Raw genomic sequence first — 230686 nt, 5'->3', positions numbered from 1 at the left:
CCACGGACGTTGGCCACCTGGCTCAACTCGGGGATGCCGGCGATCAGTTGCTCGATACCGACCTTGGCGGCCTGGTAGGTGGCGCTGTTGGCAGCGCTGGCGCCCGCGCCGGCAATGGTGCCGCCGGTGGCGAGGATCACCACGTTGGAGAGTTTCTGTTGGGTTTCAGCTTCCTTGGCCTGCAGGGCAGGGGGCAGGAGCATGAGCAGGGCCAAAGCGCCCGGAACGAAGGTTTTGAAGGCAGATTTCATTGTTTTCTCTCTAGTAGTGAGACGGTGCTGGTGCAGGTTCATCTAGAAACACCTCGACTGCAGATCTGTATGCGGCGGGGCATCGCGGGTTGAGCAGGATCTGTACCAGCGTCACCTTGGCCGGATAATTATTTTAAGTTACTGATTTATATCAATTTTATTTCAGTTTTTGGCACCTTCCGAACAGCATCTGTCCGGGTTGCCGAACGTTTCATGGCTTGGCGTTCGGTAATCCGAAAGATGCGAGCGCCAGTTCCGGGCCGATTGCTTGCCCCGTCAATTAAAGATTGTTCTGACACGGTCGATGATTCTTTTAGGATTTTTTTAACCAGGAGTTCATATGTCGCTATCAGTCGGATTTCCAGGGCCGGGAGCCATTCTGATCAATGGCAAGTCGCCCGCGACCGTCAATGCTTTGAGCAATGCTGTGGCCGAGGATGCCCAGGCAGCGCCAGGTGCCGAAGACTCGGGGAGTCTGCGGGTCGGTTCCGCCAAGCAGGCGGAAAAAAAGGAGGCTGGCGATGCCGCTGGCGAGAGCGATAACCACAGCCTTGTCGTCAAGATGCTGCTCAAGCGCATGAAGGAATTGCAGGAGCAGCTCCAACAGCAGCAGCAACAGTTGGCCGCCGCCCAGGCCGCCAGCTATCCCACGCCCGAAGCCAAGCAGACCGTGGTCATGGCCATCCAGGGGCAGGTCGCCCAAACCAACGCTGCGTTGTCTGAAGTATCGGGCAACCTGGTGCGGGAGCTGGCCAAGGAGTCGGATTCTTCTGGCAAGCTGGTGAATACCTCCGCTTGATCCAGGCCCGCCCGGCGCAGTGCGCCGTGCGGGTTGCCTTTCCCGATCGTCGGCCCGCTCGTGCGCCGAGGGCGTTTCCCCCCTTTCTGATCCACGTTGACAAACTCTGGCCGGGTTCGCATAGTTCGTTCTGCGCAAACGTTTGCGTGGCCGGCGGACAACGATAATCTTCTATCTTTTCCGCACGCCACCAGGTCCTCGCCGGCACCCGGCGGCGCGGCCCGCCTGTCGGGCGGACGTTGCCCACAATAATCATAAGATCGGAGTGAATTCATGAAGCTGCCCTTTGCTGGACGTCTCCTCGCTGCCGCTGTCCTGGCTGCCACTTGCGCAGCGCTGCCCCTCTCTTCGGCCTATGCCGATACCCCACAGAAACCCAAGGTCGCCCTGGTCATGAAATCCTTGGCCAACGAGTTCTTCCTGACCATGGAAGACGGCGCCAAGGCCTACCAAAAAGAGCACTCGGCGGATTTCGACCTGGTGTCCAACGGCATCAAGGATGAAACCGATACGGCCAACCAGATCCGCATCGTCGAGCAGATGATCGTTTCCAAGGTCAATGTGCTGGTGATCGCCCCTGCTGATTCCAAGGCCATGGTGCCGGTGATCAAGAAGGCGGTGGATGCCGGGATTACCGTGATCAACATCGACAACCAGCTCGATCCTGATGTGCTCAAGAGCAAGAACATCAGCGTACCCTTCGTAGGGCCCGACAACCGCAAGGGCGCTCGCCTGGTGGGCGAGTACCTGGCCAAGCAGCTCAAGGCCGGTGACGAAGTGGGGATCATCGAAGGAGTGTCCACTACCACCAATGCCCAGCAGCGCACCGCCGGTTTCAAGGACGCCATGGACGCCGCGCAGATCAAGGTGGTTGCCCTGCAGTCCGGCGACTGGGAAATCAATGCCGGCAACCGTGTGGCCTCGGCAATGCTCAGCGAGTACCCGAACCTCAAGGCATTGCTGGCGGGCAATGACAGCATGGCCGTGGGGGCTGTTTCTGCGGTGCGCGCCGCAGGCAAGGCCGGCAAGGTGCAGGTGGTCGGCTACGACAATATCAATGCCATCAAGCCGATGCTCAAGGACGGTCGGGTCCTGGCTACCGCTGACCAGTTCGCGGCGAAACAGGCTGTGTTCGGTATCGAGGCGGCGCTGAAGATCCTCAAGGGCGAGAAGGTCGATAGCGGTGTCAATGGCGTGATCGAGACTCCGGTCGAGCTGGTCACCAAGTAGTCCTCCCGGCGTTACAACGGTGCCCATCCGAGCGGATGGGCACATGGAGAGTCTTTATGTCTGTTTGCGCTGCGAACGCTGTCCTCTCGGTCAGTGGTATCGGCAAGACCTACGCTCAACCTGTATTGGCCGGCATCGACTTGACGCTGCAGCGCGGCGAGGTGCTGGCACTGACCGGTGAGAACGGCGCCGGCAAGAGTACCTTGTCGAAAATCATTGGTGGCCTGGTCAGTCCCACCACCGGCCATATGCGTTTCAATGGCCAGGACTATCGTCCGGGCAGTCGTACCCAGGCCGAGGAGCTGGGCATCCGCATGGTCATGCAGGAACTCAACCTGCTGCCGACCCTGTCGGTGGCCGAGAACCTGTTCCTCCACAACCTGCCCAGCCAGGGTGGCTGGATCAGCCGCAAGCAGCTGCGCAAGGCGGCCATCGAGGCCATGGCCCAGGTCGGCCTGGACGCCATCGATCCCGATACCCTGGTGGGCGAGCTGGGGATCGGTCACCAGCAGATGGTAGAGATCGCCCGCAACCTGATTGGCGACTGCCATGTGCTGATTCTCGATGAGCCGACCGCGATGCTCACCTCTCGCGAGGTGGAGATGCTCTTCGAGCAGATCACCCGGCTGCAGGCTCGTGGTGTGTCGATCATCTACATTTCCCATCGTCTGGAAGAGTTGGCTCGGGTAGCCCAGCGCATTGCGGTGCTGCGCGATGGCTGCCTGGTCTGTGTCGAGCCGATGGCCGATTACAACAGCGAGCAGCTGGTAAACCTGATGGTGGGGCGCGAGCTGGGCGAACATATCGACCTGGGCGAGCGCAACATTGGCGCGCCCGCGCTGACCGTCAGCCATCTCAGCCGTTCGGACAAGGTCCGCGATGTGTCCTTCGAGGTGCGCAGTGGCGAGATTTTCGGGATCTCCGGCCTGATCGGGGCCGGGCGCACCGAGTTGCTGCGCCTGATCTTCGGCGCCGATATCGCCGACAGCGGCAGCATTGCCCTGGGCACCCCGGCGCGCCCGGTGAGCATTCGCTCGCCGGTGGACGCGGTGGCCAATGGCATCGCCCTGATCACCGAGGACCGCAAGGGTGAAGGTTTGCTGTTGACCCAATCCATCAGCGCGAACATCGCCCTGGGCAACATGCCGGCGATATCCAGCAGCGGCCTGGTCAACTCCCGGGATGAGGAGCAACTGGCCCGGCGGCAGATCGCCGCCATGCGTATCCGCAGTTCCAGTCCGGCACAGCTGGTGTCCGAACTGTCTGGCGGCAACCAGCAGAAGGTGGTGATCGGCCGCTGGCTGGAGCGCGATTGTTCGGTGCTGTTGTTCGATGAGCCGACCCGGGGCATCGATGTCGGCGCCAAGTTCGATATCTACGGCTTGCTGGGCGAGTTGACGCGCCAGGGCAAGGCGCTGGTGGTGGTGTCCAGTGACCTGCGGGAGTTGATGCTGATCTGCGATCGTATCGGCGTGCTCTCGGCCGGGCGTCTGATCGATACCTTCGAACGGGACAGCTGGACCCAGGACGAACTGCTGGCCGCCGCGTTCGCCGGCTATAAAAAACGAGATGCGCTGCTCAACGAAGCGGCGCCTAGGAATGCATCATGAAAACGGCACCTGCAAGCAGCAAGCGAGGCGGTCACTACTACGGCCTGGGCACTTACCTGGGGTTGGCAGGAGCACTGCTGGGCATGATTGTCCTGTTTTCCGTGCTCAGCAGCCATTTCCTGTCCTACGACACCTTCAGCACCCTGGCCAACCAGATTCCGGACCTGATGGTGCTGGCAGTGGGCATGACCTTTGTCCTGATCATCGGAGGCATCGACCTGTCCGTGGGCTCGGTGCTGGCCCTGGCGGCGTCCACCGTCAGTGTGGCGATCCTCGGCTGGGGCTGGAGCGTGGTGCCCGCCGCATTGCTGGGCATGGCCTGCGCCGCATTGGCTGGAACCATCACCGGGTCGATCACCGTGGCCTGGCGGATCCCATCGTTCATCGTGTCCCTGGGCGTGCTGGAGATGGCCCGGGGTGTGGCCTACCAGATGACCGGTTCACGCACGGCGTATATCGGTGACTCCTTTGCCTGGCTGTCGAATCCGATTGCCTTTGGCATTTCGCCGTCGTTTATCATTGCCCTGCTGATCATCTTCCTGGCCCAGGCAGTGCTGACCCGCACCGTGTTCGGTCGCTACCTGATCGGCATCGGTACCAACGAAGAGGCGGTTCGCCTGGCGGGGATCAATCCCAAGCCTTACAAGATCCTGGTATTCAGCCTGATGGGGTTGCTGGCGGGCGTTGCAGCGTTGTTTCAGATTTCCCGCCTGGAGGCGGCAGACCCGAACGCGGGCTCCGGCCTGGAGCTGCAGGTCATCGCTGCGGTGGTGATCGGTGGCACCAGCCTGATGGGTGGACGCGGCTCGGTGATCAGTACCTTCTTCGGCGTCTTGATTATTTCCGTGCTGGCTGCAGGTCTTGCGCAAATCGGCGCAACCGAACCGACCAAGCGCATCATCACCGGCGCAGTCATCGTGATTGCCGTGGTGCTTGATACCTATCGCAGCCAGCGCGCCAACCGGCGGGTTTGATTCATGGCAACCATCAAGGATGTGGCGGCACTGGCGGGGATTTCCTACACCACAGTGTCCCACGTACTGAACAAGACACGGCCGGTCAGCGAAGAGGTGCGACTCAAGGTCGAGGCGGCGATCGAGCGCCTGGACTATGTGCCCAGCGCAGTGGCCCGTTCGCTCAAGGCCAAGACCACGGCCACCATCGGTTTGCTGGTACCCAACAGCCTCAATCCGTATTTCGCCGAGCTGGCACGAGGCATCGAGGATTACTGCGAACGCAATGGCTACTGCGTGATCCTCTGCAACTCCGATGATGATCCAGACAAGCAGCGCAATTACCTGCGGGTGCTGCTGGAAAAACGCATCGACGGGCTCATCGTCACCTCTGTCGGTGGCGACAGCGGCCTGGCCCAGGGGCTGGTCGGGGTGCGTACGCCGATGGTGATCGTCGACCGTGGCCTGGAAGGCGTGGATGCCGATCTGGTACGCATCGACCACCAGTACGGCGCTTACCTGGCGACCCGGCACCTGCTGGAGCTTGGGCATCGCGACATCGCCTGCGTGGGCGGGCCGGCCAATACCAGTGTGACGCAGATGCGCCTGGCAGGCTTTCACCAGGCGCTGCGCGAGGCGGGAGTCGAGGTGCCGGCGCAACGTATCCTGGAAAGCGATTTCAGCAGCACCGGCGGCTACCTGGCTGCGGCGCAGCTGCTGGACGCAGACCGGCCCAGCGCCATCTTCGCCACCAACGACATGATGGGTATCGGCGTCTTGCGCGCTGCAGCGGAGCGCAACATCCGGGTGCCCGACGAGCTTTCCGTGATCGGTTTCGACGACATCCTGATGAGCCGTTATGTCTATCCGGCGTTGACCACTGTCGGCCAGTCGATCCTGCAGTTGGGGGAAACCGCGGCGGAGCTGTTGTTGCGCCGTATCTGCGTGCGGGACCTGCCGCTGGACCAGCGCATCGTCACGCCGAGTATCGTCTTGCGGGAGTCGACCGCGCCCTGTGTTGGCGCGTTTGCGCAATGCCGCTGAACCTTATTGATTGAGTATCGATGCATGTCAGCAAAAGTAGTGGTGGTGGGGAGTCTCAACATGGACCTGGTGACCCGGGCCGAGCGCCTGCCTCGTGGTGGCGAGACACTGGCGGGGAAATCCTTTGCCACGGTCTCCGGTGGCAAGGGGGCCAACCAGGCGGTGGCTGCGGCCAGGCTGGGGGCCCAGGTGTCCATGGTCGGGTGTGTCGGTGACGATGCCTACGGCGGGCAATTGCGTGATGCCTTGCTTGTCGAGGGTATCGATTGCCAGGCCGTGAGTGTGGTCGAGGGTTCCAGTGGTGTGGCGCTGATCGTGGTGGATGACAGCAGCCAGAATGCCATCGTCATCGTTGCTGGCGGCAACGGCCAGCTCAGCCCCGAGAAGGTCGCGGCCGTGGATGCGGTACTGCAGCAGGCCGATGTGATCATCTGCCAGCTCGAGGTACCGCTGGCGACGGTGGGGCATGCCCTCAAGCGTGGGCGTGAGCTGGGCAAGACGGTGATTCTCAACCCGGCGCCGGCCAGCGCACCCTTGCCTGAGCAATGGTATGCCTCGATCGACTACCTGATTCCCAATGAGAGCGAAGCCTGTGCACTCAGTGGCGTAGTGGTGGATTCGCTGGAGAGTGCCGAACAGGCTGCCAGTCGTTTGCTGGCTGCCGGTGCCGGCAAGGTCATCATTACTCTCGGGGCGCAGGGTTCGCTGTTCGCCGATGGCAGTCGCGTCGAGCATTTCCCGGCGCCCAAGGTCCAGGCCATCGATACCACTGCGGCGGGAGATACCTTCGTGGGCGGTTTCGCCGCGGCGCTGGCTGCCGGCAAGAGCGAGGCCGATGCGATCCGCTTCGGCCAGGTCGCGGCGGCCTTGTCGGTGACCCGCGCCGGAGCCCAGCCTTCGATTCCTACACTCTGCGACGTACAGGCGTTTATTCCCTCATGAAAAAGACACCCTTGCTCAATATTGCGCTGTCGCGCCTCATCGCCTCCCTGGGGCACGGCGACATCGTGGTGATCGGCGACGCCGGCCTGCCTGTGCCGCCCGGCGTCGAGTTGATCGATCTGGCGCTGACCCACGGTGTTCCCGATTTTCTCGGCACCCTCAAGGTGCTGCTCAGCGAGATGCAAGTGGAGCGTCATGTGCTGGCCGAGGAAATCCTGCTCAAGCGGCCAGCGCCGTTGCCTGCGCTGGAAGCGCTTGCCGACGCTGGCGAGCTGGGCCAGCGCCAGCTCCTGAGCCATGAAGCGTTCAAGGTGCTCAGCCGCCAGGCCCGTGCGGTGGTTCGCACCGGTGAGTGCCAGCCTTACTGCAACATCGCTCTGATCGCCGGGGTGACTTTCTAGGTCGCCATCCGGTTTCCCCTACCTTGCACAAGGAGTGCGCTATGCGCCGCTATGCTCAGCTGTTCCACCACTGGTTCCGGAGTCTACTGCTCTTGTCTCTGCTCACTGCTTCCGGCGCTCAGGCGGCGGAAAAGATCGACCTGATCATCGATACCGACCCGGGGGCCGACGATGTGGTGGCCCTGTTGTTCGCCCTGGCATCGCCCGAGGAACTGCAGGTCCGCGCCTTGACCACCGTGGCCGGCAATGTGCGCCTGGACAAGACCTCGCGCAATGCCCGTCTGGCACGTGAATGGGCCGGGCGCGACGAGGTGCCGGTGTATGCCGGTGCTCCGGCGCCTTTGCTGCGCACGCCGATCTATGCCGAGAACATTCATGGCAAGGAGGGAATTTCCGGGGTGACGGTACATGAACCCAAGGCACCCTTGGCCAAGGGCAGTGCGGTCAACTACCTGATCGACACGTTGCGGGCAGCCAAGCCGCACAGCATCACCATCGCCATGCTCGGCCCGCAGACCAACCTGGCGCTGGCGCTGATCCAGGCTCCCGACATTACCCAGGGCATCAAGGAAGTGGTGGTCATGGGGGGTGCGCACTTCAACGGCGGCAATATCACGCCGGTAGCGGAGTTCAACTTGTATGCCGACCCCCAGGCTGCCGAAGTGGTGCTCAAGAGTGGCGTCAAGCTGACTTATCTGCCTCTGGACGTGACCCACAAGATCCTGACCAGTGATGCGCGCCTGCAGAAGATTGCGGCGCTGCACAACAACGCCAGCAAGGTGGTGGGCGATATTCTCAACGAATACGTCAAGGGCGACATGGAGCACTACGGTATTCCGGGTGGTCCGGTCCACGATGCAACGGTGATCGCCTACCTGCTCAAGCCTAATCTGTTCACCGGGCGCCAGGCCAACATGGTTGTCGATAGTCGTGAGGGGCCTACCTTCGGCCAGACCATCGTGGACTGGTATGACGGCCTGAAGCAGCCGAAGAATGTGTTCTGGGTCGAGAATGGCAATGCTGATGGGTTCTTCGACCTGCTCACCGAGCGCCTGGCTCGCCTCAAGTAAGTGTCATCCCCGCAGGTGCCTGCCTGCGGGGTCTACTCCGGGCGGTTGATCAGGTATTTTTCGAATACCTGGTCGATGAATGCCCGTGCCGATTCTGGCCCCAGTTCCCGGGTCAGCAGGTCCACGCTGATGATCGCCAGTTCTTCGGGGCTTCCCGGGCTGTAGGAGCACTGGCCATGGAGCCATTTGGCTTTGATGTCTGCGTCGATGTTGACGGTCGTCATGGAGGTCTCGCAGGGTCGATGGGGCAGGGGGTTGCAAGGCCGCAGAGTTAAGCATGTTGCCCGGGCTTTCGCACTGCGACTTAGGCATCAGGCGAAGCCTGTGCGACACTGCGATTTTTTCGCGCTCAAGGAAGCCTGCGTGCAAATCGACCTGAACCAGCCTGATGCCTTGACGCCGCAAGCAGTACGTCAATTGTTGGCCTCGGCCAGCGACAAGGTGCATACCCAGTTGCGTGTGAGCAAGAGCGGTATTGCCTATATCTCTTCGGGGATCGTGGGCGGAGCCCAGATCGATGACGTGCTGTTTCGCCTGGAGACCTGGGCCGCCGGCTCCGGTTATGTGGGGCAGGTGGCGGCCAGCGATGACGGCTGGGTGATGCAGGTCTTCAATGCGCTCAAGCAGAACTGGCCGAAACCGGCATTCGACTATATCGACATCTACTGAGCGTCGTTCATATCCGGTGACGATTGTCTCGTGAACCACTGTGCCGGGTGGGGCAGACTTGTCCGCCCCGAGCGATAGGGCAAAATGCCATTTCGTTTTGAAACCAAAAGCCAGATCGGCTGTCGCACGATCTCTGTCTACTTTTGAAAAGGAGGCTTCATGCCTTGGAAGTTCGCTTCATTCGCAACCTTGTTGGCCGCAGCAGTCCTGAGTGGTTGCAGCACTGCCGGATCGACAAAGGACCCCGTGGCTTCTGCCGAACCCGGGCACACTCGTTGTGAAGCAACCGCTGCCGAATTCGCCATCGGCAAGAAGGCCTCTGCAGAGCTGCTCGAACAAGCCCGTACCAAGGCTGGTGCGCAGTACGCGCGTTTCCTCAAGCCCAACGACATGATCACGCTGGAGTATCGCTCCGATCGCCTGAACCTCAATACCGACGCTGGCCTGGTGGTTACCCGGGTCAACTGCGGCTGAGGCGACCTGTTTTACTCGCCCACAAAAAACCCCGTCACATGGACGGGGTTTTTTTAGCTCGCTGAGAAATTACTCAGGGCGAACTTGTGCAGCTTGCATACCCTTTTGGCCTTTCTCAGCCACGAAGGAAACGGTTTGGCCTTCTTTCAGGCTTTTGAAACCGTCGCTTTCAATAGCTTTGAAGTGTACGAACAGGTCGTCACCGCCACCTTGAGGAGTGATGAAGCCGAAGCCTTTTTCATCGTTGAACCATTTTACGGTGCCGGTTTGGCGATTAGACATGGTGTATCTCCAAGAAACATATATTTTCAGTAGTGCTGTGTTGCTCAGGCCAACTGGGCACACCGGGCTATCATAGTCGAAATGTTCGGCTTGGGAGCCCCCTGTAGCCACTGTTTGCCAGGTTCATCTGTGACTTTTTCCACCTGGATCAGCTGGAAGCCCCGGTTTAAGGGGGTTTTAGGGCAAAAGAGCCGGTGATAAAAAAACCGTAAAAGCTGCATCAATTGTGCAGAAAGAGCCGTTTGAGGCTGTCAGGCAAGCGTTGGTAAGGCTCGTTTCTCGCGACAACGGGCTACTTGGCCACTCGACAGGCAGCGATGGCATCGAGGGCTCGGGTTCTCAGCTCGGCGCTGGGTTGTTTGGTTTTGCTCATCAGTTCCTTGATTTCCTCGGTAGTGAATTTTTCATTCAGTTTCTCGGCACCGCAGGCACAATGCTTTTCGGCGCTCTTGGCGTCGATGCTCTGGCTGGCCGCTGCTGTGCAGTCTTTCATGTAGTCGGCGCGGGCGCCGGCTGGCCAGGCGGCCTGTGCGCTCAAGGGCAGCAGCAGGGCAAGCGGGGCAGCGAGGGCAAGCAGGTTGGTGAGGCGCATGAGTCGGTTTCTCCTGAAGTCGGTGGCAAGGACGACGATTCTCGAGGTATTCGAGGACCGACGCACATGCCAAGTTCACTTTCTTCAATAAAAGACCGGAAACTGCATTTTGCGAATTTGCCGCGCGATGATTGCGATTTATCTGTGCTAGGATGCTCGGCTTGGGCGTTTTCAGGCTGTGGGCGTTTCATTTTCCCGCGCGGTTGATGCCTTTTTTGATTTGAACCCCAGTCACTCTGGTTTACTCCTGACAGGCCGAAAGGTCTCTGCCACTGTGAGGCAGGCTTTCCCATGGGAAAGGCAGGATGGATCTTGTACTGGCTCATCCCAACCCACGTGACCTTTGGTAGGGGTCACCACTAGGAGAGGAGGCGCCATGCCCACTATTACTCTTCCCGATGGCAGTCAACGTTCGTTCGACAAGGCCGTATCCGTAGCTGAAGTTGCCGCCTCGATTGGCGCAGGCCTGGCCAAGGCCACCCTGGCTGGCAAGGTCGATGGCAAGCTGGTCGACGCTTGCGACCTGATCGAGCATGACGCCACCTTGCAGATCATTACCCCCAAAGATGAAGAGGGACTGGAGATCATCCGTCACTCGTGCGCCCACTTGATTGGCCACGCGGTGAAGCAACTGTACCCGACCGCCAGGATGGTGATCGGCCCGGTGATCGACGAAGGCTTCTATTACGATATCGCCTACGAGCGTCCCTTCACTCCGGACGACCTGGTCGCCATCGAGCAGCGTATGCACCAGTTGATCGACAAGGACTACGATGTCATCAAGAAGATGACCCCGCGCGCCGAAGTCATCGACGTGTTCCAGAACCGTGGCGAAGACTACAAGTTGCGCTTGGTGGAGGACATGCCGAACGAAACCGCCATGGGCCTGTACTATCACGAAGAATATGTCGACATGTGCCGCGGTCCGCACGTGCCGAACACGCGTTTCCTCAAGGCATTCAAACTGACCAAGCTGTCCGGTGCCTACTGGCGCGGCGATGCCAAGAATGAGCAGTTGCAGCGCGTCTATGGCACTGCCTGGGCCGACAAGAAGCAATTGGCCGCCTATATCCAGCGCATCGAAGAAGCCGAAAAGCGTGACCATCGCAAGATCGGCAAGCAACTGGACCTGTTCCACCTTCAGGAAGAAGCGCCAGGCATGGTGTTCTGGCACGCCAACGGCTGGACCATCTATCAGGTACTCGAGCAGTACATGCGCAACATTCAGCGCGAAAACGGCTACCTCGAGATCAAGACTCCGCAAGTCGTCGACCGTATCCTTTGGGAGCGTTCCGGGCACTGGTCCAACTACGCCGAGAACATGTTCACCACGTCCTCGGAAAGCCGTGACTACGCGGTCAAGCCGATGAACTGCCCATGCCACGTGCAGGTGTTCAACCAGGGGTTGAAGTCCTATCGTGACCTGCCACTGCGTCTGGCCGAGTTCGGTGCCTGTCACCGTAACGAGCCTTCTGGCGCCCTGCACGGCATCATGCGCGTGCGCGGCTTTGTCCAGGACGATGCGCACATTTTCTGCACCGAAGATCAGGTCAAGAAAGAAGCTGCCGATTTCATCAAGCTGACCCTGGATGTCTACAAGGACTTCGGCTTTGCCGATATCGCCATGAAGCTGTCGACCCGTCCGGTCAAGCGCGTGGGGTCCGAAGAGCTGTGGGATCGCGCCGAAGGCGCCCTGGCTGACGCCCTGAATGAATCTGGTCTGGAGTGGGAGTATCAGCCGGGCGAAGGTGCATTCTACGGTCCGAAGATCGAGTTCACCTTGCGCGACTGCCTCGGCCGTAATTGGCAGTGCGGCACCCTGCAGTACGATCCGAACCTTCCGGAGCGTCTGGATGCCAGCTATATCGCCGAAGATAACAGCCGAAAGCGCCCGGTCATGCTGCATCGCGCGATCCTCGGTTCGTTCGAGCGCTTCATCGGCATGCTGATCGAGCACTATGCTGGTGTATTCCCGGCTTGGCTGGCTCCCACCCAGGCAGTGATCATGAATATCACTGACAAACAGGCCGATTTTGCCCTCGAGGTGGAAAAAACACTCAATCAAAGCGGATTTCGTGCCAAGTCCGACTTGAGAAATGAAAAGATCGGCTTTAAAATCCGCGAGCATACTTTGCTCAAGGTTCCCTATCTCTTGGTTATTGGAGATCGGGAGGTCGAGATGCAGACTGTCGCTGTGCGCACCCGTGAAGGTGAAGATTTGGGCTCGATGCCTATCGCCCAGTTCTCGGCGTTGCTCGCACAAGCGGTTTCCCGGCGTGGTCGCCAAGATTCGGAGTAATTACTATTAAGCGTGATATGAGACAAGATAAACGAGCTGCACCGAAGGCCCCGATCAACGAGAATATCTCGGCACGCGAGGTTCGGTTAATTGGCGCTGACGGCGAGCAGATTGGCATCGTCTCGATTGATGAAGCGCTCCGTATAGCTGAAGAAGCCAAACTGGATCTGGTGGAGATTTCCGCCGATGCAGTCCCACCTGTTTGTCGGGTGATGGACTATGGCAAGTCGATCTTCGAAAAGAAGAAGCAACTTGCTGCTGCTAAGAAGAACCAGAAGCAGATTCAGGTTAAAGAAATCAAGTTTCGTCCAGGGACGGAGGAAGGGGACTACCAGGTAAAACTACGCAACCTGGTGCGTTTCCTGAGTGACGGGGACAGGGCCAAGGTTTCCTTGCGATTCCGCGGCCGTGAGATGGCCCACCAGGAGCTGGGGATGGAACTCCTCAAGCGGGTTGAAACTGACCTGCAAGAGTACGGTTCGGTCGAACAGCATCCTAAGATGGAAGGACGCCAGCTGATCATGGTCATCGCCCCGAAAAAGAAGAAGTAATCAACAGGGCACGGCAGGCCTTCTGATTATGTTTATCAACTGAATGCGGAGTATCCGAACATGCCAAAGATGAAAACCAAAAGTGGTGCTGCTAAGCGGTTTCTGAAAACTGCTAACGGTATCAAGCACAAGCACGCTTTCAAGAGCCACATCCTGACCAAAATGTCGACCAAGCGTAAGCGTCAACTGCGCGGTAGCAGCTTGCTGCATCCGTCTGACGTGGCAAAAGTCGAGCGCATGCTGCGCCTTCGTTAATTTTTGGATCAAGACTAGAGGAAGTAACTCATGGCTCGTGTAAAGCGTGGCGTCATTGCCCGTAAGCGTCACAAAAAAATTCTGAAACTTGCTAAAGGCTACTACGGTGCACGCTCGCGCGTATTCCGTGTTGCCAAGCAAGCGGTAATCAAGGCAGGCCAATACGCCTACCGTGACCGTCGTCAGAAAAAACGTCAGTTCCGCGCTCTGTGGATCGCTCGTATCAACGCTGGTGCTCGTACCAACGGCCTGTCGTACAGCCGTCTGATCGCTGGTCTGAAAAAAGCGTCCATCGAGATCGACCGTAAGGTTCTGGCTGATCTGGCAGTGAACGAAAAAGCGGCGTTTGCTGCGATTGTCGAGAAAGCTAAAGCCACCTTGGCTTAAGTACCCACGACAGTCATCCGGGCTCACCTTCGTGGGCTCTGGTGTTAAACGTCATAAATAGGGGAAGAGCCTTCAAGCTCTTCCCCTATTTTGTATCTGGAGTCTGTACATGGAAAACCTGGATGCGCTGGTTTCTCAAGCACTTGAGGCCGTGCAACACGCTGAAGACATCAATGCCCTGGAGCAGATCCGGGTTCACTTCCTTGGCAAGAAGGGCGAACTGACTCAGGTGATGAAGACCCTGGGCAATTTGCCAGCCGAAGAGCGTCCGCAGGTCGGAGCGCTGATCAACGTTGCCAAGGAGCGTGTGACAGAGGTTCTCAATGCTCGGAAGGCTGCCTTCGAGGAGGCGGAACTCAGCGCCAAGCTTGCCGCCGAGTGCATTGATGTGACCCTGCCGGGCCGTGGCCAGACCTCTGGCGGTCTGCACCCGATTACGCGGACCCTGGAACGTATCGAACAGTTCTTCACTCATATCGGCTATGGCATTGCCGAAGGCCCTGAGGTCGAAGACGACTATCACAACTTTGAGGCGCTCAACATCCCAGGCCACCACCCGGCCCGGTCGATGCATGACACCTTCTATTTCAATGCGAACATGTTGTTGCGCACCCACACCTCTCCGGTACAGGTGCGCACCATGGAATCGCAGCAGCCGCCGATTCGCATCGTCTGCCCAGGCCGTGTGTACCGTAGCGACTCCGATATCACCCACTCGCCGATGTTCCACCAGGTCGAAGGCCTGCTGGTCGATCGCGACATCAATTTTGCTGACCTGAAGGGCACTATCGAGGAATTCCTGCGGGTGTTCTTCGAGAAGGAACTGGCTGTGCGTTTTCGCCCTTCGTACTTCCCGTTCACCGAGCCATCCGCCGAAGTCGATATGGAGTGCGTGATGTGCAGCGGTAAAGGCTGCCGAGTTTGCAAGCAGACCGGCTGGCTGGAAGTCATGGGCTGCGGCATGGTTCACCCGAACGTGCTGCGTATGTCCGGGATTGATCCGGAAGAATTCCAGGGCTTTGCCTTCGGCATGGGTGCCGAACGCCTGGCCATGCTGCGTTACGGGGTCAATGACTTGCGCCTGTTCTTCGACAACGACCTGCGGTTTCTTGCGCAATTTCGCTAGTCGCGCGTCCGTAACGAATCTATTAGGAGAGCAGGATGAAATTCAGTGAACAATGGCTGCGTGGCTGGGTTAGCCCGCAGGTAAGTCGTGACGAGTTGGTAGCCCGTCTATCGATGGCCGGTCTTGAGGTCGACAGCGTAACGCCGGCCGCCGGTGATTTTAGTGGTGTCGTGGTGGGCGAGGTGCTGAGCACCGAGCAGCACCCGGATGCCGACAAGCTGCGGGTGTGCCAGGTCAGTAATGGTTCCGAGACTTTCCAGGTTGTCTGTGGCGCGCCGAACGTGCGCCCGGGCCTGAAGATTCCGTTCGCGATGATCGGTGCTCAGTTGCCGGGCGACTTCAAGATCAAGAAAGCCAAGCTGCGTGGCGTTGAGTCCAACGGCATGCTGTGTTCCCAGGCTGAATTGCAGATTGGTGAAGGTAATGACGGCCTCATGGAGCTGCCGGCTGATGCCCCAGTGGGTGAGGACGTTCGCGCCTACCTGAGCCTGGACGATGCCAGCATCGAGGTTGACCTGACGCCCAACCGTGGCGACTGCCTGTCCCTGGCTGGCCTGGCTCGTGAAGTGGGTGCCCTTTACGCGACTAAAGTGCAGCGTCCGACAGTGACGGCAGTCCCGGCTGTGCATGATGAAGTGCGTCCGGTGGAGGTGCTGGCACCTGCAGCCTGCCCACGTTACCTGGGCCGGGTGATCCGTAATGTCGACCTTTCCAAGCCTACTCCGTTGTGGATGGTCGAGCGTCTGCGTCGTGCCGATGTGCGCAGTATCGATGCCGCAGTGGACATCACCAACTACGTGATGCTCGAGCTGGGCCAGCCGTTGCACGCCTTCGATCTCGCCGAGATCAATGGCGGTATCCGCGTACGCATGGCCGAAGAGGGCGAGAAGCTGGTATTGCTCGATGGCCAGGAAGTGACCCTGCGCAGCGATACCCTGGTGATCGCCGACCATACCCGAGCCCTGGCGATCGCTGGCGTTATGGGTGGCGAGCACAGTGGTGTCACCGCCAAAACCCGTGACGTATTTCTGGAAAGTGCCTTCTTCGACCAGATCGCAGTTGCTGGCAAGGCGCGTTCCTATGGCCTGCATACCGATGCTTCCCATCGCTACGAGCGTGGTGTGGACTGGCAATTGGCTCGCGAAGCCATGGAGCGTGCTACCGGCTTGCTGTTGGAGATCACTGGCGGCGACGCAGGTCCGATCATTGAGACGGTCAGCCAGCAGCATCTACCATCAGTTGCGCCGGTCACCTTGCGTGCTGAACGCATCACCCAGATGCTGGGCATGGAAATCGCTGGTCCAGAAGTAGAGCGGCTGCTCTCCGGCCTGGATCTGACTGTAACTTCCGATGGGGCAGGGCAGTGGCGCGTTGATGTGCCGAGTCATCGTTTCGATATCAGCCTTGAGGTTGACTTGATCGAAGAGCTGGCACGTCTTTATGGCTACAACCGTTTGCCGGTTCGCTATCCACAGGCTCGCCTGGCACCTCAAGCCAAGGCTGAGGCACAAGGTGACCTGCCAGCATTGCGGCGTCTATTGGTGGCTCGTGGTTATCAGGAAGCGATCACCTACAGCTTTATCGATCCAAAGCTGTTCGAGCTGTTCAGCCCCGGTGTTGAGGCGCTGCTGTTGGCCAATCCTATTTCTGCGGATATGGCGGCCATGCGTTCCTCCTTGTGGCCGGGTCTGGTCAAGGCGCTGCAGCACAACCTGAACCGCCAGCAGGATCGTGTCCGGATGTTTGAAAGTGGCCTGCGGTTCGTCGGTCAACTGGAAGGCTTGAAACAGCAGCAGATGCTGGCGGGCATCGTCTGTGGCACCCGATTGCCTGAAGGTTGGGCTCAAGGCCGTGATGGCGTGGATTTCTTCGACGTCAAGGCGGATGTTGAGGCAGTGCTGGGCTTTGCTGGTGCCCTGGATGCGTTCACTTTCGTACCGGGGAAGCACCCTGCGCTGCATCCGGGCCAGACTGCACGTATCGAACGTGATGGTTGTGAAGTCGGATACCTTGGGGCCATTCACCCGGAGTTGGCGAAGTCACTCGGCCTCGATCGTCCGGTCTTCGTGTTTGAGTTGGTCCTGAGCGAAGTGGCTCAAGGTCGTTTGCCGAAGTTCCGCGAACTGTCGCGCTTCCCTGAAGTGCGCCGTGATTTGGCCCTGCTGGCAGATCGTGATGTTGCCGCCAGCTCGGTGCTTGATGTCATCCGCGAGAATGCTGGTGAGTGGCTGACCGACCTCAGGCTATTTGACGTGTATCAGGGTAAAGGCATTGATCCTCATAGAAAAAGCCTCGCCGTTGGCTTGACCTGGCAGCATCCATCGCGCACTCTTAATGACGATGAGGTGAACTCAGCGACGCAAAATATCCTCACCTCGCTCGAACAAAGGTTGAACGCCACGCTAAGGAAGTGACGTATGGGGGCTCTGACGAAAGCTGAAATGGCCGAACGTCTCTACGAAGAGCTGGGCCTGAATAAACGCGAGGCCAAGGAATTGGTCGAGCTATTCTTTGAAGAAATCAGGCACGCTCTCGAAGATAACGAACAGGTCAAATTGTCCGGTTTCGGTAACTTCGATCTTCGGGATAAACGCCAGCGTCCTGGCCGTAACCCGAAAACGGGTGAAGAAATCCCGATCACGGCCCGCCGTGTGGTCACCTTTCGTCCAGGGCAGAAGTTGAAGGCCCGAGTTGAGGCTTATGCTGGAACCAAGTCATAACGACGAGCTCCCGGTCATCCCGGGCAAGCGCTACTTCACCATTGGTGAGGTCAGCGAGCTCTGTGCGGTCAAACCGCATGTGCTGCGTTATTGGGAGCAGGAGTTTCCTCAACTCAACCCCGTCAAACGCCGCGGAAACCGCCGGTATTATCAGCGCCAGGATGTGCTGATGATCCGGCAGATCCGTGCGCTGCTGTACGACCAGGGATTCACCATCGGCGGGGCGCGCCTTCGCCTCTCCGGTGATGAGGCCAAAGACGATACGACCCAGTACAAGCAACTGATCCGTCAGATGATCTCTGAGCTGGAAGATGTGCTTGTGGTACTCAAGAAGTAATTTTCTGCTTTAAATACTTCCACTTTTCAAAAGCTTGCGGTATATTCCTCAGCGTTTCCTGAGAAGTGAAACGAGTTTCACGCCTAGTCGGGGCGTAGCGCAGTCCGGTAGCGCACTAGCATGGGGTGCTAGGGGTCGAGTGTTCGAATCACTCCGTCCCGACCATATTTTTCAATGACTTAGCCGCTTTCGAGCGGCTTTGTTGTTTCTGCCATAGTGACTTTTCGAGTGACCTTGGCCTTTTCTTTCATGCCTCCCTTCTTTTCAGAATCGTCGGTGCTGGTGCGCGCGAGTCGGTTGCTGATACCTTATTTACTGCTGCAATGAGCTGATCCAGTTCCGCCGCTGAGTAGTGACTGGTGATGCTGCCATTCTTGTGGCCGAGCAGTGTCTTCCTGTCCTCCTCAGTCACGCCTGCTGCACGCAGCCTTCTCCCAAAGGTATGCATGTGCATCAGTCGTGAATGCGGATTCTGGCACGCCATCATGCGCGGGCCGCAGGAACTTCTCCTGCCACTTCTTCGCTGCTCTGATCCTGGCTTTTTCCAGGCCGAGTTGTTCATGCGGTGTACCGTAGTTTCACTCCCCTCGCCATAAGGCTTGCCAAACGGGAAAATGTAGAGCGGATGCTTTCCGCGCTGCTTCTCGATCACTGATTTGGCCACATCATTCAAAACTACCAGGCGCTCGTCTCGGTTCTTCACACCAGACCTGGCGCCTCTCGCCCTAGATCCAGCGAGGATCAGAAAGACGCTAGTTCCCAGTTCGGCACTGTAATCTCCCAATTCCACTGAAGCTTGCACACTTCCTGCTCCCGGCACCCTCGTGTTGACCTTGAACATCGCCATGGTCTGCAGATGAGCTGGCAACTCAGCGAATAGGATCAAACAACTCATATCGAGATTACAAGGATGGCGAATACGCTTAATGATATGGCGACAGAATATTTCGCCACCTATCGCTCTGACAGCACGCCATTCGACACGACCGTTAACTTCTATGATGAAAACCCAGCAATTGCAGAGCTGAAGGCTTCGAAGCTGCGCATCAGCTTGTGTGAACACTACAAGCCATCTCGAGTGCACGTGAGCATTCAGGGAGCCCAATACATTATTCAAATCGACAGACCTTAGGTCCTGTTGACACCATTAAGCCTCGGCATTTGCCGAGACTTTTTCGTTTCTAAAGCGTCGATGGACGCGACCAGATTCAGTCGGGTGAGGCCTCCTGACCGTGGATACGAATGGTTAAAATAAATACTGGTTGTATATCCAGTATTTTATTGAGATAATGATTCCACTCCTCGTATCCAAAAGCAGTGAAATCCAGCTTGCTGCTGATGCCTACCTCTTGGATCGAGTGAAAGCCATGAGCTTCGAGCAATCGCCTGTGAGCGACGTGAAAGCGGAATCTCCGCGACCGATTATTCGACTCAATAGGTGGTTAATATGAACGCAGTAAAAGTTGGCAAGAATTACCTGACAGTAAACCCGGGTAGCAATGTGGTTCAGGTTGTATCTGCTGCAGCAAACACCTCCGGAGTGATTGTTAGCACTTGCCTCATCAGCACGTCCAATGGCGGGGTGGGAGTGTTCACTGGTACTTCTGCTCCTTCGAGCATTGCCGACCAATCCAAGCCAATAATTTTCTCCGCAAACGCGAGCTCGGCTGTGGGCACCGGCTCTGAGCTTGCGCTGCCATACCCACTGTTTCTCCCTGCTGGTCAAGGTTTGTGGGTTGCTGCAAGTGTTCCAGGTGCGGCGGTTGCGCTGACCTGGGATGTCTTGGCTTGATCTGAGAGTGTGCTCAGCTATCTAGACTTCGCGGATGAGGCGAGTCACTGCGCTTCGAAAACGCTTAGCCTATCCTTCGCCTCGGCACCTGCCGGGGCTTTTTCATTTGCGCTCCTAAAAAGGGAGGAATTGAGTTGACCCCAATGCCAGAACAGAATCCCGATCTATGAGGGGCATCGTTGGCATGGCTTTCTGATAGCGCATTGGGCTTGGATGCTGAGCCCAAACCAGGGGATCGGATGCGACGTTGTATAGCGACTCGAAGTCAGTGGCCTCTAGAAGGCGCAGTTCTAGCGACTCGCCCACAATTGACCGTGGCACTGGTAGCGATTGCATCATTTTTCCTTTGGGGCGGATGATTGCTGTCCCTTCCACCGTCATCAGACAGTGGGGCATGAGAGTAGGTGCGCCGTAGGCGAGTGCGACACCAATTTATTGAGTCGCTGCGTTCTGGATCTTCTTAGCCAGGCTGGAAAGTTGGCCTAGCGCTTTCTCTAGGTCATCAACGTGCCCGCCTGAATCTGCAGTGTTATTAGCCCGATTGCCACCCTGATCGTGTTGGCCTGGCCTGGTTCTAATAAACAGCCCCTAACAGATGATGGCAAGCCCCCTGAAACTCATTCCTGAACTGCTGAGCCAGCCCTGCGGATAAACCGATCCCGGCAGGTGCAGTTGTGGCTGCTCATGGATTTCTTCGGACATGCGCCGCCCTCAGTGGAGGAATACAGCAAGAGTCGATTTAGTGGCGTATTGAAATTACGATCATGCTCTTCTTAAAGGGGGGATTCGATGTTTCCAGTTGAGTGCCTCGCCCACGCACCCCATGATCGAAAAGGCATTGAACAGCACCGTGACCCGGAACCCAGCTAATTCATGGCCTATTCCATCGTTCCTGCGCAACCAGTTCCATTCCCGATATTTTTAGCGATTGAGACCAAAAAGCTTCAAATGACTCAACCCGGGATGCTAGGTTTGTCGTGTTATCGCTCACAAGCTTGTGTAGGAAAATGCCATGGAACCTCAGGTTGTTGAAAACAAACGCATGGGCGTGGAGGAGTTGACCGGTCAGATCGTCACTGGCGTGACCTTTCTTGATTGCGATTTTTCCCGGGTCGATCTGTCGGAAACCCAGTTCATCGACTGCAGCTTCTACGACCCCGACCGCCAGGTCGGTTGCAACTTTCGCAGTGCCAAGTTGAAGGGCGCCTCGTTCAAGCGTTGCGACCTGACCGTCTGCATCTTCAACTTCGCCAGCGCGCTGGGACTGGAGATCAGCGAGTGCAAGGCGCAAGGTGCCGATTTCAGCAGCGCCAGCTTCATGAACGTGATCTCCAGCAAATCCTGGTTCTGCAACGCCTATATCAACAAGAGCAACCTGGCCTACGCGAACTTTTCCAAGGTCAACCTCGAGAAGTGCGAGCTGTGGGACAACCGCTGGACGGGCGCCAACGTGACCGGGGCCAGCTTCGCCGGGTCGGACATGTCCGGTGGCGAGTTCAGCCTGTTCGATTGGCGATCCGCCGATTTTACCGGCTGCGACCTGACCAACTCGCAGCTGGGTGACCTGGATATTCGCCTGGTCAACCTGGATGGGGTGAAGCTCGACCGTGATCAGATGAATCACCTCGCCGCCCACCTCGGGATCAATGTGATCGGCTGACCTGGTGTGATGCCCCTGTGAACCCGCTACTGCGGTTTTTTTATTGTTCGCAGGTGGTCATTGCTCCTTGTGCAGCGCCCGGGCCGGATTACCGCAGACGGTGGTATAGGGCGGCACACTACTAGTCACCACCGGGCCCATGCCCACCACGGCGCCTCGGCCAATGACGATGGGGCGCTGGTCGGTGCCTTACCTGATGATTGTCCCGGCGCCGAGGTAGTCATCCGCAGAGCGGACGCAAGCCCCACCTTGACCTGCAGGTCCAGTATCCAGAAGATGCCTCCCTTCAACCCCGGCTCAGGAGAGGGCATGCAGGCGCACGACGGTTACTTCCAAATCACCCCCGAGGATCTGCAAGGGCACTCCCTGGCGGAGCTGGCCGCCAGCCAGTCGTTGCCGGTGCGAGGCGTGGGCCTGGATCTGAGCGGGCAGGATCTGTCGCGCATCGACCTGGCCGGAGCCCATTTCGAGCGGTGCAGTTTCAGCGCAGCCAACCTCACTGCCGCCAACCTGAGCAACAGCCGTTGGCTCAGTTGCCGTGCCGGCCAGGCGATCCTGCGTTCGGCCGTGCTCACCGATGCGTGTTTCGAACGCTGCGACCTGAACAACACCCTGTGGCAACGCAGCAAGGTCGCCCATGTGCAGTTCGACGGCTGCAAGCTTACAGGCGCCAACTTCGCCGATGCCTCGGCCCTGGGCGTGAACTTCTCCGACTGCCTGCTCAATAGCGCCATGCTGTCCGGCATCTCGTTCTACAAGGCACAGCTGTACCGCATCGACTTCAGCGAGGCGGACCTGACCTACTGCGACTTTCGCAAGGCGGTGTTCATCGAAGGTGGCAGCCTGTCCCTGGCCCGGGTGAACAATGCCCGCTTCGACGACGCCGACCTGCGCGAGGCTAGCTTGCAGGGCCTGCGGCTGGTGGACGCGAAGCTGTTCAAGGGCGCGATCATTTCCCGCAGCCAGGCCGGCATGCTATTGGCCGGGCTGGGCCTGACGGTACTTTGACTCAGGCCTCCCCGGCGGCCTGTTGCGCCTGGTGCAAGCCTTCGATCACCCCGATAAACGCCTGCGCCAGGTGGCTGCGCTTTTGGCCGTGGGTCAGGACCAGCAAGGGGGCCGTGGCACCCAGGTCCGCCACGGGCCGATAGCTCACGCCTTTTTTCGCCAGGGTCCGGGTACAGCGCGGCACCAGGGCGATGCCTTGGCCGGCGGCCACCAGGGCGATGATCGAGGTGATCTGCCGCCCGCTGGGCCCCGGGCGCAGGGGCAGGCCATGGCCACGGTACAGCTGCTCGATGGCTTCGTTGAGCCCCGAGCCATATCCGGTCGGAAACAGGATCAAGGGATATTCGCTGAGTTCGGCCAGGGTCACTTGGGCCTGTGCCGCCAGCGGGCTGTCGCTGGCCAGCGCCGCCACCAGCGGCTCGTCCCCCAGGGACAAGGTGTGGATCTCCTGCCAGTCGTCCGGAGGCTGCATCCGGCTCAGGCCGATGTCGATACGCCCATCGGCGATCTGTGCCCACTGACTGGCGGAAGCGCCCTCCACCAGCGTCAGCTGTACCTCGGGAAAACGCTGGGCGAAGGCCTGGATCGCCTGGCTGAACAGCTCCGACAGGGCGATCGAGCTGGCGTAACCCACGGCCAGTTGCCCGGCGCTGCCAGCGGCCAGTTTGGTGGCCATGGTCTGGGCCCGCTCCACCTGTTCCAGGACTGCCCGGGCATAGGGCAGAAAATGCTGGCCCTGGGCGGTCAGGGACACGCTACGGCTGGTGCGGTCGAACAGGCGGAACCCCAGTTCGGTTTCCAGCGCCGAGATCTGGCGGGTCAGGGGCGGCTGCGCAAGGTGCAAGCGCAACGCGGCGCGGCCGAAGTGCAATTCCTCGGCGACGGTCAGAAAGTAACGCAGCCTGCGTAGATCGAGCATCCTGTTCCCCGGGTATTGATCGGTCGGAAATCGGTATTGGTCTGGGTCGGCTGGCGTATTTTATAAAGGCCTTTCGTCATAAAACGAGAGGTTTCATGAATCCCCCCCTGCATCGTGTCCGCCTGGCCCTGTTCTTGTGTGGCTGCGCAGCCTTCCTCAACCTGTATGCGACCCAGGGCATTCTTGCCGTGTTCGCCCAGGCGTTTTCGGTGAGCGTCAGGGAGGCCGGCTGGAGCATCACCGCCACCACCCTGGCGGTCGCGGTCAGCGCCCCCTTTACCAGCCGCCTGACCGGTGCTTTCGATCAGCGTCGGGTGATCGTGCTGGCCGCCTTGGCGCTGGCGTTGCCGACCTTGCTGGTGGCCTGCGCCGGCACCTTCGCCCAGCTGTTGCTGTGGCGCTTCGTCGAGGGCCTGTTGATCCCCGTGGTGTTCGCCACCAGCGTGGCCTATATCGGCGACCGCTGGAGGGGCGGCACGGTTACCGAAGTCACCAGCCTGTATGTAGCCGGCACCGTGCTTGGCGGGTTTGCCGGGCGCTTTGTCACCGGCATCGCCACCCAATACCTGGGCTGGCGCGAGGCCTTTGTCGTACTGGCGGGCCTGAGCCTGCTGATCGGCCTGGCCATCTACTGGCTGTTGCCTGCCAATCCTGGCGTGATCGGGCAGCGCCGGCCAACGCAAGCCGGTGCCTGGCGCCAGCTGTGCAGCAAACCCTTGCTGGCGACCTACGCCGTGGGCTTTTGCGTGCTGTTCTCGCAAGTGGCCACCTTCACCTACGCCGGGCTCTACCTCAGCCAGCCGCCATTCGATCTGGGACCGGCGGCCCTGGGGACGCTCTACGGCGTGTTCCTGCTGGCGCTGGTGGTGATCCCCATCGCGGGGCGCCTGAGCAAGTCACGGCCCCAGGTCGAGCTGCTGGTGGTGGCAGCCGTGCTGGGTGTCTGCGGGTCGGCCCTGAGCGTGTTGTCTTCATTGTGGCTGATGGTCCTGGGCCTGGCCCTGAGCTCCACCGGGGTGTTCCTGGCCCAGGCAGCGGCCAATGCCTTCACCACGGCCACCGCCGGCACGCACAAGGCCGGCGCGGTCGGGTTGTACCTGACCTGTTACTACCTGGGGGGCAGCTGCGGTGCGGTGGTTCCGGCGGTGCTCTGGCATCACTGGGGCTGGCCGGGCTGCGTCGCGCTGATCGCGGTCTTCCAGGTACTGGCTCTGCTGATTGGCTGGCACGGCTGGCGCTCCCCGCAGCCACGTCCCCGGCTGGCCAGCTGACTCAACCGAGAAGGACAATACCCAATGACCCCGAGTGACCTGCCCGTGCGCCAGAGCCAGTTGCTCAAGTGCGCCGAGCCCTTGCTCAACGACATGCCCGCCAGCTCCCTGAAACATGCACTGTTCGAGGCGTTCTGGAGCCAGGAACGCAGCCTGCTGGCCATCGAGGATGCCTTTGTGCTGCTCGTTGCACACCCGGTGCCGATGGATGAGTTGCTCGGGTTCTTCGCCGGCTGGTGGCACACCCATGACGACCGGCGTAGCACTCGGAGTCTGGCCAGCCACCTGGCGTCGCTGGTCGAGACCGTCCCTCTGTCATCCGCTCGCAGCGGACTCGTCCGGACCGTACACCGTCTGCAGCGGCTGAACGCCGATGGGTTGGATGGGGCAGGCCAGGCGGGTTCACCGGGCTTGTTCAATGCCGTGGCCAGCGCTGTCTGCGGCAGCGAACGCTGGGCGGTCCGGGAACCCAGTGCGCCCGCAGCCCTGGTGTTTGGCCAGTGGTTCGACGCCTGCTGCCAGGATCGACACGACCCGTTGCCAGGATTGCTGGCTACCCTGGTCCGGCATGTCTATGTGTGGATCGAGGCGCGCTATCTCCAGCCCCTGTTCAGACGCTGGCTGGCGCCCGAGCGGGGCTGGCCGGTGCAGGTCGCCCACGCCACGCAAGCCTGGTTCCAGCTGCACGCCGGACCGGCCCAGGTCGGGCGCTTCCTGGAGGCCCTGGCAGCCCTCGAGGATTTTACCCAGGCCATGGCGGTCGCGCCGGGCCAGCCTGCTGCCCGCGCAGTCTTTGCCCAGTACCTGTATCGCCGTTCCCGGGCAATGCTCGATTGCGCCCGCACCTTGCCTGTCCCTGCTTCCAACCCATCGGGTCAGCACCATGAATGATCAGCACCGTGCAACGCCCGATCCGGCTCCCGCCCGGCCTGCCCAGGTGCGGCGTCGTTCGTTGCTGGCGGGTTGCAGCGCCCATGCCGTGCACGATGGCCTCACCGATGTGATCTATGTCCTGCTGCCGGTATGGCAGGCACAGTTCGCCCTGAGCTACGCCCAGATCGGCCTGTTGCGTGGGGTCTATGCCGGGACGATGGCCGGCGTCCAGCTGCTGGCTAGCCGGGCGGCCAGGCACTGGGGGCGCGAGCGCCTGCTGGTGGGCGGCACCGCGCTCGCCGGGCTGGCCTACCTGCTAGCCGGGCAGGCGACGGGGCTGGGCGTGCTGCTCTTGGCGCTGCTGCTCGGTGGCCTGGGGGCCAGTACCCAGCATCCGCTGGCCTCCTCGCTGATCACCGATACCCATGAAGCCGGTGGTGGGGTCAAGGAGGCGCTGGCGCAGTACAACTTCGCTGGCGACATCGGCAAGACCCTGGTTCCCGGCCTGGTGGGCCTGTTGCTGGCGGTGATCAGCTGGCGTGCCAGCGTCACCCTGGTGGGTGTGCTGGGGCTGGTGGCGGCCGGGCTGCTGTGGTGGCTGATCCCGTCCCGGGCCAGCACCTCGGCCATGCGTGGCAAGGCGCCTACCACTGCAGGTCCTCGGGGGGCGCCCCGCGGGCTGTGGGCACTGATCGTCACCGGCACTCTGGACAGCGCGGTGCGCATGGGTTTCCTGACCTTTCTGCCGTTCCTGCTCAAGGCCAAGGGCGCTGGCAGCGCCGGCATCGGCCTGGCCCTGACCCTGCTGTTCATCGGTGGTGCGTTCGGCAAGCTGTTCTGCGGTTACCTCGGGGCGCGCATCGGCATGATGAAGACCGTCTGGCTGACCGAGTCCAGCACAGCCGGCCTGATCGTGCTGGCGGTCATGCTGCCCTATGGCGGGCTGATGCTGATGTTGCCGCTGCTGGGCCTGGTACTCAACGGCACCTCGTCGGTGCTGTATGGCGCCGTGCCGGACCTGGTGGGCAGTGCCAAGCGCGACCAGGCCTTCTCGCTGTTCTATACCGGCACCATCGGCGGTGGGGCGCTCGCTCCAGTGCTGGCCGGGTTGCTCAGCGACGCCGTCGGGGTCACGGTGGCGGTGATGGTACTGGCGGCGCTGCTGTTCCTGACACTGCCCTTGTCCTGGCATGTGCAGCGCCGGTTGCCGATCGATGACAGCGTCCCGCCCGCAACCGCCTGAGCATCGGCGCGGGGGAGGGCATAGCGCTCCCTTCGTCGCTGTCGTGCACTATTTTTCACATAGATTTACAGCGGCCGGAAAGGCTCCGCGCTAGCCTGCTGTGGTTGTCGGTCGCCAGCCATAGGGCGTTCCCGGGCATACCGTGGAACGCCAATCGTCGCTGGTTTTCGACTCGATAATAGATCGACCAGTCAGTCTATTGATCGCGCAGCAGGAGCCTGCCGCGCCAGGATGAGCAATTGAGAACGGCAGACCCCTGCAAGGCACAACGCCGGCGTCGACAGATCCTCGACGCGGCGCTGGAATGTTTCGCCCAACACGGTTTTCACGCTACCAGCACCGCGCAGATCTGCACCGCTGCCGGCATGAGCCCGGGTAACCTGTTCCATTACTTTCCCAGCAAGGCCGCGATCATCGAGGCGATTGCCGAGCAGGACCAGAACAGTACCGTTCAACTGTTCGAGCGCTGGAGTGGGGCCAAGGATGTACTGAAGGCCATCGAGGAACTGGTCCTGGCCATGATGGAGCTGTCCAGCGATCCGCTGCAGGCTCGCATCAGCATCGAGGTGGCGGCCGAGGCCAGCCGCAATCCCCAGCTGTGGGCACTGTTCGCCGCCAATGAAACCCGGGTCAAGGCCGACCTGGCAGCCCTGCTCGAACGGGGCATGGCCGCCGGCCAGGTCGATCCGCACCTGGACTCGGCCATGGCCGCGGTATGGCTGGTAGCACTCACGGAAGGGGCCATCGCCCGGGTGGTGCTGGAACCGGGGTTCAAGGCCCGGGAGCATCAACCCATGCTGCGCCAGATCATTCACCGTTTTCTGCGACCGCAACCCCCCGAGTCGTGTTGAACGCGCCTGGGGACCCAGGCAGTCGTGGCCTGTTCCAGGCCAGAGCATTGCGCCCGGCTCATGGGCGTTTGTGATCCTTCGAGTATCCAGCAGATGAACCAGATGACCCCCACCTCCGAGCAACGGCGCCAACAGCGGCGTCAGCGCCTGGCCCGGCACAAACCCAAGCTGCTGGCCATGGCGCTGCTGACCCTGTTGCTGGCCGGGGCAGCACTGTGGCTGCCCGAGGCCCAGTTGCCACACGGCACTGGCGAGGAGGCGCCGGTACTGAAGGTCAGCAGTGTGCTGGTCCGGCCTGGCACGGTCGGCCAGAGCCTGTTCATCAGCGGCAGCGTGGTCCCCCGCGAGGAGATCGCCATCGGCACGGCGCTGCAGGAGCAGCGTGTCGCCTCGGTGCGGGTGGAGGAAGGTGATCAGGTGATGGCCGGACAGATCCTGGCGCAGTTGGAAACCAGTACCCTGGATGCCCAGGTGCAACAGGCCGAGGCCACTGTGCAGCGCACCGCGGCGCTGATTCGCCAGCATCGGGCATTGAACGCCGAGGCCCGTTCCAGCCAGGGCCGCATCGACCAATTGGGCAGCATCGGCGCCGCCAGTGCCCAGCAAGTGGATCAGCAACGGGCCCAGGCTCGATCCGCCGAGGCCAACCTGGCAGCGGCCCGGGCTGAGCACGAACAGGCCCTGGCGCAGTTGGCGGATGCCCGGGCCCAGCAGCAGAAGGCCGTAGTGCGAGCTCCGGTGGCCGGAGTGATTTCCGAGCGTCATGCCCGTATCGGGGCCTTGAGCGCCAGCGAACCGCTGTTTCGCTTGATTCGCGACAACCAGCTGGAGCTGGACGGTGAGGTGACGCAGAAAGGCTTGTTCCTGCTGGACGTCGGCACCCAGATCCAGGTCCAGGCGGCGGGAGTGGCAGAGCCGGTGATCGGTACCGTGCGCTTGCTGGCCCCGAAGGTCGATCCCCTGAGTCGGCGGGCCCGGGTGCGCATCGCCCTGGCCGCCGCGCCTGGGCTGCGTGCCGGCAGCTTCGCCACTGCCAGCCTCGAATTGCCGCACCAGGCGTCGAGCCTGGTCCTGCCGCAGCGGGCCCTGACCTTCGTCAGCGACCAGCAGGCCTCGGTCATGGTGCTGGGGCTGGACGGCAAGGCCAGCTTGCGCCAGGTCCGTGTCGGCCGGCGCGATGGTATCCAGGTCGAGCTGCTGTCTGGTCTGGCCGAGGGCGAGCGCGTGGTGGCCCAGGCCTCGGCCTTCGTTCGCGAAGGCGATGTAGTCAGCCTGGGTGACGACCAGCCGCAGGCAACGCCATGAGCTTGCAACTGTCCTCCTGGGCGATCCGCCGGCCGATTCCCACCTTGGTGATGTTCCTGGTACTGACGGTGGCCGGCTGGTTCTCCTTCGTTCAGTTGCCGATCAATGCCAACCCCCGGGTGGACTTCCCGGTCATCACCGTGGTGGTGCCCCAGGTCGGGGCCGCACCCACCGAACTTGAGCATTCGGTGACCTTGCGGGTCGAGCGGGCCGTATCGGGCCTGGCCGGGATTCGCCACATCACATCCACCGTGGGCGACGGCATTTCGGTGACCACCGTGGAGTTTCAGCTTGGCGTTGATCCGGGGCGCGCGGCCAACGATATTCGCGATGCCATTGCGCTGATCCGCGCCGATCTGCCGCAGACGATCGAGGAGCCGATGATCACCCGTGTCGATGTCGAGGGCGGGGCGATCCTCAACTACGCGATCCAGGGCAGTGGACGTCGTCTGGTGGACCTGTCCTGGTTCGTCGATGATGTGCTCAGTCGCCAATTGCTGGCGGTGCCGGGCGTGCAGAAGGTCCAGCGCCTGGGTGGCGTCGAGCGCGAGGTCAAGGTCGAGCTGCAGGCCGAGCGCCTGCAAGCCCTGGGGATCACAGCTGACCAGGTCAACGCCCAGTTGGTGCAGGGCAACATCAACGTGCCCGGCGGGCGCACACGGCTGGCCGGCAGCGAGCAGTCGATCCGGACCCTGGGCAGTGCGTCGACAGTGCAGGCGCTGGGGGAGACTCCCATCGCTCTGTCCGAGGGCCGCTGGACACGCCTGGCGGACCTGGCCACGGTCCATGATGGTGCCAGCGAAGCCCGTTCCCGGGCCCGGCTCGATGGCCAGGAGGTGGTGGGCTTCGCGGTGTTCCGTGCCAAGGGCTCCAGCGATACGCGGGTGGCGGCGGGCGTGGAGGCGGCGATCCAGCTCCTGCAGCAGCAGAATCCCGATCTGCGGATCCACAAGGTTTCCTCCACGGTGGACTACACGCTGGCCAGCTACGACGCAGCGATCATGACCCTGGTGGAGGGGGCTTTGCTGACGGTGCTGGTGGTCTTCATGTTTCTCAGGAGCTGGCGCGCCACCCTGGTGGCAGCCATTGCCTTGCCGTTGTCGATTCTGCCGACCTTCGCCGTCATGGCTGCCTTCGGTTACTCGCTCAACAGCATCACGCTGTTGGCCCTGACCCTGGTGATCGGCATCCTGGTGGACGACGCCATTGTCGAGATCGAGAACATCGAGCGTCACCTGGAGCAGGGCAAGTGTCCCTACCAGGCCGCCATCGACGCCTGCGACGCCATCGGCTTCGCCGTGGTGGCGATCACCGCGACCATTGTCGCGGTGTTCCTGCCGGTGAGCTTCATTGGTGGATTTGTCGGCCAGTATTTCACCCCGTTCGGTATCACCGTGTCGGCGGCAGTGTTGGCTTCGCTGCTGGTGGCGCGGCTAGTGACACCCTTGCTGGCGGCGTACCTGCTGGCGCCCAAGGCCGCCCTTGCCGGGCACCACCCGGTAGCCACGCCACCGCGGGGGCTGCTGGCCCGCTACTTGAAACTGCTGGACTGGGCCCTCAGGCACCCGCGCAGGAGCCTGGGCCTTGCCGGGTTGTTTCTGTGCGGTTCGTTCGCCCTGGTGCCGTTGTTGCCCTCGGGCTTCATGCCGGTCAATGACATCAGCCTGTCGCGCATCGACGTGTCCTTGCCGCCCGGCACGCCCCTGGCCCAGACCGACCGGGTGTTCGCCAGCATGGCCGAGCAGTTGCGCCAGCGTCCCGAGGTGATCTCGGTGTTCGCCACCGCCGGTGGCGAAGACTCCTCGGGCACCACCGATGTGGCCACCGGGCAGTTGCTGGTCCGGCTGGTACCGGCAGGCCAGCGCGCACTCAGCCAGAAAGCCTTCGAGCAGTCCCTGCGACCATTGCTCAATGGTTTTGCCGACCTGCGCTACGCCTTTCGTGGCGAGACCGCCGCGCGCGAGCTCTCGGTCATCCTGGTGGGCGCCGACGGCCAGGCGCTGAGCCAGGCCGCTCACGCCCTGCAACGGCAGATGCGGGGTATCCGGGGGATTGCCAACGTCCAGGTCAACGAACCGTTGCCGCGTCCGGAACTGTTGATCCAGCCCCGAGTGGAGGAGGCGGCCCGGGCCGGTGTCACCGCTCAGGCCATTGGCAGCGTGGCGCGGATCGCCACTGTCGGCGAGATCAACGCCAGTTCGGCCCGCTTCAATTTCCAGGACCGCCAAGTGCCGATCCGGGTGCTGTTGCCGGTGATCGAACAGGGCGACCTCGATGCCTTGAACAATCTGGGTGTGGGGACCGACAGCGGCACGGTGGTGCCGCTCAGCACCGTGGCCGATGTCGGTTACGGCAGTGGGCCGGCACGAATCGAGCGCTTCTCGCGGTTGCGCCGGGTCTCGGTGGATGCCGATCTGTCCGGGCTTACCCTGGGCGCTGCGCTGGAGGCCATCGAGCGCCTGCCGGTATTGCAGCAGTTGCCCCAGGGCGTGAGCCGCATGGAGTACGGCGATGGCGAGTACATGAACGAGATGTTCGACAAGTTCGCCGTGGCCATGAGCTTCGGCATCATGATGGTGTTCGCGGTGCTGGTGCTGCTGTTTCGCGACTTTCTGCAGCCGCTGACCATCCTCACCGCGCTGCCGCTGTCGGTGGGCGGTGCCATCGGCGGCCTGTTGCTGTATGGCGCGGCCATCGACATGCCGGTGGTCATCGGCTTGCTGATGCTCATGGGGATCGTCACCAAGAACTCGATCCTGATGGTGGAGTTCACCATCGACAAGCGCCGTGCCGGCATGCCCCGGCATCAGGCGCTGATGCAGTCGGGGGCCGAACGGGCACGTCCGATCATCATGACCACCCTGGCCATGGTGGCTGGCATGCTCCCGGCTGTGCTAAGCAGCGGTGCCGATGCTGGCTTTCGCGCCCCCATGGCAGTGGCGGTGATCGGCGGGTTGATCACGTCGACCCTACTGAGCCTGGTGCTGGTCCCGGTGGTGTTCAGTTGCATGGACGACCTCAACCAGTGGTTGGCGCCGCGCCTGGCCCGACTAACCTCGGTGACCGCGCTCGATCGCGCCGAAGGGCACCCGTGAGCACCTGGCATGCCCCCGGCCAACCCTGAATGACAACGGTGACGGATGCGGAAGATGAGCGTGTTTTCAGCGACGGTTCACGACGACTGGCAATCCCGGTTCTTCATCCTGCGAAGGCTTGCGGGCCGACGGCGGCTTCAGTGTACGGATCAACCCCGAACTTGAAGAAGAGTCACGGCTGATGCTGCTCCAGACACCTGGTGGCAGCCAGGCGAGGCTGGAGCTGTTCGGCCAGCCAGATCTGACGGCTCAGCGGAGCACGCCGGCGCGGCCCGGGCTGGGGACATCTTCCCGGTTGCCAGGGCCTTGTCGGTTCAGGCTCCCACCATCCACTTGGCCAGGCCATGGCGGCCGCTGACCCCGAGCTTGGCGGCGGCCCGCTTGAGATAAGTCTCGATGGAGCTGTTCTTCACGCTCAGGCGCTGGGCCATCTCCGGCACCGTACCGCCGGTCAGCAACCCCAGGCAGACTTCCTTTTCCCGAGCCGAAAGAGCGATATCCCCCAGCGACAGGCGTTCGTCGAATTCCCGTTGCAGGGGTGTCTGCTCCTGGTTGTCCCGGGGCCGGCTGCTCCAGCTGCGCAGTTTCTTGAGCGCCTGTTGCCGGTGCATCTGGGCATGGCGCTCCAGCAGCGGCAGCAGGGTCGAGGACAGGCTCTTGAGGAACGACAGTTCGGCCAGGGAGAAACCGCCCTGGGTGGACTCGCGATAGAGGGCGATCACGCAGCGACGGTTGGCCTTGCGTGATACCAGGTGACATTGGTGTGGAATATTGCGCGCCTGCCGGCCATGGACCTGGGCGTTGATTTGAATCAGCAGCGAATCGTCCATTTCCAGCATCTTGTGCAGCAGTGGTTCGTGGCGCCGTACCGACTCCGGCAGCTGTTCGGTTTGGCCGGCACGTCCCAGCAGGCTGATTTCCTCGGCGCGGGACTGGCGCTCGTCGAGCGTCCATTCACTGAGCACCAGGTGGTTCACCGGCACCAGCTTGTTCACCAGTTCGAGCATGTTCGCGGCGAACGGCCCCTGGCCCGTGCTGGAGATCAACTGCCCCAGTTCGAAATAGAAGTTCGGTGTTTCCAGATTCGCGATCTTGCTGGTCAGACTCATATCCCTATCATCCTTGATCAAGGCAAATCGCTGATCGAAGCCTTGTTGCGACGGCAGACCGCAGCGGATTCTCCATGAATCCGGGCCGGTCAGATGTATCTGATTTAAGCCTAAGCATTTACCTCGCGTCTGTAGGGGAAAACCGGGACATAAAACCCTGATCGCGGCTCGGGGAGGCCCGGCGCCGACCCCTGGCGATTGCCCTGAGGGCCCCGGGGGCGTTGGGCCGGACCCGTCTACAAGGGACAGGGGCGAGGAGAGTGTCCCAGGTCATGAGACTGGACTTACCAGTCAAGAACCTCAGGCACGGATAGTCAATTTCCTACAACTAATTCAGCCGTGCCGCAGGTCCTCGTCCAAGGGCCAAAATTCCCCTGAGAACCGCGTTGCAGAGCCATGGCGGCCCCCCGGACTGTCCAGGTTTCGGGTGACATACAGTCCCTGGGGCCGGTGCTTAAATCCTGGAAGCCGGTGCCCTGGCCATCACATGAGAAGGATCTTATGACGATTTTTTCTGCCACAGCCATGGGCGACGTTGTCGTCGCCATTCGCCGCTTGCCGCAGGCAGGATGCCCGCGCCGGGGGCAGCCATGAACGTCGTTCAGGCACAGGCCCGGGGCCTGCCTCTGACCGCCGGGCAACGGGATATCTGGCTTGACCAGCTCAGTCGCGGCGACTCGCCCTTGTACAACATCGGTGGGTATGCCGAATTGCATGGTCCGCTCCGGCCCGATCTGCTGCAGCGTGCCCTGGAGCTGGTGGTGGCTCGGCACGACGTGCTGCGCACCGTCCTGTCCCGCGAGGGCAGCCCGGATGGCTTGCCATTGCAGTATTTCGATCGCCATTGGCCGATGGAACTGGTGGTGCACGACGTGTCCGGCGAGGCCGATCCGCTGGCCGCTGCCCGGCTGCAGATCCAGCGGCAGATGCAGCAGGCCTTCGCCCTGGAAGGCGAGCGCCTGTGTCGTTTCTCGGTGTTTCGCCTGGGGCCGCAGTACCACCTGGTGGAGTCCGAGGCCCATCACCTGATCCTCGATGGCTGGGGGTTCGCCCAGCTGTCCCAGATCACGGGCGACGTCTACAGCACTCTGTTGCGCGGCGAAGAACCAGAGGCCACGGCGCCATCCTTCACCGACTTCATCGAGGACGATATCCGCTACCACCAGTCCGCTCGTTATCAGCGTGACCGGGACTACTGGCTGGACAAATACCGCAGCGTGCCCGAACCCCTGCTGCGCCCACGCTATCGGGCGCCCGAGGATGGCGGGACGCCGGGGGCGACCCTGGTCCAGGCGTTCCCTGCGGTGCTGCACGAGCGGATGAAAGCCCTGGGCAGGCAGCTCGGTGGCTCGGCCTTCCATGTGTTGCTGGCGGCACTGCACGTGTACTTCACCCGGATCGGGCAACGCAGCGAGTGGGTGCTGGGCATGCCGGTGCTGAACCGCCCCAACGCTGCCTTCAAGGTGACCCTGGGCTCCTTCACCCAGGTCAGCGCCGTCCGCATGGACTTCGCCCCGCAGCTGAGCTTCGAGGCCCTGGTGATGGCGGTTCGCGACGTGCTGAAGCAGGATTTTCGTCACCAGCGCTTCCCGTTGAGCGAGCTCAATCGGGCCCTTGGCCTGTTGCGCGAAGACCGCTCGCAGCTGTTCGAAGTGTCGCTGTCCTATGAGGTCGAGAACCTGGAGTACCGCTACGGCGAGACCAGCGCCTCGTCGGTGAAAGTCTCCAACCGCCATGAGCCCGGACCGCTGGCCATCCACCTGCGCAGCAACAGCTTCGATGACAGTGCCTGGATGCACTACGTCTATGACCGCCGGTATTTCCAGGCCGGGGAGGTCCAGGCCATGGCCGGGCACCTGCTGCATATCCTGGAGCAAGGCCTGGAGGACACCGGCTTGGCGGTGCAGGGTTTCTCGCTGCTGACCGAGGCCGACAGTGCACGCCTGCGCCAGTGGAACGCCACCGACCGCCCGGCCGCCACCGAGCAGCGCATCCATGCCCGGATCGAGGCCTGGGCCGCCCGCACCCCGGACGCCATTGCGCTCATTGCCCAGGACCAGACGCTCAGCTATGCCCAGCTCGATCAGCAGGCCAACGCCCTGGCTCGGCACCTGCAGGAGCTGGGCGTACGCCCGGACGACCGGGTCGCCATCGTGGCCCGGCGCAGCCCGCAGACCCTGGTGGGCCTGCTGGCGATCCTCAAGGCCGGGGCCGGCTACGTCCCCCTCGACCCGGCGCATCCGGCCGAGCGCCTGGCCTACCTGCTCAAGGATTGTGCCCCGGTGGCGGTACTGGTCCAGCAGGACCTGCGCCAGCACCTGCCGGCCCTGACAATGCCATTGGTGGAGCTGGACAGCGTGCAGTGGCAGCCGGGTATCGCGGCCAACCCGCAGGTGCCCGGGCTGACCCCTCGGCACCTGGCCTATGTGATCTACACCTCGGGTTCCACCGGCCTGCCCAAGGGCGTACTGGTGGAGCACCAGAGCCTGTCGGGCCTGGTGGACTGGCACTGCGAGGCCTTCGACCTGCGCCCGGGCCGGCAGACCTCCTGCCTGGCCGGCTTCGGTTTCGATGCCATGGCCTGGGAGATCTGGCCGACCCTGTGTGCCGGGGCGACCCTGCACCTGGCGCCGGTCAGCGACGGCCCCGAGGACCTCGACAGCCTGCTCGCCTGGTGGCGCGCCCAGCCGCTGGACGTGAGCTTCCTGCCGACCCCGGTGGCCGAATACGCCTTCAGCCGGCACACCGGCCACCCGACCCTCGAGACCTTGCTGGTGGGGGGCGATCGCCTGCGCCAACCGCCGCTGGCCCAGGGCTTTACCCTGGTCAACAACTACGGCCCGACCGAGGCCACGGTGGTGGCAACCTCCGGGACCATCGAGCCCGGCGCAGCGCTGCATATCGGTCGGCCGATCGCCAACACGCGCATCTATCTGCTGGATGAGCAGCGACGGCCCCTGCCCATCGGCGTGCCCGGCGAGTTGTACGTGGGCGGTGCCGGGGTGGCCCGAGGGTATCTCGAGCGCCCCGAGCTGACCGCCGAGCGCTTCCTCGACGACCCGTTCAGCGAAGTGCCGGGAGCACGGATGTATCGCACCGGCGACCTGGCGTGCTGGCGCCAGGACGGCACCCTGGAATACCTCGGGCGCAACGACGACCAGGTGAAGATCCGCGGCCTGCGCATCGAGCTGGGGGAAATCGAAACCTGCCTGGGCAGCCATCCCGCCCTGCACGAGGCGGTGGTCCAGGCCCGCGATGGCCAGCTGGTAGCCTGGTTCAGTGCCGAGGGGGAGATGCCCATCGGCCAATTGCGCGAGTACCTGCTGCAACGCTTGCCGGACTACATGGTGCCCATGGCCTATGTACGGCTCGATGCCTTGCCGCTGACCGCCAATGGCAAGCTGGACCGCCGGGCGCTGCCGGCGCCGGACCAGCAGGCGCTGATCAGTCGCGAGTACGAGGCGCCCCGGGAGGGCCTGGAAACCACCCTGGCACGACTCTGGGCCGAGGTGTTGCAGGTCGGCCGAGTCGGGCGCCAGGATCACTTCTTCGAATTGGGTGGGCATTCGTTGCTGGCCCTGCAACTGATCCAGCGCATGGAGCAGGAGGGCCTGCAGGCCGATGTGCGGGTACTGTTCGGCCAGCCGACCCTGGCCAGCCTGGCCGCCGCGGTGCAGCAGCAGGCGCCACTGCAGGTCCCGGCCAATCGCGTGCCGCCCGGCTGCCAGCGCATCACCCCGGACCTGCTCAGCTTGCTGGCGCTGGACCAGGACAGCATCGACCGAGTCGTGGCCACGGTTCCCGGTGGGGCGGCCAATGTCCAGGAGATCTATCCCCTGGCGCCCTTGCAGGCCGGCCTGCTGTACCACCACATGACCTCGGCCAGCCGTGATCCGTACCAGCAGCATGCGCTGTTCGCCTTCGCCCGCCGCGAGGACCTGGACGCGTTCGCCCAGGCGTTGCAGGCAGTCATCCAGCGACACGACATCCTGCGCACCAGCCTGGTCTGGGAAGTGCTGGAGCCGGCGGTGCAAGTGGTCTGGCGCCAGGCCCCGCTGGCCGTGGAAGAACTGCGGCCCGTGGTGGACGAGCCGGTGCTCGAGCAACTGCGCCGGCACTTCGATCCTCGCCAGCGCCCCCTGGATATCCGTCAGGCACCCATGCTCGCCCTGGGCTGGGCCGAAGACCGGCCACAGGGCCGCTGGCTGGCCATTCTGCGTTTCCATCACCTGGTCAACGACGCGACCTCTACCGCCGTGCTGATGGCGGAAATCGGCGCCCACATGGACGGTCGCCAGCAGCAGTTGGCCGAGCCTTTCGCCTACCGCGAATACGTAGCCCGCACCGGCCTGGACCAGGAGCGCCACGCGGCGTTCTTCCGCCAGGCGCTGGCCGGGGTGGACGCGCCGACCCTGGCGTTCGAGCTCAAGGAGCGGCCCGGCGAACAACTGGACCACGAGGAGGCCGGGCACCTGCTGGACAATGACCTGGACCAGCGCCTGCGGCGCCTGGTCCGCCGCCATGGAGTCAGTGCCGCCAGTCTGTTCCACCTGGCGTGGGCCCTGGTGCTGGGGCGCACCAGCGGGCGCGAGGATGTGCTGTTCGGCACCGTGCTGCTGGGCCGCTTGCAGGCCGGCCCCGGGGCCGACCGGGCCCTGGGCATGTTCATCAACACTTTGCCCCTGCGCCTGGAACTGGCGGGGCTGACGGTGATCGACGGCCTGCATCAGGCCCAGGAGCACCTCAGCGCACTGCTGGCCCACGAGCAGGCGCCGCTGTCCCTGGCCCAGCGCTGCAGCGCGGTGGCGCCGCCGACCCCCTTGTTCAATGCCTTGCTCAACTACCGGCACAACGTCGGCGCCGATGCCCAGGCACTGTTGCAGGACTTGCCGGCTGGCGTGCAATTGCTCGCCAGCGAAGAGGTGGTCAGTTATCCGCTGATGCTGGCCGTGGACGACCTGGAGCCGGGGTTCCGCCTGGGCGTCCGCGCGCCACGGCGGATCGGCGCGCAGCGCGTGCTGGATTACCTGGGTTGTGCCCTCCAGGGCCTGTTGCAGGCCCTGGAGCAAGCGCCGGCGACGCCCCTGCACAGCCTGCCGATCCTGCCGCCGGCCGAGGCGGCGCAACTGCTGCTGGAATACAACGCCACCGAGTCGGCCTATCCGCGCGAGCTGACCCTGCATGCCCTGTTCGAAGCCCAGGTGCAACGCACGCCCCAGGCTGTTGCCGTGCAGGCTGGCGAGCGGCAACTGAGCTACGAACAGCTCAATCGCCAGGCCAACCAGCTGGCCCATCACCTGCGCGAGCAGGGCGTGGGGCCGGACGTGCGAGTCGGGCTGTGTGTGCAGCGCAGCCCCGAGCTGCTGGTGGGCCTGCTGGGCATACTCAAGGCCGGTGGCGCCTATGTGCCCCTGGACCCGGACTACCCCGCCGAGCGCCTGCGCTTCCTGGTGCAGGACAGCCAGCCGCTGGCGCTGCTGGTGCACCAGCCCACCCGGTCGTTGCTGGAGGACCTGGGATTGCCGCTGCTGGATTTCGACGCCTGCACCTGGCAGCACCAGCCCCAGCAGGACCCGCATGTACCGGGGCTGGAGGTCTCGCACCTGGCCTATGTGATCTACACCTCCGGCTCCACCGGCACGCCCAAGGGCGTGATGGTGGAGCACCGCGGCCTGGGCAACCTGATGCACTGGGGCTCGCAGCTGTGTCCACGGTCGGCGGGCGGCACCTTGCTGCAAAAGGCCCCGTTCAGCTTCGATGGCTCGGTCTGGGAGCTGTTCTGGCCCCTGGTCACCGGTATGCGCCTGTTGCTGGCGCGGCCGGGCGGTCACCGCGAGCCGGCGTACCTGGCGCGGCTGGTGGTGGAGCAGCAGGTGACGATGATCAAGTTCGTGCCGGCGATGCTGCTGCAGTTCCTGCAGCTGGAAGAGGCGAGCCAGTGCCAGAGCCTGACCGATGTGTTCTGCGGCGGCGGCGAGCTGACCGAGGCCATCGCCTTGCTCATGCGCCAGCGCCTGCCCCGGGCGCGTCTGCACAACGTCTACGGCCCGACCGAAGCCACGGTGGACAGCACCGCCTGGACCCTGGAGCCCGATGCGCCGATACCGCCGGTGCAACTGCCCATCGGCCGGGCCATCACCAACACCCGCTTGTACGTGCTGGACGCCCATGACCAGCCGGTGCCTCGGGGCGTCAGTGGCCAGCTGCACATCGGTGGGGTCGGGGTCGCCCGTGGCTACCTGGGCCTGGCGCAGCTGCAGGCCGAGCGCTTCATCGACAGCCCCTTCGTCGCCGGTGACCGGCTGTACCGCAGTGGCGACCTGGTGCGCTACACCGAAGACGGCGTCCTGGAGTTCCTGGGGCGCAACGACTTCCAGGTCAAGCTGCGCGGCCTGCGCCTGGAACCGGGGGAGATCGAGGCACGGCTGGCCAGCCATCCTGGGATACGCGAGGTGGCGGTGCTGATGCGCAACGAACGCCTGGTGGCCTACTACAGCCTGCAGGCAGGAGCAGCCGAGCCGGGTATCGAGGCGTTGCGGGCCCACGTCCTGGAACGCCTGCCCGACTACATGGTGCCGGCGGCCTATGTGCGCCTGGACGCCTTGCCCCTGAGCGGCAACGGCAAGCTGGACCGCAAGGCCTTGCCTGAACCCGGGGCGGACGCGGTGCTGGCCCGGGCCTTCGAGGCCCCCGAAGGCGAGCTGGAGACTACCCTGGCGCAGCTCTGGGCCGAGGTGCTGCAGGTCGAGCGAGTCGGGCGCCAGGACAACTTCTTCGAACTGGGCGGGCACTCCCTGCTGGCGGTCAGCCTGGTGGCGCGGATGCGCCAGGAGGGGTTGCATGCCGATGCCCGGCTGCTATTCAGCCAGCCGACCCTGGCGGCACTGGCAGCCAACACCCGTAGCCAGTTGCAGCAGGTGGTCATTCCCGCCACGACCATCCCCCAGCTCAAGCGCCAGCGGCGCCTCTGAGGCTTTCGGGCCGTGTTCCACGCTCTTGGCGCGCCGGCCTGGATGCCGGCGCGCAGGCGTGACGCCGTGAGGGGGACAGGCCCGGGACAGTGTCCTGAATTCCCATGCCAGACACCTGGGGAGGGATGTTTTAGCGTTCTTTCGCTGCGCCAGATCCTGGCTGTTGCGCAGCCCCCTGCAGGGCAGGGGCGTGGCCGCTCGAGGTTCGGGCACCGGCCACATCTGAAACGTTGCATCTGAAACACGGACGTTCTCTTCAACCGTTTCCGAATCCTAGGCAGGTTACACATGCAGTTCAGCGAATTGATGGCGGTTCTTTCCACCCTTGCGATCCGACTCCAGCGCGACGGCCAGGACCTGGTGGTCCAGGGCGATGACGAGGCCCTGGACGATGGCCTCTGGGACAGCCTGGTCGAACACAAGCCACGGCTCCTGGAACTGTTGGACGGGCAGGGCGGCGACTGGCTGAGCCCGGCCTTCAGGATCACCCCGGACATGCTGCCGCTGGCGGATCTGGACCAGGCCGCCATCGAGCGCATCGTCGCCGCGGTGCCGGGCGGCGCGGCCAATGTCCAGGACATCTACCCCCTGGCGCCGTTGCAGGAAGGCATGCTCTATCACCATCTGTCTGCGGCCCAGGGCGACCCCTATGTGCTACAGGCGCGTTTCGCCTTCGCCAGCGACACGCTGCGCCAGGAATTCGTCGCGGCCCTGCAATGGGTCATCGAACGGCATGACATCCTGCGGACCGCCATTGCCTGGGAGCGCCTGGACGAGCCGCTGCAGGTGGTCTGGCGCCAGGCGCCGCTGGTGTGCGAGGAGGTCGCCCTGGACCCTGCCGGCGGCGATGCCCTGGGCCAGTTGCAAGCCCGCTACGACGCTCGGCATTTTCGCCTGGACCTGCGCCAGGCCCCCCTGCTGCGCCTGGTGTACGCCCAGGACCCGGGCAACGGGCGCCAGGTGGCCCTGCTGCTGTTTCACCACATGGCCATGGACCACGCCGCCCTGGACGTGGTGCGCCAGGAAGTCCAGGCCCGGTTGCAGGGCCACAGCGACCGGCTGCCGGCGCCAGTGCCATTTCGCAACCACCTGGCCGTGGCCCGCCAAGCCCAGGAACAGGAGCACCACGAGGCGTTCTTCCGCCAGATGCTCGGGGATATCGACGAACCGACCCTGCCATTCGGCATCGGCGATGTGCAGGGGGCTGGGCGGCGCATCGAGGAACACCGGGCCACCCTGGCCACCGAGCTCAGCCAGCGCCTGCGGGCCCAGGCCCGGCAACTGGGGGTGAGCGTGGCGAGCCTGATGCACCTGGCCCTGGCCCGGGTCCTGGGCCAGGTGTCTGGACGCGAGGCCGTGGTGTTCGGCACCGTGCTGCTGGGGCGGATGGAGGCCGGCGAGGGTGGTGAACGAGCCTTGGGCATGTTCATCAACACCTTGCCGCTACGGGTGGATGTCGGCGCCCAGGGCGTGCGCGCCGGGGTGCTGGCCACCCACCAGCGGCTGACCGCCTTGCTGGCCCATGAGCACGCATCCCTGGCCCAGGCCCAGCGCTGCAGCGGGGTCAGTGCACCGACCCCGCTGTTCAGCGCCATGCTCAACTATCGCCACAGCCATGCCGGGGATGGTGTCGAAGTCCAGGAGGTGGTGCCGGGCATCCAGATCCTGGGCGCCGAGGAGCGCACCAACTACCCGTTGACCGTCAACGTCGATGACCTCGGTGAAGACCTGCGGATCGTCGCGCTGGTGGACGTCGCCATTGGCGCCGAGCGCATCACCGGCTACTTGCTGAGCGTCCTGGAGAGCCTGGCCCTGGCCTTGCAGGACACGCCCGATGCGCCGCTGCACAGCCTGCAGATGCTGCCGGCCAGCGAGCGCCAGTACCTGGTGCACGGTCTCAACACCCCCTTGGGTCACTACCCTGACCACCCCCTGATCCACCAGCAGGTCGAGGCCCAGGCCCGGGTCCAGCCCGAAGCTCCGGCACTGATCTTCCAGGGGCAGCGGCTGAGCTATGGCAAGCTCAACCAGCGCGCCAACCAGGTGGCCCACCGCCTGCTGGCCCTGGGCGTGCGCCCGGACCAGCGGGTGGCGATCTGCGTCGAACGCGGCCTGGAAATGATCATCGGCCTGCTGGGGATCCTCAAGGCCGGTGGGGCCTACGTGCCCATCGACCCGGCCTATCCGCGCGAACGCATCGCCTACACCCTGCAAGACAGCGCCCCGGTGGCGCTGTTGGTGCAAGCCGACACCCAGGCGCTGGTGGCCGACCTGCGGGTGCCGCTGATCGACCTCGACAGCCGGACCCTGGCCCATGAAGCGCAGGAGAACCCCGAGGTGGGCGGCCTGACGCCGGCCAGCCTGGCCTATGTGATCTACACCTCGGGCTCCACGGGCCTGCCCAAGGGCGTGATGGTGGAACACCGCAACGTCGCCCGGCTGTTCTCGGCCACCCGCGACTGGTTCGGTTTCAACTGGCGCGATGTGTGGGCGCTGTTCCATTCCTTCGCCTTTGACTTCTCGGTCTGGGAAATCTGGGGCGCGCTGGTCCATGGCGGCCAGCTGCTGGTGGTGCCCCAGGCCGTGAGCCGCTCGCCGGAAGCCTGCTACGCGTTGCTCTGCGAATCGTCGGTGAGCATCCTCAACCAGACCCCCAGCGCCTTCCGCTCGCTGATCGCCGCCCAGGGCCGCAGTGCGCTCAAGCACTCGCTGCGCCAGGTGATCTTCGGCGGCGAGGCGCTGGAGCCAGGGTTGCTCAAGCCCTGGTACGCCCGGGTCGGCAACGCCGGCACCCAGCTGGTGAACATGTACGGCATCACCGAAACCACGGTGCACGTGACCTATCGGCCGCTGCAGGCGGCGGACGCGCAACGGGTGGGCAGCAGCCCCATCGGCCGGCGCATCCCCGACCTGCAACTGTATGTGCTCGATGCCCGGCGCCAGCCATTGCCGACCGGGGTGGTGGGAGAGCTGTACGTGGGTGGCGCAGGGGTCGCCAGGGGCTACCTCAACCGCGAGGAACTGACGGCCGAACGCTTCATCGCCGATCCGTTCAGCCAGCAAGCGGGCGCACGCCTGTACAAGACCGGCGACCTGGCCCGCTGGCTGGATGACGGTAGCCTGGAGTACCTGGGGCGCAACGACGACCAGGTGAAGATCCGTGGTTTTCGCATCGAGCTGGGGGAAGTCGAAGCCCGTCTCGCGGCCTGCGATGGGGTCCGCGAAGCCGTGGTGGTAGCCCGCGAGGATGTCCCCGGGGACAAGCGCCTGGTGGCCTACGTGATCGCCCGGCCGGACGCCGAGCCCAGCGCTACGCAACTGCGCGAACAACTGCGCCACAGCCTGGCCGACTACATGCTGCCCAGCGCCTTCGTGCTGCTGGACAGCCTGCCCCTGACTACCAATGGCAAGCTCGACCGCAAGGCCCTGCCGGCACCGGACAGCCAGGCGGTGGCCAGGCGCGACTACGAGGCGCCAGAGGGCGAAGTGGAACAAGCCATTGCGCACCTCTGGGAGGAGCTGCTGCAGCTGCCCCAGGTCGGGCGCCAGGACAACTTCTTCGAGCTGGGCGGGCATTCGCTGCTGGCGGTCAAGCTGATGGAGCGCATGCGCCAGCTGGACCTGTGCGCCGATGTGCGGGTGCTGTTCGGCCAGCCGACCCTGGCTGCCCTGGCCGCCGCCGTGGGATCGGTCAGCGAAGTGCAGGTGCCGGCCAACCGCATCGGTGCCGATTGCCCACGCATCACCCCGGACCTGCTGCCCCTGGCGGATCTGGACCAGGCCGCCATCGACCGGCTGGTGGCCACGGTGCCCGGCGGCACTGCCAATATCCAGGACATCTATGCCGTGGCGCCATTGCAGGCAGGGATCCTGTATCACCACCTGAGCAGCAGCGAAGGCGATCCCTACCTGTTGCAGGTGCAATTCGAATTCGCCGACGAGTCGACCTTGCAGGCTTTCACCCAGGCCGTGCAGCAGGTGATCGAGCGCCATGACATCCTGCGGACCAGCCTGGCCTGGGAGGGCCTGGACGAACCGGTGCAGGTGGTCTGGCGCCAGGCGCCGCTGGTGGTGCAGATGCTGGAGGCGGACCCGGCCCGGGGCTCGACCCTGGACCAGTTGCAGGAGCGTTTCGATCCGCGGCGCTATCGCCTGGACCTGGGCAGCGCACCGCTGCTGCGCCTGGCCTGTGCCCGGGACCCGGGGCAACAGCGCTGGCTCGGCATCCTGCTGTTCCACCACCTGGCCCTGGACCACACCTCCCTGGAAGTGCTGGTGGAAGAAATCAGTGCCGTGCTGCAAGGTCGCGGCGCGCAACTGCCGCCCGCCGCGCCGTATCGCAACTATGTGGCCCAGGCGCGGCTGGGCCTGAGCGAGGCGGATCACCAGGCGTTCTTCAAGGCGCTGCTTGGGGACATCGACGAGCCGACCCTGGCGTTCGGCCTGCAGGACGTCAACCGTGACGGTCGCGATATCCAGGAACGCCAGTTGCACCTGGACCCGCTGCTGTGCCGGCGCCTGCGGGAGCGGGCGCGGGCCCTGGGGGTCAGTGTCGCCAGCCTGATGCACCTGGCCTGGGGCCGGGTGCTGGGCCAGTTGTCCGGCCGTGATGACGTGGTGTTCGGCACCGTGCTGCTGGGCCGGATGCAGGGCGGTGCCGGGGCCGACCGGGCCCTGGGCATGTTCATCAACACCCTGGCGCTGCGCATCAGCGTGGGTGACGAGGGGGTGGAGCAGGCATTGCTCGGCACCCATGCCCGGCTCTCGCAACTCTTGGGCCATGAACACGCATCCCTGGCCCTGGCCCAGCGCTGCAGCGCGGTGCCGGCCTCATTGCCGCTGTTCAACAGCCTGCTCAATTACCGCCACAGTGCCAACCTGGCCGACGACCCGCAGGAGTCGACGATCTGGGACGGCATCCGGGTACTCGAATCGAGCGAGCGCAGCAACTACCCGCTGGCACTGAACATCGACGATGACAGCCAGGGCCTGCGCCTGACGGTGCAGGCGGTGGCGCCCGTGGATGGATCGCGGGTCTGCGGTTACCTGGCCTGTGTCCTGGAGCACCTGGTGCAGGCCCTGGAGCAGACGCCGGACAAGGCCTTGCAGGCAATCCCGGTGTTGCCCAAAGCCGAGCGCCGCCAGGTGCTGGTGGAATTCAACGCCACCGCCCGCGACTACCCGCGCCAGCAAACCCTGGCGCAGTTGTTCGAAGCCCGAGTCCAGGCCCACCCCCGGCAGGTGGCGGCGGTGCATGGCCAGGAGGTGCTCAGTTATGCCCAGCTCAATGCCCGGGCCAACCAGCTGGCCCGACACCTGCAGACGCTTGGGGTGCAGCCGGGCGATCACCTGGCGCTCCTCCTGCCGCGCTCCCTGGACCTGCTGGTCAGCGAGTTGGCCGTCATCAAGTGCGGCGCCGCCTATGTGCCGCTGGACAGCAACGCCCCGGCCGAACGCCAGGACTTCATGGTCCGTGACAGCCGCAGCGTGATCCTGTTGACCCGCAGCGACCAGCCACTGGAGGTGGCGGTGCCTCGGGTCGAGCTGGACCGGCTGGCGTTGCAGGGCCTGCCTGAGCAGGACCAGACCCTGGAGCAATCCAGCGAGGCGGTGGCGTACATCATGTACACCTCCGGCTCCACCGGCGAACCCAAGGGCGTACGGGTGCCGCACCGGGCCATCAGCCGGCTGGTGATCAACAACGGCTACGCCGATTTCAACCCCGAGGACCGGGTGGTCTTCGCCTCCAACCCGGCGTTCGACGCCAGCACCATGGAGGTCTGGGGACCGTTGCTCAACGGTGGTCGAGTCGTGGTGGTGGATCACCAGGCCCTGCTCGATCCACCCGCTTTTGCCCAGTTGATGCACAGCAGCGGGGCGACCTTGCTGTTTCTCACCACCAGCCTGTTCAACCAGTACGTGCAGTTGATTCCCCAGGCGTTCAAGGGCCTGCGCATGCTCTTGTCCGGCGGCGAGCGGGCCGACACCTCGGCGTTCCGGCGCCTGCAGGCCCTGGCGCCGGGCCTGCGCTTGCTCAACGCCTACGGTCCGACCGAGACCACCACCTTCGCCACCACCCACGAGCTGGGGGAACTGCCGCCCGATGCCGACGGCCTGCCCATTGGCCGGCCGCTGTCCAATACCCAGGTGTATATCCTCGATTCCCGGCAGCAGCCACTGCCCATTGGCGTCGCGGGCGAGATCGTGATCGGCGGCGACGGTGTGGCCCTGGGCTACCTCGATCGTCCCGAACTCAATGCCCAGAAGTTCATCCACGATCCTTTCGGTACGCAACCCGATGGCCGGCTGTACCGCACCGGGGATATCGGCCGCTGGCTGGGCAACGGCTTGCTGGAGTGCCTGGGGCGCAACGACGACCAGGTGAAGATCCGTGGCCTGCGCATCGAACCGGGGGAAATCGAGGCGCGCCTGGCGACCTGCCCGGGAATCAGGGACGCCGTGGTGCTGGTTCGCGAGGATGAGCCCGGGGACAAGCGCCTGGTGGCCTATTACCGGGTACGGGAGGATGCCCCGCCATTGTCCGCCGAGACCCTGCGCACCGCCTTGCTCCAGCAGTTGCCCGAATACATGGTGCCGCTGGCCTATGTGCGCCTGGACGTATTGCCGTTGACCGCCAATGGCAAGCTGGACCGCAAGGCCCTGCCGGTGCCGGCCGCGTCGGCCACCCTCAGTCGCGAATTTGCGGCGCCCCAGGGCGACGTGGAGATCGCCCTGGCGCGGATCTGGAGCGACCTGCTCAAGGTCGAGCAGGTAGGCCGCCATGACCACTTCTTCGAACTGGGCGGGCATTCGCTGTTGGCGGTGAGCTTGATCGAGCGCATGCGCCAGATCGGCCTGGGGGCCGATGTACGGGTGCTGTTCAGCCAACCGACCCTGGCCGACCTGGCCGCTGCCGTGGGCAGCAGCCGTGAGGTGCAGGTGCCGGCCAATCGCATCGGCCTCGATTGCCAGCGCATCACCCCGGACCTGCTGCCCTTGATCGAACTGGACCAGGCTGCCATCGACCGGGTGGTGGCCACGGTGCCCGGCGGCACTGCCAACGTCCAGGACATCTACCCCCTGGCGCCGCTCCAGGAGGGCATCCTGTATCACCACCTGAGTGCCGTTCAGGGCGACCCCTACCTGCTGCAATCGCGCATGACCTTCGACAGCCTGGAGCGTCTCGAGCGCTTCGCCGCGAGCTTGCAGCAGGTCATCGCGCGCCATGACATCCTGCGCACCGCGGTGCTCTGGGAAGGCCTGGCGCAGCCGGTGCAGGTGGTCTGGCGCGAAGCCCGGCTGCAAGTGCTGGAGCAGGACCTGGCACTGGCCGACGGCGACATCCTGGAGCAGTTGCACCAGCGCTTCGATGCCCGCCACTGGCGCCTGGACCTGGCCCAGGCGCCGCTGATCCGCCTGGTGCATGCCTACGATCCGCAGCGCCAGCGGGTGGTGGCGATCCTGCTGTTCCACCACCTGGCCCTGGACCACACCGCCATGGAGGTGATCGGCCAGGAAATGCGCGAATTGCTGTTCAACCGGGGCCAGGCCCTCGGCACCCCGGTGCCGTATCGCAACTACGTGGCCCAGGCCCGACTGGGTGCCGGCCAGGCCGAACATGAAGCGTTCTTTCGCCAGATGCTCGGCGACATCGACGAGCCGACCCTGGCCTTCGCCGTGGAAGATGTGCAAGGCGATGGCCGGGATATCGAGGAGGCCCGCCTGGCGCTGCCCGAGTCCCTGAGCCTGCGTCTGCGCGAACAGTCCCGGCAGCTGGGAGTGAGCGCCGCAGCGCTGATGCACCTGGCCTGGGCCCTGGTGCTGGGGCAGGTCGCCAACCGCCGCCAGGTGGTGTTCGGCACCGTGCTCATGGGGCGCATGCAGGGCGGCGAGGGCGCCGACCGTGCCCTGGGGGTGTTCATCAACACCTTGCCCTTGCGGGTGGATGTCCAGGACTGCAGCGTGCGCGCCGCGGTCAAGGCGACCCATGCCCGGCTCAGCGCCTTGCTCGGTCACGAGCACGCGTCCCTGGCCCTGGCCCAGCGTTGCAGTGCGGTGGCCAGCGGATCGCCGCTGTTCAATGCCTTGCTCAATTATCGTCACAGCGCCCCGCAGCCGGTGACGGCCGGCGAAGATATCTGGCAGGGCGTGGAACTGCTGGGTGGCGAGGAGCGCAGCAACTATCCGCTGAGCCTGAGCGTCGACGATTTGGGTGAAGGTTTCGCCCTGTCGCTGCTGGCTTTGGCCGGGATTGGAGCGCAACGCCTGGGGGGCTACATGCTCTGTGCCCTCGAACAACTGGCCGACGCCCTGGAGTGGAGTCCCGAGCTGGACCTGGGGCAACTGTCGGTACTGCCGCTGGCCGAGCGTGAGCAACTGCTGCACGGATTCAATGCCAGCACCGCCGCCTTCCCGCGCGGGCAGACCCTGCATGGGCTGTTCGAGGTCCAGGTGCAGACGGCACCCGATGCCGTGGCGCTGGTCCAGGGGTCGCTGAGCCTGAGCTATCGCCAGCTCGACCAGCGGGCCAATCAGTTGGCCCGGCAGCTGCTGGCGCTGGGCGTGCAGCCTGACGACCGAGTGGCCCTGTGCCTGGCTCGTGGCCCGTATCTGCTGCAAGGGATGCTGGCAGTGCTCAAGGCCGGGGCGGCTTATGTGCCCATCGACCCCAGCCATCCGGCCGAACGCATCGCCTACCTGCTGCACGACAGCGCCCCCCGGGCACTCCTGGTGGATGGCGCCAGCCAGGTGCTGGCGGGCGCCAGCAGCGTGCCACGGATCGACCTCGACCAGCAGGCCTGGACGGACACCGACCCCGGAGCCCCCCAGGTGCCACAGCTGACCCCGGCGCACTTGGCCTATGTGATCTACACCTCCGGTTCCACCGGCCAGCCCAAGGGCGTGATGGTGGAACACCACAGCCTGGAAAACCTGGTGCACTGGCATTGCCAGGCCTTCGACCTGGGGCCGGGGCGGCATGCCTCCAGCCTCGCCGGCCTGGGTTTCGATGCCATGGCCTGGGAGGTCTGGCCGGCCCTGTGCAGCAGCGCGACCCTGCACCTGCCACCGGCCGATATCGGCCATCAGGACATCGAGCGACTGCTGGCCTGGTGGCGTGCCGCCCCCCTGGACGTGAGCTTCCTGCCGACACCCGTGGCGGAATACGCTTTCGCCCAGCAACTGCGGCACCCGACCTTGCGCACCTTGCTGATCGGCGGTGACCGCTTGCGCCAGTTCGCCCGCGACCCGGGCTTTGCGGTGGTCAACAACTACGGCCCCACCGAGGCAACGGTGGTGGCCACTTCCGGCACGCTCGAGGCCGGTGGCGCGTTGCATATCGGCCGACCCATGGCCAATGCGCGGATCTACCTGCTGGACCCGCTGCTGCGGCCAGTGCCCATGGGAGTCGCTGGCGAGCTGTATGTGGGCGGCGCCGGGGTGGCGCGGGGTTACCTCAACCGCGCCGACCTGACCGCCGAACGCTTCGTCGACGATCCCTTCAGTGCCGAGCCCGAGGCCCGCATGTACCGCAGCGGCGACCTGGCACGCTGGCGCGAAGACGGCACCCTCGACTACCTGGGGCGCAACGACGATCAGGTCAAGGTGCGCGGCATGCGCATCGAACCGGGGGAAATCGAAGCCGCGTTGCTGGACCATCCGGCCCTCGAGGAGGCCCTGGTGCTGGTGGACGAAGGGCGCCTGCTGGCCTACTTCACCGTGCGCGCCGAGAACCCGGAACCGGCTGCCGAAGACCTGCGCGACCACCTGCAGGGGCGCCTGCCGGACTACATGCTGCCGGCGGCCTACGTCCGGCTCCAGGCACTGCCGCTGACCGCCAATGGCAAGCTGGACCGCAAGGCCTTGCCGGCGCCGGCCCAGGGCGCGTGGCTGAGTCGCGAATTTGAAGCGCCCCAGGGGGCAGTGGAGACCACCCTGGCGCGGATCTGGAGCGAATTGCTGCACGTCGACCAGGTCGGGCGCCACGATCATTTCTTCGAACTGGGCGGGCATTCGCTGCTGGCGGTGACGCTGGTGGAGCGCATGCGCCAGGCCGGCCTCGAGGCTGATGTCCGGGTGCTGTTCGAGCAACCGACCCTGGCGGCACTGGCCGCTGCCGTGGGCAGCAGCCGCACGGTCGAGGTGCCAGCCAACCGCATCGGTGTCGATTGCCAGCGCATCACCCCGGACCTGCTGCCCTTGATCGAACTGGACCAGGACGCCATCGACCGGGTGGTGGCCACGGTGCCCGGTGGCACTGCCAACGTCCAGGACATCTATCCCCTGGCACCGCTGCAGGAAGGCATCCTCTACCATCACCTGAGCGCTCGCCAGGGTGACCTCTACCTGCTGCAATCGCACCTGGCATTCGCCAGCCGCCAGCGCCTTGAAGACTTTGCCGAAGCCCTGCAAAGGGTCGGTGAACGCCATGACATCCTGCGCACGGCGATCCTCTGGGAGGGGCTCAAGCAACCGCTGCAAGTGGTCTGGCGCGAGGCCCGGGTGGCACTCGAAGCCGTCGAGCTGGACCCGGCCGCCGGCGACATCCTGGAGCAGTTGCACCAGCGCTTCGACGCCCGCCATTGGCGCCTGGACCTGGCCCGGGCGCCGCTCATGCGCCTGGTGTTCGCCCAGGACCCGGTACGCGGGGGGGTGGTGGCGATCTTGTTGTTCCACCATATCGTCCTCGACCACACCGCCCTGGACGTGGTGCGCGAGGAGATCCAGGCCTGCCTGCAGGGGCAGCAGCCCGCGGGCGCGGCGATTCCCTATCGCAACTACGTGGCCCAGGCCCGCCTGGGCGTGAGCCGTGAGGAGCACGAAGCATTCTTCCGCCAGATGCTCGGCGACATCGATGCCCCGACCCTGCCGTTCGGCTTGCAGAATGTGCAGGGCGATGGCGATGCCATCGAGGAGCGGCAGCACGTCGTGGACGCCGCGCTGAGTGCTCGCCTGCGGGCCCAGGCGCGACTGCTGGGGGTCAGTGCCGCGAGCCTGTTCCACCTGGCCTGGGCCCGGGTCCTGAACGTCACCACCGGCCAGGACAGCGTGGTGTTCGGCACCGTGCTGCTGGGCCGCTTGCAGGCCGGGCAGGGCGCCGATCGGGCCCTGGGGATGTTCATCAACACCTTGCCGCTGCGGGTCGACCTGGACGCCAGTGGCGTGCGTGCGGCGGTCAAGGCCACTCACGCCCGGCTCAGCGCACTGCTGGGCCACGAGCATGCGTCCCTGGCCCTGGCCCAGCGTTGCAGTGGCGTGGCGGCGCCACTGCCGTTGTTCAGCGCCATGCTCAACTACCGTCACGGTAGCGATGCGCCTGCAAGCGAGGCGGTGCTCCAGGCCTGGCAGGGCATCGAGACCCTGCACAGCGAGGAACGCACCAACTACCCGCTGAGCCTCAACGTCGACGACTTCGGCCAGGATTTCCGCCTGACAGCCATGACTCCGGCGCGCATTGGCGCCGCACGGGTCTGCGGCTACATGCAGCAAGCCTTGCTGGCCCTGGCGGACAGCCTGGAGCAGGCACCGCAGCGCTCCCTGCTGCAGGTGCCGATCCTGCCCGAGGACGAGCGTCGCCAATTGCTCGAAGGCTTCAACGCCACCGCCCGCGACTACCCGCTGGAGCAGACCCTGCACGGGCTGTTCGAGGCCCAGGTGCTGCGCAGCCCCGAAGCGCTGGCGGTGCAGGCTGGCGAGCAGCGCCTGAGTTACCGCCAGCTCAACCAGCAGGCCAACCAGTTGGCCGGGCACTTGTTGCATCTGGGCGTCGGTCCGGACCAGCGGGTGGCGATCTGTGTCGAGCGTGGCCTGGAAATGGTGGTGGGACTGCTGGCGATCCTCAAGGCCGGCGGTGCCTACGTGCCCATCGACCCGGCCTATCCTGCCGAGCGCATCGACTACATGCTCCAGGACAGTGCGCCGCTGGCGGTGCTGGTCCAGGGGGCGACCCGGCACCTGGCGCTGGCATCTGGGCTGCCCTTGCTGGACCTGGACCAGCCGCAATGGGCCGGGCAGTCCCAGGACAACCAGCAGCATCCGCACCTCGGGCCGCAGCACCTGGCCTATGTGATCTACACCTCGGGCTCCACGGGCCAGCCCAAGGGGGCGATGAACGAACACCGGGCGGTGGTCAACCGCTTGCTGTGGATGCAGGAACAATACCGCCTGGACGCGAACGACGCGGTGTTGCAGAAGACCCCGTTCAGCTTCGACGTGTCGGTGTGGGAGTTCTTCTGGCCGCTGTTCACCGGCGCGCGACTGGTGATGGCCCGCCCCGAGGGGCACAAGGACCCCGTCTATCTGCGCCAGCTGATACGCGAGCAGCGCATCACCACCTTGCATTTCGTGCCCTCGATGCTCGATGTGTTCCTGGCCCACGACGCCACGCCGGACGACCTGGGGCTGCGCCAGGTGATGTGCAGCGGCGAGGCATTGCCTGGCAGCCTGGTGCGGCGCTTCAAGCAGCAGTTGCCAGGGGTTGGCCTGCACAACCTGTATGGCCCCACCGAGGCGGCGGTGGATGTCACCGCCTGGGAGTGCGCCGGCCCGCTGGAAGCGATCCCGGACAACACGCCGATCGGCAAGCCGATCGCCAATACCCGCCTTTACCTGCTGGATTCGCAGTTACAGCCGGCGCCGCTGGGGGTGGTGGGCGAGTTGTTCATCGCCGGGGTGCAGGTGGCCCGGGGGTATCTCAATCGTGAGCAACTGACGGCCGAGCGTTTCCTCGACGATCCGTTCAGCGAAGCGCCGGGCGCACGGATGTACCGCACCGGCGACTTGGGCCGCTATCGGGCCGACGGCAACATCGAGTACCTGGGGCGCAACGACGACCAGGTGAAGATCCGCGGCTTGCGCATCGAGCTGGGGGAAATCCAGGCGCGCCTGACCCAGCTGGACGGGGTCAAGGAAGCGGTGGTGCTGGCCCGCGAGGACGTGCCCGGGGACAAGCGCCTGGTGGCCTACTACACCAGCAGCGCCGGGCACTCGAAGCAGCCTGTCGAACAGCTGCGCCAGGCGTTGCTGGAGCACCTGCCGGACTACATGGTGCCGGCGCTGTTCGTGCACCTGGACGCGCTGCCCCTGAGCCCCAACGGCAAGCTCGAGCGCAAGTCGCTGCCGGCTCCTGGGCTGGAGGCGGCGGTGGTGCGCGAGTACGAGGCGCCGGTGGGCGACACCGAAATCCTCCTGGCGCAGTTGTGGGCCGAGTTGCTCAACGTCGAGCGGGTCGGGCGCCACGATCACTTCTTCGAACTGGGCGGGCACTCGCTGCTGGCGGTGAGCCTGATCAGTCGGATGCGCGAACACGGCATGGAGGCCGATGTCCGCACGTTGTTCGAACAACCGACCCTGGCGGGTTATGCGGCCATTACCGAACGAATGGAGATCGTCCTGTGAGCGTGATCGAACTGTTGGCGACACTGAAGGAAAAGGACGTCCAGCTGGTGCTCAAGGATGAGCAACTGGTGGTCCAGGGCAACAAGCAGGCCCTGAGCGACCCGGCCTTGCTGGCCCGGTTGCGCGAATACAAGCCGCAGCTGATCGAGCTGATCAGGAGCGGCCAGTACGCGCCGGTCAAGGCCGGGCAGATCGAGGTGCCGGCCAACGGCATCACGTTGCAGACCCGGCACATCACCCCGGACCTGCTGCCCCTGGCCAACCTCGACCAGCAGGCCATCGATCGCATCGTCGCCACGGTGCCGGGCGGGGTCGCCAACGTCCAGGACATCTACCCCCTGGCGCCGTTGCAGGAAGGCATCCTCTACCACCACGTCAGCGCCACCCAGGGCGATCCCTACGTCATGCAGGCGCAGTTCGCCTTCGCCAGTGCGCAGCACCTGCAAGCCTTTGCCGAGGCCCTGCGCGGGGTCATCGCCCGCCATGACATTCTGCGCACCGCGGTGCTCTGGGATGGCCTGGAGCAACCCATGCAGGTGGTCTGGCGCGAAGCCGGGCTGATCCTCCAGGAAGTCGAGCCGGACCCGGCCGGCGGCACCGTGCTGGAACAACTGCAGGGACGGTTCGACGCCCGCCACTATCGCCTGGATATCAGCCAGGCACCGATGCTGCGCCTGGTGCATGCCCGGGACGAGGCGGGGCAACGCATCGTCGCCATGCTGCTGTTCCACCACATGGCCATGGACCACAGCGCCCTGGACGTGGTGCGCCACGAAATGCAGGCCGTGCTTACCGGCCAGGCTGCGCGCCTGGGCCCGGCGTTGCCGTTTCGCAACTATGTGGCCCAGGCCCGGCTGGGCGTCAGCGAGCAGGAACACGAAACCTTTTTCCGCCAGATGCTGGCGGACGTCGATGAGCCGACCTTGCCGTTCGGCCTGCAGGACGTGCAGGGCGATGGCCGGGCCATCGAAGAGGCCAGCCTGGCCTTGCCCACGCCATTGAGCCTGCGCCTGCGCAGCCAGGCGCGGCAGGCCGGGGTCAGTGCCGCGAGCCTGTTCCACCTGGCCTGGGGCCGGGTCCTGGCGACCCTGGCCGGCAAGCACAAGGTGGTGTTCGGCACGGTGCTGATGGGGCGGATGCAGGGGGCCGAGGCCACCGACCGGGCCCTGGGCATCTTCATCAACACCTTGCCGTTTCGCCTGGACGTCGCCGGGCAGGGCCTGGCCGATGCCCTCAAGGACACCCACAAGCGCCTGACCAGCCTGTTGCGCCATGAGCACGCGGCCCTGGCCCTGGCCCAGCGTTGCAGCGGGGTCAGCGCGCCGACCCCGCTGTTCAGCGCCTTGCTCAACTATCGCCACAGCGCTGCCAGCGCCAGTGCCGAGGCCCAGGCCGCCTGGGCCGGGATCAGCACCCTGCACAGCGAGGAACGCACCAACTACCCGCTGACCCTGAGCGTCGACGATTTTACCGAGGACTTCAGCCTGACCCTGCTGGCCAGCACCCAGGTCGATCCGCAGCGCATCCTCGGCTACCTGCTGTGTACCCTGGAACACCTGGCCGACGGCCTGGAGCAGGAGCCGCAGCTGGCGCTCGAGAGGCTGCCGGTACTGCCGGCGAGCGAACGCCGGCAGGTGATCGAAGGCTTCAACCGCAGCGCCCGGGACTATCCCGTCGGCCAGACCCTGCACCAGCGGATCGAGGCCCAGGCGGCACGTACCCCCGAGGCACTGGCGGCCTGTTGCCAGGGGCGCGAACTGACGTATGCCCGGCTCAATGCCCAGGCCAACGCCCTGGCCCGCCAGCTGCAGGCAGTGGGGGTGCGCCCCGATGACCGGGTGGCCATCGTCGCCCGGCGCGGCCTGGAGACCCTGGTGGGCCTGCTGGCGATCCTCAAGGCAGGGGGGGCCTATGTGCCGGTCGATCCGGCCCATCCGGCCGAGCGCCTGAACTACCTGCTGGACGACAGCAGCCCCCGGGCGGTGCTGGTCCAGACCGAATTGCGCGCGCGCCTGCCGGCCCTGGCGATGCCGGTGCTCGAACTCGATCCACGGCATTGGCAGGGCCAGCCCGACGACAACCTGCAGGTGCCGGGGCTGACGCAGCGCAACCTGGCCTACGTGATCTACACCTCCGGTTCCACCGGCTTGCCCAAGGGCGTGATGGTGGAGCACCAGACCCTGGGCAACCTGGTGGACTGGCATTGCCAGGCCTTCGACCTGCACAGCGCCAGCCAGGCCTCGAGCCTGGCCGGCTTCGGCTTCGACGCCATGGCCTGGGAGGTCTGGCCGGCGCTGTGCGCGGGCGCGACCCTGCACCTGGCCCCGTCCAGCCAGGGCACCGAGGATGTCGATGCCTTGCTCGCCTGGTGGCGCGCCCAGCCCCTGGAGGTGAGCTTCCTGCCGACCCCGGTGGCCGAATATGCCTTCAGCCAGGGGCTGGACCATCCGAGCCTGCGCACCCTGCTGATCGGAGGCGACCGCCTGCGTCAGTTCGGCCAGCGGCAGTCGTTCACCCTGGTCAACAACTACGGTCCTACCGAGGCCACGGTGGTGGCCACTTCAGGCATTGTCGAGGCCGGCGGCGTCCTGGACATCGGCCGGCCAATGGCCAATGCACGGATCTACCTGCTGGACGAGCTTGGCCAGCCGGTGCCCATCGGCGTCGCCGGCGAGCTGTACGTGGGCGGCGCCGGGGTGGCGCGGGGGTATCTCAACCGCCCGCAACTGACGGCCGAGCGTTTTCTCGATGACCCGTTCAGCGAGGTGCCGGGGGCGCGCATGTACCGCACCGGCGACCTGGCTCGCTGGCTGGAGGACGGACGCATCGACTACCTGGGACGCAATGACCACCAGGTGAAGATCCGTGGCGTGCGCATCGAACTGGGCGAGATCGAGACCCGCCTCAACCAGTTCCCGGGTATCCAGGAAGCCGTGTTGCTGGCCCGTGAAGACCAGCCGGGCAATCCGCGGCTGGTGGCCTATTTCACCGAGCCTGAAGGCGCCACAGCCCTGGCGGTGGGCGAGCTGCGCGAGTACCTGATGGCGCAGTTGCCGGACTACATGGTGCCGGTGGCCTATGTGCGACTCGCTGCGTTGCCGCTGACCGCCAACGGCAAGCTGGACCGCCAGGCCTTGCCGGCGCCGGACCAGCAGGCGCTGTTCAGTCGCCAGTACCAGGCCCCCGAAGGCCCTGCCGAAACCGTCCTGGCGCAGATCTGGAGCGAGGTGCTGCAGGTCGAACGGGTAGGGCGCCTGGATCACTTCTTCGAGCTGGGCGGGCATTCGTTGCTGGCCATGCGCATGGTGTCGCTGGTGCGCCAGCGCCTGGGGCTGGAGCTGGCCCTGGCCGAGCTGTTCGCCAATGCCGAGTTGCACGCGGTCGCCGCGGTGCTGGAGCGCAGCGGGCGCAGCCAGTTGCCGGAAATCTTCCCGGCGCCCCAGGACCAGGACCTGCCGCTGTCCTTCGCCCAGCAGCGCCTGTGGTTCCTGGCGCAGATGGCCGGGGGCACCAGTGCCTACAACATTCCCATCGGCCTGGGCCTGCGCGGGCACCTGGATCGCCAGGCGCTGCAACAGGCGTTGCAGGCGATCGTCGCCCGGCATGCCACCTTGCGCAGCCGCTTCGTCCTGGTGGACGACCAGCCCCAGGTGCTGGTGGCGCCGGTGGACGGGGCCCTGGAGCTATTGCTGGAGGACATCAGCGAGACGCCCCTGACCCTGGCCGAACGGGTGCGGGCCGAGGCGGCGCAAGCCTTCGACCTGGAGCACGGGCCGGTGATTCGCGCTCGCTTGCTGCGCCTGGCGGACGAGCACCATGTGCTGTTGCTGACCCTGCACCATATCGTCGCCGACGGCTGGTCCATGGGCGTGCTGACCCGGGAACTGGTGGCCCTGTATGCCGCGTTCAGCCAGGGCCAGCCAGACCCGCTGGTGCCCCTGGCGGTGCAGTACAGCGACTTCGCCCTGTGGCAGCGGCGCTGGCTCAGCGGCGATGTGCTGCAACAGCAGGGCGACTACTGGCGCCGGGTCCTTGCCGGCGCTCCGACCTTGCTGATGCTGCCTGCCGACCGGCCACGACCGGTGCAGCAGGACTACCAGGGCGCCAGCGTTGCGCTGCTGCTGGAGCCGCAATTGAGTGCCCAGCTCAAGGCCCTGGCCCAGCGCCACGGCTGCACCCTGCACATGACCCTGCTGGCGGGCTGGGCGTTGTTGCTGGGGCGCTTGTCGGGCCAGGATGACCTGGTGGTCGGCACCCCGGTGGCCAACCGCATGCGCGCCGAAGTCGAGGGCCTGGTCGGGCTGTTCGTCAACACCCTGGCCTTGCGCCTGGATCTGCAGGGCGGGCAAAGCGTGGCCGGGCTGCTGGCCCAGGTCCGCGCCCGCAGCCTGGAAGCCCAGGCCCACCAGGACCTGCCGTTCGAGCAGGTGGTGGAAATCGTCCGGCCCCAGCGCAGCCTGGCCCACAGCCCGCTGTTCCAGGCGGTGTTGACCTGGGTCGAGGACTTCGCCCAGGACCTGGTGCTGGGCGAGCTCAAGCTCGAGGGCGTGGTGGCTGCCAGCCAGGTGGCCAAGTTCGACCTGACCCTGAGCCTGGGGGAAAGCCAGGGGCAGATTCGCGGTTCCCTGGACTACGCCACGGCGCTGTTCGATGCCGACACCGCCCAGCGTTTTGCCGGCTACCTGGTCCAGGTGCTGAAGGCCATGGTCGCGGACGATCAGCAGTTCCTGGCGCGGATCTCGCTGCTGGAGCAGGCGCAGCGGCGGCAGTTGCTGGAAGACTTCAACGCCAGCGACCAGGACTATCCCCGTGGCGCGCTGCTGCACGAGCTGTTCGCCGCCCGCTCCGCGCAGCAGCCTGAGGCCATCGCCGTGCAAGCGGGCGACCTGCGCCTGAGCTATGCCGAGCTGGAGACCCGGGCCAATCGCCTGGCCCAGCACTTGCGCGGGCTTGGCGTGGGCCCCGACCAGCGTGTGGCGATCTGCGTTGGACGCGGTCCGGACATGGCGGTCAGCCTGCTGGCGGTCCTCAAGGCGGGCGGTGCTTACGTGCCCATCGACCCGGCCCATCCGGCCGAACGCATTGCCTACCTGTTGCAGGACAGCGCGCCGCTGGCGCTGCTGGTCCAGGCCGCGACCCGCACGGCGGTCGGCAGCCCCGACCTGCCGGTGGTCGATCTCGACGACCCCGGCTGGCAGCAGCAACCGGCCAGTGCACCGCAGGTGCCGCAGTTGACGGAGCGGCACCTGGCCTACGTGATCTACACCTCCGGCTCCACCGGCCAGCCCAAGGGGGTGATGGTGGAGCACCGGAGCCTGGCGAACCTGGTGCACTGGCATTGCCAGGCCTTCGACCTGGGGCCGGGGCGGCACACCTCCAGCGTCGCCGGCCTGGGGTTCGATGCCATGGCCTGGGAACTCTGGCCGGCGCTGTGCAGCGGCGCGACGTTGCACCTGCCGCCGGCCGGCATCGACCACCAGGACATTGACCGGCTGCTGGACTGGTGGCGTGCCCAACCACTGGATGCGAGCTTCCTGCCGACCCCGGTGGCCGAGTACGCCTTCGCCCAGCAACTGGGCCATCCGACCCTGCATACCCTGCTGGTGGGCGGCGACCGCCTGCGCCAGTTCGACCAGCCGCAGTCCTTTGCCGTGGTCAACAACTATGGCCCCACCGAAGCCACGGTGGTGGCCACCAGCGGAGCGCTGGAGGCTGGCGGTGTTCTGGATATCGGCCGGCCGATGGCCAATGCCCGTGTCTACCTGCTGGACGAACAGCGCCAGCCGGTGCCGATTGGCGTCGCTGGCGAGCTGTATGTGGGGGGCGCCGGGGTGGCCCGGGGGTATCTCGATCGCCCCGAACTGACCTCCGAGCGTTTTCTCGACGACCCGTTCAGCCCCGAGCCGGGGGCGCGCATGTACCGCACCGGCGACCTGGCGCGCTGGCTGGCGGATGGGCGCATCGACTACCTGGGGCGCAACGATCACCAGGTCAAGGTGCGTGGCGTGCGCATCGAACTGGGAGAAATCGAAACCTGCCTGAACCGTCTGCCAGCCATTCAGGACGCCGTACTGCTGGCCCGCGAGGATCAACCGGGGCAGACCCGGCTGGTGGCCTATTTCACCGTTGCGGGCGAGCGGGTGCCGACCCCGGGCGAACTGCGCACGCAACTGCTGGGGCAGTTGCCCGAGTACATGGTGCCGGCGGCCTACGTCAGGCTCGACGCCTTGCCGCTGACCGCCAACGGCAAGCTCGATCGCCAGGCCTTGCCGGTGCCGGAGCTGGACGCGCTGCTGTCCCGGGAATACGAGGCGCCCCAGGGCGAGCAGGAGATCGCCCTGGCACAGATCTGGAGCGAGCTGCTGCACGTGGAGCGAGTCGGGCGCCACGATCATTTCTTCGAGTTGGGCGGGCATTCGCTGCTGGCCATGCGCATGCTGTCCCAGGTGCGCCAGCGCCTGGGGGTGGAACTGGCCCTGGGCGAGCTGTTCGCCGACGCCGAGCTGCACGCCGTGGCCCAGGCCCTGTCCCGGGCCGAGCGCAGCGATCTGCCGGACCTGCTGCCAGCCCCGCGCAACCAGCCCCTGGCACTGTCCTTCGCCCAGCAGCGCCTGTGGTTCCTGGCGCAGATGGAAGGCGCCAATACCGCCTACAACATTCCCATCGGCCTGCGCCTGCGTGGTCAGCTGGATGGCCAGGCCCTGCAGCGGGCCCTGGCGCGGATCGTCGCGCGGCATGAAACCCTGCGCAGCCGCTTCGCCCAGTACGGCGACGAGGCTGAGGTGCTGATCGCCCCGCCAGAGGCGGGGCTGAGCCTGCTGGTAGAAAACCTGCGCGGCCATCCCCAGGCCCACGACGCCTTGCAGGCGCTGGTCCAGGGCGAGGCTTCGGCGCCGTTCGACCTGGAGCGCGGCCCGCTGATTCGCGGGCGCCTGGTGACCCTGGCGGACGATCATCATGTGCTGTTGCTGACCCTGCACCACATCGTCAGCGATGGCTGGTCCATGGGGGTGCTGACCCGGGAGCTGGTGGCCCTGTATGCCGCCTTCAGCCGTGGCCTGCCGGACCCGCTACCGCCGCTGGCGGTGCAGTACAGCGACTTTGCCCACTGGCAGCGCCGCTGGCTCAGCGGCGAGGTGCTGCAACAGCAGGGCGACTACTGGCGCCAGGCCCTGGAGGGCGCGCCGCCGTTGCTGCTGTTGCCCACCGACCGGCCGCGCCCGGCCCAGCAGGATTACGCTGGCAGCAGTGTCCCGGTGCGCCTGGACCGCCAGCTCACTGCCGGCTTGCGGGCGTTGAGCCAGCGCCATGGCAGCACCCTGTACATGACCTTGATGAGCGCCTGGGCGCTGCTGCTCGGACGGCTGTCGGGGCAGGCCGAGGTGGTGATCGGCACGCCGGTGGCCAACCGCGTGCGGGCCGAGGTCGAGGGCCTGATCGGCCTGTTCGTCAACACCCTGGCCGTGCGCGTGGACCTGGCGGCGGCGCCACGGATCGAGACGTTGCTGGCCCAGGTCAAGGCCCGCACCCTCGAGGCCCAGGCCCATCAGCACCTGCCGTTCGAGCAAGTGGTGGAGATTCTGCGCCCGACGCGCAGCCTGGCCCACAGTCCGCTGTTCCAGACGCTGATGACCTGGCAGAACGGTGATGCCCCGCAACTGGTGCTGGGCGACCTGCGCCTGGAGGGCATCCATGAAGCCAGCCACTTTGCCAAGTTCGACCTGTCGCTGAACCTGGGGGAGGTCCAGGACCATATCGAGGGCACCCTGGAATACGCCACGGCGCTGTTCGACGAGCGCACCGTGCACGCTTATGTCGGCTACTTGCAGCGAGTGCTGCACGCCATGGTGGCAGACGACCAGGCGCGCCTGGAGCAGGTGCCGCTGCTGGACCAGGCGCAGCGTCGCCAGTTGCTCGAAGGCTTCAACGCCACCGCCCGCGACTACCCGCTGGAGCAGACCCTGCACGGGCTGTTCGAGGCCCAGGTGTTGCGCAGCCCCGAAGCGCTGGCGGTGCAGGCTGGCGAGCAGCGCCTGAGTTACCGCCAGCTCAACCAGCAGGCCAACCAGTTGGCCGGGCACCTGTTGCAGCTGGGCGTCGGCCCGGACCAGCGGGTGGCGATCTGCGTCGAGCGTGGCCTGGAAATGGTGGTGGGACTGCTGGCGATCCTCAAGGCCGGCGGTGCCTACGTGCCCATCGACCCGACCTATCCTGCCGAGCGGATTGCCTACATGCTTCAGGACAGCGCGCCGCAGGTCGTGCTGGCCCAGGCGACGACCCTGGACCTGCTGGGCGAGCCGGGCGTGCCGGTGGTGGATCTCGAACAGCCGGTGTGGAGCCGCCAGCCACGGATCAATCCACGGCTCGAGGGACTCACGCCACGGCACCTGGCCTACGTGATCTACACCTCGGGTTCCACGGGCCAGCCCAAGGGGGCGATGAACGAACACCGGGCGGTGGTCAACCGCTTGCTGTGGATGCAGGAGCAGTACCGCCTGGATGCGAACGACGCGGTGTTGCAGAAGACCCCGTTCAGCTTCGACGTGTCGGTGTGGGAGTTCTTCTGGCCGCTGTTCACCGGCGCGCGGCTGGTGATGGCCCGCCCCGAGGGGCACAAGGACCCGGCCTACCTGCGCCAGGTGATCGACCGGGAAAACATCACCACCCTGCATTTCGTGCCGTCGATGCTCGATGGGTTCCTGGCCTATGGCCCGACCCGCGAGTGCGCCAGCCTGCGCCAGGTGATGTGCAGCGGCGAGGCGTTGCCCGGCAGCCTGGTGCGGCGCTTCAAGCAGCAGTTGCCAGGGGTTGGCTTGCACAACCTGTACGGCCCCACCGAGGCGGCGGTGGATGTCACCGCCTGGGAGTGCGCCGGCCCGCTGGAAGCGATCCCGGACAACACGCCGATCGGCAAGCCGATCGCCAATACCCGCCTTTACCTGCTGGATTCGCAGTTGCAGCCGGTGCCGCTGGGGGTGGTGGGCGAGTTGTTCATCGCCGGGGTGCAGGTGGCCCGGGGGTATCTCAATCGTGAGCAACTGACGGCCGAGCGTTTCCTCGACGATCCGTTCAGCGAAGCGCCGGGCGCACGGATGTACCGCACCGGCGACTTGGGCCGCTATCGGGCCGACGGCAACATCGAGTACCTGGGGCGCAACGACGACCAGGTGAAGATCCGCGGCTTGCGCATCGAGCTGGGGGAAATCCAGGCGCGCCTGACCCAGCTGGACGGGGTCAAGGAAGCGGTGGTGCTGGCCCGCGAGGACGTGCCCGGGGACAAGCGCCTGGTGGCCTACTACACCAGCAGCGCCGGGCACTCGAAGCAGCCTGTCGAACAGCTGCGCCAGGCGTTGCTGGAGCACCTGCCGGACTACATGGTGCCGGCGCTGTTCGTGCACCTGGACGCGCTGCCCCTGAGCCCCAACGGCAAGCTCGAGCGCAAGTCGCTGCCGGCTCCTGGGCTGGAGGCGGCGGTGGTGCGCGAGTACGAGGCGCCGGTGGGCGACACCGAAATCCTCCTGGCGCAGTTGTGGGCCGAGTTGCTCAACGTCGAGCGGGTCGGGCGCCACGATCACTTCTTCGAACTGGGCGGGCACTCGCTACTGGCGGTGAACCTGATCGGCCGCATGCGTCGGGCCGGCCTGTCGGCGGATGTGCGGGTGCTGTTCGGCCAGCCGACCCTGGCGGCCCTGGCCGCTGCCGTCGGCCGGGGACGCGAAGTCCAGGTGCCGCAGAACCTGATCTACCGCGATTGCCCGCGCATTACCCCGCCGTTGCTGCCGCTGATCGAGCTGGACCAGGCTGCCATCGACCGGGTGGTGGCCACGGTTCCCGGCGGCACTGCCAATGTCCAGGACATCTATCCGCTGGCGCCCTTGCAGGCGGGCATCCTCTACCACCACCTGGCGGCCGGCCAGGGCGATCCCTATGTGCTGCAGGCGCAGTTCGCCTTCGACAGCCGCGAGCGCCTGCTGGCCTTCGCCGGGGCCATGCAGGGGGTGATCGAGCGCAATGACATCCTGCGCAGCGCCGTGTTGTGGGAGGGCTTGCAAGAGCCGCTGCAAGTGGTCTGGCGCGAAGCCGCGCTGTGCTGCGAGGAGCTGCTGCTGGACGCCGCCCAAGGGCCGGTGCTGGAGCAGTTGCAGGCGCGTTTCGACAGTCGTCGCTACCGCCTGCAGATCACCCAGGCGCCGCTGCTGCGCCTGGTGTACGCCGCCGATCCGGACCATGGACGGATCGTGGCGCTGTTGCTGTTCCATCACCTGGTGATGGACCACGTGGCGCTGGAGGTGCTGCAGCACGAACTGCAAGCCTTCCTGCTGGGGCGCCAGGAGCGCCTGGGCGCGGCGGTGCCCTATCGCAACTACGTGGCCCAGGCGCGGCTGGGCATCGGTGAGGCCGAGCATGAAGCGTTCTTCGGCCAGATGCTGGGGGATATCCAGCAGCCGACCCTGCCCCTGGGCTTGCAGGAAGTGCCCGGTCGCGAGGTGGCCCTCAGCGAGGCCCGCCAACCCCTGGACCGCCTGCTGGGCCGGCGCCTGCGCGAGCGGGTGCGGCAACTGGGAGTCAGCGCCGCCAGCCTGATGCACCTAGCCTGGGGCCGGGTGCTGGGCAGCCTGACGGGGCAGCAGCAGGTGGTGTTCGGCACCGTGCTGCTGGGTCGGATGCAGGGAGGCGAGGGCGCCGAGCGGGCCCTTGGGGTGTTCATCAACACCCTGCCGCTGCGGGTCGACCTGGGAGAGTTGCCGGTGCGCAATGCGTTGCTGGCGACCCATGAGCGCCTGGCGCAACTGATGGGTCATGAACAGGCGCCGCTGGCGCTGGTCCAGCGTTGCAGCGGGGTGGAACCGGGCACGCCGCTGTTCAGCAGCCTGCTCAACTACCGTCACAGCGCGCCGTCGCCAGCCCAGGCCGGTGAAGCCTGGGAAGGCATGCAACTGCTCAATGCCGAGGAGCGCAGCAACTACCCGCTGACCCTGAGCGTCGACGACCTGGGGGATGGCTTCATGCTCACGGCGGTGGCGGCCGGGGTCGATGCCCAGCGCATCTGCCAGTACTTGCACAGCACCCTGGAGAACCTGCTGCAAGCCCTGGAGCAGCATCCGGACCTGGCGGTCGGCCAGGTCGCGGTGCTGCCGGACGCCGAGCGCCAGCAGGTGCTGGTGCAATTCAATGCCACCGCCCGCGACTACCCGCGCCAGCAGACCCTGCACCAGCGCTTCGAGGAACAGGTGCTGGAGCGCCCGCAACAGGTGGCGGCGGTGCATGGCCAGGAGGTGGTCAGTTATGCCCAGCTCAATGCCCGGGCCAACCAGCTGGCCCATCACCTGCTGGCGCTCGGGGTACGCCCCGGGGACACGCTGGCGCTGCTGCTGCCGCGCTCCCTGGACCTGCTGGCCAGCCAACTGGCGGCCAGCAAGTGCGGCGCGGCCTATGTGCCGCTGGACATCCACGCCCCGGCCGAGCGCCTGGGCTTCATGGTCGCCGACAGCCAGGCGGTGGTCCTGCTGGCCCACAGCGACCGGCCTCTGGAAGGGGGGCCGCAGCGGGTCGATCTGGACCGGTTGCGCTTCGACCGGTTGCCAGGGCACGACAACCCGAGCCTGGACCTGTCCAGCGAGGCGGTGGCGTACATCATGTACACCTCCGGCTCCACCGGCGAACCCAAGGGCGTGCTGGTGCCGCACCGGGCCATCACCCGGCTGGTGATCAACAACGGCTACGCCGATTTCAACCCCGAGGACCGGGTGGCCTTCGCCTCCAATCCGGCGTTCGACGCCAGCACCATGGATGTCTGGGGCCCGTTGCTCAACGGTGGCCGGGTCGTCGTGGTGGACCAGCAGACCCTGCTCGATCCACCGGCCTTCGCCCAGTTGCTGCACAGCAGCGGCGCGACCTTGCTGTTTCTCACCACCAGCCTGTTCAACCAGTACGTGCAGTTGATTCCCCAGGCGCTCAAGGGCTTGCGCATGCTCTTGTGCGGCGGCGAGCGGGCCGATGCCACGGCGTTCCGGCGCATGCAGGCCCAGGCACCGGGCTTGCGCCTGGTCAACGGTTACGGTCCCACCGAGACCACCACCTTTGCCGTCACCCACGAGCCTGGGGAACTGGCGGCCGACGCCGACAGCGTGCCCATCGGCCGGCCGCTGTCCAACACCCGCGTCTATGTCCTGGATGCCCTGGGCCAGCCGCTGCCGGTCGGGGTGGTCGGCGAGATCCATATCGGTGGCGACGGGGTGGCCAAGGGTTACCTGAATCGTCCCGAGCTGACTGCCGAGCGGTTCCTCGTCGATCCGTTCAGCGATGAGCCTGGAGCCTTGATGTATCGCACCGGCGACCTGGGCCGTTGGCTGCCGAGCGGTGTGCTGGAGTGCATCGGGCGCAATGACGAACAGGTGAAGATCCGTGGTTTCCGTATCGAGCCGGGGGAGATCCAGGCCTGCCTGGCTGGCTTCCCGGGGCTGCGCGACGCGGTGGTACTGGTCCGCGAGGACGCGCCCGGGGCCAAGCGCCTGGTGGCCTACTACAGCCTGCACGATGACACGGTGGCGCCCACTGGCGAGGCGTTGCGCGAGTACCTGCTGGAGCGCTTGCCGGAGTACATGGTGCCGCCGGCCTATGTGCAGCTGGAGGCGTTGCCGCTGACCGCCAACGGCAAGCTGGACCGCAAGGCGCTGCCGGCTCCGGGCCTCGACGCCCGGCCTCGCGCCGGCTACGAAGCGCCGCGCACGCCCCTGGAGCAGAACCTGGCCGAGCACTGGGCGCAGGTCCTGCAATTGCAACAGGTGGGGCGCCACGAGCATTTCTTCGAGCAGGGCGGGCATTCGCTGCTGGCGATCCAACTGGTCAACCGCTTGCAGCAGGCCGGCTTCGAGCTGGGCCTGGCGGACCTGTTCCAGCACGCCAGCGTGGCGGCCATGGCCCGCCTGTTGACCGAGCGCGGCACGGCGGGGCCCCAGGAGCTGGTGCCGGTACGCGAGGGGACGGGGCCGGCGTTGTTCCTGGTGCATGAGTTCACCGGGCTGGACATGTACTTCCCGGTGCTGGGGCAGCACCTGCCGGGGGATTTCCCCATCTACGGCTTGCCGGGCATTGCCCTGGGCCAGCCACAGCTGCGCACCCTGGAGTGCCTGGCCACGCGCCTGGTGCGGGTCATGCGCCAGGTCCAGCCCGAGGGCCCCTACCGCCTGGCCGGCTGGTCGTTCGGCGGGGTGCTGGCTTACGAGATCGCCCAGCAGTTGCTGGGGCTGGACGAGGAGGTGGAGTTCCTCGGCCTGATCGACAGCTACGTGCCACGCCTGACCGACCAGGGCAAGGCACGCTGGTCCGGCAATGCTGCCCACCAGCAGCACCTGCTGCTGCAGTGCCAGGCCTACTGGAGCGCCCAGGGCGAGGCCGGTAGTACTGCACTGGTGGCCCTGGAGCGGCTGCGCGGGCAACTGGACGGCCTCGATTTCCCGACTCTGCTGCAAGTCCTGCGCGACCAGCATTTGCTGTTCGACCAGCTGGCGGCGGCCAGCCCCGAGCAGTTGTGGCAGTACCTGGACCGCGAAGTGGCCCATGGGCATGCGCTGGCCCATTACCGCTTGCATCCGATCGGGGTGCCGGTGCACCTGTTCTGCGCGGCCGAACGGCCCACCGAGCTGTCGCGGCGCAGCCCGACCCTGGGTTGGGGCGAAGTGCTGGCGGTGGAGCAACTGCAGTGCATCAGCGTGCCCGGCGATCACCTGAGCATGATGCAGGCGCCCCATGTCCTGGCCCTGGGGCAAGCCATGGGCCAGGCCCTGGAGCAGGCGCGTTCGGGCGTTGCCCGCCCCCGCAGGGCGTCGACCCACCAGCCCTTGCTGCGGATCCAGGGCGGGCGGGCCGGGCAGGTGCCGATCTTCTGTATACCGGGGGCCGGCGACAGCATTACCGGGTTCATTGGCCTTGCCGAGGCCCTGGGGCCGGACTGGCCGATCTTCGGCCTGCAGGCCCGGGGGCTGGATGGCAATGGCGTGCCCCATGTCCAGGTGGAGGTCGCGGCCCGCTACTACCTGCAGGCCATCCAGGAGCAGTACCCGGCGGGGCCGCTGCATTTGATCGGCCATTCGTTCGGTGGCTGGGTGGCGTTCGAGATGGCGGCGGTGTTGCAGGCGGCCGGTCGCGAAGTGGCGTCCCTGACCCTGCTCGACAGCCAGGCTCCCGGTGGCGCGGGGCTGGTAGGCCGGCCCTACACCACCACGGCGGCGCTGCTGCGCCTGATCGAGTCCATGCAGCTGTCGGCGGGCTGCGACATGGGCATCGACCCCGAGCACTTCGCTGCCCAGGACGACGCCACGCAGATGCGCCTGTTGCACGCCGGCATGGTGCGGGTCGGCCTGTTGTCCCAGCGCGCGGACCCGCGGGCGATGCATGGCGCGGCGTGGACCTTCGCCACGGCCCTGCGCACCTGCTACCAGCCTCGCGAAAGCTACCGCGGCCAGGTGCGCCTGGTGCTGGCCGACGACCCGGTGCTGGACGCCGCCGGCAATCGCCGGGAGCAGCAGGACATGATCCAGGGCTGGCGTGGCCAGGTGGGCGAGCTTGGGCTGTGGTTCGCCCCGGGCAACCACTTCAGCCTGCTCAAGGCGCCCAATGTGCGGCAACTGGCGGCCTGGTGGCAGGACGGCCTGGCGCTGCCCCGGGGGGAGGTCGTGTCATGACGCCAGACGCGGCCAGGCTGGCGGTGGGCGGGTGCCCGCCGTCGGCCCGATAGGACGTTTCATTTACCTGGGACACCGCTCACTACGGCAGCACGGTGTCCTGTAAGGGGGCTCGCCGCTGGTCGGCGGAGCCCACCCTCAACGGACTTGTGGTCATCTATGGAAAAGTCGAAGTTTCGCAAAATCGGTATGGGGCTGTTGCTGGTGGTTGTGGCCGGATTGATTTTCTATGCGGTACGCGCGCCGGCACAGGCGCCGCAGTACCTGACCGCCATCGTCGAACGGGGAGACATCGAGAACGCGGTGCTGGCTTCCGGCTTGCTGGAAGGCATCCGGCAGGTGGACGTCGGCGCCCAGGTCTCCGGACAGCTGAAATCCCTCAAGGTCAAGGTCGGGGACAAGGTCAAGCAAGGCCAGTGGCTGGCCGAGATCGATCCCCTGGTGCTGCGCAATACCCTGCGCCAGGCCCAGGTCGACGAGGAAAACCTGCAGGCCAAGCGCCGGGCCACCGCTGCCCAGCTCAAGGAAACCAAGGCGACTTATGAGCGTTATCGCGAGCTGCAGGTGGACGCGTCGATTTCCAAGCAGGACTTCGACACCTCCGAATCCAACTACGAGGTGCAGCAGGCCAACCTGATGTCCCTGGACGCGCAGATCAAGAGCGCGCAAATCCAGATCGACACCGCCAAGGTGAACCTGGCCTACACCCGTATCATCGCGCCCATCGACGGCGATGTGGTGGGGGTGGTGACCCAGGAAGGCCAGACCGTGATCGCCAACCAGCTCGCGCCGATCCTGCTCAAGCTCGCCGACCTGGACACCATGACCGTCAAGGCCCAGGTGTCCGAGGCCGACGTAATCCACATCAGCCCGGGCCAGCAGGTGTACTTCACCATCCTCGGCGAGTCCGAGAAGCGCTACTACGCCAAGTTGCGGGGCACGGAGCCGGCGCCGCAGAATTTCCTCGAGACCCAGCCTGCCGGCACCCCCAAGCAGAACACCGCAGTGTTCTACAACGCGCTGTTCGATGTGCCCAACCCCGACCACCGCCTGCGCATCTCCATGACCGCCCAGGTGCGCATCGTCCTGGACACAGCCAAGGATGTGCTGATGGTGCCGGTGGCGGCCCTGGGCCCGCGCAATGCCGATGGCAGCTTCGCGGTACGGGTGCTCGACGCCAAGGGCCAGGCTCAGGCGCGCAATGTCACCACCGGGATCAACAACAACGTCAAGGTCCAGATCACCCAGGGCCTGGCCGAAGGTGACCAGGTGGTGATCGGTGATCCGCAGCCTGGCATGGCGGGGGCCTGACCATGACCCAGCCACTGTTGCAGCTCAAGGGCATCAGCCGCAGTTTCAAGGCCGGCGAACGGGAGTTCATGGCCCTGAAGAATATCGACCTGGACATCCAGGCCGGGGAGATGGTGGCCATCACCGGGGCCTCGGGCTCGGGCAAGTCGACCCTGATGAACATCCTCGGCTGCCTGGACTACGCCACGGCCGGCAGCTACCAGGTCAATGGCCGCGAAACCCGCGACCTGGACGACCAGGCACTGGCGGAACTGCGCCGCGATCACTTCGGCTTCATCTTCCAGCGCTACCACCTGTTGCCCCACCTCAATGCCATGCACAACGTCGAGATCCCGGCGATCTACGCCGGCAGCCCCCAGGCCCGGCGCCATGGCCGGGCCCGCGAGCTGCTGGCGCGCCTGGGCCTGGACGGGCACCTGGAACACCGGCCCAACCAGCTGTCCGGCGGCCAGCAGCAGCGGGTGAGCATCGCCCGGGCACTGATGAACGGCGGCGAGGTGATCCTGGCCGACGAACCCACCGGGGCCCTGGACACCAGTAGCGGCAAGGAGGTGATGCGCATTCTCCAGGAGCTGCACGCCGCGGGGCACACGGTGATCATCGTCACCCACGACCCCAAGGTGGCGGCCAATGCCCAACGCATCATCGAGGTGCGCGATGGCGAGATCGTCAGCGACCGGGTCAACCCGCAGCCGGCACAGGCGCTCGAGGCACCGCCGCAGGTGTCCTCGCGGCCGGCCGGGGCTCGGCGCCTGGTGGCCAGCCTGGGCCTGTTCAAGGAGGCTTTCGTGATGGCCTGGGTGGCGCTGGTGTCACACCGCATGCGCACCTTGCTGACCATGCTCGGGATCATCATCGGCATCACCTCGGTGGTGTCCATCGTGGCCATTGGCGAAGGCGCCAAGCGCTACGTGCTCAAGGACATCCAGGCGATCGGCAGCAACACCATCGACATCTTTCCCGGGGCCAGTTTCGGCGACAGCCGGGCGGCGGGCATCCAGACCCTGATGCCTGCCGACGTCACGGCCCTGAACCAGCTGTACTACGTCGACAGCGCCACGCCGATGGTGGGCCGCAGCCTGTTGCTGCGCTTCGGCAACATCGACCTCAATGCCACGGTCAATGGTGTCAGCCACCTGTACTTCAAGGTGCGTGACATCAAGCTCGCCGCCGGCATCGCCTTCAGCGAGAACGACGCCCGGCGCCAGGCCCAGGTGGTGGTCATCGACCACAACACCCGCAACCGGCTGTTCGGCCCGGATGTCGATCCCCTGGGGCAGGTGATCCTGGTGGGCAACCTGCCGTGCACGGTGATCGGGGTGGCTGCCGAGAACAAGAACCTGTTCACCGCAGCCAACCTGCTCAATGTCTGGCTGCCTTACGAAACCGCTGCCGGACGGGTGCTGGGCCAGCGTCACCTGGACAGCATCAGCGTCAAGATCAAGGACGGCCAGCCGAGCAAGGTGGTGGAGGAACACGTCAAGAAACTCATGGAACAGCGCCACGGGACCAAGGATTTCTTCACCAACAACCTGGACAGCATCATGCAGACGGTGCAACGCACCAGTCGCTCGCTGGCGCTGCTGCTGTCATTGATCGCGGTGATTTCCCTGCTGGTGGGCGGTATCGGGGTGATGAACATCATGCTGGTATCGGTCACCGAGCGTACCCGCGAGATCGGCATTCGCATGGCTGTGGGGGCGCGGCAGTCGGACATCCGCCAGCAGTTCCTGGTGGAGGCGGTGATGGTCTGCCTGATCGGCGGTTCCATCGGCATCGCCCTGTCCTTCGCCATCGGCTACCTGTTCACCCTGTTCATCAGGGAATGGGAGATGGTGTTTTCCATGGGGTCGATCATTACCGCGTTTGCCTGCTCGACGCTGATCGGGGTGATCTTCGGTTTTGTCCCGGCGCGCAACGCGGCGCGCCTGGATCCGATCGAAGCCCTGGCCCGTGATTGAGGCCGGCAGGGGTGCCACCGGCGCAGGGCCGGCGGCGCCCGGACCTCACTCGGGCGCGTTGGCGGCGACCGGCGCGGCGGCTTCCTGGGGCGAATACATCCAGCGCAACAGCGAGTGCCGGCCGCTGATGCCCAGCTTGATGGCCGCGCGCTTGAGGTAGCTTTCCACGGTATTGACCTTGAGCTGGCACTGTTCGGCCAGTTGCGGTGCGGTACGCCCGGCCAGCAGGCCGACGCAGACTTCCATCTCGCGATTGGACAGGCTCAGCCCCGATTGCGCCAGGCGGTCGGCAAACCGCAGGCGCAGGGTTTCCAGGCCTTCGATGGCGGCGCTGTCCTGCTCACCGTCCAGGCCCCGGGGTTGCAGGGCGCTGATGTGCTTTTCGACCATCGGCAGCAGCAGCGGCGAGATGTCTTCCAGCAGCAGGCGTTCCTGGTGCGAGAAGCTGCGGGCCTGGTTGCTGCGGTACACCGACAGCACGTACTGGTAGGAGTCGATGCGACCGGTCAGGTGCAATTGCGTCGAATCCTTGCCCCCACGCCGTCGCGATGGGGCCGGGTCGGCCTCCACGCTCTGCTCGGGGAAGGCTGCGTGCAGCAGCGAGTCGTCATTGGCCGACTGGCCGTGCAGCGGATGACAGTGGTGCACGGTGTTGCGGCTGGTGCCTTCGACGGTCTGTTCCGGGTCCGTTCGCAGTTGGGTGATATGGGTGGCGTCCACGGCCAGCTGAGTGAGGATCAGGTCGTGCAGCATGCGTGGGAAGCGGCGGCTGCCAGTGCTGGCAATGACCTTGCCAATGTGCGGGAACAGTACTTGTGAGTTCATCATTTCATCCATGAATGTGAAGTGTGGAAGGCTGCCTTATAGCAATGAGTTTGGTCGACTGCCGATTTACCTCCTGTTTATGCAGATCGACCCAAGGCAGCTTCGTATCCTAGTACAGGGATTTGCCGACCGTTGAATGAAACCGCGTAAAAAACATCGGCAAAAACCAGCCAGATACCGTCAAGGCACCGGCTGGCGGGGGGATGACGGCATTTGTGCCGGGTGAAAAAACTTTTGCAAGAGCGCCTTCCGGGCACGCAAGTTGTGCCCGTGGCGACTTTGTGCTAGCGGATATCCGCCGAGATTGGGGGCGTCGGTGGCGCTATGGGCTAATGGGGCTTTTTCTCGCAGTTGACCATCCACGACACGCCGAAGCGATCTTCCAGCATGCCGAAGCGTTCGGCCCAGAACGTCTCCTCCAGGGGCATGCGGATGCTGCCCTGGTTGGCCAGGGCATTGAATACCCGCTCGGCTTCGGCGGCGTTGTCGATGTTCAGGGCGATCGAACAACCGCGGATACCGGCGTAGGGCAGGTCCGGGGTGCTGTCCGAAGCCATCAGCACCTGGTCGCCGACGTTGAGTCGGGTATGCATGATCAGTGCATGGCAGTCGGCCGGGAGATGATCGCGGGCCGGGCTCTCGCCGAAGGTCAGCATCATTTCCAGGGTGCCGTTCAGGCATTGGGCATAAAACGTGAAGGCGGCCCGGCATTCGCCGTTGAATACCAGGTAGGGGTTGATTTTCATCGTGTACGTTCCTTGTGCGGCCAGGGCAGTCCCTGGAAAAACCGAGCGCCTTGCCGGCATCGGTGGACACTGCATAGCAAAGCGTCGAACGAGCGGACGCGTGCGTTTTTTTTAGACGCTTTTCCCATGGTTCGCGCAAGGCTTATAGCCGACCGCCCAGGGAGCGGTCGGCGGTGGCTACAGGCGGGGCTGCTCCTGGGGCAGGCCGAGCAACTGGTGCAGCGTGTTGATCAGCGCCTGCTGGCGTTGACGGTCTTCCTGGTGCCGGGCTTCGGCGACGGCGACATCGGCCTGGCAATGCGGGCACGTGACTTCGTGGGCATGGATGTATTGCCGGCAGGCTCGGCACAGGGCCAGGCGTGGCGGGATGCGGCCTTCATCGGGGGATGCGAGGCCCTGGTTGACCCAGGCCAGCTTGATCACTTGGCCGCTGTCGCTGACGCTGGATACGGTTTCGCCGGTATCGATGCGCTCGGTGACCAGGTCGAAGCGGCCCACGGAGAATGAGGCAGGCCCTGCGTCCTCGAGCTTGACGATGCGCTCGCGCAGGCCTTTCTTCGCCAGGTCCAGGGTCCGGTAGTGGCAGTAGGGGTTGTTGCCCGGCTTGCCTAGCAGCGAGTGCGAGGTCCAGGTGCAACCGCCCCGGCAGACGTCGTTGTAGTAGCAGGTTCGGCAGTAGCCCCAGAGGTCGTCCACCGAGCGCAGGCGGCCGAAGTGGATGCCCTCGCTGTAGTGCCAGATGTCGTGCAGGTTCATGGTGCGCACGTTGCCGCCGGAGAACCCGACGGTGGCCAGGGACGGGCAGCCCTTGACCGTGCCGTCGGCTTCCAGCGCCAGCACCGTCTGCCCGGCGGCGCAGCCGCTCCAGTGCACGCGCTCGTCGCCGAAACCGCGCCACAGGTGCTCGTAGGGGCCGTAGTAGCCGATGTTGTTGCCGACGTTCATCAGCAATCCGCGCTCGCTGCCTTCGCGGTAGAGCCTGGCCAGCAGCGGCATGACCTCCAGCAACTGGTAGGGCTGCAACAGCAGTTCGGGGTGGTCCACGGCATTGCCCATGGCCACGGTCAACTGGATCTGCCAGTGGCTGGCGCCGGCATCGATGATCAGGTCCATCAGGGCCGGCAGGTCGGGCAGGGTCGCGGCGCCGATCTGGGTGTTGACGCTGACCTTGAGCCCGGCCTGCTTGGCCCGGTGCAGGGTGTCCAGGGCTTTGTCGAAGGAACCCGGCACGTTGCGCACCGCATCATGCAGGGGCGCCAGGCCGTCCAGGGACACGCCGACGCCGTTGAGCCCGGCTTCTATCGCCGCCTGCATCTTGGCGGGGGTCAGGTTGCGCCCGCCGGTCTGGATCGCCACGTACATGCCGCGGTCGTGGATGGCCTGGATCAGCCGCGTCCAGTCCTTGCGCAAGTAGGCTTCGCCACCGATCAGGGTGACTTCCCGCGTGCCCAGGGCAGCCAGGGCGTCGATCACTTCCAGGCACTCTGTGGTGTTCAGTTCACCGGGACGGCGGTGCCCGGCCCGGGAGCCACAGTGCAGGCACTTTAGGTCGCAGGCCAGGGTGATTTCCCAGACCACGTGCACCGGCACGTAGCGCTTGATATCGCTCTCGCTGAGGTAGCGGGCGGGGAGACTGTCCGACATGAAAGATCCTTGCGCACCCAGCGGTGCGCGGCACCAACCCATCGATATAGGCGCGCCTTCCTTGAGCGGCAATGGCGCGATCGGTTGCCCGGCGATCCGGGACCGGCCATGGCCGGCCCCGGGGAGCCGGTCTCAGCGTTGTTCCAGGCGGTTGATTTCCGTCTGCAACTGCTGCACGGCCTTGCTCAGGTTGTCACTGTTGGCCAACTGCTGCTCGGCCTGGGCCACCAGGGCCTTGAGCCGCGCCAGGTCGCCGCTGGCCTGGGCCTGCTGCAACGCCACGGCATACAGCGGGTGCGGGTGCAGGTGGGCCTGGTCGGCCGGGTTGGCGGCCCGGGCCTGGGGCTCGGCGTGCGCCGCCTGCTCCACCTGGGCCGGGCTGACAGCGGCGTGCTGCACCACGTGCCAGTGACCCTGGTAGTCGTAGCGGTAGCTGGCAAAGCCGCTGGCCCAGTCCAGGCCGAGGATGCCCTGCAGGTGGAAGGTCTCGGCGGCCTGGCTGCCGGGACCGCTGGGGTTGCCCGCCAGGTTGAGGATCAGGTGGCCCTCGCTGGATTGATCGAGCTGGATCTGCGAGTAGTTGCCCCAGACATCGGCGAGAAAATTCACCGGGGGTGAGGTGCTCTGGGTTACGCGGGCCAGGCCGGTGACGGTTTTCTGTGGCGTGTTGACCAACAGATCGAGGGTCAGGACCGGCGCTCCGATCACCGGGTTGGCGACGATGAGGCGGGTATGGAACAGTCCAATTGTCATGCTGCAACTCCTTGGCGTGAGGGAAGACTCGAGGTCGCTGGGCTGGGCTCAGCGTCGTTCCTGCTTGCCGATCTCGGCCTTGGCCGCGTCCAGCGCGGTGCGGATCAGCGGCAACTGCTCCAGTTGCTGGGTCGCTACCCGGTGCAGGCTCTTCATCTGCGCCAGGTCGCCGCTGGCGATGGCACCGTGGATCGGGGCTGCGTACAGCGCCGAGATCGGCGGCAGCGGATGGTGCGGCTGGCTGTGCAGCTGGGGCCTGGACTGGGTGCTGGAGCGCACGTTGTCTTCCAGCTGTGCCGGCACGTTGTTCACGGTGACCCAGCTGTGGCCGTTGTAGTACTGGTAGTTGGCGGTGCCTTGCTTCCAGTCGTCGTCGACCACCAGGTGCAGCTTGAAGGTGATGATCGAGTTCGAGCCCGGGCCACCCTGGTTGCCCTGGGCGGTGATCAGGATCTTGGTGGTGGTGGGGGACATCACGGTCAGGTAGGTGTACTCGCCCCAGACGGCGCTTTGCAGGTCAAGCGGCGGGTTGGTCGCCTGGGTGATCGACGAAGTGCCGCGCACACTGCGCTCGGGGGTGTAGACCAGCAGGTTGAGCAACAGGGTCGGCGCCCCAGGTTGCGACGTGCCGATGCGGTAGCTCAGGGGGAACAGGCCTTCTTGGGAATGGGAATCGGACATTTGCTTTGCCTCCATTCAATGACGGGGAACCGTGGTCAGTGGCGTTCCAGGCGGGCGACTTCCTTGGCCAGCTGTTCGTAGGCGTTGTGCAGATCCTGGGGTTCGTTCTTGCCCGGATCGCGCTTGGCCAGCAGGGCTTTCATCTGGGGCAGCTTGCCTTCGGAGATCGCCGATTGAATCGCCACCCCATAGGGTGGAATCACGTGGTGCGGTGCATTGCTCATGGCGTGTGCCTTCCGTGGGGGATTGAGGGGACATGCTGCGGCTTCGGCAGCTTTTGCAGTTAAGCAGCGCCGTTGGAAAAGGCAGGCTAATGGCACATTGATTTTGTGGGTTTCCGACAGGTGGATTCACCGGGGCTGAACGGCTGTTTGCGGGGGCTTGGCTGGTGATTCCAAAGGGCGATAGGGGTCATTGCCCGGGGCAATAGCGGGCTGTTTTCCGAGGAGTGCCAAGCAGGACCTGGAGCCCGTTCTTGCGGCTCGAGCCGAGCCTGCGGCAGCGGCTACACGAAACGCATGTAGCCGCTGTCGAGCCTGCGAGGCTGCGCACGGGCGCGCGATGCGGTGTGCCAGGCAGCACCTGGGGCTGGTTCTTGCGGCTCGTGCCGAGCCGTGCGCAGCCTGCGGCAGCGGTTACAGGGTGATACCCAGGGCCTGCAATTGTTCCCGGGTCTGCTGCGCGTTGAGGTGGTGGATGGCGTGCCAGCCCAGCGCCCGGGCCGCGATGATGTTCGGTTCGTGGTCGTCGATGAATGCCAGTTCACCGGGGGCGATATCCGGCAGGTGGGCGCGGATGCGCTGCACGGTGGTGTGGTAGATCGGCGCATCGGGTTTGATCAGCCGTTCCTGGCCAGACACCACGATGTCGCGAAAACGCTGCAGGAAGGGATAGTTGTCCCAGGCGTGGGGGAAGGTCTCGCGGGACCAGTTGGTCAGGCCGAACAGCGGCATCTGCGCCTGGTGCAGGTCCTCCAGCAGGGCCACGCCGTCGTCCAGCTGCCCGCGCAGCATTTCGATCCAGCGTCCGTAGTAGGCCTCGATCAGCAGCCTGTGCTCGGGATGCTCGGCCACCAGGCTGCGGGTTGCCTCGGTCAGCGTGCGGCCGGCGTCTTGCCGGGTATTCCAGGCCTGGGTGCAGATGGTGTCGAGGAACCACTGGCGATGCTGGTCGTCGGGGATCAGTTGGCGGTACAGGTGATGGGGACTCCAGTCGAACAGCACGCCACCGAAGTCGAAAACCACAGCACGAATCGTCATGAACTTTTCCTGAAGCGATTGAGGGCCAGGTCGTCATCCTGCGGTGGCACGTGGCGCAATGCAATTTGTCCTGCGCCATTGGTCCGGTCGAGGGCACCCTGGCGGCGGTTTGCGATCCATCTCTGTATCCGTCATGCAGGCACCTGAGCAGGAGGAAGCCATGAGCACCCAGCCCCCCAGCGGTCCCCGTTCGTCCGAACATGCCACCGGCCGCCATGACCCCGGCTTCGATCCGGATTCGCCGGACCTGGCCGACCCCCAGGTCGACCCGGTAGGGCCGGCCCGGGCCCCCCTGGACCCGGCGAAGCCCGAACGCGAGCGCAAGCGATCCCGGGCCTACGACCCCCTGGCCAACCTGAAGAAGTGAGGTGCCGGTGGGCCGTTGCGCCGACATGTGGCAGTCGCCGCAGCGGTGTGCAGGTGTAAGGTGAACCGGCCAGCCCCAGGCTTGCTGACGAGAGGGAGGTGTGTATGAGTACGCCACTGCTGAACAAGCTGCAGATCAATGGCTATCAGGTACTGAGCGTCAATAACGGACCCTGGAAGGTCTGCACCCCGGGCGACCGGCTTGCCACCTTCGGCACCCGGGAAGAGGCCCTGGCCTTCGCCGCTGCCTTGCCGGTGCGCAAGGACCGGCCCAGGCCCACCGCACGATAGCTGACTGGCAACGAGAAGCCCCGGTTCGTCCGTAATGTCATTGTAGGAGCGAAGCTTGCTCGCGATGGTCTTCAGAGCGCCGCGTTTATCCAGTAAACACGCGCTACCGTTAACGACCATCGCGAGCAATCGAGCGTCGACCGGCTGCTCCTACAGGGGATCACCTCGCTTAAGTGAACAGCATTACGGTTCGTCCGGGGCTTTTTTGTGCCGAGCCCGACAAGCCCAGGCAGCGGGGCAATGCCTGGCCCTCCGTGTCGAAGGTGCCGCGCTACTTGATGACGCTCAACGGCAGGAGGATGAAGGCGACTGCCAGGATCAGCGCCCACACGGTCCGCAGGAACAGTTCATCGGCACTGTCGGCGGCAGGTCGCGGTGCGAGGCGGCGGTGCCCGAACAGGTACAGGCCACTGGCGATGAACAGGCAGACAATGCCCATCATGAAGTCCAGCTCCGACTCCTGGGGGCTGATGGCCAGGCTGCCATCGGCATCATCCGGGTAGTTGATCCGCCACCAGGCGCCCAGCAGCAGCGGCACCAGCCCGGCAAGGAGCCAGGCCAGGCGTGCACCGGGCACCCGGGTCAGCAAGGCCAGGATCAGGCCGATCAGGCACAGCACCCAGCCGAAGAGGAACAGCTGGAAGCCCATGGCCCCGCCGAACAGCGTGCCGCTGACATTCCGCGGGACCATCATCTGTACGTCGCAGAACAGCATCACGGACAGCGGCACGGCGACGGCGAACCAGCACAGGGGGCGGTAGAGCCACGACCACAGGGCAAACAGGCGAGACATGGGCACACTCATCAAGGTCTGGAAAGTCATTAAAAGAGACCAGGTTGGCGGTCAGTCGACAATCACGCGGGTGCCCGGGCCCAGGCACAGGCTCAACTGCTTGCCGGCCCGGTCGAAGGCGCAATAGGGCAGGGGCTTGCGGGTGATGGTCAGCAGCGGCGCAAGGATGAAGGCCACCGCGAGGATCAGCGCGCACAGGGTCCGCAGCGCCAGTGCCGTGGTGCTGGTAATCGGCCGGGGCCGGAGCCGCTGACGGCGCAACAGGTACAGCCCACTGGCGGCCCAGGCGAGGCCGAGCACCATCATGTAGTCCAGCTCCCAGTCCTGGATGCTGAAAATCAGGTTGCCGTCGGCGTCATCCGGGTAATTGATTCGCCACCAGGCCGCCAGTATCAGCGGCACCACGCCGGCGATCAGCCAGGCCAGGCGTGCGCCCGGCATCCGGATCAGCACGGCCAGGGCCAGGCCGAGGGTGCACAGGGCCCAGCCGGCGAGATTCAACTGCAAGTCGATGGCGCCGCCGAACAGGGTACCGCCGATGCTCCGGGGCGTGATCAGGTTCAGGTCGCAATGGATCTTCAGGGCCAGCGGTGCGGCCACGGCGACCCAGCATAGGAGGTGATAGAGCCGGAACCAGAGGGTGGACAGGCGAGGCATGGGCAAACTCGGCAAGGTCGAGAACAGGAAGAAAGAGGCCGGGGCGACGGTCAGTCGACAATCACCCGTTCCTCCGGGGTACCCAGCAGGCACGCGCTCAACTGCTCGCCGGCCTTGTTGAAGGCACAATGCGGCAGGGGCGGCTTGCTGGCACTGACCAACGGAGGGATGAAGAAGCCCGCCAGGAGCACCACCCACAGGATCCGTAGTGACAGTTCGTGGGCGTTGGCGTGGGGGCGTGGCTTGAACCGCTGCTGGCGCAACAGGTAGACGCCGCTGTAGACCAGGGCGAAACCGAAGGCCATCACATAATCCAACTCCCGGGCCTGGATGCTGAAGATCAGGTTGCCCTCTGCATCATCCGGGTAGTGGATTCGCCACCACAGGCCCAGCAGCAACTGCACCAGCCCGCCGGTGATCCAGGCCAGGCGGGCGCCGGGCACCCGGGTCAGCACGGCCAGGCCCAGGCACAGGACGCTGAGCGCCCAGCCACCCAGGTACAACATGAAACCCATGGAGCCGCCGAACAGGGTGCCGCCAACCTCCCGGGGAACGATCAGGTGCAGATTGCAACGGATCATGGTCGCCAGCAGCGCGGCGACGGCGATCCAGCACAGCGGGTAGTAGAGCCGGGACCAGAAGGTGTACAGACGGGACATGGGCAAACTCGAAGTGGCAGGTTCGCCCCCGGCCATGTGCGGCGCAGGGGCTGCGGGATTCATGCGTGTCGGGCAGGGCCTGGGTTGCTGCATAGGGGCAGTCAGCTGAAAAGCCGCAGCGTGCCAGCCCCGAACAGCAGCAGGGCCAGGCTGATGCCCACCAACGGGATGCGGAACCAGTAGCGCAGGGCCAGGAACCACAGTCCGGCAAGGAACGTCCCGCCGATATACAGCAGCCCCGGGGCCTGTTGCAGCAGGTCCGGATGCCAGCAGGCCAGGTAGCCATAGACCAGGCCGAACAGCATGGCCCCCAGGCTATGGCTGGCGTTGAAACCGACCCAGGCACGCCACAGGCTGGTCTGGCGGGTGATCATCGGCGATACCTGGCGCATGCGTTCGGCCAGGGCCGGATCGCGGGGTTGGAACTTGTCGGTGGCGAAGGTGTAGATCAGGTGCAGGCTGCCAAGCAGCAGCACGATGGCTGAGCCGGCGAGGAGCAGGGCAGGTGCCGACACGATTCGTCCTTGGAGGGTGGGCAGGGGCGCGGAGTATGCCGGGGCGCCGGGGATTTTGCACCTGCCTGTGTCGTGGGGTGGGGCAGGGCGTGGCGCGCCCTGCCCGGTGCGTCAGAACTGCGCGTCGGCGAGGCTGAACAGCGACGCGCTGCCGGCCCGGATGCTCTGTTCCAGGCCAAGGATGCGCGGCAGCAGGCGGCTGAAGTAGAAATCCGCGGTGCCCAGCTTGGCGCTGTAGAAACCCTCGTCCTCGGCCCGCTTGTGCCCGGCCACCTGGGCCATGCGCGCCCACAGGTAGGCATAGGCCACGTAGCCGAACAGCTGCAGGTACTCGACGCAGGCGCTGCCCACGGCGTTGGGGTTCTGTATCGCCTGCTCGCGCAGCCAGTCGCTGAGGTCTTCCAGGCGTTGCACGGCATCGAGCAACTGGGCGCTATAGGGTGCACCGGGAACGGCGGCGCAGGCGCGGATCTCGCCAGTGAACAGGCGCAGGGCCACGCCGCCGTTGGCCACCACTTTGCGTCCCAGCAGGTCCAGGGCCTGGATGCCGTTGGTGCCCTCATAGATCTGCGCGATGCGCACGTCGCGCACCAGTTGCTCCTGGCCCCATTCGCGGATGTAGCCGTGGCCGCCGAACACCTGCTGGCCCAGCACGCAGCTGTCCAGGCCGCTGTCGGTGAAAAACGCCTTGGCCACCGGGGTCAGCAGCGCCACCAGGGCTTCGGCGTTCTGCCGCTCATGGGGCTGGTCGGCGAACTTGGCCAGGTCCAGCTGCTGGCCGACGTAGCAGGCGAAGGCGCGGCCGCCTTCGGTCATGGCCTTCATCGACAGCAGCATGCGCCGCACGTCCGGGTGATTGATGATCGGGTCGGCCACCTTGTCCTTGGCCACTGGCCCCGACGGGGCACGGCTCTGCAGGCGCTCACGGGCATAGGTGCGGGCATTCTGGTAGGAGTTCTCGGCGCAGCCGATGCCCTGGATACCGATGGACAGGCGCTCGTAGTTCATCATGGTGAACATCGCCGCCAGGCCCTTGTTGGCCTCGCCCACCAGCCAGCCGCTGGCGCCGTCGAAGTTCAGCACGCAAGTGGCCGAGGCCTTGATCCCCATCTTGTGCTCGATGGAGCCGCAGCTCACGGCGTTGGCCTGGCCCAGGTTGCCGTTGGCGTCGACGTGGATCTTGGGTACCAGGAACAGCGAGATGCCCTTGGGCCCGGCCGGGGCGTCCGGCAGCTTGGCCAGCACCAGGTGGATGATGTTCTCGGTCAGGTCCTGTTCGCCGCCGGTGATGAACATCTTGCTGCCGCTGATGCGGTAGCTGCCATCGGCCTGGGGTTCGGCGCGGGTGCGGATGATCCCCAGGTCAGTGCCGGCATGGGCCTCGGTCAGGCACATGGAACCGGCCCAGCGGCCTTCGTACATCGGGGGCAGGTAGAGGTTCTTGAGCTCTTCGCTGGCATGGGCGTCGATGGCCAGGCAGGCGCCGGAGCTCAGGGCCGAGTACAGGGCGAAGCTGGAGTTGGCGGCGTAGAGCATTTCCTCGAACTGCACCGCGAGCATCTTCGGCATGCCCATGCCGCCATAGGCCGGGTTGCCGCTCAGGCCGACCCAGCCGCCCTGGATATAGGTGGCATAGGCTTCCTTGAAACCGGCCGGGGTCCGCACCTGGCCGGCGTGCCAGGTGGCACCTTCCTCGTCGCCGCTGCGGTTGAGCGGGGCGATCAAGTTGCCGGTGACCTTGGCCGCTTCTTCAAGGATCGCATCGGCGGTGTCGCCGTCCACGGTGTCGGCCAGGGCCGGCAGGCGAGCCCAGAGCTTGGGGGCGTTGAATACTTCGTGGAGGACGAAGCGCATGTCGCGCAGGGGAGCGTTGAATTCGGGCATTGCAAGGGTCCTCGAGCTGGGGGAGGAAGGGAAAGCACAGGTGGCATGGGATAAAACCCAAGGCCCCGCAGGCGCCAGGCCTGCGGGCCGCTGTCAGTTCAGGCTAGAGGTTTTTCGCCATGTCGCGCAGGACGAACTTCTGGATCTTGCCGGTGGAGGTCTTGGGCAGCTGGCTGAAGACCACGGTTCGCGGCACCTTGAAGCCCGCCAGGTGCTCGCGGCAGAAGGCGATGATCTGGGCCTCGCGCACGTCCTGGTGGTCGGCCTTGAGGGTGATGAAGGCGCAGGGCGTCTCGCCCCATTTTTCATCGGGCCGGGCCACCACCGCCGCTTCCAGCACCGCCGGGTGGCGATAGAGCACGCCTTCGACTTCGATGGTGGAGATGTTCTCGCCCCCGGAAATGATGATGTCCTTGAGGCGATCGCGGATTTCCACGTAGCCGTCCGGGTGGGTCACACCCAGGTCGCCGGTGTGGAACCAGCCGCCCTCGAAGGCTTCGGCGGTGGCGCTGGGGTTCTTCAGGTAACCCTTCATCACGGTGTTGCCGCGCATGAAGATCTCGCCGATGGTCTGGCCGTCCCGGGGGGTCGGTTCCAGGGTTTTCGGGTCGGCCACCATCACCCCTTCCAGGGTCGGGTAGCGCACGCCCTGGCGTGACTTGATCTGTGCACGCTGCTCCAGGGGCAAGGCGTCCCAGGCCGCGTGCCAGGCGCACAGGGTCACTGGGCCATAGACCTCGGTCAGGCCGTAGACGTGGGTGACCCTGATGCCCATTTCTTCCACGGCGCCGATCACCTTGGCCGGTGGCGCGGCCCCGGCCACCATGGCGTTGACCGGGTGATCGATGGCGGCCTTGGCCGATTCCGGCATGTTCACCAGGGCATTGAGCACGATGGGTGCGCCGCACAGGTGGCTGACCTGGTGCTCGCGGATCAGGTTGAGGATCTTCTGCGGGTCGACCCGGCGCAGGAACACGTGGACCCCGGCCAGGGCGGTGATGGTCCAGGGGTAGCACCAGCCGTTGCAGTGGAACATCGGCAGGGTCCACAGGTACACCGGATGGTTGCCCATGGCCCAGGTCATCTGGTTGCCCAGGGCGTTGAGGTAGGCGCCGCGGTGGTGGTAGACCACGCCCTTGGGGTTGCCGGTGGTGCCCGAGGTGTAGTTCAGGGCGATGGCCTGCCACTCGTCATCCGGCCACTGCCAGGCGAACTCCGGGTCGCCCTCGGCCAGGAAGGCCTCGTAGTCCAGGTCGCTGACCGGCTGCCCCTCGCCGTACTCCGGGTCGTCGAGGTCGATCACCAGCGGCGGGTGGTCGAGCATGGCCACGGCGGCCTGGATCACTTCATGAAACTCGCGGTCGGCGATCAGCACCTTGGCCTCGCCATGGGCCAGCATGAAGGCGATGGTCTCGGCGTCCAGGCGCACGTTGAGGGCATTGAGCACCGCGCCGATCATCGGCACGCCGAAATGCGCCTCGAGCATCGCCGGGATGTTGGGCAGCATCACCGCCACGGTGTCGTTCTTGCCGATCCCGCGGCCGGACAGGGCCGAGGCCAGGCGTCGGCAGCGGCTGTAGGTCTGGGCCCAGGTGCGACGGATCGAACCGTGGATCACCGCCGGGTAGTCGGGATAGACCGCGGCGGTACGCTCGATGAAGCTCAGGGGCGAAAGGGCGATGTGGTTGACGGCAGACGGCGCTAGGCCTTGCTCGTAGATGGACATGGTTCGGGCACCCGGTGGCTGATTGTTAGCTCTATTGACCGAGGAGCCTGCTGGAACCTCGGTGACTTATCCGGAGGCTTTTATATACTGTTTGCAGATAAATATGGAAGTAATACCTGAGTTGTATAGTATTAATACTATATATTCTTCCCTGATGCTTCATAGGTGCATCGATGATGCAAAGCTCTCCCCACTTGAGCCGCTGGCTGGGCCACGACCCGCAACCCAGCCTGCTGCTGGATGCCGAGGCCAGGCCCCTGGACTTCAACCCGGCCCTGCGCGACTGGCTGGATGATGCGCCAGTGCTTGATGTTGCGTCGCTGCTGCCGGTCAATCTGCCTGCCCTGGTCCGGGCCTGCCTGGACCAGCAACGAGCCATCGAGGACGTCGAAGCCCAGTGGGGCGAGCGTATCCTGCTCTGGACCTTTATCCCCGACCCCCTGCGGCATCACGTCCTGGCCCGTTGCCGCGAAGCCACGGCCCAGGTGCGGGCCGAACGCGAATCGGCCAAGGCCCGGCGCCTGTACCGACTGATCACCGAAAACACCACCGACCTGATTTCCCGTCATACCCCCGATGGCTGCTTCCTCGATGCTTCGCCTGCCTCCTGGACCTTGCTCGGCTACTGGCCCGAGGAGCTGCGCGGCCTGCTGGCCCGCAGCCTGCTGCACAGCCGGGGCCTGGCCGGGTTGATGCGGCGTGCCCGGGATGCCCTGGAGCAGGATGGCTACCACACCATGACGTTCCGCATTCGCCATCGCGAGGGGCATTACCTGTGGTTCGAGACCGCCTGCCGGGCGATCCGCGAGACCTATACCGGGGCCGTGGTGGAGGTGGTGGCGGTGTCCCGGGACATCACCGCCCGGGTCCAGGCCGAAGAGAACAAGCGGCGCCTGGCCGAGGTGGTGGAGGCCAATCCCGACCCGGTGCTGTTCGTCCAGCCCGCCGGCAGCGTGACCTACCTCAACCCTGCCGCCCGACGCACCCTGGGCCTGGAGCCAGGGCAGGCACTGCCGGCGCTGTCGACGATGCTTTCCCCGGAGGTACTGCAACGCTTGCAGGCCGAGGGCTGGAGCCTGGCCCAACGTACCGGTCGCTGGAGCATCGAGACGCGCCTGCAACCGCTGGCAGGGGGCGCCTCGGTGCCGGTGTCGCTGATGCTCCTGGCGCATCGCGCGGCCAGTGGCGAGCGTTTCTATTCCCTGGTCGCCCATGACCAGAGCGAGCGCGAACTGCGCGAGGCCCAGCAGCGCCATCACCAGGACGAACTGGCCCATACCGCGCGGCTGGTGACCCTGGGCGAGCTGGCCTCGGGCATCGCCCATGAGATCAACCAGCCGCTGGCGGCGGTGGTCAACTACGCCAACGCCAGCCAGCGTTATTTGCACAATCTTGGCCAGCAGCCCCAGGCCGCGCAAAAGGTCGCCCAGGGCCTGGAGCGCATTGTCGAGCAGGCGACCCATGCCGCCGAGGTGATCAAGCGCCTGCGGGGTTTCCTGCGCAAGGGCGGGCGCCGGGTCCAGGCCCTGGACATCGCCGAAGTGGCGCGGGAAACCGTGCGCCTGTGTGCCTGGGAGGCCCAGGCCTGCCAGGTGGTGATCGACCTGCAACTGGCCGATGACCTGCCGCCGGTCCATGCCGACCGGGTGCTCCTGGAGCAGGTGCTGCTCAATCTGTTGCGCAACGCCATCGAGGCCAACCGCGAGGTGCATGGGCAACAGGCTTCGCAGATCATCCTGGAGGCCGTGGCCAGTGCCGAGGGCGGGGTGCTGATCAGTGTCAGCGACCAGGGCCCCGGTGTCTCCGAGGTCCAGTTGCCGCAGCTGTTCACGCCGTTCTACACCAGCAAGGCCAATGGCCTGGGGCTGGGCTTGTCCATGAGCCGCAGTATCGTCGAGGGTTTCGGTGGCGACTTGCAGGCCCGGCCCCAGGCCATTGGCCTGCGCATGGATTGCCGGCTGCCGGCCACGGCCCCGGTCGAGGCCGATTCATCCACTTCCCCGAACACAGGAGCAAGGTCATGACGAGTGCAACGCAGCAGCTGGTGTACGTGGTGGACGACGATCCGGCCATGCTCGACTCCACGGTCTGGCTGCTGGAGTCGGTGGGCCTGGCGGCCGTGGCCTTCACCAGTGGCCGCGAGTTCCTCGAGCATTGTGACCCGAGCCGCAATGCCTGCGTGCTGCTGGATGTGCGCATGCCCGGCATGGGCGGGTTGAACGTCCAGGAAGAGCTGCGCCAGCGGGATATCGACCTGCCGCTGATCTTTGTCAGTGGCCATGCCGACGTGCCTATCGTGGTCCGCGCGTTCAAGGCCGGGGCGGTGGACTTCATCGAGAAACCCTACAACGAGCAGCTGTTGCTGGACAGCGTGCAGCAGGCCCTGAACCGCGGCGGCAACCGCCAGCGCCAGAGTGCTGGGCAGGCCCGGGTGCTGGAGCGCCTGGAGAGCCTGACGCCACGGGAAAAGGATGTGCTGCTGCCGCTGGTGCAGGGCTATGCCAACCGCGAGATCGCCGAGCAATTGGGGGTCAGCATCAAGACCATCGATCTGTACCGCTCGCGCGTGATGAAGCGCATGCAGGCCGAGCATCTGCCGGAGCTGGTGGGCATGGCCATCGCCGCCGGCCTGGTGGATCCGCTGCAATTGCGCTGAAGCCTGGCCTCAGGCCACGGCGCTGTGGCTCGGGCTGGTGCCCAGCAGGCGTTCGATGGCGCCGCTGAGCAGGCTCTCCAGCAAGGCTTCGCGCTCGCGTTCGCCCAGGGGTTGCCCCTGGAACCAGCTGGGGGCGGTATTGAGCAGATTGGCCACCGCATGGGCGGTGGCCCGACGCGCCGCTTCTCCTTGCCCGGCAGGCGCGCCCAACAGCTGCAACAATTGCTGTTCGTAGCCTTCGCGCAATTGCTCGACGCGCAACTGCTGGTCGGGGTTCAGGCAGCCGCTGTCGCGCTCCACCAGGCGAAAGTGCCGTGGCAACTCGCGGTGCAGCTTGAGGTGGGCGCGGATCAGCGCCGCCAGGCAGCCGCCCGAGAGCTTGCGCCGCTGCAGGCGCTTGAGGGTGCCCTGCAGCTCGTCGAAGAACTCCTCGATCAGGTCCAGCAACAGGTGCTGCTTGCTCGGGTAGTGGTGGTACAGCGACCCCGGCGTCAGGCCCAGGTGGCTGGCCAGCTCGCGCATGCCCACCTGGCCGAAGCCCTTGCTGGCGAACAGCTCCAGGGCCTTGTCGCGGCTTTCGGCAAAGCGTGAGCAACGCTCAGCCATAGGTATGGAAACCACGGCCGGTCTTGCGGCCCAGGTAACCGGCGGCGACCATTTCCTTGAGCAGCGGCGCGGGGCGGTACTTGCTGTCGTTGAAGCCGTCGTAGAAGGCTTCGAGGATCGCCAGCAGGGTGTCCAGGCCGATCAGGTCGGCCAGGGCCAGCGGGCCGATCGGCTGGTTGCAGCCCAGGCGCATGCCGGCGTCGATGTCCTCGGCGCTGGCCAGGCCTTCCTGGAACACCAGGATCGCCTCGTTGATCATCGGCACCAGGATGCGGTTGACCACGAAACCCGGGCGGTTGCCGGCGGTGATCGCGGTCTTGCCCAGGCGCTGGGCCATGTCCATGGCCAGGGCATGGGTCGCATCGCTGGTCTGCAGGCCACGGATCACCTCGATCAGGCCCATCACCGGCACCGGGTTGAAGAAGTGCAGGCCGATGAAGCGTTCCGGGGCGCTGACGCTGGCCGCCAATTGGGTGATCGACAGCGACGAGGTGTTGGAGGCGATCACGCACTCGGGGCTGACCTGGGCGGCGATCTGCTGCAGGACCCGAAGCTTGAGGTCGAGGTTTTCGGTGGCCGCCTCGATCACCAGCTGGACTTCCTTGAGCGTGGCATAGTCGGTGCTGATGCGAATGCGGGCCAGGGCGGCGAGCTTCTGCTCTTCGCTCAGGCCGCCCTTGGCCACTTGCCGGTCGAGGTTCTTGCCGATGGTGGCCAGGGCCTTTTCCAGGGCGCCCTGGGCGATGTCCAGCAGGGTCACGTCAAAGCCCGCCTGGGCACAGACCTGGGCAATGCCGTTGCCCATGGTGCCGGCGCCGATCACACCGATGTTCGCAAGATTCATCTTCAGCTCTTCCTTTGTTCGTTGCCTTCGCGGAGCATGGCGGCCATGCCTTGCACGGCCCATTGTCGAGCGCGAGTCTAGGGCCCCTGCAGGGGGGCGGACTATGCCGAAAGCGGTCAACCGTGCTGGCGTTTTTTGCCACAGCGGCCATTGCCGGAGGACAGCTGCCAGATGCGTGACACCGATTCGGTCGCGGCCTATTACCTGCGGGTCATGACCCACGCCCTGCAACAGCGACCGCAGCGCCTGGCAGCCCTTTTGAGCGAGGCCGGGATCGATCCTGCGCTGCTCGAACAGCCTCGGGCGCGGGTGCCCGGCAGTGCTTTTGCAGCCCTGTGGCTGATGCAGATCCGCGAGCTGCAGGACGAGTTCTTCCAGCTCGACTCCCACGGCCTGCCGCCAGGGGCCTTTGCGCTGATCTGCCGCGGGCTGATCCAGGAGCCGAACCTGGAGAAGGCCCTGCGCCAGTGCCTGGGCAACTTCGGCCTGTTCCTGCAAGACCTGCGCGCCAGCCTCAGTGTGCGTGGCAAGCGTGCGGTGATCAGCCTCGAGAGCCGGGGGGGTGATCCGTTACGGGCTCATTACGCCGAGGAAACCCTGCTGGTGCTGATCATCAGCCTGCTGTGCTGGCTGGGTGGCCGGCGAATCCCCATCGACCGCGCGGATTTTCGCCATGGCCGCCTCAGCCTCGACGACGACCCGTTGCTGTGGGGCAGCAACCTGACCTGGAATGCCGGGCGTACCGAGATCGAGTTCGCCAGCCGCTTGTTGCGCCTGCCAGTGGTCCAGGACCTGGCCTCGCTCAAGGTGTTCCTGCGCAGTGCGCCGCAGTGGCTGGTGATCCGTTTTCGCAATCAGCACGGCCTCACCACCCAGGTGCACCAGCGCCTGCGCGCAAGCCACTACAGCCAGTGGCCGACCCTGGAAGCCTTCGCCCGGGAATTGCAGATGAGCCCGAGTACGTTGCGCCGGCGCCTGGAGCGCGAAGGTGGCGCCTATCAGGAAATCAAGGATGAGGTCCGTCGCGCAGTGGCGGTGGACCTGTTGCGACGGTCGTCGGTCAGCATCGGCGAGATCGCCGAACTCACCGGGTTCCAGGAACCCAGCGCTTTTCATCGAGCGTTCAAGAAGTGGATCGGGGAAAGCCCTGGTCGCTACCGTGCGCGGTTCCAGCCCGGCGCCCCTGGGGCGGGATAGCCGCCAGGGCACAGGCTCCCTGACGGTGCGGCGGGGGTTACCGGCTGCGGTTGTTTTGCGCAGACACCAGGATCACCACCGCGTCGAGCAGGGCTTCCTGGCGTTCGGGAGCGAAGCGCGCAGGCTCCATCGGCTGGACCATCTTCCAGCCGTCGCCCATGGCGCAGATCTGGTCGGCCAGCAACTGGGCATCGATATCGTCGCGGATGTCGCCCTGGGCCTGACCCTTGGCCAGCATCGTGGCAAACGACGAGCGAAAGCAGGCGTAGCGGTGCTGGAAGATATCGGCCAGGGACTGCTCGTGGCGGGCGTGGGTCAGCAGGTGGAACAGGGCCGCGAGCAAGGCGTTGGCCTCACCGCCCTTGCCCCAGCTCAGCCAGCTGGAAATGATCGTCTTGATGTCCACCCGCGGCTTGGCGGCTTCGCGGGCGAGCATGGCGTCGAACTGGTCGAACAGATCCTGCGCGGCAGCGGCGATCATCTCTTCCTTGTTGGCGAAGTAGTAGGTCACCGCGCCGGTGGTGCAGTTGGCATATTGCGCGACGCGCCGCATGGAGGTGCCGATGTAGCCTTCCTGGGCCACCACGGCGACCACCGCCTTGAGCAGCTCTGCGCGTTTCTCCTCGTGGTTGCCCAGGGGGCGCCCTCGTCGTGCGGGACTGCCGGATTTGCCGCTTGCTGCCATGGATGGGGGGAGTCGAGAGTCATGCATAGGAATGGAGGGAATCTTTGGATTGCCTGTCGGGGGAAGAGGACTTCCTTGTGAGCCGCCAGCATAGGTAATTTCCTGGCCAAAAGCATCCGCGACCAATGGACGAAACCACCCGAATCCAGGGTGAAGATTCCAGGGTGGAGCGGTCCGTGCCAGGCCGTCGATCCAGGTCGCCGGTCCTCATGCCGGACTGCGTCCGGGCATCTGGATGCCGTGTTGCTGGACTCGGCGATACAGGGTCGCCCGCGAGATGCCCAGGGCCTTGGCCGCCGCCAGCGGTTTCCAGCGGTGACGCACCAGGGCGTCGAGCAGGGCCTGGCGCTCGGGGCTGGTGACGGTTTGCGGGGCGGGCAGGGTGCCTGGGGTTGCGGCGCCACGCAGTTGCTCGGGCAGGTCATGCAGCTGGATCAGTGGCCCTTCGCATACCGCACAGGCATAACGCAGCACATGCCGCAGCTGGCGCACGTTGCCTGGCCAGCGGTAGCCCAGCAGGCATTCCAGGGCCTCGTCGCCCAGTTGTACCGGCGCGCCACAGCGCTTGGATTCCTCTTCGACAATCCGGGTGATCAGCGCCAGCCGGTCGCTGCGTTCGCGCAGGGGCGGCAGTTGAAAACGCGCGCCGCCCAGGCGGAAATACAGGTCCTCGCGAAAGCTGCCTGCGGCCACCAGCGCTTCCAGGTCGCGATGGGTGGCGCAGATCACCTGGATGTCCACCGACTTGCGCTGCGCGGCGCCTAATGGTGCCACTTCACCCTCGGCCAGCACCCGCAGCAGGCGACTCTGCAAGGCCAGGGGCATGTCGCCGATTTCATCGAGGAACAGGGTGCCGCCATCGGCCTGTTGCAGCAGGCCCTGCATGCCCTTGCTGGAGGCGCCGGTAAAGGCTCCGGCGACATAACCGAACAGTTCGCTCTCGATCAGGTTTTCCGGGATGGCCGCGCAGTTCACCGCGACAAAGGGCCGGTCCCGGCGCTGGCTGGCCTGGTGTAACTGGCGGGCGAAGACTTCCTTGCCGGAGCCGGTCTCGCCCTGGACCAGCACCGGCAGGTGGCGGTCCTTGACCCGCACCGCCAGGCGCAGGCTCTGCTCCACCCTGGGGTCGAGTACCTCGCCAGCCAGTGTCAGGCGTGGGCGGCTGGGGCGCAGCCGGGGGGCTTGCAGGCGTCCGTGCAGTTCAGCGTTCAGCGGCCACAGTGCCTGGTCCCGGGCGCGGTGCAGCAACTGGGCATCGAACACTTGGCCGATATGCCGGGGCAGTTGCCCGTGGCGCCGTAGCAGGTAGTGGCGCGCCGCCGGGTTCAGTGCCTGCAGGCAGCCGTCGTCGTCCCAGGCCAGCAGCAAGTCCGGCTGGCTGTCGACATAACCCGGGCTGGCATGGGCTCGCAGCACCCAGTAGCCCTGGGCGCTGCTCATGAAGAACGCCTGCTCGATCTCCCGCGCGCTCTGCACCACCATCTGCCGGATCAGGTGCTGGGAACGGCGGTCGTCCGGAGAACGTACCGCCGACACATCCAGCACCCCCAGCAGTCCGCCCTGGGGATCGAACACCGGGGCGGCGGAGCAGGTCAGGCCGATGAATGCAGCGCGAAAGTGGTCGCGCTTGTGCACCGTGACTGGCGCGCGGGCAGTGAGCACCGCCGCCACGCCGCAGGTGCCTTCTTCACCCTCCGACCAGCAGGTGCCCAGGTACAGGCCGGCCTTGCGGCAGTCGTTGCGCAGGGTGGATTCCACGCGGTAGTCGATGGTCTGGCCCTGGGCGTCGGTGAGCAGCACGCAGTAGTCGGCCTCGCGCACCCGGCCGTGCAGGCGGGCCACCTCTTCACTGGCGATGCGCAGGAACAGCTCGGAACGCTCGCGGCATTCCTTGAGCACGTTTTCGGACAGGATGCGCGGCCCCTGCAGCGAGCCGGGGTCCAGATGGTGCTGCTCCATGGAGCGGCGCCAGGAATCGAGGATCAGGCTCGGCACCGGCGCCTGGGGCAGGTGCGCGGCGTTTTTCAGGACCCGGCTGACGCAGTCCACATGGGCTTTTGAATGTGCGGAAAGCATGAAGGCCTCCGGTTGCAGCTTCTTATCGTTGTGCACGCATTAAGCGCCGATCCGCGCACCTGGACAAGCACCGGCTGGCCCGGCGGTGGGGTTGAGACGCAACGTCTCAGGGTCTTGCCAGGGCGCCGTGCAGCCTGACATGCGATGTCTCAGCCATGGGGTTTCCCGGCACCCGGGCAGGAGCGCAGAAACCGCTCTGCGATGGGCCTTTTCACGACTTTATCGACAACTGGCACTGGCCTTGCTCTGGCTCCTGGCAACCAGCCCTCGGCATCCAACGCCGACTGGCCCATCTAAGAACAAGAACGAGGTGCCCGATGTTTTCTCCTGCCTGTGTTCCGCCCGGGGTCAACCCATGAACCGCCGTCCCCTGAGCGTGGGCATCATTGCCAACCCGGCTTCGGGGCGTGATGTGCGCCGCCTGACCGCCAATGCCGGGCTGTTCTCCAGCACCGACAAGGTCTCGGTGATCCAGCGTCTGCTGGCGGCCTTCGGCGCCACCGGCATCGAGCAGGTGCTGATGCCCACCGACATGACCGGTATCGCCGCCGCGGTGCAGAAGAACAGCCACAGCCGCCAGGCCCGGGAGCAGCACTGGCCGGCCCTGGAGTTCCTCGACCTGACCCTGCGCCAGAGCGTTGAGGACACCCGCCAGGCGGCCCGCTGGATGGCTGAACGCGGGGTGGCGCTGATTGCTGTGCTCGGTGGCGACGGCACCCACAAGGCGGTGGCCGCCGAGGTCGGCGATATCCCGCTGCTGACCCTGTCCACCGGCACCAACAACGCCTTTCCAGAGCTGCGCGAAGCCACCAGCGCCGGGCTGGCCGGCGGGCTCTACGCCAGCGGCCGGGTGCCCCGCGAAATTGCCCTGCGACGCAACAAGCGCCTGCTGGTGCGCGAGCCGTCCAGGGGCCTGCGGGAGGTGGCCCTGGTGGACGTGGCGGTGTCGCCCTTGACCTTTGTCGGGGCCCGGGCCATCAGCCGCGCCAGCGACCTGGCGCAGGTCTTCGTGACCTTTGCCGAGCCGCAGTCCATCGGTATTTCCGCCCTGTGCGGGCTGTGGCTGCCGGTCACTCGCCAGGCCCCCCACGGCGCCTGGATGCGCCTGGACCCGCAATCCCCCGAGGCGCTGCTGGTGCCCCTGGCTCCCGGCCTGTTGCAGGGCTGCGGGGTGCTGGAGGCCGGCTACCTGCAAGCCGATGTGCCCCAGCCCCTGTGCCTGAGCGCCGGCACCCTGGCCCTGGATGGCGAGCGCGAGATCGAGTTCAACCCCGGTGATCGGCCCACGGTCACCCTGGATGCCGGCGGCCCGCTGAGCATCGACGTCAATGCGGTCCTGGAACACGCGGCGCGCCAGCGCCTGCTGGCCATCGACCGCCATCACCGGCAACACCCCGAGAACCTTCAGCCTGAAGACACCCCTGGAGAATAAAAATGTCGACACCCCTGACCTCTGACCAACTGCTGCACGCCTACCGGGTGATGCGCACCATCCGCGCTTTCGAAGAGCGCCTGCACGTGGAGTTCGCTACCGGCGAGATCCCTGGTTTCGTCCACCTCTACGCCGGCGAGGAGGCATCGGCCGCCGGGGTCATGGCCCACCTGCGCGATGACGATTGCATTGCCTCCAACCACCGTGGCCACGGTCATTGCATCGCCAAGGGCGTGGACGTCTACGGGATGATGGCCGAGATCTACGGCAAGAAGACCGGGGTCTGCCAGGGCAAGGGCGGCTCCATGCACATCGCCGACTTCGAGAAGGGCATGCTCGGCGCCAACGGCATCGTCGGCGCCGGGGCGCCGCTGGTGGTGGGCGCGGCCCTGGCTGCCCGGCTGCAAGGCACCGACGGTGTGTCGGTGGTGTTCTTCGGCGACGGCGGCTCCAACGAAGGCGCGGTGTTCGAGGCCATGAACATGGCCTCGGTGTGGAACCTGCCGTGCCTGTTCATCGCCGAGAACAACGGTTACGCCGAGGCCACGGCGTCCAACTGGTCGGTGGCCTGCGACCACATCGCCGACCGCGCCGCCGGCTTCGGCATGCCCGGGGTGACGGTGGACGGTTTCGATTTCTTCGCCGTGCATGAAGCCGCCGGCGCCGCCGTGGAACGGGCTCGGGCCGGGGAGGGGCCGTCGCTGATCGAGGTCAAGCTGACCCGCTACTACGGCCACTTCGAGGGCGACGCCCAGACCTACCGCGCCCCCGACGAGGTCAAGCATTACCGCGAGCACAACGACTGCCTGATGCAGTTCCGCGAACGCACCACCCGTTCGGGCCTGGTGCAGGCCAGCCAGCTGGACCAGATCGATGCCGACGTGGAAGCGCTGATCGAGGACGCGGTGCGCAAGGCCAAAAGCGATCCCAAACCGAGCCCGGCCGATCTGCTCAGCGACGTGTATGTCGCCTACCCCTGAGCACCTGCCCGCGATCTGCCGCTCGGCGCATGTGCCCTGAGCGTCGCTCGCTAGATCGTGAACAGGTTCTAAAGCCTCCTCCAAGAACAACAAGAGACCATCATCATGGCGAGAAAAATCAGTTACCAGCAGGCCATCAACGAAGCCCTGGCCCAGGAAATGCGTCGCGACCCCAGCGTGTTCATCATGGGTGAAGACGTGGCCGGCGGTGCCGGCGCCCCCGGCGACAACGATGCCTGGGGCGGTGTGCTCGGGGTGACCAAGGGCCTTTACCACCAGTTCCCCGGGCGGGTGCTGGATACCCCGTTGTCGGAGATCGGCTACGTCGGCGCCGCGGTCGGCGCCGCCACCCGTGGCGTGCGCCCGGTGTGCGAGCTGATGTTCGTCGACTTCGCCGGCTGCTGCCTGGACCAGATCCTCAACCAGGCGGCGAAGTTTCGCTACATGTTCGGCGGCAAGGCCCAGACCCCGCTGGTGATCCGCACCATGGTCGGCGCCGGCCTGCGCGCCGCAGCCCAGCACTCGCAGATGCTTACCTCGCTGTGGACCCACATCCCCGGGCTGAAAGTGGTCTGCCCGTCGTCGCCCTACGACGCCAAGGGCCTGCTGATCCAGGCTATCCGCGACAACGACCCGGTGATCTTCTGCGAGCACAAGCTGCTCTACAGCCTGCAGGGCGAAGTGCCGGAAGAGTCCTACGCGATTCCCTTCGGCGAGGCCAACTTCCTGCGCGACGGCAAGGACGTGACCCTGGTGTCCTACGGGCGCACGGTGAACACCGCGCTGGAGGCGGCCCGCGCCCTGGCCGGGCGCGGCATCGATTGCGAGGTGATCGACCTGCGCACCACCAGCCCCCTGGACGAAGACAGCATCCTGGAAAGCGTGGAGAAGACCGGGCGTCTTGTGGTCATCGACGAAGCCAACCCGCGCTGCTCCATGGCCACCGACATCTCGGCCCTGGTGGCGCAGAAAGCCTTCGCCGCCCTCAAGGCACCGATCGAAATGGTCACCGCGCCCCATACGCCAGTGCCGTTCTCCGACGTCCTGGAAGACCTGTACATCCCCGACGCGGCGAAGATCGAGAACGCCGTGCTCACCGTGATCGAGTGGAGCCGCTGATGAGCCAGATCCATACCCTGACCATGCCCAAGTGGGGCCTGTCGATGACCGAAGGCCGGGTCGATGCCTGGCTCAAGGAAGAGGGGCAGAGCATCAGCAAGGGCGATGAAGTGCTGGACGTGGAGACCGACAAGATCTCCAGCAGCGTCGAGGCGCCGTTCTCCGGCATCCTGCGCCGGCAGATCGCCCGCCAGGACGAGACCCTGGCAGTGGGCGCGCTGCTGGGCATCGTGGTGGAAGGCGAGGCCAGCGACGCCGAGATCGACGCGGTGATCGAGCAGTTCCAGGCCAGCTTCGTGCCCGGCGACAGCGCCGACGAAGACAGCGGCCCGGCGCCGCAGAAGGTCGAAATCGGCGGCCGGCTGATCCGTTATTTCGAGCGTGGTGAAGGCGGCACGCCGCTGCTGCTGGTGCACGGTTTCGGCGGCGACCTCAACAACTGGCTGTTCAACCACGAAGCCCTGGCAGCCGGGCGCCGGGTGATCGCCCTCGACCTGCCGGGCCACGGCGAATCGGCCAAGGTCCTGCAACGGGGCGACCTGGACGAGTTGAGCCAAGTGCTGCTGGCGCTGCTGGATCACCTGGACATCCCCGTGGCCCATCTGGTGGGCCACTCCATGGGCGGTGCGGTGGCCCTCAACACCGCTCGGCTGGCGCCGCAGCGGGTGCGCTCCCTGACCCTGATCGGTAGCGCCGGGCTGGGCCGCGAGATCAACGGCGACTACCTGCAAGGCTTTGTCGAGGCGGGCAACCGCAATGCGCTGAAGCCGCAACTGGTGCAACTGTTCTCCAATGCCGAGCTGGTGAACCGGCAGATGCTCGACGACATGCTCAAGTACAAGCGCCTGGAAGGGGTGCAGGCGGCCCTTGGGCAACTGGCGGGCACGTTGTTCGCCGACGGCCGCCAGCAGGCTGACCTGCGGCCGGTAGTGCAGGACGGTGCGCAGCCGGTGCTGGTGATCTGGGGCAGCGACGACCGGATCATCCCGGTGAGCCACAGCGCCGATCTCAAGGCGCAGATCGAGGTGCTGCCGGGGCAGGGGCACATGGTGCAGATGGAAAGCGCGGAACAGGTCAACCGCCTGATCCTCGACTTCATCCAGCAGCACTGAGGTTTTCTGCGGCGGCCAGGGGGCCGTCGCAGCTCTACGACAATCAGGAGAAGCCACGATGAGTGTTTCCCTCAAGCCTGTTGCCAGCATGCGCGCCGCGGTCTGGCACGGCCGCCACGATATCCGCGTCGAGGACGTGCCGCTGCCCGACGCGCCGCCTGCCGGCTGGGTGCAGATCCGCGTCGACTGGTGCGGCATCTGCGGCTCCGACCTGCACGAATACGTGGCCGGGCCGGTGTTCATTCCGGTGGAGGCGCCGCACCCGCTGACCGGGATCAAGGGCCAGTGCATCCTCGGCCACGAGTTCTGCGGCGAGATCGTTGCCCTCGGTGAAGGGGTCCGGGGTTTCAGTGTTGGCCAGCCGGTGGCGGCGGACGCCTGCCAGCATTGCGGCACCTGCTACTACTGCACCCATGGGCTGTACAACATCTGCGAAAACCTGGCCTTCACCGGGCTGATGAACAACGGCGCCTTCGCTGAATTGGTCAACGTGCCGGCCAACCTGCTGTACGCCTTGCCGGACAACTTTCCCGCCGAGGCCGGGGCCCTGATCGAGCCGCTGGCGGTGGGCATGCACGCGGTGAAGAAGGCCGGCAGTTTGCTCGGGCAGAACGTGGTGGTGGTCGGCGCCGGCACCATCGGCCTGTGCACCATCATGTGTGCCAAGGCCGCAGGCGCGGCCCAGGTGATCGCCCTGGAAATGTCCGGTGCGCGCAAGGCCAAGGCCCTGGAGGTGGGCGCCAGCCATGTGCTCGATCCCAAGGAATGCGACGCCCTGGCCGAGGTCAAGCGCCTGACCGGCGGGCTGGGGGCCGATGTCAGCTTTGAGTGCATCGGCAACAAGCACACCGCCAAGCTGGCCATCGACCTGATCCGCAAGGCCGGCAAGTGCGTGCTGGTGGGGATTTTCGAAGAGCCCAGCGAGTTCAACTTCTTCGAGTTGGTGGCCACCGAGAAACAGCTGCTGGGGGCCCTGGCCTACAACGGCGAGTTCGCCGACGTGATCGCCTTCATCGCCGATGGCCGCCTGGATATCACGCCGCTGGTGACCGGGCGCATCCAGCTGGAGGACATCGTCGGCCAGGGCTTCGAAGAGCTGGTCAACAACAAGGAGCACAACGTCAAGATCATCGTTTCACCAGGCCTGCTCTAGCGCCCGCCAGCGGGCGTCTTGGCGATGGCCGGCAGCGGCCATCGCACTTTTTTACAGTTTCGCGTTCTATGAGCAGGCCTGGCTGTGACGATCCCCGTTGCAGCCCGTGAATTCCGACCCGGTGCCGATGGCCTACGCTCCTTCTTCTTGCACGATGCAAACCCGGCTTCAGCCGCTGCTCCTGGCGGGCCTGTTGCTGCTCGGCGTCACTGGCTGCACCCAGCAGCAAGGGCGCGATATCGCCAACCAGTTTCGTAACGGCAAGGCCGACGAGTTCTTCCAGACCAGTGTCGACCGCATGGCCACCATCGGCATGCGCGACAACCTGCAGAGCCTGTACCTGCTGATGGGCAAGCTCTACCTGCGCAACCCCAGCCAGTGGCGCAAGTCCGGTTATCCGGATGGCACCACGGCGCAGCGGGAGATTCGCAATGCCATCGAGAAGCGCCAGCCGCTGCCGGCCCTGGGCGATCGCCGGGACCTGGCGGCCTTGAGTTTTTCCCTGAGCCCGGAGTTCCAGGGCGATCGGGTCGGGGCGTTCATCTATGCCATCGGCAGCATGCTGGTGACCGCCCATGGCGGGCGTACCGAGTTCTACATGACCGACGCCCTCGATCCGCAATTCATCAGCAACGCGGCGCGCAATATCGAGAAAGCCACCTGGATGCTCGGCCAGCGCCAGGATGCCCAGGGGGTACTGTTGCTGTTCTCCAACGAGATATCGGAGGAGGGCAGCAACCTGAGTTTTGCCGTGGAGTTCGGCAAGATCGTGGCGCGCCTGGATTTGCTGACGCAGATCCTCGACGAGCGTTACCGGCGGGTGGGGCTCAACTACGCGCAGAGCCTGTTGCTGATGAATTTCCTGCCGGTACAGTAGGCCGCGCCAGCAGCGTGGGCCTGTAGCCGCTGTCGAGCCACGGCGAGGCTGCGCGAAGGCCCGCAGGGCCTTGCATGAGAATCTCCAGCAGGCCTCGACCCCCGCGACCCCTGCGGTGCCGTGCGCAGCCTGCGGCAGCGGCTACACGAGGTGGGCGTGGGGGCGTAGACTCGCGGTCCCACAAGAACACCAACAGGACGACCCATGAGTTCCCTGGGCTTCAAGCAGGTCGATGTCTTCAGCTCCACGCCTTTCAAGGGCAATCCCGTGGCCGTGGTGTTCGATGCCGACGAACTCGACGAGAAGCAGATGGCGACCTTCGCCAACTGGACCAACCTCAGCGAAACCACCTTCATCCTCAAGCCTCGCGACCCGCGGGCCGACTATCGCCTGCGGATCTTCACCACCCAGGAGGAGTTGCCGTTCGCCGGCCATCCGACCCTGGGCAGTTGCCACGCCTGGCTGGAGTCCGGTGGCGTGCCCCAGGGTGAGGAGATCATCCAGGAATGCGCGGTAGGCCTGGTGCGCATTCGCCGCCAGGAGCGGCAGCTGGCATTCCTGGCACCGCCCTTGTTGCGCTCCGGGCCGGTGGCGGCCGAACTGCTGGAACAGGTGCGCCTGGGCCTGCGCCTGGCCCCCGGGGCGATCGTCGCGGCCCAGTGGGTCGACAATGGCGCCGGCTGGCTGGCGGTGATGCTCGCCAAGCGTCAGCAGGTGCTGGAACTGCAGCCGGATTACCCGGCGTTGACCGGGCTGGCGGTGGGGGTGATCGCGCCTTGTGACTCTCTGCGCGACGACACCGATGCGCAGTTCGAGGTGCGAGCCTTCATCGCCGGCGACGGCATGCTCGAGGACCCGGCCACCGGCAGCCTGAACGCCGGCATTGCCCAGTGGTTGCTCGGGGCGGGGCTGGCGCCGTCGCGCTACCGTGTCAGCCAGGGACTGAGCATGGGGCGCGCCGGGTGCATCGAGGTGGAGCAGGTGGGCGACGAGGTGTGGATCGGTGGCACGGCGCAGACGTGCATCGAAGGGCGCCTGGGTCGTCTTCCGGAAAACGTTCGCCAGTGCGGCCATGCCTCCTCGGCCACTGAACCGGGGCGTCCATGAACCGGCTGTGCGCTGGCCTGGTGGGCGCCCTGGTTTTCAACCCGTTGCTGTGCGTTGCCGACACCGCACCGATCAAGCCGCAACCCCACCCGGTGACCTTGCCCGGCAAGACACCAGGCAGCGATCCTGCGGCACCAGCGAACCCGGCGCGCGCACCCGGCGCGACGGTGATTGCCATCCAGGCCTCATGCACCCTGCCGGCCACGCCGTCACCCGGCAAGGTGGTTGAAATCTATTGGACCCAGGGGCCCGGTGATCATCGTGTCGTGGGAGGGGAGGCCGACCACTACGTCGACCTCAACCTGATCGTTCGCACCCAGGGCTACAAGCCTGGCGAATGCATCGAAGCGACGATCAGCGCCGAAAATGAAGACGATGACATTGCCGACTCGATCAGCAAGATCGTCCTCAGGGGCAAGGTCAACGGCGAAGGCCTGGCCTACTTCAAGACGCCGCTCAAGCACTACACCCTCAACCTGCAAGGCGATGAGCTGCAGGAGTGAGGCGTGTCCGCTCGAGTACCAGAAGCAGCGGCAAGCGTGCCGCTGCCTTGTTTCGGCTGTTGCGTCAGATGGTCGCAGCCTCGTCCGGCTCCGTGGGGTAAACCGCGCAAACACGGGGCTTGGCGGTGATTGTTACGGTTTCGGCAAGGCTTTCTTGAGTGTCCCGGGTTTGTACCCTGGCGGCGGCAGGCATAAGCTTTCTGCCTTTTTTCGACATCGCTCGTGTTGTCCCGCGCTCAGCCTTAGGAAAAATCATGTCCAGCCAGTTCCCTGAAGCCCGTCCTCGTCGCCTGCGTCGTTCCGAACAACTGCGCAGCCTGTTCCAGGAAACCGAATTCACCCTCAACGATCTGGTGCTGCCGATCTTCGTCGAGGAGGAAATCGACGATTTCGTACCGATCAAGAGCATGCCCGGGGTGATGCGCATTCCGGAATCCAGGCTCGCGGGTGAAATCGAGCGCTACGCCCGGGCCGGGATCAAGTCGGTGATGACCTTCGGCGTCTCCCATCACCTGGACTGCGACGGCAGCGACACCTGGCAGGAGAACGGCCTGGTGTCGCGCATGTCGCGCATCATCAAGGGCGCGGTGCCGGAGATGGTGGTGATGTCCGACACCTGCTTCTGCGAGTACACCGAGCACGGCCATTGCGGCGTGATGCACGGCCATGAAGTGGACAACGACCAGACCCTGGCCAACCTCGGCAAGCAGGCCGTGGCCGCGGCCCGTGCCGGTGCCGACGTGATCGCGCCGTCGGCGGCGATGGACGGCCAGGTCCAGGCCATTCGCCGGGCCCTGGACGCCGCCGGTTTCACCCAGACGCCGATCATGGCCTATTCCACCAAGTTCGCCTCGGCGCTTTACGGTCCGTTCCGCGAAGCCGGTGGCAGCGCGCTCAAGGGCGATCGCAAGAGCTACCAGATGAACCCGATGAACCGCCGCGAAGCAGTGCGCGAATCGCTGCTGGACGAACAGGAAGGCGCCGACTCGCTGATGGTCAAGCCGGCGGGCGCCTACCTCGACATCATCCGCGACATCCGTGAAGCCTCGCGCCTGCCGGTCGCGGCGTACCAGGTCAGCGGCGAGTACGCGATGATCAAGTTCGGTGCCCAGGCCGGTGCCATCGACGAGCAGCGCGTGGTACGCGAGAGCCTGGGCTCGATCAAGCGTGCTGGCGCCGACCTGATCTTCACCTACTTCGCGATGGACCTGGCCCTGGCCGGGATCTGATACGTCGCGCCAGTGCCCCAGCCCACGGACGCCATCGCGGCGTTCGTGGCTATTGCCAAGCCTTCTGTCCCTACATGACAATGCGATTCATTATCAAATATGAATCCCGACTGTCATGCCCGCCGACGACTTAACCCTGCGCTGCGCCGTCAACGACCTCTACCTCGATCATCATGGCTGGCTCCAGGGGTGGCTGCGCCGCCGCCTGGGCAATACCTGCGATGCTGCCGACCTGGCCCAGGACACCTTCGTGCGGGTGCTCAAGGCCCGCAATGCCCTGGAGATCCGTGAGCCTCGGCCCTATCTGTCACGGATCGCCAATGGCTTGCTGATCGACCTGTTCCGCCGTCGCTCCCTGGAGCAGGCCTATCTGGAGGCCCTGGCCGAGGTGCCCGAGGCATTGCACCCGTCGCCAGAAGAGCAGGGCATGCTGCTGCAGGCCCTGATGGAAGTCGACCGCTTGCTCGACGGGCTGGGGGCCAAGGTCAAGCAGGCCTTCCTGCTGTCCCAGTGCGATGGCCTGACCTACGAGCAGATCGCCGTGCGCCTGGGGGTGTCGGTACGTAGCGTCAACAACTACATGGCCAAGGCGATGGAGCATTGCTGCCTGATGCAGATGCGGATGCAACGCGGATGAGCCTGCCACCGCTGCAATTGAGCGTCGGCGAACGCCAGGCCATCAGCGGCGCCGCTCGCTGGTATGCCCAGTTGCGCTCCGGTACGGCCAGCGAGCAGGAGCAGGCGGCGTGGCGCGAATGGCTGGCGGCCGATCCGTTGCACCGCGAGGCCTGGGCGCAGATGCAGGCACTGGGCGAGCAGATGTCGGCGCTGCCCGGTGGCCTCGCCGGTTCCACGTTGCGTGGGGCTGGGCGCTCGCGTCGTGAGTTGATGCGCAACCTGGTGGTGCTGGCTTCGGCGGGTTCCCTGGGGTGGCTGGGCTGGCGTAGCGACAGCGCCCAGCAACTGCTGGCCGACTACCGCACCCAGGTTGGCGAGCGTCGGGAAATACGCTTGGCGGACGGTAGTTCGCTGCTGCTCAATACCAATACGTCGGTCAACGTGCAGTTCGACGGCGAGCAACGCAAGGTGACGTTGCTGTGGGGCGAGATGCTGGTCAGCACCGGCGCCGACTCGTTGCAGCGGCCATTCCAGGTGTTCACCCGGCACGCCAGGGTGCTGGCCCTGGGCACGCGCTTCGTGCTGCGCAGCGACGAGCGCGAGGATCAGGTCGCGGTGCTCGAGCACGCGGTACAGGTCAGCCTCGGCCATGGCTCCGCACCACGCCGGGTCGAGGCCGGCCAGCAGTTGGCGTTCAGCGCCCGGGACTTTGCCGCGTTGCGGCCCAACGATGCTTCGGTGGGCGCCTGGCGCCAGGGCAGCATCATCGCCATCGACCGGCCCCTGGGGGACTTGCTCGCCGACCTTTCACGCTACCGGCGCGGGGTCTTGCAGTGCGATCCGCAGATCGCCGGGCTGAAGGTCTCAGGGGCCTTTCCCATCGACGACACCGATCGTGCCCTGGCGGCGCTGCAAAGCGGTTTCTCCTTGCAGGTCAAGCGTTATACCCGGTATTGGGTGCGTGTCTCCGGCAGCCATCTGAGCTGAATCCCTACGGGAAAAAATAATTGTTCTCGTTTGCACTATTGTCGGAGCTGATCCGGCTCATCCCCCAGTGGATTCATTTTCGAGCGTGGGGGATGGCAAAGCATGTCTGATGTACACAAGTCCAAGCGGGTGCTGGCAGTCAGGATCGGGTTATGGGGGGCGCTGACGGCCCACGGCGTGGTGCTGGCACCGGCAATGGCAGCGGCAGCGAGCGAGCAGATGGCAGTCCGCCATTTCGATATCGCCGCCGGTGAGCTCACCGAGGTGCTGAGCCGTTATGCCAGCGCCGCCGGTGCGGCGATTTCCTTCGATGCCCGGCAGACGAGCGGCCTGCGTTCAGCCGGCCTGAAGGGCGACTACGGCGTGCAGGAAGGTTTTGCCCGGATTCTCGCCGGCAGCGGCTGGCAGGCCGAGCCGCAGAACAACGGCAGCTACGTGCTGCGGCCCGTGCCCCAGGGCAGTGGCGCCCTGGAGCTGGGCACTACCCAGGTGCAGGGCCAGGAGCTGGGGGCCACCACTGAATACTCCGGCTCCTACACCACAGGCGCGGTGACCATCGGCAAGGGCCAGCACTCGCTCAAGGAAACCCCGCAGTCGGTGACGGTGATCACCCGCAAGATGCTCGATGACCAGAACCTCAACACCATCGACCAGGTGATGGAGAAAACCCCGGGCATCACCCTCTACGACTCGCCCATGGGCGGCAAGTACTTCTACTCCCGGGGCTTTCGCATGACCGGCCAGTACCAGTACGACGGCGTGCCCCTGGACATGGGCAGCAGCTACGTGCAGGCCGACAGCTTCAGCAGCGACATGGCCTTCTACGACCGGGTGGAGATCCTGCGCGGCGCCGCCGGCATGCTCAAGGGGGCGGGCGGCACGGCCGGCTCGGTGAACTTCGTGCGCAAGCGCGGCCAGGCCACGCCTCACACCGAGCTGACGCTGTCCGCCGGCAGCTGGGACAATTATCGGGGGCAGGTGGATACCGGTGGGCCGTTGAACGATGCCGGCACCATCCGCGGCCGGGCGGTGGTGACCCAGCAGACCCGGCAATATTTCTATGACCTGGGTGAGCGCAAGGACCAGGTCTACTACGGCGCCCTGGATTTCGATCTCAGTGACGACACCACCCTGGGCCTGGGCATGGCCTATGAAGACGTCGATTCGCGCCCGTGCTGGGGCGGCCTGCCGCGCTACAGCGACGGCAGCGACCTCAAGCTCGGCCGTTCGACCTGCCTGAACACCGCCTGGAACAACTCGCGCAGCAAGCGCGCGACCTATTTCGCCGACCTCAGGCAGCAGCTCAACGACGACTGGGCGCTGAAGGTGGCGGGGGTCTACAGCCGCAACACCCAGGACATCGAGTACGCCTTCCCCAGTGGCTCGGTGCCGGTGGGCGCCAGCCGCTCCAATACCCTGATGCTGGCCAGCATCTATGACTACGACCAGGTGGACTACGGCTTCGATGCCTATGTCGATGGGCACTTCCAAGCCTTTGGCCAGGAGCACGAGCTGACTGTCGGGGCCAACGCCAGCCGCTCGATCAAGGACGACTTCTATGCCGTGGCCAGCTTGCCGCAACGGCAGAATGTACTGGACCCTGATCACCACCTGCCCAAGCCCGATGACAGCTATTACCAGGGCAACTCCAGCCGGGGCGGCCCCTCTGATATGCGGATCCAGCAGCAAGGGCTGTATTCCACCCTGCGCCTGAAACTGGCCGACCCCCTGACCCTGGTCATGGGCAGCCGGGTCAGCTGGTACAAGTCGCAGAACGATGCCGTGGCCTACTGGCGCGAAACCCGCACGCCAACCAGCGCACGTTCCAGGGAAACTGGCGAGGTCACCCCGTTCGCCGGAGTCTTGTATGACCTCAATGACAACCTGACGGTGTATGCCAGCTATTCCAGCATCTTCACTCCCCAGGGCAGCTATCGGACCCTGGATGGCACCACCCTCAAGCCGCTGGTGGGCAAGAGCTATGAAGCGGGGATCAAGGGCGAGTGGTTCGACGGCCGCCTGAACAGCGCCTTCAGCCTGTTCCGCACGATCCAGGAGGATGCCCAGCAGGACGACCCGGCATGCCCCGACAGCACCTGCTCGATGAACTCGGGCAAGGTTCGTGCCCAGGGCTTCGAAGCCGAAGTCAGTGGCGAGGTGATCGAGCGCCTGCAGGTGCTGGCCGGCTACACCTACACCCAGACCAAGACCCTGGAGGATGCCAACCGCAACAACAACGGCCAGCCCTTCAATTCCTATGTGCCACGGCACCTGTTGCGGGTCTGGGGCGACTACCAGCTGGGCGGCGCCCTGGAGCGCTTCACCGTGGGGGCCGGGGTCAATGCCCAGAGTGACAATTTCCGCGTCTCGCCCACCAGCGGCAAGCACATCAGCCAGGCCGGTTATGCCATCTGGAACGGACGCATCGGCTATCGCATCGACGACACCTGGTCCCTGGCGCTGAACGGCAACAACCTGTTGGACAAGCGCTACTACACCACCATCGGCACCGAGAACTTCGGCAACTTCTATGGTGATCCGCGCAACTTCACCCTGTCGGTCAAGGCCGACTTCTGAGGCCCGTGCCGTGGGGCCGGCTGAGGCCGGAACCGTGCCAGTACCGGTGAGGGCGGCTCAGCCTTTCACGGCGCGTTGCGCAGCGCCGTGAAAGGCTGCGGGGATATCTGCTGCTCACGGAAATAGCGCTCCAGCACCCGTGGCTCGGCCGAGCGATCCACCAGTGCCACGTAGGTGTCGGGGCGCAGCAGGTACAGGGCGTTGTGCACCAGCCCGGCCTCGGCATGGGCGTCCAGCCAGGCGTAGACCCGCAACGCAATCCCTTCGGCCTGGCACCAGTTGCGCAAGGCCTCGTTCGCCTCGCCATACACATGCACCTGCCAGCCCAGGTACTGCAGGCTATCGAAATTGTCCTGGGTATCGTCCTTGACCCAGGGCAGGCGGTCACCGCCGTGTACCGGGCCGGCACTGCCGGCGCTCAGCGGCATGCCGCGATAGTTGAGGGTGATCTGCGACACGGTGCGAAACAGGAACTCCCGGGCTCGGTCGAAGGCGGTGATCCTGGGCAGCAGCAGGGGGGCCACGCGCGTGCGTACCAGGTAGGCGATCGGGCCGTCGGCGGTGGCGAAGCTGAACACTCGGTCGGTGGTGGCCACCAGGCGCCGGGCAAACTCCATGCGCTCGATGCCGTAGCTGTCCAGCAGCTGTTCGCTGGCCTGGCCGCCGAGCACCGCTGCCAGTTTCCAGGCCAGGTTGATGGCATCGCCGATGCCGGTGTTCATGCCCTGGCCACCCGCCGGGCTGTGCAGGTGGGCCGCATCGCCGAGCAGGAACGCCCGGCCACAGTGGAACTGCTCGGCCACCCGATGATGGACCCGATAGCTGGAGAACCAGTTGACCTGGCCGACCTGCACCTTGAGCTGGTGCATGGCCCGTTGGCTGACATCGTCGAAACGCAGCTGTTCCGGGTGTTCGGCGCGTTCGTCGCGCACGGTGCCGATCAGCCGGGCGCGGCCGCTCTGGGCCAGGGGAAACACCGCCAGGAAGTCGGCGTCGTCCAGGTCCACGTGCAACTGGCCGTCGAGACTCGGGCCGTCGGCCTCGACATCGGCGACGTAGAACACCTGTTGGTAGGTGCCTCCCGGAAAACCGGTGCCCAGGGTCTTGCGCACGATGGAGTGGGCTCCGTCGCAGCCGGCGAGGTAGAACGCCTGGCAGTGTTCTTCCCGGCCATCGGGGCCGCGCAGGCGGGCGTTGATCAGGTGGCCGTGGTCGGTGAAGGCCAGCAGTTCGGTGTCGCGCTCGACGCTGACTCCCAGCAGGGCCAGGCGCTCGATCAGCAGTCGCTCATGTTCGTCCTGGGGGAAGATCTGCAGGAACGGATAGGGAGTCAGGTCGCCGCCTATGGCCTCGAACGGCAGTTGGGCGACTCGTTCACCCTTGACCCACAGGTTCACCGCCGGCACGTGGTGTCCACGCTCGACGATGGCCTGGGTCAGATCCAGCTGGCGATACAGCTCGAGGGTCCGGGCCTGCACCGCCAGGGCCCGGGAGGTGGTGCCCGGGCCGTGGGTCTTGTCGATGATCCGCACCTTGACCCCTTGCCGGCGCAACCAGAGCGCCAGGACCAGGCCGGTGGGGCCGGCGCCGATGATCAGTACGTCGCTGCAGTTCATGTCTTTGTCCTCGGCAAGGGGTCAATGTCATGCGTCTGGCGGCGCCTGCCGCAGGTTCAGCGCTGGGCGAAGGCCAGGTTCAGGCCCAGGCCGGCAAAGCTGGCGGCGAAGCTGCGGCGCAACCAGCCCTGGACCCTGGGCGAGTCGATCACTGTGCGGCGAAACAGGTTGGCCAGCAGGCCGTAGAGCCCGAACACGACGAAGGTCATGGCCATGAACACGCCGCTCAGGAGCAGCATTTGCGGAACCGGGTCGCTGCCATCGTGGCTGATGAACTGCGGCAAGAAGGCGAGGAAGAAGATCGTCAGCTTGGGGTTGAGGATATTCAGCAGGCACGCCTTGAGCATCAAGGCGCCGGCGCTGCGACTGACCGCGGTGCCGTCCACTGCGAACGCCGAGCGATCGCGCCAGGTGGCGTAGGCCAGGTACAGCAGGTACGCGACCCCGGCGAACTTCAAGCCCTGGAAGGCCAGGGCGCTGGTGTGCAGGATCGCCGACAGGCCGAGGATCGAGGCCAGCAAGTGCGGGACGATCCCGGCGGTGCAGCCGATGGCGGTGAACAGGCTGGCGCGCTTGCCGGCCACCAGCGCGGTGGAAATGGTCAGGATCACGCCGCTGCCGGGAATCAGCACGACGATCAGGCTGGTGATCAGGAAATCCAGGTTCAGCATCCGGGCAGTACTCCATGGCAAGGCGGGGGAACCGCTGAACATACACCCTGGCGGGGTTGTGCAGTAGATGGATTCTAGTCCGCCTTGCTCCCGTTGCCCGACGATCTGAGCGGATCTGTAGCCGCTGTCGAGCCTGCAAGGCTGCGCCAAGGCCCGCAGGGCCTCCAGCACACGAATGATCGGGAGCAGGTGGCCAGCCTGCGGCAGCGCCGACACGCAGCCGGTCACGCTGGCCGCTGCCGAGCGGGGCCGGGGAACGGCGCCGCGGGTCATCGGTCGAAGCTCGCGGTTGTTGCTTTACTTGCAGGGACTTGTTCCCGCCACCCCTTGGAGAACCATGATTGTGTATCGCCTTGTCGGCAGTTTCCTCGGCCTGCTGTTGCTGGCCGGTTGCGCCAGCCAGCCCGGCACCCACGCCCCGAACCTGCCCCCGGAGAAGGTCCAGGCGCGCATCCTGCGGCTGTTGCCGGCCCAGGTGAATGATCGCCAGGGCTGGGCCCGGGACATCCAGGTGGCCTTCAGCGCCCAGGGGCTCGACCCCAGCCCCGGCAACCTGTGTGCAGTGCTGGCAGTGGCGGAGCAGGAGTCCACCTTCCAGGTCGACCCGGTGGTGCCGGGCCTGGGGCGCATCGCCCGCGAGGAGATCGATCGCCGGGCCGCCAAGGTGCATGTGCCGGCATTGCTGGTGGGGGCTGCGCTGCAGGTGCGCTCCAGCGACGGCCAGTCCTACAGCCAGCGCCTGGCCCGGGCCCGTACCGAAAAGGAACTGAGCGCGATCTTCGACGATTTCATCGGCCAGGTGCCCATGGGCCGGACCCTGTTCGGTGGGTTCAACCCGGTGCACACCGGCGGGCCGATGCAGGTCAGCATCGCCTTCGCCGAGAAGCACGCCGGCGATTATCCCTATTCGCCACAGGACTCGATCCGCCACGAGGTCTTCAGCCGCCGCGGCGGCCTGTACTTCGGCATCGCCCACCTGCTGGGCTATCCGGTGAGCTACCCGCAGCCGCTGTACCGCTTCGCCGACTTCAACGCCGGCTGGTACGCCAGCCGCAACGCGGCCTTCCAGGGCGCCGTGAGCCAGCTCACCGGAATCCGCCTGGCACTCGATGGCGACCTGATCCGCTACGACTCGATCCTGCCTGGCGGCACCGAACTGGCAGTGCGCACCCTGGGCAAGCAACTGGGCCTGCGCAACCCGGTCATTCGCGAGCAGTTGGAGCAGGGCGACAGTGCGCAGTTCGAGCAGAGCGCGCTGTATCGCAAGGTCTTCGCCCTGGCCGACCAGGCGGCGGGCAAGAGCGTGCCCCGGCAGTTGCTGCCGGGCATCGAACTCAAGAGCCCGAAAATCACTCGCCAGTTGACCACTGCCTGGTTCGCCAAACGCGTGGACGAGCGTTACCAGCGCTGCATGCAACGCCCGCTGTAGGACTGCTCGGCGTGCCGTTCTGGTCGATGGGCACCAGCTTGTCAGGTGCCCGGGAGCCGTGGCAGGATGCGCCATGATTTTTTTCCGGCTCGCCTCCCGCACCCATCACCATCGACCTCACTCCCGGGGCCGTGGTCGCTTGTGCGCGTCGAGCCGTCAGTCATCGAGCAATCGTGATCACTGACCCTCGATGAAAAAAAACCAAGGCGCCCCGCAAGGCGCCTTTTTTTATGCCTGTCAAAAACCAGAGGAAATACCCATGACCATGCTCCGTGGCACTCGAATGATCACCGGCGAACAAGCCGCCAACCTGCGTATCCTGGAGGGCCGGTTCCGGAGCTGGCTTCATCGAAGCGGGCGCTGAAGAAGTCATTGTCCCGGCGCTGTGGGGCCAGGACACCTTTATCGAAAAGGCCGGTGGCAGCGAAGTCATCGGCCAGATGTGGGCCTTCAACGACAAGGCCGGGCGGCCCTGCTGCCTGATCCCGGAAGCCACTGCGCTGTTCCAGGAAACTGCCGGCGAGCTGCTGATGGGGCGCGGACAGGCGGCCTTTTTCTACGTTGCTCGCTGCTATCGCTACGAGCGGCCGCAAGCCGGGCGCTATCGCGAATTCACCCAGTTGGGCCTGGAGATCCTCGGGCCCGATCCTCGCCAGGCACTGGAACAGGCCCAGCAGTTGTGTGTCGGGTTCCTGGAGGGGCTGGGGTTGGACTACGAGCTCGACCTCGGGGTCAAGCGCGGCCTGACCTATTACCTGGACGGCGAAGGTTTCGAGGTGCGTTGTCCGCGCCTGGGGGCGCAGCAGCAAGTGGTGGGCGCGGGAGCCTATCGCCAGGGGGCGGGGTTCGGTATTGGCCTGGAGCGTCTGCAACTGGCCCTGGAAGCCCAGGCTGGGTAACGGCTGTACGCGCCCGTGGAAAAAGCCCGGCCCTGTAGGAGCGAAGCTTGCTCGCGATGGTCGTTAACGTTGGCGTGTGTTTACTGGATAAACGCAGCGCTCTGAAGTCCATCGCGGGCAAGTCTCGCTCCTACCATTTCCTTAACTGAACGGCATTAGGCACGGGAGGCCGGGCTCTGGTCATCCGGCCCGGGTCATGGACGGCGGCGGACGAACTTGCGCCACAGCCAGACCCACAACAGCACCAGGGGGAAGGCGAGGATCACGAAAGGCAGCACATAGCTGCCCTTTTCCAGGGCCTCGGCGGTGCCGTTGGCCAGGTTGTCCAGCAGGTTGGCGAAGGCGCGCTTGAGGCTTGAGCTGCGCTGGCCGCTGTCGCTGGGCAGGAAGTTGAGGGTCAGGCGATTGGTGTCCAGCCGTCGTTGCTGGCCGGCGGCGGTCTGGGCCAGGGCTTGCAGGTCGTTCTCGATGCTCGCCTGCTCCTTGCTCAAGGCGATCAGGTCGCTGACGCTGATGTCCTTGCGCGCGGCCAGTTCGTCCAGCCGTTGCTGCTGGGCCTTGAGCCGCTGCTGCTGGCGCTGCACGTCGGCCACGGCGTCGGCCAGGTCCTCGGCGCTGGTGATGCGCTCGCCCAGTTCGGCGCCTTCGGCCGCCTGCTGGACCAGGGGCTCGACGCCGCCAGGGGCTATGCGCAGCACCACCTGGGCACGGTACTTGCCCTGTTCCAGGCGCAGGATGTTGCAGGCGCCGAACCGGGCCTGCTCACAGGCTTCGCGGGTTTGCACCAGGCGCGGTCCGATCTGCTCCGATGGCAACGACAGGGTCAGCTCATGTTCGTAGGCCAGCTGGGCGCCGGCCTGTCCCTGGGCTCCACCCAGGGCTACGGCGCTTCTGCCCTGATCACTGGGTGAGCAGGCGCTGAGGGCCAGTGCGCCCAGCAGGGCAAAGGCCAGTCGGCGAGGGCGGCGAGGGTGATCGTCCTGATGTTGCATGGGGGCTCCTTGGGTACTTGAAACTGCGCCGAGAGCGCAGGCGCGCATCTTACCGTTCTTCCCGCCCTGGCCACGATGGCGCCGTGGTTTATTTGCCGCAATTTCCCGGATGGATACTGATAGGCACTGCCTCGGATCGGCGCTACACCTGTGGCGACACGCAGCGATGGCGCTGCGTCCAGGCTCAAGGAGAGCGTCATGAGTGAAGCGGATATTCCCCAGGGCTTCAGCCCGCTGCCCCGCAGTACCCCGTTGCTGGAGCTGATCGGCCCGGTCTATGGCTGCGGCAGCGGCAGCGGGCTGCGCGTCGGCCTGCGGGCCGATACCCGGCACGCCAACGGTCGCGGTACTGTGCATGGCGGCATCATCGCCACCCTGGCGGATATCGGCATGGGCTACGCCATGGCCTTTGCCAGCGAGCCGCCCTTGCCGCTGATCACCGCCAGCATGCACCTCGACTACCTGGGGGCGGTGCAGGTGGGGGAGTGGCTGGAGGTGCGCCTGGAGCATTCCCGGCGCGGGCGACAGATTGCCTTCGCCACGGTGGTGTTGAGCGTTGGCGAGCGCGAGGTGGCACGAGCCAGCGGGGTGTTCGCGGTGCCGCAGTCGTCTCCGGTGCCAGCCTGATCCTGCGGCCGCTGCGCGCCCGTGCGCAGCCTTCGGCAGCGGCTACACGAAGCGAGCTGTAGCCGCTGCTGAGCCTGCGAAGCTGCGCCAAGGCCCGCAGGGCGTTCAGTGCAGGCATGTGCAGCCGCTGCGCGTTCGTGTGCAGCCTTCGGCAGTGGCCACACGGAGCGAACCGCGGGTTCAGGGGGTGAGCTGTTTCCAGTCCAGGCCGAAGCGCGCCAGGTATTTGCGCAGGCGGTCGGCGTCGTTGGGGTTGGCCTTGCCCAGGCGTGACACGCCGAACAGGCGGCGGCCGGCATCCGACAGGCTGTCGGCGCGTCGGCATTCGCTGATGACCGCCTTGAGTTGCAGGCGGTCGAACAGGTCCAGTTCGAGATCTTCGCCCAACAGTGCCTGTAGTTCATCTTCCTGATTCTCCAGGCCCCAGGCATGGCGCAGGCGCTGGATTTCCTCCTCGACCTGGGCCTCGTCGATTCGCCCGCTGTCGGCCAGGGTGGCCATGCGGGTGATGGATGCCGACAACTCGCGAAAGTTGCCCAGCCAGGCCGCTTCGCCGGAGCTGGCGAAGGCCAGGTAGCGGCGGCGGGCCTCAAGGTTGAAGCGCACCAGTTGTCCCTGTTCCCGGGCATGACGTTCCAGCTCGAAGTCGACGTTGGGCTCGATATCCTCGCGCCGTCCTGCCAATCCGGGCAGGTTGAAGGTCCAGAGATTGATCCGCGCGTACAGGTCTTCACGGAACAGGCCCTGGGCCACCCGGCCGCGCAGGTCGCGGTGGGTGCCAGCGATGATCAGGAAGTCGCTCTCTACCTCCTGGTCCGCGCCCATGGGGAAGAAGCGTTTTTCCTCGATAGCCTTGAGCAACATCGCCTGTTCGTCCAGCCCCAGTTCGCCGATCTCGTCGAGGAACAGCATGCCGCCGTGGGCTGCCCGCAGCAGGCCTTCGCGGGCATTCTGGGCGCCGGTGAACGCGCCCTTGGTGTGGCCGAATAGGGCCGACATGGCGCCGTCGCCGCGCAGGGTGGCGCAGTTGACCTCGACGAAACGCCCCTGGACCTGATGCCGGCCCCGCTTGAGTTCATAGATGCGCCGGGCCAGGAAGGACTTGCCGGCCCCCGTGGGGCCAATCAGCAGCATGGGGGCCTTGGAGCGCACGGCCACCCGCTCGATCTGTTCGATGGAGCGGTTGAAGGCCAGGTTGCGAGTGGCGATTCCGGACTTGAGGAAGGCCAGGCCTTCGAGACGCTTGTGGGCAAAGCGCGAGGCGATGCGGTCGTAGCGCGACAGGTCGAGGTCGATCAGCGCATGGGTGCCGGTGGCGTGCTCGTCCGGATCGCGGCGCCGGGCCGGCGAGGTCTGGATCAGCCGTGCCGGCAGGTAACGGGCTTCGGTCAGCAGGAACCAGCAGATCTGCGCCACGTGGGTGCCGGTGGTGATGTGCACCAGGTAGTCCTCGCGCTCGGTGTCGAACGGGTAGGCGCTGGTGAAGTCGTGCAGGGCGCCGTACACCTCTTCGAAGTCCCAGGGGTTCTTCAGGCCCATGGGGTGCAGGCGTACCTCGGTCTCCGGCGACACCTGGCGCACGTCGTTGGCCACCCGTTCGGCCAGGCTGAAGTCCCGTGCGTCCAGGCCATGGATCAGCTCCAGGCGGTTGATCAGCACGTCTTGCTGCTGGCACAGGCCGACCGTCGGGCGCCAGTGGCTCCAGCGGTTGGCACCCTTGCCGACGCGATCGAGGGTGGAGCCGATAAAACCGATGGCGACCGTGGGCTTGCTCGACATGTTTATACCTGAAGATAAATTGCGATAGGTAAAGATATAAAAATCTCGAGCGTGTTGTCTTGCTGAGTGGCGATGAAAATTGAAATTAAAAATAAAATCGTTATAAATCAATAATTTAAAAAATAATTCAACGTAAGAATAAAACCTGGCACAGCGTCTGCAATATCTCTGGCAACGAACACGACAACAGAGCGAGACGCCAAGATGGCCAACCACCAGCTGTTCAGCACCCAACAGGCAAAAGCGCCAGCGAGCGATACTCGCAATGCGTCCAAGGCTGCGGCTTATGCCTACAGTGCCAAGCATCGCCTGGCCCAGCTGGCGGTCACCGGTTGCCTGAACTCGACCTTCTACACCTCGCCCGAAGATCAGCTTGCAGCGGTGCTGCAGCTGGTGGGTGAAGTCGACAGCCGCTTCGTGGCCCAGGCCGCTCGTTATGCTCGCCACCAAGGCCACATGAAGGACATGCCGGCGCTGCTGCTGGCAGCGCTGACTGCCCAACGCTCGACCCTGGTGCCGGAGGTGTTTGCCCAGGTGGTGGACAACGGCAAGATGCTGCGCAACTTCGTGCAAATCCTGCGCAGCGGCGTGACTGGGCGCAAGTCCCTGGGTTCGCAGCCCAAGCGCCTGGTGCAGAACTGGTTGAACACGGCCACTGAGCGCCAGCTGTTGCAGGCTTCGATCGGCAACCAGCCGTCCCTGGCGGACGTGCTGAAGATGGTTCACCCCAAACCCGCAGAGGCTTGGCGCGAAGCGTTCTTTGCCTGGGTGCTGGGCAAGCCGGTGGATGCGCAAGCATTGCCGGAACTGACCCGCGCACTGCTGGCGTTTCGCAGCGGGGCCACGCAGCAGGTGCCGCAGGTACCGTTCCAACTGCTCGGCAACGAGACACTGAGCGCCGAGCAGTGGGCCGGGCAGGCCCGCAACATGGGCTGGCAGGGGCTGCGCATGAACCTCAACACCCTGGCCCGCCACGGCGCGTTCCAGGTGCCGGGTTGCACCGAGTATGTGGCGGCGCGGCTGGCGGATGCGGGAGAGGTAGCCAAGGCCCGGGTCTACCCGTACCAGCTGTTGGCGGCGTACCGCATGGCCGGTGAAGACGTGCCGCAGCAGGTTCGCGAGGCCCTGCAGGATGCCCTGGAGCTGTCCCTGGCCAACGTGCCGGCGCTGGCGGGCAACGTGGTGGTCTGCCCGGATGTCTCGGGCTCGATGCACAGCCCGGTCACCGGCTATCGCCAGGGCGCCACCACGGCGGTGCGTTGCATCGATGTGGCAGCGCTGGTGGCCGCAGCGGTGCTGCGCAAGCAGCCGGCGGCGCGGGTCATGCCGTTCGAGCGGGAGGTGGTGGATATCCGCCTCAACCCTCGGGACAGCGTGATGAGCAATGCCCAGAAGCTGGCGGACATTGGCGGAGGCGGGACCAACTGCTCGGCGCCCCTGGCACAACTGGCCAACGCCAAGTGCAAGGTGGACACCCTGATCCTGGTCTCGGACAACGAGTCATGGATCGATGCGCAACGCCATGGGGCGACCCAGACCATGCGCCAATGGGAGCGGATCAAGGCCATCAATCCGCAGGCGCGGCTGGTGTGCATCGATATGCAGCCCGGGGCGACCACCCAGGCGCCTGACCGCGAGGACATCCTCAACGTCGGTGGTTTCAGTGATGCGGTGTTCGATGTGATCGGGCAGTTCACTGCCGGCAACTACGGTGGCCAGCACTGGGCGAAAGCCATCGAGGCCCTGGCGCCTTGAGCGGCAGGTAATGGAGTTCAAGCGTGCGCCGGGAAGCCGGCGCACACCGAAGTTTTTTGATCATTGGCCCTGAATGCCGCTGTGACTACATCCAACGACGTCTCAGCACCTCTTGTCAGGGCCCGTGAAGGCACGAATGCCAGTGGCTGTACATCCTGGTCTTGCCGGTTCGATTCCGGCTATCAGTCACTTTTTTTGTCGTGCCACCTTTTTTTGTGTTTTTTGCGACGAATGCTGATGGAACTACATCCAAGGCTCGAGATGCGGGTGCGAATCCCGCCGGTGCTGGAAAACGGCGCCGTGGTTCAACCGCCAGAACACGAGTGCATCGTTTCATCGACTTCTTGTCGTCGCCGCTTTTCCCCCGCCTCGGCGGGATGGCAGCGAATGCCACGGGTACTACATGGTGTCGCGGGTTCGAACCCCGCCAGCCGCAAGGCTGTAGCTCAGCTGGTAGAGCAAATGTGCCTGTTCCCTTGTCGCTGCCCGCAGGCCCGGCCTGCACCGATTGACCCGGCGAATGCCGGTGGAACTACAGAACAGCGTGGTCGCGGGTTCGATTCCCGCCAACCGCAAGGGGCTAGCTCAGTGGCAGAGCGCGCTGCATGTTCCACCTCCCGTTGTCGCCGTTGCATGCCGGATGACCGGCTACCTCGTTAGCAGCAGGCGCAGGACTCCAATGAGCTGGCGCGCTGCCGATACAACAAGGCCACGATAGGGGCCACAGGAAGAAAGAGTCGAGATTATGGAAACCAAGACCTACCAATTGCTGGAAGTTGCCAACGGCAAGCCGATCAAGATGTGGACCCAGGGCGTGCCCGTGGAAAACGAAGCGCGCCAGCAATTGATGAACACCGCGAAGATGCCTTTCATCTTCAAGCACCTGGCCGTGATGCCCGATGTCCACCTGGGCAAGGGATCGACCATCGGGAGCGTGATCCCGACCGTAGGTGCGATCATCCCGGCGGCGGTCGGGGTGGATATCGGTTGCGGAATGATCGCCGCCCGTACCTCGCTGACCGCGGCCGACCTGCCGGATAACCTGGCCGGACTGCGTAGCGCCATCGAGCAGGCGGTGCCCCACGGTCGTACTTCGCCCCGTAGCGGTCGCGACAAGGGTTCCTGGGGCGATATCCCGCAGCAGGCCGACCAGGCCTGGGCGGCGCTGCATCCGCGCTTCAAGGCGATCACCGATAAGTACCCGGCCCTGGCCAACAGCAACAACCGGCAGCACCTGGGAACGCTCGGCGGGGGTAACCACTTCATCGAGGTTTGCCTGGATGAGGCCAACCGGGTCTGGTTCATGCTCCACAGCGGTTCCCGTGGCGTGGGTAATGCCATCGGCAACCTGTTCATCAACCTGGCACAAGCGGATATGCGCCAGCATATCGCCAACCTGCCGGATCGTGACCTGGCCTATTTCGAGGAAGGCAGCCAGCACTTCGACGACTACGTCCAGGCGGTAGCCTGGGCCCAGGATTTTGCCCGGCAGAACCGCGAGTTGATGATGCAGCTGGTGATCCAGGCCACTCGCAAAGTGATCAGCAAGCCCTTCGAGGTGGCGCTGGAAGCGGTGAACTGCCACCACAACTATGTACAGAAGGAACGCCACTTCGGTGAAGAGGTGCTGGTGACCCGCAAGGGCGCGGTGTCGGCGAAGAAGGGCGAGCTGGGGATCATTCCCGGGTCGATGGGAGCCAAGAGCTTCATCGTCCGTGGATTGGGTAACGAGGAGGCGTTCTGCTCCTGCAGCCACGGTGCCGGTCGTACCATGAGCCGGACCAAGGCCAAGAATACCTTCACCCTGGCCGACCAGATCCGCGCGACCGCCCATGTGGAGTGCCGCAAGGATGAAAACGTGATCGACGAGATCCCGATGGCCTACAAGGACATCGATCAAGTGATGGACGCCCAGCGTGAGCTGGTGGAAGTACTGCATACGCTGCGTCAGGTGGTGTGCGTAAAGGGGTAGAAAAATGCACGACATGGAAGCCTTGATACCGGTCCCGCCCGGCTGGCATTACCAGCTGAGCGATTACGAAGCCCGTCGCGTGCGGGAGGTGATGGACGAACTGGACAGGCACAGCGCCTGGCTGGAACTGAGCCGCTTCGGCAACGGCTTCGTGCGTCAGGCGGCAGTGCGCGGCCTGGCCGCGCACCCTTCGGCAAGCGCCCTGGCGGCCTTGCTCGAACGCCTCAACGACTGGGTGCCTCAGGTCCGCCAGGAGGCGGCTGCGGCGGTCGAGGCCTACTGGGCGCCGGAGCACGCCGGGCTGCTGCTGCAGACCCTGGCACCGCTGCTGGCCCTGGCCGGCAAGCAGCGGGCCGACCACGGCGCGACCCTGGAACGGGCTACCGCCGTGTTGCAACTGGCCCAGGTGCGCGACCAGGTGCAAGGCGCCTTTGGCCGTTGTCGGGGCAAGGCCGCGCGCTTTGTCTTCGAGCTGTTGCTCAAGGGGGTCGAGGACCGGCCGGCGCTGCTGGCCCTGGCATTGCGGCACCCCGAGGTCAGCGTGCGGCAGATGGCGGTGGATGCCTGCGCCCAGTTGCCTGGCGAGCAGGCGGTGCCTTTGCTCGAAGAGGTGATGCGCAGCTGCGGTGCCAGTGTGCGGGTCAAGGCCCTGCGCCTGCTGCTGCCGTTGCTGGCCGACCCGCGGGAGTATCTGCGCCAGGCCCTGCTCGATCCTTCGGGCGCCTTGCGCTGCCTGGCCCATTGGGCCGCGCCGCGCCATGGACTGGACCCGCTCGACGTGCTGCTGGCTCGCTTGCAGCAGCCGGCCCCGGGCAACAAGCGCCAGTGGCTGGGCCTTCTGGGGTTGGTCAGGGAACTGCAGGAACCACGGGCCGACGCCATGCTGCAGCAGGCCCTGGCCTCACCGGCACCGAGCGTGCGCCTGCTGGCCCTGCAAGCCCTGGGCGAGCGCGGCCTGGCCCAGCAACTGGTGGCACTGGACGATAGCTCGGACAAGGTCTTCGAGTGTGCCCTGAGCCTGCTGCGCCAGCAGCCCTGGGCGGTGTTCGACGAAGCCCTGGAGCAACGCCTCGACCAGCACTGGCATGAGCTGCCCAAGGCCCGTCGCTGGGCGTTGCTGGCACTCAAGCCGGGCTGGCGCCAGCTGGAATACCTGCTGTGGCGGCTGGGGCAGGGCGGCAGCGAAGCCGCCTATTGGCGCGAGATCCTGGTGCGCTGGTGCGATGGCCGCTACGGGCTGTTCGACCCGATAACGCCCAAGCCCCTGCGCGAAGCCATCGTGCAGCGTTTGCAGGCAATGGAGGCGGCCGGTGAATTACCCGCAGGTTCAGTCAAGCGCCTGCTTTGAAAGATGGAGAGAGACCTTATGCAACCGCTACCCCTGTTGACCCGGATCGAAGATGAACACTGCCGCACGCTGCGCCGGCAACTGAAGGAAGTGTCCTGCGTCTTCGAGTTCGTGGTGCTGGCGGTCGAACCGGCGGCTGTGGTGGATGAAGCACTGCACCGTCAGGGCTTGCAGCACCTCTATCTGCATTTGCTGGCCGAGTATCGCGAGCGGTGGGAGAAACTGCGCCAGGACCCGCGTTACGCCGACGTCGTCGAACCGCAACTGCGCTGGGATGCAGGGCGGGCGGTGCCGAAACTGCTCAGCCAGCAACAGGTTCGACAGCTGGCTTGCGAGAGCCTGGAGCAGCAGGACTGGGCCTTGTACCGGGCGTTCTACGATCCGCCATACGGGCCGGAGTTCCCAGGTGGCGTCGAGCAGGCTCGGCTGGTGTTTGGCCAGTGGCTGCAGGTGCTGGGGCTCGATCCCGGCGAGCAGCCGCAGGTCATCGACTGGGTGGGCAACCTGGAACTGGAGTGGCTGGAGCCGGAAGTCGGCCCGCACTGGCTGCCCTGGAGTGAGTATTTCGACGCAGGCCTGGAGTGGTGGGGCGTGTGGTGCCTGACGGTGTGGAACCCCGAGCGCCGCACCCTGAGTGTGCTGGCCGCCAGCGCCACGGATTGAACAAGGAACAGGATCATGGAACACCTAGAGCTTCACCCCCTGGACGACGCCATGCGCGAACGGGTTCTGGCCGAGCTGGCGCGGATCGAGCGCGAGCGCAATGTGCAGGTGCTGTACGCCTGTGAGTCCGGCAGTCGGGCCTGGGGTTTCGCCTCCACCGACAGCGACTACGACGTGCGCTTCGTTTATGTGGAGAAACCCGAATGGTTCATCCAGGTGGATGCCGCCCGCGATGTGATCGAACGACCCCTGGACGATGAGCTGGATGTCAGTGGCTGGGAGTTGCGCAAGACCCTGGGGCTGTTGCGCAAGTCCAACCCGACCCTGCTGGAATGGCTGGACTCGCCCCTGGTGTACCGCAGCGAACCTGCCGCCGCCGCGCGCCTGCGTGAGCTGGCGGAGGCTTTCTACAGCCCGCCGGCTGCGCGCAATCATTATCTGTCGATGGCCAGGAAGAATTTCCGCGACTTTCTCCAGGGCGACAGCGTGCGGTTCAAGAAGTACTGCTATGTGCTGCGTCCGTTGCTGGCGGTGCGCTGGATCGACCAGGGCCGTGGCCGACCGCCCATGACTTTCGCAGAGCTGCTGAAGACCGTCGATGACCGGCGCTTGCTGGACGAGGTGGATGAGCTGCTGGACTTGAAGCGCCATGCCATTGAATCCACCCATGGTCCCCGGCGCCAGGTGCTGCACCACTTCATCGCCGCCGAACTGGAACGCCCGGTGCCGAAGCTTTTGCGCACCCATGAAGACAATGCCCTGCTGGACGCCTACTTGAGAGACACCGTCCGGCACTACGCTTAAGGAATGTGATGAAACAGGATGTAATCGAACTGGACGGCGCCATCGGCGGCGGCCAGGTGCTGCGCAGTGCCCTGAGCCTGTCGATGCTGACGGGCAAGTGCTTGCGGATCAGCAACATTCGGGCCCGGCGCAGTCGCCCGGGATTGATGCGCCAGCACCTGACCGCGGTGCAGGCGGCGGCCCAGGTCTGTGGCGCCAGGACCTTGGGTGCCGAGCTCGGCTCCCAGGTCCTGAGCTTCGAGCCGGGTCCGATCCGTGGCGGCGACTACCGCTTCGCCATCGGCACCGCCGGCAGCTGCACCCTGGTGTTGCAGACCTTGCTGCCGGCCTTGCTCAAGGCTGCGCAACCCTGTCGCGTGAACGTCAGCGGTGGCACCCACAACCCCCTGGCGCCGCCGGCGGATTTCCTCCAGCAGGCCTGGCTGCCGCAGCTACGGCGCATGGGGGCGCGGGTGGAGTTGCAGGTGTTGCGCCATGGCTTCGTCCCTGCCGGAGGTGGCGAGCTGGAGCTCTTCGTCCAGCCCTCGACGCTGCAACCCTTGCATCTATGCGAGCGTGGCGCGTTGCTCGGGCGTCGGGCCTGGGCCCTGAGTGCCGGCGTGCCCGAGCACGTGGCCGAGCGTGAACTGCGGCGGGTGTTCGATCGCCTGGGCATGGCCCGGGAGAACCTGCACGCCGTGCAGCTGGATGAACAATACGGCCCGGGCAATGTGTTGCTGCTGGAGTTCGTCTTCGAGCACTTGACCGAACTGTTCAGCGGTATCGGCCAGAACAGCCTGCGGGCCGAGAGCGTCGCCGACGGTGCCATCGACCAGGCCCGCGAGTGGCTGGCGTCCGGTGCGGCAGTGGCCGAATGCCTGGCCGATCAACTGCTGTTGCCCATGGCCCTGGCCGGTGGTGGCAGCTTCACCACGCCCCGCATGACCGATCATCTGCAGAGCAATATCCAGGTGATCGAGGCCTTCCTGCCGGTGCGCTTCGAGGCGCGGTCGCTGGCCGAGCAGGTGTTGCACGTGGAGTGCCACTCCCTGGGCTGACAGGCGTAGAGTGCTTCGCTCACCCGGGAGGTTGCCGTCATGTATCACCTGTATGGAAGCCAGGGCACCGGCTCGGCCATGGTCGAGATGGCGCTGGAGTACTGCCAGGTACCGTATCGCTGCATCGAAGCCGCCCCCTGGGAGGACAGCCCGGGGCGCGCTGCCCTGGAGCGCCTCAACCCGTTGGTGCAGATTCCTGCCCTGCAACTGCCCGACGGCAGCATCCTCACCGAAAGCGCGGCGATCCTGATCCACCTCGGCCTGGAGTTTCCCGCTTCGGGCCTGCTGCCGGTGCCGGCGATGGCACGGGCCCAGGCCATTCGTGGCCTGGTCTACATTGCGGCCAACTGCTACTCGGCCATTGGCATCCTCGACTATCCGGCCCGCTGGCTGAGCGATGCCGACCCGGCGCTCGAGGCACGGGTTCGCCAGGCGACCTCGCAGCGCCTGTACCACGTCTGGGAGCTGTTCGCTCGCCAGTTCGTCCCGACGCCCTTCCTCAGTGGTACCACGCCGGGGGCCCTGGATATCCAGGCGGCCGTGGTGTCCCGCTGGGGGGACGCGAGGCCCCACTTGCGCTGCAGCCAGCCGCATTTCCTGGCGCTGCTCGAACGCATCGAGCGCGAACCGCGGGTGGCGGCGGTCCTGGCTCGCCACTGGCCGCAGGCGGCGCCGTCGCCACGGTGAAGCGCCTGGATCGCAAGGGCAGGTTCTCGGCTTGAGTTTCCTGGGTCAAAACTGGCAGTCTGCGCGCCCCAATCGATCTTGGCTTCACTCTCGGGAATCTGCGCAATGGATCGCAATACGTGGCTCAAGGCCTTGAACAAACTCCTGGCGATCCTGCAGGGCCTGGTGCTGCTCAGTGGCTGGTGCATCCCCGCCTTGCTGCTGGGATTTTCCATCAAGTCGCAGTTGCAGCCCTTTCTGGCCATGTTCCTGGCGACGCTGCTGGGGATACTTGGCCTGGTGGTGCATGAAGGCGGGCATTTCCTGGGCGCCCGCTGGTGCGGCATGCCGGTGCTGCTGGTGCGCGTTGCCGCGCTGGAGTTCCAGGTGCTGCGGCGCGGCTGGCGGCTACGCTGGTCGCCCCAGCCCAGGCGACGACGGCTGGGTGGGTATGTCATTGCCGCAAGCAATGCGCAGCGGTCATTGCGTGGCCAGTGGATGGCGATGGTGCTCTGTGGCCCGCTGTCGAACCTGCTGGTGGGAGGCGTCGCCCTGGGGCTTGGGCTGGCCTGGCAGGGAACGCTCGGTGCCGTGCTCCTGGCCTTTGCCATCGTCAACCTGGCGATGGGTGTGGGCAACCTGATTCCGTCCATGCGGGTGCTGCCCAGTGATGGCATGCTCCTGCTGGGCTGGTTTGCTCATCGTGACGATCAGCGCCCGGAGCTGGCCCAGGCGCGTCTGCTGGCCTTGTCGGTGGCCGGGGTTCCCAGCCCGCAGTTGCCGCAAGCCGATCTTGAGTGGCTGGCCCGCAGCGCGATGCCCGAACCGCTGGTAGCTTTCGGCTACCGGCTCGCTGCGCGGCAGGAAGAGGGTGATTGGCCGGCGCTATTGCGGATGGAGCAGGAGCTGGAAGAGCTGCTCGAGGCCCGGTCGGGAGAGTTGACCGGCATGAGTGTGCTCATCGAGCTGTTGCGTCTTGAACTGGCGTTCTGCCGCGCCTATCTGCAACGCGACCCCAGCGCCTTGAGAGATATTTCGATGGGCACCGATGTCGATTGGCACACGCCCTGGCTGCGGCCACGTTGCCAGGCCCTGGTGGCCCTGCTCGAAGGTGATCGGCAACGCGCCGATTCCTGCCTGCAACAGGCCCAGCAGGCAGCAGAGGCCAGCGTGATCCTGTCCCAGGGCAAGAGCGAGGCCCTGCTGGCCGCCCACCTGCGCGCCCTGCCTGGTTCATAGCACAAGCTGCCCTGTGGCCAGCAGCGAAAGCCGTCGGTTTTGCCGGGCAAAGCTCTTATACTCCCGCGCCTCGTTTCCCTCCCCAGTAAAAGGATCGCCCTGTGGCCAACGAACCGGATCACGAATTCTACGACCGCGCCGATGCCATCATCGACCTGGCCAACTCCCAGGTTGCCACGTGCGGCAGCGGCAAGGTCAGCGCTTCGCTGATGTATGCCAATGCCCGTTTCTGCGCCTTCATCCGCGCTACGGGCTGCCGTGATGCCGATGAAATGGCAGCTTCCAAGCAGCAGACCCTGGACTACTTCGTCGATCAGTTCCGCCACATGCTCGACGAGCACCTGACGGACTACGTCGAGCACTTCGCGCAATACACCAACCGTCAGCCCGACTGACGGCCAGCGGCGCCACTCGGCGCCGGGGTACTCAACCGCTGGTCCTGTTTCTGCAAGGGCCCCCGAGGCTTGCCGGGGGCTCGACTAGACTTCGCTTGCGGCGCGCCTTGCCGGTCGTTGCACCTCTTCAAGGGGCCGGCGTCCGGTAGCGGCAGGCGCTGATCGCATGCAGGAACATACCCAATCAGCAAGGAGTGCCAACCATGATCGTCATTCCACAACGCGACATCGAAGACGGCAGTGTCATCTCGCTGCGCGGCGACTCGGGCAACTACATGTCGCGAATGGGCCCCACCGGCCTCGAACTCTCCAAGGGCTCCATCGATCAGTACAGCAAGTTCAAGGTGGTGCTGATACAGATCGGTGGCGACAAGAAGCTCGCGTTGCAGGGCGACAACGGCAAGTTCATGTCGCGCATGGGGCCCACCGGGCTTGAGCTGTCCAAGGACACCATCGATCAGTACAGCCAGTTCTCCTACGCCATCGACAATGCCAGCGGGCAGATATCCCTGCGTGGCGACACCGGTAAATGGATGTCGCGGATGGGAGAGACCGGACTGCAGCTGTCCAAGGACGCCATCGATCGCTACAGCCAGTTCATGCTGGTCCTGGAGGGTTGATCCGGCCTCGGTAAGCGCTCAAGCCGCAGGCGGCCCTGTTCCTGTGGCTTGAGCGTCATCGGGCTCGGGCCAGGTCCTGGTGATGGCGCAGCAGAAAGTCGACAAACACCCGCACCCGTTGGGGCATGTGACGGGCTTCGGGGTAGAGCAGGATGAACGGCCGCGACGTGCCGCCGAACTTCGCCAGTACCTCCACCAGCTCGCCGCTCTGCAATTCCTGCTGCACGCTGAAGCGATACGCCTGCATCAGCCCGGCGCCGTTCTTCACCGCGATCACCGTGGCCAGGAAATCCTCCAGGCAAGTCAGGCTGCCTGACGTCTGAATCTCTACCTGCCGACCCTCGACCTGAAAGCTCCAGGGCACCCGCCGCCCGCTGCTGGGCAATTCGAACTGCACGCACTGATGCTCGGCCAGGTCCTCCAGGCGCTGGGGCGTGCCGGCGCGCCGCAGGTAATCGGCCGTGGCCACCACCACCAGCTCGGCATCCTCCAGGTGGCGGGCAATCAGGCTCGAGTCCCCGGGCGTGCGGCCACGAATGGCCAGGTCGTGGCCGTCTTCGGCAAAGTCGATGTTGCGATTGCTGATGTGCAGGTCGATCTGCACCTGGGGATAGGCCTGGCGAAACGGCTCCAGGATCGGCAGCAGGCGAAAGTAGCCATAGGGCGTGGGCACGCTGAGGCGCAGCCGGCCGGACGGCAGGCTCTGGCCACCGCTGGCCTGGCGCTCGGCCTCCACCAACTGGCCCAGGGCCTGGCGACATTGCTGGTAGTAGGCATGGCCGGTATCGCTCAGGCGCACCTGCCGGGTGGTGCGGACGAACAGCCGGACCCCCAGGCGCTCTTCGAGGCGGCCGATGGCCCGGCTGACCGCGGCGGGGGTGATCCCCGCCGCCGTGGCCGCAGCGGTGAAGCTGGCGCTCTCCGCCGCCAGGCAGAACAACTCGATGCTTCCCAGTTGCAGGTCGTCAAAATGCCGGGTCATGGTGGGCTCATTGATTACATGGAGTATCAATTGAAATGCCGTGGGCCTTATTTTTCAATCCCGGGTTGTTATTTAAAGTCCTGCTCCATCACGGGCCGTCGGCCCGATCACCTGGAGTACACCACCATGAAAACCCCCCGCACCGTCATCGTCACGGGTGCTTCCAGTGGCCTGGGCTTTGCCATCGCCGAGGCCTACCTCAAGCGTGGCGACAATGTCGTGGGCAATGCGCGAACCCTGGCGCGCCTGGAGCAGGCCGCCGAGCGCCTGGGCAATCCGCACAACCTGCTGCTGGTGGCCGGCGACATCGGCTTGCCGCAGACCGCCCGGCGCCTGTTCGACCTGGCCATCGAGCGGTTCGGCCAGGTGGACATCCTGATCAGCAACGCCGGGATCTTCATACCCAAGCCGGTGGCCGATTACACCGAGCAAGACCTCGAAGCCATCCTCGGCACCAACCTCAAGGGCTTCTTCTATCCGGCCCAGGAGGCCGCCCGGCACATGGCGGCCCGGGGCGCCGGGCATATCGTGGCCATCACCGCATCGATCGCCCTGCAACCCACGCTCAAGGTGCCGGCGCTGTTGCCGGTCCTGGTCAAGGGCGGCCTGAACCAGGCGATACGGGCCCTGGCCCTGGAACTGGCGGGCTCTCAAGTACAGGTCAACGCCGTGGCGCCGGGGATCATCGATACCCCCTTGCACCCGGCCGACCCGCAGACCCGCAACGCACTCCAGGCCCTGGCGCCTAGCGGTCGCATCGGCACCCCCACGGATGTCGTGGAGGCGGTGCTGTACCTGACCGACTCGAACTTCGTCACCGGCACGGTGCTGGCCGTGGACGGCGGTGCCGCCAGTGGCGTCTGGTAACCCCCTCAAAGGAGCCGCACATGCCTTATGTAAAGATTCAAGTGACCCGCGAAGGCGTCAGCGCCGAGCACAAGCGTGCCTTGATCGAAGGGGTGACCGAGTTGCTGTGGCAGGTCCTGCACAAGCCGCCGGCGTCGACCTTCGTGGTGATCGAGGAGATACCCACCGACAACTGGGGCGTGGGCGGCGAGACGGTAACGGCGATCCGCCAGCGCGACCGTGACCGCCCGGGCTGAAAGCAGGGGTACGAACCCGGCCGGTAGCGATATTTGTGTGAACGACATCACTCTTTGCTCAAGGGAACCCCGGTAGCGGTCGATAACCCCTGGATGCCTATTGATATGGAGTTCGTCATGGCTTTGCTACCGGTTCGTCTGTCTCATCGTTTGACCCTCGGCAGCGTGCTGCTGTTGCTGTTCACGGCGTTGGCGGTATTTGCCGTGATGACCCTGCGGGGACAACCCAGAGTCGTGGAGGCGAGCTCGGCGTTGATCGAACAGACCGGCAGCGCCATCGTCCGCCAACTGGCCTTGCAGTTGGCGGGGATCGAAGGCGTGACCGTGAGCATGGCCCACATGGTGGAGGGCATGCCCAGGGAGTCGGACCTGGTGATGGCCACTGCGCCGAAGGTGATCGACCACGAAAACGACAAGGCCATCGCCGGCGGCGGGATCTGGCCGGAACCCAATGCCTTCGCCCCGGGCGTGGAACGTCGCAGTTTCTTCTGGGCCCGCAGCGACGCCGGGTCGCTGGTGTATTCCGATGATTACAACGCTGCCGGCAGCGCCGGTTACCACCACGAGGCCTGGTACAGCGGTGCGCGCAACAGCGCCCCGGGCCGTTGCCTGTGGTCCGAGGCTTACCAGGACCCGGTCACCCAGGTGCCGATGACCACCTGCAGCGTGCCCTATCGCCAGGGCGGGGCCTTTGCCGGGGTCGCCACCATCGACCTGCGCCTGGACGACCTGGCGCGCTTCCTCAAGGAGCAGGGTTCGGTCACCGGCGGTTATGCCTTCGCCCTGGACCAGGCCGGCAACGTCCTGTACTTCCCCGATGCCCAGGCCAGCGGTGGCGCACAGATGCTCAGCTTCGACGCCTTGAGCAAGCAGCAGGCCTGGTTGCGCCCGGTGGCCGAGGCGCTGGCCAGCGCGGCTCGCCCTGGCCAGGTACGCAGCCTCGACCTGGAGCGTGACGGACGCTTGCAGGAAGCTGCGCGGGTCAGCCTGTTCACCATGCCCGGCACTGGCTGGACCATCGGCCTGGTGACCCCGGAGCAGAAGGTCACGGGCCTGGCCCGGGCCCTGACCACCGAAATTCTCGTATTCCTCCTGCCGCTGCTGGCACTGCTGCTGTTCTTCGCCTGGCTGGGCGGCAACAAGCTGATTGCCCAGCTGGAGGAAACCACCCGCCAGATCGATGCCCTGGGCAGTGGCCAGGCCAGCGACAACGCCGAGCTGCATGTGGCCCAGGCCGACGAGATTGGCGCCCTGCGTGGAGCGGTCAACCGCTATGCCGGGCAACTGCGCCAGATGCTGCAGAAGATCGCCAGCGAAGCTCGCCAGTTGCAGAGCGAAGCCGCCCGCCTGGGCGAATTGAGCAGTACCCTGGCCCGGCGCGCCGAACAGCAGCGCCAGGAAAACACCCAGTTGGCCACGGCCATCACCGAGATGTCCTCCAGCGCCCAGGAAGTGGCGCAGAACACCAACAATTGTGCCGATACCGCGCGTCAGTCGCTGGTGGTGGTGCAGGACGGCCAGCAGCGAGTGACTGCCAACAGCGAGTCGATCCAGCAACTGTCCGTGGAAATGGCCGAGGCGGCGTCGGTGATCCAGCGCCTGGAACAGGACAGCCAGCAGGTGGGCGCGGTGCTGGATGTGATCAAGGCCATCTCCGAGCAGACCAACCTGCTGGCCCTCAATGCCGCCATCGAAGCGGCCCGGGCCGGCGAGCAGGGCCGTGGTTTTGCCGTGGTAGCCGACGAAGTGCGGACCCTGGCCGGTCGCACCCAGACCTCGGCCAACGAAATCAGCGGCATGATCAACGACCTGCAGCAAGCCTCACGCCAGGCGGTGCAGGCCATCCAGTCCGGCGAGACGCGGACCCGCCAGGCAGTGGGCGAAGCCGCCGGGGCTTCGGACGCGTTGTCCAGCACGGTCAACAGCTTCGATGACATTTCCCAGCGGGCGCAGCAGATTGCCGTGGCGGCGCAGCAGCAGAGCCACGTGACCCAGGAAATCAACGAACTGGCGGTGCGCATCCACAGCATCAGCGAAGACAACGCCCGGGACGCCCAGGCCCTGGACAAGGTCAGCGAGGCCATGCAAGCGTTGTCAGGACGCCTGGCCGACCTCAGTCACGGCCAGCGTTGAACCTGCGCCCGCCCGGTCCTGCGGGGGCCGGGCGGGCGGCTTGTCTCTCCCGGAGCCGCATCCGCCGGCACCGAACCAGCGGCCCAGCCGTTATTGCAGCTTGAAGTTCACCAACAGGCCCAGCGCCACGCCGAAGAACCCCAGCAGGGCATTGCCCAGGGCGCTGCGTGGTGGGCGCCGGCTGGCCAGGTAGCGGGCAGCGGCGGCGCCGATTGCCGCGCCGGGGAAGTTGAGCAGGTAGTAGATCCAGCCCAGGGCATCCTGCGGGGTGGTGATCCACAGGCAGAACAGCAGCAGGTGGATGGCCAGGGCCAGGGCTGCGCCGGCGACCAGGGCCGAGGCCGGGCGGGTGAACCACAGCAGGCCGATGATCAGGCCCTGGGGCAGCCAGTAGGCCGCGAAGTTCTCCCAGAAATAGTCCAGCGGCTCTATGGCCCGGGCGATGGCGATGGCCAGCCCCAGGGCGATGGCGGCGAAGGCGGGCAGATGCTGGAGTGATGCGCGGCGCAGAAGTGGCATGAAGACCTCAAGATGAACGGGCGTGGATCTTTTACGAGCCCAGGCTGTGCTTGTCCAGTGGCGCGGCGCAACGACCCTGTTGCCGCAGCGCAGCAGATTCAAGGCCCACTGCACAGCTCATGCACGCACTGGCGCAGCCAGCGGTGCGCGGGGTCGGCCTCCATGCGTGGATGCCAGAGCAGGGAGATGGTCATCGGCGCCAGGGCCACCGGCAGGTCGAAGGCATGCAGGCCAGTCCGCAGGTTGCTGGTATGGCGCTCGGGCACCATGGCGATCAGGTCCGAGCCCCGGGCCAAGGCCAGGGCGGCGGAGAAACCGCTGACCAGGGTCGCCACCTGGCGCTGCAGGCCCCGCTCCGCGAGGGTCTCGTCCATGCGTCCGTGGCTGTGTCCCTGGTGGGCGACCAGGATGTGCTGGCCGGCCAGGTAGGCATCGAGGTCCACCGGTGCGTGGCTCAGGGGATGGCCTGCGCGCACCACGCCGACGAAACGATCGCGGAACAACGCCCGGGTGCGCAGCTCGGGGCTGGTGTCGGCATCGATCACCGCCGTTTCCAGGTCGATGCTGGCCTCGCGCAAGGGCTTGCTGTCGCGGTCCAGCTTGGGCACGAAATGGATCCGCACGCCCGGTGCTTGCTGCTGCAGGCGGGCGATCAGCGCCGGGCCGAAGTTCTCGACGAAACCGTCGCGGCTGCGCAGGGTGAAGGTGCGCTGCAACTGTTGCAGGTCCACTTCGACGGCCGGTCGCAGGGCGGCCTGGGCTTGCTCCAGCAGTGGCCCGATCCGCTGGCGCAGTTCCAGGGCCCGGGGCGTGGGCACCAGGCCGCGCCCGGCGCGCACCAGCAGCGGGTCACCGGTAGCCTGGCGCAGGCGAGCCAGGGCCCGGCTCATGGCCGACGGACTCAGTTGCAGGCGCGCGGCGGCCCGCGCCACGCTGGCTTCGGCCAGCAGTACGTCCAGGGTCAGCAGCAGGTTCAGATCGGGAATCGACATGGGCGAAATCTAGCACGGGCCTCGCTGGCATGGCGTTGGATGCAGCTATTAATTGCAAATGCTGCGTCTTCCGCCCGGTCATGGGCGGCCCTAGGCTGGCAGGCATTCCCTTGCTGGAGCCTGTGCGATGCCCATTCCCGAGTCCGATCCCGTCCCCCGCGAAGCCCTGGCGCCCCGTGCGCGCTGGGCCCTGGCGAGCCTGTCGCTGGCAATGCTGATGCCGTCCCTGGACACCAGCATCGCCAATGCCGCGCTGCCGAGCCTGGCCCTGAGCCTGGATGCGTCCTTCCAGCAGGTGCAGTGGATAGTCCTGGCCTACCTGCTGGCCATCACCACCCTGATCGCCAGCGCCGGGCGCCTGGGTGACCAGTTGGGCCGGCGTCGGCTGCTGCTCTGGGGCATCACCCTGTTCACCCTGGCCTCGTTGTGCTGTGGCCTGGCCCCGGGCCTCGGTTGGCTGCTGGTGGCCCGCGCCCTGCAAGGCCTCGGAGCGGCCGTGATGCTGGCCCTGAGCATGGCCCTGGTGGGCGATGCGCTGCCCAAGGCCCGCACCGGGGCGGCCATGGGCTGGCTGGGCAGCATGTCGGCCCTGGGCACCACCCTGGGCCCGGCCCTGGGCGGCCTGATACTGGCCAGCATCGGCTGGCGCTGGATGTTCCTGGTCAATGTACCCCTGGGGCTGGTGGCACTGCTGCTGGCCTGGCGTTGCCTGCCCGCGGACCGGCCGGCGGCGGCCAGCGCCTTCGATGTGCCCGGCAGCGTGCTCCTGGCCTTGAGCCTGGGCGCCTATGCCCTGGCCCTGACCCTGGGGCAAGACCTGCTGGCGCCGCTGAACCTGGGCTTGCTGGCGGCCAGCACGGCGGGGGTGGTTCTGCTGGTGCGCGTCGAGCGCCGGGCCACTGCGCCGCTGTTCCAGCCGGCCCTGCTGCGTCGGCCACAACTGCGCAGCAGCCTGTGGCTGAGCCTGCTGGTGTCGACGGTGATCATGACCACCCTGGTGGTGGGGCCGTTCTACCTGTCCCGGGGGTTGGGGCTGGACACCCTGGCGGTGGGCCTGAGCCTGTCCCTGGGGCCGCTGGTGGCGACCTTGAGTGGCGCACCCGCCGGGCGGCTGGTGGATCGCTACGGTGCCCGGCCGCTGTCCCGGCTCGGCTTGCTGGGCCTGTGCAGCGGCCTGGGCCTGCTGGCGCTGCTACCCCTGAGCCTGGGACTGGCGGGCTACCTGCTGCCGCTGGCCCTGGTCACCGCCAGCTATGCGTTGTTCCAGGCGGCCAACAACAGCCTGGTGATGCTCGATGTGGTGCCACAGCAGCGCGGGCTGACGGCGGGACTGCTGAGCCTGTCGCGCAACCTCGGGCTGATCAGTGGCGCGGCGGCCATGGGGGCGCTGTTCGCCTGGAGATCACAGCCGCAGGTGGCAGGGCGCGACGGTGTCGAGGCGGTGGCCAGCGGCATGCACTGGACCTTTGGCATGGCGGCGTTGCTGATGTTGCTGGCGCTGGTCATCGCCGGCCGTGACCGGCTGTCCGAGCAGGCCGGCGCGGCTTGTCGGCCGGTGCGCCCCGACTAAGCTTGGCCAGCACCCCCCACCAAGGAGCTGGTAACCGTGAGCACTCTTCGCACCCCGTCCCTGGGCCCGATCGTCGGGCATACCACCGATACTTCCTGCCGCTTGTGGATTGCCGCCTCGGACGCCCTGGACGAGAAGGGCGTGGCCGAGGACATCCGCACCATCGGCGTCATCGGCGTGGTGGGCGGCAACGGCCGAGTGGCCGCCGACAACATCTACTACTTTCGCCTGCGTCGCGAGTATCACCGCACCGGCACCTTCAACCTCGGGGTCGACGTCAACCTCTGGCGCAACGAGACCGAGCGCAAGCAGCTCAAGCCGTTCCTGCTCACACCCGCCACCCACTACCGGGTGCGCATGGCTTCGCTGAATGTCGATGACGCGGGTTCCATCGATGATGAGGTGTTCAGCGAATCGGTGGTCCAGCGCTTGCCGGCGACCTCGGCCTGGGCCAGCGACCTGAACCGACTCGGCGCCGAGCGGGTGTATGTGGAGGCCGAGTTCACCACCCAGGCCAGTGCCGACGCTGGGGCGGCTTCCCAGCCCTTGAGTTTTCTCCTGGGCTCCTGCCGGTACCCGGGGTTGCCGTGGCAACGCCGGGATTCGGACGCGATCTTCGGACCCATGCTCAGCGAGCATGGCGATACCCGGTTCGCGCTGATGGTGGGGGACCAGATCTATGCCGATCTGTACAACCGCGTGGTGCCCATCGGCCGGGCGGACAGCTACAAGGAGTTCGAGGAGCGCTACCACACTGCCTTCGGCTCGCCCTTCATCAGCCGCTTGCTGGCGCACAAACCCACCTACATGATCCTCGATGATCACGAAATCGAGGACAACTGGACGCAGGATCGCATCGACAAGAACCTTGGCAAGCGCACCTTGTTCAACTGGGGGGCCTACATGAGCTACCAGTGGAGCCATGGCCCGCGCTTCGAGGACAGCTATGTGCAGAACCGCGTGATGTCCGGCAACGATCAGTACCTCAAGCACCGCTCGGTCAAGCAGCTGTTCTACGACTTCTCTTGCGCAAACTACCCGTTCTTCGTGCTGGATACCCGAACCCAGCGCTTTCTCGATGATGCGCCCGGCGCCCTGCCGGACAACCACCTGCTGGGGCGACCCTCACTGCACCCGGCCGAACCCGGCCAGCTGGATCGCTTGTGTGCCTGGCTGCGGCATATGCAGGAGGATCGGGGCAACACCCCCAAGTTCGTGGTGACGTCCAGCGTCTTCGTGCCCAATGGTGTCGATACTGCGGGGGAGGGCCCGCGCTACGATCAGCGCAAGAACGAGAGCGACTCCTGGTCGGCGTTCCCCACCACCCGCAGCACCGTGCTGGAAACCATCGCCCTGTACCAGGTGCAGAACGTGGTGTTCCTGTCCGGCGATATTCATTGCTCGAACATTTCCCAGCTAGAGTTCAGTGGCGGGATTCAGGGCATCAAGGCCTACGCCGTCACCTCGTCGGCCTTCTACTGGCCGTTCCCGTTTGCCGACGGCGACCCTGCCGGCTACGTGCACGACTCGCGCTCCCCCCAGACCCCGGACAGTTTTGCCCTGAAAAACGTCAAGGGCACCATGGACTACCGCACCTGGGCCTTCACCCAGGCCGACAACTTCGCCCGCCTGGACCTGCACCCCGACACCGCCGAACTGCAGGTGCAGTTCTACGGCACCGACGGCAAGCCCCTGGTGACCCGCAAGCAGGACGACAGCGTGAACGACCAGCCGCAGCGCCTGCGGCTGATGCCTTGGTAGGCTAATGCCGATCGGTCAAGGAAATGGCAGGAGCGAGGCTTGCCCGCGATGGACGCCAGAGTGCTGCGTTTATCCAGTGGATACGCTCTACCGTTAGCGACCATCGCAGCAATCGAGCGTCGACCGGCTGCTCCTACGGGGGATCACCTCGCTCAACTGACTGGCATTACCCTGGTAGGTACTACAGGCCCAATTACAACCCCAGTTCCAGCGCCAACAGGTCCGCCAGGGGTTGGCGGCGGCGGATCAGTCTCGGCTGGCCGTTTTCGAACAGCACTTCCGGCAGCAGCGGGCGGCTGTTGTAGTTGGAGGACATGCTGGCGCCATAGGCCCCGGTATCGTGCAGCACCAGCAGGTCGCCGACCCGGGCCTGGGGCAGCAGGCGCGGGGTCAGGCACTCATCGTCCTGGGTGAAGATGTCGCCGGATTCGCACAGCGGGCCACCGACCACGGTCGGTTGCTGCGGGCGGTCCACCGGGTGGCCGGCGGCATCCAGCAGGCTCATGCCGTGGTAGGCGCCATACATGGCCGGGCGCATCAGGTCGTTGAAGCCGGTGTCCACCAGCACGAAGTGATGCTGGCCAGCGTCCTTCACCACCCGCACTTCGCTGACCAGGCAACCGGCCTCGGCCACCAGGAAGCGTCCGGGCTCGATCTCCATGTGTACGCCGTGGCCCAGGTAGGCCTCGATTTCCTCGCGGGCGACTTTCCAGGCATTGGCGTAGCGCTGCACGTCCACCGGGACATCGCCGTCGCGGTAGGGAGTGGACAGGCCGCCACCAATGGAAAAGGCCTCGATGTCGTGGTCCAGGGACTTCACGGCGGCCACCATGGCCGCGCCCACCTGCTCCAGGTGGTCGTAGTCGACCCCGGAGCCGATGTGCATGTGCAGGCCCACCAGGTGCAGGCCATGTTGGCGAATCACGGCCAGGGCTTCGCCGACCTGGTCATGCCAGATGCCGTGCTTGCTGTTTTCCCCGCCAGTGTTGGTCTTGCGGCTGTGGCCGTGGCCGAACCCGGGGTTGATCCGCAGCCACACCCGATGGCCCGGGGACTGTTCGCCCAGTTGGCGGAGCATGTCGATGGAGCCGGCGTTGACCTCCACTTGCAGTTCCACCACACGCTTGAGGGTGGCCTCGTCGAACAGGTCGCAGGTGAAGACGATGCCACCGTTGGCAGGGCTGAAGCCGGCCAGCAGGGCCCGTTCGATTTCCCCCAGGGAGACCGCATCGACCCGCACTCCGGCTTCGCGGATCAGGCGCAACAGGTGCAGGTTGGACGAGGCTTTCTGGGCATAACGCACCACGTCGAAGGCTTGCAGCTGGGCGATGCGCGCCTGGATGGTGGCGGCGTCATAGCACCACAGCGGGGTGCCGTACTGGCGGGCGGTGGCGACAAGCTGTTCGGGGGAGAAGGGGATGGCCATGGCAAATGCAATCTGTGGTCAGTGGGGATGGAGCCAGCATGCCCGTTAGTTTCCATTCAAGAAAATATCTATTCTTTGATGGTTAATTCAGTTCTGATATGGGTTGATTGTTTCAACGAGCCTTATCGCCATGGATATCTCCCTGCGGCATATCGAAGTGTTCCGCGCCATCATGCAGGCCGGCAGCGTCACGGGCGCGGCGCGCTTGCTGTTCACCTCGCAACCGACAGTCAGTCGCGAACTGGCACGGCTGGAGAGCCTGTCAGGGTTGAGCCTGTTCGACCGCGAGGGCGGGCGCCTGCTGCCCACGGCCCAGGCCATGCTGTTGCTGGAGGAGGTGGAGCGAGCCTATGTGGGGCTGGAGCGGATCAACAGCGTGGCCCGCTCTATCCGCCGCTTCGAGCATGGCCAATTGAGCCTGAGCTGCCTGCCGCTGTTTTCCCAGACCCTGCTGCCCCCGGTGTGCAAGCACTTCCAGGCCCTGCATCCGGGGATCGGCCTGAGCATCACTGCCCAGGAGTCACCGCTTCTGGAGGAATCCCTGACAGCCCAGCGCTACGACCTGGGCCTGACCGAGAATCAGCACCTGCCCCGGGGCACCCAGGGCGAACTGTTGTTCTGCTCCGACATGGTCTGCATCCTTGCGCACGATCATCCGCTGCTGGCCAGGCCACGGCTGGCGCTGGAGGATTTTCGCGGCCAGGACTTCATCAACCTCTCGGGGCTGGATATCTACCGGCAGACCCTGGACGAGCATTTTCGCCAGGCCGGGGTGGACCGCCGGATAGTGGTGGAAACCACCAACGCCGCTTCGGTGTGCGCCATGGTGCGGCAGAAACTCGGGGTGTCGATCATCAACCCGTTGAGCGCCATGGAAGAAGTGGGGCGTGGCTTGGCGATCCGTCCCTTGCAGCTGTCGGTGCCGTACCGGGTGATGTTGATCCGCCCGGATTACCGGCCGTCATCGAGTTTTGTCGAAGGTTTCTGCGAATCGTTGCGAGAAGAAGCGGGGCGCCTGGATGAGCAGTTGAGCAGGCTAGTGCAGGCGCTGTAACTGCAACAGCGCCTCTAGTGTGGCGAGGGAGCTTGCTCCCGCTCGGTCGCGTAGCGGCCGCAACAGCTGAATGCGCGACACGCCGGATGAGACGCGAATTCAGTGTTTGGGAAGGCTGCGCCTTCCAGCGGGAGCAAGCTCCCTCGCCACAGAGGAAACCCTAGCGCTCGATCGCCAGGGCCACGCCCTGGCCGCCACCGATGCACAGGGTCGCCAGGCCCTTGTGGGCATCGCGCTTGATCATTTCATGCAGCAGGGTCACCAGCACCCGGCAGCCCGACGCACCGATCGGGTGGCCGATGGCGATGGCGCCGCCGTTGACGTTGACCTTGCTCGCGTCCCATGCAAGCTCCTTGGCCACCGATAGCGACTGCGCGGCGAAGGCTTCGTTAGCTTCGATCAGGTCCAGTTGATCCAGGTTCCAGCCGGCCTTTTCCAGGCAGCGACGGGTGGCCGAGACCGGGCCGATGCCCATGATCGCCGGGTCGACGCCGGCGTTGGCGTAGGCGGCGATTCTGGCCAGTACCGGCAGGCCCAGGGCCCGGGCCTTGGTGGCGCTCATCAGCATCACGGCGGCGGCGCCGTCGTTCAGCGCCGAGGCGTTGCCGGCGGTGACGCTGCCGTCTTTCTTGAACGCCGGCTTGAGCTTGGCCAGGGCCTCGGCGGTGGTGCCGGGACGGGGTTGTTCGTCGGTGGCGAAGGTGACGGGCTCGCCCTTGCGCTGGGGAATCTGGATCGGGGTGATCTCGTCGACAAAGCGCCCGGCCTCGATGGCGGCTGCGGCTTTCTGCTGGGAAGCGGCGGCGAAGGCGTCCTGGGCTTCACGAGTGATGCCGTACTTGTCCACCAGGTTCTCGGCGGTGATGCCCATGTGGTAGTCGTTGAAGGCATCCCACAGGCCGTCGCTGATCATGGAGTCGATCATCTGGCTGTGGCCCATGCGCAGGCCGGTGCGGGCGCCGGGGAGCACGTAGTTGGCCAGGCTCATGTTTTCCTGGCCGCCGGCGATGATCACCTCGGCGTCGCCGCAGCGGATGGCCTGGGCGCCCAGGTGCAGGGCCTTGAGGCCCGAGCCGCAGACTTTGTTCAGGGTCATGGCGGGCACGGCGTGGGGCAGGCCGGCCTTGATCGCGGCCTGGCGGGCGGGGTTCTGTCCGGCGCCGGCGGTGAGCACCTGGCCCATGATCACTTCGTCGACCTGGGCCGGGTCGATGCCGGTCTGGGCCAGCAGCTGGCGGATGACGGCGGCGCCCAGGTCGACGGCGGGAATGGCCGCGAGCGAGCCCTGGAACGTACCCACGGCGGTGCGGGTGGCGGCAACGATGACGACGTCTTGCATGGTGGGGCTCCTCAGGCGAACTGCATTTCAGGGACGTGGTCCGGCACGATCAGCTTGCCGGCGGTCTTGCTGACGATTTCCTCGACGCTGACCCCGGGGGCGCGTTCCTTGAGGATGAAGGCGCCGTTCTCGATCTCCAGGTAGGCCAGGTCCGTGAGCACGCGCTTGATGCACTGCGCGCCGGTCAGCGGCAGGCTGCAGCGGCTCAGCAGCTTGGACTCACCGTCCTTGGAGGCGTGGGTCATGGTGACGATGATGTTGTCGGCACCGGCTACCAGGTCCATGGCGCCGCCCATGCCCTTGACCAGCTTGCCGGGGATCATCCAGGAGGCGATGTTGCCCTGCACGTCCACCTCGAAGGCGCCGAGCACGGTGAGGTCGATATGGCCGCCGCGAATCATCGCGAAGGATTCGGCGGAGGAGAAGATCGAGGCGCCGATGCGTGCGGTCACGGTCTGTTTGCCGGCGTTGATCATGTCGGCGTCGACTTCGTCCTCGGTGGGGAAGGCGCCCATGCCCAGGAGGCCGTTTTCCGATTGCAGCATGACTTCCATGCCGTCGGGGATGTAGTTGGCCACCAGGGTCGGGATACCGATGCCCAGGTTGACGTAGAAGCCGTCCTGCAGTTCACGGGCGACGCGCTGAGCCATTTGTTCGCGGGTAAGAGCCATGTTTGTTGTCCTTTTAGTCGGGCTGGGGAAGGGCGATCACTTGCGCACGGTGCGCTGTTCGATGCGCTTCTCGAAGGTGCCGCAGATAACCCGGTCGACGTAGATGCCAGGGGTGTGGATCTGCGTCGGGTCCAGCTCGCCCGGCTCGACGATTTCTTCCACTTCGACCACGGTGATCTTGCCGGCGGTGGCCGCCAGGGGGTTGAAGTTCTGCGCGGTGTGGCGATAGACCACGTTGCCGAAGTGGTCGGCCTTCCAGCCCTTGACGATGGCGAAGTCGCCGGTGATGGATTCTTCCATCAGGTAGGTGCGGCCGTGGAAATCGCGGGTTTCCTTGCCATCGGCCACCGGGGTGCCGACGCCCGTGGCGGTGAAGAAGGCCGGGATACCGGCGCCGCCGGCACGCATTTTTTCCGCCAGGGTGCCCTGGGGCGTCAGCACCACTTCGATCTCGCCGCTGAGCAGTTGCTTCTCGAACAAGGCGTTCTCGCCCACGTAGGAGGCGACCACCTTGCTGATCTGGCGGTCTTCCAGGAGCACGCCCAGGCCGAAACCGTCGACGCCGCAGTTGTTGGAGACCACGGTCAGGTCGCGGGTGCCCCGGCGCTTGATCTCGGCGATCAGGTTCTCGGGAATGCCGCACAGGCCGAAGCCTCCGGCGATTACGGTCATGCCGTCCTGCAGACCTTCCAGGGCTTCCTCGTAGGACGCCACGCGCTTATCGAAACCTGCCATATGCACCATCCTCTTTCTTGTTCGTTGGCGGCTGGCCAGCCGTTGGTGGAATCAGTGTTGCGTTGCACGATTGATTTGTTAAGTTGATTTTTAAGGTTGATTGATTGGAAAAACAGCATAATGAGCTCCAAGCTCCAAGCTCCAAGCTCCAAGCTCCAAGCTTGCGGCTTATAGCTTGCCGCTGCTCTCCCGAGGATGACAGATGACAGTCAAACAGATACGCGCGTTCCTGGCGGTGGCCCACAGCATGAGTTTTGCGTTGGCCTGTGAGCGCCTGCATCTTTCGCAGTCGGCGCTGAGCTTGACGATCAAGGCCCTGGAAGAGGGCCTGGGCGGGCGCCTGTTCACGCGCAATACGCGCAACGTGGCCCTGACGCCTGAAGGCGAGGCCCTGCTGCCCCTGGCCCGGCGCCTGATCGCTGACTGGGACAATGCCGAGGATGAATTGCGCCAGCGCTTCACCCTGCAACGCGGGCGGGTGACCCTGGCGGCCATGCCGTCCTTTGCCGGCAACCTGCTGCCGCCGATCCTCAAGCAGTTTCGCGCCCGGTATCCGCAGGTCAATGTCACGGTCAACGACGTGATCAACGAACAGGTGCTGGAGATGGTCCGCGACCGCGAGGTGGAGCTGGGGGTGGCCTTCGAGCCCCAGGACAGCACCTCCCTGGTGTTCACCGCGCTGTACATCGACCGTTTTGTCGCGGTGGTACCCAAGGAGTCGCCCCTGGCCCAGTGCAGCGAGATCGACTGGCAAGCGCTGTTGCAGCAGCCCTTCATCACCCTGCAGCGCCCGTCCACGGTGCGGGTCATGCTCGAGGAGCACCTGCGGGCCCGGGGCGTGCAACTGCCGGTGGAGTTCGAGAGCCATCAGCTGGCGACCGTGGGACGCATGGTCGCCAGCGGCCTTGGGGTCAGTGCGGTGCCGGCCTTGTGCGCGGGGCAGATGCGCGAACTGGGTGGGCATTGCATCACCCTTGGCGAGCCGGTGGTGGAGCGCGCCATTGGTGTGCTGACCAAGCCGGGCGATGAGCTGTCCACGGCGGCCCAGGCGCTGTTCGACATCTTGCGCGAAGCCGATCTGGGCGCGCGGCTGCCCGTTTGACTCATCCTTGCAGGCGCTCGGCCAGCCATGGCAGGACGTGGTCGCAGGGCTGCTCCAGCTTGAGGTCCAGCAGTTCGTCGGCGCGGGTCTTGCCGAAGTTGACGGCCAGCAGCGGCTTGCCTTGCTCGGCCACCGCCCGGCACAGGCGAAACGCCGAATAGGCCATCAGTGACGACCCCACCACCAGCAGGCCCGCGGCCTCGTGCACGGCGGCCATGGCCCGGGCGGCGTTGACCGCGGCCACATTCTCGCCAAAGAACACCACGTCGGGTTTCAAGCGCTGGCCATTGCAGTAGGGGCAGCGGGGCACCTGGAAGCGTTCTTCGAAGGCCGGGTCCAGCAGGGTGTCGCCGTCCGGCGCCTGCACCGCATCGACGCCGGCCAGGTACGGGTTGTGCGCCTCCAGCTGCTGCTGGATGGCTTCGCGCTGGCTGCGCTGCTCACAATCCAGGCACACGACGCGCTGCAGGCTGCCGTGGAGCTCGATGACTTCCAGGCTGCCGGCCTCGTCATGCAGGGCATCGACGTTCTGGGTGATCACCCCGGCGATCTTTCCTGCCGCCTGCAACTGCGCCAGGGCCTGGTGCGCGGCATTCGGCCGGGCCTGGCGGATGCGCGGCCAGCCGAGCATGGCCCGGGCCCAGTAGCGCCGACGGGCTTCGGGCTGGCCGAGGAACTCCTGGTACATCATCGGCTGGCGGCCACGGCGCACGCCCTCGCTGTCGCGGTAGTCGGGGATTCCCGAAGGGGTGCTGATGCCCGCACCGGTGAGGACCATGAAAGGCCGGGTGGCCATGGCGGCGGCGAGTTGTTCCAGGGGTGGGGCAGTGGGGTCGATCATCGGCAGTGCTCGTTTGCGGTGGCGGGGCGGCTTACCAGACATAGCCGTAAAAGCCGAAGCGTGCCAGTGCTCAGCGCCTTGGGCCGAAGACCGATTTGGGCGACTTGCCATAGAACCGGGTAAAGGCCGCGCTGAAATTGCCGGGAAAACGGTAGCCCACCCGATACGCTGCCTGGGCCACCTGGCAACCGCTTTCCAGCAGACGGTGGGCGTGGCCCATGCGGATCTCCAGGAGCATGCGCTGGGGGGTGGTGTTGTAGTGTTCGCGCAGGCCCTGCTTGAGCTTGAACTCGTTGAGGCCGACGGCGATGCACAGGTAGGCCACGGTGAGCGGCTGGTGCATCTGTTCGAACATGATGTCCCGCACGCGCTGCAACCGCTGGATGTCGGCGTTGCTCAGGCGCCCCATAGCCGCGGGCGCGGGGGCCAGGGCCTGCAGTTGCAGGGACAGCAGGCTCAGGGCATGGACATGCCGCTCCAGTTTTCCCGAATGCTCCCCGCAGGCCGGGCGCAGCAGGGCATTGGCGTGGCTGGCACTGGCTAGGCAGGTCGGCTGCCGGGCCAGTTGGCGCAGGGAACCCTGGCCCAGCAATTGCCAGGTCCGGTCCGGCCCCAGGTATCGGTCGAGCAGGCGCTCGCCCACCAGCAGGCGCAGTTGCGAGACGGGGTGCGTCGCCTCGTAGCGGCGCTCACCCTGGCTGGCCTGGAAGCTGGTCACGGTGGTGTGGCCGGCCTCGAACACCAGGGTCGAGCCGTCGCTGGCGCGGTAGCCGGAGCGGCCTTGCAGGCCCAGGGTAATGACCAGCAAGCGGCCTTCATGGCTGCTCCGGGCTTCTTCCACCAGGGGCCGGTCGGGACGATAGCGCGAGCGCACCAGGGTCAGGTCCTGATCCAGGCACAGGGTATCGACATGGCAGTCGCCCAGGATGGGTGGCAGTTGCTGGCGCAACCAGCCGCCCGGCAACTGGCTGAGCTGGCGCGGCTGGCTGGCGGTCAGCCGGTACGCTTGGGAGCGCTTGGGAGAGGCGGCCATGTTCGGGCTCCTGGGCAGGGTGGCTGCGTTTCGCATGGGAATGGATCCGGATGCCATGCGAACGCACATGATAAGCATTCTTTCCTGCAAGTAACCTGTTGCCCGGGCCAGGAGGATCACCGTCGCCCGACGGCGTACCTGTTGCCGAGGGGGCACCATGAATCAACAGCACGTCAACGGCAGCCGCGCGCGGCGTTTCTGGCTGCGCACGGTGCTGGTCAGCGCCATGGCCCTGCCGATGCTGATCTTCTACGCCATCGGCACCCTGGGGCCGCTGCTGATCAGTGACCTGGCCGTGGCGCCGCATGGGCTGGGGTGGCTGGTGATGAGTGCCTTTGGCCTGGCCGCGTTGCTGTCGTTGTGGGCAGGTCCGTTGGTGAACGCGCTGGGCAGTCGGCGCGCCCTGGCCCTGCTGTTCTGGGCGACCCTGGCGGGCTACGGCCTGCTGCTGTGCCTGCCGGGTGTTGCCGGGGTGATACTGGCCCTGGCGGTGTGCGGGGTGGCCCAGGCGCTGGCCAACCCGGTCACCAACCTGCTGGTGCTGGAGTGTGTCGAGCCGGCCAGCAAACCGGCGGTGGTCGGTCTCAAGCAGTCAGGGGTGCAGTTGTCCGCGTTGTTCAGCGGCCTGTTGCTGCCGCCCCTGGCTGCCGCCCTAGGTTGGCGCGGTGCGCTGGCCACCCTGCTGGTGCCGGCCCTGGCCTTGGCGCTGTGGGGGCCGCGAGTGGCACCCACAGCGACCCCGTGCAAGGCCTTGAGCCTGCGGATCGCCCGGCCGAACTCGCGCCTGGCGCTGCTATTGAGCGTGCAACTGTGCGTGGGCCTGGTGCTTTCGGCCTTCGTGACCTTCCTCGGGGTTTTCGCCGTTCGCCAGGGCGTTTCCAGCGTGCAGACCGGGGCCATGGTCGCAGGCTTCGGTGCCATGGGCATGGTTGCCCGTACCCTGTTGACCCCCCTGGGAGCGCGGCTGCGGGAGGAAGCCTGGCTGCTGTGCGGTTTGCTGGTGCTGGCCAGCCTGGCCCTGGGGGTGACCGCCCAGGCCACGCCCGAGGCCCACTGGCCCCTGTGGTTCGGCGCGCTGGGCATGGGCCTGACGGCGGTGGCGTGCAATGCCATCGCCATGAGCATGCTGCTGCGAGACCCGGCGTTCGGCAGCCCTGCACCGGCTTCGGGTCTGCTGTCGGCGGGTTTTTTCCTGGGGTTCGCCCTGGGGCCGCTGCTGTTCGGCCTGCTTGAGCAGGCACAGGGTGGCTTCGCCAGTGCCTGGCTGTCGTTGATCGCTGTGCTGCTGTTGGGCGCGGGGTTCAGCCTGCGGTTGGGCTGGGTTCGCCGGCGCGCAGCCAGGGGTTGCGGTATGCCGGCCAGAGTGGATTGAGCAGAAGGGGACGCTGTGCCCAACCTGAAGCGGTACTTCAGGTTGGGCAGGGGCTGTCAGCTGGAATGTTCGCTGTCGTCGTCCAGGGGCATTTCCACCGGGTTGTCGTCCTGGCCCGGCAGCTCGGTGATCACGCTGAAGTCGCTGACTTCCACCGCACCCAGGCCGTAGCCCAGCAGGTGGAAGGAGAACGCCTTGCGGGTCTGCGGGTTGTCGAAGCTGAAATCCATCTGCAGGGGTTGGTCCGGGGTCACCAGCATTTCTGCCGGCAGGCCCAGGGGCACGTCCTGCTCCAGTTCCTTGCCCTTGAGCAGGATGTAGGCGTTCTGCTGCGGATCGGCGGAGCGCACGGTGAAGCGCACCCGGGTCTGCGAGCCCTTGGGCATCTCCAGGTACTGGGCGCCGATCAGGTTGTCGGCCCAGTCATCCTTGATCTGCGCTTGCAGCGGGATGATCGCCGGGCTGCCGAACTGGTAGTGCTGGTTCAGCGGTGATTGCAGCAGGCTGCGGTCCAGGTTCGCTGCCCGGGCGCTGACCAGCCGCGCCCGCTGGCCGCCGTACTGGCCCTGGAAGCTGGCGCTGTCGGCAATGAAGCCCTGGCTGGCGTAGTTGCGGCAGCGCTGCTGGAAATCGCACTCGGTGAAGGTGCCCTGGCCATCGTGGTAGCGCAGCTTGCCGTTGGTGTAGGACATGATTTCCCGGCCCTGGGCATAGTCGCGCAACAGCGAGCGGCCGCTGAGGCTGGCGGGCACCGGCAGGCCGAAGTAGTCCAGTATCGAGGCGCTGAGATCGACATGGCCGTAGGTGCCGGACTTGAGGTGGGGCAGCAGCGCCTGGTCCGGGGCCAGCATCAGGTTGAAGCCCCAGGACGAGGCCAGGCGCACACCGTCGATGCCATGGGATTCGTCGGAAGTGATGATCACCAGGGTGTCCTTGAGCACGCCCTTGCGCTCCAGGCCGTCGAGGAACTGGCCGATGGCGTCGTCCAGGTAGCCGACCGCCGCTTGCTTGGGCGTGTCGTAGCGCTCCAGGTAGTCCTCGGGGGCCGAGTAGGGCTGGTGGGTGCCGACGGTGAGCAGGGTGAGCATCCAGGGCTTCTTGCTCTTTTTCAGCTGGTCGACGTAGCCCAGGGCGCCCTCGAAGAACGCCTTGTCATCCTTGCCCCAGGGGAATTCCAAGTAGTTGTCGTTCTTGAACCATTCCAGGCCATGGGTCGAATCGAAGCCGATGTGCGGCATGATCTTGTCTTTGGCCATGAAGCGCAGGCCGGCGCCTTGCAGGTAATGCGTGGCGAAGCCGAACTTGTGCATCTGCGCTGGCAGGCAGGCCTTGTTGCGCTGGTTCTGGGTCAGCATCTCGACGCCCTTGGGGGTGCCGTTGTCCAGCTTGTCGTAGTCGCCACAGAGCATGGCGTACAGGCCGCGAATGGTCTGGTGGCTGTGCAGCACGTAGTCGGGGGTGTTCATGCCGCGTTCGGCCCAGGCGCTGAGCTTGGGCATCAGGTCTTCCTGGTAGTGGCTGTTCAGGGCTTCGCGGTTGGTCTTGATATAGGCGCCGGGAATGCCCTCCAGGGCAATCACCAGCACGTTGCGGGCGCGACCGGCGCTGGGCAGCAACGGTTGGCCCTCGAGGTCCAGGCGGGTGAGGCCGGCCATCTGCGGCGGCACGTCGACGGTATCGCCGTCGAGCCAGTCTTCCATGCGGATCTGCGCCTGGCCCATGGCGGTGGCCAGTGCCTGGTGGGGCAGGTTGAACAGCTGCCACTGATCGGCTTCGCTGGGCTTGAGGTACTGGGCGCCGCCATGGGCCAGCAACAGCACCACCGGCAAGCTCCAGGCATGGCGTGGCAGGGCCGGCAGCGACAGGCCCCGGCTGCTGCGCTGCACCACCAGCCACAGCACCAGCCCCAGCAGCAGGACCACGCCCAGTTCGGGGTGGGTCAGGCCGCCGCCGGTGGAGTTGCCGACGAATTGCGGGTCCACCAGGTAATGCAGGTCAGCGAGGTTGGGCATGCGACCCACGGCGCTCACCAGTTCGGCACTGACCTGGGTCAGCAGGCCCCATACCAGCAGCACCGGCAAGGCCAGCCACCAGGGGCGGCGGTACAGCAGCACGGTCAGCAGGCTGGCGCTGGCCAGGTCCGAGAGGTAGCCCAGCGGATTGGACCAGCCCAGGGCCAGGCGAGCGCCCATCGGCACCAGCAACAGCAGGCCGAACAGGGTGCAGAGAGGGGCAAGGGGGTGTTGGAGGCAACGACGGATCAACTTCACAAATAACCTGCCTGTCATCAAATCTTCACGCAAATGTGCGCAATGGTAACAAGACCCGACGGCATGTCATTTCATAAATTGGCAACGCGAGGGTGGCCCGGGGCTGGCCACGAGGCGCTCCGTTGCCTGGCCGTGGGGCTTTGCAGCCCTGGTCCGGGCACTTGGGACACATGCAGGGAATGGTGAGAGGGGCGAGATTTACTATTTCAGAGTGTTAAAAAGTGTGTTCAGTGAAGCGCGCTAGCGACCCGCGAGACCGGGAGGCCCGCCCGCCAGGCAGCAATTCGCACCCGGGAGCCGGTGGTCCGGCTCCCGGGGGGATCATTCGCCGCGGATGTACTGCTCCAGCTGGCGAATCAGGTCGGCCTGCTCGGCAATCGCTTCCTTGACCAGGTCACCGATGGACAGCAGTCCCAGCAACTGGCCGTTCTCGACCACCGGCAGGTGGCGCAGGTGGCTGTCGGTCATGATGCTCATGCAGGTCTCGACGTTCTGGTGCGAGTCCACGGTGATCACCGGCGAGCTCATGATGGCGCTCACCGGGGTGCCCACTGAAGAGCGCCCGTGCAACACCAGCTTGCGCGCATAGTCGCGCTCGCTGATGACCCCGACGACCACGCCGTTCTCCACGACCGGCAGAGCACCGACGTTTTTCTCGGCCATCACCATCAGCGCTTCCAGCACCATCTGGTGCGGGGCGATGGTGTGCACCTGCTGGTTGTGCTTGGCCTTGAGTTTCAGCAGTTCTGCGACGCTCTTCATTGGGGCGCTCCGGTTGTTCTGCGTGGGCGGCGCCGGCCGCCCTGGGTGGGTTTCTACAGAATCGTAGAGACTGGGCTGGCCGGCAAGGCTGAAAACGGCAGATAAACGGCGAAAAACGTCACCCTGGCGATTTTTTTGGCCCGGGCCCGGTAAAAGGGGCCCCCGGCATCAGGTGAAGCGCTGCAGGGAGAAACTGTCCAGATCCAATGTGCTGCTGCCATCCACGTGCTGTTGGGCCAGGGCTTCGCCAATCGCTGCCGAATGCTTGAAACCATGGCCGGAGCAGGCGCTGACCACGGTGACATTGGCCAGGTGCGGGTGGCGGTCGATGATGAAGCCCGAGTCCGGGGTCACGGTGTAGGCGCAGACGCTGGCCTTCACCAGCTCCGGCGCCAGGCCGGCGATATGCGGCGCTACCAGGTCGCGGAACAGGCGCTGGGCGTCGGCGCTGCTGGGCTGGCGGTCGAGGCTGTCGGGCTGGCTGCTGGTGCTGTACTGCTCGGTGGCGATCTTCACGCTGCCCTCGCCGGGAATCGGCGGGAAGCCGTAGCAGGCGTCCACTTCGTCGGCGCTGTGGAGGATGAAGCTCGGGGAGCGGACCGGGTAGAGGTCGGGCTGATCCAGGCGGAACCAGTACAACTGCTGGCGGCACACTTGCAGCAGCGAATCGAAGGGCGCACCCAGCAGTTGCGCCGACCACATGCCGGCGCTGACGATGACCTGCCGGGCAAGCAGTCGCGAGCCGTCGCTGACGATGTGCACTCCGTCGTCCTGGGGTTCGAGCTCCAGCACCGTCTGGCCGGTGATCAGGGTCGCCCCCAATTGTCGAGCCCGGGTCAGTTGCGCGTCGATGCAGCGCTCCGGGCGGACAAAGCCACCGCCGGGCTCGAAGTAGCCCCGGGCGCTGTCGTCCAGCGGTGTGAACTGCGGGAAGCGCCGACGGATCTCGGCAGCCTCCAGCACCTCGTGCTCGATGCCGTAGCGCCGGGCCAGCTCGATGCTGTTATCGGTGAAATCCCGGGCATCCGCCGGGCGCTGCGGGTCGGTGCTGGCGGTCATCACCAGCACCCCGCACTGCTCGAACAGCTGTACGTCGAGCTCGGCCTCCAGCTCCCGCCAGATCTGCTGCGAGCGGATCGCCAAAGGCACATAGGCGGCGCCTTCGCCCACCGCCTGGCGGGTGATACGGGTATCGCCGTGGCTGGAGCCCTGGTCGTGGGGCGGGGCGAAGCGGTCGATGCCCGCCACCTTCACCCCACGCTTGGCCAGTTGGTAGAGGGTAGCGGCGCCCATGGCGCCCAGGCCTACGACGACAACATCGAAATCGGCTGTGTGCACGGCAAGATCCTTGGGCTGGTAGGCTCAGTGTTGATTGATGGTGGCCAGGGTCATGGGCGCGATGATCCGGTGGAAGGGGGCCACCGGCAGCATGTACAGGCGCCCCAGGCGGTTGTGCGGGTGGACCACGGTGGACAGCACTACCGGGCGCCGGCCCTGGGCGTCCAGCGCCAGGCGATTGAGCGACAGGTGCACGTCCAGGTGCTTGTCGCGGTCCACCACCAGCACCTCGTCGGGATTCTGCGAGATCAGGGTGAAGATGCCGATCCGGTCGCCGGGCTGGTACGCCTCGTCGGGACGGGACAGGTCGATGCGGGTCAGGCGGCCCAGGTCCTTGAGCCCGAACAGCTGCACCACGCGATTGCGCAGGCCCATCATGCGGTCGATCCAGGCCGGGGTCTGGCTCATCAGGCACAGCAGGTGGCGCATGGCGCTGCGCTCGGGGTCCTCGGCCAGGACCAGGCGGCAATCGATGAAGCTCGCCCCGGCGGCCAGGTTGGCAATGCTGGACTGGCTGGGCAGTGGACAAGGCTGGACGGCGGTCTGCATCGATACGGTTCCCTGTAGTAAATGGCGGCCCCCATGGGGCATGACGAAAAATACCATTGTGCTGTAGCCGCTGCCGAGCTTGCGAGGCTGCGACAAGGCCCGCAGGGCCTTCAGGCGGACGCTGCGCGCCCGTGCGCAGCCTGCGGCAGCGGCTATACGAAGCGAGGCTCCACTGCACCCACCAGCGAATCCATAGCCCAACAAACTCTGCGGCAGGGGGTGGCAGGCGCCATGAAAAAAGGCGCCCGCAGGCGCCAAGGATTCACCCCAACCGAGGGAGCCGGGTGAAGCCGTTCGCAGGATTGTCGCGGTGGTAAGGCGCGACAGGAACGGAAGACGGGAGTGGCGCCGGTGCCGGACACGGGCACCGGAACATCACTTGCCCAGCTTGATCCGGGTCCAGCCACGGTTCATCACGCGCTGGATCGGGATCGGCTGGTCGGGTATCGCGTACAGGGTGGCCAGCACTGCCTGGGGCGGATAGGACGCCGGGTCGTTGCGGATTGCCTCGTCCACCAGCGGCGTGGCCGCCGAGTTGGCATTGCTGTAGCCCAGGCTGTTGGTGACCTCGGCGATGATGTCCGCACGCATCAGGAAGTTCATGAACAGGTAGGCGTTGTCGACGTTGGTGGCATCCTTGGGGATGGCCATCATGTCGTAGAAGCTGCCGGCGCCTTCCTTGGGAATGCTGAACGCGACCTTCTCCTGGTTGCCCGCTTCTTCGGCGCGCGCGCGAGCCTGCAGCACGTCGCCGGAGTAACCCACGGCCACGCAGATGTTGCCGTTGGCCAGGTCCGAGATGTACTTGGAGGAGTGGAAGTAGGTCACCCATGGGCGAATCTTCATGAACAGCGCCTCGGCCTCGAGGATCTGCGCCTTGTCCTTGCTGGCCGCCGGATACCCCAGGTAGTGCAGGGCGGCCGGGAGCATCTCGGTCGGCGAGTCGAGGAAGCTGATGCCACAGGCCTTGAGCTTCTCGGCATTCTCCGGCTTGAACAGCAGGTCCCAGGAGTTGATGGGCGCGTCGCTGCCCAGGGCTGCCTTGACCTTGTCCGGGTTGTAGCCGATGCCGATCGAGCCCCACATGTAGGGGAAGGCATGGGCGTTGCCGGGGTCGCTGGCGGAGGCGTTCTTGAGCAGCACCGGGTTGAGGTTCTGCCAGTTGGGCAGCTTGGACTTGTCCAGTTCCTGATAGACCCCGGCCTTGATCTGCTTGGCCAGGAAGCTGTTGGACGGCACCACGATGTCGTAACCCGACTTGCCGGTCAGTAGGCGTGCTTCCAGGGTCTCGTTGCTGTCGAAGACGTCGTAGGTCACGTGGATGCCGGTCTCGGCCTCGAACTTCTTCAGGGTGTCCGGGGCGATGTAGTCCGACCAGTTGTAGACGCGCAGCACCTTGTCGCTGGCTTGAGCGCCGGCCACCAGGGTCCCCGTCAAGGACAGTGCCAGCAGCGTTTTGGCGGACAGTATCCGGCCAGGCATTTTCATCACGACAACTCCATTCTTATTGTCAAAACGGCCGCCGCAGCGGCCTTGTCACGCAACGGCTCAAACCGTCGCCGGCTTCCGGGTCGTCTGTGGCCTGGCGGCCGGTGGCTGCCAGGATTCATTGGCCGTGAATTCCATGGCCTCCTGGATCGCCCGCTTGCGTGCGGCCTCGGCGCGCCGGCTGAAGTACCAGACCAGGAACGTCACCAGCGACACCGCCAGCAGGATCAGGCTGGCCACCGCGTTGATCTCCGGCTTGACCCCCAGGCGCACCGCCGAGAACACCTCCATCGGCAAGGTGGTCGAACCCGGGCCGGAGACGAAGCTGGCCAGCACCAGGTCGTCCAGCGACAGGGCGAACGACATCATGCCGCCCGCCGCCAGGGACGGGGCGATCATCGGGATGGTAATCAGGAAGAACACCTTGAATGGCCGCGCTCCGAGGTCCATGGCCGCCTCTTCGATGGACAGGTCCAGCTCACGCAGGCGCGCGGAGACTACCACGGCAACATACGCGGCGCAGAATGTCGTGTGGGCAATCCAGATGGTGACGATTCCGCGTTCCATGGGCCAGCCGATCAACTGCGCCATGGCCACGAACAGCAGCAGCAAGGACAGGCCGGTGATCACTTCGGGCATCACCAGCGGCGCGGTGACCAGGCCGCCGAACAAGGTACGGCCCTTGAAGCGCGTGACCCGGGTCAGCACGAAGGCCGCCAGGGTGCCCAGGGCCACCGCGGCGATGGCGGTGTAGCAGGCGATCTCCAGGGAGCGCAGCACCGAGCCCATCAGTTGGCTGTTGTCCAGCAGCCCGACATACCAGCTGATCGACCAGCCGCCCCAGACCGTCACCAGCCGCGAGGCGTTGAACGAGTAGATCACCAGGATCAGCATCGGCAGGTAGATGAACAGCAGGCCCAGCACCAGCATCAGTTTGGAAAATTCGAAGCGCTTCATGCCCGTGCCTCCATTTCTTTGGCCTGGCTGCGGTTGAACAGCAGGATCGGCACGATCAGGATCGCCAGCATCACCACCGCCAGGGCCGAGGCTACCGGCCAGTCGCGGTTGTTGAAGAATTCCTGCCATAGCACGCGGCCGATCATCAGGGTTTCCGGACCGCCCAGCAGTTCCGGGATCACGAACTCGCCCACCACCGGGATGAACACCAGCATCGCGCCTGCGATGATGCCGTTCTTGGCCAGGGGCACGGTGATTTTCCAGAAGTTGTTGAAGTTGCTCGAGCCCAGGTCCGACGCGGCCTCCAACAAGCTCTGGTCATGCTTGACCAGGTTGGCGTACAGCGGCAGCACCATGAACGGCAGGTAGGCGTAGACCACGCCGATGTACACCGCGAGGTTGGTGTTGAGGATTTCCAGCGGCTGGCTGATCAACCCGATCCACATCAGGAAGCTGTTGAGCAGGCCGTTGTTGCTGAGGATGCCCATCCAGGCATAGACGCGGATCAGGATCGCGGTCCAGGTCGGCATCATGATCAGCAGCACCAGCACGTTCTGGGTTTCCTTGCGGGCCCGGGAAATGGCATAGGCCATGGGAAACCCCACCGCCAGGCACAGCAGGGTGCTGATCAGCGCCACCTTCAGCGAACCCAGGTACGCCGAGAGGTACAGCTCGTCGCCGGCGAGCATGGCGTAGTTGCCCAGGTTCAGCAGCAGTTGGAATTTCTGCTCGGCGTAAGCGTAGATCTCGGTGTAGGGCGGGATCGCCAGGGCGGCTTCCGAGAAGCTGATCTTCATCACCATGAAGAACGGCAGCATGAAGAACAGGAACAGCCAGAGGAAGGGAATGCCGATCACCAGCTTGCGACCGCTGGGCAGCAGGCGGAGGCGTTTGCGATTGGGGGTCATGGTCGAGGTCCTCATGCGCGCAGTACCACGCCGCTGTCGTCTTCCCACCAGACGTAGACTTCGTCATCCCAGGTCGGCCGGGCGCCACGGCGTTCGGCGTTGGCCATGAACGACTGGACGATCTTGCCGCCTGGCAGCTCGACGTAGAACACCGAGTGGCCGCCCAGGTAGGCGATGTCGTGGACCTTGCCCCTGGACCAGTTGTAGCGCGACTCCGGCTGGAGGGTGGTCACCAGGAGTTTTTCCGGGCGGATGGCGTAGGTCACCGACTTGTCCTGCACCGAGGTGCTGACCCCGTGGCCGACGTAGATCTGCTGCTCAAGGTCCGGGCAGTCGATGATGGCGTAGCCTTCCAGGTCTTCGGTGACAGTGCCGTCGAAGGCGTTGACGTTGCCGATGAATTCACACACCAGGCGGCTCACCGGCGCCTCGTAGATATCGATCGGGCTGCCGGTCTGGGCGATCCAGCCCAAGTGCATGATGGCGATGCGCTGGGCCATGGTCATGGCCTCTTCCTGGTCGTGGGTCACCATCACGCAGGTCACGCCTACGCGCTCGATGATCTCCACCAGTTCAAGCTGCATCTGTGAGCGCAGCTTCTTGTCCAGGGCGCCCATCGGTTCGTCCAGCAACAGCAGCTTGGGCCGCTTGGCCAGGGAGCGGGCCAGGGCCACGCGCTGGCGCTGGCCGCCGGAGAGCTGGTGCGGCTTGCGCCTGGCGTACTGGGTCATGTGCACCAGCTTGAGCATTTCCTCGACCCGGGCGTCGATCTCGCTGGCCGCCAGGCGGTCCTGCTTGAGGCCGAAGGCGATGTTCTGGGCCACGGTCATGTGCGGGAACAGGGCATAGGACTGGAACATCATGTTGATCGGCCGCTCGTAGGGCGGCATGTCGGTGATGTCCGCGCCATCCAGCAGGATGCGTCCCTCGGTGGGCCGCTCGAAACCGGCGAGCATGCGCAGCAGGGTGGATTTACCGGAGCCGGAGCCGCCCAGCAGGGCAAAGATCTCGCCCTGGTGGATCTCCAGGGACACATCGTCCACGGCTACGGTTTCATCGAACTTCTTGGTCACGCGGTCGATCTTGACCAGGACCTTCTGCGGGCTCGGGGTGCCTTCGAGGGCCTTCCGGTAAGTGCTGGAGGCGTTTGCCATGTGAAACTCCCAACAGGTGTCAGCAGCCTGGCCAATGCGGCCCGGCCTAAAGGTTGATTGCCAGCCCGAGGGGACGGGCTGATTCGGCGCCGCCTCCCTGGCGGCCTGACGCTATTTGTTGTTGTGGTCTTGCCGTTTGTTGCTCACGCCGCAGGTTGCTCGCGCACAGGTGCACGCGCCGTGGGGCAGGGCGTGTGATGCAGGTGGAGGTGACCAGGGCCGCGCCTGCGGCCCGGGGTCGGGATTCAGCGGCGTTGTGTCGCGCGTTGCCGGCAGGCGTCGCCAAAGGCCTGGAAGATCCGCAGGTAGGCCGGGTTCGACAGCACCTGCCATTCCGGGTGCCACTGCACGCCGAAGGCGAAGGCCTTGCTGTGTTCCACCGACACCGCCTCGACCAGGCCGTCCGGCGCCACGGCCTCGACCCGCAGTCCCTTGGCCAGGCGGTCGATGCCCTGGCTGTGGATCGAGTTGACCTGGATCTCGCCGCCCAGGCCCATGGCCTCGAACAGGCCGCCAGGCTGGATCGCTACCGGGTGCGCGGGGGCGTACTGCACTTCGATGCGCGGGTCGTCGGCCTCGCGGTGATCGAGAAAGCCCGGCAGTTCATGGACCTTCTGGTGCAGGCTGCCGCCGAAGGCCACGTTCATTTCCTGGAAGCCGCGGCAGATGCCGAGCACCGGTACGCCAGCGGCAATCGCCGCGCGCAGCAGGGGCAGGGTAGTGGCATCGCGTTGCGGATCATGGGCGGTACCCGGTTCGCTGGGTGTGCCCTGATAGTGGAAGGGTTCGACATTGGACGGCGAACCGGTAAACAGCAGCCCGTCCATGTTGTGCAGCAGATCGTCGATATCGAGCAGGTCCGCCAGGGAGGGAATGATCAGGGGCAGGCCCTGGGCCGCGACACTGACAGCACGCAGGTACTTGTCGCCGCTGACATGGTAGGGGTGCAGGCCGATCTCTTTGACGCACGCAGTTACGCCGATCAATGGCTTGGATGCCATTTTTATCACCTCGAAATTCACGCTGGAACGAGTTTTTCCAGAGCTTATCCTCGTTGATTTTAATTGACAACTTTCATGTAAAAAATTCTAAACGCATTTCATCTGAAAGCCTTGAGTTGCTTAGATGCTGGGGCTTATTTGTTTTATGTGGGGCAAAATAATTAACGGATCGACGCCGCGCAGGGCTATTGACTTCGGTTTTTCTTTCGGATTGACTGCGAGTGCGTCACGGTAGTGAACATAATAATTAACACAATAGGTGCATCATGTCGGTCCCCCCGCGTGCCATTCAACTCAATGAAGCCAATGCCTTCCTGAAAAAACACCCCGAGGTTCTCTACGTCGATCTGCTGATTGCAGACATGAACGGTGTGGTGCGCGGCAAGCGCATCGAGCGCACCGCCCTGCACAAGGTCTACGAGAAAGGCATCAACCTGCCAGCCTCGCTGTTTGCCCTGGATATCAACGGCTCCACGGTGGAAAGCACCGGCCTGGGCCTGGACATCGGCGATGCCGACCGCATCTGCTACCCGATCCCCGGCACCCTGTGCGTCGAGCCCTGGCAGAAGCGCCCCACCGCGCAACTGCTGATGACCATGCACGAGATCGAAGGCCAGCCGTTCTTCGCCGACCCCCGTGAAGTGCTGCGCCAGGTGGTGAGCAAGTTCGACGAACTGGGGCTGACCATCTGCGCCGCCTTCGAGCTGGAGTTCTACCTGATCGACCAGGACAACGTGAACGGTCGCCCGCAGTCGCCCCGTTCGCCGATTTCCGGCAAGCGTCCGCACTCCACCCAGGTCTACCTGATCGACGACCTGGACGAATACGTCGACTGCCTGCAGGACATCCTTGAAGGTGCGAAAGAGCAGGACATTCCCGCCGACGCCATCGTCAAGGAAAGTGCCCCGGCGCAGTTCGAAGTCAACCTGCATCACGTGTCCGACCCGATCAAGGCCTGCGACTATGCGGTGCTGCTCAAGCGCCTGGTGAAGAACATCGCCTACGACCATGAAATGGACACCACCTTCATGGCCAAGCCCTACCCGGGCCAGGCGGGCAATGGCCTGCACGTGCACATCTCGATCCTCGACAAGCAAGGCAACAACATCTTCGCCAGCGAAGACCCAGAGACCAACGAAGCCCTGCGCCACGCCATTGGCGGCGTGCTGGACACCCTGCCGCAGCAGATGGCGTTCCTGTGCCCCAACGTCAACTCGTACCGCCGTTTCGGCGCGCAGTTCTATGTGCCGAACTCGCCGAGCTGGGGGATCGACAACCGCACCGTGGCCGTGCGCGTACCCACCGGTTCGGCCGATGCGGTGCGGATCGAGCATCGGGTGGCCGGCGCCGACGCCAACCCTTACCTGCTGATGGCTTCGGTGCTGGCGGGTATTCACCATGGTCTGACCAACAAGATCGATCCGGGAGCGCCAGTTGAAGGCAACTCCTACGAGCAGAACGAGCAAAGCCTGCCCACCAACCTGCGCGACGCCCTGCGCGTACTGGACGACAGCGAAGTGATGGCCAAGTACATCGACCCGCTGTACATCGACGTGTTCGTGGCCTGCAAGGAAAGCGAGCTGGCGGAGTTCGAGAACTCCATCTCCGACCTGGAATACAACTGGTATCTGCACACGGTCTGATGACCGTGTCGCCTCCTGTGTTGAGTATTTGCCATGACTAGATCCCGCAGTGACTGGGAGCAGCACTTCCAGTCCCTCTGCCTCGAAGGCCGTGCCTTTATCGACGGCCAGTACTGCGCTGCTGAAAGTGGCGCCACCTTTGAGTGCCTGAGCCCGGTGGACGGGCGCTTTCTGGTCAATGTCGCCAGCACCGATCAGGCCGATGCCGATCGTGCGGTGGCGGTGGCGCGCCAGGCGTTCAACAGTGGCGTCTGGTCGGGCAAGGCCCCGGCCGAGCGCAAGCGCATCCTGATGCGCTTCGCCGAACTGATCCTCGAGCACCAGGACGAACTGGCGCTCCTGGAAACCCTGGACATGGGCAAGCCCATCAGCGATTCCCTGGCCATCGATATTCCTGCTACCGCCAATGCGATCCGCTGGAACGCCGAAGCCATCGACAAGCTCTACGACGAAGTGGCGGCCACGCCCCACGACCAGTTGGGCCTGGTGACCCGGGAGCCATCGGGTGTGGTGGCGGCCATCGTGCCGTGGAATTTCCCGCTGATCATGGCCAGCTGGAAGTTTGCCCCGGCGCTGGCGGTGGGCAACTCGTTCATTCTCAAGCCGTCGGAAAAGTCGCCGCTGACGGCGATCCGCATTGCCCAGCTGGCCCTGGAGGCCGGCATTCCCAGGGGCGTGTTCAACGTCCTGCCGGGTTACGGCCATACCGTGGGCAAGGCCCTGGCCCTGCACATGGATGTGGACGTGCTGGCCTTCACCGGCTCCACCGCCGTGGGCAAGCAATTGCTGGTGTATGCCGGCCAAAGCAACCTGAAGCGGGTGTGGCTGGAGGCCGGTGGCAAGAGCCCCAACGTGGTGTTCGCCGACGCCCCGGACCTGCGCGCGGCGGCTGAAGCGGCGGCCGCGGCCATTGCCTTCAACCAGGGCGAAGTCTGCACCGCCGGCTCGCGCCTGCTGGTGCAGCGTTCGATCCGCGAGCAGTTCATCCCGTTGTTGGTGGAGGCTCTCCAGGGCTGGAAACCGGGCCATGCCCTCGACCCCGCAACCCGGGTCGGCGCGGTGGTGGACCAGCGCCAGTTGGACAACGTGCTGCGCTATATCGAGATCGGCAAGGAGCAGGGCGGCCAACTGCTGGCCGGCGGCACCCGCGTCCTGGAAAGCAGCGGCGGCCTGTATGTCGAGCCGACGATCTTCGATGGCGTGACTAGCGCCATGACCATCGCCCGGGAAGAGATCTTCGGCCCGGTGCTGTCACTCATCAGTTTCGATACCGAAGAAGAAGCGCTGCAGATCGCCAACGACAGCATCTTTGGCCTGGCCGCTGCCGTCTGGACCGCCAATCTCAGCCGCGCCCACCGCTTCGCCCGTGGCCTGCGGGCCGGCAGCGTGTGGGTCAACCAGTACGACGGCGGCGACATGACCGCGCCGTTTGGCGGCTTCAAGCAGTCCGGCAATGGCCGCGACAAGTCGTTGCACGCCTTCGACAAATACACCGAGCTCAAGGCAACCTGGATCAAGCTCTAACTCTTATAACAACGGTGGGGTGGGCTGTTGTGGTCCGTACCCGCTGGAGACTTTTCCTATGCAAAACTACGTGAACAGCTACTACGCCGCGACCCGCAACCAGACCACCGACTACCCGCCACTCGACGAGATTGTGGAGTGCGATGTCTGCGTGATCGGCGCCGGCTACACCGGCCTGTCCTCGGCCCTGTTCCTGGCGGAAGCGGGCTACAGCGTCACCGTGCTCGAAGCGGCCAAGGTCGGCTTCGGCGCCAGCGGGCGCAACGGCGGGCAACTGGTCAATTCCTACAGCCGCGACGTGGATGTGATCGAAGAGCGCTACGGCGAAAAAAGCGCCGAAGTGCTGGGCAGCATGATCTTCGAGGGCGCCGAGATCATCCGCCAGCGCATCCAGCACTACGACATCCAGTGCGACTACCGCCCCGGGGGCATCTTCGCCGCCCTGAACAACAAGCAGCTCAAGGGCCTGGCGGAACAGAAGCGCAACTGGGAACGCTTGGGCAACCCCAACCTCAAGCTGCTGGACAAGGCGCAGATCGACCGCGAAGTCGGCACCCGGAACTACATCGGCGGCCTGCTGGACATGCAGGGCGGCCACATCCACCCGCTGAACCTGGCCCTGGGCGAAGCCAGCGCCATCATCGGCCTGGGGGGCAAGATCTTCGAACAATCGGCGGCGGTGGAAATCACCTACGGCGAACCCAACGTGATTCGCACCGCCAAGGGTGTGGTCCGTGCCAAATACCTGCTGATCGCCGGCAACGCCTACCTGCAGCAGGATCTCGACCCCCGGGTGACCCGCAAGAGCATGCCCTGCGGTTCGCAGATCGTGGTCACCGAGCAACTTCCGGAGCCGTTGGCCCGCAGCCTGATCACCAACAACTACTGCGTGGAAGACTGCAACTACCTGCTGGACTACTTCCGCCTCACTGGCGACAACCGCCTGCTGTACGGCGGCGGGGTGGTCTACGGCGCCCGGGAGCCGGACGACATCGAGCAACTGATCCGGCCGAAGATCCTCAAGACCTTCCCCCAGCTCAAGGACGTGAAGATCGACTACCGCTGGACCGGCAACTTCCTGCTGACCATGTCGCGCATGCCGCAATTCGGCCGGATCGAAAAGAACGCCTACTACATGCAGGGCTACAGTGGCCACGGCGTCACCTGTTCGCACCTGGCCGGCAAGCTGATTGCCGAAATGATCCGCGGCGACGCCGAGCGCTTCAACGCCTTTGCCTCCCTGCCGCATATGCCGATGATTGGCGGCCGGACCTTCCAGGTCCCGCTCACCGCCCTGGGCGCCGCGTACTACGCCCTGCGCGACCGCTTCGGCATCTGATTCATTGACCAGTAGGGCAAAGCGCCTCCGTGGCAAGGGAGCTTGCTCCCGCTGGAGGGCGCAGCCCTCCCAACCCAGGCAACCGCGATCAATCCCAATGACCCGGTCGCCCGGGTTACGGCCGCTGCGCAGCCGGGCGGGAGCAAGCTCCCTCGCCACAAAAAGGCAGGGTTTCAGGGGGTTGCAGCCCGCGCCAACCCAGCCCGAAATTCCCCCGCCGTTCCCCTCATCGCCAGTCTTTACAGTCCCTGTGTCAAACATGTTTAAATAGCCGCCTTTTCCGGCTCCAGGGGCAGCCAGATCGCGTTTTTCGCGACTCAACCGCCACACGATACCCTTCAGTTCCACTCACATAAGGCTGTTATGGACACGGGCACCCGACTCAAACTCGTTCGCGAAAGCTACAAACTCTCCCAGCGCGAGCTGGCCCGTCGTAGCGGCGTTACCAATGCCACCATTTCCCTGATCGAACAGAATCGCGTCAGCCCTTCCGTCAGCTCCTTGAAAAAGCTGCTGGAAGGCATCCCCATGTCCCTGGCCGACTTCTTCACCTTCGACCAGCCGCCTCGGGAGCACCAGTACGTGTTCCGCGCCAACGAACAGCCCGACCTGGGTCGTGATGGCCTGCGCCTGCTGATGATCGGCGCGCCGCTGGCCAACCGGCAGATGCGTTTTCTGCGCGAGCAGTACGCCCCGGGTGCCAGCTCCGGCGCAGAGCCGATCGTGCATGCCGAAGGCGAGGAGTGCGGCCTGGTGACTCGCGGCACCGTGGAGTTGACGGTGGACGGGCAGGTGAGCGTGCTCAACCCGGGGGATGGTTACTACTTCCCCACCACTTTGCCCCACAGCTTTCGCAATATTGGCCAGGATGAGGCCGAGATCATCAGCGCCAACACCCCGGCGAATTTCTAGGCGGGTCGGCCACTGATTCAACCAGGCCTGTTGCAACCCTGTTCAAGCCTGCGCCACCTGTGCCGCAGGCTTTGTTTTTTATCCCTGACCAGGCAGCCAGGCCAGTACCGGTGTTGCGCCTGGTGTGGACGCCGCTCCAACAAGGAAGACCCATGATCAAGGACAGAAGACAAGCCCTCCTGAGCGAAGCGCGTCTGGAGAACTTCTTCAGCAACTACCAGCACAGTGTGCAGTTCTTTGCCGAAAACACCTTTGAGGCCGACTCCGAAGCCCAGGAAAAATCCCTCAGGGCCCGGCATTTCCAAAAGTGGATCTTCAAGGAAATCCTCATCCGCTACACCGCCGGCCATCGCATCGACCTGTTGATTCCCCTGCTGGAAACCCTGGTGGACAGCTACGAGCACCTGCAAACCCAGTTGGCCACCTACGAGCAGATTCCGAACATCACGCCATTGGCCATCGACGACTGGCTTGACCAGTACGAAGAGTGCGTCCAGGTGTTCAGCCTGTGCATCCTGCTGCACCGTGCCGACCTGCTACAGCGCTTCGTGGCCCTGATCGACCCGGCAGGCTATGCAGGGGACGACACCCTCTACGAGGACTTGCTGAGCAAACTGCTGCCCGACCGCGCTGATGTGGATGACTGGTACCACGAGGTCTACACGCCGCTGATACAGGCCATCTACGCCGACGACCCGGCCGAGGCCAGCGAGCTTCTGCAGCAGTATTGCGACGACTGGTATCCCGCATTCGAACAGGCGCCCTGGCACGACAACCACCTGCAAGGGGATGAGGGCAGCTATTGCGGGTACTGGGCGTTCGAGGCGGCCGCCATCGCCTTCCTGTATGGCCTTGATGACAGTGGGGTCGAGCACCGGGTCTATCCCAAGGACCTGGTGGCCTATGCAAGAAACCTTCAGCCGAGCCACCCCAAACAGGTGGCGCCGGTCGTGGCGGGGCAGTCCTGCAGCAAGGCCGGGTACTGGTTCACCCCGGTGGAACCGGAGTCGCGGCGCTGCTTTGAGGCGGGGGAGGTGATGCCGGAGTTCGAGGGGCAAACGGTCTGGTACTGGGTGGCGCAGGCGTAGGGCGTCGGGTCAGGCAGATATTCGCCCCAGCGCTCTGCAACGGTTGCTTGTGGTCGAATGCCGTGGGGCAAAAGGTTGCGATGAAGGCTTGTGAGCGAACTCCACGACGCAAGCGAAGGGCTGCTCGACCAACAGCTTTTTCAGAACGTTCATGGGCCAATCATGCCTGCTGATTCTTCGCTACCAGGCACTGCATCGATCGAGGCCAGGGCGGGCCGCGAAGCGATCACTCATCGTCCCCGTAGTACTTGACGCCAATGCGGATGATGTCTCGCCCCTGGTCCTTGCGATGGTGGTTGGTGTCGCGCAGCGAGTAGATGCAACCGCAATATTCCTGCTGATAAAAACGTTCGCGCTTGCTGATGTCGATCATCCGCGCCGAGCCGCCCCCCTTGCGCCAGTTGTAGTCCCAATAGGTGATGCCGGGATACTTTTGCGCGCTGCGAATGCCGCTGTCGGTGATTTGCTTCATGTCTTTCCAGCGCGAGATACCCAGGGAGCTGGAAATCACGCTGAAGTTGTTTTCATAGGCGTAGAGGGCGGTACGTTCGAAGCGCATATCGAAACACATGGTGCAACGCACGCCCCGCTCGGGTTCGTGCTCCATGCCCCTGGCACGTTCGAACCAGTTGTCTTTATCGTAATCGGCATCGATAAACGGCACCTTGTGGTCTTCGGCAAAGCGAATGTTTTCGTCCTTGCGCAACCGGTATTCACGCTCAGGGTGAATGTTCGGGTTGTAGAAGAAAATGGTGTAGTCGATGCCCGAGGCGGTGATCGCTTCCATTACTTCTCCCGAACAGGGCGCGCAGCAGGAGTGCAGCAGCAATGTCTGCGCGCCATCGGGAAGGCTGAGTTTAGGCCTTTTGATGTCTGTCATGAGGGGTGTCCAGGGTATGACGGTCCATGTGAAAAGACCGGAGCACAGTGAGGTGCTCCGGCAACCTGCGGACCCGCGTCGCGAAAGGCGTAAAGAGAGCCGCGTGGTTAAATGCTCACACCGTGCCTGGCGCGGCGATGTTGCAATATTGTCCTTTGAAATACAGCAATGGCTGCGTGGCGGCAGCCTCTTGCAGGTTCAGCGCTTTCACTTCACCAATCACGATCAGGTGATCACCGGCGGCGTGTTCGGCGTGAATTTCGCAATCAAGCCAGTGCAGGCTGCCAGCAATGACCGGATTGCCCAGCGGCGATTCCTGCCATTCGACTCCGTGCCATTTGTCCGTGCCTTTGCGAGCGAACTGATTGGAAATCCTGACCTGCTCACCCGACAGGATGTTGACCACGAACCGACCTGCCTGGCGAATCTTGGGATAGCTGGCCGAACTGGACATTACGCTGAAGGACACCAGCGGCGGGCTCATCGACACGCTGTAGAACGACTGGCAAGTGAAGCCAATGGGCTCGCCATCGATGTGGGATGTAATCACCGTGATACCGGATGCGTAGTGCCCGAGCGCTTCGCGAAAGCTCAATGGCTCGATAGCCGTACTGGGAAGTGACATGGCAGGTCCTGAGTATTGGGTGCATCTCGCAAGTGCCAAGGAGGCCTGAAGCAGCTCGGCAATCTTCACCCTTGCGCTTCACCCTCCATACACCTCCTTTGACTTTCGCTCGGTACTAGTTCGAGAGTTCCCGGCGGATGATCTCTGCGCCTGCACTTAAAGCATTCAGCTTGCCTCTGGCCACGTGGCGGGGCAGGGGAGCCATGCCGCAGTTGGTGCAGGGATAGAGCTTGTCGGCATCGACGAACTGCAGTGCCTTGCGCAGGGTATTGGCTACTTCCTCTGGTGTTTCAATGGTGTTGGACGCCACATCAATGGCGCCTACCATCACCTTCTTGCCGCGAATGAGCTCAATGAGATCCATCGGGACATGAGAGTTGTGGCATTCCAGCGAGACGATATCGATGCTGGACTTTTGCAGCTTGGGAAAGGCTTCTTCGTATTGCCGCCACTCCGAACCCAGCGTTTTTTTCCAATCTGTATTGGCCTTGATGCCATAGCCATAGCAAATGTGCACAGCGGTTTCACATTTAAGGCCTTCAATTGCCCTTTCCAGGGTGGCAACTCCCCAGTCATTCACCTCGTCGAAGAACACATTAAAGGCGGGCTCATCAAACTGGATGATGTCGACACCGGCAGCCTCCAGTTCCCTGGCTTCCTGATTGAGAATCTTGGCGAATTCCCAGGCCAGTTTTTCGCGACTTTTATAGTGATTGTCATAAAGCGTATCGATCATCGTCATGGGACCTGGCAGGGCCCACTTGATGGGTTGCCTGGTTTGCTGGCGCAAGAATTTGGCATCTTCGACAAAGACCGGTTTCTGGCGAGTCACCGCGCCCACCACCGTCGGTACGCTGGCATCATAACGATCACGAATTCTGACGGTCTCGCGCTTTTCGAAGTCAACGCCGTCAAGGTGCTCGATAAATGTAGTGACGAAGTGTTGGCGGGTCTGTTCGCCATCACTGACAATATCAATGCCTGCCTGCTGCTGCTCTTGCAACGACAAGCGCAAAGCATCTTGCTTGCCTTCAGTCAGCTCCTCGTCTTGCAGTTTCCACGGCGACCAGAGTGTTTCGGGTTGTGCAAGCCAAGAGGGTTTTGGCAGGCTGCCGGCGGTTGAAGTAGGTAGCAGTTTTTTCATGATGGATAACCTTGTATTTTTTATCGGTCAAAGAGCGTAGCGGGCAGACCACTGCTCAAGAAGGGTCTGGTATGGCTTGATAAAGTGCTCTTCAACAAACTGTCCCTGCTCAATGGCCAGTCGGCTGCGTTCTTCTCGATCATAGACAATTCGAGTTAATGAATAATCCTGGTTTTTCAAACTTGGCTGATAAGACTTTCCTGCCGCGGAGTTTGCATTGTAGATTTCGGGCCGGTAAATCTTCTGGAAGGTGTCCATCGTGCTGATGGTGCTGATAAGTTCAAGATTGGTGTAGTCACCCAGCAGATCGCCGGAAAAATAAAAAGCCAGAGGCGCGGCGCTGTTCGCAGGCATGAAATAGCGAACCTTCAAACCCATCTTGTTGAAGTATTCATCGGTCAAGGAGTACTCATCCTGCTGGTATTCAACACCCAGTACCGGGTGGTGGTTTTCAGTCCGATGGTAGGTCCTGCTGCTTGAAACACTCAGGCATATGACAGGCGGCTTGTTGAAGTGCTCCTTGAAAGTGCTCGAGTTGACAAAGTACTTGAACAGCTTTCCATGCAGGTCGCCAAAATTATCCGGGGTGCTGAAACCGGACTGGCCATTGTTGTGCCCCAGCAACAGCACGCTGAAGTCATAGTCCCGGACGTAGGACGAGAAGTTGTTTCCGACAATACCCTCGATGCGCTCGTTGGTTTGCTGGTCGATAATATTGGTTTTCAATACTTCGATCAGTGGTAGCGGATCGTTATTGCTCTTGGCGTCAATGTTCATCTCTACGGAAATGATTTCGAGTTCGACGGTGTAACGATCACCCCTGGGGTTGTCCCAATGCGCCAAGGCGTTGAATCGATTGTCAATCATCCTCAGCGTGTTGCGCAGATTCTCCTGGCGACTATTTCCTCTGGCCAGGTTGGCGAAATTGGTGGTGATGCGGGTGTTTTCAGAGGGTTGATAATTTTCGTCGAAACAAATGCTCTTGATGGTAAATGCAAACTCGTTATTCATTATGATCCGGCACCCTGAATCTTGAGGTAAGACCTGAACTTGCCTGTTGGGTTTGTTTAACTCCAGTTCAGTGTTCTGGTTTTACTTGATGATCTTTTTGATGTTTCCAATTGGGGTGCATTTTATGCAGCAGCATTGATCGAGTGAAAACGAATTGATTTCACTCAATCTTTAGGCTTGCTCATGATGGGTATACGGTCAGTTGCGCCACTCGCTGTCCGGCCAGTTCCGACGCTGTGCATCGTCATTTCCGGGGGCCACAGGCGTCGGCTGAGGCCGAGGGGCAGGATGTGAGCGCAGGTCGCGGACGAATGTACTTTTCGCTACCTGGCAGCCTGCCATCTGGCCAAGAGCTGTCGCTTTAGAACACTCGCTTTCCACCCGCACTCGCCCTACAGACCAGCGAAAGCTAAAAGGGCGACTGCCAAGGCGCTTCGGATATCCGCCGCGATGATTGCGGCTTGCAGCCAGCGCGCTCGACGTCTGCAATAATGACGACCACTGCGGCACGATGGCCTATCGAGTGCTTTGTGCCAACATCTGGTATTGGGTTTTGGAGGACTCCATGCGTGACATCATTGACGGCTTTCTGCGCTTTCAGCGCGAGGTTTATCCGCAACGCATCGAGCTTTTCAAGCAGCTCGCGACGACACAGAATCCGAAGGCGTTGTTCGTCACCTGCTCGGACAGTCGTGTTGTGCCTGAACTCCTTACGCAGCGGGAGCCGGGCGAACTATTCGTCATTCGCAACGCTGGCAACATTGTGCCGTCGTATGGCCCTGAGCCTGGTGGCGTTTCAGCCACCGTCGAATATGCAGTCGCAGTGCTCGGCGTACAGGACATCGTGATTTGTGGCCACTCGGACTGCGGCGCGATGGGCGCGATTTCGCGTTGCACGTGCCTGGATCATCTTCCGGCAGTGGCCAACTGGCTACGCCATTCGGACGCCGCGAAAGCGATTAACGCGGCGCATGAGTTCGACACGCCTCGTGCGAAGCTCGACGGCCTCGTGCGCGAAAACGTGATTGCCCAACTGGCGAACCTACGTACGCATCCCTCCGTGGCACTTGCGCTCGAACAGGGACGCATGAATTTGCACGGTTGGGTCTACGACATCGAGGCGGGGGGCATCGATGCGCTTGATGGTGCGACACGTAAGTTCATCCCCCTCGCTGATTCGCCGACCACCGTTGCGATCGCTGCGCAAAACGGCAGACAGATGTAATGGCAACAAACAACTGAAGATGGCTGCTGGTCGGGATACCTGCGCTCACCAACACATCGGCGCAGCCCGCAACCTGCTGGAAATCCTCGACTGTGCTGTGGTCCGCAGGACCTCCCCCTATAAGCGAGGTGGTCCCCTGCAGGAGCAGCCGGTCGACGCTCGATTGCTCGCGATGGTGGTTAACGGTAGCGCATGACTGGATCAGCGCAGCGCTCTGACGTCCATCGCGGGCAAGCCTCGCTCCTACCATATCCTGACTGATCGGCATGAGACGCAGCGCGTCGCCTGTTGGCGGGAGAGGGCCGGCTGCTGCCTAAGTCTTGCGGCCTACCACCAATCCGTTACCCAATCCCAGACGCTGCTGACGACATAAGCCGCGCCTGCCGCGACGGCTACGGTTGCCACCGCGGGGGCAAGGGCTGTTCCGCCGGCGAAACCCACTACGCCAAGCCCCGCAGCAGTCATGCCGGAAACTCCACTTGTGGCAGCGAAACCGGCAACGGTGCTGACTGCGCCCTTGGCCATGGCCTGGCCGGCCAGTGATCGGGCCACTTGATTGGCCGCGGTCTTGGTGACCTGGCCGGCCAGCATCTGGCGTGCAGCGACGTTTGCGCCTTGGTTGAGCAGAGCCCTGGTGGTGTGTTCTGCAGCTTTTTTCGCCACCTGGCGCCCCAGCAGATGGGCCGTGGTAGCCGCGCCCAGGCGCTGGCTCGCCGCTTCAACTTGCTTGCTGGTATGTCGGTCGGTGGCGCACCAGGAGGCGAAGTGTTCGCAGTTGTTGAACAGGAGGTTGTACTGATCCTCGCCCAGCCGCGAGCGGGCCCGGCGGCAGATCTCGGGGCCGCGGAAATGGATTTTTTTGTAAGTCCTGACCCTGGCCTGCTTGCCTTGCAGGAAGGCTTCAAGAGAGGTCGACTCGATACAGCCCTTATGCAGGCCCGAGCCCATGCCGGAATAGTGGATCACGCGATTCCTGCCGACAAAGATCCCGTGGTGAGTGTAGAGACCTCGACCCACGATCAGATGCGTTCCAGTGGCGTACATGTTCGATGAGACTCCAGTTGTGTGCTCTGGGAGGCGCTACTCTCAAACGGCCCGGCTTCGATTCACGTCGTCACCTTGATACAGGCATTTCCAGCGGCTCATCGCCGTAAGCCAGTACAGATGAGTGACCGGCCCATGAGGCCACTGCTCGAGCCTGCCGTATCAGCCCTCGGTCGACGCCTGCGCCTCACGAGCGGCTGTTTCGGCCAACTTCAATCGGTCTGCCTTGCAGATGTACTTGGGCTTGTTTTTCGGAGCCAGCTTGGCCTTGGCTTTTTTCGCGTGAGCGTCCAACAGCTGCTTGATTTTCTTGCGACGATTCATCGTTTTCTACCCAGGGTGGAGGCGCGAATGATATCAGCTTGAGCCGGATCCCTGGGTGCGCTCTGGCTGACGCCTCGCCTGTCGGTGGGGCAGCCGGTGGTGGTCCATTCCCGGCTGCCATCACGCCTCTGGCGTTGGCTGTCAGCAGCCGGGCGCCTTGAGTCCGGTGCCGATGGTGACGGCGGTGACCTGCACTTTTTCAAAGGCCTTCTGCGCGACGGGAGCGTATTTCTGGTCGCAGTTGAAGCGCGTCTCCATCACATAGTCGTCGCCCTCGGCCTTCTGCATCTGGGTCGCCCACTGGTCGGCGGCGTTGATCGCTGCGTCCGAGACCAGCATGACCTCCAGCAGCACTTCCTTGAAGTCCACGGCATGGGGGCCTTCCCAGTGCGCATAGACCGACGGGTCCGCGGCATTGCCGCACATGCTCAGGCAGTCGGCGCTATAGCTCAGGCCTCCGCCGGACGACTCGTTGAAGGCGCCCACGGTGAGGGGTTGGCCGGGAGCAGGGGCATAGGTGCCGACGAACTGGGTCAGGTCGGCCTGGCATTTGGGGCTCAGTTCCATGCGCAAGGTGCTGACCTTGCCGCCTTCGATGGTTGCGGTGATCTGGCAGCCCTGGACCTTGAACACATGGGCATTGCCATTGGATTCCCGGGGAATTCCGGCTACCGATTCGAAGTAGCGCTGGTTGGTGCCCAGCATGTCACCGGTGAAGACTTCGGCAACGGAGGCGGCATGGGCCGCGTCGAGAGACAGCGCCAGGGTGGCGGCACAAAGGCTGTAGAGCGCCTTGTTCATGGAAGCGTCCTTTCAGTGGAGAGACCAGTACCTGTGGTCATCGGCAGGTGGATCGGGGCGCGAGTGTAGCAGGCGCACGCCGGTATATTTCAATGGGGACTGTGATCGATGTGCGGGTTGCACCTTGTCTTGATGACGTAGCACCTGGACTGGTTGTTGCCTACTTCGGCCGAGGAATAGGCCTGAAGTGACCTGGCTGCCGAGGCGATGGTGTCCAGCTGTACCTGGCGCTCCGCCCTTGGTCAGCACTGGAAAATGCAGGGGCGCTGGCTTGCAATCGTTCAGGGGCTCGTGGTTCATGTCTTGGGTGGGTTGCCATCGACAGGTTACCCGGTCATTTAAGGAGGGGAGTTAGCGTGATCTCGACACGTTCGATAAAGGCCAATGAATGGCAGACATACCGGGATATGCGCCTGCGCGCGTTGCAGGATTCACCGGATGCTTTCGCCAGCACCCATGAGTCCGAGGCGGCGAGGGCGGACGAGGATTGGATTGCACGTGTTGCCGCAGCCCTGGCTTCGGGCAATGACCTGGTGCTGCTTGCCTTCAAGGGGGACCAGGCCTGCGGTCTGGCTTGGTGCAAGTTGCCGCTCGCCGAAATCGCGGTAGCCGACCTCTACCAGATGTGGGTCGATCCTGCGTTGCGTGGTCAGGGGGCCGGTGCCGCCTTGATCGAGCACGTGCTGGCCTGGGCCAGGGACAGGGGGGCGAGGCGGATTCGGCTGGGGGTCACCTATGCACCGACACCAGCCATGCAGATGTACAAGGCTTATGGTTTCCATCCCGTTGGGGCGCTTGAGCCGCTGCGCGCGGGTTCCAGCCTGATGTCCCAGGCCATGGAGCTGGAACTCGACCCCGTGTGACAAACCCAGCGGACGCGTTCGGTCCGCGCCTGGCCTGATTCGGCCTGCTGTTGCGCCAGGCGGGTACTTGAAGCGTATTCGCATGGTGCTACAGCAGGTTCGCGAGCGGGCATGCAACCTATCGCTCGTGCAGGTGCTTTTTCAGGAACGACCGGGTCCGCTCGTGAACGGGGTTCTGCAGGATCTCCCGGGGCGTTCCTTCCTCCACCACCACGCCGCCGTCCATGAAGATGATCCGGTCGGCCACTTCACCGGCAAAACGCATTTCATGGGTGACGATCAACATGGTCATGTGCTCGGCGGCGAGCTGTTTCATGACCAGGTTGACCTCCTCGACCAGCTCGGGGTCCAGCGCCGAGGTCGCCTCATCAAACAGCATGACCTTGGGGCGCATCGCCAGTGCCCGGGCAATCGCCACGCGCTGCTTCTGTCCGCCGGACAGGCGGGAGGGGTACTCATCGAGCTTGTTGGCCAGGCCCACTTTCGACAAGTACTCCATGGCCAGTTCACGGGCAGCTGTTTTCGTCAGGCCTTTGAGCTTGATCGGTCCGAGGGCGATGTTTTCATGGACGGTCAGGTGAGGAAACAGGTTGAAGTGCTGGAACACCATGCCCATCTGCTGGCGCACGGTATTGATGTGCCGCTCGAATGCACGACCTTTCAGTGGCCGGTTGACGTGTTCGCCCTCCAGCCAGACTTCACCGTCGTTCAGCACTTCAAGGTGATTGATCGAGCGCAGCAGTGTGCTTTTGCCCGAGCCACTGGGGCCGATGATGGCGATGATCTGTCCGCGCGAGACACAGAGGTCGATTCCCTTGAGGACTTCCAGTGCTCCATAAGCCTTGCGAGCACCCTTGACTTCGATCATGAGGTTTTGCGTGGTCATCGTGACATCTCTACCTTGGTTTCAAGAAGGTGCAGGCCGGCTTCAAGAACGAGATTGACCGCGTAGTAGATCACCGCGACGGCCAGATAGAACTCGAACGGGCTGTAGGTCTCGCTCACGGCGCGCTGGGCGCTGTAGACCAGCTCGGCAATACCGATGATCGACACCAGGGACGTGTCCTTGAGCAGTACGATCAGGTTGTTGCCAAGCGGTGCGAGGGTGCTGCGCAGGGCTTGTGGCACAACCACGTAACGTTGGGTCTGGCCGCGGCTCAGGCCAATGGATCGCGCGCCTTCAACCTGGCCTGGGTCCACCGACATGACACCGGCCCGGATGACGTCGGCGTTGTAGACGGCGAAGTGCAGGCTGAGGCCGATGATGCCGGCCATCAAGGCGGGAATATCGATACCCACTTGCACCAGCCCGTAATAGATCACGTACAGCTGCAGCAGAAGGGGCGTGCCCATCAGCAGCCAGGTCATGAAGCGGATGGGCAGAGACACCAGCCTTGGGGTGTAGAGAACGATCAGGGCAAAGGCAATGCCGGCGATCAGGCTCAGGGCGCTGGAGCTCAGGAACAATACGATGGTCCACCACAGGCCGGTCGCCAGGAGTTCGGAGTAGGGTGTCACGATGCTCAGGTCGAGGCTTGGCATTGAACAGTCTCACTTTGCCGCGAAGCGTTTATCAAGGTGATCCACAATCAACCTGACCGTGTAGACCATGGCGATATAGAGGATTGCCGACACCATGAAGATTTCGAATGGCTTGTACGTCGAACTGATGAAGCGTTGCGCGGTATAGGAAAGCTCAACCACGGAGATGGTCGACACCAATGCAGAGCCCTTGATCAGCGCGACGGCATTGACCCCCAGTGGCCTGATCATCAGCTTTGCCGTTTGCGGAAGGGTGATCAGCCAAAGGGTCTGGCCCTTTGCGAAACCAATCGAGCGTGCCGCCTCGACCTGGCCGGGATTGACGTTGATGATGGCGCCGCGAATGGATTCGGCCATGTAGGCCGCGATGTTCAGGCCCAGGCCGATGACCCCTGCCGAGAACGGCTCCAGCTCCAGCCCGATCTGCGGGCCGCCGAAGTAGAGGAGAAACAGCTGGACCAGGCAGGGCGTGCCGCGAAACACACTGATGTAGAGCCTGGCCAGGCCGCGAAGCAGGAAAGAGCCGGACAGCCGGCCGGCCACCAGCACGATGGCCACCAGCAAGCCCAGCATCAGGGCCAGCAGCGAAACGTGCACCGTGACCCAGGCCGCCTCCAGAAAAAACGGCAGTGTGCGCTGTATGAGTGTCAGGTCCATGGGAGGGCTCGGAAAGTCAGATTGACTGGCCCGACGACACATCGGGCCAGGCTGGACATGAGTCAGCGGATGTCCTTGCCAATCCACTTCATCGAGATCTTTTCGTAGCTGCCATCGACGAGCATGTCGTCGAGCGCCTTCTGCATCGCCGCCTTGAGCTCGGGGTTGTTCTTGCGCAGCGCAATGCCCATGCCTTCGATGCCGCCGTCTTCCTGGGGTGGAGTAATGATGCGAACGCGCTGTCCGGTTTCCTTGACGGCGACCAGCACCGGAACGCTGTCCATCACGATCGCGTTGATGCGCCCGGCTTCCAGGTCCACCAGCATCTCGGGAAGGCCCTTGTAGGTCTTCACCTTCAAGTTGCCACGTGCCCTGGCCCACTTGTCATGCGCATCCCCAAGCGTGACGCCGACCGTCACGTCTTTCAGGTCATCGAGGCTGTTGATCGGGGAGTCCTCCTTCACCACGATCGTGCGGCCGGCATGGTAGTAGGGACCTGCGAAGTCCACGGCCCTCAGACGTTCCGGAGTGATGGTCATGGAGGCGATGATGGCGTCGTACTTTTTTGCCAGGAGCCCGGCGATGATCCCGTCGAACGGCGTGGTGATGATGGTGACCTTTACCCCGAGCCGCTCGGCCAGGGCCTCGCTGATGGAGGCGTCGAACCCGACGATCTGGTTCTGCTCGTTGGCAAAGCTGAAGGGAGAGTACTGACCGCTCATGGCGATGCGAATCTCTTTGGCTTCCTGGATCGACTTCAAGTCATCAGCCTGAGCTGCTGCTGGGCAAAGGAGCGCCGCGGCCGCGACGGTGGATGCAGCAAGCAGACCCTTGAGCGTTCTGGTTAGCATGGGATGGCACCTTCGAAGAATTATTATTTATTGTTGTTGGGCTCTTCACCCTGGCCTCGGGGAAGCTTTGCACAGGCCACTCTGGAAAGCACCCGGCAAGGTGTCCGACTGCCGGACACATTGCCGGAGTTGGCCGACACTATGCCGGTCAGCCACGCTGCCGGTCGCTCGCGCCCCGATCCCGGTGCGCGAGCGATGTGCTACCGCAGTGCCGCCTTGAAGCTGTCGTCCAGGACTTCGAGCAGGAAGTCGGCGTTCCCTTGGCTGAAGATCATCGAAGGGCGCATTTTCAGAACGTTGTCGTGGGGGCCTTCGGTGCCGATCAGAATGCCGCGCTCCCGCGCGCCATCGGCGACCTTCCTGGCCAGTTGCGTGGCCGGCAGCTTGCTCTTGCGATCGGTGACCAGTTCCATCCCGAGGAACAGCCCGAGCCCGCGCACGTCGCCAATGGCATCGTATCGCTGCTGCAGCCGGCGAAAGCCATCGAGCAAGTAGTTGCCAATCGTCAGCGCATTGAGTTTCAGGTTGTCGCGTTCGATCACGTCGAGGACGCTCAGTCCCACGGCACATGAAACCGGGCTGCCGGCGAAGGTATTGAAGTACTCCATGCCATTGTCGAAGCTGTCGGCGATCTCGCGAGTGGTCACCACCGCCGACAGCGGGTGCCCATTGCCAATGGGTTTGCCCATCGATACCGCATCGGGCACGACGCCCTGGGTTTCAAAGGCCCACCAGTGGCTGCCCACTCGCCCGAAACCGACCTGGACTTCGTCGGCCAGGCAAAGCCCGCCCTCGGCACGGACCATTGCATAGACTTCCTGCAGGTAGTTTTCCGGGAAGAACAGCTGCCCGGCGACACTGGGAATGGACTCTGCCAAAAAGAATGCCGGGGCCCGGCCCTGCTTGCGCATGCAGTCGATCTGCTCGGCGACACTGTGTGCGAAACGCCGGCCCAGCTCCTCGAACGGCCAGTCATCGGCAGCGTGGTAAGCATCCGGCACGGCCGCCTCGAACACATGCTCGGCACGTCCCTTGCCGGCCTTGCGCTTGTACTTGTAAGGGCTGAGGTCAATCAGCTCCTGCGTGGTGCCGTGGTAGGCCCAGTCCAGCACGATGGCATCGTTGCGCCCGGTGTGGTTGCGCGCCATGCGCAGCATCAGGCTGTTGGCTTCACTGCCCGAGCAGCCGAAGGAGGCGACCGCCAAGCCCTCGGGCAAGGTAGCGGTGAGTCGCTCTGCGTACTCCACGATGTTGTCGTGCAGGTAGCGCGTGTTGGTGTTCAGGCGTGAGGCCTGTTGCGCAAGTGCTTGCACCACGTCGGGGTGAGAGTGGCCGAGATGGCACACGTTGTTGAAACAATCCAGGTAGGCCCTGCCGAAGTTGTCGATCAACCAGACCCCATCACCGCGCACGAACTTGATCGGGTCCGAATAGGAAATCGACAGGTTGGGCAGCAGCAGCTCCTTGCGTTTCGCCACGATCTGGGCCTTGGTCCTGCCTTCCTGGCTATAGGTTTCCGCAGGGATGCCGGCCAGCGTCGATGCGTCGGGGAACAGGTCGGCCCACACATCAAGGTAAGCCCGCTCACCAACGCCGATGAATTCGCAGGCTTTCAACTTGATGTCAGTGGACATCTGGACATGCAGGTGCGGGAGCCAGCCGCCGTTTTCCGTATCCGCCCCCATGTAGCCCACCAGCGCGCCGGCCTCAAGGCAGTCGCCAGGCTGCAAGCGGTCCAGTGCTTCGTGGGCCATGTGGCCCCACAGGGTGAGGAAGGGCGGGCAGCCTTCAGGGGAGTGCTTGAGCATGATCAAGCCGCCATAACCCAGGGGTTCCCGCTCGACCTCGACGCTCTGCACCACGCCGGCAACCGGTGTGTACAAGGGTGTGCCCGCCGGCATGATCAAGTCGACGCCCAGGTGAATGATCCGCCGCTGCCCTTCGATGAATCGCGATTCAAATGCCGTGTCGGTATAGATCGTCCGTTCTTCGCCCCAGGGCCCGATGCCGAGTGGCACCTTGTGTTCCCTTGAGAAGTCATTCCACCACTGGGTCGCCTCTGCCGGACGTTGTTCGGCAGAAGCGATCGTCATCACGTGCGAGGCATCGCCGAATGGCACGATCACCTTGTTCAGGGTCGCCGCCGCGGGACGCACGAGGTCCGCGAAGGACTGGCTGTTTTCGGCGACCCAGCGGCGAACCGCACCGGCCCCCTCGATCGCGTCATAACCACAGGCTTTGCGCAGGATCGCCGTCGCCAGGCGGGGGTTTATGCGATCCATTTTTTCCAGCAGGCGCCAGGCCGGGGCTTCGCTGATCGCCAGGTAGGGATTGTCCTGGGCCTGCTGGTGCCGCGATGCCGACAAGGTGACGCTGATAACCAGGCGCATCGCGATGAGATTGAACAGCACGTCCAGCTCTTGCGGTTGCAGGGGGTGCCTCTCGTGGAAGCCGGCGGTGAGGGCGGCGGCCGCGCCGATGGGGTCTTCCATGTCGAGAATGGCGTAGGCACAGGTGATGGCCACTTCGGCGATGAGCACCGTATGCACCGCATCGCCAAAATCGATGATGCCCGAGACGGTCTGGGGGTTCTGCGGATCGACGAGGATGTTCCAGTCATTGCCGTCGTTGTGCACCACCTGGGTGCGCAACCGTGAAAGTGTCGGTTGGACCGTCTTTTCGAAGGCATCGATGAACCGTTCCAGGATGGCCCTTTTGCCAGGGTCCTTGATGAAGTGCAGGCGCGACCTCGAACGGGCGGCGTGACGCAGGTCCCAGTCCAGGACCCGCACCGCCCCCGGATGGATGAAACCCTGGAGCGCCCGGTCCATGTCACCGAAGGATCGGCCCAGGCTGCGCATGAGTTCGACCGTGCGCTGGACCTCGGCCAGCGGTGTCCCATGCAACCAGCTCACCAGGCGGACCACGTGGGTTTCGCCGGAGGGCGCCACCGCACCAGCGAGGAAATCACCTGCAAGGCTTTTCTTGAGCACGGGCACGGCAAGCTCGGGACTGTGGCTGGCGAGATGGCTGAGGATGGCCGTCTGCAGCTCGCTTTCGATTCGCGGTTCGGTCGAGTTGACGACCTTCAGAATCCAGCCCGCATCGGTTGCCGTCTTCAACCGGTAGTTGCAGTCTCGCTCGCTATCCAGTGGGGTGGCCGTACCGGTCACATTGAAAAGCTGCTTGGCCAACTGCTCGGCATCACGGCTCGAGAACTCGGGAGCGGGGTGGGAAAGGTCGGTCATGGTAGTGGTTTTCCAAGTTATTTTTTTCAGTTAGCTTGGCATGCGAAGTCTTGGCGGGCAGTAGGTATGCGGTCGGCTTTGGCCTGCATATTGTCGGAATCGACCGGCACAAAATCGGTAGCAGATTTGGGGAGTTCCAATGCGCGACCTGGACGCGAAAGATCGCGAAATACTCGAAATCCTGTCCAAAGAGGCGCGGATTGCCTTGAAGGCCCTGGCCGCGAGAATCGGCCTCTCACGAAGTGCTACCAGCGAGCGGGTCATCAACCTTGAACGCAATGGCGTGATCAGGGGTTATCGGGCCGATATCGGCGAAATCGATGCCCACGTGATTCGCGCCATTCTCCTGGTGAGCCTCAAGCGCACGCCGGCCATGGGCCTGCTGGATGTCCTGGCGCAGAACTCGCAGGTACGACGTGTCTCTTCGGTCAGTGGCCAACTCGACCTGGTGATCGAGATCGAGTCACGCACCATCGACGACCTGAATCGAGTCAGGGATGCCGTGGCCACTCACGAATCCGTCGAGGACATCACCACGGCGGTGGTGCTTCGCCGCGACATCGACCGACAAGCTTCCTGATTCACGGCGGCAGGAGGACCTGCGCAAGGCGCTTGCGGAAAGTGCCGGGCACGTGTTCGCCGGCTCCCGCCCTGTATCCCTGCCACCTGCCGAGGCGGCGTCGGCTGGTGTCTTGCGGCCCTGTGGTCATTTGGCGGGACAAGGCCCATTGCCCTGGTCACGCTGCGCCATGGAGGCGAGCTCGCGCTTTTGCTGCAAATGCCCGCTTCGCGCCCCTGTACAACCCCTGCTGGCAAACAATAAAATGAGAAGCATTATCATTAGTGCGAATCTCTCATGCACAACAACAGCATTGCCTCGCCCGTTGCCCAGTTGTATGTGAACCATCACGGCTGGCTGCGTGGCTGGCTGCATCGGCGCCTGGGGCACACGGCCGATGCCGAAGACCTGGCCCACGACACCTTCATCCGCGTGCTGCGCTCCCAGGAGGATGTGCGTGAGCTGCGCCAGCCCATGGCGTTTCTGGCCACCATCGCCAATGGCTTGCTGATCAATCGCTGGCGCCGCCAGGCGATCGAGCGGGCATACCTGGAGGCCCTGGCGGCCCGACCGGAAGGGGAGGAGCCTTCGCCGGAGGCGCGACTGCTGATGATCGAGACTTTGCTGGAGCTGGATTCACTGCTGGTGGGGCTGTCGATGCAGGTGCGGCAGATCTTCTTCCTGTCCCAGCTCGACGGCCTGACCTACCCGCAGATCGCCGCGCAATTGAGCCTGAGCGTGGCCCAGGTGCAGCGGGCCATGGGCAAGGCCTTCAGCGTCTGCTATGCGAGTCGTTTCGAATGAATGGCATGGCCGTCGACCCGCAGGTGCGCGACCGGGCCATCGACTGGCTGGTGCGGTCGCAGTCCGGACTGATGAGTGCCGGCGAGCAACAGGCCCTGGAGCGCTGGCGGCAGTCCTGCGCCGAGCATGAGCAGGCTTGGCAACGGGTCAGCAGCCTGCCCCTGCTGTTGCAGCCGGGGGCCGGGCTGCTGGCCGACGCCACGGCGCGCCGGACCCTGGAGGCAGCGGGGGCCGACCCTCGGCGGCGCCGGCAGTTGCTCAAGTGCCTGCTGGCCTTCGGGCTGCTGGGCGGACTGTCCTGGCAGGGCGCGGACTCGACCCTGGTGCGCTCGGCCCTGGCCACCTATCGCACGGGCGTCGGCGAACGGCGGCGCTGGGCCCTGGCCGATGGCAGTGGGCTGTGGTTGAACACCGCCAGTGCGGTGAACCTCGAGTTCAATGCTCAGCGGCGCAGCGTGCAGTTGGTCGAGGGCGAACTGGCCCTGGACGTACGTGGCCCATCCCCGGCACTGCAACTGCTGACGCCCGATGCGTTGCTCCATGGCCAGGGCGCCCATCTGCTGGTGCGCCACGATGCCCAGGGGACCCTGGTCACGGTGCTGCGGGGGCAGGTGCAGGTCGATGCCCGGCGACGCCCGGCATTCCTGAGCCTGGAGGCCGGCTGGCGGGCGCGGATCGACAGCCGCGGGATCGGCGTGCCCAGCCCCATCGATCCGGCGCTGGCCCAGGCCTGGCTACGTGGCATCCTGCCGGCCGAGCGCATGCGCCTGGATCAGGTGCTGGCCGAGCTGTCGCGCTATCGGCCGGGCGTGCTGCGTTGCAGCGAGGCGGTGGCGGCCCTGCGGGTGACCGGCAGTTTCCAGCTGGACGATACCGATGCGGCGCTGGCGCTGATCGCCCAGACGCTGCCGGTGCGCATCGAACGCCGGACCCGCTACTGGGTGACTGTGGTGCCGGTCTGAAAATATTTTTTCCTTTGCCCGCAGTTTTTGCCGAGCTCGCGGGGCCTCTAGGTATTACCCACCGGGACAGGTGGGTGCCAACCCCTAGGAGCCTTGCATGACATCCCCCGCCCGTGCCTTGCGCACCCGCACATTTGCCCTGCTATTTCTCAGTTTGCAGCCACTGGGCAGCGAGCTGGCGTTTGCCGTCGGCGAGCGCCAGTACCAGATCGATGCTGGCCCGCTGGACCAGGTCCTGGCGCGTTTCGGGGCGCAGGCGGGTATCAGCATGGCGGGCAATGCCTTGCTCACCGCCGGCAAGACCAGCCGGGGCCTGCACGGTGAATTCACCGCCGAGAACGGCCTGAGCCAGTTGTTGCAGGACACCGGCCTGGGCTTCCAGCGCCAGCCCGACGGCGGTTATGCCTTGCGCCTGCGCCAGGAGTCGGTGGCCCTGCCGGTGCAGAAGATCAAGGGTGAAAACCCGGACGAGGAGGAGGTGTACCGGGCACCGCGTTCCTCGGTGTACATCTCCAGTGAAGACCTCCAGCGTTTTGGTGTGGTGTCGGTGGGCGACATGCTCAAGGGCCAGCCCGGCGTCCAGGTGGGCGACAGCCGCAACGGCGGCGGCCTGGACGTGAACATCCGCGGCATCCAGGGCCAGAGCCGGGTGGCGGTGACGGTGGACGGCTCGCAGCAGGCGCTGGATGTCTATCGCGGTTACGCCGGCACCCAGCAGCGCAGCTACATCGACCCCGACCTGATCAGCGACGTCAGCATCGACAAGGGGCCGAGCCTGACCTCCAGTGCCATTGGCGGCACGGTGAAGATGCGCACCATCGGCGTCGACGACATCCTGCGCGATGGCAAGGATGTCGGCCTGCGCTTGAAGGGCGACTTGTGGAACAACGGCGTTGCGCCGGCCTCGCGCGATGGCCACTCCAGGACCCAGGACCTGTATTCCGAGCCGCACCAGAGTCGCGGCGGCCTGTTCGGTTCGGAAGCCGAGGCCGGCAGCGCCGCATTCGCCTATCGTCACGATCTGTTCGATGTGGTGGCCGCCTACGCCAAGCGCAACCAGGGCAACTACTTCGCCGGCAAGAAGGGCCAGGACCGCTACCGCGTCTACAACCGTTATGGCGACGAAGAGAGCAGCGTGGCCAAGACCTACAACGCCGGGGAAGAAGTGCTCAACTCGTCATCGCGAACCGAGTCGTTCCTGCTCAAGACCACCCTGCGCCCCGCGGACGGCCATACCTTCGAGCTGGGTTATCGCCGCTACGACGGACGCATCGGCGAGATCATGCCTTCGGACATCTTCCGCTTCGGTACGGGTGGCATCTACCAGTACCCGCTGGGCCATACCAAGATCGACAGCTACACCGCGCGCTACAACTACTTGCCCGACAACAATCCCCTGGTGGACTTGACCGCCGGCCTGTGGATGACCGACGCCCAGACCAGCCAGCTGACCTCGGTGGCGGCCCCGGCATCCCAGGCCTATCGTTCGGACCGCAGCTGGAGCCGCCAGGCCGACCAGCGCTTTGGCGGCGACCTCAACAACAGTTCACGGTTCAAGACCGACTATGGCGACTTGAAGCTGGACCTGGGCGGCTCGTTCCAGATCGAGGACCTGAAGCCGCAGAAAGGCGTGGTCACCACCCAGCACGACATCAACGCCAACCGCATGTTGCGCGAAGGTTCGCGGCAGGAGTTCAGCCTCAACGGCAAGCTGGAGTACAAGCCGGTGGAAACCCTGACCCTGTGGGGTGGCGGACGCTATACCTACTTCCGTACCAAGGATGAGATCCCCCAGGCCAGCGCCCGCCGCGAGGAGCTCGAACACAAGTACGTGATGGTTTCCAAGCCTGGCAACTACGGCTACCTGATGTGGTTCCCCGACCAGAGCGGCCAGTACACCGACGCCACCGATCCGCGGCTGAACAACGGCACCGTGTTCACCAACACCAACTTCCCGCTCGAGGGCACGCCCTACAATCAATATGGCGCCACCAGCACCAGCGTCTATGGTGCCCAGGTGGGGGAGGTGGTCACCGGGTATGACTATTCCGGCAAGGATCGCAACAGCGGCAGCGCCTTCGCCCCGGCCTTTGGCGTCAACCTGGAAGTGGCGCCGGATACCTTTGTCTACGCCTCCTACACCCAGGGCATGCGCATGCCTTCGCTGTTCGAGACCAGCCAGGGGGTACTGCAAACCATGCCGGGCAAGAACCTCAAGCCCGAGCGTTCGAGCAACTGGGAGATCGGTGCCAGCACCCTGCAGAAAGACTTGCTGGTGGACGGCGACTCGGCGGCGATCAAGGTGGCCTACTTCAACAACACCATCAAGAACTACATCACCCGCTACTACGACCCGAGCCCGGGCCTGTGGGGCCTGATGCGCTTCAGCAACACCGACAGCTACAAGACCAGCGGCCTGGAGCTGCAGACCCACTACGACGCCGGCCGGGTGTTCGCCGACCTGTCGTCCACCTACTACCTGAAGACCGAGACCTGCGACGCGGCCTTCGCCGCCACCTTGCGTGCCACCGCCAACCCCTACCAGAAAACCGCCGATACCCCGAACTGCACCCCGGGCAGCTTCATGGGCTCGTACACCAATACCCAGAACCCGCCGCGTTTTGCTGGCAACCTGACCACCGGCCTGCGCTTCTTCGACCAGAGCCTGACCCTCGGCACTCGCATTACCTATACCTCGGGACCCACCGTCACCGCCGACAAACCCTGGCAGACTGGCGCCACCACGCCTCAGGTGAACTACCGCGAAGTGGCCCTGGTGGATCTGTTCCTCAACTACAAGCTGCAGGAGCACACCAGCTTCAATGTCTCGTTGCAGAACCTCACCGATCGTTATTACCTGGACCCGCTGGCACAAAGCTTCATGCCTGCGCCAGGGCGCACGCTGAGGGTGGGGATGCAGACGAAGTTCTGAGGGCGGGTACATCGCAAGCGTCGGCATGAGCCGACGCTCTTTGGACTAGTTCTGCGTTCAGATGGACGTCATCAGCAGCCTAGGGTTTGGAGATGATGTCGAAGGTCAGGACATCGTCATACCGTCCGCTCTTGACGTTCTTCTCCGTGAATACTTTGAACGTCGGCACAAAGCAGGTCTTGCCGTTCTTGTTCAGTTTGAAGGGCTGAGTGCCGCTGGGCAAAACTACTCTTTTCGAACCGTCATCCAATGTCAAATAGTAAGGAAGTCCAGGGGCCTGGGTCTCGGTATGCTTGAGTAGATACCTGTTGTTGACGGCTGGGCCGTTGCGGCTGGCGGCCTTGATAAGGTATTCCTGATAGTTGATGAAGTTGCTGCCTTTGTAGTCAAGGCACAGTTGGTCTTTCAATGCAGGGAAATTCTTCTCCGTTTCACCACCGCGTTGCAATTCGCCTAAGTGCCAATCAGGAGCGGACATGCGGATGTTCAGGTCTTCGGGGGGAGGTGGAAGCGCTGGGTCGGCCACGGTCTTGCATCTATTGCTTGGCGAGCCGAGAGGAATATATCGAACCCCTTTGATTTCCCCGAAGTCATAATTGCTAGTGCCACTGACTTTATCAACGGTGTAATGCCCGGCGCGAACCGCCACCGCTGGCCACTGTTTGATCACAGCGTTGTCTATTGTGATGAAGACCGTTGAGGAACGGGCGCCGGTGAAGTTCCAGTACGAGCTATTGACGTTGGTATACAGCGAGTAATCAGCTCGGGTGAAAGTTAAGTCGCTGGGAGATCCGCCAATGTTCAGGGTTCTTACCGAGTTCTGGCCGGGTATTGGCTTTCCGGTTTCATTGTAGGCATAGATCATGATTGCTCGTGCCTTGAATTGCTCTTCCCCGAAGTTGCCTTTGGCCTCTTTCCAGACTATGTCTACCCTCAAGTTGCTCGTGCCATTGCCATTGTCGGTGTAGGAGCAGCCATGGTATTCAGCCATCGAGGCAAGAACAAGGCTGTTGGCCGATACCTGGTTGATACAGAGTCCGAAGGCGACCGTAAATGGCAATGTCAGCCATTTTGACCGGGGCAGGCAATACATGTTCGTTCTCCATTATTGAGCCTGCCCACGACAATCCGATACCCGAAGTGTCTCTGAGCGAAGCTTGCAGCGGCTCTTGAGATGCAGGCTGGTTAAATTCGGCGTGAACTGTTCCAGGCTTGCCCGCTGCCTGACAGGAGAAGATTCTGAAAGTATGGGTGAAGGGGATTTCAACCCGTATGGAAGCCTGCAAGGGCGACAAAGTGGCGCTCCCACTCATGGCACTGATGGAGCTTGGCCAGGCGCCGAGCATTTGCGATGTCCATGTTTTGGTCGTTGCGAAGGCCTGATGGAAGAGTGGCAGGTGTCCTGTGATGACCGCGATTGGGGTCATGAGGTTACGGCTTCAACCAGGCCTGAAAAGGGCAAGGCGAGTGGATGCAATCCTTCAGGCCCATCCGCCGGTTCCTCGCGCCTGCCGCCCAGGCCTGCCGACCAGAGGAACCTCGGATGCATTGCCATTTGATGAGGCTGTTGCCGAATCCTTTTGTTCGTACTTGCCCGGGGCCATGGTGAACGGTGCGGATCAGCCCGCAGGTTTGGGGAGCTAGAACAGGATTTCGACAGGCGTCCGGTTTCTGAAGAGATCCATCACCGGGCAAGAGTGGTCAACGCTTTCCTTGAGGGCGATGAGCTCGTCTCTGCTTGCCGTGCTATCGAATTTGACGGTCCCCCGTATCTCAGTGAAACCTGGACGGACTTGCTCATCGACTGCGAAAAATCCCCTGAGATCGATCTTGCCTTCAAGGGTTACGGTGACCTCTTTGAGGGGGATCCCGAGGGCGGCCGCGTGAAGGTGATAACTGATTTCCTGGCAGGTTGCCAACGCGGCGAGGGCAATCTCCACGGGGTTGGGGCCCTGACCGGTGCCCCCCAGGTTTTGCGGCTCATCGACATCCAGAACGAACTCGCGGATTTTAACCCGGCGATGCAGCGCCCCGTCGCCACTGCTAGCCACTGAAAAAGTCGCCTGGGCCTTTCCCGGGTTGTCCGTGAAAAAGCGCTGGCTCGAGAGAAACAGTGATTTAAGATGTTCGGACATGCACAATTCCTTTGTGTTTTCAGGTTCGAGAGCTGGATTTGTAGCGGTTGCACGAGCGTTGTGCAACCCGGGTCGGGCCTGATCGATTGCTGTCGATCCATGACGTCACCGACATATGCCAGTCGCCCGCCGGTCGCCGCTTCATCGAACTCCGGTGCGGGTGCCTGGCCTTGAGCCGCAGGCCGCGTTAAGGCCGTTGCTGATCGGGGCGCCCAGGCAGTGCTTGCTGGCGGACCGGGTTCCATCGTGCGCTACCCGTCAGGGATCAGCCCTGGCAGAAGCGGATGCGATTGCCGAAGGGGTCGTAGACTTCCAGGATCTTGCCCCAGTCTTCTTCGACGATATCGGGGCGGCCGTAGCCGTAGCGCTTGGCTTGCAGTTCATCGCGCAGCTGTTCGATGTTGTGCATCGGCACGAAGATCGTCGCCCCGGGGCTGGCATCGCCGTGGTGCTCGGACAGATGCAGTTGCAGGCCATTGCGGCTGATGCCCAGGTACAGCGGCAGGTCGGCTTCGAAGCGGTGTTCGAACTCCACGGCGAACCCGAGGAAATCGAGATAGAACTCGCGGGCCTTGGCTTCGTCGAACATCCGCAGGATCGGGATGGCCTTGTCGAAGCTGACCCCCTGGGGCTGTTCGTGGGGCAAGGCTGCGGCGGCGGTGTTCCAGTCCTTGTAGCCCAGTTGCCGGGCCACGCTTTCCAGCGCGGTGGCGTGGCTGATCGACTGGTCGTGGGCGGCGAGCGCGGTGCGCAGGCGCTTGGCCATTTGCTTGGCGTGTTCGAGGGAAATCATCGTTGCTCCTGTTCGCCGAGGTGCAGGGGTGCTCGCGTTGCCGGGCCTCGACTGTCAAGAGTGACGACAGGGTAGGGGGACAGCGATGCTTTCACCATTCCTTGCGGATGCGAGCGGCAGGTAGCATCGACCTGGGCCGATGATACACAGCGGGTTTTACCAGCGAAAGCAGCGTTGCGGAGTCAGGCCAGCAGTTCGCTGATCCAGCGGGCCTTGCGCTGGATGTCCTGGAGTTTCTCCTCGGGCACCGCCTGTTGCGCCCGGTCGAAATGGGCCAGGATCTTGTGCTTCTGGCGCAGCTTGCGCTGCCACTTGGCCAGGAACGCCGGGCTGCGCTCCTGCATCTGCAGCGGGCCGAAATACAGCTGCTCGACGCTGTAGCACGGGCTGTCACCGCGCTCGGCAACGATGATCTCGTAGTCGAAGCGGTTCTCGCGCAGCACTTCTTCGAAAAGGATGGCGTAGCCGTTGTCCATCAGCCATTGACGCAACGGCTGCTCGCCGCCGTTGGGCTGCATGACCAGGCGCTCGCGGCCATGCAGGCGTGCCTTGCCGGCCTCGAGGATGTCGCGGATGGTCTCGCCGCCCATGCCACAGAAGCTGATGGTGGTGATCCCGTCCCCGGGTTCGATCGCCGCCAGGCCGTTGGCCAGGCGCACGCTGATGCGCTGGCCGAAACCACTGGCGCTAGCACTGCGTTGGGCCGAGTGGAAGGGCGTCAGCGCCACTTCGCCAGCCACCGCCATCTCGATGGCGCCACGACGCAGCAACGCCAGCGGCAGGTAGCCGTGGTCCGAGCCGATATCGGCCAGGCGCGCCCCGGCCGGCACCTGGGCCGCGACGCGCTCCAGGCGCATGGACAATGTCTGTTCGTTCAACTGCAACCTCTTTTGTGCACGGGTACCCGGCGCTGCTGGCCGGATCGGTGGGCGATTCTGTCGGGCAATGCCATGCATTTCAAATGCCTGCGACGAATTTCCTGTCTGCGCGAGGAGGGGCAGTAGCCAGAGAAACCTTGTTTCGGTCATTTTTCCTGACCAGTTGGCCTCCCCATGTTTCAAGCCGGAATCCTGGGCTCGAGTCGAACAGGCCGTCTTTTAAAGTCGCCGAATCTGACCGGAATTTAAGATGTTTCTGATCTTTTTTCCTGGGCCCTTCCCTGAGAATGCAGTCGTCTGGATCGGAATACGACCAGTTTCAGGTCGGTAATCAACCAGTCCTACCTTCCAGGCATGACCTTGATCCTCCCGGGAATCTACTGGTGCACCCGTAGTGGTTCGCTTGAACGACCAGTCGAGTTCCCAGGACAAGCAGGAGAGCAGCGATGGACAAGAACAAGAACAAGAACAAGAACAAGAACAAGAAACGATATCTCAAGGCGCTGGCGGTGTTCCGGCGGCGCTACCTGCCGCCACAGGACGATCCGCGAGGTCATGGCCTGGGTTGGGCGGCGCTGCCGTGCTCGCATGCCTGGAAGGATCCCGAGCCCGCCATTTCAGGTTCCGGCCAGGCACACAGCGGGAGTCCGGCATGGTGTTCCTGAACGAATATGCGGGGGACTTGCTCAGGGGGCTGCTGGTCACCCTGCTGCTGGCGCTGGGCAGCTGGTTGCTGGCGTTCGCCGTCGGCCTGCTGCTGACTGTAATGCGACTGGCCAGGGTGCGGATCGTCGGTCCATGTGTCCTGGCGTTCGTCGAGTACCAGCGCAACGTGCCACCCCTGGTGCATCTGTTCCTGTGGTACTTCGGCGTCAGCAGCCTGCTGCCCGTGGGCCTCCAGGAATGGTTGAACGAGCATCACGGGGAGCTGATCTTCGCTGTGATCGCCATCGGGCTGTACTACGGCGCCTACTTCGCCGAGGACATCCGCAGCGGCCTGCGCAGCATCGCTCCGGGGCAGCAGGAGGCGGCGCTGGCCCTGGGCCTGGGCCAGGTCGGCACCTTGCGCCGGGTGGTCCTGCCCCAGGCATTACGCGTGGCGATCGCGCCTCTGCTGAGCAACACCGTGATGCTGATGAAGACCACCAGCCTGGCCATGGTCATCGGGGTGATGGAGCTGACCTACGTCACCAAGGAGGTGGCCAGCGGCACCTTCCGCATCTTCGCCTCCTATGGGTTGAGCACCGTCCTGTATGTGGCGGTGGCGCTGAGCCTGTTGCTGGCCGGCGGCTGGCTGGGCCGGCGCGTACGGATCAGGGGGCGCTGAGCATGCTGGAGATCATCCAGGAGTACGGATTGCTGTTCCTGATGGGGTCCTATCCCAATGGTCCGCTGGGCGGCATCGTCGCCACGCTGCTGTTGTCGATCATCGGCATCGGCCTGGCGTTCCCCTTGAGCGTGCTGCTGGCCCTGGCCCAGCTCAGCCCCGCAAGGGCGCTGCGCTATCCGGCCCTGGCCATCGGCTACCTGATGCGCAGCATCCCGTTGGTGATGCTGATCTTCGGTGCCTATTTCCTGGTGCCGATCATCCTCGGGCGACCGGTTGCCGGTTTCACCACGCTGGCGGTGACGCTGGTGGTGTTCCAGGCGGTGTACCTGGCGGAGATCGTCAGGGCGGGCATCGAGTCGCTGCCCAAGGGGCAGGGTGAGGCCGCCGTGGCACTGGGCATGGGCTACTGGACCCGGATCCGCAGGGTGATCCTGCCCCAGGCCCTGGCGAACATGCTGCCGAGCATGGTTGGCCAGTTCGTCACCACCATCAAGGACACCTCGCTGGGCTACGTGATCGGCGTCAACGAGCTGACCTACGCCGCCAACCAGGTCAACAGCACGGTGATCACCGAGCCCTTCAGCGTGTTCCTGGTGCTGTCGCTGGCCTATTTCACCCTCTGTTTCGCCCTGACCCAGGCCGCCCGCCTGCTGGAAGCGCGCCTGGCACGCAACAACGGGCGGACGCCCGGCACTTCCCCCAACCCACGCCCGGCTCCGGCCCAGGGGTATTGATCATGCACAACCACAACGCTGCCCCGGCAGCTTCCAGCGTCATCATCGCCCTGGACAAGGTGAACAAGTGGTACGGCGAACACCAGGTGCTCACGGACATCAGCGCCCAGGTAAGGAAGGGCCAGGTGGTGGTGCTGTGCGGGCCGTCCGGTTCGGGCAAGTCCACCCTGATCCGCACCATGAACCGCCTGGAAGCCATTGGCTCGGGGAGCATCCATGTCAACGGCCAGGACGTCCAGGGCCGGCAGGTGGACGTGAATGCCATGCGCAGCCACATCGGCTTCGTGTTCCAGCAGTTCAACCTGTTCCCCCACCTGTCCGTCCTGGAGAACGTCACCTGCGGACCTTTGTGGGTACGCAAGGCGGCGGTGGCGCCGGCCCGCGACCTGGCCCTGGGCCTGCTGGACAAGGTCGGGCTGAGGCACAAGGCCGAGGCCTACCCGAACCAGCTGTCCGGGGGGCAGCAACAGCGCGTGGCCATTGCCCGGGCACTGGCCATGCAGCCGCCGGTGATGCTGTTCGATGAACCCACCAGCGCCCTGGATCCGGAAATGGTCGGCGAGGTGCTTGCGGTGATGAAGGCCCTGGCGGCCGAGGGCATGACCATGGTCTGCGTGACCCACGAGATGCACTTCGCCCGGGAGGTGAGCGACGTGGTGTGGTTCATGGACCAGGGCCGCCTGCTGGAGGTGGCGCCGCCCGGCGAGTTCTTCAATGCGCCCAGGCACCCCCGGGCACAGCAGTTCCTCAGCGACATAGGTCGCCGCTGAGTCACCCATCAAGGAGCAAGAGAATGAACGAACCCTCAAACCCGTGCCCGCTGGCGAACCCCCCTGGAATGATCGTCTGCGACCCGGCGAGGACCGCCGCCTTGCTGGACTTCGAACAGTTGGTCGAGGCCCTTGGGCGGGCGGTCCGGGAACTGGCGGCCGGTGCGATCCTGAGCCCGGAGCGCATGGTGGTGCCCCTGGGCGAGGGCGGGGTGCTGCTCAGCATGCCGGCCAGCGCACCGGACATTGGCATCCACAAGCTGGTGAACGTGCAGCAGGCCAATGCTCGGCACAACCTGCCCACCTTGCATGGCAATGTCACGGTGTGCGATGCCGCCACCGGCAGGCTGCTGTGCCTGCTGGATGGACCGGAGGTGACAGGGCGGCGCACCGCCGCGGTCACGCTGCTGGCCATCCGCACCTTCCTGCCCGAGGCCCCGCGACGGGTCCTGATCTTCGGCACCGGTGCCCAGTCGCGGTTTCATGTCCAGGCCATCAATGCGCTGTATCCCCGGGCCAGGGTCTGGGTACGGGGCCTGGACCTTGCGTCCGCCACGCAGTTCTGCGAGGCCAATCGCCATTTGCATGGCCAGCTGGAGCCGCTGGCTGGCGACATGCCAGAGGTCGATGTGGTCATTACCCTGACCACCAGCCTCGAGCCGGTCTACGACGAACCGGCCCAGGCGGGGCGCCTGGTCATTGGCGTCGGTGCCTTCAAGCCGGAAATGGCCGAGTTGGGCAAGACCCTGCTCGACGGCAGCCTGATCTATGCCGACGACCCGGCTGGCGCTCGCCACGAAGCCGGCGACCTGCTGCGCGCCGCGGTGGACTGGTCCCGGGTCAGGTCCCTGGCCAGTGCACTGGATGGCGCCGTCGAGCCTGGGCGCCCGGTTGTGGTCAAGAGTGTCGGCACCGCTGCCTGGGACCTGGCGGCCGCCCGCGTAGCCGTCGCCAGCCTCGCGGCCGAGCGAACCTGAGTCCATTGTCCAAGGGAGTTATCCATGCACATCACCCGCAGCATCAATACCGTGGAAGTCCATACTGGCGGCGAGCCGTTCCGAATCGTGACCTCCGGCCTGCCCAGGCTGCCCGGCAAGACCATCATCGAGCGCCGTGCCTGGTTGCTGGAGCATGCCGACGATATCCGCCAGGCCCTGATGTTCGAGCCGCGTGGCCATGCCGACATGTATGGCGGTTATCTCACCGAGCCGGTCTCGCCCACGGCGGATTTCGGCATCATCTTCCTGCACAACGAAGGCTACAGCGACCACTGCGGCCACGGCACCATCGCCCTGGCTACGGCCGCGGTGGAACTGGGCTGGGTCAAGCGGACCTCGCCACGGACCCGGGTCGGTATCGATGCGCCCTGCGGCTTCATCGAAGCCTTCGTCGAATGGGATGGCCAGCATGCCGGCAGTGTGCGGTTCATCAACGTACCGTCGTTCATCTATCGGCGCGACGTGACGGTCGAAACGCCGAGCTACGGCCTGGTCACGGGGGATATCGCCTACGGCGGCGCGTTCTATTTCTACACCAGCGGCCAGCCCCATGGCTTGGCGATCCGCGAATCATCGGTAGAGGCGTTGAAGAAGTTCGGCGCCGAGGTGAAGCGTGCGGCCAATGCCGCGCTCACGGTGGTGCACCCCGAGATTCCCGAGATCAACCACATCTACGGCACCATCATCGACGGTGAGCCACGCCTGCCCGGGTCGACCCAGGCCAACTGCTGCATCTTCGCCGACCGCGAGGTGGACCGCTCGCCTACCGGGTCCGGCACCAGTGGCCGGATCGCCCAGCTTTACCTGCGGGGGCAGATTGGCCGGGACCAGGTGCTGGTCAATGAGTCGGTGATAGGTTCGGTGTTCACCGCCAGGGTCATCGAGGAAACCCGAGTGGGCGAATTCCAGGCGGTGATCCCGGAGGTCTCGGGCACGGCCTACATCTGTGGGTTCTGCAACTGGATCATCGATGAGCGTGATCCACAACGGTACGGTTTCCTGGTCCGCTAGTGCAGACGGAATCGTAGCGGTATCGACGACAGAACCATGTCCATTTTTTCTGGGGTCATAGATATGAAACGCTGTTCTTCATTGTGGAGCGCTGTCATTGCCGGCTGCCTGTGGCTGGGAACGGCCAGCGTTCAAGCCGCTCAACTGGACGAGATCAAGGCTCGCGGAGTGCTGGTCTGCGGTGTGCTGGATATCTTCGAACCGTTCGGCTACACGGACGTCAAGACGCGCTCGGTGGTCGGTTATGACGTGGACGTTTGCCAGGCGGTCGGCAGGAAGCTGGGCGCGAAGGTCCAGATCAAGCCGGTGTCCATCGAGGCGCGCATCGCCGAGTTGCAGCAGGGCCACATGGATCTGCTCGGTGCGGGGCTGGCCTTTACGCCGCTCCGCGGCGAGCAGGTGGCATTTTCCGACGCCTACTACGTGAGCGAGAACGTGCTGGCGGTCAGGGCCGGTCGCGGCATCACCGTGCCCGGCGAACTGGAGGGCAAGCGCATCAGCTACGTCAAAGGCAGCATCAGCGAGGCCTATATCAGGCAGGCCTTGCCTGGCGCGACGGCGATTGGCTTCGAGGACGTGTCCAGTGCCTTCACCGCTCTGCTCCAGGGCAAGGTCGCAGGCTTCAGCACTTCGCAGGAGGTACTGCACAAGTTGCTCACTCGCCTGGGGGACAAGGCTGCGCAGTACAGCATCCTGCAACCCGCCATTGGCCGGGAAGTCTGGGGGCTGGGGGTACGTCAGGATGAGCCGGACATGCTCGTCGCGGTGAACTCGGCGTTGCGCGAGCTGGAGGCCGAGGGGGCAATGCAGGCCATCTTCGACAGGTGGCTGGGTGCCCAGACGCTTTACCGGATGCAGCGTTCCTTCAAGGTCGAGCCGATACGCTGACAGCACTTCGTGTGCCGGCATGGCCATGTCCATGTCGGCCCGTCATTCATTGCGTGAGCTGATGTCTCGACGAACCCGCTTGAGGTGGCCTTCGACGTAGAAAGCGGCAGCATCCTCGTCGCCGCTGATGATCGCCTCGTAGATCAAGCGATGTTCCGCCGCATACAGCTGAATGCGTTCGGAAGCGTAGATTCCGTCGTCCCGCAGCCGGTTCCACAACGGTTGCGCCATCGTCTTGTTGATCTCTTCGGCGATCCTGGCAATCAGGACATCGCCGGTCATCATGGCGAGCTGGCGGTGGAACAACCGATCGGACTCGCTCCAGCGCGCCTGTTGCAGGGGGTCGCTGAGGTCCTTCACATCGATCATCTGTTCCAGGTAGTGCTCGGCCAGTGGATCGCGCTGGGCGCGGCGGGCAGCCAACCGGGCGATTGCCGGCTCGATGAGCAGCCGGACTTCGAGGGTGCTGATGGGGCTGAAGTCGGCGTCGGATGGCAGCGCACCGGCATACGATGCTGCCACCTCCTTCACTTGCATCGGGGCATCGGCGACGTAGGTGCCTGAGCCGTGGCGGGTGATGACCATGCCTTCGTTCTGCAAGGCGCCAATGGCCTCGCGAACAGCAGGCCGGCTCACTTTCAAGCGTTGCGCCAGGTCGCGTTCGGAGGGCAGGCGCGAGCCGTGGGCATATTGGCCGTTCAAGATGCCGGACCTGATCTGGTCGGCAACCTGCTCGTAGATCTGCTTGGGGCGAAAGTCGGCGTGCATGGTGGCGATCTCCGGGGCCGGACAGCTCATGAATTTCAGGATCGCATGGTACAGCTGACAAAAGCGCGAAACAGGAGGTCAGCATTTTCCGTTGCTGTAATAGGACTGCAGTAGCGACTTGGTCAGACTCTTGCTGTGTCGAGGCCGTCATGGCACGTGCAGCCACCAGGCCTGGCCAGTGGCCTCGAACGTGGGCCTGAAACTAAAAAAGCACCCGAAGGTGCTTTTCCTGGCGATGCCATCAGCCGGCCAGGCCGGCCACCCTGGCGCGTGCCGCGTGCAGCTTCTTGTAGCTGTCGATCAGCCGCAGGTGCCGGTCCAGGCCTTCCAGTTGCATGCTGGTAGGCGTCAGGCCATGGAAGCGCACGCTGCCTTGCACCGAACCGATCACCGCGTCCATCCGCTCGTTGCCGAACATGCGGCGCAAGTTGGCTTCGTAGTCCGCCAGCTCCAGCTCGTCGTCCAGCTCCACTTCCAGTACAGCGTTCATGGCCTGGTAGAACAGGCCGCGCTCGACGGTGTTGTCGTTGTATTGCAGGAACATTTCCACCAGTTCCTTGGCCGGATCGAACTGCCCCAGGGCCACATGGATCAGCAGCTTCAGCTCGAGGATGGTCAACTGGCCCCAGGCGGTGTTGTCGTCGAACTCGATGCCGATCAGGGTGGTGATGTCGGTGTAGTCGTCCAGCTCGCTTTGTTCCAGGCGCTCCACCAGGTTGCGCAGGCCGTCTTCGTCCAGGCGGTGCAGGTTGAGGATGTCTTCGCGAAAGAACAGCGCCTTGTTGGTGTTGTCCCAGATCAGGTCGTCCACCGGGTAGATTTCCGAGTAGTCCGGCACCAGGACCCGGCAGGCGGTGGCGCCCAGGTGCTCGTACACCGCCATGTAGCTTTCCTTGCCCAGCTCTTCGAGGATGCCGAACAGGGTGGCGGCTTCCTCGGCGTTGGAGTCTGCGCCCTGGCTGGAGAAGTCCCACTCGACGAACTCGAAGTCGGCCTTGGCGCTGAAGAAGCGCCACGACACCACGCCGCTGGAGTCGATGAAGTGCTCGACGAAGTTGTTCGGCTCCATCAGGGCCTGGCTCTCGAAGGTCGGCTGCGGCAGGTCGTTCAGGCCCTCGAAGCTGCGGCCCTGGAGCAGTTCGGTGAGGCTGCGCTCCAGCGCCACTTCGAGGCTGGGGTGGGCGCCGAAGGAGGCGAACACGCCACCGGTGCGCGGGTTCATCAGGGTCACGCACATCACCGGGAATTCACCGCCCAGGGAGGCGTCCTTGACCAGTACCGGGAAGCCTTGCTCCTCCAGGCCCTGGATACCTGCAAGGATCGCGGGGTACTTGGCCAGTACCTCCTGGGGCACGTCCGGCAGGGCGAGCTCGCCCTCGAGGATTTCGCGCTTGACCGCCCGCTCGAAGATTTCCGACAGGCACTGCACCTGGGCTTCGGCCAGGGTGTTGCCGGCGCTCATGCCGTTGGAGAGGTACAGGTTCTCGATCAGGTTGGACGGGAAATACACCACCTTGCCATCCGACTGGCGCACGAAGGGCAGCGAGCAGATGCCGCGCTCGGTGTTGCCGGAGTTGGTGTCGTACAGGTGCGAGCCACGCAGCTCGCCGTCGGGGTTGTAGATGCCGAGGCAGTACTCGTCGAGGATCTCCTGGGGCAGGGCGTCCTTGCGCCCTGGCTTGAACCAGCGCTCGTCGGGGTAGTGGACGAACTCGGCGTTGGCGATGTCCTGGCCCCAGAACTGGTCGTTGTAGAAGAAGTTGCAGTTCAGGCGCTCGATGAACTCGCCCAGGGCAGAGGCCAGCGCGCCTTCCTTGGTTGCACCCTTGCCGTTGGTGAAGCACATCGGCGACTGGGCGTCGCGGATGTGCAGCGACCAGACGTTGGGCACGATGTTGCGCCAGGAGGCGATCTCGATCTTCATCCCCAGGTCCGCGAGGATGGCCGACATGTTGGCGATGGTCTGCTCCAGCGGCAGGTCCTTGCCGGCAATGCAGGTGCTTGTGCCCGCGTCCAGGCCGGGCATCAGCAGGGCCTGGGCATCGGCGTCCAGGTTCTCCACTTCCTCGATCACGAACTCGGGGCCGGTCTGCACCACCTTCTTCACCGTGCAGCGGTCGATGGAGCGCAGGATGCCCTGGCGGTCCTTCTCGGAGATGTCCGCCGGCAGCTCGACCTGGATCTTGAAGATCTGGTTGTAGCGGTTTTCCGGATCGACAATGTTGTTCTGCGACAGGCGAATGTTGTCGGTGGGGATGTCGCGGGTCTGGCAGTACAGCTTCACGAAGTAGGCGGCGCACAGCGCCGAGGACGCCAGGAAATAGTCGAACGGACCCGGTGCCGAACCATCGCCCTTGTAGCGGATCGGCTGGTCGGCCACCACCGTGAAGTCGTCGAACTTGGCTTCAAGTCGGAGGTTGTCGAGAAAGTTGACCTTGATTTCCATGGGGGCTACCAGAATAACGAGCAATACGAAAAGGCCGCCATTATCCGGTTTTTCACCCGGAAGTCTTGCGCTTTTCGGCTACGACCGCCGACCGGTGCCAGGCTGCCGTGATCAGCCTGGCAGGCGGCTTGGCAGATCGTCGAGAAACCTGGCGATCTGCCGAGCGCCGCGCAAATGAATGACCGGCACCTGCGGCCCCACGGTCTGGCGGACCTGTTCGATACCCGGGCGATTGTGCTGGTCGAAGTGCCACACAAACCCCAGGAACTTGAGGAATTCGCGGTTCAACTGCTCACGGCAGCCGGCCGGCAGGTCGGCGCGTGGGCGGTTACGCAGAGAGCGCATGAAGACTCGCTTCAGGCAGATGGTACGTGGGGTGTCGAGCCAGATCACCAGCTCGGCCTGGGGCAGGCGCAGGTCGAAAGTGCGCCGCGAATAGTTGCCCTCGCAGATCCAGGCGTCCGTGGCCACGGCCTCGCGGACTCGCTGGCGAAACACCTCGGCCTGGGCCTCGACCCAGCCGGGTTCCCAGAAGAGGCGGTCCAGGTGCACCACCGGTGCGTCGAGCCGGCGCCCCAGTTCACGGGCCAGGGTGGACTTGCCGCTCCCGGCATTGCCCAGTATCACGATGCGTTGCATGAGCCAGTCCCTGCTGAAAAAAGCCGCGCAGTCTAGCATCGGTATCCGGGCCGGATGCAGGGTCTTCAGTGCACGCTGTTGGTGAACAGGCCCAGGATGAAGTCGCGCACCTGGACCAGGCGCGGGTTGCGCATCGCGGTCTTGTTCCACACCAGGTACAGCTCGTTGGTGGGAGCCTCTGCCAAAGGCGTCAGGGACACCAGGCGGCCGGCCTCCAGGGCCTCGCGGCACTGGTAGTCGGGCAGCACGCTCCAGCCTTGGCCCTGCACCACCAGGTCCTGGATGATGCGCAGGTCGGCGATGGTCAGCGCGGCCTGCAAGGTCGGGGCGAACTGGAACAGGGCGGTCCAGACCGGCCGGATCAGCGGCAGGTCTTCGTCGAAGGCGATCAGCGGCACCCCGGCCAGCGCATCAGCCGATGGTCGCTCGCCCAGTTCCCGAGCTCGCTGTGCAGAGAGCACCAGCAGGAAGCGCTCGGTCAGCAGCCGGGCGAAACCGTGGGCATGCTCGTCCGGCAGGGAGGCGGTGATCGCCAGGTCGGCGGTGGAGCTGTCCAGCAGGTTGTAGATGCGCTCGCGGTTGCCGGTGTGCAGGCGGATCTGCAGCCCCTGTTCCAGCAGCGGCGCCAACCCGGAGGCGAGTTTGCCATGGATGAAATCCGAGGGGCCGGCGATGTGCACGGTGCCGCCCATTTCATCGCCGAGGCGGTAGGACGCCATGCGCATTTCCAGGCCGTCCAGCATCGGCCCGATGGCCCGCGCCAGTTCGTCGGCGGCCTCGGTCGCGGTGACGCCGCGTGAGCGCCGCACGAACAGCGGTTTGCCGACGAAGGCTTCCAGTGCCTGGATGTGCAGCGAGGCTCCGGGCTGGGTCATGCCCAGGGCCTGGGCGGCGCGCGAGAACGATTGCAGGCGATAAGCCTCGATGAAGGTACGCAGGTGGTCCAGATGGCTCATGAAACGGTATCGCGCCGCAGTGGGCGCCCTCGCGAAGTGTTCCCGGTTGATTGACGGACAAGCGCCGGCGACCTGCAAGGTCGCCGGCCAGAGGCTTGCAGCATAGTGCCCAGCCTGGCTTGAGGTATAAAAATAATTTGGCATAGGTATCAAAGTAATAATTTTTCGTATCGATCGTGCCTCCCTACGCTTGCGCGCATTCCTGGCCACGGGCCGGTTTTTCCACTGTTCAGAGAGTGCGCTCATGCCCTTCATCGTCTACATCTTCAGCCTCAGTGCCTTCGCCCTGGGGCTTGCCGAATTCGTCCCCATCGGTCTCACCGAGGTCATGGCCCGGGACCTGGGCCTGCAGGTCGAGCAGGCTGGCGGCGCAATCACCCTGTATGCCCTGGGCGCGACCTGCGCGGCGCCGATCCTCACGGCCCTGACGGCAAGCTGGCCGCGCCGGCGGGTGATGCTGGGCACCGTGCTGGTGTTCTGCGCCGGCAGCCTGGGTGCCGCATTCGCCAGCAGCCTGTGGTCGCTGCTGGCGGCCCGGTTTATCGCCGGCATGGGCCATGGCCTGTTCCTGGCCGTGGCGTCCAGTACCGCAGCCCACCTGGCCGGGCCGAAGCAGGCCGGCCGCGCAGTGGCCGGGGTGTTCGCAGGCTTCACCCTGGCCATGGCCATTGGTGTGCCCATCAGCACCTACCTCGGTGGCCTGGGCGCTTGGCGACCGGTGCTGGGGGCGATTGCCGGGTTCGGTGCATTGGGCTTCCTCGGGCTGCTGTTTGGCATGGATGAACCGGCCAGGGCTTCGGGGGCGGCGGGTCGGGATTCGGCGGCCTCGGCACTCAAGTCACTGTTGCATCCCGCCTTGCTGGTGGCTGCCCTGGTGACCGTGCTGGGTTATGCCGGTTCGTTCAGCGCCTATACCTACATTGCGCCGCTGTTGACCGGCGTGACCCAGGTCAGCATCGCCACGGTTGGCCTCTTCATGCTGGGTTATGGCGTGCTCGCCGCGGTCGGCAACCTGCTGGGTGGACGCCTGACCGATCGCCTGGGCGCCGACCGGGCCAGTGCCATCGTGCTTGCCGGTATTGCCGGCTGTGGGCTGGGCTTGTGGGGGCTGGTGCATTCGGCCCTGGCCATGGCCGTGGTGGTGGCTTTGCTAGGGCTGTTCACCTATGCCGCGGTGCCTGCGTTGCAGGCCCGGCTGATTGGCGTTGCCGAGCGACATGCGCCCCATGCCCACGGCGTGGCGGCGGGGCTCAACATCGCCGGGTTCAACCTGGGGATCGCCCTGGGCGCGTGGTCGGGTGGGGTGACCCTGGGCTCGCTGGGCATTGCCCGCATGGGCCTGACCGGGGCGGGGCTGGCACTGCTGGGGCTGATCCTGCTGGTTTGGCTGGGGGCTGCCGGATCGGGCCGGGCCGTCGGGCCTGCCAAAGACGCAGGACACTGAGCGTACGATTCGCCCTGGCCTGCCGGGTTCAAGGCGCCGCGAGGTTGGCGCCGCTGCGCCACAGGGCCGGGGTCTGGCCGACCTGGGCCTTGAACAGCCGCACGAAGTAACTGACGTTCTCGTAGCCCACCTCGTAAGCGATGGCCTTGACCGACAGGTCGCTGGCCAGCAGCAGTTTCTTGGCCTTGTCGACCCGCACGCGCTGCAGGTAGAGATTGGGCGGCAAGCGGGTCGCCAGCTGGAAGCGGCGCTTGAGGGTGCGTTCGCTCAGGCGGGCCTCGCGAGCCATGTCGGCGAGGGTGATCGCCTGGCCGTGGTGGCTTTCGATCCAGTCCTGCACCTTGAAGATCGCCGGATCGCGGTGATTGCGATGCCCCGGCAGGATCGGGCTCAGGCGCTCGGGTGCCGCGACCAGCAAGTGGGTGGCGCAGAGCTGGGCGAAGCGGTCGCCACGGTCCTGGGCCAGGATCTCCAGCAGGGCATCGAAGCCACCCCCCAGCGACCCGCTGCTCCAGATGCCGTGTGCCTGCATGAAGGACGGGTGGGCGATGAATTCGCAGTTGGGATAATCCCTCTTCAATTGCCGGACAAAGGCCCAATGGGTTGCCAGCAGCAGCCCTTGGCCGAGCCCGGCCGCCGCCACGTAGCAGGCGCCTGTGGTCATGCTCAGAATCCGCGCCCCGCGCTCCCGCTGACGGGCGAGCCACGCCAGGGCTCGAGCGTCGGGATGAAAACCTGCGCTCAGGCGTGGGCCTTCGAGCGGGGGAATCACGATCAGCCCGCAAGCGCCGGCATCGTCCAGCGCGCCGTCCGGGTGAATGACGTGGCCACTGGCGAGGGTGATCGGCGCGCCATCGCTCGACAGCACCCTGACCCGATAGCCCTGGGCGACCCCAAGGTGTCGTTCCAGCAGTGAAACGATGCGAAAGAAATCCGTCGCCGAGAACAGCCCCAGGCCCCAACAGCCGTCGTAGGCCAGAATCCCCACCTCGTCCATGCATCCTCCTTGGCCTGATCGGACTATCGTTCAGCCCTTTAGAACATCGCATGCAATGGAGCGCAAGGCTAGGATGGCCGGCATCGAAGGCAACGGTATCCAGGAGCAGGACATGCAGGCAACCCCTAGCAGGACAGTGGATCGTTTTGCCGATCTGCTGGGCGTCGAACATCTGTCCGCCAGTTTCGAGCAGGCCGCGTGCCGGCTGCGGCTGGGCGCTGAACATCACAACGCCCTGGGGGGCGTGCATGGCGGGCTGATCTTTTCCCTGGCCGACATCGCCTTCGCTGCCGCGTGCAATGCCGGGCAGGCGCTGTACATCGGCCTGCAGGCCGAGATCCGCTACATAGCCAGGGCCCGGGGCGATGAGCTGACCGCTACCGCCACCTGGATGGGCGGCGGGCGCAACATCGCCCATTACCAGGTGCTGGTCACCGACAATCTGGGCAACCGCATCGCCCTGTTCAGTGCTTCGGCCTATCGCCTCGGCCAGTGAGCCTGGGGCAAGATGCGATCCCCTTGACCGGCTGCGCAAGCAGTCATGAGCACGGAGCCTGGCCATGCCACCCGTTCGTACCCGGCAATACTGGATCGATACACCAGGCGGGCAACTGTTCGCCCAATGCTGGAGCTGCACCGAGGAGCAGGCCCCGCCGATTGTCCTGCTGCATGACTCCCTGGGCTGCGTGGCGTTGTGGCGCGATTTTCCCGAGCGCCTGGCCCGGGCCAGCGGGCGCCGGGTGATCGCTTATGACCGTTTGGGCTTCGGTCGTTCGGCGGCCCGCAGCGGGTTGCCTGCGGCGAGTTTCGTCGAGGACGAGGCGCGGGGCGATTTCCAGGCCGTGTGCCAGTACCTGGGCGTCGAGCGGTTCGTGGTGTTTGGCCACAGCGTCGGTGGCGGCATGGCCGTGGGTTGCGCTGCGGCCCATGGACAGCGTTGCCTGGGGCTGGTCACCGAGTCGGCCCAGGCCTTTGTCGAACAGCGGACCCTGGACGGCATTCGCCAGGCGCAACGCCAGTTCGCCGAGCCGGGGCAGTTGCAGCGCTTGCACAAATACCATGGGGACAAGGCGGCCTGGGTCCTGCAGGCCTGGACCGACACCTGGCTGAACGAAGCCTTCGGCCAGTGGAACCTGGATATGCCACTGGCTCGGGTGCGCTGTGCGCTGCTGGTGCTGCATGGCGACCGCGACGAGTACGGCTCGTTGCTGCATCCCGAGCGCCTGGCCGCGCGGGCTGCTACCACGGCCCAGGTGCAGGTGTTCGCCGAGTGCGGCCATGTGCCCCATCGCGAGTATCCCGAGGCGGTACTGGAGCGGGTCTGCGGGTTCCTGGCAGGCTGAGGCCCGTGGCGGTGGTCGAGTCTGTGCGCATCATCACAATTGCCATGTGCCAGTATCTTGTGGTCGGCGAAAACCTGCTTATATGATTCGCCCGCCATACCACAGGCCGCCTTGCCGGGCAGGCCTCGGGTTCTTTCAGCGGCTCTACAGGGATGTTCACGGGATGAAAAACATGTTCGAGGCCGGTTCGCACAAGACCGGCCGCCTGGGTCGGGCGCTGGCCGCCCTGGTGCTGACCACCGCAACCTTCGGGGTGCCAGCGCTTGGCTACGCCAAGGATCCGCTGGTGCCACCGGGTGCGGTGCTGGCGCTGATCAACAACGTCCAGATCGATGACCAGGCCGAAACCTTCGAGCTGGAAGATGGCGTCGTCTCGAACTTCTGGTATGGCCGCGAGATCGACCTGGGCGGCAAGCACTACTACGCGACCTTCTCCTGGTTCACCCGCGACCGGGCAGCCCGTGCGGGCGAGGACTTCATCGCTCCGGAGGTCCAGGTGCGGCTGGCGGACGCGACCTTCGAACTGGCTCGCCCGGGTCAGAAGCAGCCTTACGATATCCGCAGTATCGAGCGCAAGATCGGCTACTTCGGCGCCCGCGAGCAGCCCGAGGAAGTGGACACCACCCGCGAGGCCCTGGAGTACCGCACCAACGATGGCCGCCTGGTCCTGGCGGTGCCCACGGCCACCTTCGACAGCGGCTACGGCATCAGTGCTTATGCCATGTTCGTGTTCAACCCGGACAAGACCCCGGAGGAGGACGGCTGGGTCTGGAGCTACCTGGGGCAGGTATTGACCGGTGAGGACAACGCGGCGGCCTGCGACGACGGCACGGTGATTCCCTGCATCGCCAACCAGGGCGAGCTGAACTTCGTGGCGGCCCAGGGCCCCATGCCGCGCTTGCTGGTCAAGTTCAGCGGCACCACCTCCGCGGGCGACACCCAGACCCGCAAGCTGGGCGACGCCGATGACGTCAGCTACGTCTTCGATGGCAAGCAGGTGCAGTACGTCCGCCAGTGATCGACGTGGCACTTGAAGGTGAGGGCAGCGTGGAGGTGATCGATTTGCAGCGGTTGGATATCGACTTGAGCGCGGTGGGCAGTTCGGCTGAACTGCAGATCCTGCTGCGCGACGCCCTGGGGTTTCCCGCGTGGTACGGGTGCAACTGGGATGCGTTCTGGGACGCGATCACCGGGCTGGTGGAAATGCCACGGCAACTGGACATCCATGGCTGGCCGGGGTTGTGCCAGCGTTTGCCCGATGATGCGCGACTGCTTGCCAAGTGCCTGCAGCGGCTGGGCGACCAGTATCCGCAACAGGCTTCGCTGGTGACATGGCGCTGAGGGGCAATTTACTAATCCTTGGCGTTGCTCTATAAATCTGCCTTGCGGCGCGCACTACTGCAGCGCCATCTGGTGATAACAGGAGGATGCTATGTCACCGTTAAACGTGAAAGCCTGACGATTTGCCCCACCACCCCCTCGCTTGACGATCTCGAGACACGCTGGTCCCGGCGCTGGCTCGAAGAAGGCACCTACGCCTTCGACCGCACTGCTCCACGGGACGCCGTCTATTCCATCGACACACCGCCGCCCACGGCCTCCGGCTCGCTGCACGTCGGCCATGTGTTCAGCTACACCCACACCGATATCATCGCTCGCTTCCAGCGCATGCGCGGCAAGACCGTGTTCTACCCCATGGGTTGGGACGACAACGGCCTGCCCACCGAACGCCGGGTAGAGAACTACTATGGCGTGCGCTGCGATCCGCAGGCGCACTACCTGCCAGGCTTCCAGCCGCCGGCCACGGTACCGGCACGTCGTGGCGACTATGTCGCGATCAGCCGGCGCAACTTCATCGAACTGTGCCACCGGCTGACGGCCATCGACGAACAGGCGTTTCGCAGCCTGTTCGTGCAACTGGGGTTGTCGGTGGACTGGGGGCTGACCTACGCCACCATCGATGAACGAGCGCAGCGGGTCAGCCAGCGTGCGCTGTTGCGCAACTTCCAGCGCGGCGAGCTGTACAGCCAGCAGGCGCCGTGCCTGTGGGACGTGACGTTCCAGACGGCCGTGGCCCAGGCCGAGCTGGAAGATCGCGAGCAGCCGGGGGCCTGGTACGACCTGTTGTTCCAGGGGCAGGAGGGGCCGGCGCTGAGCATCGCCACCACCCGTCCCGAGTTGCTGGCGGCCTGTGTGGCGCTGGTGGCGCATCCGGATGATCCGCGTTACCAGGGGCGGTTCGGACAGCAGCTGCGTTCGCCGCTGTTCGAGGTACCGGTGCCGCTGCTTGCCCATCCACTGGCCGACCCCCAGAAGGGCACGGGACTGGCGATGGTCTGCACCTTCGGCGATCTGACGGACGTGCTCTGGTGGCGCGAATTGCAGCTGCCGACCCGTTCCATCATCGGCCGTGACGGTCGCCTGCTGGAGCAGGTGCCTGAGTGGCTGGCACATCTCGCGGGGCGCCAGGCCTATGCCGAGCTTGCCGGCTGCAACCTGGCCCAGGCACGCCAGCGGTTGTTGCCGCTGCTGCATGAGTGCGGTGGCCTGCTCGGTGAGCCACGACCGATCCGCCATGCAGTGAAGTTCTTCGAGAAGGGTGACCAGCCGCTGGAAATCGTCGCCACTCGCCAGTGGTACTTGCGCAATGGCGGGCGTGATGCCGACCGGCGCCAGCAATTGCTGGAGCGTGGCCAGACCCTGCAGTGGCATCCACCGTTCATGCGCAGCCGCTATGAGCATTGGGTGGGTGGCCTCAGTGGCGACTGGCTGATCAGCCGGCAACGGATCTTCGGCGTGCCGATTCCGTTCTGGTATCCCCTGGATGCTCGAGGCGAGCCGGACCATGACCGGCCAATCGCCGCCGCCGAGGACGCATTGCCGGTGGACCCGACCCTGGACACGCCGCCAGGCTATCAACCGGAGCAGCGGGGCCAGCCCCATGGCTTCATCGGTGAGCAGGACATCATGGATACCTGGGCCACCAGTTCCCTGACCCCGCAGATCGCCGCGGGCTGGGAGGAGGGCGATGGCCTGTTCGAGCAGGTCTTTCCCATGGACCTGCGCCCCCAGGGGCACGACATCATTCGCACCTGGCTATTCTCGACCCTGGTTCGCAGCCACTTGCAGCACGCTGCCTTGCCTTGGCGGCATGTGGCGCTGTCGGGCTGGATCCTCGATCCGGACCGCAAGAAGATGTCCAAGTCCCAGGGCAACGTGGTCACGCCGCTGGCGCTGCTGGAGCAGTACGGCAGCGATGGCGTGCGCTACTGGGCGGCCCTCGGGCGACCCGGTAGCGATACTGCCTTCGAAGAGCAGCAGATGAAGATCGGCCGGCGCCTGGCGCTCAAGCTGTTCAATGTGTCGAAGCTGGTGTTCGGCCTGCCCGGCGATCCTGCAGGCCCTGTCTCGCAGGCGCTGGACCAGGCCATGCTGCAACGCCTGGAACACGTCACCGACCAGGCGCGAGTGGCGCTGGAAGGCCACGACTACAGCGCTGCGCTGATGCGCATCGAGGGTTTCTTCTGGTGGTTCTGCGATGACTATGTCGAGCTGGTCAAGCGCCGTGCCTACCGGCCAGAAGGGCACTCGGCACGCAATGCCCTGGCCCGGGCCTTGAGCGCCCTGCAGCGGTTGTTTGCGCCATTCCTGCCCTTCGTCTGCGAAGAAGTCTGGCGTTGCTGGCAACCGGGTTCGGTGCACCGTGCGCCCTGGCCCGAGGGCTGTGCGGGGAAGGCGGATGCGGAGCCGTGGCTGGAGCTGGTCAGCGCGACGCTGGCGGCGATCCGCAAGGCCAAGTCCGATGCCCGGCAATCGATGAAAGCGCCGGTGGCGCGGGTCGAAGTGGTGGACCAGGCGGCGTTCCTGGAGCGCCTGCAAGGCGCCCGCCAGGATCTTCTGGAAGCGGGCCAGGTGGCCCATCTGGAGTTCATCGAGGGCCCCGAGCGGCAGGTGCGGGTCTGGTTGCAGGCTTGACCCTGCAGCGCATCCCGCCCGCCGACGCGAATCTGCGTCGGCGGGCGGTTTATTTTCCCCGGTCGATGCTGCCACTATGTTCGCCCGTATCAGCGCCTGCCAAGGGAAGCTCCAGTGAATATCCAAGACCACCCGCAAGACTACTCAGACCTCAAGCGTGCCGTGGGCCTGCTGGAGTCGCCCTCGCTGACGGCACGCCTGTCCGGCCTGCTGGGTTCGCCCATCGAGAGTGCGGTCAAGGCTTTGCCGGCGGTGGTGGCGCAGAAGATCAACGGCGCGGTGGTGGCCGCGCTGCACAGTTCCGCCGATGCGGCGTTGTGGAGCCTGGACAACCAGCCGAAGAAACAGGCCTCGCCGCGCTTGCACAAGCTCTATGCAGCGGCTTCGGGGGCGCTGGGAGGCGCCTTCGGGTTTGCTTCGCTGTTCGTCGAACTGCCGGTATCCACCACCATCATGATGCGTTCGGTGGCCGATATGGCGCGCAGCGAAGGCTTCGACCTGGCGGACTTTGCCACCAAGCAGGCGTGCATCGAAGTGTTCGCCATGGGCGGCAACAGCGAGGCCGACGATGCCACCGAAACTGGTTATTACCTGACCCGCAGCTTCACCACCCAAGCCATGCAGCAACTCTCCAAGGAGCTGGCCGCCATCGCCGCCAAGCAGGGCGCCGATGCCGTCAGCCGGCTCTCGCCAGGGCAGGTGGGCAAGTGGCTGGCGGTGCTGATCGAAAAGGTCGCGGCGCGCTACGGCGTGACCATTTCCAGCAAGTTCGCGGCCCAGGCGGTGCCGGTGATCGGGGCCTTCACCGGCGCCACCATCAATACCCTGTTCACCGACTTCTACCAGGACATGGCCCGCGGGCATTTCATCGTCAAGCGCCTGGAGCAGCAGTATGGTTTCGAGCCGATCAAGGCGGCCTATGCTGAGCTCAAGGGCAAGCGGCTGGCGGGCTGAGGCCTGGTTGCTGCTGGTAGTGGAACCCTGCCACGGAAAATTCAACCGATGGACATGTGCAAGCGACAGCCCGCGGTGGTGGCGCTCATTTGCAGGGTGGCACCGTGCGGCGGATCGGTGTAGAAGCATCCCGGGTAAACGCCCCGGTCTTTGATCGAAACCACTGCCAGGAAGGTCTGCCTTGTCCAACGCCAATCCCATCACCCACGTCGCTTTCGAAGCGGACCAGCTCTGTCTCGGCTGGGCCGATGGCTTGCTGCTGCGTCAATCCCTGGGGCGTTATGGCCGCTTGCAGGAAGCCTCGGCCCAGCAGCGCCAGGCCTGGCGAATCTCGCCCCAGGGCAGCTCGGTGCTCTGGCCCGGGCTGGGTGAGCAGGGGCTGGTGATCGAGGGGGGTGACTGGATCTGGGAGCATGTGTGCGAGCAGTCCATGGCGCGCTTGCAGGCCCTGGATTGGGACCTGGAACGCCTGGCTGCGCGGGACCAGGCCATCGTCGCCCTGTGGCGCCTGGAAGCGGATGGCTACAACGGTGGTTTCCTGCAGTTCTTCTGCAACTGGGGTGAGCGCAGCTACCAGCTGGCCCTGGACGCACTCCAGGCGTTGGGCGCGACCCGGGCCAGGGCGGTGGTGGAACGCCAGCGGCAGGCGATCGGTGATCTGCAGGGCCATCCGCAGCTGGAGCGACTGTGGGATATTCCCGAGTGGCTCAGCGACGAGCAGCATGAGCTGATCAGTGGCGAACTGGACGATCAATTGTGGACGGCGCTGGAAGAAGTGCCGGCGCTGGCGGCCAGCCATTTCTACCCGCCGGCCTGCGAATGAGCGCGGCGGTGGCCCAGGACGATGGGCGCCGACTGGCAGCCGTTGCGAATGCTCAGGGTCAGCCTGTGGTCGACCGCGGATGACGCCAGCGACTGGCAGGTCAACGCCTCGCTGCTGCTCAGTCCGGACCAGCTGCAAGCGTTCGCCCGGCAGGTCCTGGCCGAGCTTTCGACGCCCATGCTCTAATGCCGCGCTTTTCCCCCGGCAAACGGATTTTTCCATGGCTGAACCGCGTATCCGCGCCCTGGCGCTTTGTGTCTTCCATCACCAGGGCAAGATCCTGGTCCACCAGTTCGACGATCCCCACCAGCAGCAGACGGTCTTCCGCCCGGTAGGTGGCGGCATCGAGTTTGGCGAGCGCAGCGACCAGGCCATCCGCCGCGAGGTGAAGGAGGAGCTGGGGCTGCCCATCAGCCAGCTGCGCCTGCTGGGCACCCTGGAGAATCTGTTCACCTACCTGGGCAAGCCCGGACACGAAATCGTCCAGGTATATGACGCAAGCTTCGACGATGCGAGTGTCTACGCGTGCAGCCAATTGCACGGCGAGGAAACCGACGGCATGGGCTTCACCGTCAGCTGGCATGACAGTTCGAGCTTCAGCCCGCAAGCGCCCCTGGTGCCCCAGGGGCTGGAACGGTTACTCAAGCAGGCCGGCTTGCTCGACTGAGCGGGGTTGCGGGTGCTGGATGCAGCACTCGGCCCTGGCGGGCGCCATGGCCCGACAGGGCCGTTGGGTCAGAAGTCCCAGCGGGTGCTGAGCATGAAGTTGCGCGGTTCGCCGTAGGCGGCGGAGTTATAGAAACCGACGTTGGTGTAGTAGGACTTGTCGAAGATATTGTTGACGTTCAGGGTCGCCGACAGGTTGTCGGTGATCTGGTAGCGAGTCATCAGGTCCACCAGCCAGTAGGATTGCTGGGTGATGTCCTGGTTGCGGTCCAGCGGCTTGTTGTAGATCGAGTACCAGCCTTTGCTCTGCCAGCGCAGGCCGCCGCCGACGGTCAACTTGTCCAGCTCGCCCTTGAGCTTGTAGGTGGTGTACAGGTTGACCTGATCCTCGGGTTCGAAGGTGGAGAGCTTGTCGCCCTTGTCATCGCGCACCACCTTGTGGGTGTAGCCGGCCTGGATCTGCCAGCCCGGGCGCAGCTCACCGGAAATCTCCGCCTCGTAGCCCTTGGTGACCGCCTTGGAACCCTTGTAGGCGAAGTTGTCCGGGGTAGGGGTCAGGTTGTTGTAGGCGTCGTCGGAGATCGGCCGGTTGTTCTCGCGAATCTCGAAGTAGGCCAGGCTGCTGTTCAACCGGCCTTCGAAGAATTCCCCCTTCAGGCCCAGCTCGTAGTTCTGGCCTTCATCCGGCTCCAGCAGCTTCTGGTCCTTGTCCTTGTTGAAGCTCTCCTGGGGCATGAAGATATCGGTGTAGCTGGCGTATGCCGAGAAGTTCTCGTTGAGGTCATAGATGATCCCGGCATAGGGGACGAACCGCCCGCTTTCCCGGTACGACGGGGTCAGGCCGGTCTGGTGGTAATTGACCACGCGCCCGCCGAGGATGACGTTCAGGTCGTCGACCACGTTCAAGCGGGTGGTCAGGTACGCGCCCGTCTGGCGGGTGGTGTCGTCGGTAATCTGCGCCGGCGCTTGCCAGATGGGCCGGGAAATCTGGCCGTTCCAGTTGTAGAAGTCCACCTTGTTGCCCTGGGGCCAGACCGGTGACCAATAACCCTTGCCTTGCCAGCGCGAGGTGCTGATCGAACCGCCCAGCACCAGCTCGTGGTCGCGCCCGAACAGGCTGAACGGACCGCTGGCATAGAGGTCGGCGGAGGTGCTCTTGGTTTCGCCGGTGTACTTCTGGCCGTTGATCTCGGCGCTGCCATCGGCCTGGGGCTGATCGAACTGGATCGAGCCCAGCTCTGCGTGGTAGCTGTTGATCTTGTGGTCCAGTTGCAGCTTGGTGACCCAACCCTCGCCCAGGTCGTGTTCAAGCATGGCGAAGGCGGTGCGGGTGTACTGCTCCCAGGCGCTCCAGGTGGTGCCGTTGTTGTAGGAGCGCGACATCTTGTTGATGCTGCCGTTGGAGTTGACCAGCGGGAAAGTGCCGGACCAGCTGGAACCCTTGGGAATGTTGTCCTGCATGTCGGCGCCTACGGTCAGCATCGTGTCGGGGGACAGGTCGAATTCGAGGATGCCGTAGTAGGTTTCGGTCTTGCGCGAGTAATGGTCCAGGAATGACTTCTTGTCCTGGTAGGCCGCCACTGCGCGCCCCCGGACATTGCCGCTGTCGGTCAGTGGGCCACTGACGTCCACCTCGCTGCGATAGTTGTCCCACGAGCCTGCGCCGAGGGAGGCATGCCCCTTGAACTCGGCGGTGGGTTTCTTGCGCACCAGGTTGATGGTGGCGCCGAGGGAGCCGGCGCCGGTCAGCAGGCCGGTGGCACCCTTGAGGACTTCGACCCGGTCGTAGATCGCCATGTCGCTCAGGGTGTTGCCCGCCGAGTAGGCGACGTTGCGTGAGGTGGAGGGAATACCGTCGTACTGGAAGTTGTTGATCGAAAAGCCGCGGGCGTAATAGTTCGTCCGGTCGGTATCGTAGGCCGACACGGTGATGCCCGGGGTGTGGCGCATCACGTCGTCGACGTTGTTGAGACTGAAATCCTCCATGTGCTGGCGAGTGATGACGCTCACCGATTGCGGGGTCTGGCGGGGGCTCAGGACCAGCCGGGTCGCGGTGGCGAGGGTGCCTGGGGTATAGGAGCCGGTGCCTTCGGTAACGGTGCCCAGCTGGTTGCTGATGATCTGGGTCGCTTCCAGTTCCACCGCCTTGTCGACCGCAGGCAGGCGGGTCAACAGCACGGCGTTGACGCCATTGCGTTCGAAGCCCAGGCCAGTGCCTTCCAGCAGCTTGGCCAGTGCCTGTTCAGCGCTCATCCTGCCGCTGACTCCCGGTGATTCGAGGCCTTGGGCCATCGACGAGGAATAGGCGATCTGCAACCCGCTCTGGGTGCTCAGCTGGTCCAGGGCCTCGGCCAGGGGTTGCCGGGCAATGGAGAAACCATGGGTATTCGGCGCTTGATTGCCGGGAGCGGTCGCAGGCTCGACAGCCGCCGCGTGGCCGCAGGCCAGGCAGATGGCCAGGGCCAGGATGCTGCGGGCGGGGAGAAGGGTTGAGAAGTGCATGGAAGTCCCGTACGGAATAGGAATGATTTGCAAATGCAAACACCCTGACGGGTTGTGCTGCCCAAAGCCGTAAAATTTTTTACGCCTTTGAGCGGCTGGTCAGCGGAGCACCAGGATACCGCCCGGCAGGCGGGTGAACTCGGTACCGGTGACCTTGCTCAAGGCCTGGACGACGGCTTGCGGATCGTCGAGCTGGTAGTTGCCGCTGACGTGCTGGCGGGCAGCGTCATCGTTGAACAACAGGATCGGTGCCCGGTAGTAACGACGCAGCTCTTCCAGCACCTGGGCCAATGGCGCGTCCTGGAAAGACAGGCGGCCGTTGAGCCAGGCCATCTGTCGTTCGCTGCCTTGCAGGTTCAACGCTTGCAGGTGCCGGTCTTCCAGCCGTTGCCAGTTGCCGGCCTGCAACAGGCTCTGCTCGCCGTTGCCTGCGGCCAGGCGGACCCGGCCCTCGCGCACGGCTACGGTGACGCCATCGTCGTGGCGACTGACACTGAAGCGAGTGCCGACCACGGTGACCGTGGCCTCGCCGACCTCGATGGTCATGGGCCGGGACGGATCGTGGAAGGCTTCGACATACAGCTCGCCACGCAACAGGCGGATGTGCCTGTGGCCGCTGGTGAAGTCGGTGCTGATGGCGCTCTGGCTGCCAAGAACCACATGCGAGCCATCGGCCAGGTCGAGCGGTGCCAGCTGGGCGATGCCGCTCAGGTGATCGGCTTGCAGGCGTAGCGGCAGGTCGGTGCTCCAGCCTGCGCCGAACATCAGCAACACTGCGGCAGCGGCTGCCAGCCAGCGGCCCAGGGGGCGTTTGCGGCGTACCTGGGCCGGTATCGGAGGCAGGTCGAGATCCAGGGCCAGATGCTCCAGGGCCTGTTCGAAGGAGGCCGAGTTCCACAGCGCTTGCAATGCGTCATAGGCGGCTGCGTGCTGGGGATCGGCCGAGCGCCATTGTTCGAAGCGCTGGCGCAACAGCAGGTTGCTGGCCAGCGCTTCACGCTGGCTGAACCAGTCGCTGGCCTGCTCTCGTATCGCATCGCGGGGGAGGGCATTGCTCGGGTGTTCAGTCATCGGGGTCCTGCCGGTCGGTGGCCTTGATGCAGGCATTGAGGGCGTGGCGCAGGTCCTTCTCCACCGTACTCAGGGAGACCTGCAGACGCTGGGCTATCTCACCCTGCGAAAGGCCGTGCAGTTTATGCAAAACCAGGATTTGCTGCTGACGTTTGGGCAGGCTGGCCAGGACATTCTGGAGCAACTGCAATTGCTGCTGGCCCTGGACATGGCTGTCGGGGCCTGGCGCCGTGGTGGGCACCTGGTTGATCTGGCTATCGTCGCCGGGCTGGTATTCGAAGCGTCGTTTGCTGCGCTGGTGGCGCAGGTGATCGAAGGCCAGGTACTGGGCCGTCTGGTAGAGGAAGGGCTGCAGGTGCTCGATCGGACGGCTGTGCAGAGCCTTGGCCACCCGCAAATAGGCTTCCTGGGCCAGGTCCTCCGCCAGGCTGGCACAGCCGACCACCCGCGACAGCATGCGGATCAGCGCACCGCGCTGGGCGATGAACAGCGTGTTGAGTTGTTGCTGGTTGTCTGCGGTCACCATCGCCCACTGTCCTCGCTACCCTGATGCGGCATCAGCGTGAATGGGCGGGTATTCTAATGAGAATTCATATCATTACCAGTGGGTGCCCCGATGGTTTTCCCCGTGACCGACGCAAGGCTGGCCAACCGCCGGACCTGGGCCTGTCGCGGAATGTTTTTGCTGCTTGATGGTCGATCCATCATGGCTCCCGCATGTTCCGCCCGGCTTCTCGCAGCGCGGTGCGGCGGGGTGACAGAGGTTCATCAGGACGCATCGATCATGCACCTTGTTGTCAGGACCACCTGTTTCAGCTTGCTGCTAGTGGCTGCTCCCTCGTGGGCGGCCGACCCGCAACCCGCCGTCCAGGCCGCTGCGCAGGACAAGGCCCGGGCCCTGGAACAGAAGGCCGCGGACAAGCAGAGCCCGAAGGCCGAGCCCCTGGCTGTCCCGCTCAGCAAGCGCGAGGCCCAGGCCGTCGACCCGGCAGGCCAGGCCCCCGTGGACGATGCCCTTACGTGCCTGTCGCGAACCCTGTATTGGGAAGCCAAGGGCGGTGAGACCGCGGATATGGAAGCCGTGGCCGACGTGGTGCTCAACCGCCTGGGTCACGAAGGGTTTCCCGGTACGGTGTGCGAGGTGGTCAAGCAGGGCTCGCAGAAGAGTCCCTGCCAGTTCTCCTGGTGGTGCGACGGCCGCCCCGACCAGGTAGAGGAAGAGGACCGCTACCGCATCGCCAAGGAAATTGCCCGCAAGGCGCTGAACCAGCAACTCAAGGACCGTACCGGTGGTGCCCTGTACTTTCACGATCGCAGTGCGTCGCCGGATTGGGCCAGGGCCTACATCAAGACCACCGAGATCGGCAGTTTCCTGTTCTACCGGCCCAAGGACGTGGCGGGCCGCTAATGTCCCTGAAGGTGCTGGCGCTGCCAGCGCCGGGCCAGCGCACCCAGGCGGTGGCCGGTGGATTGCTCGAAAGCCTTCGCGCGGACCTGCTCCAGCAGCGTCTGGCAGAGCTCGGGGTCGAGCGGGAAACCCTGCTCCAGCCACCGGCTCGCGCATTGCGGCCAGTAGGGTGAGCCGGAACACAGGGCGCTGAGCAGTACCTCGCGCAGTGACAGGGGGTCGGGCAACGGCGCCTCGATGCCCAGCTCGGCGACGGCCTCGGCCAGGTTGGCCATGACCGTCGCGCAAGGACGCTCGAGCAACGGCAGCAGCCAGACGTAGCTGAACGCCCGGGTCATGGCGCAGGCGGCCGTTGGATCAGCGAACGGGCGGGTGTCATGGCTGCTGGGGGAACTGATCGGTGATGGCATGCCAGTCGGCCTTCATGGCCACGCAAAGGTGTTTCTGCTTGGGGGCTACCAACGGGGTGTCGAGGGTGGCAATCGCGATCGACAGCCATTCGCGGAACTCGCCGTCGGCGCGGTGCCAGAACAATGAAGAGCCGCATTGGCCACAGAACTGGCGCAGCACCCCGGGCGAGGATTCATAACCCTTGAGCATCTTGCCGTGGTCGGTGACGCTGATGTTCGAGCGCAGGGTGCTGGCGTAGGTGGCGAAGGCCGCTCCGTGACCCTTGCGACACCGCGTGCAGTGACAGTGGGTGAGGGCCTTGAGTTCGCCGTCGACCTGGTAGTTCACGGCGCCGCACAGGCAGCTGCCTTGGTGCTGGTTGTGCATGTTCATCTCTCGCTTGAGGGGCCAATTGCGGGGGCGGCACTTGGGTGCAGCACCGAGTCCTTCATGAAACGCCGCGGACCCGCCCTGATGCAAGCCCCTGGGCCGCCAGGCGCGACAGAGTGGACCGAGGTGGGGTGCGTCGGGCATTCAAACCAGCCCCATTGACGGATAATCTGTCGGCATCGGTCACAGGTTCATCGGGAAGGAGCGCCAGGCATGCAGGGACTGGAAAACCGTATTCCGCCACCGGCGATCACGCTGGCGTGGGGAGTGCTGATGGGCCTGGTGGCCCGCTGGACGCCAGGGCTGGAGCTGGACCAGGAGCTACGCCTGGCACTGGCGTTGGCGCTGGTGTGCGCCGGAGTGTCGGTGGCCCTGGCTGGCGTGGTTGCGTTTCGCCGGGCCAGGACCACCATCAATCCGCTCAAGCCTGGGAGCGCCTCGGCGCTGGTGACCTCGGGCATCTATCGCGTGACCCGCAACCCGATGTATGTCGGTTTTGCCCTGTGCCTGCTGGCTTGGGGCCTGTACCTGGCCAGCCCGCTGGCACTGTTGGGGGTGCCGGGGTTGGTGCTGTACCTGAATCGCTGGCAGATCATCCCCGAAGAACGTGCCCTGGAGCGGCTGTTCGGGGACGACTTCAGGGTCTATCGGCAGCGGGTGCGACGCTGGTTGTGAGCGGGGGCGCAGGGTGGGTTCAGGCTGCCTGGGGCTGCAGTTGCAGCTGGCCCTCGACGTCCCGGGCCAGGCCACTGGCCAGCAACAGCGGCACCAGCAGCCGGTGCAATTGCGGCTCGACGAATTCCTTGACCGTATCCAGCTCCAGGTTGCCGGTCACCGGCAGTTCGGCCTTGGTATAGGACAGCCAGGCCTTCTTCAGGGCTTGCAGCACGTCGCTGCCGGCGGTGGAGGCGAAACGCCGACTGGCCACCCGGCCGGCGAAATCGAAGGTGTGCCGGTACTCGTAGCCGCTCTCGTCGCCCTGGCTGGCAACGCAACGGCCGCAGGTGCAGGGACCGTCGGCGAACGCGGCGCGCAGGTAGGCATTGAATTCGACGATGGGCTTGAGGGTCAGGCGCTTGTCGACTTCGAACAGGTCCCCGGTCATTTTTGCTTCACTGCTCAAGGTCATTTTCCTCATTCTCAGACGGTGTGTTTCTCAAGGGGCGCACCATAACAGCCGGATCGAGGCACGGGTACCTTTGTGACGGTCCGGGGCATCGAGCCCGAACCGGACGCCTGCTAGGATTCAGTGCGTCTTGACTGTCGTGCGCCAAGGCGTACCCCGAGCCTGTGAGGAAACCCATGTCGATCCATGCCGTGACCGTTACCTGTTTCGCCCAGATGCTGCGTGCCCTGCAAACCCTGTTGACCAAGGGCGAGGAGTACGCCCAAGCGCGGGGCCATGACCCGCAGAACCTGCTGGATGCACGCCTGGCCCCGGACATGTACGACCTGGCGGCGCAGGTGCGTTTTACCTGTACCCAGGCCCGGGAAGCAGTGGAACGCCTCAGCGGCCAGCCGGTCACTACGCTGCCGGCGCCGGCCAGCATGGCCGAGGCCCAGGCGTTGATCCACCAGACCCTGGCGTTTCTCGCGGGTGCCGATCGCCAGCTGATCGACGACAGCGGCCAGCGGGCCGTGGCCATTGAACTGCCCAACGCCATCACCTTCGACATGACCGGCGAGGAGTACGCGCGCAACTGGGCCACGCCGCAGTTCTATTTCCACCTGGTTACTGCCTACAACATCCTGCGCCATAACGGTGTGCCCCTGGGCAAGGCCGATTACGCGCAGCACATGTTCGCCTACCTGCGCCCGTCGCAGGCCGCCGGCTGAGCCTGGCACGGCTACAGCGGTGGGCGTTGCAACTGCACCCACTGCTGTACCGACGGGCGCTGCCACTGGTGCCGGGCATACGCCAGCAGATTCGCCGGTACCGGGTCGCCGTTGAGGATCAGGCGGTTGAGCATCAGCGCCAGGTCGACATCGGCGATCGACCATGCGCCGAACAGGTACTGGCGACCGTCCTCCAGCAGCGCCTGGGCCGCGTCGATCAGCTTGCCTGCCGCGACCTGGGCCTGGGCCGACAGCGGCTCGCCCCGCTGGCCGTAGAACACCACCAGGGTCGAGCGCTCCTGGCGAATCGGCAACAGATCGCTGCGCAACCAGGCCTGGACCTGGCGGGCCTTGGCACGTTGCTGCGGCGCGCGCGGGTAGATCGGCACCTGGGGAAACAATTCTTCCAGGTACTCGGTGATGGCCGAGGACTCGGCCAGGGCGAACCCTTCGTGCACCAGGGTCGGCACTCGCCGGGTCTGGGACAGGCGGGCGTACTCCTGGCCAAGGTTCTGCGCGGCGTCGAGGTCCAGCGTCAGCATTTCGAAGTCGATGCCTTTCTCCCGCAGCGCCACGAATACCGACATGGCATAGGGGCTGGTGAACTGGGCGTCGACATACAAGCGCGGGCGAGAAGCGGTCACGGCAGGATCTCCAATGAGGGGAGCGGCCACGCTAAGAGATCGCGGGCGAGAAATACAATGCAGGATTTTCATGGGCCTATTCTTCGCTGGAATACTGCGCCGAGCGCCATTGCCTGATACCCCGTGTGCAGCCGAGCGCGTGCGGGGATGGGCGCTCCATGCACCGGTGAGCAGCGCTTGCCTGGCTAGATGTCCCGGCCGAGAAAGCTCTCGCGATCCACGGGTTTGTCCTTCGCCCGGACCAGGCGCTTGAACAAGCGGCCGTCGATGGCCACCAGGCCCAGGGTGATCAGGGACATGCCCAGCAGGTGCTTGGCGTGCAGGTGTTCGCCCAGGACCAGGGCGCCCAGCACGATGGCACTGACCGGGATCAGGAACGTCACCAGCATCAGGTTGGTGGCGCCGGCGCTGGCGAGAATGCGGAAGAACAGCACATAGGCCAGGGCCGTGGACAACAGGGCGATGCCCAGCAAGGCGGCCCACACAGGCAAGCTCGGCAGGGCCAGGGTCCAGGGTCGGTCCACCAGCAGTGCCAGGGGCATCAGCAGCAGGCTGGAGGCGCAGACCTGTCCGGTGGCGCTGGGCAATGGGGCAATGCCCATGGCCTTGAAGCGCCGGCCGAAGATCCCGGCCAGGGCATAGGACAACGCTGCCCCCAGCACGGCCAACTGGGCGCTCGACTGGTCACCGAGGCCGGCCAGGGCATCGGTGCCGATCATGATCGCCACGCCGATGAACCCTACCGTGACACCGGCCAGCTTGTTGCCGGTGAGTTTTTCGTCGGCGGTCAGCAGGTGGGCCACCAGTACCGCGAACAGGGGCGTGGTGGCATTGAGGATCGCCGCCAGGCTGCTGGCGATGTGAGTCTGCCCCCAGACGATCAGGCTGAAGGGCACCAGGTTGTTCAGCAATCCCATGCCGAGGAACGCTTGCCACGCCTGGCGGTCGGTGGGCAGTTTCAGGCCCGTGATCCGCAGCACCGCCAGCAGGGCAACGGCCGCCAGGCACAGGCGCAGCAGGACGATGGTCAAGGGCGGCAGCTCCTTGACGGCAATGCCGATGAAAAAGAACGAACCGCCCCACAGGACGGACAGCGCCAGCAATTGGCCCCATTGCGAGGCGCCCATGACGTTCTGCTTGGCCATGCCTGTAGCTCCCGTTTGCTGATCGATGATTGAGTTTTGTTCGGTTTTTTTGTCGAGCGCTTGCATTTGAAATCGTGCTGGGGCCAATTATTCTGGGAGTTTCCAGCCGCTGACAAACCAGCATTTTTCGCTGGATGATTAAGGAGGGCTAAATCATGGGCGTGGAGTTGCCGTCCCTCGTCGCGTTACGGGCATTCGAAGCCACGGCGCGCCACCTGAGTGTGACCCTGGCGGCTGGCGAGCTGAACGTCACGCCCGGTGCGGTGAGCCTGCAGGTCAAGGAACTGGAGGCGGCCCTGGGCGTGACGCTGTTCGTGCGGCGGCCCCGACGGTTGCTCCTGACCGCTGCCGGCGAGGAGTATTTCGCCACCTTGCGGACGGCATTTCGCATGATCCGCGAAGCTACTGTCGAGCTGGTGGGACGCACGCGCCTGGAGGTGCTGGTACTCAGTTGCACACCGAGTTTCGCCGTGCAATGGCTGGTGCCGCGCCTGGGGCAATTCGAGGCGCGGGTCCCTGGGGTGGATGTACGCATCAGCGCCTGCAACCGCGTGCTCGACCTGGCCCGCGATGGCATCGATCTTGCGGTTCGCCATGGTTTTGGTCGCTACGACGGCCTGGTCAGCGAGCGCCTGCTCGACGATCAACTGGTGCCGGTGTGCAGCCCGCAGTTGCTGGGCACGGAGGCCATCCTGACGTTGGCCGGGCTGGCGCGCCTGTGCCTGCTGCATGACGAGCATCGCCATGACTGGCGCCTGTGGCTCGAGGCGGCAGGGGGTGCGCCGCTCGACGAGTATCAGGGGCGGGTGTTCGTCGATGGCAACGGGGCCATCGAGGCGGCGAAGGCCGGCCTCGGCGTGGCCCTGGTCCGCCGCTCGCTGGTAGCGCGGGAACTGGCCGAAGGAGCGCTGCTGGCGCCCATGGCACAGGGCATCGCCAGCGATCTGGCCTACTACCTGGTGTATCCGGCCACTGCCCTGGAACGTCCGGCGGTGGCGGCATTACGCGAGTGGATGCTGGTGGAGGCGGGGGGCGCCGTTACCCGCGCTGTTTCGCCGTCCTGAGCGATTCGATTGGCAATGAACGTCGTTCAACTGTTGTACAAGGAGTCAGCTGTGCCGCTATTCGAAACCCCGCGCCTTATCGGGTGGCGCGCCGTTTCTGGAACCGCGGCCTGGCCACCGAAGCGGTGCGTGGCGTTCTGGCGTTGGTCTTCGGCCCGCCGGGCCTGGACTGCGTGGTGGTCATTATCGAACCGGATCATGGTGCGTCCTTGCGGGTCGCCGAAAAGGCCGGTTTCAGTGAATACCAGCAGATGGAGTTCCATCAGCGCCCGGTACGGTTGTATCCCATGGGTGGCCAGCATCGGCAGGCACTTTGCCTTGATGGTTGAGGCGGCATGCTGGCCCCATGATTCCCGAAAGTTCGCCAAAATCACTTTAATTTCAGGTGGTTAGGTGACCGCAAAATGCGCCATGTGTTGATTACGCTGACTTCGTTTGCCTTGATCGGCGGGGCGTGCAGCGCCCAGGCCCGGGAGCTGGCGGCCAATGACCGGTATGTCTGCAGCTGGGGCGCAGGCACGGCTGCCCGGGCCCAGGAGCTGAAGTTGTCCGGGGTGTCGCTGTATGCGGCGCGGCAGAAGATCCAGATCTACAAGTTCAGCAAGGGCTGGATGCGCATGATGGCCCTGGGCATCACCGAGCAGACCTACGACAGCGCTTCGCGGATCAGGCCCGAGGCGTTGCGCAAGAGCTTTTACGATGACTGCCTGAGGTACAAGTTGGCCCGTCGCTGATTGACCGAGGCCGTTATGACTTGCCCCGCCTATTTCATGCAACAGGCCCAGCATGCAGGACGCCAGGCGTTACCAGCTGCTTGCCCAACCTGCGTGTGCGCGCCGCTGTGCCGCGACGATCTGTTGCAGCGGATGATCCGGGCGACGGATATCGATCCTTGATCATGAATGTAGTTCGTGATGATCAGGATTAAAATGAGTTTGTCTCAATATGTAGCCGATGCCGACAATGGCCGCCACTCACACATTGGAGGTGCACGTCATGGCTTTGGCTCATTCCCTGGGATTTCCGCGCATTGGCCGCGACCGTGAATTGAAGAAAGCACAAGAAGCGTTCTGGAAGGGCGAACTCGATGAGGCCGGCCTGCGGGCCGTGGGCCGTGCACTGCGCAAGGCCCACTGGGACCTGCAGAAAAACGCCGGTATCGAGTTGCTGCCCGTGGGCGATTTCGCCTGGTACGACCAGGTCCTGACCCATTCCCTGATGTTCGGCGTGATCCCCGAGCGCTTCCGCGGGCAGCACGGCCAGGCCACCACCCTGCAGACCCTGTTCGGCATGGCCCGTGGAGCCAGCGACAGCTGCTGCGGCGGAGCCCATGGCCAGCCCCTGGTTGCGCAGGAGCTGACCAAGTGGTTCGACACCAACTACCACTACCTGGTGCCTGAGTTCAGCGCCGACCAGCAGTTCCAGCTGAGTTGGGAGCAACTCTTCGAAGAGGTCGAGGAAGCCCGGGCCCTGGGGCACACCGTCAAGCCGGTGCTGATCGGGCCGCTGACCTACCTGTGGCTGGGCAAGGCCAAAGGTGCGGACTTTGACAAGCTGGAACTGCTCGATCGCCTGCTGCCGCTGTATGGCCAGATCTTCCAGCGCCTGGCGGCCCAGGGTGTGGAGTGGGTGCAGATCGACGAGCCGATCCTGGTGCTGGACCTGCCCCAGGACTGGAAAAGCGCCTTCGAGCGTGCCTACAACCAGATCCAGCGCGATCCGCTGAAGAAGTTGGTAGCCACCTACTTCGGTGGCCTGGAAGAGAACCTCGGCCTGGCGGCAAACCTGCCGGTGGATGGCCTGCACATTGACCTGGTACGCGCCCCCGAGCAGTACCCGACTATTCTCGATCGCCTGCCGGCCTACAAGGTGCTGTCGCTGGGTGTGGTCAACGGCCGCAACGTCTGGCGCTGCGACCTGGACAAGGCCCTGGTCACCCTGCAGCACGCCCATCAGCGCCTGGGCGAGCGCCTGTGGGTCGCGCCTTCCTGCTCGCTGTTGCACAGCCCGGTGGACCTGGACCGTGAAGACAAGCTGGATGCCGAACTCAAGAGCTGGCTGGCGTTCGCCGTGCAGAAATGCCAGGAAGTGGCGGTGCTGGCCCAGGCCGTGGACCAGCCGCAGGCTCCAGCAGTGCTCAAGGCCCTGGAGCAGAGCCGTGCCGTGCAGGCCAGTCGCGCGGCCTCGCCGCGCATTCACAAACCAGCGGTCCAGGCTCGGGTAGCGGCGATTACCGCCAGGGACAGCCAGCGTCAGTCGGCCTTCACCCAGCGCATCGCCCAGCAGCGCGCCGGCCTGGACCTGCCGTTGTTCCCGACCACCACCATCGGTTCGTTCCCGCAGACCGCTTCGATCCGTCTGGCGCGCCAGTCGTACAAGCAGGGCAAGCTGAGCGCCGCCGAGTACACCGAGGCCATGCACAGCGAAATCCGCCATGCGGTGCAGGTGCAGGAGCGCCTGGGCCTGGACGTGCTGGTGCACGGTGAAGCCGAGCGCAACGACATGGTCGAGTACTTTGCCGAACAGCTGGACGGCTATGTCTTCACTCGTTTCGGCTGGGTCCAGAGCTACGGTTCCCGCTGCGTCAAGCCGGCCGTGATCGTGGGTGACCTGAGCCGCCCGAAAGCCATGACCGTGGAATGGATCCGCTACGCCCAGGGCCTGACCGACAAGGTGCTCAAGGGCATGCTCACTGGCCCGGTGACCATGCTGATGTGGTCTTTCCCGCGGGAGGATGTGTCTCGCGAGGTGCAGGCCCGGCAACTGGCCCTGGCGATGCGCGACGAAGTGGTGGACCTGGAAGCGGCCGGCATCAAGATCGTGCAGATCGACGAAGCGGCGTTCCGCGAGGGCTTGCCGCTGCGCCGGGCGCAATGGCAGCACTACCTGGACTGGGCCACCGAAGTGTTCCGTCTGTGCGCCTCTGGTGTGCGTGACGAGACCCAGATCCACACCCACATGTGCTACAGCGAATTCAACGATGTGATCGAGTCGATTGCCGCCATGGATGCGGACGTGATCACCATCGAGACCTCGCGTTCGGACATGGAGCTGCTGGACGCCTTCGAAGCCTTCGCCTACCCCAACGAGATCGGTCCTGGCGTGTACGACATCCATTCGCCACGGGTGCCGGACGCCACGGAAATGGCCGACCTGTTGCGCAAGGCTGCCCGGCGCATTCCTGCCGAGCGCCTGTGGGTCAACCCGGACTGCGGCCTGAAGACCCGTGGCTGGCCGGAGACCGAAGCGGCCCTGGTGCACATGGTCACGGCGGCTCGTCAGTTGCGTAAGGAACTGGCCTGATTCCAGGTGTGCAACACCTGCAACCGGAACACTGAGCAGTGCTCCGGTTCTGGGTGTTGTCACCTTCGCACGGATCAGGGCTGCGAGATCATCCACGCCGGGATCAGGTTCTGCAGCGAGCAGGTAGGGTTCGCAGGCCGGTCGACCAGATCATCTGATCCGTATTTTTCTTGTTCATCTGCATCTGTTATCAGCACAGCCGAGCTTCGAAAATGGCGCACCCGCCCGGCTCCTGGCTGGAGAGCGGGCCCGCTGCACCCTAATGTTGTTCAGGAGGTCCGATGACTAAGATGGCGTTGTTCTTGTTTGGGTTTCTGGCCTTGACCATCGCAATCGGTGCGCTTGCTACCATCTCCCCGACCTGAATCAGGGTCGACCCTGGCTGCGGTGGCTCGTCTGATGGCGTGCTGCCGTTCCATCCCCCCATGTCTGCATTCACTTCCTTGAATGACCTTCATCCGCCCTAGCGGCGGGCATTGCACTGGATCGGCGAGTTGCGCCACCCTGGCGCACCTTCATTGCAATGGATTGCCCGCATGCCCCCGATCGTTTCCTGCGCAGGCTGCCTGCGGCTCCTTCACGGGGGGCGCTGATGGCTGCGGCCCTTTCGTTGCTCGGCAACTACCTGCTCTACCTGCTTCCGGGGCTGGCGCTGCATGGCGTGTGGTTCGGCCTGACTCCCCGGCACCTGATGGGGCTGCGCATCGCCATCCTGTTGCTGGGTTTCGTGCTGCTGCGGGATGTGATGACGCCATTGCAGTTCTGGACCCTGGGCGCTGGCGCGCAGATCGGCTTTATCGCCAACCCGTGGGTGTTGGCGGGCCTGGGCCTGTTGTCGCTGGTTACGCTGGCCGGCCTGGCGCGGATCGATCCGCCGCTCTGGGCCCTGGTGATCTGGGTACGTCGGAGGTGGCTGGCGGGTATCGGCGTGGGGTTGCTCGCCGGCGCCGCGCTGGGGGTGCCATTGCGCCTGTATGCCGGGATTGGCCTGGAACCGACCATGGGGCCCTGGCTGCTGGGCATGGCAGTGCTGGCCCTGGGCGGCAATGCCTTGGAGGAAGTGCTGTTTCGTGGCCTGCTGCAGGGTTATCTGGAGCAGCGCTGCGAACCCTGGCGGGCGGCGTTGCTCAGCGCCGTGGCATTCGCCGCCTGCCATGGTTTCCTGGCGTTCAGCGTCACCCGCGCGGGTTGGCCGGTGCTGCTGTTCACCCTGCTGGAGGGCCTGATCTGCGCCGGCCTGCGCTGGCGCCATGGTGTACTGGCAGCGATCGCGGCCCACGCTACGGCGATATGGTTGATCGCCGTGCCCATGTGAGCAGGCGACCTACCGGGAGAACTTGCGGGCCCCGACCACGCAGAGGATGACCGCCACCGTCACCCCGAGCATGCCCAGGCTGACCTGCTCATGCAGCAGGCTGGCGGCCAGGGCCAGGCCGAAGAAGGGTTGCAGCAGCTGCAATTGGCCGACAGCGGCGATTCCGCCCTGGGCCAGCCCGCGATACCAGAAGACAAAGCCGATCAGCATGCTGAACACCGAGACGTAGGTCAGGCTGCCCCAGGCGGGCAGGCTGATGCCATTGAAGGTGGCGGGCAGGGTGAGCAGGGTCAGGATGATCATCACCGGCAGCGACAGCACCAGCGCCCAGGAAATTACCTGCCAGCCGCCCAGGGTCCGCGACAGCTTGGCGCCTTCGGCGTACCCCAGGCCGCAGACCAGCACCGATAGCAGCATCAACAGGTCCCCCTGGGGCGAGGCCGTCAGGCCCTGGGAAAACGCATAACCCATCACCAGCAGGCTGCCCAGGATCGAGAACAGCCAGAACACCGGGCGTGGTCGTTCGCCGCCGCGAATCACCCCGAACACCGCGGTGGCCAGCGGCAGCAGGCCAAGAAACACGATGGAGTGGGCTGAGGTCACGTACTGCAGGGCCAAGGCGGTGAGCAGCGGAAAGCCCAGGACCACGCCCAGGGCGACGATGGCCAGGGGGAGCACTTGCTGCTTGCCGGGCCGGCGCTCCTTGAACAGCAGCAGGATGGCCAGGGCCAGGACCCCGGCAATGGTGGCGCGGGCCACCGTGAGGAATACCGGGTCGAACTCGGCGACCGCGACCCGGGTCGCCGGCAGCGAGCCGCTGAAGATCAGCACGCCGAGGAAGCCATTGAGCCAACCGCTGGAGGTTTTTCCCAGCACGGGGGATTGCAGGTTCGAGGTTCGTTCCATTGAAGGGTCTCGCTTGGAGGGCAAATTCAGGCCGGCACCGGTGCAGGCCTTGCGTCGGGCTCATCCTAGGATCGAAAATCAGCACAATCAAAAAATTGTCATGGATACAGCGCCTATGGCCCGTGCCCGCTACAAGCAACTGGTGGACGCCTTTGCCACCGATATCCGTACCGGCCTCCTCGCGCCCGGCACTCGCTTGCCCACCCATCGCGAACTGGCGGCGCGGGAAGGGCTAGCCCTGGTCACCGCCTCCAGGGTCTATGCCGAACTGGAAGCCATGGGGTTGGTCAGTGGCGAAACCGGGCGCGGCACCTATGTCCGGGAAACCGCCTTGCCGCCAGGGCAGGGCGTGGACCAGCCCGCCACGGTGCCGGGCACCCTGGACCTGAATTTCAACTACCCGGCGTTGCCCGGCCAGGCCGAACTGCTGCGTGGCGCCTTGCGCCAGTTGGCGACCACCGGCGACCTGGAAGCCCTGCTGCGCTATCAGCCCCACGCCGGGCGCAGCCATGAACGGGCCGCGGTGGCGCGCCACCTGGCCCGCCATGGGTTGGCGGTGGAGAGCGAGCGAGTGCTGATGGTCAGTGGTGCCCAGCATGGCCTGGCGACCACGGTGATGGCATTGCTCAAGCCCGGCGATGTGGTAGCGGTGGATGCCTTGACCTATCCCGGCTTCAAGGTGGTGGCCGAGGCCCATGGGCTGGAGTTGCTGGCCATTCCCCTGAGCGACCAGGGCCCGGACCTCGAGGCCTTCGAACGCCTGTGCCAACGACGACGGGTGCGGGCGGTGTATGCCATGCCGACCCTGCACAACCCCATGGGCTGGGTGCTGGACCTGGCGTGGCGCCAACGGCTGGTGGCGATTGCCCGGGTCCATGGGCTGTTGATCATCGAGGACGCCGCCTACGCTTTCCTGGCGCAGCTTGCTCCTGCGCCCCTGGCTGCCTTGGCGCCAGAGATCACGGTGTATGTCTCGGGGTTTTCGAAGAGCGTGGCCACGGGCCTGCGGGTCGGTTATGTGGTGGCGCCGACGCCCTGGGTGCCGCTGCTCGAGCGCGCGATACGCGCCAGCACCTGGAACACGCCGGGGGTGATGACCGCCATGGCCTGTGCCTGGATCGAGGACGGCACGGTGGCGCGCCTGGAGCAGGAGAAACGCGAGGACGCCCAGGCCCGTCAGGTGCTGGCCCGTGAAGCCCTGGCCGGGCTGGCCTATGTCAGCCATCCGAATGCCTACTTTCTCTGGCTGCCACTCCCCGAGGAGGTACGGGCCGACCAGGTGGCCATGGCGCTTTTGCGCGAGAAGGTCTCGGTGTCCACCGCCGAGCCCTTTGTCGGTGCCGGGCCGGTGCCCCACGCCATTCGCCTGGCCCTGGGTTCGCTGGACATGGCCGACCTGGGCGTGGCGCTGGCCAGGGTCCGGCAAGTGATTGGCCGCTACGCCTTCTGACGCGGCAGGCGGCAAGCTTCACGCTTGTCGCTTGCCGCTGCTGTTCAGAGCTTGAACTGGTTCACCAGGCCGTTGAGGTCCACCGCCAGGCGCGACAGGTCCTGGCTGGCGGCGTTGCTCTGGTTGGCGCCGGCCGAGGTCTGGGTCGACAGGTCGCGGATGTTGATCAGGTTGCGATCCACCTCACGAGCCACCTGGGCCTGTTCCTCGCTGGCGCTGGCGATCACCAGGTTGCGTTCGTTGATCGAGGTGATGGCCTGGGTGATCTGGTCCAGCGCCAGCCCCGAGGCACGCGCCGCCTCGAGGGTCAGGTGGGCCCGTTCGTTGCTGGTACGCATGGCGCTGACCGCGCCTTCCGTGCCCTCCTCGATGGTGTTGATCATGCTTTCGATTTCCTGGGTCGACTGCTGGGTACGATGGGCCAGGGCCCGTACCTCGTCGGCGACCACGGCGAAGCCACGTCCGGCGTCTCCGGCCCGGGCCGCTTCGATGGCGGCATTGAGGGCCAGCAGGTTGGTCTGTTCGGCGATCGCGCGGATCACCTCCAGTACCTGGCCGATGTTGCGTACGTCCACCGCCAGGTGCTCGACCCGTTCGCAGGTCTGGGTCACGTCTTCAGCCAGTTGGCCGATGGAGTCGACGGTGTGCTGTACCTGTTCGCGGCCATGGTGGGCGGTGCGGTCGGTGTCCTTGGAGGCTTCGGAGGTGCTTACGGCATTGCGTGCCACTTCCTCCACGGCGGCGGTCATTTCGTTGACCGCGGTGGCGGCCTGTTCCACTTCATTGCTCTGCTGATGCAGGGTATGGCTGGAGTGGCTGGTTACCGCATGCAGTTCTTCGGCCGCCGAGGCCAGTTGGTTGGACGAGTCGGCGATGCGCTGCAGGGTGTTGCGCAGGCTGGCCTGCATGGTCTGCAAGGCTTGCAGCAGGCGCGCCGGTTCGTCCTTGCCGCTGATGGCGATGGTCTGGCCCAGGTCGCCGCTGGCGATGGTCTCGGCCACGCCCAGGGCCTGACCCAGGGGATGCACGATGCTGCGAGTGAACAAGAGGGCCAGGGCGATGGTCAGGGCCACCACGGCCAGCAGGATCACCAGGACCAGGGTGGTGGCGTTCTTGAACACCAGGCTGCTTTGCGCAGCGGCGGCGACCCCGCCCTGGGTGTTGATGTCGATGATGCTCAACAGCTCCTTGAGCATGGTGTCGGCATTGGCCAGGAACGGCCCGCCGTCGACGATGTCGATCGCCGCGTCCTTGTGGCCCTGGCGGACCTGTTCGAGCACCTGGTGCTGGTCCTTGGCATAGGCCGCCCTGGCGGCGAGATACCGTTCGTAGGCGGCCCGTTCCTCGGGCTCGCTGATCAGCTGTTCATAGGTGGCTTGCTGGCGATCCAGTTGCTGTTCGAGCTGATCGACCCGCGTCAGCAGGGCCTGGACATCGCTGGTGTTGCGCACCACCAGCATGCGCAGGGTGATGGTGCGGATCTGGGTACTGGTCAGCGCCACGGCATTGGCGGCGACGATCGAAGGTTGCCAGTTCTGGTCGACTTCAAGGGATTGCTGGTTCATGCGCTGCATTTCCAGCAACGAAAAACCCCCAAGGCCCAGCGCGAGCAGGGCGATCAGGGCGAAACTGAGCCCTGCGCGCAGGGATATGTTCATCGTTCTCAAGAGCATGACGGTGTTCCTTGTGGCAGCAAAAAGCGCAACCGGCGAGTGCGGTTGCATCGGTGCGGCGCGCTATGGAGCTGGCTCCATGGCGCCGTCGGCGTTTTTGCACACAAGGCAGGCACCAGGCGCATCTGATGGCGCCTTTGGCGAGCGTTATCCAGTGTAGGCGGGGGCACGTCCCCGAGCCGGAAAACCGCCCGATGATAGCACAATGACATGCTTGCTGGGCGGTCGGCTGAAGGGATTCAGCCAGGTTGGTCCAGGAGGAAGTCGGTGACAGCCCGGGCGCTCGCCTCGGGATGTTCCTGCATGAAGCAGTGCTGGCCGTCGAGCACCCGGGTATGCAGGGAGGGGTTGATAGCGGCCCAGCGCTCGATCGAGTGGGCCACGTAGGGGTAGCTGTCGCGCCCGCGGATTACCAGGCTCGGGGTGCGGACCTGGCGCAGGGAATGCCACAGGCGCCGGGGAACAGAGCTGAAGATGTCCACTTCACGCTCGGGGGCGCACTTGAGGGCCACGCCTTGGCCGTCGTCCTTCAGGCCATGCTCGACGTAGGCGGCCAGGGCCTCATCGCTCCAGCCCCTGAAGATCCCGCGATTGGCCAGCGCGGCCTTGGCCGAAGCGCGGTCCGGCCAGTGGCGCCGGCGGGCGGCGGCCTTGCGCGCCAGGTTGTGGCGGCGATTCAGGCCCAGCACCGACAGCAACCGCAACGAGCTGATCATCGAGGGCGTGAACAGTACCGGGTCGAGCATCACGGCCCTGGCGAACAGCGCCGGTCGCTCGGCGAGGATCAGGCAGGTCAGCACCCCCCCAAAACTGTGGCCCAGGGCATAGCGCGGCACGTCGCCGTAGTCGCCTCTCCCGGCCTCGAACGCCTCGCAGGCCAGTTGCGCGGTGCGGTTCCAGCCCAGGAAGGGGCCGCCATGGTCACTGTCGCCGTGACCCTGGATGTCGCTGAGCCACAGGTCGAACGACTCGCCCAGCAGCGCCAGCATCGGCTGGTAGGCCATGGCGCAGAAGCCGTTGCCATGGAGAAAGTGCAGCAGTGGCTTGCCCGAAGGCGTGGAACGCAGGCCACGCAGGGTAAAGCCTTCGGAGCACGGGTAGGACCAGGGAATCAACTGCATGGAGCCTCGACAGGGAGCGATGAGCACAGTCGGGCATTGTCGACGGGGCGGCATTCGAGTCAAGCGTCGATCCGGACCGGCTCCAGCACTATTGCTCCTTGAGCTGGCGGAACGACAGGCTGATTCGTTCGCCCGCGCCGGGCGCCTTGGGAATCGCATGCAGCCACTGGGTCTGCAAGGCGTCGGACATGTGCAGCAGCGAGCCACTGGGCAGGCTGTATTCGTGGATGACAGCACTTTGCTTGTGCTTGAACAGCATGCTGCGCGCATGCCCCAGGGAAATCACCACCACGCCGGTGCCGGCTACCAGCTGTTCATTGGCATCGGAATGAAAGCCCATGGACGACTGGCCGTCCGGGTAGAAGTTGAGCAGGCAGTTGTTGGGATGGAACCCCAGCAATTGCGCGATGACCGGACACAATTGTTCCAGTGCCTCGGGCATCGGTACGGCCGGGTAGCTGATCTGCGAGTAGTCGTAGGGCACGCCGAAGCTTGCGGTCTTGCGGGCCCGCATGCGTTCGTCCCAGAGCACCGAGGTCTTGAGTTGCTCGAACAGGGCGTGCGGGTCGGGAACGAAATGGGTAACGAAGTCGATATCGGGTGGGGTCATGATGGGCCTGCCTTGGCTGGAAAAAACAATCACTGGGAGGGGATGAACCGGGGGCGCTTCAGCGCTCTGTCTGGCGTTCCAGGGTGCCGCCGCAATGGGCCTGGAGAAACTGTGCGGCCCTGTGGCCCAGTTCGGCTTGCCTGGAACATATGGCCAGGACCAGCGGCGCCCTGGACAGCGGGTCGATGTCCAGGCGCTGGGTGCTGTCGGCTCGCAGGATCAGGGTCAGCTCCGTCCATTGGTCATCGGCCGCGCTGCGGCTGTCGCCATCGGAGTCGACATTGCACCTGGTGCCCCACAGGTGTTCGGCGACCTGGTAGAAGGCCGGGCGGGGGCCGGGGATGTGGAGCAGGAACCTGTGCATGGGGCTTGAGCGGGAGAGGGCGGACACCGACGGTATCTCGCCCTTGCTATTGCGTGCAAGTGCTGGTCGGTTCAGCCGCCGTTGGCGCCGAGGATGCTCGCCACTTGCCGGGGTTGGCAGTTGAGGTAGGCCGAGGACTTGAGCCAGCGCTGGTCGGGATACCAGGAGAACATGAACTGGCCGTCCTTGAGCTTGTCTATGACCTGGCGCGCCACTTGCGGGCGCACGGCCGGGCAGCCCTGGCTGCGGCCGATGCGGCCCTGGCGCTGGCTCCACAGGGGATTCACGTAGTCGGCGGCATGGATCACGATGTCGCGGTCACGGGCGCGGTCGTTGAAGCCCGGTTCCAGGCCGTCCATGCGCAGCGAGTAGCCATGGCTGCCTTCATAGCTTTCCTGGGTGCGGAACAGGCCCAGGCTGGACTGGTAGCTGCCCAGGCGGTTGGAGAACTGGGTGGCGAAGTTTTCCCCGGATTTCTGGCCGTGGGCCACCAGGTCGCGCAGCACCAGCTTCTTGCTGCGCAGGTCGAAGATCCACAGGCGCCGGGCGGTGGAGGGCTGGGAATAGTCGATCACGGCCAGGTGCCGGGCTTGCCGGGCACCGCTGCCGACCGCGCATTGCATGGCGCTCAGTGCACTTTTCAGGGCCTGGGGATTGAGTTCCGGGGCGGCGTGGGCGAGGCTGCTGTACAGCGTCGGGCTTGTCGTGGGGTGGGGCTTGCTGGCAGCAAAGGAAGGACTGCAAATGGCGCCCAGGGCAATGGCCGCCAGGCAGAATCGGCTCAAGAAGGTCAACATGTCTGAAACATCCCCATGGTCACTTTGGCTCCTGACGTCCTGTCTCCCCGGCAGTCTGGTCTATATGTTTAATGCCCAGGCCTGATTGTTGTCCGCATCTGCCGTAACGCTTGGCCCTCAGCCTGAGGGCAATGGATTGGAGTAAAGCAGTTGTTCAAAAAACACGCATGTTACTTGAGCTTGTGGCTGCTCGCTGCGCCATTGGTCGCTGCGGCCGAGGACCTGTCCCAGGCGCCGGCGAGCCCGGCTCAGCCAGCCTCGCCACCACTGGCGGTGGCCTGTCCGGCGCTGGCGCAGCGCCTGGACCTGCCCACGCAGCAGCTGTTGCAAGCCTTCTATCGTGAACATGGCGAACAACCGGTTTGGTCGGCTGGGGGCCGCCTGGGTCAACTGCAGGCGCAGCTGGCGCGGATGGTCGATGACGGCCTGGACCCCGGGCACTACCACGTGCCGTCGGCCAGCGCTGCCGGTGATGACCTGTGTGTCGATATCGACATCAGCCATCAGTACCTGCAAGCCTTGCAGGACCTGCATTACGGACGCCTTTCGCAAACCCGTTTCGAGCCATTGTGGCGCGCCCAGCCACTGCCGGACGACCGCCAGGACGTGCTGCTGGCGATCGCCGGGCCGGGGCTGGATGACATCGCGGCGGCGTTCGACCGAGCGCGGCCGAACCTGGATCAGTATCGCAACCTGCGCCAGGCCTACGCCCAGGAACGGCAGCAGCCCTTGCCCCATTGGCAGGTCGTGGCCGGTGGCCCGCTGTTGCGTCCGCAGATGCAGGACAAGCGCGTCCCCGATCTGGCCCAGCGCCTGTACCACGGTGGATTCCTGGAAAACTCCACCGTTGATGCCGACAACACCTACAGCGAGGAACTGGTGAGTGCGGTGAAGCGCTTCCAGCTCAGCCATTCACTGCAGGCTGATGGCGTGGTGGGGGCTGGCACCTTGAAGGAGATGAACGTCAGCCCGGTCCTGCGTCGCGAGCAGTTGCGCATCAACCTCGAGCGCCTGCGCTGGCTGGCTCGGGATTTCGAGCCGAACATCGTGCTGGTCAACGTTGCGGCGGCGCAACTGACCTTCTATCAGCACGATGCAGTGGTCTGGCAGACCCGTACCCAGGTTGGCCGCGCCGAGCGCCAGACCCCGCTGCTCAAGTCCCAGGTCACGCGCCTGACCCTGAACCCGACCTGGACCGTGCCGCCGACCATCCTCAAGGAAGACAAGCTGCCGCAGATCCGCCGTGACCAGGGCTTTCTCAGCCGCCAGAACCTGCAAGTACTGGATGCCAACGGCCAGCCCCTGGCTGCCGAGGACGTCGACTGGGAGCGTCCGGGCAACATTCTCCTGCGCCAGGGCGCCGGGCCGCGCAACCCTCTGGGGCGCATCGCCATCCGCTTCCCCAATCCATTCTCCGTGTACCTGCACGACACGCCGAGCCAGGCGCTGTTCAGCAAGGGACCGCGGGCCTTCAGCTCGGGCTGCGTGCGGGTCGAGCAGGCGCTGCAATTGCGCGACTGGCTGCTCAGTCCGGCGGAACGCCTGCGCACCAACGATCTGCTGGCCACGGGCCTGACGCACGAGTTCCGGTTGGCCAAGCCGGTGCCGATCCTGCTGACTTACTGGACCGTGCAGGCCGACAGCCATGGGCAGTTGTTGTATGCGCCGGACATCTATGGGCATGACGAAGTGCTGTCGGCCGCACTCGGTCGCAAGATCTGAGCATGAACAGGCGCTTGCGACCTTGGCTTGAGGTATCTTGTGCGGCCTTTTTGCGCCGATCAGCCAAGGCCCCGCGATGCCATTGACCAAACGCCAGCAAGCCGCCCTGGAGCGCGAGCTGGCCAGTACCCTCACCGAGGCCTGCGAGGCCGCCAAGGCACGTCTCGAGGGGTTTTGCTGGTTGACCCACGAAGTCGATTACACCGCCTTTCCTGCCAGCATGGTGGTGGTCTGGGTGTTCGATACCCAGGCTTGCAAGGAGCAGGCCCTGGCAGCGGGAGAGGGCGGCTGGATGGTCGAGCTCACGGCTCGGGCGCTGGAAGAGGCCGGGGTAGCCCTGGAACCGGTGGCGGCCCATGTGTTCTTCGACAGTGAAGAGCAATGCCGGCGGGTCAGTGGCGGCGACTGGGCCCGGCGCCTGGCCCGCCTGCGTCCGGGGCGGAGTTGAGATGGCCCGCGACATCGACAATCCCTGTATCGCCCTGTGCCAGCTCAGTGGCGACTTGTGCGTGAGCTGCGGCCGCACCAAGGACGATATCCGCAAGTGGAAGCGCATGAAGCGTCCGGAGAAGATGGCGGCGGTGCAACGGGCCAGCGTGCGCCTGAAAGCCCTGCGCAAAAAACAGGGCTGAAAGCCGCCTGCTCAGGCATCGCGTTCAAACTGCCCCTGTCCCAGGCGCCTGATGCTCAGCCAGAAGTCGTTCTCGGGTTCCAGTTCCGCCAGGTCGAGCGTCCACGGCTGTGCGAACTCGTTCTCTATCGTCAGCGTTCCGCTCCAATCGAAGTCCGGATTCTGCGAGATGGTGTAGCAGGGGTGAGGGTTGTCGATATCGAAGTGGATCGAGTAGACCGCCAGAGGTGCGGTCAGTAGCCGTTGGTGTTGATACAGGCGCCACAGTGCGCCGATTGCGGGTTCGCACAGGTGCCCGGCAAAGTCCAGGGCGCCGGGCACATCGTCCCAGGCCGCCTGGACCTGCTGCTGCGCAGCCGCCAGTCTGCGGTGTGGCGGCTCCCCACTGGGGTGCTGGACATAGATCAGGCGACTACCGAACTGCTGCTCGCATTGCATGACACCCGGGCGGACTTCCCAGTGGCCGAGCAGGGATTCGCTGATCAGGTCGATCTGCAGGGTCCGCAAACCTACACACCCTGGCGGCGCATGGCCAGGATGGTGCTGCCGAAGAAGATGAAGGTCGAACCCACGACCCGGTTGACCCACTTGGACAGCGCCGGGCGGGTCAACACGCCCTTGGCTCGGGAGGCGAGCAGGGCGTAGACGCTCAGTGAGGTCAGTGACAGGACCATGAAGATCAGGGTCAGGATGAAGAACTGAGGCAGCAGCGCGGCGTGCTGGTCGATGAACTGCGGAAACAGCGCGGTGAAGAAGATGGTCGCCTTGGGGTTGGTGGCGGCGGTCAGGAACGCCGACTTGAACAGCTTGAGCCGTGGCGGGGCGCTGGGGCCGTTGTCGTCCAGGCTGCTGGCGCTCAGCAGCGGGCTCTTGCTCAGCAGTTGCTTGGCACCGAGGTAGAACAGGTAGCCGGCACCGAGGATCTTCACCGCGTTGAACACCCATTCGGAGCTGGCAATCAACGCCCCCAGGCCCAGCATCGCGGCGGCGGACATGCAGAACAGGCCACTGATATTGCCCAGGGACGACCACAGGGTGGACTTGGCGCCGTAGGTCACGCTGTTGTGCAGGGCCACCAGGGTAGCCGGGCCGGGGCTGGCGATGGCAATGGCGGCGACCAGGGTGTAGGTGAGGATCGAGTGGGCATCCATGGCTTGGGCTCGTCGGGTGAAAGAGCCAGGATTCTACAGGACAAACTGTCGGAAAATCCTCTGCGCCGGGCCCTGGAACGCGATCTAGACGCCGCGGCGATAAATCAGCAGATCGCATGATGAGGCGATTACCAGCGTCCGGCCACTGTAGGAAAAGCCAAAGGCCCGACAGTCGTATTCGATGGCCAGCTTGTAGAAGGTCGCGGGGCGGTTGTGCTCGGCGCCATGGAGCCAGGAACCCGGCTCGACCAGCAGCAGGTGCTGCTCGGGCCAGGCCAGGGTCACGTTATGCACGCACCAGCCGTCGTCGCTGCCCAGCGGCAGGCTGCCGCCATTGATCCCCGACATGGCAATGGTCTTGCCTGCCAGGGGCCCGATGCCTTCGGCCTCGAGGTAGCGGTCACTCTCGACCTCCTCGGTGTAGTCCCGGGCGATTTTCTCGCCGGTCACACAGTCGATGACACTGCGCCCGGCACTGGAGGTCACCATCAGCAGTTCGGTGTCACGGTCGAAACCCACTTCCAGCAGGCTGCCGGCGGCCCGTTGGGTCACCAGCACCCAGGGGGCTGGCGGCGCGGTGACTGGCAGTTGCCTGATGGTTTCACGCAGGGTGTGCAGGGCTGATGGGGTCATAGGGCGTTCCGCTTGCAGGCCTTGCGGGGCCTGCTCGATGGCCGAGGGAAATAGAGGTCGGACGATTCTAGGCAACGAGTTGTCGCGGCGCTCTACATCATTGTCGTGATCGATAGTTATCATCAAAAAGTGGAGGTTCCGTTTTTCCGACAAAGGAGGAAGATAGCGCTTACACCGTTTTTGCTGCAGAAGGAAACCCCCGATGAGAATCTCGACTTTGCTGGCCCTTGTCGTCGTCTTGCTCTCGGGAACCGGTGCTTCTGGGGTGGCCAGCGCCGCCGACGAAGACATGGCCTGCCATTTCCTGCCCGTGGCCGATAGCGGCGCCAACCTTCAGCACGCACAGTCGGTCGGTGTGCTGTACAGCGAAAACACCCTCAATACCCTCGAATACCTCGAGCACTACCACGCGGTGGCGCTCAATGGCGCGAAGAGCGCCGACCTCGATCCACGCATCAGCCAGGC

At 64.8% G+C, this 230686-nt stretch carries 193 protein-coding genes, 2 tRNA genes and 3 pseudogenes (2 of these 198 cut by a window edge); 114 read left to right on the top strand and 84 right to left on the bottom strand.

Annotated features, from left to right (window positions below):
- On the bottom strand, positions 1–251 hold the 5' end (the start) of the coding sequence (locus LGQ10_RS08635) for an asparaginase (RefSeq protein WP_058437875.1). The gene continues 838 nt to the left of window position 1, outside the view; 251 of the gene's 1089 nt are visible here — the first part of the coding sequence; its start codon is at positions 249–251; the stop codon falls past the left edge of the window.
- 340 nt (positions 252–591) lie between these two features.
- Here LGQ10_RS08635 and LGQ10_RS08630 point away from each other — a divergent pair, with 340 nt between their 5' ends.
- The 8 genes from LGQ10_RS08630 (at position 592) to LGQ10_RS08595 (ending at position 8300) form a co-directional block, all read left to right on the top strand.
- On the top strand, positions 592–1050 hold the full coding sequence (locus LGQ10_RS08630) for a hypothetical protein (RefSeq protein ID WP_226525303.1): 459 nt from the start codon (positions 592–594) through the stop codon (positions 1048–1050).
- 273 nt (positions 1051–1323) lie between these two features.
- A complete protein-coding gene (locus tag LGQ10_RS08625; RefSeq protein ID WP_226525302.1) occupies positions 1324–2280 on the top strand; it encodes a sugar ABC transporter substrate-binding protein in 957 nt (318 codons plus the stop codon).
- Between the two features lie 56 nt (positions 2281–2336).
- A complete protein-coding gene (locus tag LGQ10_RS08620) occupies positions 2337–3890 on the top strand; it encodes a sugar ABC transporter ATP-binding protein (protein WP_226525301.1) in 1554 nt (517 codons plus the stop codon).
- Positions 3887–4864: an ABC transporter permease gene (locus LGQ10_RS08615; RefSeq protein WP_226525300.1), complete on the top strand. Its 978-nt coding sequence runs from the start codon at positions 3887–3889 to the stop codon at positions 4862–4864. Before LGQ10_RS08620 ends, LGQ10_RS08615 begins: the two co-directional genes overlap by 4 nt.
- 3 nt (positions 4865–4867) lie before the next feature.
- Positions 4868–5887 carry a LacI family DNA-binding transcriptional regulator gene (locus LGQ10_RS08610; protein WP_226525299.1) on the top strand — a complete coding sequence of 340 codons (1020 nt, stop codon included), beginning with the start codon at positions 4868–4870 and terminating at the stop codon, positions 5885–5887.
- 24 nt (positions 5888–5911) lie between these two features.
- Complete coding sequence (gene rbsK / locus LGQ10_RS08605) at positions 5912–6829, top strand: ribokinase (protein ID WP_226525298.1); 918 nt, start codon at positions 5912–5914, stop codon at positions 6827–6829.
- The gene (gene rbsD, locus LGQ10_RS08600; protein WP_058433677.1) at positions 6826–7230 is read left to right on the top strand and encodes a D-ribose pyranase; all 405 of its coding nucleotides are present in this window, start codon (positions 6826–6828) and stop codon (positions 7228–7230) included. The genes rbsK and rbsD overlap by 4 nt, the downstream gene beginning before the upstream one ends.
- Before the next feature lie 41 nt (positions 7231–7271).
- Entirely contained in the window at positions 7272–8300 is a 1029-nt protein-coding gene (locus LGQ10_RS08595) for a nucleoside hydrolase (protein ID WP_226525297.1), read from the top strand.
- Positions 8301–8332: 32 nt separating this feature from the next.
- Here LGQ10_RS08595 and LGQ10_RS08590 read toward each other — a convergent pair whose 3' ends face one another.
- Positions 8333–8524 (bottom strand): hypothetical protein, encoded by a 192-nt coding sequence (locus LGQ10_RS08590; RefSeq protein WP_058433675.1) that lies wholly within the window; start codon positions 8522–8524, stop codon positions 8333–8335.
- 139 nt (positions 8525–8663) lie between these two features.
- Here LGQ10_RS08590 and LGQ10_RS08585 point away from each other — a divergent pair, with 139 nt between their 5' ends.
- Together LGQ10_RS08585 and LGQ10_RS08580 are read left to right on the top strand one after the other, a co-directional pair.
- Positions 8664–8969: a hypothetical protein gene (locus LGQ10_RS08585; RefSeq protein WP_058433674.1), complete on the top strand. Its 306-nt coding sequence runs from the start codon at positions 8664–8666 to the stop codon at positions 8967–8969.
- Between the two features lie 159 nt (positions 8970–9128).
- Positions 9129–9443, top strand: a complete 315-nt coding sequence (locus LGQ10_RS08580) for an I78 family peptidase inhibitor (protein ID WP_058433673.1) — start codon at positions 9129–9131, stop codon at positions 9441–9443.
- A 69-nt stretch (positions 9444–9512) separates the two neighbouring features.
- Here LGQ10_RS08580 and LGQ10_RS08575 read toward each other — a convergent pair whose 3' ends face one another.
- Together LGQ10_RS08575 and LGQ10_RS08570 are read right to left on the bottom strand one after the other, a co-directional pair.
- Positions 9513–9725: a cold-shock protein gene (locus LGQ10_RS08575; RefSeq protein ID WP_003179963.1), complete on the bottom strand. Its 213-nt coding sequence runs from the start codon at positions 9723–9725 to the stop codon at positions 9513–9515.
- A 292-nt stretch (positions 9726–10017) separates the two neighbouring features.
- Positions 10018–10317, bottom strand: coding sequence for a hypothetical protein (locus LGQ10_RS08570; protein WP_058433672.1), 300 nt, complete (start codon positions 10315–10317; stop codon positions 10018–10020).
- 376 nt (positions 10318–10693) lie between these two features.
- Between LGQ10_RS08570 and thrS the strand changes: the two genes are divergently transcribed.
- The 9 genes from thrS to LGQ10_RS08525 all read left to right on the top strand — a co-directional run bounded on the left by thrS (position 10694) and on the right by LGQ10_RS08525 (position 18157).
- A complete protein-coding gene (gene thrS, locus LGQ10_RS08565) occupies positions 10694–12616 on the top strand; it encodes a threonine--tRNA ligase (RefSeq protein ID WP_226525296.1) in 1923 nt (640 codons plus the stop codon).
- Positions 12616–13167, top strand: a complete 552-nt coding sequence (gene infC, locus LGQ10_RS08560) for a translation initiation factor IF-3 (protein WP_172681693.1) — start codon at positions 12616–12618, stop codon at positions 13165–13167. Before thrS ends, infC begins: the two co-directional genes overlap by 1 nt.
- A 60-nt stretch (positions 13168–13227) precedes the next feature.
- Positions 13228–13422, top strand: coding sequence for a 50S ribosomal protein L35 (rpmI, locus tag LGQ10_RS08555; protein ID WP_002553160.1), 195 nt, complete (start codon positions 13228–13230; stop codon positions 13420–13422).
- 30 nt (positions 13423–13452) lie between these two features.
- Positions 13453–13809, top strand: coding sequence for a 50S ribosomal protein L20 (rplT, locus tag LGQ10_RS08550; RefSeq protein ID WP_016963673.1), 357 nt, complete (start codon positions 13453–13455; stop codon positions 13807–13809).
- A gap of 109 nt (positions 13810–13918) precedes the next feature.
- Complete coding sequence (gene pheS / locus LGQ10_RS08545; protein WP_011060419.1) at positions 13919–14935, top strand: phenylalanine--tRNA ligase subunit alpha; 1017 nt, start codon at positions 13919–13921, stop codon at positions 14933–14935.
- Between the two features lie 35 nt (positions 14936–14970).
- The gene (pheT, locus tag LGQ10_RS08540; protein WP_226525295.1) at positions 14971–17349 is read left to right on the top strand and encodes a phenylalanine--tRNA ligase subunit beta; all 2379 of its coding nucleotides are present in this window, start codon (positions 14971–14973) and stop codon (positions 17347–17349) included.
- Between the two features lie 3 nt (positions 17350–17352).
- Positions 17353–17655: an integration host factor subunit alpha gene (ihfA, locus tag LGQ10_RS08535; protein WP_002553164.1), complete on the top strand. Its 303-nt coding sequence runs from the start codon at positions 17353–17355 to the stop codon at positions 17653–17655.
- The gene (locus LGQ10_RS08530) at positions 17636–17992 is read left to right on the top strand and encodes a MerR family transcriptional regulator (protein WP_007920509.1); all 357 of its coding nucleotides are present in this window, start codon (positions 17636–17638) and stop codon (positions 17990–17992) included. The genes ihfA and LGQ10_RS08530 overlap by 20 nt, the downstream gene beginning before the upstream one ends.
- 88 nt (positions 17993–18080) lie before the next feature.
- Positions 18081–18157: transfer RNA gene (locus LGQ10_RS08525), tRNA-Pro, on the top strand.
- Between the two features lie 82 nt (positions 18158–18239).
- Here the strand turns inward: LGQ10_RS08525 and LGQ10_RS08520 are convergent.
- Positions 18240–18875 (bottom strand): annotated as a pseudogene (locus LGQ10_RS08520) (tyrosine-type recombinase/integrase); the annotation flags it as partial.
- A 564-nt stretch (positions 18876–19439) separates the two neighbouring features.
- On the opposite strand from LGQ10_RS08520, the gene LGQ10_RS08515 reads away from it, so the two are divergent.
- The 3 genes from LGQ10_RS08515 to LGQ10_RS08500 all read left to right on the top strand — a co-directional run bounded on the left by LGQ10_RS08515 (position 19440) and on the right by LGQ10_RS08500 (position 22452).
- The gene (locus tag LGQ10_RS08515; protein ID WP_226525294.1) at positions 19440–19784 is read left to right on the top strand and encodes a hypothetical protein; all 345 of its coding nucleotides are present in this window, start codon (positions 19440–19442) and stop codon (positions 19782–19784) included.
- A gap of 1012 nt (positions 19785–20796) precedes the next feature.
- Positions 20797–21444: a Qnr family pentapeptide repeat protein gene (locus tag LGQ10_RS08510; RefSeq protein WP_226525293.1), complete on the top strand. Its 648-nt coding sequence runs from the start codon at positions 20797–20799 to the stop codon at positions 21442–21444.
- 309 nt (positions 21445–21753) lie between these two features.
- A complete protein-coding gene (locus tag LGQ10_RS08500) occupies positions 21754–22452 on the top strand; it encodes a pentapeptide repeat-containing protein (protein ID WP_226525292.1) in 699 nt (232 codons plus the stop codon).
- Position 22453: 1 nt separating this feature from the next.
- Here the strand turns inward: LGQ10_RS08500 and LGQ10_RS08495 are convergent, their stop codons facing one another.
- The gene (locus LGQ10_RS08495) at positions 22454–23371 is read right to left on the bottom strand and encodes a LysR family transcriptional regulator (RefSeq protein ID WP_226525291.1); all 918 of its coding nucleotides are present in this window, start codon (positions 23369–23371) and stop codon (positions 22454–22456) included.
- A 95-nt stretch (positions 23372–23466) separates the two neighbouring features.
- Here LGQ10_RS08495 and LGQ10_RS08490 point away from each other — a divergent pair, with 95 nt between their 5' ends.
- From LGQ10_RS08490 to LGQ10_RS08465, 6 genes are all read left to right on the top strand, one after another.
- Positions 23467–24642, top strand: a complete 1176-nt coding sequence (locus LGQ10_RS08490; RefSeq protein WP_226525290.1) for an MFS transporter — start codon at positions 23467–23469, stop codon at positions 24640–24642.
- Positions 24643–24666: 24 nt separating this feature from the next.
- A complete protein-coding gene (locus LGQ10_RS08485) occupies positions 24667–25533 on the top strand; it encodes a hypothetical protein (RefSeq protein ID WP_226525289.1) in 867 nt (288 codons plus the stop codon).
- Positions 25526–26758, top strand: coding sequence for an MFS transporter (locus LGQ10_RS08480; RefSeq protein WP_226525288.1), 1233 nt, complete (start codon positions 25526–25528; stop codon positions 26756–26758). Before LGQ10_RS08485 ends, LGQ10_RS08480 begins: the two co-directional genes overlap by 8 nt.
- Positions 26759–26997: 239 nt before the next feature.
- On the top strand, positions 26998–27609 hold the full coding sequence (locus LGQ10_RS08475) for a TetR/AcrR family transcriptional regulator (RefSeq protein ID WP_226525287.1): 612 nt from the start codon (positions 26998–27000) through the stop codon (positions 27607–27609).
- A gap of 93 nt (positions 27610–27702) precedes the next feature.
- Positions 27703–28914: an efflux RND transporter periplasmic adaptor subunit gene (locus tag LGQ10_RS08470; protein WP_226525286.1), complete on the top strand. Its 1212-nt coding sequence runs from the start codon at positions 27703–27705 to the stop codon at positions 28912–28914.
- Entirely contained in the window at positions 28911–32009 is a 3099-nt protein-coding gene (locus LGQ10_RS08465) for an efflux RND transporter permease subunit (RefSeq protein ID WP_226525285.1), read from the top strand. The genes LGQ10_RS08470 and LGQ10_RS08465 overlap by 4 nt, the downstream gene beginning before the upstream one ends.
- 314 nt (positions 32010–32323) lie before the next feature.
- Here the strand turns inward: LGQ10_RS08465 and LGQ10_RS08460 are convergent, their stop codons facing one another.
- Positions 32324–33118, bottom strand: a complete 795-nt coding sequence (locus LGQ10_RS08460) for a helix-turn-helix transcriptional regulator (RefSeq protein WP_058433262.1) — start codon at positions 33116–33118, stop codon at positions 32324–32326.
- A 590-nt stretch (positions 33119–33708) separates the two neighbouring features.
- On the opposite strand from LGQ10_RS08460, the gene LGQ10_RS08455 reads away from it, so the two are divergent.
- The 5 genes from LGQ10_RS08455 to LGQ10_RS08435 all read left to right on the top strand — a co-directional run bounded on the left by LGQ10_RS08455 (position 33709) and on the right by LGQ10_RS08435 (position 71440).
- Complete coding sequence (locus LGQ10_RS08455) at positions 33709–40089, top strand: non-ribosomal peptide synthetase (protein ID WP_226525284.1); 6381 nt, start codon at positions 33709–33711, stop codon at positions 40087–40089.
- A 288-nt stretch (positions 40090–40377) separates the two neighbouring features.
- On the top strand, positions 40378–53484 hold the full coding sequence (locus LGQ10_RS08450) for a non-ribosomal peptide synthetase (RefSeq protein WP_226525283.1): 13107 nt from the start codon (positions 40378–40380) through the stop codon (positions 53482–53484).
- Positions 53481–68168, top strand: a complete 14688-nt coding sequence (locus LGQ10_RS08445; protein ID WP_226525282.1) for a non-ribosomal peptide synthetase — start codon at positions 53481–53483, stop codon at positions 68166–68168. Before LGQ10_RS08450 ends, LGQ10_RS08445 begins: the two co-directional genes overlap by 4 nt.
- Positions 68169–68327: 159 nt before the next feature.
- A complete protein-coding gene (macA, locus tag LGQ10_RS08440) occupies positions 68328–69479 on the top strand; it encodes a macrolide transporter subunit MacA (protein ID WP_058434029.1) in 1152 nt (383 codons plus the stop codon).
- A 2-nt stretch (positions 69480–69481) separates the two neighbouring features.
- Positions 69482–71440 carry a MacB family efflux pump subunit gene (locus LGQ10_RS08435; RefSeq protein WP_058434030.1) on the top strand — a complete coding sequence of 653 codons (1959 nt, stop codon included), beginning with the start codon at positions 69482–69484 and terminating at the stop codon, positions 71438–71440.
- Positions 71441–71485: 45 nt separating this feature from the next.
- Here the strand turns inward: LGQ10_RS08435 and LGQ10_RS08430 are convergent, their stop codons facing one another.
- The 7 genes from LGQ10_RS08430 to LGQ10_RS08400 all read right to left on the bottom strand — a co-directional run bounded on the left by LGQ10_RS08430 (position 71486) and on the right by LGQ10_RS08400 (position 77348).
- Positions 71486–72265 (bottom strand): helix-turn-helix transcriptional regulator, encoded by a 780-nt coding sequence (locus tag LGQ10_RS08430; RefSeq protein ID WP_226525281.1) that lies wholly within the window; start codon positions 72263–72265, stop codon positions 71486–71488.
- 329 nt (positions 72266–72594) lie between these two features.
- Positions 72595–73011 carry a VOC family protein gene (locus LGQ10_RS08425; RefSeq protein WP_058434032.1) on the bottom strand — a complete coding sequence of 139 codons (417 nt, stop codon included), beginning with the start codon at positions 73009–73011 and terminating at the stop codon, positions 72595–72597.
- Between the two features lie 177 nt (positions 73012–73188).
- Entirely contained in the window at positions 73189–74655 is a 1467-nt protein-coding gene (locus LGQ10_RS08420) for a GDL motif peptide-associated radical SAM/SPASM maturase (RefSeq protein ID WP_226525280.1), read from the bottom strand.
- A gap of 132 nt (positions 74656–74787) precedes the next feature.
- Entirely contained in the window at positions 74788–75408 is a 621-nt protein-coding gene (locus LGQ10_RS08415) for a DUF1842 domain-containing protein (protein WP_058436641.1), read from the bottom strand.
- A 48-nt stretch (positions 75409–75456) separates the two neighbouring features.
- Positions 75457–76089, bottom strand: a complete 633-nt coding sequence (locus LGQ10_RS08410; protein WP_058436642.1) for a DUF1842 domain-containing protein — start codon at positions 76087–76089, stop codon at positions 75457–75459.
- 35 nt (positions 76090–76124) lie between these two features.
- The gene (locus LGQ10_RS08405; protein ID WP_058436643.1) at positions 76125–76313 is read right to left on the bottom strand and encodes a DUF1843 domain-containing protein; all 189 of its coding nucleotides are present in this window, start codon (positions 76311–76313) and stop codon (positions 76125–76127) included.
- A 411-nt stretch (positions 76314–76724) separates the two neighbouring features.
- Positions 76725–77348, bottom strand: a complete 624-nt coding sequence (locus LGQ10_RS08400) for an HAD family hydrolase (protein WP_226525279.1) — start codon at positions 77346–77348, stop codon at positions 76725–76727.
- 160 nt (positions 77349–77508) lie between these two features.
- On the opposite strand from LGQ10_RS08400, the gene LGQ10_RS08395 reads away from it, so the two are divergent.
- Together LGQ10_RS08395 and LGQ10_RS08390 are read left to right on the top strand one after the other, a co-directional pair.
- Entirely contained in the window at positions 77509–77715 is a 207-nt protein-coding gene (locus LGQ10_RS08395; protein WP_058436645.1) for a DUF6021 family protein, read from the top strand.
- 104 nt (positions 77716–77819) lie between these two features.
- Entirely contained in the window at positions 77820–78005 is a 186-nt protein-coding gene (locus LGQ10_RS08390; protein ID WP_058436646.1) for a hypothetical protein, read from the top strand.
- Between the two features lie 271 nt (positions 78006–78276).
- Here the strand turns inward: LGQ10_RS08390 and LGQ10_RS08385 are convergent, their stop codons facing one another.
- The 6 genes from LGQ10_RS08385 to LGQ10_RS08360 form a co-directional block, all read right to left on the bottom strand.
- On the bottom strand, positions 78277–78798 hold the full coding sequence (locus tag LGQ10_RS08385; RefSeq protein ID WP_226525278.1) for a hypothetical protein: 522 nt from the start codon (positions 78796–78798) through the stop codon (positions 78277–78279).
- A gap of 51 nt (positions 78799–78849) precedes the next feature.
- The gene (locus tag LGQ10_RS08380; protein ID WP_226525277.1) at positions 78850–79455 is read right to left on the bottom strand and encodes a hypothetical protein; all 606 of its coding nucleotides are present in this window, start codon (positions 79453–79455) and stop codon (positions 78850–78852) included.
- A gap of 50 nt (positions 79456–79505) precedes the next feature.
- Positions 79506–80114 carry a hypothetical protein gene (locus tag LGQ10_RS08375; protein WP_058434233.1) on the bottom strand — a complete coding sequence of 203 codons (609 nt, stop codon included), beginning with the start codon at positions 80112–80114 and terminating at the stop codon, positions 79506–79508.
- A gap of 101 nt (positions 80115–80215) precedes the next feature.
- A complete protein-coding gene (locus LGQ10_RS08370; RefSeq protein ID WP_058434231.1) occupies positions 80216–80629 on the bottom strand; it encodes an LIC_13387 family protein in 414 nt (137 codons plus the stop codon).
- A 111-nt stretch (positions 80630–80740) separates the two neighbouring features.
- Entirely contained in the window at positions 80741–82513 is a 1773-nt protein-coding gene (locus tag LGQ10_RS08365) for an acyl-CoA dehydrogenase C-terminal domain-containing protein (RefSeq protein WP_058434230.1), read from the bottom strand.
- Positions 82514–82616: 103 nt separating this feature from the next.
- Positions 82617–84239, bottom strand: coding sequence for an acyl-CoA synthetase (locus tag LGQ10_RS08360; protein ID WP_226525276.1), 1623 nt, complete (start codon positions 84237–84239; stop codon positions 82617–82619).
- 176 nt (positions 84240–84415) lie between these two features.
- On the opposite strand from LGQ10_RS08360, the gene LGQ10_RS08355 reads away from it, so the two are divergent.
- Both LGQ10_RS08355 and LGQ10_RS08350 read left to right on the top strand, forming a co-directional pair.
- Positions 84416–86263: a PAS domain S-box protein gene (locus LGQ10_RS08355; RefSeq protein WP_413247592.1), complete on the top strand. Its 1848-nt coding sequence runs from the start codon at positions 84416–84418 to the stop codon at positions 86261–86263.
- Complete coding sequence (locus tag LGQ10_RS08350) at positions 86260–86895, top strand: response regulator transcription factor (RefSeq protein ID WP_058434227.1); 636 nt, start codon at positions 86260–86262, stop codon at positions 86893–86895. The genes LGQ10_RS08355 and LGQ10_RS08350 overlap by 4 nt, the downstream gene beginning before the upstream one ends.
- 9 nt (positions 86896–86904) lie before the next feature.
- Here LGQ10_RS08350 and LGQ10_RS08345 read toward each other — a convergent pair whose 3' ends face one another.
- Positions 86905–87501 carry a TetR/AcrR family transcriptional regulator gene (locus LGQ10_RS08345; protein ID WP_226525274.1) on the bottom strand — a complete coding sequence of 199 codons (597 nt, stop codon included), beginning with the start codon at positions 87499–87501 and terminating at the stop codon, positions 86905–86907.
- Positions 87494–88345: a 3-hydroxybutyryl-CoA dehydrogenase gene (locus LGQ10_RS08340; protein WP_226525273.1), complete on the bottom strand. Its 852-nt coding sequence runs from the start codon at positions 88343–88345 to the stop codon at positions 87494–87496. Before LGQ10_RS08340 ends, LGQ10_RS08345 begins: the two co-directional genes overlap by 8 nt.
- Before the next feature lie 171 nt (positions 88346–88516).
- Here LGQ10_RS08340 and LGQ10_RS08335 point away from each other — a divergent pair, with 171 nt between their 5' ends.
- Entirely contained in the window at positions 88517–89542 is a 1026-nt protein-coding gene (locus LGQ10_RS08335) for an AraC family transcriptional regulator (protein ID WP_226525272.1), read from the top strand.
- A gap of 37 nt (positions 89543–89579) precedes the next feature.
- On the opposite strand, the gene LGQ10_RS08330 is transcribed toward LGQ10_RS08335, so the two are convergent.
- Together LGQ10_RS08330 and LGQ10_RS08325 are read right to left on the bottom strand one after the other, a co-directional pair.
- Entirely contained in the window at positions 89580–90227 is a 648-nt protein-coding gene (locus tag LGQ10_RS08330) for a TetR/AcrR family transcriptional regulator (protein WP_226525271.1), read from the bottom strand.
- Positions 90228–90434: 207 nt separating this feature from the next.
- Positions 90435–92303: a sigma-54-dependent Fis family transcriptional regulator gene (locus LGQ10_RS08325; RefSeq protein WP_226525270.1), complete on the bottom strand. Its 1869-nt coding sequence runs from the start codon at positions 92301–92303 to the stop codon at positions 90435–90437.
- A gap of 333 nt (positions 92304–92636) precedes the next feature.
- Here LGQ10_RS08325 and LGQ10_RS08320 point away from each other — a divergent pair.
- From LGQ10_RS08320 to LGQ10_RS08265, 12 genes and pseudogenes are all read left to right on the top strand, one after another.
- Positions 92637–93716, top strand: a pseudogene (locus LGQ10_RS08320) (ATP-NAD kinase family protein).
- Positions 93717–93737: 21 nt separating this feature from the next.
- Positions 93738–94715: a thiamine pyrophosphate-dependent dehydrogenase E1 component subunit alpha gene (locus LGQ10_RS08315; RefSeq protein ID WP_226525268.1), complete on the top strand. Its 978-nt coding sequence runs from the start codon at positions 93738–93740 to the stop codon at positions 94713–94715.
- 105 nt (positions 94716–94820) lie between these two features.
- Complete coding sequence (locus LGQ10_RS08310) at positions 94821–95834, top strand: alpha-ketoacid dehydrogenase subunit beta (RefSeq protein WP_226525267.1); 1014 nt, start codon at positions 94821–94823, stop codon at positions 95832–95834.
- On the top strand, positions 95834–96946 hold the full coding sequence (locus LGQ10_RS08305; protein WP_226525266.1) for an acetoin dehydrogenase dihydrolipoyllysine-residue acetyltransferase subunit: 1113 nt from the start codon (positions 95834–95836) through the stop codon (positions 96944–96946). The genes LGQ10_RS08310 and LGQ10_RS08305 overlap by 1 nt, the downstream gene beginning before the upstream one ends.
- Before the next feature lie 88 nt (positions 96947–97034).
- Entirely contained in the window at positions 97035–98099 is a 1065-nt protein-coding gene (locus LGQ10_RS08300; RefSeq protein WP_226526116.1) for a 2,3-butanediol dehydrogenase, read from the top strand.
- A 154-nt stretch (positions 98100–98253) separates the two neighbouring features.
- Positions 98254–98976 carry a hypothetical protein gene (locus LGQ10_RS08295; RefSeq protein WP_226525265.1) on the top strand — a complete coding sequence of 241 codons (723 nt, stop codon included), beginning with the start codon at positions 98254–98256 and terminating at the stop codon, positions 98974–98976.
- A 204-nt stretch (positions 98977–99180) separates the two neighbouring features.
- Positions 99181–100083, top strand: a complete 903-nt coding sequence (locus LGQ10_RS08290) for a PhzF family phenazine biosynthesis protein (protein ID WP_226525264.1) — start codon at positions 99181–99183, stop codon at positions 100081–100083.
- Complete coding sequence (locus LGQ10_RS08285) at positions 100080–100586, top strand: hypothetical protein (RefSeq protein ID WP_226525263.1); 507 nt, start codon at positions 100080–100082, stop codon at positions 100584–100586. The genes LGQ10_RS08290 and LGQ10_RS08285 overlap by 4 nt, the downstream gene beginning before the upstream one ends.
- 254 nt (positions 100587–100840) lie before the next feature.
- A complete protein-coding gene (hemB, locus tag LGQ10_RS08280; protein WP_058434017.1) occupies positions 100841–101815 on the top strand; it encodes a porphobilinogen synthase in 975 nt (324 codons plus the stop codon).
- A gap of 115 nt (positions 101816–101930) precedes the next feature.
- Positions 101931–102452 (top strand): sigma-70 family RNA polymerase sigma factor, encoded by a 522-nt coding sequence (locus tag LGQ10_RS08275; RefSeq protein ID WP_226525262.1) that lies wholly within the window; start codon positions 101931–101933, stop codon positions 102450–102452.
- The gene (locus tag LGQ10_RS08270; RefSeq protein WP_058435551.1) at positions 102449–103420 is read left to right on the top strand and encodes a FecR family protein; all 972 of its coding nucleotides are present in this window, start codon (positions 102449–102451) and stop codon (positions 103418–103420) included. The genes LGQ10_RS08275 and LGQ10_RS08270 overlap by 4 nt, the downstream gene beginning before the upstream one ends.
- Positions 103421–103522: 102 nt before the next feature.
- On the top strand, positions 103523–105997 hold the full coding sequence (locus LGQ10_RS08265) for a TonB-dependent siderophore receptor (RefSeq protein WP_226525261.1): 2475 nt from the start codon (positions 103523–103525) through the stop codon (positions 105995–105997).
- 65 nt (positions 105998–106062) lie between these two features.
- Here the strand turns inward: LGQ10_RS08265 and LGQ10_RS08260 are convergent, their stop codons facing one another.
- Together LGQ10_RS08260 and LGQ10_RS08255 are read right to left on the bottom strand one after the other, a co-directional pair.
- Entirely contained in the window at positions 106063–107613 is a 1551-nt protein-coding gene (locus LGQ10_RS08260) for an FAD-dependent oxidoreductase (RefSeq protein ID WP_226525260.1), read from the bottom strand.
- A 56-nt stretch (positions 107614–107669) separates the two neighbouring features.
- Positions 107670–108284, bottom strand: a complete 615-nt coding sequence (locus tag LGQ10_RS08255; RefSeq protein ID WP_226525259.1) for a LysE family translocator — start codon at positions 108282–108284, stop codon at positions 107670–107672.
- A 337-nt stretch (positions 108285–108621) separates the two neighbouring features.
- Between LGQ10_RS08255 and LGQ10_RS08250 the strand changes: the two genes are divergently transcribed.
- Entirely contained in the window at positions 108622–109713 is a 1092-nt protein-coding gene (locus tag LGQ10_RS08250; RefSeq protein ID WP_226525258.1) for a DUF1615 domain-containing protein, read from the top strand.
- Positions 109714–110060: 347 nt separating this feature from the next.
- Complete coding sequence (locus tag LGQ10_RS08245) at positions 110061–110612, top strand: ATP phosphoribosyltransferase regulatory subunit (protein WP_226526115.1); 552 nt, start codon at positions 110061–110063, stop codon at positions 110610–110612.
- Positions 110613–110806: 194 nt separating this feature from the next.
- Here LGQ10_RS08245 and LGQ10_RS08240 read toward each other — a convergent pair whose 3' ends face one another.
- On the bottom strand, positions 110807–111604 hold the full coding sequence (locus LGQ10_RS08240) for a DUF4349 domain-containing protein (RefSeq protein ID WP_058433517.1): 798 nt from the start codon (positions 111602–111604) through the stop codon (positions 110807–110809).
- Positions 111605–111802: 198 nt separating this feature from the next.
- Between LGQ10_RS08240 and LGQ10_RS08235 the strand changes: the two genes are divergently transcribed.
- Positions 111803–112231: a PaaI family thioesterase gene (locus LGQ10_RS08235; RefSeq protein WP_058433357.1), complete on the top strand. Its 429-nt coding sequence runs from the start codon at positions 111803–111805 to the stop codon at positions 112229–112231.
- Positions 112232–112411: 180 nt separating this feature from the next.
- Here LGQ10_RS08235 and rtcR read toward each other — a convergent pair whose 3' ends face one another.
- The gene (rtcR, locus tag LGQ10_RS08230; protein WP_226525257.1) at positions 112412–114010 is read right to left on the bottom strand and encodes an RNA repair transcriptional activator RtcR; all 1599 of its coding nucleotides are present in this window, start codon (positions 114008–114010) and stop codon (positions 112412–112414) included.
- 204 nt (positions 114011–114214) lie between these two features.
- On the opposite strand from rtcR, the gene LGQ10_RS08225 reads away from it, so the two are divergent.
- From LGQ10_RS08225 to LGQ10_RS08175, 11 genes are all read left to right on the top strand, one after another.
- Positions 114215–115765, top strand: a complete 1551-nt coding sequence (locus LGQ10_RS08225) for an RNA-binding protein (protein ID WP_226525256.1) — start codon at positions 114215–114217, stop codon at positions 115763–115765.
- A gap of 435 nt (positions 115766–116200) precedes the next feature.
- Positions 116201–116337, top strand: a tRNA-OTHER gene (locus LGQ10_RS08220).
- A 173-nt stretch (positions 116338–116510) separates the two neighbouring features.
- Positions 116511–117737 carry an RtcB family protein gene (locus LGQ10_RS08215; protein ID WP_058436604.1) on the top strand — a complete coding sequence of 409 codons (1227 nt, stop codon included), beginning with the start codon at positions 116511–116513 and terminating at the stop codon, positions 117735–117737.
- Between the two features lie 4 nt (positions 117738–117741).
- Positions 117742–119085: a HEAT repeat domain-containing protein gene (locus tag LGQ10_RS08210; protein WP_226525255.1), complete on the top strand. Its 1344-nt coding sequence runs from the start codon at positions 117742–117744 to the stop codon at positions 119083–119085.
- A gap of 18 nt (positions 119086–119103) precedes the next feature.
- Positions 119104–119748, top strand: a complete 645-nt coding sequence (locus tag LGQ10_RS08205; RefSeq protein ID WP_226525254.1) for a hypothetical protein — start codon at positions 119104–119106, stop codon at positions 119746–119748.
- Positions 119749–119763: 15 nt separating this feature from the next.
- The gene (locus LGQ10_RS08200) at positions 119764–120552 is read left to right on the top strand and encodes a nucleotidyltransferase domain-containing protein (RefSeq protein ID WP_226525253.1); all 789 of its coding nucleotides are present in this window, start codon (positions 119764–119766) and stop codon (positions 120550–120552) included.
- An 8-nt stretch (positions 120553–120560) separates the two neighbouring features.
- Positions 120561–121589, top strand: coding sequence for an RNA 3'-terminal phosphate cyclase (rtcA, locus tag LGQ10_RS08195; RefSeq protein ID WP_226525252.1), 1029 nt, complete (start codon positions 120561–120563; stop codon positions 121587–121589).
- Between the two features lie 39 nt (positions 121590–121628).
- Positions 121629–122276, top strand: a complete 648-nt coding sequence (locus LGQ10_RS08190; RefSeq protein ID WP_226525251.1) for a glutathione S-transferase family protein — start codon at positions 121629–121631, stop codon at positions 122274–122276.
- A gap of 105 nt (positions 122277–122381) precedes the next feature.
- Positions 122382–123494, top strand: coding sequence for a site-2 protease family protein (locus tag LGQ10_RS08185; protein WP_226525250.1), 1113 nt, complete (start codon positions 122382–122384; stop codon positions 123492–123494).
- Positions 123495–123595: 101 nt separating this feature from the next.
- Complete coding sequence (locus LGQ10_RS08180) at positions 123596–123889, top strand: DUF3144 domain-containing protein (RefSeq protein ID WP_058438904.1); 294 nt, start codon at positions 123596–123598, stop codon at positions 123887–123889.
- 203 nt (positions 123890–124092) lie between these two features.
- Complete coding sequence (locus tag LGQ10_RS08175) at positions 124093–124509, top strand: fascin domain-containing protein (RefSeq protein ID WP_226525249.1); 417 nt, start codon at positions 124093–124095, stop codon at positions 124507–124509.
- Between the two features lie 55 nt (positions 124510–124564).
- On the opposite strand, the gene LGQ10_RS08170 is transcribed toward LGQ10_RS08175, so the two are convergent.
- Positions 124565–125491, bottom strand: a complete 927-nt coding sequence (locus LGQ10_RS08170; RefSeq protein ID WP_226525248.1) for a LysR family transcriptional regulator — start codon at positions 125489–125491, stop codon at positions 124565–124567.
- A 126-nt stretch (positions 125492–125617) separates the two neighbouring features.
- Here LGQ10_RS08170 and LGQ10_RS08165 point away from each other — a divergent pair, with 126 nt between their 5' ends.
- The 4 genes and pseudogenes from LGQ10_RS08165 (at position 125618) to LGQ10_RS31505 (ending at position 128727) form a co-directional block, all read left to right on the top strand.
- Complete coding sequence (locus LGQ10_RS08165; RefSeq protein WP_226525247.1) at positions 125618–126358, top strand: SDR family NAD(P)-dependent oxidoreductase; 741 nt, start codon at positions 125618–125620, stop codon at positions 126356–126358.
- A gap of 20 nt (positions 126359–126378) precedes the next feature.
- Positions 126379–126594, top strand: a complete 216-nt coding sequence (locus tag LGQ10_RS08160) for a tautomerase family protein (protein ID WP_058435630.1) — start codon at positions 126379–126381, stop codon at positions 126592–126594.
- 93 nt (positions 126595–126687) lie between these two features.
- Positions 126688–127605 (top strand): annotated as a pseudogene (locus LGQ10_RS31510) (cache domain-containing protein); the annotation flags it as partial.
- Complete coding sequence (locus tag LGQ10_RS31505) at positions 127591–128727, top strand: methyl-accepting chemotaxis protein (RefSeq protein WP_413247611.1); 1137 nt, start codon at positions 127591–127593, stop codon at positions 128725–128727. The pseudogene LGQ10_RS31510 and the gene LGQ10_RS31505, both read left to right, overlap by 15 nt.
- A gap of 90 nt (positions 128728–128817) precedes the next feature.
- Here the strand turns inward: LGQ10_RS31505 and LGQ10_RS08150 are convergent, their stop codons facing one another.
- Both LGQ10_RS08150 and LGQ10_RS08145 read right to left on the bottom strand, forming a co-directional pair.
- Entirely contained in the window at positions 128818–129246 is a 429-nt protein-coding gene (locus LGQ10_RS08150; RefSeq protein WP_058435629.1) for a hypothetical protein, read from the bottom strand.
- A gap of 98 nt (positions 129247–129344) precedes the next feature.
- Positions 129345–130238 (bottom strand): LysR family transcriptional regulator, encoded by an 894-nt coding sequence (locus tag LGQ10_RS08145; protein WP_226525246.1) that lies wholly within the window; start codon positions 130236–130238, stop codon positions 129345–129347.
- A 127-nt stretch (positions 130239–130365) separates the two neighbouring features.
- On the opposite strand from LGQ10_RS08145, the gene LGQ10_RS08140 reads away from it, so the two are divergent.
- Complete coding sequence (locus LGQ10_RS08140) at positions 130366–131808, top strand: MFS transporter (protein WP_226525245.1); 1443 nt, start codon at positions 130366–130368, stop codon at positions 131806–131808.
- Between the two features lie 36 nt (positions 131809–131844).
- On the top strand, positions 131845–133569 hold the full coding sequence (locus LGQ10_RS08135; RefSeq protein ID WP_226525244.1) for an alkaline phosphatase D family protein: 1725 nt from the start codon (positions 131845–131847) through the stop codon (positions 133567–133569).
- A gap of 193 nt (positions 133570–133762) precedes the next feature.
- On the opposite strand, the gene lysA is transcribed toward LGQ10_RS08135, so the two are convergent.
- Positions 133763–134995, bottom strand: coding sequence for a diaminopimelate decarboxylase (gene lysA, locus LGQ10_RS08130; protein ID WP_226525243.1), 1233 nt, complete (start codon positions 134993–134995; stop codon positions 133763–133765).
- A 130-nt stretch (positions 134996–135125) separates the two neighbouring features.
- Between lysA and LGQ10_RS08125 the strand changes: the two genes are divergently transcribed.
- Positions 135126–136049, top strand: coding sequence for a LysR family transcriptional regulator (locus LGQ10_RS08125; RefSeq protein ID WP_058433627.1), 924 nt, complete (start codon positions 135126–135128; stop codon positions 136047–136049).
- A 160-nt stretch (positions 136050–136209) separates the two neighbouring features.
- Here the strand turns inward: LGQ10_RS08125 and LGQ10_RS08120 are convergent, their stop codons facing one another.
- Genes LGQ10_RS08120 through LGQ10_RS08110 form a run of 3 tightly spaced genes read right to left on the bottom strand, consistent with a single transcriptional unit; the run spans position 136210 to position 138794 of the window.
- Positions 136210–137388, bottom strand: coding sequence for an acetyl-CoA C-acetyltransferase (locus LGQ10_RS08120; protein ID WP_226525242.1), 1179 nt, complete (start codon positions 137386–137388; stop codon positions 136210–136212).
- An 11-nt stretch (positions 137389–137399) separates the two neighbouring features.
- Positions 137400–138059, bottom strand: a complete 660-nt coding sequence (locus LGQ10_RS08115; RefSeq protein ID WP_226525241.1) for a CoA transferase subunit B — start codon at positions 138057–138059, stop codon at positions 137400–137402.
- Positions 138060–138095: 36 nt separating this feature from the next.
- Positions 138096–138794, bottom strand: a complete 699-nt coding sequence (locus LGQ10_RS08110; RefSeq protein ID WP_058434827.1) for a CoA transferase subunit A — start codon at positions 138792–138794, stop codon at positions 138096–138098.
- 202 nt (positions 138795–138996) lie between these two features.
- Here LGQ10_RS08110 and LGQ10_RS08105 point away from each other — a divergent pair, with 202 nt between their 5' ends.
- The gene (locus tag LGQ10_RS08105; RefSeq protein WP_226525240.1) at positions 138997–139896 is read left to right on the top strand and encodes a LysR family transcriptional regulator; all 900 of its coding nucleotides are present in this window, start codon (positions 138997–138999) and stop codon (positions 139894–139896) included.
- Between the two features lies 1 nt (position 139897).
- Here LGQ10_RS08105 and LGQ10_RS08100 read toward each other — a convergent pair whose 3' ends face one another.
- Both LGQ10_RS08100 and LGQ10_RS08095 read right to left on the bottom strand, forming a co-directional pair.
- Complete coding sequence (locus LGQ10_RS08100) at positions 139898–140737, bottom strand: NAD-dependent protein deacetylase (RefSeq protein ID WP_226525239.1); 840 nt, start codon at positions 140735–140737, stop codon at positions 139898–139900.
- Between the two features lie 70 nt (positions 140738–140807).
- Positions 140808–141770 carry a helix-turn-helix transcriptional regulator gene (locus tag LGQ10_RS08095; protein ID WP_226525238.1) on the bottom strand — a complete coding sequence of 321 codons (963 nt, stop codon included), beginning with the start codon at positions 141768–141770 and terminating at the stop codon, positions 140808–140810.
- 157 nt (positions 141771–141927) lie between these two features.
- Here LGQ10_RS08095 and LGQ10_RS08090 point away from each other — a divergent pair, with 157 nt between their 5' ends.
- Positions 141928–143142, top strand: a complete 1215-nt coding sequence (locus LGQ10_RS08090; protein ID WP_226525237.1) for an MFS transporter — start codon at positions 141928–141930, stop codon at positions 143140–143142.
- A gap of 56 nt (positions 143143–143198) precedes the next feature.
- Here LGQ10_RS08090 and LGQ10_RS08085 read toward each other — a convergent pair whose 3' ends face one another.
- From LGQ10_RS08085 to LGQ10_RS08045, 9 genes are all read right to left on the bottom strand, one after another.
- Entirely contained in the window at positions 143199–145430 is a 2232-nt protein-coding gene (locus LGQ10_RS08085; protein ID WP_226525236.1) for an LTA synthase family protein, read from the bottom strand.
- Between the two features lie 303 nt (positions 145431–145733).
- Complete coding sequence (locus LGQ10_RS08080; protein ID WP_058434820.1) at positions 145734–146174, bottom strand: CBS domain-containing protein; 441 nt, start codon at positions 146172–146174, stop codon at positions 145734–145736.
- A gap of 168 nt (positions 146175–146342) precedes the next feature.
- Positions 146343–147512: an N-methyl-L-tryptophan oxidase gene (solA, locus tag LGQ10_RS08075; protein ID WP_226525235.1), complete on the bottom strand. Its 1170-nt coding sequence runs from the start codon at positions 147510–147512 to the stop codon at positions 146343–146345.
- Between the two features lie 24 nt (positions 147513–147536).
- Complete coding sequence (locus tag LGQ10_RS08070; RefSeq protein WP_226525234.1) at positions 147537–148061, bottom strand: DUF2867 domain-containing protein; 525 nt, start codon at positions 148059–148061, stop codon at positions 147537–147539.
- A 375-nt stretch (positions 148062–148436) separates the two neighbouring features.
- Entirely contained in the window at positions 148437–149549 is a 1113-nt protein-coding gene (locus LGQ10_RS08065) for a polyamine ABC transporter substrate-binding protein (protein ID WP_058434823.1), read from the bottom strand.
- 60 nt (positions 149550–149609) lie between these two features.
- The gene (locus tag LGQ10_RS08060; RefSeq protein ID WP_226525233.1) at positions 149610–150506 is read right to left on the bottom strand and encodes an ABC transporter permease subunit; all 897 of its coding nucleotides are present in this window, start codon (positions 150504–150506) and stop codon (positions 149610–149612) included.
- Entirely contained in the window at positions 150503–151384 is an 882-nt protein-coding gene (locus LGQ10_RS08055; protein ID WP_226526114.1) for an ABC transporter permease subunit, read from the bottom strand. The genes LGQ10_RS08060 and LGQ10_RS08055 overlap by 4 nt, the downstream gene beginning before the upstream one ends.
- 41 nt (positions 151385–151425) lie before the next feature.
- The gene (gene potA, locus LGQ10_RS08050) at positions 151426–152568 is read right to left on the bottom strand and encodes a polyamine ABC transporter ATP-binding protein (protein ID WP_226525232.1); all 1143 of its coding nucleotides are present in this window, start codon (positions 152566–152568) and stop codon (positions 151426–151428) included.
- 245 nt (positions 152569–152813) lie between these two features.
- Complete coding sequence (locus LGQ10_RS08045) at positions 152814–153569, bottom strand: gamma-glutamyl-gamma-aminobutyrate hydrolase family protein (protein WP_226525231.1); 756 nt, start codon at positions 153567–153569, stop codon at positions 152814–152816.
- Between the two features lie 266 nt (positions 153570–153835).
- Here LGQ10_RS08045 and LGQ10_RS08040 point away from each other — a divergent pair, with 266 nt between their 5' ends.
- The 5 genes from LGQ10_RS08040 to LGQ10_RS08020 all read left to right on the top strand — a co-directional run bounded on the left by LGQ10_RS08040 (position 153836) and on the right by LGQ10_RS08020 (position 160075).
- A complete protein-coding gene (locus LGQ10_RS08040; RefSeq protein WP_226525230.1) occupies positions 153836–155212 on the top strand; it encodes a glutamine synthetase family protein in 1377 nt (458 codons plus the stop codon).
- A 33-nt stretch (positions 155213–155245) separates the two neighbouring features.
- Positions 155246–156736 carry an aldehyde dehydrogenase gene (locus LGQ10_RS08035; RefSeq protein WP_226525229.1) on the top strand — a complete coding sequence of 497 codons (1491 nt, stop codon included), beginning with the start codon at positions 155246–155248 and terminating at the stop codon, positions 156734–156736.
- 58 nt (positions 156737–156794) lie between these two features.
- Positions 156795–158075: an NAD(P)/FAD-dependent oxidoreductase gene (locus LGQ10_RS08030; RefSeq protein WP_226525228.1), complete on the top strand. Its 1281-nt coding sequence runs from the start codon at positions 156795–156797 to the stop codon at positions 158073–158075.
- 363 nt (positions 158076–158438) lie between these two features.
- Positions 158439–158987: a cupin domain-containing protein gene (locus tag LGQ10_RS08025; RefSeq protein WP_058437402.1), complete on the top strand. Its 549-nt coding sequence runs from the start codon at positions 158439–158441 to the stop codon at positions 158985–158987.
- Between the two features lie 152 nt (positions 158988–159139).
- Positions 159140–160075, top strand: coding sequence for a PoNe immunity protein domain-containing protein (locus LGQ10_RS08020; protein WP_226525227.1), 936 nt, complete (start codon positions 159140–159142; stop codon positions 160073–160075).
- Positions 160076–160301: 226 nt separating this feature from the next.
- On the opposite strand, the gene LGQ10_RS08015 is transcribed toward LGQ10_RS08020, so the two are convergent.
- The 4 genes from LGQ10_RS08015 to LGQ10_RS08000 form a co-directional block, all read right to left on the bottom strand.
- Positions 160302–160955 carry an epoxyqueuosine reductase QueH gene (locus LGQ10_RS08015; RefSeq protein ID WP_226525226.1) on the bottom strand — a complete coding sequence of 218 codons (654 nt, stop codon included), beginning with the start codon at positions 160953–160955 and terminating at the stop codon, positions 160302–160304.
- A 115-nt stretch (positions 160956–161070) separates the two neighbouring features.
- Positions 161071–161580, bottom strand: a complete 510-nt coding sequence (locus LGQ10_RS08010; RefSeq protein WP_226526113.1) for a flavin reductase family protein — start codon at positions 161578–161580, stop codon at positions 161071–161073.
- Positions 161581–161695: 115 nt separating this feature from the next.
- On the bottom strand, positions 161696–162724 hold the full coding sequence (locus LGQ10_RS08005; RefSeq protein ID WP_226525225.1) for a methionine synthase: 1029 nt from the start codon (positions 162722–162724) through the stop codon (positions 161696–161698).
- A 27-nt stretch (positions 162725–162751) separates the two neighbouring features.
- Positions 162752–163735, bottom strand: a complete 984-nt coding sequence (locus LGQ10_RS08000; RefSeq protein WP_226525224.1) for a DUF1852 domain-containing protein — start codon at positions 163733–163735, stop codon at positions 162752–162754.
- A gap of 565 nt (positions 163736–164300) precedes the next feature.
- Here LGQ10_RS08000 and LGQ10_RS07995 point away from each other — a divergent pair.
- A complete protein-coding gene (locus LGQ10_RS07995; protein ID WP_226525223.1) occupies positions 164301–164960 on the top strand; it encodes a carbonic anhydrase in 660 nt (219 codons plus the stop codon).
- Positions 164961–165287: 327 nt separating this feature from the next.
- Here LGQ10_RS07995 and LGQ10_RS07990 read toward each other — a convergent pair whose 3' ends face one another.
- The 3 genes from LGQ10_RS07990 to LGQ10_RS07980 all read right to left on the bottom strand — a co-directional run bounded on the left by LGQ10_RS07990 (position 165288) and on the right by LGQ10_RS07980 (position 167129).
- Positions 165288–166004, bottom strand: coding sequence for a lecithin retinol acyltransferase family protein (locus LGQ10_RS07990; RefSeq protein ID WP_226525222.1), 717 nt, complete (start codon positions 166002–166004; stop codon positions 165288–165290).
- Between the two features lie 162 nt (positions 166005–166166).
- A complete protein-coding gene (locus LGQ10_RS07985; RefSeq protein WP_226525221.1) occupies positions 166167–166328 on the bottom strand; it encodes a DUF2986 domain-containing protein in 162 nt (53 codons plus the stop codon).
- 141 nt (positions 166329–166469) lie between these two features.
- Complete coding sequence (locus tag LGQ10_RS07980) at positions 166470–167129, bottom strand: hypothetical protein (RefSeq protein WP_226525220.1); 660 nt, start codon at positions 167127–167129, stop codon at positions 166470–166472.
- A 356-nt stretch (positions 167130–167485) separates the two neighbouring features.
- Here LGQ10_RS07980 and LGQ10_RS07975 point away from each other — a divergent pair, with 356 nt between their 5' ends.
- Complete coding sequence (locus tag LGQ10_RS07975; RefSeq protein WP_058437753.1) at positions 167486–167992, top strand: GNAT family N-acetyltransferase; 507 nt, start codon at positions 167486–167488, stop codon at positions 167990–167992.
- A 118-nt stretch (positions 167993–168110) separates the two neighbouring features.
- On the opposite strand, the gene LGQ10_RS07970 is transcribed toward LGQ10_RS07975, so the two are convergent.
- The 5 genes from LGQ10_RS07970 to LGQ10_RS07950 form a co-directional block, all read right to left on the bottom strand.
- Complete coding sequence (locus tag LGQ10_RS07970) at positions 168111–168878, bottom strand: amino acid ABC transporter ATP-binding protein (protein ID WP_058438946.1); 768 nt, start codon at positions 168876–168878, stop codon at positions 168111–168113.
- Positions 168875–169534, bottom strand: a complete 660-nt coding sequence (locus LGQ10_RS07965) for an amino acid ABC transporter permease (RefSeq protein ID WP_226525219.1) — start codon at positions 169532–169534, stop codon at positions 168875–168877. The genes LGQ10_RS07970 and LGQ10_RS07965 overlap by 4 nt, the downstream gene beginning before the upstream one ends.
- A gap of 9 nt (positions 169535–169543) precedes the next feature.
- Entirely contained in the window at positions 169544–170191 is a 648-nt protein-coding gene (locus LGQ10_RS07960; RefSeq protein ID WP_226525218.1) for an amino acid ABC transporter permease, read from the bottom strand.
- Positions 170192–170253: 62 nt separating this feature from the next.
- Positions 170254–171042, bottom strand: coding sequence for an ABC transporter substrate-binding protein (locus tag LGQ10_RS07955; RefSeq protein WP_226525217.1), 789 nt, complete (start codon positions 171040–171042; stop codon positions 170254–170256).
- A 200-nt stretch (positions 171043–171242) separates the two neighbouring features.
- Positions 171243–174290 carry an aminotransferase class III-fold pyridoxal phosphate-dependent enzyme gene (locus LGQ10_RS07950; protein WP_226525216.1) on the bottom strand — a complete coding sequence of 1016 codons (3048 nt, stop codon included), beginning with the start codon at positions 174288–174290 and terminating at the stop codon, positions 171243–171245.
- Positions 174291–174429: 139 nt separating this feature from the next.
- Between LGQ10_RS07950 and LGQ10_RS07945 the strand changes: the two genes are divergently transcribed.
- The 4 genes from LGQ10_RS07945 to LGQ10_RS07930 all read left to right on the top strand — a co-directional run bounded on the left by LGQ10_RS07945 (position 174430) and on the right by LGQ10_RS07930 (position 179547).
- Complete coding sequence (locus LGQ10_RS07945; protein WP_058434988.1) at positions 174430–174870, top strand: Lrp/AsnC family transcriptional regulator; 441 nt, start codon at positions 174430–174432, stop codon at positions 174868–174870.
- Between the two features lie 276 nt (positions 174871–175146).
- Complete coding sequence (locus LGQ10_RS07940; RefSeq protein ID WP_058434989.1) at positions 175147–175653, top strand: sigma-70 family RNA polymerase sigma factor; 507 nt, start codon at positions 175147–175149, stop codon at positions 175651–175653.
- On the top strand, positions 175650–176615 hold the full coding sequence (locus LGQ10_RS07935) for a FecR domain-containing protein (protein WP_226525215.1): 966 nt from the start codon (positions 175650–175652) through the stop codon (positions 176613–176615). The genes LGQ10_RS07940 and LGQ10_RS07935 overlap by 4 nt, the downstream gene beginning before the upstream one ends.
- A 97-nt stretch (positions 176616–176712) precedes the next feature.
- Positions 176713–179547: a TonB-dependent receptor gene (locus tag LGQ10_RS07930; RefSeq protein ID WP_226525214.1), complete on the top strand. Its 2835-nt coding sequence runs from the start codon at positions 176713–176715 to the stop codon at positions 179545–179547.
- 79 nt (positions 179548–179626) lie between these two features.
- On the opposite strand, the gene LGQ10_RS07925 is transcribed toward LGQ10_RS07930, so the two are convergent.
- From LGQ10_RS07925 to LGQ10_RS07910, 4 genes are all read right to left on the bottom strand, one after another.
- Entirely contained in the window at positions 179627–180640 is a 1014-nt protein-coding gene (locus LGQ10_RS07925; RefSeq protein WP_226525213.1) for a hypothetical protein, read from the bottom strand.
- 547 nt (positions 180641–181187) lie between these two features.
- Entirely contained in the window at positions 181188–181682 is a 495-nt protein-coding gene (locus tag LGQ10_RS07920) for an OsmC family protein (protein WP_226525212.1), read from the bottom strand.
- A gap of 265 nt (positions 181683–181947) precedes the next feature.
- Positions 181948–182475 (bottom strand): glyoxalase superfamily protein, encoded by a 528-nt coding sequence (locus tag LGQ10_RS07915; RefSeq protein ID WP_226525211.1) that lies wholly within the window; start codon positions 182473–182475, stop codon positions 181948–181950.
- A gap of 182 nt (positions 182476–182657) precedes the next feature.
- Positions 182658–183353: a tRNA (adenine(22)-N(1))-methyltransferase gene (locus tag LGQ10_RS07910; RefSeq protein ID WP_319003947.1), complete on the bottom strand. Its 696-nt coding sequence runs from the start codon at positions 183351–183353 to the stop codon at positions 182658–182660.
- Between the two features lie 446 nt (positions 183354–183799).
- Here LGQ10_RS07910 and LGQ10_RS07905 point away from each other — a divergent pair, with 446 nt between their 5' ends.
- The 7 genes from LGQ10_RS07905 (at position 183800) to LGQ10_RS07875 (ending at position 189084) form a co-directional block, all read left to right on the top strand.
- Entirely contained in the window at positions 183800–184018 is a 219-nt protein-coding gene (locus LGQ10_RS07905) for a hypothetical protein (protein ID WP_226525209.1), read from the top strand.
- Positions 184006–184680 (top strand): amino acid ABC transporter permease, encoded by a 675-nt coding sequence (locus LGQ10_RS07900; RefSeq protein ID WP_058436259.1) that lies wholly within the window; start codon positions 184006–184008, stop codon positions 184678–184680. The genes LGQ10_RS07905 and LGQ10_RS07900 overlap by 13 nt, the downstream gene beginning before the upstream one ends.
- Positions 184681–184682: 2 nt before the next feature.
- On the top strand, positions 184683–185417 hold the full coding sequence (locus tag LGQ10_RS07895; protein ID WP_226525208.1) for an amino acid ABC transporter permease: 735 nt from the start codon (positions 184683–184685) through the stop codon (positions 185415–185417).
- 41 nt (positions 185418–185458) lie between these two features.
- Complete coding sequence (locus LGQ10_RS07890; RefSeq protein ID WP_226526111.1) at positions 185459–186187, top strand: amino acid ABC transporter ATP-binding protein; 729 nt, start codon at positions 185459–185461, stop codon at positions 186185–186187.
- 23 nt (positions 186188–186210) lie between these two features.
- Positions 186211–187164, top strand: coding sequence for a bifunctional Delta(1)-pyrroline-2-carboxylate/Delta(1)-piperideine-2-carboxylate reductase (lhpI, locus tag LGQ10_RS07885; RefSeq protein WP_226525207.1), 954 nt, complete (start codon positions 186211–186213; stop codon positions 187162–187164).
- A gap of 24 nt (positions 187165–187188) precedes the next feature.
- Positions 187189–188196, top strand: coding sequence for a trans-3-hydroxy-L-proline dehydratase (gene lhpH, locus LGQ10_RS07880; protein WP_058436693.1), 1008 nt, complete (start codon positions 187189–187191; stop codon positions 188194–188196).
- A 63-nt stretch (positions 188197–188259) separates the two neighbouring features.
- Positions 188260–189084, top strand: a complete 825-nt coding sequence (locus LGQ10_RS07875; protein ID WP_226525206.1) for a transporter substrate-binding domain-containing protein — start codon at positions 188260–188262, stop codon at positions 189082–189084.
- Positions 189085–189126: 42 nt separating this feature from the next.
- Here the strand turns inward: LGQ10_RS07875 and LGQ10_RS07870 are convergent, their stop codons facing one another.
- The 4 genes from LGQ10_RS07870 to LGQ10_RS07855 all read right to left on the bottom strand — a co-directional run bounded on the left by LGQ10_RS07870 (position 189127) and on the right by LGQ10_RS07855 (position 193893).
- The gene (locus LGQ10_RS07870; protein ID WP_226525205.1) at positions 189127–189882 is read right to left on the bottom strand and encodes a FadR/GntR family transcriptional regulator; all 756 of its coding nucleotides are present in this window, start codon (positions 189880–189882) and stop codon (positions 189127–189129) included.
- A 211-nt stretch (positions 189883–190093) separates the two neighbouring features.
- Positions 190094–192298, bottom strand: coding sequence for an OsmC domain/YcaO domain-containing protein (locus LGQ10_RS07865; protein ID WP_226525204.1), 2205 nt, complete (start codon positions 192296–192298; stop codon positions 190094–190096).
- 111 nt (positions 192299–192409) lie between these two features.
- Positions 192410–192937 carry an AAA family ATPase gene (locus tag LGQ10_RS07860; protein ID WP_226525203.1) on the bottom strand — a complete coding sequence of 176 codons (528 nt, stop codon included), beginning with the start codon at positions 192935–192937 and terminating at the stop codon, positions 192410–192412.
- A gap of 65 nt (positions 192938–193002) precedes the next feature.
- Entirely contained in the window at positions 193003–193893 is an 891-nt protein-coding gene (locus LGQ10_RS07855; RefSeq protein WP_058433950.1) for a LysR family transcriptional regulator, read from the bottom strand.
- Positions 193894–194137: 244 nt separating this feature from the next.
- Here LGQ10_RS07855 and LGQ10_RS07850 point away from each other — a divergent pair, with 244 nt between their 5' ends.
- Positions 194138–195337, top strand: a complete 1200-nt coding sequence (locus tag LGQ10_RS07850) for an MFS transporter (RefSeq protein WP_226525202.1) — start codon at positions 194138–194140, stop codon at positions 195335–195337.
- A 28-nt stretch (positions 195338–195365) separates the two neighbouring features.
- Here LGQ10_RS07850 and LGQ10_RS07845 read toward each other — a convergent pair whose 3' ends face one another.
- Complete coding sequence (locus LGQ10_RS07845; RefSeq protein WP_226525201.1) at positions 195366–196334, bottom strand: GlxA family transcriptional regulator; 969 nt, start codon at positions 196332–196334, stop codon at positions 195366–195368.
- Between the two features lie 73 nt (positions 196335–196407).
- On the opposite strand from LGQ10_RS07845, the gene LGQ10_RS07840 reads away from it, so the two are divergent.
- From LGQ10_RS07840 to LGQ10_RS07800, 9 genes are all read left to right on the top strand, one after another.
- A complete protein-coding gene (locus LGQ10_RS07840) occupies positions 196408–196830 on the top strand; it encodes a PaaI family thioesterase (protein WP_264194091.1) in 423 nt (140 codons plus the stop codon).
- A 64-nt stretch (positions 196831–196894) separates the two neighbouring features.
- Positions 196895–197677: an alpha/beta fold hydrolase gene (locus LGQ10_RS07835; protein WP_058433953.1), complete on the top strand. Its 783-nt coding sequence runs from the start codon at positions 196895–196897 to the stop codon at positions 197675–197677.
- 163 nt (positions 197678–197840) lie between these two features.
- Positions 197841–198695 (top strand): hypothetical protein, encoded by an 855-nt coding sequence (locus LGQ10_RS07830; RefSeq protein ID WP_058433954.1) that lies wholly within the window; start codon positions 197841–197843, stop codon positions 198693–198695.
- A gap of 35 nt (positions 198696–198730) precedes the next feature.
- Positions 198731–199018: a barstar family protein gene (locus tag LGQ10_RS07825; protein ID WP_226526109.1), complete on the top strand. Its 288-nt coding sequence runs from the start codon at positions 198731–198733 to the stop codon at positions 199016–199018.
- A gap of 72 nt (positions 199019–199090) precedes the next feature.
- Positions 199091–201652 carry a valine--tRNA ligase gene (gene valS, locus LGQ10_RS07820; protein WP_226525200.1) on the top strand — a complete coding sequence of 854 codons (2562 nt, stop codon included), beginning with the start codon at positions 199091–199093 and terminating at the stop codon, positions 201650–201652.
- 114 nt (positions 201653–201766) lie between these two features.
- Complete coding sequence (locus LGQ10_RS07815) at positions 201767–202606, top strand: EcsC family protein (RefSeq protein ID WP_226525199.1); 840 nt, start codon at positions 201767–201769, stop codon at positions 202604–202606.
- A 181-nt stretch (positions 202607–202787) separates the two neighbouring features.
- On the top strand, positions 202788–203429 hold the full coding sequence (locus LGQ10_RS07810; RefSeq protein WP_058433278.1) for a DUF4375 domain-containing protein: 642 nt from the start codon (positions 202788–202790) through the stop codon (positions 203427–203429).
- Between the two features lie 21 nt (positions 203430–203450).
- Positions 203451–203615: a hypothetical protein gene (locus LGQ10_RS07805; RefSeq protein ID WP_226525198.1), complete on the top strand. Its 165-nt coding sequence runs from the start codon at positions 203451–203453 to the stop codon at positions 203613–203615.
- A gap of 34 nt (positions 203616–203649) precedes the next feature.
- On the top strand, positions 203650–204096 hold the full coding sequence (locus LGQ10_RS07800) for an NUDIX hydrolase (protein ID WP_226525197.1): 447 nt from the start codon (positions 203650–203652) through the stop codon (positions 204094–204096).
- A 68-nt stretch (positions 204097–204164) separates the two neighbouring features.
- On the opposite strand, the gene LGQ10_RS07795 is transcribed toward LGQ10_RS07800, so the two are convergent.
- The 3 genes from LGQ10_RS07795 to LGQ10_RS07785 all read right to left on the bottom strand — a co-directional run bounded on the left by LGQ10_RS07795 (position 204165) and on the right by LGQ10_RS07785 (position 208194).
- Positions 204165–206597 (bottom strand): TonB-dependent siderophore receptor, encoded by a 2433-nt coding sequence (locus tag LGQ10_RS07795; RefSeq protein ID WP_226525196.1) that lies wholly within the window; start codon positions 206595–206597, stop codon positions 204165–204167.
- Between the two features lie 99 nt (positions 206598–206696).
- Positions 206697–207668 carry a FecR family protein gene (locus LGQ10_RS07790; RefSeq protein ID WP_226525195.1) on the bottom strand — a complete coding sequence of 324 codons (972 nt, stop codon included), beginning with the start codon at positions 207666–207668 and terminating at the stop codon, positions 206697–206699.
- A complete protein-coding gene (locus LGQ10_RS07785; protein WP_226525194.1) occupies positions 207661–208194 on the bottom strand; it encodes an RNA polymerase sigma factor in 534 nt (177 codons plus the stop codon). The genes LGQ10_RS07790 and LGQ10_RS07785 overlap by 8 nt, the downstream gene beginning before the upstream one ends.
- Before the next feature lie 258 nt (positions 208195–208452).
- On the opposite strand from LGQ10_RS07785, the gene LGQ10_RS07780 reads away from it, so the two are divergent.
- Positions 208453–209076, top strand: a complete 624-nt coding sequence (locus tag LGQ10_RS07780; protein WP_226525193.1) for a cell wall hydrolase — start codon at positions 208453–208455, stop codon at positions 209074–209076.
- Here LGQ10_RS07780 and LGQ10_RS07775 read toward each other — a convergent pair.
- Positions 209073–209486: a hypothetical protein gene (locus tag LGQ10_RS07775; RefSeq protein WP_226525192.1), complete on the bottom strand. Its 414-nt coding sequence runs from the start codon at positions 209484–209486 to the stop codon at positions 209073–209075. The two genes, LGQ10_RS07780 and LGQ10_RS07775, sit on opposite strands and share 4 nt — an antisense overlap.
- Positions 209452–209853 carry a GFA family protein gene (locus LGQ10_RS07770; protein ID WP_058436735.1) on the bottom strand — a complete coding sequence of 134 codons (402 nt, stop codon included), beginning with the start codon at positions 209851–209853 and terminating at the stop codon, positions 209452–209454. The genes LGQ10_RS07775 and LGQ10_RS07770 overlap by 35 nt, the downstream gene beginning before the upstream one ends.
- Positions 209854–210069: 216 nt before the next feature.
- Between LGQ10_RS07770 and LGQ10_RS07765 the strand changes: the two genes are divergently transcribed.
- Complete coding sequence (locus LGQ10_RS07765; protein WP_058436731.1) at positions 210070–210531, top strand: methyltransferase family protein; 462 nt, start codon at positions 210070–210072, stop codon at positions 210529–210531.
- A gap of 19 nt (positions 210532–210550) precedes the next feature.
- Here the strand turns inward: LGQ10_RS07765 and LGQ10_RS07760 are convergent, their stop codons facing one another.
- Entirely contained in the window at positions 210551–210985 is a 435-nt protein-coding gene (locus tag LGQ10_RS07760) for a hypothetical protein (RefSeq protein ID WP_413247591.1), read from the bottom strand.
- Positions 210986–211158: 173 nt separating this feature from the next.
- Here LGQ10_RS07760 and LGQ10_RS07755 point away from each other — a divergent pair, with 173 nt between their 5' ends.
- Entirely contained in the window at positions 211159–211692 is a 534-nt protein-coding gene (locus LGQ10_RS07755) for a DUF1993 family protein (protein ID WP_226525190.1), read from the top strand.
- Between the two features lie 11 nt (positions 211693–211703).
- On the opposite strand, the gene yfcF is transcribed toward LGQ10_RS07755, so the two are convergent.
- Positions 211704–212336, bottom strand: coding sequence for a glutathione transferase (gene yfcF / locus LGQ10_RS07750; protein ID WP_226525189.1), 633 nt, complete (start codon positions 212334–212336; stop codon positions 211704–211706).
- Positions 212337–212521: 185 nt separating this feature from the next.
- A complete protein-coding gene (locus tag LGQ10_RS07745) occupies positions 212522–213481 on the bottom strand; it encodes a DMT family transporter (protein WP_226525188.1) in 960 nt (319 codons plus the stop codon).
- 155 nt (positions 213482–213636) lie between these two features.
- Between LGQ10_RS07745 and gcvA the strand changes: the two genes are divergently transcribed.
- The 5 genes from gcvA to LGQ10_RS07720 all read left to right on the top strand — a co-directional run bounded on the left by gcvA (position 213637) and on the right by LGQ10_RS07720 (position 219163).
- Positions 213637–214545 carry a transcriptional regulator GcvA gene (gene gcvA, locus LGQ10_RS07740; protein WP_226525187.1) on the top strand — a complete coding sequence of 303 codons (909 nt, stop codon included), beginning with the start codon at positions 213637–213639 and terminating at the stop codon, positions 214543–214545.
- An 83-nt stretch (positions 214546–214628) separates the two neighbouring features.
- On the top strand, positions 214629–214874 hold the full coding sequence (locus LGQ10_RS07735; protein ID WP_226525186.1) for a GNAT family N-acetyltransferase: 246 nt from the start codon (positions 214629–214631) through the stop codon (positions 214872–214874).
- A 75-nt stretch (positions 214875–214949) separates the two neighbouring features.
- Positions 214950–215279 (top strand): hypothetical protein, encoded by a 330-nt coding sequence (locus LGQ10_RS07730; protein WP_058436741.1) that lies wholly within the window; start codon positions 214950–214952, stop codon positions 215277–215279.
- A gap of 262 nt (positions 215280–215541) precedes the next feature.
- On the top strand, positions 215542–217848 hold the full coding sequence (gene metE / locus LGQ10_RS07725) for a 5-methyltetrahydropteroyltriglutamate--homocysteine S-methyltransferase (protein ID WP_226525185.1): 2307 nt from the start codon (positions 215542–215544) through the stop codon (positions 217846–217848).
- 589 nt (positions 217849–218437) lie between these two features.
- The gene (locus tag LGQ10_RS07720; protein ID WP_226526108.1) at positions 218438–219163 is read left to right on the top strand and encodes a CPBP family intramembrane glutamic endopeptidase; all 726 of its coding nucleotides are present in this window, start codon (positions 218438–218440) and stop codon (positions 219161–219163) included.
- 9 nt (positions 219164–219172) lie between these two features.
- Here LGQ10_RS07720 and LGQ10_RS07715 read toward each other — a convergent pair whose 3' ends face one another.
- Positions 219173–220069, bottom strand: a complete 897-nt coding sequence (locus LGQ10_RS07715) for a DMT family transporter (RefSeq protein ID WP_226525184.1) — start codon at positions 220067–220069, stop codon at positions 219173–219175.
- Between the two features lie 115 nt (positions 220070–220184).
- Here LGQ10_RS07715 and LGQ10_RS07710 point away from each other — a divergent pair, with 115 nt between their 5' ends.
- The gene (locus LGQ10_RS07710) at positions 220185–221519 is read left to right on the top strand and encodes a PLP-dependent aminotransferase family protein (RefSeq protein WP_226525183.1); all 1335 of its coding nucleotides are present in this window, start codon (positions 220185–220187) and stop codon (positions 221517–221519) included.
- Between the two features lie 44 nt (positions 221520–221563).
- Here the strand turns inward: LGQ10_RS07710 and LGQ10_RS07705 are convergent, their stop codons facing one another.
- The 5 genes from LGQ10_RS07705 to LGQ10_RS07685 all read right to left on the bottom strand — a co-directional run bounded on the left by LGQ10_RS07705 (position 221564) and on the right by LGQ10_RS07685 (position 226084).
- The gene (locus tag LGQ10_RS07705) at positions 221564–223192 is read right to left on the bottom strand and encodes a methyl-accepting chemotaxis protein (protein ID WP_226525182.1); all 1629 of its coding nucleotides are present in this window, start codon (positions 223190–223192) and stop codon (positions 221564–221566) included.
- A 239-nt stretch (positions 223193–223431) separates the two neighbouring features.
- On the bottom strand, positions 223432–224313 hold the full coding sequence (locus LGQ10_RS07700; protein ID WP_226525181.1) for an alpha/beta fold hydrolase: 882 nt from the start codon (positions 224311–224313) through the stop codon (positions 223432–223434).
- A gap of 88 nt (positions 224314–224401) precedes the next feature.
- On the bottom strand, positions 224402–224923 hold the full coding sequence (locus LGQ10_RS07695; protein ID WP_226525180.1) for an alpha-ketoglutarate-dependent dioxygenase AlkB: 522 nt from the start codon (positions 224921–224923) through the stop codon (positions 224402–224404).
- A 58-nt stretch (positions 224924–224981) separates the two neighbouring features.
- The gene (locus LGQ10_RS07690) at positions 224982–225287 is read right to left on the bottom strand and encodes a hypothetical protein (protein ID WP_058434434.1); all 306 of its coding nucleotides are present in this window, start codon (positions 225285–225287) and stop codon (positions 224982–224984) included.
- A 71-nt stretch (positions 225288–225358) separates the two neighbouring features.
- Positions 225359–226084, bottom strand: coding sequence for a murein L,D-transpeptidase catalytic domain family protein (locus LGQ10_RS07685; RefSeq protein WP_058434433.1), 726 nt, complete (start codon positions 226082–226084; stop codon positions 225359–225361).
- A 150-nt stretch (positions 226085–226234) separates the two neighbouring features.
- Here LGQ10_RS07685 and LGQ10_RS07680 point away from each other — a divergent pair, with 150 nt between their 5' ends.
- From LGQ10_RS07680 to LGQ10_RS07670, 3 genes are all read left to right on the top strand, one after another.
- The gene (locus tag LGQ10_RS07680) at positions 226235–227806 is read left to right on the top strand and encodes a L,D-transpeptidase family protein (RefSeq protein WP_226525179.1); all 1572 of its coding nucleotides are present in this window, start codon (positions 226235–226237) and stop codon (positions 227804–227806) included.
- A gap of 76 nt (positions 227807–227882) precedes the next feature.
- Positions 227883–228254, top strand: coding sequence for a hypothetical protein (locus tag LGQ10_RS07675; protein ID WP_058434438.1), 372 nt, complete (start codon positions 227883–227885; stop codon positions 228252–228254).
- Between the two features lies 1 nt (position 228255).
- The gene (locus LGQ10_RS07670; protein ID WP_058434432.1) at positions 228256–228438 is read left to right on the top strand and encodes a DUF1289 domain-containing protein; all 183 of its coding nucleotides are present in this window, start codon (positions 228256–228258) and stop codon (positions 228436–228438) included.
- Positions 228439–228449: 11 nt separating this feature from the next.
- On the opposite strand, the gene LGQ10_RS07665 is transcribed toward LGQ10_RS07670, so the two are convergent.
- From LGQ10_RS07665 to LGQ10_RS07655, 3 genes are all read right to left on the bottom strand, one after another.
- Positions 228450–228944, bottom strand: a complete 495-nt coding sequence (locus tag LGQ10_RS07665; RefSeq protein WP_226525178.1) for a hypothetical protein — start codon at positions 228942–228944, stop codon at positions 228450–228452.
- A gap of 2 nt (positions 228945–228946) precedes the next feature.
- Positions 228947–229588: a LysE family translocator gene (locus tag LGQ10_RS07660; RefSeq protein WP_226525177.1), complete on the bottom strand. Its 642-nt coding sequence runs from the start codon at positions 229586–229588 to the stop codon at positions 228947–228949.
- An 84-nt stretch (positions 229589–229672) separates the two neighbouring features.
- Positions 229673–230221: a hypothetical protein gene (locus tag LGQ10_RS07655; protein WP_058434430.1), complete on the bottom strand. Its 549-nt coding sequence runs from the start codon at positions 230219–230221 to the stop codon at positions 229673–229675.
- Between the two features lie 202 nt (positions 230222–230423).
- Between LGQ10_RS07655 and LGQ10_RS07650 the strand changes: the two genes are divergently transcribed.
- Positions 230424–230686, top strand: partial view of a hypothetical protein gene (locus LGQ10_RS07650; protein ID WP_058436675.1) — the beginning only. It continues 415 nt past the right edge of the window; the window shows 263 of its 678 coding nt (coding positions 1–263); it begins with the start codon at positions 230424–230426; its stop codon lies beyond the right edge, outside the window.

This window comes from Pseudomonas sp. L5B5 (assembly GCF_020520285.1).
Lineage (GTDB): Bacteria > Pseudomonadota > Gammaproteobacteria > Pseudomonadales > Pseudomonadaceae > Aquipseudomonas.
Note: the sequence above shows the minus strand (reverse complement) of the source record. Positions and strands in the feature narration are given on the sequence as shown.

Bases quoted from the DNA above. Each gene is read 5' to 3' on its own strand.
- LGQ10_RS08630 (WP_226525303.1), top strand. From the start codon at position 592: ATGTCGCTATCAGTCGGATTTCCAGGGCCGGGAGCCATTCTGATCAAT.
- LGQ10_RS08625 (WP_226525302.1), top strand. From the start codon at position 1,324: ATGAAGCTGCCCTTTGCTGGACGTCTCCTCGCTGCCGCTGTCCTGGCT.
- LGQ10_RS08620 (WP_226525301.1), top strand. From the start codon at position 2,337: ATGTCTGTTTGCGCTGCGAACGCTGTCCTCTCGGTCAGTGGTATCGGC.
- LGQ10_RS08615 (WP_226525300.1), top strand. From the start codon at position 3,887: ATGAAAACGGCACCTGCAAGCAGCAAGCGAGGCGGTCACTACTACGGC.
- LGQ10_RS08610 (WP_226525299.1), top strand. From the start codon at position 4,868: ATGGCAACCATCAAGGATGTGGCGGCACTGGCGGGGATTTCCTACACC.
- rbsK (WP_226525298.1), top strand. From the start codon at position 5,912: ATGTCAGCAAAAGTAGTGGTGGTGGGGAGTCTCAACATGGACCTGGTG.
- rbsD (WP_058433677.1), top strand. From the start codon at position 6,826: ATGAAAAAGACACCCTTGCTCAATATTGCGCTGTCGCGCCTCATCGCC.
- LGQ10_RS08595 (WP_226525297.1), top strand. From the start codon at position 7,272: ATGCGCCGCTATGCTCAGCTGTTCCACCACTGGTTCCGGAGTCTACTG.
- LGQ10_RS08590 (WP_058433675.1), bottom strand. From the start codon at position 8,524: ATGACGACCGTCAACATCGACGCAGACATCAAAGCCAAATGGCTCCAT.
- LGQ10_RS08580 (WP_058433673.1), top strand. From the start codon at position 9,129: ATGCCTTGGAAGTTCGCTTCATTCGCAACCTTGTTGGCCGCAGCAGTC.
- LGQ10_RS08575 (WP_003179963.1), bottom strand. From the start codon at position 9,725: ATGTCTAATCGCCAAACCGGCACCGTAAAATGGTTCAACGATGAAAAA.
- LGQ10_RS08570 (WP_058433672.1), bottom strand. From the start codon at position 10,317: ATGCGCCTCACCAACCTGCTTGCCCTCGCTGCCCCGCTTGCCCTGCTG.
- thrS (WP_226525296.1), top strand. From the start codon at position 10,694: ATGCCCACTATTACTCTTCCCGATGGCAGTCAACGTTCGTTCGACAAG.
- rpmI (WP_002553160.1), top strand. From the start codon at position 13,228: ATGCCAAAGATGAAAACCAAAAGTGGTGCTGCTAAGCGGTTTCTGAAA.
- rplT (WP_016963673.1), top strand. From the start codon at position 13,453: ATGGCTCGTGTAAAGCGTGGCGTCATTGCCCGTAAGCGTCACAAAAAA.
- pheS (WP_011060419.1), top strand. From the start codon at position 13,919: ATGGAAAACCTGGATGCGCTGGTTTCTCAAGCACTTGAGGCCGTGCAA.
- pheT (WP_226525295.1), top strand. From the start codon at position 14,971: ATGAAATTCAGTGAACAATGGCTGCGTGGCTGGGTTAGCCCGCAGGTA.
- ihfA (WP_002553164.1), top strand. From the start codon at position 17,353: ATGGGGGCTCTGACGAAAGCTGAAATGGCCGAACGTCTCTACGAAGAG.
- LGQ10_RS08530 (WP_007920509.1), top strand. From the start codon at position 17,636: ATGCTGGAACCAAGTCATAACGACGAGCTCCCGGTCATCCCGGGCAAG.
- LGQ10_RS08515 (WP_226525294.1), top strand. From the start codon at position 19,440: ATGAACGCAGTAAAAGTTGGCAAGAATTACCTGACAGTAAACCCGGGT.
- LGQ10_RS08510 (WP_226525293.1), top strand. From the start codon at position 20,797: ATGGAACCTCAGGTTGTTGAAAACAAACGCATGGGCGTGGAGGAGTTG.
- LGQ10_RS08500 (WP_226525292.1), top strand. From the start codon at position 21,754: ATGCAGGCGCACGACGGTTACTTCCAAATCACCCCCGAGGATCTGCAA.
- LGQ10_RS08495 (WP_226525291.1), bottom strand. From the start codon at position 23,371: ATGCTCGATCTACGCAGGCTGCGTTACTTTCTGACCGTCGCCGAGGAA.
- LGQ10_RS08490 (WP_226525290.1), top strand. From the start codon at position 23,467: ATGAATCCCCCCCTGCATCGTGTCCGCCTGGCCCTGTTCTTGTGTGGC.
- LGQ10_RS08485 (WP_226525289.1), top strand. From the start codon at position 24,667: ATGACCCCGAGTGACCTGCCCGTGCGCCAGAGCCAGTTGCTCAAGTGC.
- LGQ10_RS08480 (WP_226525288.1), top strand. From the start codon at position 25,526: ATGAATGATCAGCACCGTGCAACGCCCGATCCGGCTCCCGCCCGGCCT.
- LGQ10_RS08470 (WP_226525286.1), top strand. From the start codon at position 27,703: ATGAACCAGATGACCCCCACCTCCGAGCAACGGCGCCAACAGCGGCGT.
- LGQ10_RS08465 (WP_226525285.1), top strand. From the start codon at position 28,911: ATGAGCTTGCAACTGTCCTCCTGGGCGATCCGCCGGCCGATTCCCACC.
- LGQ10_RS08460 (WP_058433262.1), bottom strand. From the start codon at position 33,118: ATGAGTCTGACCAGCAAGATCGCGAATCTGGAAACACCGAACTTCTAT.
- LGQ10_RS08455 (WP_226525284.1), top strand. From the start codon at position 33,709: ATGAACGTCGTTCAGGCACAGGCCCGGGGCCTGCCTCTGACCGCCGGG.
- LGQ10_RS08450 (WP_226525283.1), top strand. From the start codon at position 40,378: ATGCAGTTCAGCGAATTGATGGCGGTTCTTTCCACCCTTGCGATCCGA.
- macA (WP_058434029.1), top strand. From the start codon at position 68,328: ATGGAAAAGTCGAAGTTTCGCAAAATCGGTATGGGGCTGTTGCTGGTG.
- LGQ10_RS08435 (WP_058434030.1), top strand. From the start codon at position 69,482: ATGACCCAGCCACTGTTGCAGCTCAAGGGCATCAGCCGCAGTTTCAAG.
- LGQ10_RS08430 (WP_226525281.1), bottom strand. From the start codon at position 72,265: ATGAACTCACAAGTACTGTTCCCGCACATTGGCAAGGTCATTGCCAGC.
- LGQ10_RS08425 (WP_058434032.1), bottom strand. From the start codon at position 73,011: ATGAAAATCAACCCCTACCTGGTATTCAACGGCGAATGCCGGGCCGCC.
- LGQ10_RS08420 (WP_226525280.1), bottom strand. From the start codon at position 74,655: ATGTCGGACAGTCTCCCCGCCCGCTACCTCAGCGAGAGCGATATCAAG.
- LGQ10_RS08415 (WP_058436641.1), bottom strand. From the start codon at position 75,408: ATGACAATTGGACTGTTCCATACCCGCCTCATCGTCGCCAACCCGGTG.
- LGQ10_RS08410 (WP_058436642.1), bottom strand. From the start codon at position 76,089: ATGTCCGATTCCCATTCCCAAGAAGGCCTGTTCCCCCTGAGCTACCGC.
- LGQ10_RS08405 (WP_058436643.1), bottom strand. From the start codon at position 76,313: ATGAGCAATGCACCGCACCACGTGATTCCACCCTATGGGGTGGCGATT.
- LGQ10_RS08400 (WP_226525279.1), bottom strand. From the start codon at position 77,348: ATGACGATTCGTGCTGTGGTTTTCGACTTCGGTGGCGTGCTGTTCGAC.
- LGQ10_RS08395 (WP_058436645.1), top strand. From the start codon at position 77,509: ATGAGCACCCAGCCCCCCAGCGGTCCCCGTTCGTCCGAACATGCCACC.
- LGQ10_RS08390 (WP_058436646.1), top strand. From the start codon at position 77,820: ATGAGTACGCCACTGCTGAACAAGCTGCAGATCAATGGCTATCAGGTA.
- LGQ10_RS08385 (WP_226525278.1), bottom strand. From the start codon at position 78,798: ATGTCTCGCCTGTTTGCCCTGTGGTCGTGGCTCTACCGCCCCCTGTGC.
- LGQ10_RS08380 (WP_226525277.1), bottom strand. From the start codon at position 79,455: ATGCCTCGCCTGTCCACCCTCTGGTTCCGGCTCTATCACCTCCTATGC.
- LGQ10_RS08375 (WP_058434233.1), bottom strand. From the start codon at position 80,114: ATGTCCCGTCTGTACACCTTCTGGTCCCGGCTCTACTACCCGCTGTGC.
- LGQ10_RS08365 (WP_058434230.1), bottom strand. From the start codon at position 82,513: ATGCCCGAATTCAACGCTCCCCTGCGCGACATGCGCTTCGTCCTCCAC.
- LGQ10_RS08360 (WP_226525276.1), bottom strand. From the start codon at position 84,239: ATGTCCATCTACGAGCAAGGCCTAGCGCCGTCTGCCGTCAACCACATC.
- LGQ10_RS08355 (WP_413247592.1), top strand. From the start codon at position 84,416: ATGCAAAGCTCTCCCCACTTGAGCCGCTGGCTGGGCCACGACCCGCAA.
- LGQ10_RS08350 (WP_058434227.1), top strand. From the start codon at position 86,260: ATGACGAGTGCAACGCAGCAGCTGGTGTACGTGGTGGACGACGATCCG.
- LGQ10_RS08345 (WP_226525274.1), bottom strand. From the start codon at position 87,501: ATGGCTGAGCGTTGCTCACGCTTTGCCGAAAGCCGCGACAAGGCCCTG.
- LGQ10_RS08340 (WP_226525273.1), bottom strand. From the start codon at position 88,345: ATGAATCTTGCGAACATCGGTGTGATCGGCGCCGGCACCATGGGCAAC.
- LGQ10_RS08335 (WP_226525272.1), top strand. From the start codon at position 88,517: ATGCGTGACACCGATTCGGTCGCGGCCTATTACCTGCGGGTCATGACC.
- LGQ10_RS08330 (WP_226525271.1), bottom strand. From the start codon at position 90,227: ATGGCAGCAAGCGGCAAATCCGGCAGTCCCGCACGACGAGGGCGCCCC.
- LGQ10_RS08325 (WP_226525270.1), bottom strand. From the start codon at position 92,303: ATGCTTTCCGCACATTCAAAAGCCCATGTGGACTGCGTCAGCCGGGTC.
- LGQ10_RS08315 (WP_226525268.1), top strand. From the start codon at position 93,738: ATGTCGACACCCCTGACCTCTGACCAACTGCTGCACGCCTACCGGGTG.
- LGQ10_RS08310 (WP_226525267.1), top strand. From the start codon at position 94,821: ATGGCGAGAAAAATCAGTTACCAGCAGGCCATCAACGAAGCCCTGGCC.
- LGQ10_RS08305 (WP_226525266.1), top strand. From the start codon at position 95,834: ATGAGCCAGATCCATACCCTGACCATGCCCAAGTGGGGCCTGTCGATG.
- LGQ10_RS08300 (WP_226526116.1), top strand. From the start codon at position 97,035: ATGCGCGCCGCGGTCTGGCACGGCCGCCACGATATCCGCGTCGAGGAC.
- LGQ10_RS08295 (WP_226525265.1), top strand. From the start codon at position 98,254: ATGCAAACCCGGCTTCAGCCGCTGCTCCTGGCGGGCCTGTTGCTGCTC.
- LGQ10_RS08290 (WP_226525264.1), top strand. From the start codon at position 99,181: ATGAGTTCCCTGGGCTTCAAGCAGGTCGATGTCTTCAGCTCCACGCCT.
- LGQ10_RS08285 (WP_226525263.1), top strand. From the start codon at position 100,080: ATGAACCGGCTGTGCGCTGGCCTGGTGGGCGCCCTGGTTTTCAACCCG.
- hemB (WP_058434017.1), top strand. From the start codon at position 100,841: ATGTCCAGCCAGTTCCCTGAAGCCCGTCCTCGTCGCCTGCGTCGTTCC.
- LGQ10_RS08275 (WP_226525262.1), top strand. From the start codon at position 101,931: ATGCCCGCCGACGACTTAACCCTGCGCTGCGCCGTCAACGACCTCTAC.
- LGQ10_RS08270 (WP_058435551.1), top strand. From the start codon at position 102,449: ATGAGCCTGCCACCGCTGCAATTGAGCGTCGGCGAACGCCAGGCCATC.
- LGQ10_RS08265 (WP_226525261.1), top strand. From the start codon at position 103,523: ATGTCTGATGTACACAAGTCCAAGCGGGTGCTGGCAGTCAGGATCGGG.
- LGQ10_RS08260 (WP_226525260.1), bottom strand. From the start codon at position 107,613: ATGAACTGCAGCGACGTACTGATCATCGGCGCCGGCCCCACCGGCCTG.
- LGQ10_RS08255 (WP_226525259.1), bottom strand. From the start codon at position 108,284: ATGCTGAACCTGGATTTCCTGATCACCAGCCTGATCGTCGTGCTGATT.
- LGQ10_RS08250 (WP_226525258.1), top strand. From the start codon at position 108,622: ATGATTGTGTATCGCCTTGTCGGCAGTTTCCTCGGCCTGCTGTTGCTG.
- LGQ10_RS08240 (WP_058433517.1), bottom strand. From the start codon at position 111,604: ATGCAACATCAGGACGATCACCCTCGCCGCCCTCGCCGACTGGCCTTT.
- LGQ10_RS08235 (WP_058433357.1), top strand. From the start codon at position 111,803: ATGAGTGAAGCGGATATTCCCCAGGGCTTCAGCCCGCTGCCCCGCAGT.
- rtcR (WP_226525257.1), bottom strand. From the start codon at position 114,010: ATGTCGAGCAAGCCCACGGTCGCCATCGGTTTTATCGGCTCCACCCTC.
- LGQ10_RS08225 (WP_226525256.1), top strand. From the start codon at position 114,215: ATGGCCAACCACCAGCTGTTCAGCACCCAACAGGCAAAAGCGCCAGCG.
- LGQ10_RS08215 (WP_058436604.1), top strand. From the start codon at position 116,511: ATGGAAACCAAGACCTACCAATTGCTGGAAGTTGCCAACGGCAAGCCG.
- LGQ10_RS08210 (WP_226525255.1), top strand. From the start codon at position 117,742: ATGCACGACATGGAAGCCTTGATACCGGTCCCGCCCGGCTGGCATTAC.
- LGQ10_RS08205 (WP_226525254.1), top strand. From the start codon at position 119,104: ATGCAACCGCTACCCCTGTTGACCCGGATCGAAGATGAACACTGCCGC.
- LGQ10_RS08200 (WP_226525253.1), top strand. From the start codon at position 119,764: ATGGAACACCTAGAGCTTCACCCCCTGGACGACGCCATGCGCGAACGG.
- rtcA (WP_226525252.1), top strand. From the start codon at position 120,561: ATGAAACAGGATGTAATCGAACTGGACGGCGCCATCGGCGGCGGCCAG.
- LGQ10_RS08190 (WP_226525251.1), top strand. From the start codon at position 121,629: ATGTATCACCTGTATGGAAGCCAGGGCACCGGCTCGGCCATGGTCGAG.
- LGQ10_RS08185 (WP_226525250.1), top strand. From the start codon at position 122,382: ATGGATCGCAATACGTGGCTCAAGGCCTTGAACAAACTCCTGGCGATC.
- LGQ10_RS08175 (WP_226525249.1), top strand. From the start codon at position 124,093: ATGATCGTCATTCCACAACGCGACATCGAAGACGGCAGTGTCATCTCG.
- LGQ10_RS08170 (WP_226525248.1), bottom strand. From the start codon at position 125,491: ATGACCCGGCATTTTGACGACCTGCAACTGGGAAGCATCGAGTTGTTC.
- LGQ10_RS08165 (WP_226525247.1), top strand. From the start codon at position 125,618: ATGAAAACCCCCCGCACCGTCATCGTCACGGGTGCTTCCAGTGGCCTG.
- LGQ10_RS08160 (WP_058435630.1), top strand. From the start codon at position 126,379: ATGCCTTATGTAAAGATTCAAGTGACCCGCGAAGGCGTCAGCGCCGAG.
- LGQ10_RS31505 (WP_413247611.1), top strand. From the start codon at position 127,591: ATGCCCGGCACTGGCTGGACCATCGGCCTGGTGACCCCGGAGCAGAAG.
- LGQ10_RS08150 (WP_058435629.1), bottom strand. From the start codon at position 129,246: ATGCCACTTCTGCGCCGCGCATCACTCCAGCATCTGCCCGCCTTCGCC.
- LGQ10_RS08145 (WP_226525246.1), bottom strand. From the start codon at position 130,238: ATGTCGATTCCCGATCTGAACCTGCTGCTGACCCTGGACGTACTGCTG.
- LGQ10_RS08140 (WP_226525245.1), top strand. From the start codon at position 130,366: ATGCCCATTCCCGAGTCCGATCCCGTCCCCCGCGAAGCCCTGGCGCCC.
- lysA (WP_226525243.1), bottom strand. From the start codon at position 134,995: ATGGCCATCCCCTTCTCCCCCGAACAGCTTGTCGCCACCGCCCGCCAG.
- LGQ10_RS08125 (WP_058433627.1), top strand. From the start codon at position 135,126: ATGGATATCTCCCTGCGGCATATCGAAGTGTTCCGCGCCATCATGCAG.
- LGQ10_RS08120 (WP_226525242.1), bottom strand. From the start codon at position 137,388: ATGCAAGACGTCGTCATCGTTGCCGCCACCCGCACCGCCGTGGGTACG.
- LGQ10_RS08115 (WP_226525241.1), bottom strand. From the start codon at position 138,059: ATGGCTCTTACCCGCGAACAAATGGCTCAGCGCGTCGCCCGTGAACTG.
- LGQ10_RS08110 (WP_058434827.1), bottom strand. From the start codon at position 138,794: ATGGCAGGTTTCGATAAGCGCGTGGCGTCCTACGAGGAAGCCCTGGAA.
- LGQ10_RS08105 (WP_226525240.1), top strand. From the start codon at position 138,997: ATGACAGTCAAACAGATACGCGCGTTCCTGGCGGTGGCCCACAGCATG.
- LGQ10_RS08100 (WP_226525239.1), bottom strand. From the start codon at position 140,737: ATGATCGACCCCACTGCCCCACCCCTGGAACAACTCGCCGCCGCCATG.
- LGQ10_RS08095 (WP_226525238.1), bottom strand. From the start codon at position 141,770: ATGGCCGCCTCTCCCAAGCGCTCCCAAGCGTACCGGCTGACCGCCAGC.
- LGQ10_RS08090 (WP_226525237.1), top strand. From the start codon at position 141,928: ATGAATCAACAGCACGTCAACGGCAGCCGCGCGCGGCGTTTCTGGCTG.
- LGQ10_RS08085 (WP_226525236.1), bottom strand. From the start codon at position 145,430: ATGACAGGCAGGTTATTTGTGAAGTTGATCCGTCGTTGCCTCCAACAC.
- LGQ10_RS08080 (WP_058434820.1), bottom strand. From the start codon at position 146,174: ATGAAGAGCGTCGCAGAACTGCTGAAACTCAAGGCCAAGCACAACCAG.
- LGQ10_RS08070 (WP_226525234.1), bottom strand. From the start codon at position 148,061: ATGCAGACCGCCGTCCAGCCTTGTCCACTGCCCAGCCAGTCCAGCATT.
- LGQ10_RS08065 (WP_058434823.1), bottom strand. From the start codon at position 149,549: ATGAAAATGCCTGGCCGGATACTGTCCGCCAAAACGCTGCTGGCACTG.
- LGQ10_RS08060 (WP_226525233.1), bottom strand. From the start codon at position 150,506: ATGAAGCGCTTCGAATTTTCCAAACTGATGCTGGTGCTGGGCCTGCTG.
- potA (WP_226525232.1), bottom strand. From the start codon at position 152,568: ATGGCAAACGCCTCCAGCACTTACCGGAAGGCCCTCGAAGGCACCCCG.
- LGQ10_RS08045 (WP_226525231.1), bottom strand. From the start codon at position 153,569: ATGGCATCCAAGCCATTGATCGGCGTAACTGCGTGCGTCAAAGAGATC.
- LGQ10_RS08040 (WP_226525230.1), top strand. From the start codon at position 153,836: ATGTCGGTCCCCCCGCGTGCCATTCAACTCAATGAAGCCAATGCCTTC.
- LGQ10_RS08035 (WP_226525229.1), top strand. From the start codon at position 155,246: ATGACTAGATCCCGCAGTGACTGGGAGCAGCACTTCCAGTCCCTCTGC.
- LGQ10_RS08030 (WP_226525228.1), top strand. From the start codon at position 156,795: ATGCAAAACTACGTGAACAGCTACTACGCCGCGACCCGCAACCAGACC.
- LGQ10_RS08025 (WP_058437402.1), top strand. From the start codon at position 158,439: ATGGACACGGGCACCCGACTCAAACTCGTTCGCGAAAGCTACAAACTC.
- LGQ10_RS08020 (WP_226525227.1), top strand. From the start codon at position 159,140: ATGATCAAGGACAGAAGACAAGCCCTCCTGAGCGAAGCGCGTCTGGAG.
- LGQ10_RS08015 (WP_226525226.1), bottom strand. From the start codon at position 160,955: ATGACAGACATCAAAAGGCCTAAACTCAGCCTTCCCGATGGCGCGCAG.
- LGQ10_RS08010 (WP_226526113.1), bottom strand. From the start codon at position 161,580: ATGTCACTTCCCAGTACGGCTATCGAGCCATTGAGCTTTCGCGAAGCG.
- LGQ10_RS08005 (WP_226525225.1), bottom strand. From the start codon at position 162,724: ATGAAAAAACTGCTACCTACTTCAACCGCCGGCAGCCTGCCAAAACCC.
- LGQ10_RS08000 (WP_226525224.1), bottom strand. From the start codon at position 163,735: ATGAATAACGAGTTTGCATTTACCATCAAGAGCATTTGTTTCGACGAA.
- LGQ10_RS07995 (WP_226525223.1), top strand. From the start codon at position 164,301: ATGCGTGACATCATTGACGGCTTTCTGCGCTTTCAGCGCGAGGTTTAT.
- LGQ10_RS07990 (WP_226525222.1), bottom strand. From the start codon at position 166,004: ATGTACGCCACTGGAACGCATCTGATCGTGGGTCGAGGTCTCTACACT.
- LGQ10_RS07985 (WP_226525221.1), bottom strand. From the start codon at position 166,328: ATGAATCGTCGCAAGAAAATCAAGCAGCTGTTGGACGCTCACGCGAAA.
- LGQ10_RS07980 (WP_226525220.1), bottom strand. From the start codon at position 167,129: ATGAACAAGGCGCTCTACAGCCTTTGTGCCGCCACCCTGGCGCTGTCT.
- LGQ10_RS07970 (WP_058438946.1), bottom strand. From the start codon at position 168,878: ATGACCACGCAAAACCTCATGATCGAAGTCAAGGGTGCTCGCAAGGCT.
- LGQ10_RS07965 (WP_226525219.1), bottom strand. From the start codon at position 169,534: ATGCCAAGCCTCGACCTGAGCATCGTGACACCCTACTCCGAACTCCTG.
- LGQ10_RS07960 (WP_226525218.1), bottom strand. From the start codon at position 170,191: ATGGACCTGACACTCATACAGCGCACACTGCCGTTTTTTCTGGAGGCG.
- LGQ10_RS07955 (WP_226525217.1), bottom strand. From the start codon at position 171,042: ATGCTAACCAGAACGCTCAAGGGTCTGCTTGCTGCATCCACCGTCGCG.
- LGQ10_RS07950 (WP_226525216.1), bottom strand. From the start codon at position 174,290: ATGACCGACCTTTCCCACCCCGCTCCCGAGTTCTCGAGCCGTGATGCC.
- LGQ10_RS07945 (WP_058434988.1), top strand. From the start codon at position 174,430: ATGCGCGACCTGGACGCGAAAGATCGCGAAATACTCGAAATCCTGTCC.
- LGQ10_RS07940 (WP_058434989.1), top strand. From the start codon at position 175,147: ATGCACAACAACAGCATTGCCTCGCCCGTTGCCCAGTTGTATGTGAAC.
- LGQ10_RS07935 (WP_226525215.1), top strand. From the start codon at position 175,650: ATGAATGGCATGGCCGTCGACCCGCAGGTGCGCGACCGGGCCATCGAC.
- LGQ10_RS07930 (WP_226525214.1), top strand. From the start codon at position 176,713: ATGACATCCCCCGCCCGTGCCTTGCGCACCCGCACATTTGCCCTGCTA.
- LGQ10_RS07925 (WP_226525213.1), bottom strand. From the start codon at position 180,640: ATGTATTGCCTGCCCCGGTCAAAATGGCTGACATTGCCATTTACGGTC.
- LGQ10_RS07920 (WP_226525212.1), bottom strand. From the start codon at position 181,682: ATGTCCGAACATCTTAAATCACTGTTTCTCTCGAGCCAGCGCTTTTTC.
- LGQ10_RS07915 (WP_226525211.1), bottom strand. From the start codon at position 182,475: ATGATTTCCCTCGAACACGCCAAGCAAATGGCCAAGCGCCTGCGCACC.
- LGQ10_RS07905 (WP_226525209.1), top strand. From the start codon at position 183,800: ATGGACAAGAACAAGAACAAGAACAAGAACAAGAACAAGAAACGATAT.
- LGQ10_RS07900 (WP_058436259.1), top strand. From the start codon at position 184,006: ATGGTGTTCCTGAACGAATATGCGGGGGACTTGCTCAGGGGGCTGCTG.
- LGQ10_RS07895 (WP_226525208.1), top strand. From the start codon at position 184,683: ATGCTGGAGATCATCCAGGAGTACGGATTGCTGTTCCTGATGGGGTCC.
- lhpI (WP_226525207.1), top strand. From the start codon at position 186,211: ATGAACGAACCCTCAAACCCGTGCCCGCTGGCGAACCCCCCTGGAATG.
- lhpH (WP_058436693.1), top strand. From the start codon at position 187,189: ATGCACATCACCCGCAGCATCAATACCGTGGAAGTCCATACTGGCGGC.
- LGQ10_RS07875 (WP_226525206.1), top strand. From the start codon at position 188,260: ATGAAACGCTGTTCTTCATTGTGGAGCGCTGTCATTGCCGGCTGCCTG.
- LGQ10_RS07870 (WP_226525205.1), bottom strand. From the start codon at position 189,882: ATGAGCTGTCCGGCCCCGGAGATCGCCACCATGCACGCCGACTTTCGC.
- LGQ10_RS07865 (WP_226525204.1), bottom strand. From the start codon at position 192,298: ATGGAAATCAAGGTCAACTTTCTCGACAACCTCCGACTTGAAGCCAAG.
- LGQ10_RS07860 (WP_226525203.1), bottom strand. From the start codon at position 192,937: ATGCAACGCATCGTGATACTGGGCAATGCCGGGAGCGGCAAGTCCACC.
- LGQ10_RS07855 (WP_058433950.1), bottom strand. From the start codon at position 193,893: ATGAGCCATCTGGACCACCTGCGTACCTTCATCGAGGCTTATCGCCTG.
- LGQ10_RS07850 (WP_226525202.1), top strand. From the start codon at position 194,138: ATGCCCTTCATCGTCTACATCTTCAGCCTCAGTGCCTTCGCCCTGGGG.
- LGQ10_RS07845 (WP_226525201.1), bottom strand. From the start codon at position 196,334: ATGGACGAGGTGGGGATTCTGGCCTACGACGGCTGTTGGGGCCTGGGG.
- LGQ10_RS07840 (WP_264194091.1), top strand. From the start codon at position 196,408: ATGGCCGGCATCGAAGGCAACGGTATCCAGGAGCAGGACATGCAGGCA.
- LGQ10_RS07835 (WP_058433953.1), top strand. From the start codon at position 196,895: ATGCCACCCGTTCGTACCCGGCAATACTGGATCGATACACCAGGCGGG.
- LGQ10_RS07830 (WP_058433954.1), top strand. From the start codon at position 197,841: ATGAAAAACATGTTCGAGGCCGGTTCGCACAAGACCGGCCGCCTGGGT.
- LGQ10_RS07805 (WP_226525198.1), top strand. From the start codon at position 203,451: ATGGGCGCCGACTGGCAGCCGTTGCGAATGCTCAGGGTCAGCCTGTGG.
- LGQ10_RS07800 (WP_226525197.1), top strand. From the start codon at position 203,650: ATGGCTGAACCGCGTATCCGCGCCCTGGCGCTTTGTGTCTTCCATCAC.
- LGQ10_RS07795 (WP_226525196.1), bottom strand. From the start codon at position 206,597: ATGCACTTCTCAACCCTTCTCCCCGCCCGCAGCATCCTGGCCCTGGCC.
- LGQ10_RS07790 (WP_226525195.1), bottom strand. From the start codon at position 207,668: ATGACTGAACACCCGAGCAATGCCCTCCCCCGCGATGCGATACGAGAG.
- LGQ10_RS07785 (WP_226525194.1), bottom strand. From the start codon at position 208,194: ATGGTGACCGCAGACAACCAGCAACAACTCAACACGCTGTTCATCGCC.
- LGQ10_RS07780 (WP_226525193.1), top strand. From the start codon at position 208,453: ATGCACCTTGTTGTCAGGACCACCTGTTTCAGCTTGCTGCTAGTGGCT.
- LGQ10_RS07775 (WP_226525192.1), bottom strand. From the start codon at position 209,486: ATGCCATCACCGATCAGTTCCCCCAGCAGCCATGACACCCGCCCGTTC.
- LGQ10_RS07770 (WP_058436735.1), bottom strand. From the start codon at position 209,853: ATGCACAACCAGCACCAAGGCAGCTGCCTGTGCGGCGCCGTGAACTAC.
- LGQ10_RS07765 (WP_058436731.1), top strand. From the start codon at position 210,070: ATGCAGGGACTGGAAAACCGTATTCCGCCACCGGCGATCACGCTGGCG.
- LGQ10_RS07760 (WP_413247591.1), bottom strand. From the start codon at position 210,985: ATGACCTTGAGCAGTGAAGCAAAAATGACCGGGGACCTGTTCGAAGTC.
- LGQ10_RS07755 (WP_226525190.1), top strand. From the start codon at position 211,159: ATGTCGATCCATGCCGTGACCGTTACCTGTTTCGCCCAGATGCTGCGT.
- LGQ10_RS07745 (WP_226525188.1), bottom strand. From the start codon at position 213,481: ATGGCCAAGCAGAACGTCATGGGCGCCTCGCAATGGGGCCAATTGCTG.
- gcvA (WP_226525187.1), top strand. From the start codon at position 213,637: ATGGGCGTGGAGTTGCCGTCCCTCGTCGCGTTACGGGCATTCGAAGCC.
- LGQ10_RS07730 (WP_058436741.1), top strand. From the start codon at position 214,950: ATGCGCCATGTGTTGATTACGCTGACTTCGTTTGCCTTGATCGGCGGG.
- metE (WP_226525185.1), top strand. From the start codon at position 215,542: ATGGCTTTGGCTCATTCCCTGGGATTTCCGCGCATTGGCCGCGACCGT.
- LGQ10_RS07715 (WP_226525184.1), bottom strand. From the start codon at position 220,069: ATGGAACGAACCTCGAACCTGCAATCCCCCGTGCTGGGAAAAACCTCC.
- LGQ10_RS07710 (WP_226525183.1), top strand. From the start codon at position 220,185: ATGGCCCGTGCCCGCTACAAGCAACTGGTGGACGCCTTTGCCACCGAT.
- LGQ10_RS07705 (WP_226525182.1), bottom strand. From the start codon at position 223,192: ATGCTCTTGAGAACGATGAACATATCCCTGCGCGCAGGGCTCAGTTTC.
- LGQ10_RS07700 (WP_226525181.1), bottom strand. From the start codon at position 224,313: ATGCAGTTGATTCCCTGGTCCTACCCGTGCTCCGAAGGCTTTACCCTG.
- LGQ10_RS07695 (WP_226525180.1), bottom strand. From the start codon at position 224,923: ATGACCCCACCCGATATCGACTTCGTTACCCATTTCGTTCCCGACCCG.
- LGQ10_RS07690 (WP_058434434.1), bottom strand. From the start codon at position 225,287: ATGCACAGGTTCCTGCTCCACATCCCCGGCCCCCGCCCGGCCTTCTAC.
- LGQ10_RS07685 (WP_058434433.1), bottom strand. From the start codon at position 226,084: ATGTTGACCTTCTTGAGCCGATTCTGCCTGGCGGCCATTGCCCTGGGC.
- LGQ10_RS07675 (WP_058434438.1), top strand. From the start codon at position 227,883: ATGCCATTGACCAAACGCCAGCAAGCCGCCCTGGAGCGCGAGCTGGCC.
- LGQ10_RS07670 (WP_058434432.1), top strand. From the start codon at position 228,256: ATGGCCCGCGACATCGACAATCCCTGTATCGCCCTGTGCCAGCTCAGT.
- LGQ10_RS07660 (WP_226525177.1), bottom strand. From the start codon at position 229,588: ATGGATGCCCACTCGATCCTCACCTACACCCTGGTCGCCGCCATTGCC.
- LGQ10_RS07655 (WP_058434430.1), bottom strand. From the start codon at position 230,221: ATGACCCCATCAGCCCTGCACACCCTGCGTGAAACCATCAGGCAACTG.